Source organism: Opitutia bacterium (assembly GCA_016217545.1).
GTDB lineage: Bacteria > Verrucomicrobiota > Verrucomicrobiia > Opitutales > Opitutaceae > Didemnitutus.
Genome location: JACRHT010000012.1, coordinates 343,829 through 574,514 on the forward strand (window position 1 = coordinate 343,829; position 230,686 = coordinate 574,514).

Annotated in this window: 172 protein-coding genes (2 of these 172 cut by a window edge); 80 read left to right on the plus strand and 92 right to left on the minus strand. The window is 67.1% G+C overall.

Annotated elements, in window-relative coordinates:
- The 6 genes from HZA32_08500 to HZA32_08525 all read right to left on the minus strand — a co-directional run.
- Positions 1–882 carry the 5' portion of a glycosyltransferase family 4 protein gene (locus HZA32_08500; GenBank protein ID MBI5424115.1) on the minus strand. 207 nt of this gene lie to the left of the window's left edge, so 882 of the gene's 1,089 nt are visible here — the first part of the coding sequence; it begins with the start codon at positions 880–882; its stop codon lies off the left edge, out of view.
- On the minus strand, positions 879–1,823 hold the full coding sequence (locus HZA32_08505) for a transposase (GenBank protein MBI5424116.1): 945 nt from the start codon (positions 1,821–1,823) through the stop codon (positions 879–881). Before HZA32_08505 ends, HZA32_08500 begins: the two co-directional genes overlap by 4 nt.
- Before the next feature lie 282 nt (positions 1,824–2,105).
- Positions 2,106–2,585 (minus strand): hypothetical protein, encoded by a 480-nt coding sequence (locus tag HZA32_08510; protein MBI5424117.1) that lies wholly within the window; start codon positions 2,583–2,585, stop codon positions 2,106–2,108.
- Positions 2,582–9,085 carry an RHS repeat-associated core domain-containing protein gene (locus tag HZA32_08515; protein MBI5424118.1) on the minus strand — a complete coding sequence of 2,168 codons (6,504 nt, stop codon included), beginning with the start codon at positions 9,083–9,085 and terminating at the stop codon, positions 2,582–2,584. Before HZA32_08515 ends, HZA32_08510 begins: the two co-directional genes overlap by 4 nt.
- A complete protein-coding gene (locus tag HZA32_08520) occupies positions 9,082–9,780 on the minus strand; it encodes a sugar-binding protein (GenBank protein ID MBI5424119.1) in 699 nt (232 codons plus the stop codon). The genes HZA32_08515 and HZA32_08520 overlap by 4 nt, the downstream gene beginning before the upstream one ends.
- Positions 9,781–9,790: 10 nt before the next feature.
- The gene (locus tag HZA32_08525; GenBank protein MBI5424120.1) at positions 9,791–11,731 is read right to left on the minus strand and encodes a hypothetical protein; all 1,941 of its coding nucleotides are present in this window, start codon (positions 11,729–11,731) and stop codon (positions 9,791–9,793) included.
- Positions 11,732–12,521: 790 nt separating this feature from the next.
- Between HZA32_08525 and HZA32_08530 the strand changes: the two genes are divergently transcribed.
- The 13 genes from HZA32_08530 to yjfF all read left to right on the plus strand — a co-directional run bounded on the left by HZA32_08530 (position 12,522) and on the right by yjfF (position 28,787).
- A complete protein-coding gene (locus tag HZA32_08530; protein MBI5424121.1) occupies positions 12,522–16,034 on the plus strand; it encodes a GAF domain-containing protein in 3,513 nt (1,170 codons plus the stop codon).
- On the plus strand, positions 16,031–16,408 hold the full coding sequence (locus tag HZA32_08535) for a response regulator (GenBank protein ID MBI5424122.1): 378 nt from the start codon (positions 16,031–16,033) through the stop codon (positions 16,406–16,408). The genes HZA32_08530 and HZA32_08535 overlap by 4 nt, the downstream gene beginning before the upstream one ends.
- A complete protein-coding gene (locus HZA32_08540; GenBank protein MBI5424123.1) occupies positions 16,405–18,480 on the plus strand; it encodes a response regulator in 2,076 nt (691 codons plus the stop codon). The genes HZA32_08535 and HZA32_08540 overlap by 4 nt, the downstream gene beginning before the upstream one ends.
- A 62-nt stretch (positions 18,481–18,542) precedes the next feature.
- Positions 18,543–19,094, plus strand: a complete 552-nt coding sequence (locus HZA32_08545; protein ID MBI5424124.1) for a YceI family protein — start codon at positions 18,543–18,545, stop codon at positions 19,092–19,094.
- Entirely contained in the window at positions 19,091–20,023 is a 933-nt protein-coding gene (locus HZA32_08550) for a polyprenyl synthetase family protein (GenBank protein MBI5424125.1), read from the plus strand. The genes HZA32_08545 and HZA32_08550 overlap by 4 nt, the downstream gene beginning before the upstream one ends.
- A gap of 23 nt (positions 20,024–20,046) precedes the next feature.
- Positions 20,047–21,297, plus strand: a complete 1,251-nt coding sequence (locus HZA32_08555) for a hypothetical protein (GenBank protein ID MBI5424126.1) — start codon at positions 20,047–20,049, stop codon at positions 21,295–21,297.
- A complete protein-coding gene (locus HZA32_08560) occupies positions 21,294–22,091 on the plus strand; it encodes a cbb3-type cytochrome c oxidase subunit II (GenBank protein ID MBI5424127.1) in 798 nt (265 codons plus the stop codon). The genes HZA32_08555 and HZA32_08560 overlap by 4 nt, the downstream gene beginning before the upstream one ends.
- Position 22,092: 1 nt before the next feature.
- Positions 22,093–22,761, plus strand: a complete 669-nt coding sequence (locus HZA32_08565) for a response regulator transcription factor (GenBank protein ID MBI5424128.1) — start codon at positions 22,093–22,095, stop codon at positions 22,759–22,761.
- Positions 22,758–24,143: a HAMP domain-containing protein gene (locus HZA32_08570; protein ID MBI5424129.1), complete on the plus strand. Its 1,386-nt coding sequence runs from the start codon at positions 22,758–22,760 to the stop codon at positions 24,141–24,143. Before HZA32_08565 ends, HZA32_08570 begins: the two co-directional genes overlap by 4 nt.
- Positions 24,144–24,223: 80 nt before the next feature.
- On the plus strand, positions 24,224–25,156 hold the full coding sequence (locus HZA32_08575; GenBank protein ID MBI5424130.1) for an ABC transporter substrate-binding protein: 933 nt from the start codon (positions 24,224–24,226) through the stop codon (positions 25,154–25,156).
- 115 nt (positions 25,157–25,271) lie between these two features.
- On the plus strand, positions 25,272–26,780 hold the full coding sequence (locus HZA32_08580) for a sugar ABC transporter ATP-binding protein (protein ID MBI5424131.1): 1,509 nt from the start codon (positions 25,272–25,274) through the stop codon (positions 26,778–26,780).
- Positions 26,773–27,840, plus strand: coding sequence for an ABC transporter permease (locus HZA32_08585; GenBank protein MBI5424132.1), 1,068 nt, complete (start codon positions 26,773–26,775; stop codon positions 27,838–27,840). The genes HZA32_08580 and HZA32_08585 overlap by 8 nt, the downstream gene beginning before the upstream one ends.
- Positions 27,837–28,787, plus strand: coding sequence for a sugar ABC transporter permease YjfF (gene yjfF, locus HZA32_08590; protein ID MBI5424133.1), 951 nt, complete (start codon positions 27,837–27,839; stop codon positions 28,785–28,787). The genes HZA32_08585 and yjfF overlap by 4 nt, the downstream gene beginning before the upstream one ends.
- Before the next feature lie 131 nt (positions 28,788–28,918).
- On the opposite strand, the gene HZA32_08595 is transcribed toward yjfF, so the two are convergent.
- Together HZA32_08595 and HZA32_08600 are read right to left on the minus strand one after the other, a co-directional pair.
- Positions 28,919–34,957, minus strand: a complete 6,039-nt coding sequence (locus tag HZA32_08595; GenBank protein ID MBI5424134.1) for a delta-60 repeat domain-containing protein — start codon at positions 34,955–34,957, stop codon at positions 28,919–28,921.
- A gap of 4 nt (positions 34,958–34,961) precedes the next feature.
- Complete coding sequence (locus HZA32_08600) at positions 34,962–36,191, minus strand: hypothetical protein (protein ID MBI5424135.1); 1,230 nt, start codon at positions 36,189–36,191, stop codon at positions 34,962–34,964.
- Positions 36,192–36,377: 186 nt separating this feature from the next.
- On the opposite strand from HZA32_08600, the gene HZA32_08605 reads away from it, so the two are divergent.
- From HZA32_08605 to HZA32_08620, 4 genes are all read left to right on the plus strand, one after another.
- The gene (locus tag HZA32_08605; protein ID MBI5424136.1) at positions 36,378–37,130 is read left to right on the plus strand and encodes a response regulator transcription factor; all 753 of its coding nucleotides are present in this window, start codon (positions 36,378–36,380) and stop codon (positions 37,128–37,130) included.
- Complete coding sequence (locus HZA32_08610) at positions 37,127–38,437, plus strand: histidine kinase (protein ID MBI5424137.1); 1,311 nt, start codon at positions 37,127–37,129, stop codon at positions 38,435–38,437. Before HZA32_08605 ends, HZA32_08610 begins: the two co-directional genes overlap by 4 nt.
- 147 nt (positions 38,438–38,584) lie before the next feature.
- A complete protein-coding gene (locus HZA32_08615; GenBank protein MBI5424138.1) occupies positions 38,585–39,355 on the plus strand; it encodes a response regulator transcription factor in 771 nt (256 codons plus the stop codon).
- Between the two features lie 148 nt (positions 39,356–39,503).
- Entirely contained in the window at positions 39,504–42,299 is a 2,796-nt protein-coding gene (locus HZA32_08620) for a TonB-dependent receptor (protein ID MBI5424139.1), read from the plus strand.
- Between the two features lie 94 nt (positions 42,300–42,393).
- On the opposite strand, the gene HZA32_08625 is transcribed toward HZA32_08620, so the two are convergent.
- From HZA32_08625 to HZA32_08635, 3 genes are all read right to left on the minus strand, one after another.
- Positions 42,394–43,107, minus strand: coding sequence for an EF-hand domain-containing protein (locus HZA32_08625; protein MBI5424140.1), 714 nt, complete (start codon positions 43,105–43,107; stop codon positions 42,394–42,396).
- A 125-nt stretch (positions 43,108–43,232) separates the two neighbouring features.
- Entirely contained in the window at positions 43,233–44,099 is an 867-nt protein-coding gene (locus HZA32_08630) for an alpha/beta hydrolase (protein ID MBI5424141.1), read from the minus strand.
- Between the two features lie 10 nt (positions 44,100–44,109).
- On the minus strand, positions 44,110–45,978 hold the full coding sequence (locus HZA32_08635) for a tetratricopeptide repeat protein (GenBank protein MBI5424142.1): 1,869 nt from the start codon (positions 45,976–45,978) through the stop codon (positions 44,110–44,112).
- A gap of 108 nt (positions 45,979–46,086) precedes the next feature.
- Between HZA32_08635 and HZA32_08640 the strand changes: the two genes are divergently transcribed.
- Positions 46,087–47,559 (plus strand): tetratricopeptide repeat protein, encoded by a 1,473-nt coding sequence (locus tag HZA32_08640; protein MBI5424143.1) that lies wholly within the window; start codon positions 46,087–46,089, stop codon positions 47,557–47,559.
- A gap of 156 nt (positions 47,560–47,715) precedes the next feature.
- Here the strand turns inward: HZA32_08640 and HZA32_08645 are convergent, their stop codons facing one another.
- Positions 47,716–51,225, minus strand: a complete 3,510-nt coding sequence (locus HZA32_08645; GenBank protein ID MBI5424144.1) for a TonB-dependent receptor plug domain-containing protein — start codon at positions 51,223–51,225, stop codon at positions 47,716–47,718.
- A 40-nt stretch (positions 51,226–51,265) separates the two neighbouring features.
- Complete coding sequence (locus tag HZA32_08650) at positions 51,266–52,693, minus strand: glycoside hydrolase family 28 protein (GenBank protein MBI5424145.1); 1,428 nt, start codon at positions 52,691–52,693, stop codon at positions 51,266–51,268.
- Between the two features lie 390 nt (positions 52,694–53,083).
- Between HZA32_08650 and HZA32_08655 the strand changes: the two genes are divergently transcribed.
- From HZA32_08655 to HZA32_08670, 4 genes are all read left to right on the plus strand, one after another.
- Complete coding sequence (locus HZA32_08655; protein ID MBI5424146.1) at positions 53,084–54,463, plus strand: MFS transporter; 1,380 nt, start codon at positions 53,084–53,086, stop codon at positions 54,461–54,463.
- Between the two features lie 35 nt (positions 54,464–54,498).
- Positions 54,499–56,094, plus strand: coding sequence for a glycoside hydrolase 43 family protein (locus tag HZA32_08660; protein MBI5424147.1), 1,596 nt, complete (start codon positions 54,499–54,501; stop codon positions 56,092–56,094).
- A 146-nt stretch (positions 56,095–56,240) separates the two neighbouring features.
- Positions 56,241–57,281: a LacI family DNA-binding transcriptional regulator gene (locus tag HZA32_08665; GenBank protein ID MBI5424148.1), complete on the plus strand. Its 1,041-nt coding sequence runs from the start codon at positions 56,241–56,243 to the stop codon at positions 57,279–57,281.
- 142 nt (positions 57,282–57,423) lie between these two features.
- Positions 57,424–57,777 (plus strand): hypothetical protein, encoded by a 354-nt coding sequence (locus HZA32_08670; protein ID MBI5424149.1) that lies wholly within the window; start codon positions 57,424–57,426, stop codon positions 57,775–57,777.
- Between the two features lie 64 nt (positions 57,778–57,841).
- Here the strand turns inward: HZA32_08670 and HZA32_08675 are convergent, their stop codons facing one another.
- A complete protein-coding gene (locus HZA32_08675; GenBank protein ID MBI5424150.1) occupies positions 57,842–59,800 on the minus strand; it encodes a VCBS repeat-containing protein in 1,959 nt (652 codons plus the stop codon).
- Positions 59,801–59,958: 158 nt separating this feature from the next.
- On the opposite strand from HZA32_08675, the gene HZA32_08680 reads away from it, so the two are divergent.
- Positions 59,959–60,624: a PEP-CTERM sorting domain-containing protein gene (locus HZA32_08680; protein MBI5424151.1), complete on the plus strand. Its 666-nt coding sequence runs from the start codon at positions 59,959–59,961 to the stop codon at positions 60,622–60,624.
- A gap of 15 nt (positions 60,625–60,639) precedes the next feature.
- On the opposite strand, the gene HZA32_08685 is transcribed toward HZA32_08680, so the two are convergent.
- Positions 60,640–61,593, minus strand: a complete 954-nt coding sequence (locus HZA32_08685) for an MBL fold metallo-hydrolase (protein ID MBI5424152.1) — start codon at positions 61,591–61,593, stop codon at positions 60,640–60,642.
- Positions 61,594–61,850: 257 nt separating this feature from the next.
- Here HZA32_08685 and HZA32_08690 point away from each other — a divergent pair, with 257 nt between their 5' ends.
- From HZA32_08690 to HZA32_08715, 6 genes are all read left to right on the plus strand, one after another.
- Positions 61,851–62,486 carry an RNA polymerase sigma factor gene (locus tag HZA32_08690; protein MBI5424153.1) on the plus strand — a complete coding sequence of 212 codons (636 nt, stop codon included), beginning with the start codon at positions 61,851–61,853 and terminating at the stop codon, positions 62,484–62,486.
- 66 nt (positions 62,487–62,552) lie between these two features.
- Positions 62,553–63,461, plus strand: a complete 909-nt coding sequence (locus HZA32_08695; GenBank protein ID MBI5424154.1) for a zf-HC2 domain-containing protein — start codon at positions 62,553–62,555, stop codon at positions 63,459–63,461.
- 28 nt (positions 63,462–63,489) lie between these two features.
- Positions 63,490–64,665, plus strand: a complete 1,176-nt coding sequence (locus HZA32_08700) for a DUF4097 family beta strand repeat protein (protein MBI5424155.1) — start codon at positions 63,490–63,492, stop codon at positions 64,663–64,665.
- Between the two features lie 161 nt (positions 64,666–64,826).
- Positions 64,827–66,980, plus strand: coding sequence for a PAS domain S-box protein (locus HZA32_08705; GenBank protein MBI5424156.1), 2,154 nt, complete (start codon positions 64,827–64,829; stop codon positions 66,978–66,980).
- The gene (locus tag HZA32_08710; protein ID MBI5424157.1) at positions 66,977–68,881 is read left to right on the plus strand and encodes a response regulator; all 1,905 of its coding nucleotides are present in this window, start codon (positions 66,977–66,979) and stop codon (positions 68,879–68,881) included. The genes HZA32_08705 and HZA32_08710 overlap by 4 nt, the downstream gene beginning before the upstream one ends.
- A gap of 66 nt (positions 68,882–68,947) precedes the next feature.
- Entirely contained in the window at positions 68,948–69,316 is a 369-nt protein-coding gene (locus HZA32_08715) for a response regulator (GenBank protein ID MBI5424158.1), read from the plus strand.
- Positions 69,317–69,328: 12 nt separating this feature from the next.
- Here the strand turns inward: HZA32_08715 and HZA32_08720 are convergent, their stop codons facing one another.
- The 4 genes from HZA32_08720 to HZA32_08735 form a co-directional block, all read right to left on the minus strand.
- On the minus strand, positions 69,329–69,541 hold the full coding sequence (locus tag HZA32_08720; GenBank protein MBI5424159.1) for a helix-turn-helix transcriptional regulator: 213 nt from the start codon (positions 69,539–69,541) through the stop codon (positions 69,329–69,331).
- Between the two features lie 2 nt (positions 69,542–69,543).
- Positions 69,544–69,795: a response regulator transcription factor gene (locus tag HZA32_08725; protein ID MBI5424160.1), complete on the minus strand. Its 252-nt coding sequence runs from the start codon at positions 69,793–69,795 to the stop codon at positions 69,544–69,546.
- 150 nt (positions 69,796–69,945) lie between these two features.
- Positions 69,946–70,569, minus strand: coding sequence for a TlpA family protein disulfide reductase (locus tag HZA32_08730; protein ID MBI5424161.1), 624 nt, complete (start codon positions 70,567–70,569; stop codon positions 69,946–69,948).
- A 630-nt stretch (positions 70,570–71,199) separates the two neighbouring features.
- Positions 71,200–74,001: a TonB-dependent receptor plug domain-containing protein gene (locus tag HZA32_08735; protein ID MBI5424162.1), complete on the minus strand. Its 2,802-nt coding sequence runs from the start codon at positions 73,999–74,001 to the stop codon at positions 71,200–71,202.
- 143 nt (positions 74,002–74,144) lie between these two features.
- Here HZA32_08735 and HZA32_08740 point away from each other — a divergent pair, with 143 nt between their 5' ends.
- From HZA32_08740 to malQ, 4 genes are all read left to right on the plus strand, one after another.
- A complete protein-coding gene (locus tag HZA32_08740; GenBank protein ID MBI5424163.1) occupies positions 74,145–75,329 on the plus strand; it encodes a response regulator transcription factor in 1,185 nt (394 codons plus the stop codon).
- A gap of 59 nt (positions 75,330–75,388) precedes the next feature.
- Complete coding sequence (locus tag HZA32_08745; GenBank protein ID MBI5424164.1) at positions 75,389–76,555, plus strand: DUF3667 domain-containing protein; 1,167 nt, start codon at positions 75,389–75,391, stop codon at positions 76,553–76,555.
- Between the two features lie 138 nt (positions 76,556–76,693).
- A complete protein-coding gene (locus HZA32_08750; GenBank protein ID MBI5424165.1) occupies positions 76,694–77,728 on the plus strand; it encodes a zinc-binding dehydrogenase in 1,035 nt (344 codons plus the stop codon).
- Positions 77,729–77,998: 270 nt separating this feature from the next.
- A complete protein-coding gene (malQ, locus tag HZA32_08755) occupies positions 77,999–79,591 on the plus strand; it encodes a 4-alpha-glucanotransferase (GenBank protein MBI5424166.1) in 1,593 nt (530 codons plus the stop codon).
- Between the two features lie 260 nt (positions 79,592–79,851).
- Here malQ and HZA32_08760 read toward each other — a convergent pair whose 3' ends face one another.
- Both HZA32_08760 and HZA32_08765 read right to left on the minus strand, forming a co-directional pair.
- Positions 79,852–80,751 (minus strand): MBL fold metallo-hydrolase, encoded by a 900-nt coding sequence (locus HZA32_08760; GenBank protein ID MBI5424167.1) that lies wholly within the window; start codon positions 80,749–80,751, stop codon positions 79,852–79,854.
- 5 nt (positions 80,752–80,756) lie between these two features.
- Entirely contained in the window at positions 80,757–81,488 is a 732-nt protein-coding gene (locus tag HZA32_08765) for a YebC/PmpR family DNA-binding transcriptional regulator (protein ID MBI5424168.1), read from the minus strand.
- Positions 81,489–81,584: 96 nt separating this feature from the next.
- Here HZA32_08765 and HZA32_08770 point away from each other — a divergent pair, with 96 nt between their 5' ends.
- Positions 81,585–82,013 carry a hypothetical protein gene (locus HZA32_08770; protein MBI5424169.1) on the plus strand — a complete coding sequence of 143 codons (429 nt, stop codon included), beginning with the start codon at positions 81,585–81,587 and terminating at the stop codon, positions 82,011–82,013.
- Positions 82,014–82,100: 87 nt separating this feature from the next.
- Here HZA32_08770 and HZA32_08775 read toward each other — a convergent pair whose 3' ends face one another.
- Positions 82,101–84,101 carry an OPT/YSL family transporter gene (locus tag HZA32_08775; protein ID MBI5424170.1) on the minus strand — a complete coding sequence of 667 codons (2,001 nt, stop codon included), beginning with the start codon at positions 84,099–84,101 and terminating at the stop codon, positions 82,101–82,103.
- A gap of 189 nt (positions 84,102–84,290) precedes the next feature.
- On the opposite strand from HZA32_08775, the gene HZA32_08780 reads away from it, so the two are divergent.
- Both HZA32_08780 and HZA32_08785 read left to right on the plus strand, forming a co-directional pair.
- Positions 84,291–84,653, plus strand: coding sequence for a hypothetical protein (locus tag HZA32_08780; GenBank protein ID MBI5424171.1), 363 nt, complete (start codon positions 84,291–84,293; stop codon positions 84,651–84,653).
- 168 nt (positions 84,654–84,821) lie between these two features.
- Positions 84,822–85,391 carry a DNA-3-methyladenine glycosylase I gene (locus HZA32_08785; protein ID MBI5424172.1) on the plus strand — a complete coding sequence of 190 codons (570 nt, stop codon included), beginning with the start codon at positions 84,822–84,824 and terminating at the stop codon, positions 85,389–85,391.
- Here the strand turns inward: HZA32_08785 and HZA32_08790 are convergent, their stop codons facing one another.
- The gene (locus HZA32_08790) at positions 85,392–85,547 is read right to left on the minus strand and encodes a hypothetical protein (protein MBI5424173.1); all 156 of its coding nucleotides are present in this window, start codon (positions 85,545–85,547) and stop codon (positions 85,392–85,394) included.
- A gap of 281 nt (positions 85,548–85,828) precedes the next feature.
- On the minus strand, positions 85,829–87,106 hold the full coding sequence (locus HZA32_08795) for a M20/M25/M40 family metallo-hydrolase (protein MBI5424174.1): 1,278 nt from the start codon (positions 87,104–87,106) through the stop codon (positions 85,829–85,831).
- Positions 87,107–87,208: 102 nt separating this feature from the next.
- Here HZA32_08795 and HZA32_08800 point away from each other — a divergent pair, with 102 nt between their 5' ends.
- Positions 87,209–88,039: a GNAT family N-acetyltransferase gene (locus HZA32_08800; protein MBI5424175.1), complete on the plus strand. Its 831-nt coding sequence runs from the start codon at positions 87,209–87,211 to the stop codon at positions 88,037–88,039.
- A 244-nt stretch (positions 88,040–88,283) separates the two neighbouring features.
- Positions 88,284–88,568 (plus strand): hypothetical protein, encoded by a 285-nt coding sequence (locus tag HZA32_08805; protein MBI5424176.1) that lies wholly within the window; start codon positions 88,284–88,286, stop codon positions 88,566–88,568.
- 138 nt (positions 88,569–88,706) lie between these two features.
- Here the strand turns inward: HZA32_08805 and HZA32_08810 are convergent, their stop codons facing one another.
- The gene (locus HZA32_08810) at positions 88,707–88,862 is read right to left on the minus strand and encodes a hypothetical protein (GenBank protein ID MBI5424177.1); all 156 of its coding nucleotides are present in this window, start codon (positions 88,860–88,862) and stop codon (positions 88,707–88,709) included.
- 18 nt (positions 88,863–88,880) lie between these two features.
- Positions 88,881–89,753 carry a hypothetical protein gene (locus HZA32_08815; protein MBI5424178.1) on the minus strand — a complete coding sequence of 291 codons (873 nt, stop codon included), beginning with the start codon at positions 89,751–89,753 and terminating at the stop codon, positions 88,881–88,883.
- A 139-nt stretch (positions 89,754–89,892) separates the two neighbouring features.
- Here HZA32_08815 and HZA32_08820 point away from each other — a divergent pair, with 139 nt between their 5' ends.
- The 5 genes from HZA32_08820 to HZA32_08840 all read left to right on the plus strand — a co-directional run bounded on the left by HZA32_08820 (position 89,893) and on the right by HZA32_08840 (position 94,900).
- Complete coding sequence (locus tag HZA32_08820) at positions 89,893–92,310, plus strand: penicillin acylase family protein (GenBank protein ID MBI5424179.1); 2,418 nt, start codon at positions 89,893–89,895, stop codon at positions 92,308–92,310.
- A gap of 46 nt (positions 92,311–92,356) precedes the next feature.
- Entirely contained in the window at positions 92,357–92,974 is a 618-nt protein-coding gene (gene upp / locus HZA32_08825; protein ID MBI5424180.1) for a uracil phosphoribosyltransferase, read from the plus strand.
- Positions 92,975–93,045: 71 nt separating this feature from the next.
- Positions 93,046–93,375 carry a hypothetical protein gene (locus HZA32_08830; protein MBI5424181.1) on the plus strand — a complete coding sequence of 110 codons (330 nt, stop codon included), beginning with the start codon at positions 93,046–93,048 and terminating at the stop codon, positions 93,373–93,375.
- 58 nt (positions 93,376–93,433) lie between these two features.
- Positions 93,434–93,769, plus strand: coding sequence for a nucleotide pyrophosphohydrolase (locus HZA32_08835; protein ID MBI5424182.1), 336 nt, complete (start codon positions 93,434–93,436; stop codon positions 93,767–93,769).
- A gap of 240 nt (positions 93,770–94,009) precedes the next feature.
- A complete protein-coding gene (locus HZA32_08840) occupies positions 94,010–94,900 on the plus strand; it encodes a class I SAM-dependent methyltransferase (protein ID MBI5424183.1) in 891 nt (296 codons plus the stop codon).
- Positions 94,901–95,182: 282 nt separating this feature from the next.
- Here the strand turns inward: HZA32_08840 and HZA32_08845 are convergent, their stop codons facing one another.
- Entirely contained in the window at positions 95,183–97,201 is a 2,019-nt protein-coding gene (locus tag HZA32_08845) for a S9 family peptidase (GenBank protein ID MBI5424184.1), read from the minus strand.
- A gap of 91 nt (positions 97,202–97,292) precedes the next feature.
- Entirely contained in the window at positions 97,293–99,302 is a 2,010-nt protein-coding gene (locus HZA32_08850) for a S9 family peptidase (GenBank protein ID MBI5424185.1), read from the minus strand.
- A gap of 105 nt (positions 99,303–99,407) precedes the next feature.
- On the opposite strand from HZA32_08850, the gene HZA32_08855 reads away from it, so the two are divergent.
- The 5 genes from HZA32_08855 to HZA32_08875 all read left to right on the plus strand — a co-directional run bounded on the left by HZA32_08855 (position 99,408) and on the right by HZA32_08875 (position 105,439).
- Complete coding sequence (locus HZA32_08855; protein ID MBI5424186.1) at positions 99,408–99,785, plus strand: RidA family protein; 378 nt, start codon at positions 99,408–99,410, stop codon at positions 99,783–99,785.
- The gene (locus HZA32_08860) at positions 99,782–100,813 is read left to right on the plus strand and encodes a lipid A deacylase LpxR family protein (GenBank protein ID MBI5424187.1); all 1,032 of its coding nucleotides are present in this window, start codon (positions 99,782–99,784) and stop codon (positions 100,811–100,813) included. Before HZA32_08855 ends, HZA32_08860 begins: the two co-directional genes overlap by 4 nt.
- A gap of 338 nt (positions 100,814–101,151) precedes the next feature.
- On the plus strand, positions 101,152–102,057 hold the full coding sequence (locus HZA32_08865) for an ATPase (protein ID MBI5424188.1): 906 nt from the start codon (positions 101,152–101,154) through the stop codon (positions 102,055–102,057).
- Positions 102,058–102,064: 7 nt separating this feature from the next.
- A complete protein-coding gene (locus tag HZA32_08870; protein ID MBI5424189.1) occupies positions 102,065–102,820 on the plus strand; it encodes a sigma-70 family RNA polymerase sigma factor in 756 nt (251 codons plus the stop codon).
- A gap of 48 nt (positions 102,821–102,868) precedes the next feature.
- On the plus strand, positions 102,869–105,439 hold the full coding sequence (locus HZA32_08875) for a serine/threonine protein kinase (protein MBI5424190.1): 2,571 nt from the start codon (positions 102,869–102,871) through the stop codon (positions 105,437–105,439).
- A 9-nt stretch (positions 105,440–105,448) separates the two neighbouring features.
- Here HZA32_08875 and HZA32_08880 read toward each other — a convergent pair whose 3' ends face one another.
- From HZA32_08880 to HZA32_08890, 3 genes are all read right to left on the minus strand, one after another.
- Complete coding sequence (locus tag HZA32_08880) at positions 105,449–105,925, minus strand: type II secretion system protein (protein ID MBI5424191.1); 477 nt, start codon at positions 105,923–105,925, stop codon at positions 105,449–105,451.
- Between the two features lie 190 nt (positions 105,926–106,115).
- Positions 106,116–106,967 carry a hypothetical protein gene (locus HZA32_08885; protein MBI5424192.1) on the minus strand — a complete coding sequence of 284 codons (852 nt, stop codon included), beginning with the start codon at positions 106,965–106,967 and terminating at the stop codon, positions 106,116–106,118.
- A gap of 100 nt (positions 106,968–107,067) precedes the next feature.
- Positions 107,068–112,773, minus strand: coding sequence for a hypothetical protein (locus HZA32_08890; protein ID MBI5424193.1), 5,706 nt, complete (start codon positions 112,771–112,773; stop codon positions 107,068–107,070).
- 209 nt (positions 112,774–112,982) lie between these two features.
- Here HZA32_08890 and HZA32_08895 point away from each other — a divergent pair, with 209 nt between their 5' ends.
- Together HZA32_08895 and HZA32_08900 are read left to right on the plus strand one after the other, a co-directional pair.
- Positions 112,983–113,402, plus strand: coding sequence for an EamA family transporter (locus HZA32_08895; GenBank protein MBI5424194.1), 420 nt, complete (start codon positions 112,983–112,985; stop codon positions 113,400–113,402).
- Positions 113,399–114,286, plus strand: a complete 888-nt coding sequence (locus HZA32_08900) for a 3-methyladenine DNA glycosylase (protein MBI5424195.1) — start codon at positions 113,399–113,401, stop codon at positions 114,284–114,286. Before HZA32_08895 ends, HZA32_08900 begins: the two co-directional genes overlap by 4 nt.
- A 55-nt stretch (positions 114,287–114,341) precedes the next feature.
- Here HZA32_08900 and HZA32_08905 read toward each other — a convergent pair whose 3' ends face one another.
- The 3 genes from HZA32_08905 to HZA32_08915 form a co-directional block, all read right to left on the minus strand.
- Positions 114,342–117,845, minus strand: coding sequence for a TonB-dependent receptor plug domain-containing protein (locus HZA32_08905; GenBank protein ID MBI5424196.1), 3,504 nt, complete (start codon positions 117,843–117,845; stop codon positions 114,342–114,344).
- A gap of 155 nt (positions 117,846–118,000) precedes the next feature.
- Complete coding sequence (locus HZA32_08910) at positions 118,001–119,119, minus strand: DNA-binding transcriptional regulator (GenBank protein MBI5424197.1); 1,119 nt, start codon at positions 119,117–119,119, stop codon at positions 118,001–118,003.
- A gap of 167 nt (positions 119,120–119,286) precedes the next feature.
- A complete protein-coding gene (locus tag HZA32_08915) occupies positions 119,287–120,660 on the minus strand; it encodes an acetylxylan esterase (protein MBI5424198.1) in 1,374 nt (457 codons plus the stop codon).
- 146 nt (positions 120,661–120,806) lie between these two features.
- Here HZA32_08915 and HZA32_08920 point away from each other — a divergent pair, with 146 nt between their 5' ends.
- The 6 genes from HZA32_08920 to HZA32_08945 all read left to right on the plus strand — a co-directional run bounded on the left by HZA32_08920 (position 120,807) and on the right by HZA32_08945 (position 129,566).
- Positions 120,807–121,886: a hypothetical protein gene (locus tag HZA32_08920; GenBank protein ID MBI5424199.1), complete on the plus strand. Its 1,080-nt coding sequence runs from the start codon at positions 120,807–120,809 to the stop codon at positions 121,884–121,886.
- Positions 121,887–121,943: 57 nt separating this feature from the next.
- Positions 121,944–124,808, plus strand: coding sequence for a DEAD/DEAH box helicase family protein (locus HZA32_08925; protein MBI5424200.1), 2,865 nt, complete (start codon positions 121,944–121,946; stop codon positions 124,806–124,808).
- Positions 124,805–126,889: a restriction endonuclease subunit S gene (locus HZA32_08930; GenBank protein MBI5424201.1), complete on the plus strand. Its 2,085-nt coding sequence runs from the start codon at positions 124,805–124,807 to the stop codon at positions 126,887–126,889. Before HZA32_08925 ends, HZA32_08930 begins: the two co-directional genes overlap by 4 nt.
- Positions 126,890–127,190: 301 nt before the next feature.
- The gene (locus HZA32_08935) at positions 127,191–127,472 is read left to right on the plus strand and encodes a helix-turn-helix domain-containing protein (GenBank protein MBI5424202.1); all 282 of its coding nucleotides are present in this window, start codon (positions 127,191–127,193) and stop codon (positions 127,470–127,472) included.
- Entirely contained in the window at positions 127,469–128,020 is a 552-nt protein-coding gene (locus HZA32_08940; GenBank protein MBI5424203.1) for a PIN domain-containing protein, read from the plus strand. Before HZA32_08935 ends, HZA32_08940 begins: the two co-directional genes overlap by 4 nt.
- A 61-nt stretch (positions 128,021–128,081) precedes the next feature.
- Complete coding sequence (locus tag HZA32_08945) at positions 128,082–129,566, plus strand: SAM-dependent DNA methyltransferase (protein MBI5424204.1); 1,485 nt, start codon at positions 128,082–128,084, stop codon at positions 129,564–129,566.
- Positions 129,567–129,623: 57 nt separating this feature from the next.
- On the opposite strand, the gene HZA32_08950 is transcribed toward HZA32_08945, so the two are convergent.
- A complete protein-coding gene (locus HZA32_08950) occupies positions 129,624–130,253 on the minus strand; it encodes a response regulator transcription factor (protein MBI5424205.1) in 630 nt (209 codons plus the stop codon).
- A 169-nt stretch (positions 130,254–130,422) separates the two neighbouring features.
- Between HZA32_08950 and HZA32_08955 the strand changes: the two genes are divergently transcribed.
- The 6 genes from HZA32_08955 (at position 130,423) to HZA32_08980 (ending at position 137,321) form a co-directional block, all read left to right on the plus strand.
- A complete protein-coding gene (locus HZA32_08955; GenBank protein MBI5424206.1) occupies positions 130,423–130,857 on the plus strand; it encodes a hemin receptor in 435 nt (144 codons plus the stop codon).
- 510 nt (positions 130,858–131,367) lie between these two features.
- The gene (locus HZA32_08960) at positions 131,368–131,481 is read left to right on the plus strand and encodes a c-type cytochrome (protein MBI5424207.1); all 114 of its coding nucleotides are present in this window, start codon (positions 131,368–131,370) and stop codon (positions 131,479–131,481) included.
- Between the two features lie 100 nt (positions 131,482–131,581).
- Entirely contained in the window at positions 131,582–131,719 is a 138-nt protein-coding gene (locus tag HZA32_08965; protein MBI5424208.1) for a hypothetical protein, read from the plus strand.
- Between the two features lie 206 nt (positions 131,720–131,925).
- A complete protein-coding gene (locus HZA32_08970; GenBank protein MBI5424209.1) occupies positions 131,926–135,501 on the plus strand; it encodes a PAS domain S-box protein in 3,576 nt (1,191 codons plus the stop codon).
- Between the two features lie 145 nt (positions 135,502–135,646).
- Positions 135,647–136,717, plus strand: coding sequence for a hybrid sensor histidine kinase/response regulator (locus tag HZA32_08975; GenBank protein ID MBI5424210.1), 1,071 nt, complete (start codon positions 135,647–135,649; stop codon positions 136,715–136,717).
- Between the two features lie 157 nt (positions 136,718–136,874).
- Positions 136,875–137,321, plus strand: coding sequence for an isoprenylcysteine carboxylmethyltransferase family protein (locus HZA32_08980; GenBank protein MBI5424211.1), 447 nt, complete (start codon positions 136,875–136,877; stop codon positions 137,319–137,321).
- 32 nt (positions 137,322–137,353) lie between these two features.
- On the opposite strand, the gene HZA32_08985 is transcribed toward HZA32_08980, so the two are convergent.
- The 4 genes from HZA32_08985 to HZA32_09000 are packed head-to-tail and all read right to left on the minus strand — an operon-like array spanning position 137,354 to position 142,710.
- Positions 137,354–137,815 (minus strand): DUF5069 domain-containing protein, encoded by a 462-nt coding sequence (locus HZA32_08985; GenBank protein MBI5424212.1) that lies wholly within the window; start codon positions 137,813–137,815, stop codon positions 137,354–137,356.
- A 50-nt stretch (positions 137,816–137,865) separates the two neighbouring features.
- Positions 137,866–138,795, minus strand: coding sequence for a hypothetical protein (locus tag HZA32_08990; protein ID MBI5424213.1), 930 nt, complete (start codon positions 138,793–138,795; stop codon positions 137,866–137,868).
- 11 nt (positions 138,796–138,806) lie between these two features.
- On the minus strand, positions 138,807–140,633 hold the full coding sequence (locus tag HZA32_08995) for a FecR domain-containing protein (GenBank protein MBI5424214.1): 1,827 nt from the start codon (positions 140,631–140,633) through the stop codon (positions 138,807–138,809).
- 13 nt (positions 140,634–140,646) lie between these two features.
- A complete protein-coding gene (locus HZA32_09000; protein MBI5424215.1) occupies positions 140,647–142,710 on the minus strand; it encodes an adenylate/guanylate cyclase domain-containing protein in 2,064 nt (687 codons plus the stop codon).
- Positions 142,711–142,954: 244 nt separating this feature from the next.
- Between HZA32_09000 and serA the strand changes: the two genes are divergently transcribed.
- A complete protein-coding gene (serA, locus tag HZA32_09005; GenBank protein MBI5424216.1) occupies positions 142,955–144,190 on the plus strand; it encodes a phosphoglycerate dehydrogenase in 1,236 nt (411 codons plus the stop codon).
- A gap of 280 nt (positions 144,191–144,470) precedes the next feature.
- Positions 144,471–145,286, plus strand: coding sequence for a hypothetical protein (locus HZA32_09010; GenBank protein ID MBI5424217.1), 816 nt, complete (start codon positions 144,471–144,473; stop codon positions 145,284–145,286).
- A 483-nt stretch (positions 145,287–145,769) separates the two neighbouring features.
- On the opposite strand, the gene HZA32_09015 is transcribed toward HZA32_09010, so the two are convergent.
- From HZA32_09015 to miaB, 9 genes are all read right to left on the minus strand, one after another.
- The gene (locus HZA32_09015; GenBank protein ID MBI5424218.1) at positions 145,770–147,008 is read right to left on the minus strand and encodes a hypothetical protein; all 1,239 of its coding nucleotides are present in this window, start codon (positions 147,006–147,008) and stop codon (positions 145,770–145,772) included.
- 11 nt (positions 147,009–147,019) lie between these two features.
- On the minus strand, positions 147,020–148,243 hold the full coding sequence (locus tag HZA32_09020; GenBank protein MBI5424219.1) for a hypothetical protein: 1,224 nt from the start codon (positions 148,241–148,243) through the stop codon (positions 147,020–147,022).
- Positions 148,244–148,255: 12 nt separating this feature from the next.
- Positions 148,256–149,521, minus strand: coding sequence for a hypothetical protein (locus HZA32_09025; protein MBI5424220.1), 1,266 nt, complete (start codon positions 149,519–149,521; stop codon positions 148,256–148,258).
- An 88-nt stretch (positions 149,522–149,609) separates the two neighbouring features.
- Positions 149,610–150,773 carry a hypothetical protein gene (locus HZA32_09030; GenBank protein MBI5424221.1) on the minus strand — a complete coding sequence of 388 codons (1,164 nt, stop codon included), beginning with the start codon at positions 150,771–150,773 and terminating at the stop codon, positions 149,610–149,612.
- Between the two features lie 34 nt (positions 150,774–150,807).
- Positions 150,808–151,902: an MBL fold metallo-hydrolase gene (locus HZA32_09035; protein MBI5424222.1), complete on the minus strand. Its 1,095-nt coding sequence runs from the start codon at positions 151,900–151,902 to the stop codon at positions 150,808–150,810.
- Between the two features lie 2 nt (positions 151,903–151,904).
- On the minus strand, positions 151,905–152,510 hold the full coding sequence (gene gmk, locus HZA32_09040) for a guanylate kinase (protein ID MBI5424223.1): 606 nt from the start codon (positions 152,508–152,510) through the stop codon (positions 151,905–151,907).
- 3 nt (positions 152,511–152,513) lie between these two features.
- Positions 152,514–153,059: a hypothetical protein gene (locus tag HZA32_09045; GenBank protein ID MBI5424224.1), complete on the minus strand. Its 546-nt coding sequence runs from the start codon at positions 153,057–153,059 to the stop codon at positions 152,514–152,516.
- A gap of 20 nt (positions 153,060–153,079) precedes the next feature.
- Complete coding sequence (locus HZA32_09050) at positions 153,080–153,493, minus strand: four helix bundle protein (GenBank protein ID MBI5424225.1); 414 nt, start codon at positions 153,491–153,493, stop codon at positions 153,080–153,082.
- A 34-nt stretch (positions 153,494–153,527) separates the two neighbouring features.
- On the minus strand, positions 153,528–154,889 hold the full coding sequence (miaB, locus tag HZA32_09055; GenBank protein MBI5424226.1) for a tRNA (N6-isopentenyl adenosine(37)-C2)-methylthiotransferase MiaB: 1,362 nt from the start codon (positions 154,887–154,889) through the stop codon (positions 153,528–153,530).
- A 114-nt stretch (positions 154,890–155,003) separates the two neighbouring features.
- On the opposite strand from miaB, the gene HZA32_09060 reads away from it, so the two are divergent.
- Both HZA32_09060 and HZA32_09065 read left to right on the plus strand, forming a co-directional pair.
- On the plus strand, positions 155,004–155,990 hold the full coding sequence (locus HZA32_09060; GenBank protein ID MBI5424227.1) for a transglycosylase SLT domain-containing protein: 987 nt from the start codon (positions 155,004–155,006) through the stop codon (positions 155,988–155,990).
- A gap of 196 nt (positions 155,991–156,186) precedes the next feature.
- The gene (locus tag HZA32_09065; protein MBI5424228.1) at positions 156,187–157,536 is read left to right on the plus strand and encodes a metallophosphoesterase; all 1,350 of its coding nucleotides are present in this window, start codon (positions 156,187–156,189) and stop codon (positions 157,534–157,536) included.
- Positions 157,537–157,557: 21 nt separating this feature from the next.
- Here HZA32_09065 and HZA32_09070 read toward each other — a convergent pair whose 3' ends face one another.
- Entirely contained in the window at positions 157,558–158,202 is a 645-nt protein-coding gene (locus tag HZA32_09070; GenBank protein MBI5424229.1) for a response regulator transcription factor, read from the minus strand.
- Positions 158,203–158,545: 343 nt separating this feature from the next.
- On the opposite strand from HZA32_09070, the gene HZA32_09075 reads away from it, so the two are divergent.
- Positions 158,546–159,922 (plus strand): hypothetical protein, encoded by a 1,377-nt coding sequence (locus HZA32_09075; GenBank protein ID MBI5424230.1) that lies wholly within the window; start codon positions 158,546–158,548, stop codon positions 159,920–159,922.
- A 234-nt stretch (positions 159,923–160,156) separates the two neighbouring features.
- On the opposite strand, the gene rlmN is transcribed toward HZA32_09075, so the two are convergent.
- On the minus strand, positions 160,157–161,251 hold the full coding sequence (gene rlmN, locus HZA32_09080; protein ID MBI5424231.1) for a 23S rRNA (adenine(2503)-C(2))-methyltransferase RlmN: 1,095 nt from the start codon (positions 161,249–161,251) through the stop codon (positions 160,157–160,159).
- A 148-nt stretch (positions 161,252–161,399) separates the two neighbouring features.
- Here rlmN and HZA32_09085 point away from each other — a divergent pair, with 148 nt between their 5' ends.
- The gene (locus tag HZA32_09085) at positions 161,400–162,302 is read left to right on the plus strand and encodes a TIGR01777 family protein (protein ID MBI5424232.1); all 903 of its coding nucleotides are present in this window, start codon (positions 161,400–161,402) and stop codon (positions 162,300–162,302) included.
- Between the two features lie 161 nt (positions 162,303–162,463).
- On the opposite strand, the gene HZA32_09090 is transcribed toward HZA32_09085, so the two are convergent.
- Positions 162,464–162,736, minus strand: a complete 273-nt coding sequence (locus tag HZA32_09090; GenBank protein ID MBI5424233.1) for a hypothetical protein — start codon at positions 162,734–162,736, stop codon at positions 162,464–162,466.
- A 124-nt stretch (positions 162,737–162,860) separates the two neighbouring features.
- Here HZA32_09090 and HZA32_09095 point away from each other — a divergent pair, with 124 nt between their 5' ends.
- Together HZA32_09095 and HZA32_09100 are read left to right on the plus strand one after the other, a co-directional pair.
- Positions 162,861–163,445: a MarC family protein gene (locus HZA32_09095; GenBank protein ID MBI5424234.1), complete on the plus strand. Its 585-nt coding sequence runs from the start codon at positions 162,861–162,863 to the stop codon at positions 163,443–163,445.
- A complete protein-coding gene (locus tag HZA32_09100) occupies positions 163,445–164,356 on the plus strand; it encodes a serine hydrolase (GenBank protein MBI5424235.1) in 912 nt (303 codons plus the stop codon). Before HZA32_09095 ends, HZA32_09100 begins: the two co-directional genes overlap by 1 nt.
- Before the next feature lie 185 nt (positions 164,357–164,541).
- Here the strand turns inward: HZA32_09100 and HZA32_09105 are convergent, their stop codons facing one another.
- Together HZA32_09105 and HZA32_09110 are read right to left on the minus strand one after the other, a co-directional pair.
- Positions 164,542–165,738, minus strand: coding sequence for an amidohydrolase family protein (locus HZA32_09105; GenBank protein MBI5424236.1), 1,197 nt, complete (start codon positions 165,736–165,738; stop codon positions 164,542–164,544).
- A 281-nt stretch (positions 165,739–166,019) separates the two neighbouring features.
- Complete coding sequence (locus HZA32_09110; protein MBI5424237.1) at positions 166,020–167,372, minus strand: amidohydrolase family protein; 1,353 nt, start codon at positions 167,370–167,372, stop codon at positions 166,020–166,022.
- Between the two features lie 158 nt (positions 167,373–167,530).
- Between HZA32_09110 and HZA32_09115 the strand changes: the two genes are divergently transcribed.
- Positions 167,531–168,853: an MFS transporter gene (locus HZA32_09115; GenBank protein ID MBI5424238.1), complete on the plus strand. Its 1,323-nt coding sequence runs from the start codon at positions 167,531–167,533 to the stop codon at positions 168,851–168,853.
- Between the two features lie 117 nt (positions 168,854–168,970).
- On the opposite strand, the gene HZA32_09120 is transcribed toward HZA32_09115, so the two are convergent.
- A complete protein-coding gene (locus HZA32_09120; GenBank protein MBI5424239.1) occupies positions 168,971–170,284 on the minus strand; it encodes an MFS transporter in 1,314 nt (437 codons plus the stop codon).
- Between the two features lie 370 nt (positions 170,285–170,654).
- Between HZA32_09120 and HZA32_09125 the strand changes: the two genes are divergently transcribed.
- Positions 170,655–171,665: an AraC family transcriptional regulator gene (locus tag HZA32_09125; protein MBI5424240.1), complete on the plus strand. Its 1,011-nt coding sequence runs from the start codon at positions 170,655–170,657 to the stop codon at positions 171,663–171,665.
- A 33-nt stretch (positions 171,666–171,698) separates the two neighbouring features.
- Here HZA32_09125 and HZA32_09130 read toward each other — a convergent pair whose 3' ends face one another.
- From HZA32_09130 to HZA32_09155, 6 genes are all read right to left on the minus strand, one after another.
- On the minus strand, positions 171,699–172,592 hold the full coding sequence (locus tag HZA32_09130; protein MBI5424241.1) for a carbohydrate kinase: 894 nt from the start codon (positions 172,590–172,592) through the stop codon (positions 171,699–171,701).
- Positions 172,593–172,608: 16 nt separating this feature from the next.
- Positions 172,609–174,093 (minus strand): sucrose phosphorylase, encoded by a 1,485-nt coding sequence (locus HZA32_09135; GenBank protein ID MBI5424242.1) that lies wholly within the window; start codon positions 174,091–174,093, stop codon positions 172,609–172,611.
- An 80-nt stretch (positions 174,094–174,173) separates the two neighbouring features.
- A complete protein-coding gene (locus HZA32_09140) occupies positions 174,174–176,678 on the minus strand; it encodes a TonB-dependent receptor (protein MBI5424243.1) in 2,505 nt (834 codons plus the stop codon).
- A 165-nt stretch (positions 176,679–176,843) separates the two neighbouring features.
- The gene (locus HZA32_09145) at positions 176,844–177,014 is read right to left on the minus strand and encodes a hypothetical protein (GenBank protein ID MBI5424244.1); all 171 of its coding nucleotides are present in this window, start codon (positions 177,012–177,014) and stop codon (positions 176,844–176,846) included.
- Between the two features lie 124 nt (positions 177,015–177,138).
- Entirely contained in the window at positions 177,139–179,268 is a 2,130-nt protein-coding gene (gene feoB, locus HZA32_09150) for a ferrous iron transport protein B (protein ID MBI5424245.1), read from the minus strand.
- A gap of 76 nt (positions 179,269–179,344) precedes the next feature.
- Positions 179,345–179,599 (minus strand): ferrous iron transport protein A, encoded by a 255-nt coding sequence (locus tag HZA32_09155; GenBank protein ID MBI5424246.1) that lies wholly within the window; start codon positions 179,597–179,599, stop codon positions 179,345–179,347.
- 531 nt (positions 179,600–180,130) lie between these two features.
- Here HZA32_09155 and HZA32_09160 point away from each other — a divergent pair.
- The 4 genes from HZA32_09160 to HZA32_09175 all read left to right on the plus strand — a co-directional run bounded on the left by HZA32_09160 (position 180,131) and on the right by HZA32_09175 (position 185,127).
- Positions 180,131–181,156: a dipeptide epimerase gene (locus tag HZA32_09160; GenBank protein MBI5424247.1), complete on the plus strand. Its 1,026-nt coding sequence runs from the start codon at positions 180,131–180,133 to the stop codon at positions 181,154–181,156.
- A gap of 90 nt (positions 181,157–181,246) precedes the next feature.
- Positions 181,247–182,917: a hypothetical protein gene (locus HZA32_09165; GenBank protein MBI5424248.1), complete on the plus strand. Its 1,671-nt coding sequence runs from the start codon at positions 181,247–181,249 to the stop codon at positions 182,915–182,917.
- 57 nt (positions 182,918–182,974) lie between these two features.
- Positions 182,975–184,051, plus strand: a complete 1,077-nt coding sequence (locus HZA32_09170) for a glycoside hydrolase family 3 protein (GenBank protein ID MBI5424249.1) — start codon at positions 182,975–182,977, stop codon at positions 184,049–184,051.
- 47 nt (positions 184,052–184,098) lie between these two features.
- Positions 184,099–185,127 carry an N-acetylmuramoyl-L-alanine amidase gene (locus HZA32_09175; GenBank protein MBI5424250.1) on the plus strand — a complete coding sequence of 343 codons (1,029 nt, stop codon included), beginning with the start codon at positions 184,099–184,101 and terminating at the stop codon, positions 185,125–185,127.
- A gap of 157 nt (positions 185,128–185,284) precedes the next feature.
- Here HZA32_09175 and HZA32_09180 read toward each other — a convergent pair whose 3' ends face one another.
- From HZA32_09180 to murQ, 3 genes are all read right to left on the minus strand, one after another.
- A complete protein-coding gene (locus HZA32_09180; GenBank protein MBI5424251.1) occupies positions 185,285–186,574 on the minus strand; it encodes an MFS transporter in 1,290 nt (429 codons plus the stop codon).
- A gap of 135 nt (positions 186,575–186,709) precedes the next feature.
- Positions 186,710–188,239, minus strand: a complete 1,530-nt coding sequence (locus HZA32_09185; GenBank protein ID MBI5424252.1) for a family 10 glycosylhydrolase — start codon at positions 188,237–188,239, stop codon at positions 186,710–186,712.
- Entirely contained in the window at positions 188,236–189,117 is an 882-nt protein-coding gene (gene murQ, locus HZA32_09190; protein MBI5424253.1) for an N-acetylmuramic acid 6-phosphate etherase, read from the minus strand. Before murQ ends, HZA32_09185 begins: the two co-directional genes overlap by 4 nt.
- 128 nt (positions 189,118–189,245) lie before the next feature.
- Between murQ and HZA32_09195 the strand changes: the two genes are divergently transcribed.
- Complete coding sequence (locus HZA32_09195; protein ID MBI5424254.1) at positions 189,246–190,364, plus strand: anhydro-N-acetylmuramic acid kinase; 1,119 nt, start codon at positions 189,246–189,248, stop codon at positions 190,362–190,364.
- Between the two features lie 39 nt (positions 190,365–190,403).
- On the opposite strand, the gene HZA32_09200 is transcribed toward HZA32_09195, so the two are convergent.
- From HZA32_09200 to HZA32_09235, 8 genes are all read right to left on the minus strand, one after another.
- Entirely contained in the window at positions 190,404–191,603 is a 1,200-nt protein-coding gene (locus HZA32_09200; GenBank protein ID MBI5424255.1) for an acyltransferase, read from the minus strand.
- A gap of 78 nt (positions 191,604–191,681) precedes the next feature.
- Positions 191,682–193,316, minus strand: a complete 1,635-nt coding sequence (locus tag HZA32_09205; GenBank protein MBI5424256.1) for a sigma-70 family RNA polymerase sigma factor — start codon at positions 193,314–193,316, stop codon at positions 191,682–191,684.
- Between the two features lie 226 nt (positions 193,317–193,542).
- A complete protein-coding gene (locus tag HZA32_09210) occupies positions 193,543–194,745 on the minus strand; it encodes a hydrolase (GenBank protein MBI5424257.1) in 1,203 nt (400 codons plus the stop codon).
- A 122-nt stretch (positions 194,746–194,867) separates the two neighbouring features.
- The gene (locus HZA32_09215; protein ID MBI5424258.1) at positions 194,868–195,665 is read right to left on the minus strand and encodes a hypothetical protein; all 798 of its coding nucleotides are present in this window, start codon (positions 195,663–195,665) and stop codon (positions 194,868–194,870) included.
- A 22-nt stretch (positions 195,666–195,687) separates the two neighbouring features.
- Positions 195,688–196,629, minus strand: coding sequence for a DUF1460 domain-containing protein (locus tag HZA32_09220; protein ID MBI5424259.1), 942 nt, complete (start codon positions 196,627–196,629; stop codon positions 195,688–195,690).
- Positions 196,630–196,762: 133 nt separating this feature from the next.
- Positions 196,763–199,666, minus strand: a complete 2,904-nt coding sequence (locus HZA32_09225; protein MBI5424260.1) for a TonB-dependent receptor — start codon at positions 199,664–199,666, stop codon at positions 196,763–196,765.
- Between the two features lie 242 nt (positions 199,667–199,908).
- Positions 199,909–203,091 carry a TonB-dependent receptor gene (locus HZA32_09230; protein ID MBI5424261.1) on the minus strand — a complete coding sequence of 1,061 codons (3,183 nt, stop codon included), beginning with the start codon at positions 203,089–203,091 and terminating at the stop codon, positions 199,909–199,911.
- 208 nt (positions 203,092–203,299) lie between these two features.
- Positions 203,300–204,190 (minus strand): helix-turn-helix transcriptional regulator, encoded by an 891-nt coding sequence (locus HZA32_09235; protein ID MBI5424262.1) that lies wholly within the window; start codon positions 204,188–204,190, stop codon positions 203,300–203,302.
- A 68-nt stretch (positions 204,191–204,258) separates the two neighbouring features.
- Between HZA32_09235 and nagB the strand changes: the two genes are divergently transcribed.
- Entirely contained in the window at positions 204,259–206,226 is a 1,968-nt protein-coding gene (gene nagB / locus HZA32_09240; GenBank protein ID MBI5424263.1) for a glucosamine-6-phosphate deaminase, read from the plus strand.
- Between the two features lie 196 nt (positions 206,227–206,422).
- Here the strand turns inward: nagB and HZA32_09245 are convergent, their stop codons facing one another.
- The 3 genes from HZA32_09245 to dacB form a co-directional block, all read right to left on the minus strand.
- Positions 206,423–207,568 (minus strand): DUF5009 domain-containing protein, encoded by a 1,146-nt coding sequence (locus HZA32_09245; protein MBI5424264.1) that lies wholly within the window; start codon positions 207,566–207,568, stop codon positions 206,423–206,425.
- A 133-nt stretch (positions 207,569–207,701) separates the two neighbouring features.
- Positions 207,702–208,613, minus strand: a complete 912-nt coding sequence (locus HZA32_09250; protein ID MBI5424265.1) for a phosphodiester glycosidase family protein — start codon at positions 208,611–208,613, stop codon at positions 207,702–207,704.
- Entirely contained in the window at positions 208,600–210,081 is a 1,482-nt protein-coding gene (dacB, locus tag HZA32_09255) for a D-alanyl-D-alanine carboxypeptidase/D-alanyl-D-alanine-endopeptidase (GenBank protein MBI5424266.1), read from the minus strand. Before dacB ends, HZA32_09250 begins: the two co-directional genes overlap by 14 nt.
- Positions 210,082–210,199: 118 nt before the next feature.
- Here dacB and HZA32_09260 point away from each other — a divergent pair, with 118 nt between their 5' ends.
- The gene (locus tag HZA32_09260) at positions 210,200–211,291 is read left to right on the plus strand and encodes a dipeptide epimerase (protein ID MBI5424267.1); all 1,092 of its coding nucleotides are present in this window, start codon (positions 210,200–210,202) and stop codon (positions 211,289–211,291) included.
- A 38-nt stretch (positions 211,292–211,329) separates the two neighbouring features.
- Entirely contained in the window at positions 211,330–212,913 is a 1,584-nt protein-coding gene (locus HZA32_09265) for a D-aminoacylase (GenBank protein ID MBI5424268.1), read from the plus strand.
- Between the two features lie 5 nt (positions 212,914–212,918).
- Here HZA32_09265 and HZA32_09270 read toward each other — a convergent pair whose 3' ends face one another.
- The 18 genes from HZA32_09270 to recA all read right to left on the minus strand — a co-directional run.
- Positions 212,919–214,235, minus strand: a complete 1,317-nt coding sequence (locus HZA32_09270; GenBank protein ID MBI5424269.1) for a hypothetical protein — start codon at positions 214,233–214,235, stop codon at positions 212,919–212,921.
- 127 nt (positions 214,236–214,362) lie between these two features.
- Entirely contained in the window at positions 214,363–214,770 is a 408-nt protein-coding gene (gene atpC / locus HZA32_09275) for an ATP synthase F1 subunit epsilon (protein MBI5424270.1), read from the minus strand.
- A 95-nt stretch (positions 214,771–214,865) separates the two neighbouring features.
- The gene (gene atpD, locus HZA32_09280; GenBank protein MBI5424271.1) at positions 214,866–216,287 is read right to left on the minus strand and encodes a F0F1 ATP synthase subunit beta; all 1,422 of its coding nucleotides are present in this window, start codon (positions 216,285–216,287) and stop codon (positions 214,866–214,868) included.
- A 75-nt stretch (positions 216,288–216,362) separates the two neighbouring features.
- Positions 216,363–217,238: an ATP synthase F1 subunit gamma gene (gene atpG / locus HZA32_09285; GenBank protein ID MBI5424272.1), complete on the minus strand. Its 876-nt coding sequence runs from the start codon at positions 217,236–217,238 to the stop codon at positions 216,363–216,365.
- 55 nt (positions 217,239–217,293) lie between these two features.
- Positions 217,294–218,823, minus strand: a complete 1,530-nt coding sequence (locus tag HZA32_09290) for a F0F1 ATP synthase subunit alpha (GenBank protein MBI5424273.1) — start codon at positions 218,821–218,823, stop codon at positions 217,294–217,296.
- Positions 218,824–218,880: 57 nt separating this feature from the next.
- The gene (locus HZA32_09295) at positions 218,881–219,273 is read right to left on the minus strand and encodes a F0F1 ATP synthase subunit delta (GenBank protein ID MBI5424274.1); all 393 of its coding nucleotides are present in this window, start codon (positions 219,271–219,273) and stop codon (positions 218,881–218,883) included.
- A gap of 23 nt (positions 219,274–219,296) precedes the next feature.
- Positions 219,297–219,851, minus strand: coding sequence for a F0F1 ATP synthase subunit B (atpF, locus tag HZA32_09300; protein MBI5424275.1), 555 nt, complete (start codon positions 219,849–219,851; stop codon positions 219,297–219,299).
- Between the two features lie 73 nt (positions 219,852–219,924).
- The gene (locus HZA32_09305; GenBank protein MBI5424276.1) at positions 219,925–220,134 is read right to left on the minus strand and encodes an ATP synthase F0 subunit C; all 210 of its coding nucleotides are present in this window, start codon (positions 220,132–220,134) and stop codon (positions 219,925–219,927) included.
- Positions 220,135–220,204: 70 nt separating this feature from the next.
- Positions 220,205–220,945, minus strand: coding sequence for a F0F1 ATP synthase subunit A (locus tag HZA32_09310; protein ID MBI5424277.1), 741 nt, complete (start codon positions 220,943–220,945; stop codon positions 220,205–220,207).
- 419 nt (positions 220,946–221,364) lie between these two features.
- Positions 221,365–222,024: an SAM-dependent methyltransferase gene (locus HZA32_09315; GenBank protein MBI5424278.1), complete on the minus strand. Its 660-nt coding sequence runs from the start codon at positions 222,022–222,024 to the stop codon at positions 221,365–221,367.
- A 279-nt stretch (positions 222,025–222,303) separates the two neighbouring features.
- Positions 222,304–223,584, minus strand: a complete 1,281-nt coding sequence (locus HZA32_09320; protein ID MBI5424279.1) for a histidine kinase — start codon at positions 223,582–223,584, stop codon at positions 222,304–222,306.
- Complete coding sequence (locus HZA32_09325; GenBank protein ID MBI5424280.1) at positions 223,581–224,279, minus strand: response regulator transcription factor; 699 nt, start codon at positions 224,277–224,279, stop codon at positions 223,581–223,583. The genes HZA32_09320 and HZA32_09325 overlap by 4 nt, the downstream gene beginning before the upstream one ends.
- A gap of 543 nt (positions 224,280–224,822) precedes the next feature.
- Positions 224,823–226,694, minus strand: a complete 1,872-nt coding sequence (mnmG, locus tag HZA32_09330; protein ID MBI5424281.1) for a tRNA uridine-5-carboxymethylaminomethyl(34) synthesis enzyme MnmG — start codon at positions 226,692–226,694, stop codon at positions 224,823–224,825.
- An 18-nt stretch (positions 226,695–226,712) separates the two neighbouring features.
- On the minus strand, positions 226,713–228,080 hold the full coding sequence (mnmE, locus tag HZA32_09335) for a tRNA uridine-5-carboxymethylaminomethyl(34) synthesis GTPase MnmE (GenBank protein ID MBI5424282.1): 1,368 nt from the start codon (positions 228,078–228,080) through the stop codon (positions 226,713–226,715).
- 63 nt (positions 228,081–228,143) lie between these two features.
- Positions 228,144–228,608 carry an SRPBCC family protein gene (locus HZA32_09340; protein MBI5424283.1) on the minus strand — a complete coding sequence of 155 codons (465 nt, stop codon included), beginning with the start codon at positions 228,606–228,608 and terminating at the stop codon, positions 228,144–228,146.
- Between the two features lie 80 nt (positions 228,609–228,688).
- On the minus strand, positions 228,689–229,456 hold the full coding sequence (locus HZA32_09345) for a sel1 repeat family protein (GenBank protein ID MBI5424284.1): 768 nt from the start codon (positions 229,454–229,456) through the stop codon (positions 228,689–228,691).
- Between the two features lie 38 nt (positions 229,457–229,494).
- A complete protein-coding gene (locus HZA32_09350) occupies positions 229,495–229,983 on the minus strand; it encodes a hypothetical protein (GenBank protein ID MBI5424285.1) in 489 nt (162 codons plus the stop codon).
- A gap of 49 nt (positions 229,984–230,032) precedes the next feature.
- On the minus strand, positions 230,033–230,686 hold the 3' portion of the coding sequence (gene recA / locus HZA32_09355) for a recombinase RecA (protein ID MBI5424286.1). 426 nt of this gene lie beyond the right edge of the window; only the last 654 of its 1,080 coding nucleotides appear in the window; its start codon lies beyond the right edge, outside the window; the stop codon is at positions 230,033–230,035.

Consider the following 230,686-nt stretch of genomic DNA (forward strand, 5'->3'; position numbering starts at 1 on the left):
TGAGCTTCCCACGACACAACGAGAGAGCGCCGCGGCCTCGATTACGACAAAAGGCAGCGCGTCGTTGTCGCGCGAAGGCACCACCACTGCCGTCGCCTGTGCCATCGCCGCCAGAACGGCAGCGCGTTCGAGTTTCCCGTGAAAGATCACCATATCGCGCAGATTCTCGCTTTCCACGATCTGCTCCAACCTCTCTCGTTCCGGGCCGTCTCCAATGATGACGAGTTCGAAATCTGCCGCGCTCTTGCGCAAGTGCGCGATCGCCCGCAAGAGCACTTCCCCTCCCTTTCGCCGCTCCAGTCTTCCCGCAAAGACGAACCTCGGCCGTGCCGGTTCGACGCGTGGGCACGGAGCGACTTCGCTGAGAAGATCCATCGGATAATAGTCCACCGCCACATCGAGGGGTAGTTCGCACGAGCGCGCGATGAACTCGCTGCATGCGAGGCGACGGTGCACCGCGAAGGCAAGCGCCACGCGCATCACGACCCGGGCAAACCTCACCACGACGTGTTTGATCCCTCCCGCCCCCTGCCCCGAAGTCAGACGCACCAGAAATCGCAGTTCTTCAGCGCATCGCCCTCCAAAGCCTCGGGCCACAAACGGCCCCTGCAGAACGGAGTCCCAATAGGGATAGTGATACTTCAGCACGACTCGTTTGCCTCGCAGCCGTGCGAACAGGACGAGCCAAAGGTGATGCGAGTTCACGTGCACCACGTCCACCTGCTCCACCGCGCGCCACAGCGCACGCCCCGATACTCCGTGGGTGGAAAACACCATCACTTCCACTCCTTGTCGGCGCAACGCAGCGGCCAGCCGCTCGCAATACGTTACAACGCCGCTGATCTCCCCCGGCGCATGCGGATGTTGCAGCAGCACCCTCATCTCCGCCCTCCCGCATGTGCCGTGAGTTCCGAAACTGCGGCTCGGCCGTCGTCCGACAGCAACAGTCGGCGCACGAACTGACTCGCGCTCGCAGGCTCGCCCATGCCGAGGCGTCGCGCCAGCCAGCCGTTCGCAACGGAGGTGCGGCGTTTCAGCACGGCTGCCAGCAACACTTTTTGGGGCGCGGACTTCTGCGCGGGCAAGGCCGCCAGATCGATCTTCGCCGCGCGGGCAAATTTCCGCAGCGTCTCCTCCCACACCGCTTCACGCTCGCGCCGGACAGCCTCCGGTTCGAGCCCGCCGAACCGATCCAGCTCTGCGCCACGCTCCGCGATCTGGCGGCGCAGCTCGTTGCGAAATTTCTCCGCACCGACACACCAGCCTCGGCTCATCGTCTCGGACACGAGCGCAACTTTCGACGGCTCGTCCCCAGCGAGGAATTCGAGATAGCTGGCATATTTTCGCCAGCCCGCCGGTGTGTCCGGCAGCCCGCCAGCCTCAGCGAGCACAGTCGATGCCTCCAACCATGCCTGTCGTCCCTTCGTTGCAAACCGGGGAAGGCTGCTCCACGGGTAGTCCGTGATCCGCGCGGCCGATCGCAGTCCCGCACGCACCGGGTTGAGGTGGATATAGTGGCAGACTCGCGCGAGCGCGTGCCCGGGCTCGACGTGCAGCGCCTTGTAGCGCCCTTGGAAAGGCCGGCCGATGAGTCGGCGCAGCGCGTTGTGGCGGCGAATCCAGGTGCCCTGCAGCCACTTCATCCCTTCGCTTAAATTCGGCTCTGTTAATTCCAGTGCCAGATGGAAGTGATTGCTCATGACCACGAACGCGTGCACACGCCACCCGTAGCGCTCCGCCGCCTCTCCCAGCACCCGGACAAAAGCCTCCGCCGCGCCTTTCCCCTCGAACAAATTCCGGCGGTAGTTCCCACGGTTGATCACGTGGTAACAAGCCCCTGCATACTCCACTCGCCATGGCCTCGGCATGTCATCGAGCCGGCCGCAGGCTCAGCAATTTGTCAAGAGTCACGACCTGACGTGTTCGACCGGTCCTGACGGCGCGGGCCGGAGGAGCGCCGCTTCGGGCGGGCCACTGCACCGCCCAGGCCGCCCCCGGCGGGGTTGCACTCCACCGGACGGAGCGCAAGCGGAGGAGGAAGCAGAGATCGTGACAGCTCCGCTGGCGCGATCTGTGCCGCATGGCTCGATGCCATGCGTTCCCTTTCATTTCGACAAGCGCACGCGAGCGGCTAACTGGTTCCAATAACCGCGCGCATCAGCAACTTCATGCGCAAGCGGCTTCATTGAAGGCCAAGTTTGAGCCTCGGCCAACCAGTCACGAACAGCCGTGATTTGCGCAGGCGTTAAACGCTCAAACTCGCGCTGCCTCTCCATTCGCTGCCGACGCTCGTTTTCTACTTCGTCAGCGCCACGCCCCATTCCAACGCCCGCAAAAAATGGTGCCTCAAGATTTGCGTTCAGATAGTAAATCAACCGCTCAAGAGACCACGCTTCGTTTGGAGGATTTCGCGCCGACCAGTAGAGCAACGCGCCAAGGAAAGGCGGAACATCATCAATGTAAAAGCTGCTGATATCGCCCGCGAGTTGGCGCATTTCATCATCGCTGGCCTCGTCCGGAAAAAAGCCGGCCGAGTCAGGATTGAGCTTAGGAAAAGCAGCCTCGATGTCGGCTTTTAGGCTCATTGGTAAGCGGGCGTCAGCCCGAGCAGTCCACCACCGGCAACGACCAACGGAGCGCCGACCGCTACGCCGATCCCAATTGCGGCACCGCCAGCTCCGTAAACAAACGCCGCTCCCGGCGTTGGTATGGATTCTTCCGGCACATTAACCGCCCATTGCTGGAGCGGATTTAGCGGCGCAACGGGCGCAGGGATCGGACGCTTTGCAACATCCCAAACCCAAACCGGGATTTTCGGCGGGTCGTCGCAATCGTCATCATCCCAGCACTTTTCCTTAAACTCGTTCAGGCGATTCCAAAGGCCGCGCTTCAAATCCATCATCTCCTTGTAATGACCGCCTGGCTTGGTCCGGTTCGGATAAGAGCGCCCACCAACCTGACGCGTGCCGCCTCGGATATGACCACCGCGCGCGTCTGCCACCGGATCATATTTGAGGAACTCTGCTGCAAGCTTGCCGGCCTGAACCGCGATGTCGGCCGCAAGTGCGGCGCAGGCTGCATTTAGCCCAAACGGATCGAACAGATTGATCGGGTTGTTCCCGACCATTCCGTAAAGATTCAGCCCACCCGCTTCCCCAATCGGATCCCTGCTGAGCCACCTCCCGGTCCCCGGACTGTAATATCTTAGACCGTAGTAGAGCGTGCCGGACTCGCGGTCGGTGTATTTCGTGCTGAAGCGGAACGGGAGGTCGCTGACGGCGGCGCCGTCAGCCACGAGTGGCTCGCCGAAGGCGGCGTAGTCGAGGGTGGCGCTGCGCGCGCCGGTGACAGCGTCGACGTAGCCGAGGACATTGCCGTTGCCGTCGAATTCGGCGAGGTGACTTTCACCACCGATGGTCGAACCAAGGAGCCCGCCAACTCCGCCGGCGCCCTGTGGCGTGCCACTCAGGTCGAGTCCCCAGATGTGGGTGCGAACCGCCGAGTTGGCCGCGTTGACCTCGGCGATAAGAGTCCAGCCATTGTAGACGAAACGAAGCGACTCGGCGAGTTGCCAGGCGTCGCCCGTCCACGCGTAGACTTTCTTGCTCACGCGTCGCGACTGACCGTCGTAGCCGAATTCGAGCTTCCGCTTCGGCACCCCTGCGGCAGCCGCAGCATCAGCGGTGACCATCGTCACGAGCCGGTTCTCCGCGTCCCAAGTGTAGCTCCAGCGTGAGTCGGAGATGAGGTTTCCATCCGCGTCGTGCGCGAAGATCTCGGGAGTCTTGGAAACGAAGACCGCGCGGCTCTGCGTTGCCACAACGTCAGCCGCGCTTGGACCGCCGTTGCGTTTTACGGCGGTCACCGCAAGCGCGGGGAACTGGGCCGCGGTCGAATTGTCGACCGGAATCCGTCCGGAGAAATACTCTCCGGCCCGCTCGACCGGATAGATGGTTCCACTGGCGGCGGTGAGCGTCACCGTGGTGCCCGGCGCAGCGCCACCTGCGACCTCGGCAAAGCGTGGCACCGTGCGCTCGGTGTATTGGTTGAGCGAGTTTGACGTGTAGGTCGTCGACCGGGCAGTCGAACCGACACCCACCGTGGAGGAGAGACGATTGCCGAGGTCATCGAACAAATAACTAAAGCTCCGCCCGCCAATCACGTCACCCGGTTCCGCCTCCGCGGGAAGAAGCTGACGCTGACTAGCACTGGTGACCTGGCCACGGGAATCGTAGCCGTAGACCCACGCCGTTGCATTCTCCCGCCGCGCCTGCGCGCGCTGGTTGACGGCATTGTAGCGATAGTCGACGGACAGGGCCGCTGCGGTCGATTGCGTGTTGGAGACCGAGGTCAACCGCCCCAGGTTGTCCCACCCGCGCGCCGTGGTGAGACGGAGTGCGGCACCGCTCTTGAACGTCAGCGTTTCGATGAGACTGGAATTCGTGACGTAGCCGTAAGTAGCGGTGACATCGCCCCATTTCACCGTGTTGAGGCGCGAGGCATCGCCATAGGTGTATTCGGCAGCGCGAAGCGTGGTCGCGCCGCTGAGGCTCGATAGTTCGTGCAAGCGTCCGAGTTCGTCCAGCGTGCGATGGACAGCGAGTGTCGCGAGCGGGCCGGCGGTATAGTCCTCGTCCTGCAACGCGCCCGTCGGTGCATACGTGAGGGCGCGCGTGCCGGCGCCGTCGGTAATTTCGCGCGCCCGGCCACGACGGTCGGATTTCACGCTCACATCCGGGGTGTCGTCGGAGTAGTCGATGCCCTTCAGGTCCCCCGCCGCATTGTAGTCGTAAGTCGCCGTCACAGCGGGAGTGCGCGCCCACTGCCGGGTCTTCAATCTTCCGGCGTCGGTGTAGGTGTAGCTTGGCCCCTGGTCGTCGGCATACCGCTTGTTCTCGAGCCAGCCGCGACGTGGCTGGTAGTTCCAAGTCGTGACTGCGGCAGTCGCGTTGTCGGCAGAGTTCCGCCAAGTCTTCTGAGTGCGGAGACGTCCCTGTTTGTCGTAAGTGTAGAAGACGGAATAGGTCTGAGAACCGGAAACCTGCTTTACCAGACCAGTGGGGTAATACTCCGTGGTCGTGACAGAGTTATCCGGCAGGGTGACGGTGGACCGGCGCCCCGCAGCGTCGTAGCTCAAGGTGGTAACTTGCGCGTCGTAGCCAGCGCCCGTGCGGGTCGTGTCGGAATCTGGAGTCGTCACGGTGTGAAGCTGGTCGTCGTCGAACCACGTGTAGGTGGTCGGGCCGTTGCGCGCGTCGGTGGCGGTTTTCAGACGTCCGTGCTCATCGTAGGCGAGCGCCGTGCTGTTCATCACGCCGCCGTCGGCGGAATTCTTCAGCGTGGTTGAAGTGAGCCGGCCTTTCACGAAGACCTGCACCGTCTGCGAAAGGTCGGGGGCAACGATCGCAATCGTGCGGGTTGCGGTCGCTGGGTCGACGGTGACCGTGGTGGCAGTCGTGAGCCCCTCCTCTGCGGCAATAACGTTCGGTCCCGGCACCGTTTGCCAGGAGTGCAGGCCGTCGGAGGTCTGCTCGACAATCGAGACCGTGGTCGCCGCATTGGAGTGGTCCGTGTCCCACACTTCCGTGAGCGTGCGCTGCACGGTGTAGACTGTGCCGCCGACAGTCTTGGCCGCAACGGAGGCGGTCGTTTTCGTGACACGGTCGGTGCCATCAGCGCTATCCGAAGCGCCACCGCCGTAATCGATGGCGCTGTTGCCGTTGAGATCGATCGCCACAATGTTCTGTTCACCGCGCGCGTCGTAGCCATAGAGCGTCGTCACACCGTCGGCATCGACCGTGCGGTCCAGCTGGCCCGCCGTGTTGTAGTGCCAAGACTGGGTTACGACGCTGCCGGTGCCAGTGAGCGCGGGGCGCTCCTCGCGCAGCGGTCGTCCGGCAAAGTCAGTAACACTCTTGACCCACTCGGTCGTCTCGCCGCTGTCTCCGAGACGGGTTTCAGTTCTCACCAACAGACCGCTCTCGATTGCATCGACAAATGTCCGCGGGCCGGTCGCCGTTCCCGAAACCTTGAGCAGCGTTCTGTCGCGAGCGAACTCCTCGATTGTCGTGCCCAGATCCGGAGCCGTCGTCGTCACTCGACGGGTTATCGTGGTCGTCGCGGGAAAATTCTCTTCCATGATTTGCGTGAGCCGGTCCCGGGCGTCCCTGCGCTCATAAAGACGGCCGGCCAGATCATATTTGTTTTTTTCCTGCACGATCTCGGAGTCGTCTGTGCCGATGCGGCTGACCTGCTTTACCCGCCCGGCGGCGTCATAGACGGTGTGCGTCGTGAGGCCGTCGCGGACAACGTCGGTGACGCGACCGAGCTTGTCGTAAGTGTAGCCGACGGTGTTTCCAGCACGATCGCGCGACGAGAGCAGGCCGCAGCAAGCATAGTCGCGGGTTTCGTAGGTGCCGTCGGAATAGTCCATCCGGGTTGGCCGCAAGAGGTGATCGAACTCCGTCGCCGTCCACGACGACAGCACTAGGTTGCTGCTGATATCGCGCACGCTCACGCCCACGACATGCCCTTGGGCACTGAGGGTTGTCGTCGTCTTCGTGCCGTCCACCACTGCGCCGGAGGTCGAATCATAAGCGCCGACCGACTCAATGATGGTCGACGTGCCGTCGCCCGCGGCGGAGCAGACGGTGGTCGTCGCGCTGCCGTCGGGTTTGATGCTGCTGCGGGTCCGGCCTTCGAACAATCCCGGACCATAGCGCAATTCCGTCGTGGTGAGGTTCGTCGCGGCATTCCAAGCCGCGCCCGAGGCGGTGCATAGGATCGTGGAGCGCTTGACGAACTTCTCGCCGCCAATCGCGACCGGCGCGCTCCAATCCACCACGTAGCGGCGGCCGGTTTCGCTGCCGCATGTGAGTTCAATGATGGTAGTCAACTGCTCGGCCTTTCCGTCGCCGTCGGTGTCAGCGAGCGTGCCGTAACTGTTGCTTGTGACGCGGTGCGAAGCATCGTTGGTGTCGGTGACCAGCGAGTCCAGGAAGGGGCGCACTACTTTGGTAACACGTGTTGAGGTATCGTAAGTAAACCGCTCCCACGAACCGTCGGCGTTGATGCGTTGAGAAACGTGGGAATACCCTGGGTCATTGACGTAGTCCACGTAACTCGCCGAGCTAGTCAGGTTGGCACGACCCGTGCCGGGATCGAGAATCTCCTGGATGGTTTCGTCGCCCCAGTCGTAGTTGCGCACCGTGCGCTCGGTTTTGGAAACGACAGTCCCGTCAGCTTCCTTGATCGAAATCGTTTCGGTTCGGATCCGCGAGTCTTGTGGATTGGGGGTAACCACCACGATCTGCGTTCGGAGTCCGCTGCCCGTCGAATACGTCCAGGTGTTTGTGCCTGAATCGAAACCAAACAGGGTTTCCTTGGTGGTCGTGCCGCGCGTTTCCACGACCTTCAGCCGCGACTGGCCCGACGCATCGGGATTTTCCACGCGATAGGAGGCGAAAGGCTCGGCGCCGGACTGGAGCGCATACACGCCGGTGGTGGAATCTGGCGCTCCGATCGATGAGGCACGGTAGAATTTCAAATCATAACCTGCCGCCGAGACGTTGGTGATATCGGCCAACATCGTGGGTGATTTCACCTGCCGCAAAACTCCGGCGGGGTCGCGCACCGGCAAGGTGTCGGTTCCAATCGCCAGCGTGAGAGCGGCGGGTGAGTAGAGCGCCGCCGTGATCGTTGACGAGTCCAACAGGAGCGAACCCGCCGTAGCGCCTCCGCTGGCCAGGCCCAGGTCCCAACGGAGATGCACGCTCCGCCAAGCGGAACTCATGTCGCCGCCGGAGCTGTTCCCGCAACCACCCACGAGCTCCACTTTCGACAAAGTGTAGTCGGTGTCGTAAGCTAGCCCAATCGTTCCCCCGCCGGGAAGACGCGCCGTCATCGAGCGCACGTCCAAATCGGCCTTCAAGGTCTGGGTCCCGGCCTCAAGACGGGCGCGGGTCGTGAAAACCACCGGCTTCACATTGGTCGTCGAACCGTGGGCTGCCGTATCGAAGGTGAAGCGCAGCTCATAGGTGCCCGCGCAACTCACGTTGGCGATGACGTCGAAACTGACGCTGCAGAAATGAAAACTGAAACCACTCGTGCGCTTAAGGCGGAAAGCCGTGCGTTGATTGCCGGTGCCTGCCGCCGCGACGGCGCGGTCGTAGGCCATCTCCTCCGTGAACTCGTTGGTCAGCGACTCTTTGACCTCGCAGGCGATGACCTTTTGACTGACGCCGAAGCCAACGCTGCAAAGATTCCCGGTCGCGCTGTTGCGGCGCTGGGTCGCTGTTTGCTCCAAGGTAAAACTGCAATTCTCGTCGACCACCGCAGAGTCGACATTGTCGACGCTGATGGTCGTGCCATCAAAAGCGGTGCCTTCAACGTGGCCCGTCGTGCTCGTCGAATTGGTTTCCGGGTTAAAGGTGACCGCCCCCGTATATGTCAGCTTCTTGTTCGGCGCGGGCTTGAAGCGCCATTTAACCGTGCCCAGCTGCATGAACGCGTAATCGCGCGCCTCCCCCGCACCCGCAAACCACACAACGCCAAATACGCCATATTCACCCGGGCCCGACGGAGAGCCGAAACTCCCCAAGCCACCGATCAAGTTCCCCGCCGCGTCTTTGAACGCAAGGCCGCCGTAGGACGGCCAGTCTCGCTCGAATTCGTATGAACCGACCGCCATGCCGTTGTCTCCACTGAAGATCACCGGTTTGTGCGTTCCGCTTGCCGTTACATCGTGATCCGTCGCCGGCTGGTGGACGACGGCGCTCTGGGAAAATGACCCCGATACCGCCGGGGCGCTGTCGATCACGACCGGTCCCGGAGCCAAACCAGAGCCATCGGATTTCCAGAGTTCGGCCTCCCAGCTGCCGGAAAATTCCTTTTTCAGGTATTTCCGCGGTGGGGTCGACGGACTGACGAACTCGCTGAATCCGACGAGGATTCCAGCTCCGCCACGCGACACGAAGTTGATCGCCGCGAGGCCGTTTCCGGCACTGTCGCCACATGATTCGCCAGCGTGCCCGAGCGGCGAAAGTGTGATGGCGGCAATAGTGAGAATTACAGAAAAACGCTTCATTGGCCGAAATCGAAAAGACGGAGTTGAACCATTGTGCCGCCGGAATCCGGAACGGCGGGCTTCGTGGGATCGCGGCCCAGACGGAATTCAATCAAGTTCGAAACACCGTCCTCATCCGGGTCGCCCGAAGCTGTCTGGGCGGTTCCGCCGAAGTATTGTTGTTCCCACTCGTCGGGCAGACCATCAGCATCCATATCCCCCGGATCGAGGGTAGCCGCCGGCGCGAAGCTGAACAAAAATTTCACCTGACCAATGTTCGCCGGGGCGTAGTTATTATCGTCCGATACAGCAGACGACCAAGGGTATATCTGACCAGAAGCCAGAGGGGGGCCCTGGTAGCCAACCTCGGCAAGGCGATCATAGAATTTTTTCGCCAGTGCCTTTAGCTGGCCCTGACTAATCGCCGCGTAGTCGTTCCGAGAAATTCCCGTCGGCGCCGGTTGACTCCAAGAAGCCACGAGTGAGTTTAGTGTCGGCCCCGCGCCACCCGTAAGCTTCGCGTTCATTTCAGCAACGGCCTGCTTTGCTATCTGTTTTACCTGCCCAAGATTGGCGGCGGCATAGTCGTTAGGAGATGTTCCCGTAGCCAGAACACCGCGTTCACTCCACCACGCAGGCGGAGCCGCTACCGTCGAGCCAGCGAACAAGGCGATCCCAACACCAGTAACGCAGGTCCGTAAAAAACGTGTAGGCATAGCGTGGGACCTATTGTGGTTCAGACGTAAACTCCCCCATGGATAAATCTCCCTGGGGAGCGATGCGCACCGGCCCATCGAAGCGAGTCGCTCCGGTGACATGCAATTTGGCTGCCGGTGCAGGCGTGCCGATGCCAATCTTACCGTCGACACCGTAGATCCAGTTTCCAATCGACAGTTGATTGTCTGCGGTCGGCGATGGTAGCTGCGCGTTGTATCCAACTGCGATATTGAAGCTGCCAGTCGTGATCTGCGACCCGGCGTAAGTGCCAACTGCCGAGTTATTGGAGCCACTGGTGTTGGCATTTAAAGCTTGGTGCCCGAAAGCTACGTTCGCGTTGCCGTTAATGTTCGAGCCGAGTGTCGACGATCCTGACAAATTTGAGGCTCCTACGGCCGTGTTCAATTCACCGACTGTGTTCTGCTCCATGGCTGCGTTGCCAATGGCAAGATTCGCACTGCCGGTAGTATTATGGGACAATGCCCACAATCCCACCGCTTGATTCCATTTGTCGTCGCGAAAGAGGTTCATTCCGTTGATGCTACCGCTGAACCGAACGTTACCGACGACGTCCAATTTGACCGACGGAAGCGCCGTGCCGATGCCGACATTGCCGGCGAAGTAATTGTCGGCATCGGGATCGGAGGCGTAGAAGGAGAAGGGCTTGTTCGTCTGCGTGCCAGATGTGACGTCGCCAACGTAAACGCCGTAGGTGTCCGTGATCGTGCCTGAGTTGTAGACATTCTCAACGTCCACCCCCTTCGCGGTCGAGACGACGGACGAACTGCCTGCATTCTGTAAGCCCAAAACTGCTGCCGCCATATTGGTCGTGACCGATGTAGCGAGATCGCTGTTTCCGTTGAACGCCATGGAACGAGAGCCCCACAGGTTGGTCGCAACGCCGCTGGGCGAGTAATTTGCGGCCGTCGAAATTTGTCCCATGACTGAGCCCACCGGGCCACTGCCCGCGTGTGTTGAAATAGAGTAAACACCGCGCAGGGTGCCAGCGGGCGACGAATAGCTAGCAGGAGTGCCGACATCCACCACCAAGCCACTGCGCGCTCCTCCGGAAGTCACTTCGTTTGCGACAACCAGCCCCGCGACATGTGGCTTTGTAGTGTTTCGCACACTGGAATACGCGCGAATTTGAAACTGCGCGAAAATACTGGGAAAGGAACTTGTTGCTGCGACAGTTGGAGATGCAAAGAAATCGAAAGCTCCGTTGTCGCTGGCGCCTGGTGTGCCGACGCCAAGCATCGCGCTCGAGGTGCTCGATATACGGACGTTACCCGCGACATCGACCTTCGCTCCCGGCGTTGCCGTGCCCACACCAAGGTTGCCGTTGATGATGACGTTGCCGCTGCCGCTGGGGCTTAGCGTGATGTTCTGATCGGTGCCGCCGGCGTTGAGGGTCAGCCCGGTGCTACCACCAAAGACCGCGCCACTACTTACTGTGTAGTTCGTCGCCGTGAGCGCGCCGCCGACGGCCACAGCGCCATTCGTCGCTAGTCCGGTGCCGTTTGCAGTCAAAGTGGCGCTGCCGAGACTGAGCGATTGTGCCGACGGATTCAGCGTGAGCGCGGCCGTGCTGCCGCTGTAAAGCGTGAGATTGTTTGAGGCATCAAGCCGCATCGCCGGCGCGACCGTGCCGGCATTATCGACCTCCCAGAGCCACGCCGACAAGCGGGTCAACCTCCAGCCAGCGCCATCCGAGCCGGACGGGAGATAAAATGTCCCCACGCCGTAGTTGCCGGCGTTGTTGCCGAGCGTGAGGGTGTTGCCCTCGACGTCGAGATTGCCTCCGACGCTCGCATCTGCGGCAACCGAGGCCGAGCCCGTCACGGTGAGGTTTCCTGCGATCGTCTGATCCGCGATCAAAAGGCAGGGCGAAAGCGCTGCGAAGAGGGCGCAGGTATGCGCGCCGCGACGGAGAGAACTGGGGAATTTCATGGCGAAAGGAGTGTATCAATCGCGCAGGCCGGCGTAACCGATGAGCCACGAACGTCCCGCACGATTTGCCGCAGGATCGCAGGGCCCATACTGCATTCCTCGGATTATTTGAAGTTGAGATCAACTCACCGGGTGGAGCGATGAACTTCTCAAGACACATGTTTCGAAGAGCATCTCTTTCAAGTCAACCGCTCGTTGCTGAGGCTGTTTACCTATCGCCGCTCTATGAGCTCAAGTGAGCACTCGCTCCCCTGCCTCTGAGGGGCGAAACGTTCAACATCCACTGATAGCCGCTCAGGTCAAACCCAGGAGAAAAAGTATCTTGATTGACCGTCGCCTCCGTAAGCCGCCTGTGGCGGAAAACTATTTCCCTCTTTCCGCTGACTATATTGTAGATCTGTTGCCGAGTGGCTCTCCGCTTTAGTCTCAGGGTTGATCCCGGCTCTCCGACGCTTGCTGCGCGAATTGCTCACAGCGGCGACCTGCTACCCAATCTCCATTATAGTAAGAGAATTGGTCTCAGGACGGGCGGCACGGAATGCCGGCGCCCGGGAGACGAATTTCTGTCAGCCGCGATATCGCTCCTCACTCGACCGCTCAATCCTTCAAAACGACACGTGCGGCGGGACACGGCACGGCGGCCTTTCGCCGCTTTTGGTGGCCTGCCAGCCCGGCGCAATCGAGGCGAAATCGATGTTTCATCCGGGGGAATTGTGCCTCATGGTCGGACGCGGCCCCCTGTAGAATGCAGATAATACCCCGGCTCCTTGGGCACGGCTTCCGTTCCCGGATGACCTTCGCCGTGCAGCTGTTGCTGATGGCGAGTTTCGCAGCCGCCGGTCTTGTCACCTACTACTTCGGACGGCGCGCCGAGGAAGCCCATGTTTCCACCATCGCGCGCCAATCGCTCGCGCGCGCCTCGGCGCGACTCACCGGCATCACCAGCGTCGCGGTCTCGCAACACGAGGTGCTGACGCGGACGCTCCAAGCCAACGACGGCCAGACACCGCTCCCGGAAGTGCTCAATCTGCTCGCGCCGACCTTCGTCGCGCGGCCCACGCTGGCCTACGTCGGCATCGCCCGCGCCGAGAACGGCGAATACGCGATGCTCGAGCGCCGCTCCGGCGGCGCCACGCTCCGGCACTACCTCGTCCGCGCCGACGGCCACCGCGAGATCCACGTCTACGAACCCGACGCCGCCGGCCGCATGCACTTCCAGCGCGCGCTGTCGTGGAACGGCTACGACCCGCGGACCCGCCCCTTCTACACCGAGGCCGTCGCCGCCGGCCGGCCGGTGTGGACGGACAGCTACGTTTTCCGCGATAACGACAACCAGCCCGCCACACTGGGCGCGACGCTGGCCGCGCCGTGGCGCGACGCGAGCGGCCGCCTCGTCGGCGTGACCGACGTGGACTTCGACACGCACTCGCTGTCGGTCTTCATGCAGGAGCTGCAACGCGAGTTGCCCGGCCGCATCTTCGTCATCGAAAACCGGCGCGACGGCACCTTCCGCGCAGTCGCGCACTCCGACTTCGTCTCCCGCGTCGACCTCCGCGCCGAGGATTTCCAACGCGAACCCGCCGTGCCCATCGTCGCCGAGTGGCTCCGTCGCGCCGGAGCCGCGCAGCGCCCGCCCGAGGGCCTGCTCCACTTCCAGCTGAAAGGCGAAGACTACGTCGCGGACGTCGACCGGGTGCGCGGCGACAACGCGCCGCCGTGGTTCGTCGCGGTCGTGATGCCGCGCGCCGCAGTCGTCGCGGATCTGGAATTTCAGCTGAGGCTCTCCTGGATCACGCTCGGGCTGCTCGCCGTCGCAGCCGTTTTCGGCGTGCGCCTCGTCACCCGCTCGCTCGCCTCCCCGCTCGCGCGGCTGACCGGCGAAGTGGCGAGCCTCGAACCCAGCCTCGCGCGCGATCGTCCCGCGAGCGAGCAAGGCCCCGAGGAAATCGTGCGGCTCGCCCGCGCCTTCAACGATCTCGCCGCCCGCGTGCGCACGCGCCAGACGGAGCTGGCCGCCGCGCGCGAGACCGCCGAGGAGAACGCCGCGCGCCTCCGCCGCGCCAACCGCGCCCTCCGGCAAATCGCGCAGGCGATCGCGGGCCGCGACCACACCGAGGTCTGGCGCGAGAGCGTGCGCGCCTGCGCCGAGGCGCTCGACATCTCGCGCACCGCGATCTGGTTTCGCGAGCCCGGCAGCCGCGACCTGCGGCTCCTCGCCATGTGGGATTCCGACGCGCAGAAGTTCATCGACAACATCGTCGTCGATATCGAGGCGCATCCGGAATACTGGCTCGCGCTCCAGCGCGATGGACGGGTCGCGACCAACGACGCCGCGTGCGACGTGCGCACCGCGCGGCTGCATCGCGAATGGCTCAAGCACCTGCCGCACGTGGCGCTGTTCGATTCCGCGATTCGCGTGCAGGGCGAGATCGTGGGCGTGTTCTCGTTCCACCACCTGCATCCCGGGCGGCAGTGGAGCAACGAGGATGAGGTCCTGGTGCTGGGCGCGGCCGATCTGGTCGCGCTCGAATTGGAGCGTTCCGGCCGGCGCGCGATCGAGGCGAGCGAGGCCGCGCGCGCGCAGCGTCTCGCGCGCCAGCACCGCGCGCTCTCCCGCGCCGCCTTCTGCCCGGAGCTGCGCGGCGGGCAACTCGACGGCGCGTTCCGCGAATTGTGCCTCGTCAGCACCGAGGCGCTGGATGTGGTGCGGGCCAGCGTGTGGCTCGTGCGTCCGGGCGAGAACCGGCTCTGGCTGATGAACGAGCACGACATCGTGCGCGGCGGACACTCGCAGGGCGCGCAGATCGAACTCGCGCAGATCGCCGGCTACTGGTCCGCGCTCGCCACCGGGCGGCGCGTGGCGGCGGCGGATGCGCTGCGCGACCCGCGCACGGCGGAGCTCGTCGCCAGCCGGCTGCAGCCGCGCGGCGTGGCGGCGCTGCTCGACGCGGGCATTTTCTCGCGCGGCGAGCTGGTGGGCGTGGTGTGCTTCGAACACGCGACCGCCACGCGCGTGTGGGAGCCGGAGGAGGAAATCTTTGCCTCGGCGATCGCCGACCTCGCCGCGCTGGCGCTCGAGGCTTCCGCGCGGCAGCTCGCCGAGGACGAGATGGAGCGCTCCCGGCGCCGCCTCCAGCTGCTCATCGACGGCACGCCGCTGGCCGCCATCGACTGGAATCGCCAGCTGCGCATCATCGGCTGGAACCCAGCCGCCGAACGCATGTTCGGCCGCACGCGCGCCGAAGTCCTCGGCTTGGACGGTTTCTGGATGGTTTCGGAACAGGACCGCGCGCGACTCAGCGGCGCGTGGCGCGAATTGCTCGCCGGCCGCGCCTACTTCGTGACCCGTTTCGAAAACCGCCGCGCCGACGGCGAGACCGTGATCTGCGACTGGCACAACACGCTGCTGCGCGACGTCGACGGCGAGGTCATGGGCGTCACCTCGCTGGTCGAGGACGTCACCGATCGCGTCCGCGCGGAGGAACAGATTCGCCAGCTCAACGCCAGCCTCGAGGCGCGGGTCGCCGCCCGCACCGCCGAACTGGCCGCAGCCAACGACAAGCTCAAGGAGCTCGACCGCCTCAAATCGGAGTTCCTCGCCACCATGAGCCACGAGCTGCGCACGCCGCTGAACTCCATCATCGGCTTCACCGGCATCCTGAAGGAAGGCATGGCCGGCCCCGTGAACGACGAGCAGCGCAAACAGCTCGCGCTCGTCTACGGTTCCGCGCGCCACCTCCTCTCGCTCATCAACGACCTGCTCGACCTCTCGCGCATCGAGGCGGGCCGGCTCCAGCTCGAGGCGAAGGAGTTCGCCGCCGGCGCCGTCCTGCGCGAATGCGTCGAATCGCTCGCGCCCATGGTGCGGCTGAAGGCGCTCGAGTGCCGCGTCGACGATCGCGCGCCCGGGCTCGTGCTGCGCAGCGACCGGAAGCGTTTCCTCCAGATCGTGATGAACCTCGCCAACAACGCGGTGAAGTTCACCGATCGCGGCAGCGTCGTGATCGAGATCGAGCGCGCCGGCGACAACGCGCTGCTGCGCGTGACCGACACCGGCCCCGGCATCGACGCCGAGGCGCAGGCGCGGTTGTTCCGGGCGTTCAGCCAGCTCGACGGCTCCGCGCGCCGCCACCACGAGGGCACCGGCCTCGGCCTCTACCTCTGCCGCAAACTCGCGCACCTGCTCGGCGGCGAAATCGGCGTGGAGAGCGAAGTCGGCCGCGGCTCCTCGTTCTGGGTGCGGCTCCCGCTGGTGGCGCCCTTCGCCGGCCGCACCGACAACAGCATTCCCCCATGGTCGTGAAACCCCGCGTGCTCCTCGTCGAAGACAACCCCGCGAACGTCTACCTCGCGACGTTCCTGCTGGAGCAACACGGCTTCCTCGTCGACCTCGCCCGCAACGGCGTCGAGTGCCTCGCGCGCGTGCGCGCCGGTCCGCCGCCCGCCGTCGTGCTCATGGATCTGCAGATGCCGATCATGGATGGCTACGAGACCGCGCGCGAACTGCTCGCCGATCCGGAGACCGCCCGCCTGCCGCTCGTCGCCGTGACTGCCTACGCCATGGCCGGCGACCGCGAGAAGGCCCTCGCGATCGGCTTCCGCGATTACATCGAGAAACCTTTCGACCCGCTCACCTTCGCGGCGCGCGTCGCGACTCACCTGCCCTCCCCCGCATGAAAATCCTCATCGCCGACGACCTGGCCCAGAACCGCTACATGCTCGAGCAACTGCTCACGGCATCGGGGCATCGCTGCGTATCCGTCGCGAACGGACGCGATGGACTCGAACGCCTGCGCGCGGAGGGCTTCGACGTCGTCGTCTCCGACATCCTCATGCCGGTGATGGATGGCTTCCAGTTCTGCCGCGAAGTGAAGTCCGACACCGCGCTGCGCGCCGTGCCGTTCCTTTTCTACACCGCGACCTACACCGGGCCGGCCGACATCGAGTTCGGCCTGCAACTCGGCGCCGCCGCCTACCTCATCAAGCCCGCCGAACCCGAGGCGATCCTCGCGGCGTTGAACAACCTCGCCGCGCCCGCCACCACCCCGCCGCCCCCGGCCGATCCCGCCGACTATCTCGCGCAATACAACGCCCGCCTCGTGCAGAAACTCGAGAGCAAGATGCACGAGCTCGAGCGCGCCAACGCCGAGCTGCTCCGCACCAACCTCGCGCTCAGCGAGGAAGTCGGCCGCCGCCGCGCCGCCGAGCGCAGCGCCCGCGCCGCGTCCGCATTGCAGCACGCCACGCTCGAAAGCACGGCGGACGGCATCCTCGCCGTCGACGCCCGCGGTCGCATCGTCGCGTGGAACCGGAGCTTCGCCGAACTGTGGGGATTGCCCGCCACGGAGCTGCCGACCACGTCGTTCTCCTCGCTCGTGGCGAGCTTGTGCGCGCAAGCCGCCGACCCGGGCGCCTGCGCGCTGGCCTGGCGCGAACGCGCCAGCGGCGGCGATTCCGCGGGCCCGGAAACGATCTGGCTCGCCGACGGCCGCGTCTTCGAACGGCTCTCCCGTCCGCTCGCCGGCGACGACGCCGGCCCGGGACGCGTGTGGACGTTCCGCGACGTCACCGAGCGGCATCAGGCCGAGGCGCACGGGCGCGCCCTCCAGTCGCAGCTGTTCGAACTCCAGAAAATGGAGTCGCTCGGCGTCCTCGCCGGCGGCGTGGCGCACGACTTCAACAACATCCTGACCGCGATCATCGGCCAGACGTCCCTCGCCCTCTCGCAGCTCGACCAGCCGCAGCAGGCCCAGCCGGCGCTCGCCGCCGTGCTGAAAGCGAGTGAGCGCGCCACGGATCTCGTGCGCCAGATCCTCGCCTTCTCGCGTCGGCAGGAACCGATCCGACAGGTCTTCGCGGTCACCGACATCGTCACCGACGCGCTGAAGCTCGCCGGTCCCACGCTTCCCGCCGGCATCCAGCTCTCCGTCGATCTCGCGCCCGACGTCCCCGACGTGCGCGTCGACGCCACGCAGATGCACCAGGTGCTGATGAACCTCGTCACGAACGCCAACCACGCGATGAAGGGCCAGGGGCAAATCCGCGTGACCGCGCGGCGCGCGACGGTGGCGGAGGATTCCGCGGTGGAGGTCCGGCCCGGTTGCTACGCGATCCTGTCGGTCGGCGACACGGGGCCGGGCATCGAACCGCGCCTGCAGCGCCGGATCTTCGAACCGTTTTTCACCACCAAGCCCGCCGGCCAGGGCACCGGCCTCGGCCTCGCGGTCGTGCACGGCATCGTCACGAGCTACGGCGGTCACGTCGAAGTGCGCAGCTCGCCGGGCGCGGGCGCGGAGTTCCTCCTCTACTTGCCGGCCGCGGATTGCGACGCGAAGGAACTCAAACCCGCGCCCGCGGGCGCGTTGCTGCTCGGCGCGGGGCAGACGATCCTCGTCGCGGAAGACGATCGGCAGGTCCGCGACCTCGTCGAGGCCGTGCTCGTGAAAATCGGCTACCATCCCGTGGTGTGCCCGTCCGCCGAGGCGGCGCTGCTGAAATTCTCCACCGCCCCCGGGACCTTTGCCGCGCTGCTGACGGATCTCTCGATGGGCGGCATGAGCGGCATCTCGCTCGCGCGCAAAGTGCGCCAGCAACGCCCGCGCCTGCCGGTCGTGCTCATGACCGGCTACCTGTCATTCGAGGAATTCGACGAGGAGCAGCCCGACAAGGATTTCGAGCTGCTCATGAAGCCGTGCTCGCCGCAATCGCTCAGCGTCGCGCTGGCCCGCGCGCTGCAGGCCGCGCCGTAGGATGAACGGGAATTCATTTCGCGTTCAAACGACGTTCATTTCATCCGGCTAGGTTTCCCGGGATGAAATCGCGTTTTCTTCTCCTCCTCGCCGTCGCCCTCGGTGCGAGCGGACTGACCGCCGCCGACCACGTCGTCCAATTCGACCCCGCCCAGTCCACCGTCGATGTCACCGTCAAGGCCACCGTCGACTCGTTCACCGGCAAACTCGCCGCCTACGATCTCACGGGGGCCGCCGACGACAGCGGACGCATCGTTTCCGCACGACTGGCGTTTCACTTTCGCGATGTGCTCACGGGAAAACCGAAACGCGACACCGCGATGCACGAATGGCAGCACACCGACCAGTTTCCCGACGCCCGCTTCGAACTCACCGCGCTCACCACGGCGTCCGACGGTTCGTCGCGCGCCAGCGGCAAACTCACGTTTCACGGCGTGACGCGCGAGCTGAGCTTTCCCGTCACCGTCGCGCACGCGGGCGCCACCTACGCCATCGATGGCGAAGCGCCGATCGACACGCGCGAATTCGGCCTGCCGATCATCCGCATGATGGGCCTGCTCAAAGTCGATCCCATCGTCCGGGTGCGCTTCCACTTCCAGGGCAAACTCGCATGACGCGCCGGAACGCCGCGTTCTCGTCCGGTGCGGAGCGCGCCCTGCGGGCGGCGCTGCATCGTCATCTCCCGACCTCGGCGGGCGACGAACGCGGGCTCCGCGAAGCGTTGCGGCAGGGCGCGGATCATCCGGGCAAACTCGTGCGCGGATGCGCGGTGCTCGTGGCGGCGCGCCACCACGGCTGGCCGCTCCGGCGCGCGGCGCAGCTCGCCGTCGCGATCGAGTATTTTCACACCGCTTCGCTGCTGCTCGACGACCTTCCCTGCATGGACGACGCGACGGTCCGCCGCGGCCGCACCTGCGTGCATCGTCTCCACGGCGAAGCCACCGCCATCCTTGCCGCGCTCGCGCTGATCAACCGCGCCTACGCGCTCGCGCACACCGCGCTGGCCGCCGAGCCCGCCGCGGTGCGCCGGCGCGCAAACGCGCTGCTCGACCGCGCGCTCGGCGTGAGCGGTCTCGTCGGCGGGCAAGCACTGGATCTGGCTTTCGCCGGCTCGACGCGCTCCGCCGCGATGGTCAGCCGAATTGCCGCGCGGAAAACCGGCGCGCTGTTCGCGCTCGCGGTGTTGCTGCCGGCCGAACTGGCGCGGCCCAATCGCCGCGAGCGCCGCGCGCTGAATGCGCTGTGCGTGTATTGGGGACAGGCCTATCAGATCGCCGACGATCTCGCCGACCTGTCCGTCGAGCGCGCCGCACCGGAAAAGACCCGCGGCCGCGACCGTCAACTCGCGCGCCCAAACCTCGGCCTCGCGCTCGGCGCCGAACGGGCTGCCGCGCGCCTGGTGCGGCTGGGCCATCAGGCGGAGCAGTCGTGGCACACGCTGGAGAAGCTCGGTCCGGCGCGTTGGAGCCATTTGAGAGAACTGAACGCGGCACTCCTGCAGCGGCACCGCTGCGGCGTGGACCTCGACTATCGCGCCGCTTGATCGACGGCTCGCACACGGGTGCGATGAACCGCCCCGACGAAGTCTCCTCGCCCGACCTCGCGCGCCTGGTCGCACGACACAGCTACGCATGGCTCGTGGCGGCCAATCTCGTCGGCGCCTGGCTGGCGCTCTCCTTGCTCTGGCCCGCCGCTGGTGACGCGCTGGCCCCGCTGACCTACGGGCGCTGGGTGCCGTTGCACCTCGACTGGCAGCTCTACGGCTGGTGTTCGCTGCCGATCGTCGGCGCGTTGCTGGCGTGGTGCGCCGCGCCCGCCGATGCGCGCACGCTGACGTCCGCGCGCGTTGCCCTCACCAGTTGGTCACTGGTTCTCGTTCTGGGCGGACTGACGTGGCTCGCCGGCGGCGTGAGCGGCAAACTGTTTCTCGACTGGGCGGGCAACGCCCGACCGCTCCTGCCGGCCGCCATGCTCGTGCTGTGGGGCGCGCTGGCGCGACTGACGGCCGGCGCGTGGAAAACTTTCCCGCCCGCCGGCCGGGCGCTCCGGGTGATCGTCTTGGCGGCGCTGCTGCCGGTTCCCGTGGTGCTGCATTGGTCGATGGGGCGCGAAGTCTATCCGGCCGTGAATCCCGACAGCGGCGGCGCGACCGGCGCGGCGTTGCTCGGATCGACGCTGGGTATCGTGACGATTTTTCTGCTGCTGCCGCACTTGCTCCGCGTCGTCCCGCGCGGTTCGCCGGCCCGGCGCACGGCAATCATGTTTGCGCTCGGTGCGAGCTGGCTCGTGTTCGCGATCATCGATCACGGCCACGTCTCGCACCACGCGTCGGTGCCCATCGCGGCGCTGGCCTTGCTGGTAATTTGGATTCCGTTGCTCGGCGTCCATTGGCGCGGATTCGAGTGGCCGACGGAAGCGCGCGCCTGGATGTGGGCGGCCCTCGCTTGGTGGACGCTGCTGATCGCGAGCGGCTGGGTGACGTTCCTACCCGGCGTTTCCGAGTCGCTGAAGTTCACGCACGGTCTCGTCGGCCACGCGCATCTCGCGATGGCGGGCGTCGTGACCAGCGTGAACGGGATGATCCTCGCCACGCTCACGCGGCGAACGGCGGATCGCCTCGCGTTCTGGCGCTGGCACGTCGGGTGCGGCGTCTACGTGGCCGCGATGGTCGTGCTCGGCGTGTTCGAGACGGAGCGCGCGGGCGAACTGTTCCGCAGCGCCGGCTGGACCCAGGCGCTCTTGTCTCTGCGTCTCGTCGGCGGACTGCTGATGCTCGACGCATCGGTGCGGTGGTGGCGCGACGCTGGGAAACCATGAGCGCGGCACGACTCCTGAAACCACACTCGTGGCGCGGGCGCATCGCTTTCGCGCTCGTCGGCGCGGCGTTGCTGGTCGCGCGCGACGCGGCGGCTGATGACTGGGTCGCGCGCGGGCGCGAGGTCTACATTCGCGAGGGCTGCATCCATTGCCATTCGCAATACGTCCGGCCGCACGCGCCGCTCGACATCGAGCGCTGGGGACCGGCGACGCCGCTCGAACAGCTCATGCAACAGCGTCCGCCGCTGCCCGGCAATCGCCGCCAGGGCCCCGACCTCGCGAATGTCGGCAATCGCCGCACCGCCGAGTGGAACCGGCTGCACCTGCAGGCTCCGCGCACGATCTCGCCGGGCTCGCGCATGCCGTCCTACGCGCACCTGTTCGCCGGCGGCAGCGACTCCGACGGCGAAGCGCTGGTCGCCTACCTCGCTTCGCTCGGCGCGGACACGATTCCCGAACGGCTGGCGCAACGCGCCGCGTGGCGGCCGACGGGCACGGACGCGATCGATCGCACGAAGGCGGCCGGGCTGTTCGCGCAACTGTGCGCGCATTGCCACGGCGAGACGGGCCGCGGCAACGGTCCGCTCGCCGCGCGACTCAGCGTGTGTCCGCCGGATTGGAGCGCCGGCACGTGGCGGCATCTCGCGCCTGGCGCCGATGTGGAACGGGAGCTCGCCCGCATCATCAAGTTCGGCCTGCCCGGTTCGCCGATGGCGGGACACGAGTATCTGCGCGACGAGGAGATTCTCGGGCTCGCTCGCATCGTGCGTTCGTGGCAGGAAAGCCGGCGCTGAGATGAAAATCCTGATTGTCGAGGACGAGCCCAAGGTCGCGCGCTTCCTGGAGAGCGCGCTCGCCGAACAAGCCTACACCGTGCGGCGAGTCGCGACGTGCGCCGCGGCGTGGGATGCGCTCGTGGAGTCGCCCTACGACGCCGTCGTGCTCGACCTCGGCCTGCCCGATGGCGACGGGCTCGACTTGCTGCGCCAATGGCGGGCGCGCGGCTTCGACCAGCCGGTGCTCATTCTCAGCGCGCGCAACGCCGTCGAGGATCGCATCCGCGGCCTGAATCTCGGCGCGGACGACTACCTGCCGAAACCCTTCAGCGTGGACGAGCTCGTCGCGCGCGTCCGCTCGCTGCTGCGGCGTCCGAGCACCGGCCAGCGCAGCACCGTGCTCGAACACAAGGGCGTGCGGCTCGACCTGCTCTCGCGCATCGCCGAGTGCGACGGCCGCGCGGTGGAGCTGACGACGCGCGAGTTCGCGCTGCTCGAGTTGTTCCTGCAAAACCCGCGCCGCGTGCTCACGCGCACGCTCATCGCGGAAAAAGTCTGGGAGGCGTCCTACGATCTCGAGACGAACCTGATCGACGTCTACGTGCGGCGCCTGCGGCAGAAATTCGAGCGCCCCGGCAGCGGGCCGTTCATCAAGACGATTCGCGGCACGGGCTATCAGCTCGCATGAAATTCCTCGGCACGTTCACGGCGCGGCTCACGGCCCGCTTCGCGATCCTCGTCACGCTGACGACGACCGCAGTGCTGTTGGCCGGCGGCCTGTTGCTCAACCACCAGATCGAGCACGGCCTCGAACTCCTGCACGACGTGGAGGCCGCCGAGATCGGCAAGTTGCTCGGCAACGACACGCGGCTGACCGCCGACGAGGTCGAGCAACGCATCCAGCACGACGCCGACAGCGACGCGGCCCTGTTCCTCATCCAGGTGGTGGCGCCGGGCGAGAAGGTCGTCTTCCGCTCCGACAACCTCGGCGAGACGATCCTGCCGGCGAACGGCGAAGCGAACCGGCATTGGACCGCGCGGCTGCCGTTCCTCGGGCGCGTGCACCTCTCGTCGTATCGCAGCGGCCCGTGGCGCATCGTGGTCGGCAGCACGCTGGCCGGCGGAGAGCGCATGCTGAGCGACTACATCCGCATCAGTCTCGGACTCGTCGCCGGCGTGGCGCTGCTGAGCATCGGGCTCGGCTACGCCTTCAGCCGGCACGCCTTGCGTCCGCTCCGCGCCATCGAGGCCACGGCGCGGAAGATCAGCGCGGACAATCTCGGGCAGCGCATTCCGATCACCAGTTGCGATGAACTCGGCTCGTTGTCGCGCCTGTTGAACGAGACTTTCGACCGCCTGCAGACCTCGTTCGAACAGGTGCGACAGTTTTCCGCCGACGCGTCGCACGAGCTGAAGACGCCGCTCGCGCTCGTGCGCCTCAACGCCGAGAAGATCCGCCAGCGCGTCGACGGACAGGAAGAACTGCGCGGCGCGGTCGACGACATCCTCGAAGAGATCGGCTCGCTCAACCAGATCATCGACCGCCTGCTTTTCCTCGCGCGCTCGGAGGCCGGCGCCGTGCCGCTGAACCGGCGCCACGTCGACCTCGCGGCGTGGGTGGCGGCATTCGGCGAGGACGCGCAGGCGCTGGCGGAGGATCGCGGCGCGAAATTTCAGTGCGGCGAAAACGCGCCGGGCGAACTGACGATCGATCCGGACTTGCTGCGGCAATTGCTGCTGAATCTCGTGGCCAACGCCGTGGCGGTTTCGCCGGCGGGCGGCGCGGTGACGCTCGAGTCGAGGCCCGAGGGCGAGCACTGGGTCATCGTGATTTCCGACGAAGGTCCCGGTCTGCCCGAGGAACAGCTCGCGCGTGTGTTCGAGCGTTTCGTGCGCTTCAACCGCGACAACACGCCGGACGCGCCCCGCGGGCACGGTCTCGGACTCGCGATCTGCCGCGCGATCGCGGAGCTGCACGGCGGCAACATCCGCGCGGAAAACCGGCGCGATGCGCGCGGCCTGCGGGTGATCGTGACGCTGCCGCGCTCCATGCCTGTCCCGAAAACTTGACGGTCAAGCGAATCGACGCGTGCAAACGCCCCCGGGCGAAAGTTTAGTCATCGCCGCCCCGCTCAACCCGCTGTTCCCCGATGAAAACCCTGCGCTTCGCCCTGCTCGTTTCGCTGCTGTTGCCCGCCTTCCTCATCGCCAAGCCGCTCCGCGTCGGCTTCGCGCAAACCGGCGCCGAGAGTGCCTGGCGCACCGCCAATTCCGAGTCGATGAAAGCCGAGGCCGCCAAGCGCGGCATCGAGCTGAAGTTCTCCGACGCCCAGGGCAAACAGGAGAACCAGATCCGCGCCGTCCGCTCGTTCATCACGCAGGGCGTCGACGCCATCGTCATCGCACCGATCGTCGAGACCGGCTGGGACCCCGTGCTCCGCGAAGCGAAGCGCGCGAAGATTCCCGTCATCCTCACCGACCGCAGCATCCAGACCGCCGACGAGTCGCTGTTCGCCTGTTTCATCGGCTCCGACTTCTACGAAGAAGGCCGCCTCGCCGCCGAATGGCTCGCCGCGCACACCGGCGGCAAAGGCACGATCGTCGAACTGCAGGGCACGCCCGGCTCCGCGCCGGCCAACGAGCGCCGCAAGGCCTTCGCCGACGCGCTGAAGAGTCATCCCGAGCTCAAGATCATTGACTCGCAGAGCGGCAACTTCGAGCGCAGCGGCGGCAAGCAAGTCATGGAGGCCTTCCTCAAGAAACACGGCAAAGCCATCCAGATCGTTTACGCGCACAACGACGACATGGCGCTCGGCGCCGCGCAGGCCATCGAGGAAGCCGGCCTCAAACCCGGCCAAGACATCACTCTCGTGAGCATCGACGCCATCCGCGAAGCCGTGAAGGCCGTCGCCGACGGACGCCTTAATTGCACCGTCGAATGCAACCCGCTCTTCGGCCCGAAGGTTTACGACACCGTCGCGAAGCTCCTCGCTGGCGAAACCGTCCCAAAGAAAGCCTACAACAAGGACGAGCTCTTCGACGCCAAGAACGCCGCTGCTGCTCTGCCGACGCGGCAATACTGAGCGCGACTGCGCCGCGCCAAGTGGCAAGTGACAAGTTCCAAGTAACAAGAACCCGACCGCCTGCGCCGTCTCCTTGATACTTGTCCCTTGATTCTTGCTCCTTCTCCCCGCTCCCGTGCCTGACTCTACCCTCCTCGCCCTTCGCGGCATCACCAAGCGCTTCCGCGGGGTGACAGCCTTGCAGGGCGTGGACTTCACCGTCCGCGCCGGCGAAATCCACGCGTTGATGGGCGAAAACGGCGCCGGCAAATCGACGCTGATCAAGGTTCTCACGGGCGTGCACACGCCCGACGAAGGCACGCTCACACTCGCGGGCGCCGCGATTCGGCCCGCGTCGCCGAAGGACGCCGAGGCCGCCGGCATCAGCACGGTTTACCAGGAGGTTAATCTCATCCCGTCGCTCTCCGTGGCGGAGAACATCGCGCTCGGCCGCCAGCCGGGACGCGCGGGTTTCATCCATTGGCGCGCGCTGCGCCGCCACGCGCGCGAAGCGCTGGCGCGGCTCGCGATCGAGTGCGACGTCGACGCCGAACTCGGCACGCTCTCCGTCGCCACGCAGCAAATGGTCGCCATCGCGCGCGCGCTCGACCTGCGCGCGCGCTTGCTCGTGCTCGACGAACCCACCGCCAGCCTCGACGAGGCCGAGGTCGCCGAGCTGTTCAAGCTCATGCGCCAGCTCCGCGCGCAAGGCCTCGGCATCGTCTTCGTCACGCACTTCCTCGATCAGGTCTACGCCGTCAGCGACCGCATCACCGTCCTGCGCAACGGCCAGCTCGTCGGCGAATATCCCGCGACCGAACTGCCGCGCCTGCAACTCGTCAGCCACATGCTCGGCCACGCAGTGAAGGACGAGGCCGGCCGCACCGGCGAACAAGCCGCAGGCGCCGCGACCGGCGCGAGCGTCCTCGAAGCCGACGGTCTAGCGCGCCGCGGCGCCGTGCACGCGTGCTCGTTCGCGCTGCGGCGGGGCGAAATCGTCGGCCTCGCCGGCCTGCTCGGCTCGGGCCGCACCGAGACCGCGCGCCTGCTCTTCGGCATCGACCGCGCCGACGCCGGCACGCTCCACAGCGCCGGCGCGCCGCACCACATCGCCAGTCCGCGCGACGCCGTGCGACTCGGTTTCGCTTTCTGTTCCGAGGACCGGAAGACCGAGGGCATTTTGCCGAATCTCTCCGTGCGCGAAAATCTCGTCGTCGCGCTCCAGGCGAAGCAAGGCCTCTGGCGCACGCTGTCGCGCGCCCAGCAGGACGAGTTGTGCGCGCACTACATCCGCGCCCTGCGCATCAAGACCGCCGACGCCGAGACGGCGATCAAGAATCTCTCCGGCGGCAACCAGCAGAAAGTCCTCCTTGCCCGCTGGCTCGCGACGCAGCCGCAGCTCATCATCCTCGACGAGCCGACGCGCGGTATCGACGTCGGCGCGAAAGCCGAGATCGAGGCGCTGATCGAGCAGCTCCGCGCGCAAGGTCTGGCCGTGCTGCTCATCTCCTCCGAAATCGAATCCATCGTGCGCACGTGCACCCGCGTGCTCGTCATGCGCGAGCGGCGCCTCGCGGGCGAAGTGCCCGCCGGCGCCGAGCTGACGACGGCGAAACTGATGCGCGTGATGTCCGGCCATGAGTGACTCGGTGCAAAATCCGCCCGAGGTGGGCGCCGCCGTCCCTGGCGGCGCCACGAACGCGGCGCACGCCTCGTTCGCCTTTGTGCGCGAGCACGCGTGGCTGCTCGGCGGCATCGCGGCGCTGCTCGCGGTCAATCTCTTCGCCGATCCCGCCTTCCTGAAACTCGGCTGGCGCGACGGCCACGTTTACGGCGTGCCGGTCGACATTCTCCTGCAAGGCTCGCGCACGACGTTGCTCGCGCTCGGCATGACGCTCGTCATCGCCACCGGCGGCGTCGATTTGTCCGTCGGCTCGCTCGTCGCGATCGCCGGCGCGGTGTCGGCCTTGCTGCTCAATCAAGGCGCCGGACTGTTTCTCACGCTCGCCGCCGCGCTCGGCGTCGGCGTGGTCGGCGGCGCGATCAACGGCACGCTTGTCGCGCGCATCGGACTGCAGCCGATCGTGGCCACGCTGATCCTGATGGTCGCCGGCCGCGGCGTGGCGCAGCTGATTTCGGGCGGACAGGTGATCATCTTCTCTCACGCCGGCTTCGAATACCTCGCCAACGGCTACCTTCTCGGCCTGCCGGTCGCGCCGCTGCTCGTCGCAGCGGCATTCGTCGGCACGCACCTGCTGCTGCGCAAGACGGCCGCGGGCTTGTTCATCGAAGCGGTCGGCGACAATGAAACCGCGAGCCACTTCGTCGGCATCGCCGCAGCGCGCATCAAGGCGCTGACCTACGTTTTCTCCGGACTGTGCGCCGGCCTCACCGGCGTGCTCACCGCCGCGAACATCCGCGCGGCCGACGCCAACCGCGCCGGCGAAAACGCGGAACTCGACGCGATCTTCGCCGTGGTCGTCGGCGGCACGGCGCTGACCGGCGGGCGCTTCACGCTGCTCGGCACGTTCCTCGGCGCGGTGCTGATCCAGACGCTGACGACGACGATGTATTACCGCGGCGTGCCGCCGGCGATCGCGCCGGTGCCGAAGGCGATCGTGATCGTCGCGGTCTGCCTGATCCAATCCGAGGAACTGCGCGCACGCCTGCGGCGTTTCCTGCCGGGCGCGAAAGGAGCCGCATGAAACTGCCGCGCCGAATTTCTCCGCTCGCGCTGACCGCCGCGATCTTCGTCGCGCTGTTCGTCACGGCATCGTGCCTCTACGACGGTTTTTTCTCGGCGCGTCTCGCGGTGAACCTGATCGCCGACAACGCGTTTCTCACGATCACGGCGATCGGCATGACGCTCGTGATCCTGACCGGCGGCATCGACCTCTCGGTCGGCTCGGTCGTGGGCTTTTCGTCGATTCTCACCGCCACGCTGCTCGGACGCGGCTGGTCGCCGCTCGCGGCTTGGAGCGTGACACTCGCGTTGGGCGTGTTGTTCGGCGGCGGCATGGGACTGCTGATCCAGCTGTTCCGGCTGCCGGCGTTTCTCGTCACACTCGCGGGCATGTTCTTCATGCGCGGCGCGGCGTTCTGGATCAACACGGAGTCGGTCGGCATCGCGCATCCGTGGTATGAAAAACTCGCCTCGTTCGAGCTGACACTCGGTCCAGCGGCGCTGCCGACAACGGTTTTGGTCGCCCTCACCGTCGTGCTGCTCGGCTACATCGTGGCGCATCACACGCGGTTCGGTCGCACGCTGTTCGCCATCGGCGGCAGCGAGCATTCGGCGCTGCTGATGGGGTTGCCAGTCGGAAGCGCGCGCGTCGCGGTTTACGCCATCAACGGCGGTTGCGCGGCGCTCGCGGGCATCGTTGCCTCGCTCTACACCGGCTCCGGCAATTCGAGCATGGGCGCCGGGCTCGAGCTCGACGCGATTGCGGTGGTCGTGATCGGCGGCACGCTGCTGCGCGGTGGCCGCGGCCACATCATGGGCACGGTGCTCGGCGTGCTGATCTACGGCACGATCCAGGCGGCCATCTTGTTCGACGGCCGTCTGAGTTCGTGGTGGATGCGGATCGTCGTCGGCGCGCTGCTGCTGACGTTCGTCCTGCTGCAACGCGTGCGCCTGCCACGAAGCAAGTAGCCGCGGCCTCACGTCGGCGCGTGTGCGAGGAGTTTGGTGCTCAATGAGCAACAATGCCCGGGTGGCGCGGCGGACCCGAGTAACCTATTAGGTTACTCGAGCGGGGAACGGCGCGGCGGCGCACGGTGAATTCACTTCCGCGGACGTCGCGCGTGCGCGCGCCAGAGCAGCGCGAGTGCGAGCAGGCCGGCGGCCCACGGGGCGGGAGCGCCGCCACCACCCGAGCTGTTCGACGAGCTGTTGGTGTCGTTCGTCGTCGTGCCGGAAGTGCCGTTCGAGGAAGTCCCGGTGGTGGCGGGCACCTCGTAGATTTCGAGCTCGGTGAAGCCGGCCGCCGAGCCGACGCCCGACACGCTCGCGGTGTAGCTGCCGGGGGCGAGCGAGACGTAGATCGCCGCGTCCTTGCTGCCGGTCGCGAGCGCGGGCGCCCCAACGTTGGTCGCGACGGTGCTCAACTGCGTCGCGGTGGCGCCAGACGTGCCGGACGTGGTCGTGGGGGTTTCCCAGTTGTCGTTCGTGGCAATAGTGGTGCCGGAGCTGTTTTGGATCTGGAGCGTCGGATCGCTGTTGCCGCCGCTGAGACTCTGCGCCGACAGCGCCGGCCCGAGGGCGCGGACGAGCACGCCCTGATTCGAGCTGCCCTTGATGGTGAACTCGACGGCCTGTGTGCCGGTGTTGGTGCTCTCGCCGCCGCGGCTGGAATACGCGACGAGCTTCGACGGCACGTTGCCGTCCGCTTCGAACAGCTCGGTCATCACCGCGCCGCCCGCGCCCGCGCCGTCCCAAACGGCGATGAGGTAGGAGCCCGGCGTGAGAGTGGTGACGAGCGCGCTGTCGGCGTCGCCGGAGGCGAGCGTGAGTGCGCCGAGAGAATTACCGAGCGCGATCGTCGCGGCGTCGGTGACCGGCGTGGTGCCCGCGGCCCAGAAGGCACCGGTGCCGGTGTAGAGCTCGATCTTCGGCTTCGTCGCGTAGTCGGAAATTCCCATGCGCGAGAGGCCCGGCCCGGCGGCGCGGATGAACACGCGGCGCGAGTTGGCACCGGCGATGACGAAATTCACGAACTGCACCTCGCTGCCCTTCAGGCGCAGCAGCGCGCTGAAGTCCGCGAAATAACCCGTCGCGCCGGAGTTGGTGCTCGAGGCGTAGCGCGTGCCGGTCAGCGACACTGTGCCGCTGCTCGAGCCCGAGCTGCCGCCGCTCGAGCCGCTGCTGCCGGACGAACCGGAGCTGCCGCTCGAGCCGGAATAGACGCCGACGGTGACGGTGCCGGCTGCGGTCGTGTTGTAGAATTGCCAATAGGCCTCCGTGACGCCGGCCGCGCCGCCGCCGGCTCCCACGGTGATGGCGCGAGCGCGGAGCAGGTAGTTCGTGCCGGAAGGCAGCGCGGTCGAGCCAGACCACGCCCACGTCTTGCCGTCGGACGAGGGCGTGGCGGTCCCCAATGTCGTCCACAGATTGCTGTTGGTTGAATACGACAGCGTCACCGAGACGAAATTCGCGGCCGAGCCGGAGAGCGTCCACGAGGCGGAGCGCAGGTCCGAGCCGACCGAGAAACTGTAGGCGCCGCTGGTGGCGCCGCTCGCGCGGCTGAACAGATAGTCCGCAGATCCGCCGAGCGTAGTGAACTCGCCGCCCACGAACGCGCGGCCGTCGAGCAAGCCGGTGAGCGCGTGCACCGCGGCATTGGCGGTCGCGGCGAACGTGGTGTCGAGTGAGCCGTCGGCCTTGAGCAGCGCGAGCTTCGCGTGGCTCTGCCCCGCGATGTTCGTGAACGCGCCGCCGACGAGCACCGTGCCGTCGACGCGCGCGGACAGCGCGTAGACGCCGCCGTCGGGCGCGGGGTTGAACGCGGTGTCGAGCGAGCCGTCGGCGTTCAGGCGCGCGAGGTTGTTGCGCGTCTGGCCGGCGACCGAGGTGAATTCGCCGCCGATCAGGATCCGGCCGTCGGGCAGAGCTGCGACGGCCCGAACCGGCCCATTGATCGACGGCGAAAAGGATCCGTCCACCGCGCCCGACGAGGTCAGACGCGCGAGCCGGGAGCGGGCGGAGCCGGCGACGTTCGCGAAATCGCCGCCGATGACGATAGCGCCCGACGGAGTGACCGCCAAGGCGCGCACCGTGCCGTCCACGGACGGCGCGAAGCTGCCATCGAGCGCGCCGCCGGAGGTAAAGCGCGCGAGGCGATTGCGCGTCGTGCCGGCGATCGAAGTGAAATCGCCGGCGACGAGCACGCCGCCGTCGGCCTGCGCCGCAAGCGCGCGGACGGCGCCGTTGGGAGACGGACTAAAGCTGCCGTCCGGGCTGCCGTCGACGGTGAGGCGGGCGAGGCGCGGAAGGGAAACGCCGCCGACCGCGGAGAAGTCGCCGCCGAGATAGAGCAGCGCTTCGGAGCGCAGATCGCCGAACGCGCCGGCGATGATCAGCGAGCCGTCGGCGGGCAGCGCGATCGCGTAAACGTAGTTGTCCGCGGCCGGATTGAAGGACGTGTCGATCGCGCCACTGCTCGTCAGCGCGGCGACGTAGCTGCGACCAACGCCGGCGTCGGTGTTTTTGGGATCGTAGCCGAGTTTCGAGAACGCGCCGCCGATGAAGATGCGGCCGTCGGCGTGCACGGCGATGGCCTGCACGTAGGCGTCGGGCTCGGGCTTGAAGGTCTTGTCGAGGGTGTAGTCGGCGTTGAGGCGCGCGAGGTTGTGGCGGTCGGCGTCGTCCGTCTTCGTATCGTCGCCGTCGTCATCGTCGCTCTCGCCGTCGTCGAGTTGCAACGTGGTGAAGTTGCCGCCGAAGAGAATTTTTCCGTCCGACTGGCGCGCGACGGCCATCACCGGGCCGTTAGGCGTGGGCGCGAGGCCGGTGTCGAGCGAGCCATCGGTATTGAGCAGCGCGAGGTAGGCGGCCGACGTCGACGAACCGCCATTGGGCGCGAAGGTCGTGAACGAGCCGCCGGCGAGAATCTTGCCGTCCGGCATCCGAAGGAGCGCCGCGACCGCACCGTTCGCCGTGGGGTTGTAGCTCGTGTCGAGCGTGCCGTCGGCCTTGAAACGCGCGATGTAGGTCCGGCCGGTGTCGTCGGTCTTGGTGCCGTCGCCGTCATCGTCGTCGTTCTGTCCGTCGTCCACTTCGACGCTGGTGAACGAACCGCCGACCACGATGGCGTTGTCTGATTGGACGACGAGCGTGGCGACGCTGCTGTTGAGCGCGGGCGGGGCGAAGGTCGTGTCGACGGACAGATCGGAGTTCAGCCGCGCGAGATACGTGCGGGTGTAGCCGCCGGCGGTGGTGAACGCGCCGCCGACCGCGATCTTGCCGTCCGTCTGCAGCGCGAGCGCGGCCACGCTGGCGTCGAGCGACAGGTCGAACGCGGTGTCGAGCGCGCCGCCGGCACGGAAGTGCGCGAGGTGCTTGATGCTGCTGCCGGTGATGGTGAACGCGCCGCCGACGAGGAGGGAGCCGTCGTTCAGGATGAGCACGGCGTTGATGCGGCCGGTGAGGTTCGAGATGTCGCCGCGGCCGAACGACGTGCGCACGGCGCCGCCGGATTCGAACCACGCGAGCGCGTTGGTCTTCGTGGCGGAGGAGGCGGTGACGGACTGCACGAGCAGGGCGTTGACCGTGCCGTCGGCGCTGGTGGTGAACGACGTGTCGCGCACGCCCGCGGCGGAGAAACGAGCGAGGTTGGTCGTGGTTTGTCCGCCGAGGTTGGTGAAGGAGCCGCCCACGAGCACGCGTCCGTCGGTTTGCGGCGCGATGGCGGCGACGTGCGCGCCATTGGGGTTCGAGGCGCTGACCGTCCAGGATGACTGGAACGTGCCGTCGCTCGCGAGGCGCAGGATGTGGTTGCTCGCCGCGAGGGTATCGCTCGTGCCGCTGCTGGCGGTGGTGAAGCGGCCCACGAAATAAAGCGTGCCGTTCGTCGCCTTCGTGACGGCATAGACGCGGTCGTTCGTCTGCGTGGTGAAGCTGCTGTCCGGCGTGCCCGTCGTGCCGATGGCGGCGAGGTATTTGCGGGCGAGGACGTCGCTCGGGCCGACGTGGGTGAAGTAGCCGCCGATCACGGCGCGTCCGTCGGCGAGCGTGGCGATGGCGGTGACGGTCGAATCGGCGCCGGGGTTGTAGGTCTTGTCGAGCGAACCGTCGGCGTTGAGGCGCGCGAGATTGCGGCGGCCGGCGTCGTCGTTGGTGGTGCCATCCTCGTCGTCGTCGTCGCCTTCGCCGTCGTCGAGTTGGAGCGTGGTGAACGTGCCGCCGAAGAGGATCTTGCCGTCGGTCTGCACAGCGATGGCACGGACGCTGCCGTTGGGGGTGGGGTTGAGGGAAGAATCGACGGTGCCGTCGGTGCTGACGCGCGCGATCGCTTGGAGGGTCGTGCCTTTGATGGACGAAAACGCGCCGCCGAGCAGGAGCTTCCCGTCCGACTGCGGCGTGATCGTGTAGACCGAACTGTTCACCGTCCAATCGAGGCTCGTGACCTTGCCGCTGGAATCGACTTCGGCGAGGTAGGCGCGGCTGACGTTGTCGGTGGTGTTGTCCGTCGTGGTGTCGCTGTCGTTCTCGGTATACCAGGTGGAGAAGTTGCCGCCGACGAGGACGCTGCCGCTGCTCTTGAGGAACAGGGCGAACACCGCGCCATTCGGCCCGGGCGCGTAGGCGGTGTCGAGCGAGCCGTCGGTGTTGAGGCGGGCGAGGTAGGTGCGCGTGGTGCTGCCGACCTTGGTAAAGGAGCCGCCGATGACGATCTTGCCGTCGGTCTGCACGGCGATGGCGGAGACCGTGCCGTTGAGGACCGGGTTGAAAGCCGGATCGATCGTGCCGTCGCTGAGGATGCGCGCGATATTTTGGCGCGTGAGGCCGCCGAGCGTGTTGAAGGTGCCACCCACGATGATGCTGCCCGATGACTCGACGGCGGCGACGGAGATGCTGCCGTCCTCGGCGCCCACCAGCGAGCCGTCGAGGTCGCCGCTGGCGAGGAGACGCGCGGCGTGGTTGCGCAGAACGCCATCGGTGACACCGGCGGGCAAGAACCGCGTGAACAGGCCGCCGACCACGATGCGTCCGTCGGATTGCAACGCGAGCGAGCGCACGGCGGCGTTCGGCGTCGGCGCGAAGCTGGTGTCGACCGAGCCGTCAACGGCGAGGCGAGCGAGGTAGGCGCGCGAGGTGGTCGTGCCGGAATTGGCCGGCAGGAAGGAGGCGAAGTCGCCGCCGAGGAGAATTTTTCCATCCCGCTGCACGACGACGGTCGAGACGCTCCCATCGGGCCGCGGCTCGAAGCTGTCCAGCGTTCCGTCGCTGCGGAAGCGCGCGAGGAAACTGCGGGTCTGGTCGCCGCTGTCGGACGAACCGCGCACCTTGGTGAAATCGCCGCCGGCCAGAATCGAGCCGTCGGACTCGAGGGCAAGGGAGAGCACGCGGTTGTTGGCGAGGACGGCGAAACTGGCGTCGAGCGAGCCGTCGGTGTTGAGCCGGGCGAGACGCGTCGCTGTGACTGCGGCGGCGGCGCCGTTCTGCACCGTGGTGAAGCCACCGCCGACGAGGATCTTGCCGTCGGGCTGCACCGTGAGGGCGAAGACGAGGCTGTTGAAATTCGGTGCGAAGCTGGTGTCGACCGCGCCGCCGCTCGTCAGGCGTGCAATGCGGCCGCGAGCGATCGTGGCGCCGCTGCCGCCCGGTTGGAGCGTGGTGAAGCTGCCGCCGATCAGGATGTTTCCGCTCGCGTCGAGCGCGAGGGTCGCGACCTGCGCGGTGGACAAGCTGCCGCCAGTGGGGCGCGGGTCGAAGCCGGTGTCGAGTGAGCCGTCGGCGTTGAGGCGCGCGAGGCCCGAGCGCGCCACGGCGCTGCTGCTGCCGGTGCCCTGCGCGGTGGTGAACTTGCCCGCGACGACGATGCGCCCGTCGGATTGCACGAGCACGGCAACGACATCGCCGTCGAACACGGGACTGAACGACGCGTCGAGCGTGCCGTCGGCGTTGAAGCGCGCGAGGTGCTGGCGGGTCACGGGCGCGGCTTCGCTGGGCGGTTGCACGGCGGTGAAACCGCCGCCGAGGATGACCTTGCCGTCGCCCTGCACGGCGGTGGCGTAGATGTTGCCGTTGGCGTTCGGATCGAACGCCCAGAGCAGCGCGGGCACGAGGCTCCCGAGGAGCGTGAGGAAGCGGAGGAGTTTCATGCCGTCAGAATTTGAAGTTGAGGCCCGAGCGGATGCCGAGGCCCGTGGACATTTTCACGAGCGCGCTGCGGCCACCGAGGGTCAGGTCGCCCTCGCGATTCGAGATTTCGTAGGAGGCGCTGCCGAAGAAGCCGGTGCGCTCGCTGAACCACCACTCGGCGTCGACGCCGCTGAACACGCCGACTTGCGCCTGGGTGGAGGCGTTCGATTCGTCGCCTGCCTCGACGGCGGTGGTCAGGTTGTCCATGTCGAGCGTCTCGGCGTAACGCATGCGCAGGCCGACGACGCTCACCGTGCCGCCGAGGGCGAGGCGCATGGAGAAACGCTCGTTCGGCTGCCAGCGGAGCCACGGGCCGGCGCGCACGCCGAAGTAGGCGCCCTTGACCTGCCAGAGTCCGTTCACCGTGCCGCCGTTGGGCGTGATGGTCTCAACGCGGCTCTCCGGCGTGCTGGCGAGATAGGTCGTGGTGTTGATCGTCTGGCTCGTGGTCGTGCCGTCGGCGTTGGTGACGGTTTGGGTCGTGGTCGACGGCGCGGTGTAGCCGGTGCTGTCCGAACTGGAGGGGTCGCCACCGGGAGGCGCGGCGCCGAGCAGCGAGTAGGAATCGGTGATGGTGTGGAGCGTCACGGAGATGGAGCCGGTGGTTTTGGCGTTGAGGGTGTTGAGGCCGACGCCGAGCTCGGCGCCGACGGTCCACACGCGGCGTCCCGGGCCGAGGTAGCGGCCGAAGCGCCAGAGTTCGCGCGAGCCCTCGACGTCGATGCCGATGGAGGGGCTGCTCTTCGCGCTCACCGACGTGCCCTGCCCGTCCGTCTCGTAGCGGTGGAGATTGATGCTCGAGAGATCGCTGCTGACCTGCGAGGCGGAGGCGTAGCTCCAATAGTTGGTCCGGCCGTCGCTGGCGGTGGGCGTGCCGTCGGAGTCCGTCGTGTTGCGGAGATTGACGAAGCCGTCGTTGTAGGTGCGGTTCGCCTCGGTGGTCGTGTCCTTGAGGTCGAGCGAGGAGGAGATCGTGCCCACGTTGCGGAATTTCGCCTTGAGCTGGCCGCCGAAGCGCAGGGAGAAGGCCATCTGGTTGCGCGGCACGGCGAGCTCGTCGATGGCGTTGAGGTCGCGGATCATCTCGTCCTCGGATTGTTCCGTGGCCGGAGCCGGGGGCAGCGATTGGGCGAGAAGGGGCGCGGTGGACAACACCAGCGCACCCGCCATCAGGAGGACGGGGCGGAAAACCATTTGGCGGTTTTAGACAGCCGGAAAAATTTCCCGCGACCACTTCGGGACCAACGTCGCCTCCGCAGGGACGAAACCGCGGCGAAACGATGCGGACTGGCCGCAGCGAGCGTGCCGTGGCGCATGGTTGTGTCATTTTCGGCTCCAACGCCATTGGTCGCGGTCCAACCCCCGCACACACCCATCGAGATGAAATTGAAAGCCCTCATTGCCGACGACGAGCCGCTCGCCCTCGACAAGCTCCGGCGCCTGCTCGCCGCGGAAACCGACGTTGAAATCGCAGCCACGGCCACCAACGGGGCCGACGCGCTCCGCCTCGCCCGGGAAATCCGGCCGGACATCCTCGTGCTCGACATCCAGATGCCGCCGCTCGACGGCCTCGAGGTGGCGCACGCGCTCGACGAAGGCGCGCGGGCGGTGATCTTCACCACCGCTTTTCCGCAACACGCCGTGGACGCGTTCGGCGCCAACGCGGTCGACTATCTCCTCAAGCCCTACAGCCGGGAGCAATTCAGCCGCGCCCTCGGCCGCGCGCGCTCCCGCCTCGCGGCCACGACCGACACGACGCGCGTGGGCCGCAGCGACCGCCTGCTGGTGAAATCGCGCGACCGCTACGTCGTCGTGCACGTGAACGACATCGAGTGGATCGAGGCGGCGGCGAACTACGTCGTGCTCCACGCCTCGAGCGGCAACCACGTGTTGCGCGGCACCATGACCGACACGCTCGCCGAGATCGGCGAGGATCTCTTTTTCCGCACCGGCCGCTCCGCCGCGGTGAATCTCGATCGCGTGAACGAGGTTCTCTTCGACGAACCGGGCGAGCACGTGCTGCTGCTCCGCAGCGGCGCGCGCGTGCGGCTGCAGCGCAATTTCCGCGAGCTCCAGGACCGCCTCGAGAAACGCACCGCCGCCCGCGCACGACGCGAAGGGACCGCCGCGTGACGTATTCACCGTCGCCTTCGGAAACGGCCGGCGAAGCGCCGCCGCTGCTCACCTTTCGCCAGTGGTGGTGGCTGCCCACCGGCTGGATCGCGCTGGGCTTCCTGTTTTCGATCCAGCCGTGGCTGAGCGGATTCATGCCGTTCGGCGACAACATCCGGTTCGCCACCATGCGACTCGCCCCGTGGGCGCTCGTCGCCCCGGCGGCCGTCTGGCTTTGCCTGCGCTTTCCGATCGCGGGTCCGCATTGGCCGCGCGCGCTGGTGATCCACGCTTTCGCCACCGCGATCGCCGTGCTTTGCCTCGAGTCGCCCGGCGGCTTCATCTCCAGCCCGAGCCCGATAACGACGCATTTCTCCTTCCATCGGAACGGGGCAGGAGCGCCCGGCGAGCAAACGGCGCTGCGGCCGGATTGGGCGTCGGGCCCGTCGGCACCGGGCGGCCAACTCGTCGCCAGCGGCGAACATATCGCGGTGCCTCCCCCTCCGCCGGCCGGCCGCGCAGAACCGCGGGAGATTTTTTTCGAGCGCGGCGCCGGTAAAGGGTGGGTCCGCAGCGAAAACGGCGACATCACGCACTTCGGCATGAAGCCACCGCCGTGGTTCCTGCGTGGACGACAGTCTCTGCCGCTCTATTGGTGCCTCGTCGCAGTCGCGCACGTGCTCTATTTCCAACGCGCCGCCCGCCGCGCCGCCCAGATGGAGGCGCAGCTCTCGGTCGCCCGGCTCGCTGCGCTGCAACTGCAGTTGCAGCCGCACTTCCTCTTCAACTCGCTCAACGCGATCTCGTCGCTCGTGCGCAGCGATGCGGAAGCGGCCGACGAGATGATCTGCTCGCTCGGCGCGCTGCTGCACACCACGCTCAACAAAAGCGGCAACGCCGAGGTCCGCCTCACCGAGGAGATCGAGATGGCGAGCCACTACCTGAAGATTCAACAGGTGCGCTTCGGCGAAACGCTGCGGGTCGAGTTCCGCGTCGATCCCGCCGCCGCGCTCGCCGCCATTCCGACGCTGTCGATCCAGCCCCTGCTGGAAAACGCCGTGATCCACGGCCTCAACGGCCGCGCCGGCGTCATCCGCCTGCACGCGTGGCGCAGCGGCGAGCGGCTGGTGGTCGAAGTGACCGACGAGCCCGCCGATCCGCAGGCGCCCGGCGGCGCGCCGAAACCATCCAGCGGCGTCGGCCTCGCTAACATCCGCGCGCGCCTCGCCACGTTGCACGGCGCGCGCGCGTCGCTCGACCTGATCCGCAATCCCACCGGCGCTACGGCGCGGATGGAAGTGCCGTTCCGGGAAATCCCGGCCGGCTGACCGCCGCGCAGGCGCGCGCGGCAACATTTCCCGGACGCTTCGTCCCATAGAGCCGCACGGCGCGGAACTGCGCCGGCGTGCGCCTCGTCTCAGGCGGCGTGCCCCGGGCCGCGCCTCACCGCAGCCCGCGTCACGTCCACCATGATCATGACGCAAGCCTTCGAGAACCTCTCGTCCGCCCTCCCGCCGCCGGCCGTGACGCCTGGCGTGCTTTTCCGCGCCTTGCTGGTCGATCCCGATCCTCTCGCGCAACGCGCGCTCGCCGACCAGCTGCCGTTCCACGCTGACTTCGAGCTGGCCACGACCTGCGGCACGTTCACCGACGCCGCCGCGCTGCTCTCCGCGCTCGCGCCCGAGCTCGTCATCATCGATTGGGAGACCATCGCCGATCCCGCGCGCTGGCATGCCCTGCCGCTGCGTCCGCGGGCGCTCATCGTCACGGCCGGCGATCCGCGGCATGCCGCCGCGGCCTTCGAGCTGGAAGCCGTGGATTTCCTGCTGAAACCCATCGCGCCCGCCCGCTTCGCCCTGGCCATGGCCCGCGCGCGAGTGCAGCTGCGCGCCGCGCGGCTGTCCAGTGTCGCGCCCGCTTCCGCCGGCCGGCTCGTCCTGAAACGCGACGGCGAATTTCATTTCGTTTCGCCGCACGACATCGTGCGCGTCGAGGCGCAGGGCGACTACGTGAAGGTCCACACGCGCGCCGGCGTCCACCTCGTGCGCGCCACGCTCACGCAATTCAGCACCCAGCTCGATCCGCAACTGTTTCTCCGCGTGCACCGCTCGCACGTGATCAACCGCGACCATGTCACCAAGGCCACGCTGCGGCCCGAGGGCGACTACAGCCTCACGCTGGGCGCGAGCGGCACGGTGCCGGTGGCGCGCGCCCAAACCAGCGTGATTCGCCGGCTGCTGAGCTGACTTGGGCCGCACACCGGCGCGTGGCCGGCGCGTTTCGCGCCGCGGGCCCACCGCCGGTCGTGCGGCCTCCGCAGATCGCCGCGAAGCCGCCGCACGCCGTCGCTTCAGCGGAACGCCTCTTCCCGCGCGCGCGTCATCGGCCGCGCCTATGTTCAAACACACCACACCAACACCCACTCGGAACGGCGCGCGCTGGCGCACGTCGCTCCTCTTCGCGCTCGCCTCGACCGGCGCGCTCGTCGCGCAGACGACGGCTCCGGAGAAAGACAAGGACGAGAAGGTCGTGAGTCTCGGCAAATACGAGGTCACCGGTTCCTACATCCCCGTCTCCGCCGAGGCGTCCGCCGTGCCCGTGCAGACTATCACGGCCGACGACATCGCCAAGACCGGCGTCGCCACCAACGTCCTCGACGTCCTGCGCAAGGCGATGCCGATGTTCTCCGGCAACGCCAACCTCGGCGACACCAACGCCAACGTCTCCAGCGGTTCCACCGGCGGCGGCTCGCAGGTCGCGTTCCGCAACACGCAGACGCTCGTCCTGATCAACGGCCGGCGCGCCGCCTACGCGCCCGTGCTCGCCTCGGGCGGCAACCAGTTCGTCGACGTGAACCTCATCCCGATGTCCGCGATCGATCGCATCGACGTCCTCGCCGACGGCGCCTCCGCCACCTACGGCTCCGACGCCGTCGCGGGCGTGGTGAACATCGTGCTGAAAAAAGACTTCAAGGGCATGGAAGTCGGCGGCCACTACGGCATGTCCGACCAGTCCGGCCACTACTCCGAACGCAGCGCCTACGTGATCGGCGGCGTCGGCGACGGCAAGACCTCGCTCACGCTCTCCGCCTCGTGGTCGAAGACCGATCCGCTGTTCCAATACGAGCGCAGCTACTCGAACCCGAGCTACGGCACCGGCACGTTCGCGGGCGTCATCAACGTCGGTTCGAACTACTACGTGCTCAACCCGAACCTCACCGCGCCGGCCACGAACACCGACCTCACGCTCGCGCAGCTGGTCGCCAACGGCACCTACGTCGGCCCGTTCACTTCGAGCGATCTGATCAACGGCACCGGCGCCGCCAGCGCCTACGCGTTCAACCTCGCCAACTACGTCACGCTGCTCCTCCGCAACGAGCGCAGCGCCGTCACCGCCGCCCTCGATCACCAGGTCAACGACCGCGTCTCTGTTTTCGGCGACGTGCTCTACACGCACACGGAGACGTTCTCGCAGTTGAACGCCCAGCCGTTCAGCGCGTCCGTCGCCGCGAGCAACGCCTACAATCCGACCGACGTCACCGTCACCGCGCGCAACCGCCTCGTCGACTATCCGCGCCAGTATTACTACGACACCACGAGCATCCGCGCCGCCATCGGCGTCCGCGGCTCCATCAACGAGAACACGACGTGGGAAACCGCCGCGAACTACAACCGCGTCGCGCAGGACTACACGAACAAGAACCTCATCTCCACCGCCGCGCGCCAGGCCGCCGTGGCGTCGGGCTTGATCAACCTCTTCTCGCGCACGCAGGCCGACGGCGCCATCGAGGAATCCGGCATCCTCGGCACCGCCCTCGGCACCTCCATCAGCAAACTCGTGACCTACGACGCGCGCGTCAGCGGCGTGCTCACCACGCTCCCGGCCGGCGACCTGCAATACGCCGTCGGCGGCGACATCCGCCGCGAGACGCTCTCGCAGACCGCCGACCGCAACAGCCAGACCGCCACGTTTGGCTGGGACTCGGGCACCACGCTCGATCCGTTCTCCTCGGATCGCACCGTGAAGTCGGTCTTCGCCGAGTTGCGCATTCCGATCGTCAGCCGCCAGAACGCCGTCCCCGGCATCCACTCGCTCGATCTCGACATTGCCGCGCGCCACGAAAAATACTCCGACACCGACGACCCGACGGTGCCGAAATACTCCCTGCGCTGGCAGCCGTTCAACGAGAACCTCACCGTCCGCGCCACTTACGGCGAGTCGTTTGCCGCGCCGACGCTCTTCCAGCTTTTCGGCCCCGGCAGCGTCGGCTACACGTCCTCGCTCAGCCTCACCAGCCTCAGCGGCGGCAAGATCACCGGCCAAGCCAACTCGCGCTCCGGCTCGAACACCTCGCTGCTCCCGTCGACATCGAAGAACTTCACCGCCGGCTTCGTCTGGTCGCCCAAGGCGCTGAAGGGCTTCTCCGTCTCGGTGGACTATTTCCACATCGAGCAGAAGGACCTCATCTCCTCGATCGGCTCCGCCACGATTCTCCAGAGCGTCGAACTCCTCGGCACCGCCTCGCCCTACGCGAAATACGTCCGCATCGGCACGCCGGGTGACACGAGCATGTTCGACAGCGGCACCGCCATCACCGCCGCCGGCCAGATCAGCGGCAACGCCATCGACAGCATCTATGTCACCGACACGCTCGTGAACATCGCCGGCCAGAAACTCGACGGCTTCGACGTGAAGCTCGAGGACACCTTCGACGTGCGCGACCTCGGCCGCTTCAAGGCCACCTCGACGATCGGCATCTACAATCACTACCGGATCAAGAATCTCCCCGACAGCGAGTGGTTCGAGACCGTCGGCTACGCCACCAACTCCAACGGCACCATCCCGAATTTCTCCGCCTACACCTCGCTCGACTGGACGAAGGGCAACTGGGGCGCGAACCTCGGCTGGCGCTACATCCCGCACGTCACCGACGTGAACGGTGATCCCGCCGGCGACGTCACGTCCGACACCTACGTCGAGGCCTATCACTCGATCGACGCCGCCGTGCGCTACACGTTCGGTCCCGACGCACGCTACCTGAAGGGCCTCACCGTCTCGCTCGGCGCGACGAATCTCTTCAACGAGACGCCGCCGTCCGCCGCGGGCACGTTCACCGAGGCCAACGCCGACACCGCCACCTACGGCGCCGTCGGTCGCCTGCTCTACGTCGACCTGAAATATCGATTCTGAAACTTGATCCGTCCCGGCGTAGGTTCAGCGGGACGGATCGTGTTGTGCAAAGCGGCGCTCCTTGGGGGGGGGCGCCGCTTTTCTTTTCCGGCGCTCAGGCAGTCGTTGAGAGATTGTCGCCCACCGCACCTTCATAGCTCGGCTCACCGTCGGTGCGGTAACCGGAGCGCTCCCCGTGGTGCGGGCCGCGCACGCGCTGGAAAAGCGTCGTGAGTTCCGCCTCGGTGATGCTGCCGTCGCCATCGCTGTCGATCGCCGCGAACGCCTTCTCGAAGTCCGCATCAGTCGGCGCGGCTGCGCTCGCGTCGGCGCTTTTGCCCGCCGCCTCCGCGCGTTCCTCGGCCTTCTTCTTCAGCGCGGCGAGCAGCTCCTCGGCCGAGACCTTGCCGTCCTTATCGGTGTCCATCGCGTCGAACACCTGCTGCGCGTCCTCCGACGCCGATGCGTCATCGCCGCCGCTCGGCGGCGGTCCCGGCGGCGGGCCACCCGCCCCGCGCGCGCCGCCGGGGCCGCCCTGGCTGCCGCCGGCACGCATGGATTCCATCGCGGTCTTGAACTCGCTGACGTTGATGCCGCCGTCGCCGTCGCTGTCCATTTTCTGGAAGACCGCGGCGGCGTCCGGCCGGTCGCCGCCCGCAGCCTCGCTCGAGCCGAAGCGCTTCGCCATCGCGGCGGTGAATTCATCCTGCGTGACCTTGCCGTCGCTGTCGCCATCGAGGCGCGCGAACATTTTCTGGAGAAACTCGCTGGAGTCGGGCCGGGTGGCGCCCGCGAGCGAGGAAGTGGAGCTGACAGAGGAGATGCTCATTGTCGTAGTGGTGGTTGATTCGCACCCGTGAACATCGGCACCGCGCGGCATCCGGTGGAGCCGCCTCGTTGCGTAATCCCGCGCGCCCATCCCGTTTGGGCGGGCCTTGAGCCCAGTGGGCGTTTTCAGCGCCGCTCCGTCGCCAGCTGCGCGCGAATCCAGTCCGCCATCCGCGCGTCCCAATCGGGCAGCGACTCCTTCCACTTCAGCAAACCGTGACCGGCGCCGGGCAGCACGATCAGATCGCAGGTGTTGCCGGCCGCGCGCAGTTTTTCCTGGAAGGCTCGCGACATCGCGATCGGGACCGTCTTGTCCGCGTCGCCGTGCAGCAGCAAAAACGCTGGCAATCCCGCACGCACGTGCTCGCTCGGCGAAACCGCCGCGAGACGCGCGCGCGTCTCCGGCGTGAATTCCTTGGCGATGTCGAACAAGGCCTGCAGCGACGTGCTCGCGCCGCCGCGGTTCACCGTATCGGTCACGAGATCGGTCACCGGCGCGAAGCCGATCACGGCTTGCACGCGCGCGGACTCATCGCCGAGCACGCCCGCAAGGCACGCGAGGTGTCCGCCCGCCGAGTGGCCGACGACCACGATGCGCCGTGGCTCGCCGCCGAACTCCGCCGCATGCGCTTTCACCCAACGGATGGCCGTGAGCGTGTCCTCGAAGCCCGCGGGCCAGCGGTGCGCGGGCGCGAGCCGGTAATCGATCGAGAACCACACGCAGCCCGCCGCGGTGAACGCGTTGAACCACGGCGTGATGTCGGCGCCGTTGCCAGGTTTGTCGCTGCCGGATTTGCTCCCGCCGCTCCAGCCGCCGCCATGCACGAGGATCGCGACCGGAAACGGCCCGTCGCCCGCCGGCACGCCGACATCGAGTTTCAAGGTTACGCCTGCGGCTTCGCCGTAGATGACGTCGCGAACGATGCGCGCCTCCGCCGCGCGCGTCGCGCCGGCCAGGAGGAGAAAAGCGACCCAGACGAGTATCGGTTTCATGGGAAAGCAGTCAGCGAGGTCGCGAAGCATCGATCTCATCGGCGGCACGCTCGTGCTCCGCGGCTTCCGCGCTGCGGCCGAGTGAACGCAGGGCGCGTGCGAGCTGCCGGTGCGCGAGCGCGTGCTCGGGGTCGAGTTCGAGGGCGCGCTCCAGCTGCGGCACGGCTTCCGCGGGACGGCGGAGCTCGACGAGCGTCGCGCCGACGAGGAAAGCCGCTTGGGCGTTCTCGGGATCGATCTCGGCCGCGCGCGTGAAATGCGTGAGCGCCTCCGCCGGCCGTCGGCGCGACATGGCGGCGACACCGCGATTGCACCAGGCATTCACGAAGCGCGGATCGAGCTGCACCGCCGCCGTGAAATCGCGCTCCGCCGCCACGGCATCACCGAGCGCGAGCGCGGCGCGCCCGCGGGTGTTGAGCGCCGCCGGGAATTTCGACAGCAGCGCCAGCGCGCGCTCGGCGAGCGGCTTCGCCTCGGCGGCGCGCCCCGCGTCGACGAGCTGGCCGGCGAGATTGTTCAGGCCTTCGGGAAAATCCGGGCGCAGGCGCAACGCGGTTTCGAGATGCGCCACGGCGTCCGCGCGTTCGCCGTCGGCAGCGAGCACGAGCGCGAGGTTGTTGTGCGCGAGCCAGCTGTCGGGATTCCGCGCGAGCGTGGCGCGCCAGAGCGTGGCCTCGTCGCGATAGATGCCCGCCTGGCTCCAGGTCAGCGCGAAGAGCCCACCGAGCACCGCGAGGAACGTGCCGAGCGTCGCGCCGCGTCCGAAGCGGGCGACCGCGAGCGCCACACCTGCGCCGGCGAGGGCGAAGAGCGCGGGGTTGGCAAGGTAGGCGAAATGATCCGCGACGAATGAAAACAGGAACGGGTAGACGTTCACGAAACCGAGCACCGGAAACAGCGTGCCGCCGAAGAGCAGCGCCGCCGCGAGCCATCCGCGGTGGCCGAGCCGCGCGCGCCACGCGGCGCCGCCGAGGGCGCCGAGCGTCGCAAGCGGGAAAAGCCATTGCCACCATACGGACGCATCGACGCTCCAGCGCGGATAGATGAAGGTCAGGTCGAGCGGCCAGACGAGCGAAGCGACGTAGTGCCACGGCACGCGGGCGGCGAGCAGCAGGCGCGCGCCGGCGCCGAGTTCGAACGCGCTGCCCTTCGCGCCGATGAGTTCGCTTTCGAAATGCGCCGTGAGCAAGCCCATCGCCGCGCCGGCGACGAACCACGGCAGCAGCGGCAGGACGTCGCGCCGCCACTCGAGCCGGCCGCGCCGCCACCAAGCGACGACCAGCAGCGCGGCGGGAAGCGAGGCGGTGACGGTCTTCGTGAGCAGCGCGAGGGCGAAGAGCGCGCTCGCGAGGGCGTAGGAACGCGCACGGCGATCGTCGTCGAAACGCAGCCACGCCAGCGCGGCGGAGAGATAGAACAGCGCGGAGAGCGTGTTCTTTTGCTCCGAGATCCACGCGACGGACTCGACGCACACCGGGTGCAGCGCGAAGAGCAGCGCGGCGAACCACGCGCCCGGCACGGCGAGGCGGCGCAGCACGAACGCGAAGAGGCAGGCGTTCGCGGCGTGTTGGGGAAGGTTGACGAGATGGTAGCCGAGCGGAGCGTCGCCCCAGAGTCGGTGCTCGAGCCAGAACGCGGAATGGAGGACCGGGTAGTATTGCTGCGTCGCGCCGACTTCGAACCAGATGCGGAGCAAGCCGCCGAGCGAGCGGAGGTCGGCGCGCGTGACGTGGCCGTCGTCGTCCCAGAGGAACTGGCCGCGGAGCGCCGGCAGATAGGCGGCGAAGACTGCGAGCGCGAGGAGCGCGCACCACCAAAACGTGGGCGAGCCGAGCGGCGCGGCGGCGGGCGCGGAGGTTGTTCGTGAAGGACGAGACACGGCGCACGAAAAACGTAGGGCGCGCGGCGCGTGGCGCGATAGCAAACACGCCCGCGACGAGCATTGCTGTTGCCGGTGGCGGTGGTGCCCGGCAATTTTCGGCGCAGCGTGGAACGTTTACCCCAGAAAGTTCGTTCGGGCCTGCTGGCGCTCGGCTGTCTCGCGGTGTTGTTCGTTTTTTTCAGTCCGCCGTTCGCGGCGTGGCGGGCGTGGGCGCGGGCGCCGGAGATCGGTTTTCTGCCGGAGACGCGGCGCGGCGTTGCGGTGCTCGAGCAGGTGAAGGCGCTCGGCGCGCCGGTGGTCGATCCGTTGCACAGCGCGATCCAGTGGCGGCTGCTTTTTCCGGCGGTGGCGCGCGGGCTGGATTTGCCGGCGTGGGCGCTGTTCGGATTCGCGCACTTGGGTGCGTTGTTCGCGCTGTGGTTTTTGATCGAGCACGCGAAGGCGCGTGGGGCGGCGTGGGGCGAGGCGGCGCTCGTCGCGTTGCTGGCGGGCGCGGGCGCGTGGTTCTTCGCGGCGACGGGCTGGCTCGGTTACTACGACTCGTGGGTCGTGCTCGGGTTGCTCGCGGTGGCGTTCGCCGCGCGCCGGGAATTCGGCTGGCTCGCGTGTCTGGCGGTGCCGTGGATCGATGAGCGCTTCGTGCTCGCGGTGCCGCTGGCGCTGTTGTGCCGGCAACTCGACGGCGACGAGGCGCGACGCGGGAACTGGAAAAGCGAGTGGGGCGTGCCGCTGGCGCTGTGCGCTGGGTTTGTCGTCGTGCGGCTGGCTGTGCTGCGCGGCAGCGTCGCGAACGCGACGGTGGGCGGCTATCTCGCGTGGCTGGATTTTTCGAAGACGCCGTGGACGCAGTTCGTGTGGGGCGCGTGGGAAGGCTGGCGCGCGGGCTGGGTGCTGATTGCGGTCGCGGTGTGGGCGGTGGTGCAACGGCGCGGCGCCACCGCGGCACTGGCGGTGGGCGCGGCGGGTGCGGCGGTGTTGCTCGTCGGTTTGCTGACAGCGCAGGATTTCGGACGCTCGATGATGTTGCTCGCCCCGCTCGTCGGGCTGGGCGTCGGCGCGTGGAGCACCGTGCCTTGGCCGGGCAGGAAGCGCGCGTTGGTCGCGCTCGCCGGGGCGGCGCTGATTTTGCCGGCGCATCAGGTGATGAGCGACGCGGCGACGCCGGTGATGACGCTGAACCACGAACTCGGCGCGCGGCGCGAGCCGCCGCCAAGGCTGTCGCCGGCGGCCTACGAATTGAGCGGCGTCGTCGAGATGGAGCGCGGGAATCCGCAGAAGGCGGAGATCGCGCTGACGATCGCGATCAAGCTGGACGAGCGGCCGACGAGCGCGTGCAAGCACCGCGGCCTGCTCTACGCCAGCGCGCAGCGGTGGAGCGACGCGTTGAAGGATTTCCGGACGTGGGCGGAGAACGACGCGCGCGACCCGGATGCGTGGCTGTTGGTCGCGCAGGCGGAAGCGGCGCTCGGCAACACGGCGCAGGCGCGGACGGAGTTGCAGCGCGCGCTCGGGCTCGCGTCGAAGGAATGGGCGGCGCGGCCGGACGTGGCGCGGTTTCGGACGCGGCTGGGAATGTGATGGGCAGCGGCGGTGCCACGCTCGCGGCCTCCGTCCAGTCGCCGCCGGGACGTCGGCGACCACCGCAGTTGCGGGCGGAAGATTCCGGGGAAAAGAAAATCGCCACCGGTTGCCCGGTGGCGATCGTTGGGAGGTGAACCCGATCCGAGGCGGACGCTAGAGATCGAACGTCGCGCTGAGGATGAATTGTCGCGGGTCGACGATGCGGAACGCGTTGGGCGTGCCGTCGGGGAACGCGCCGATGGGCTGGAGGCGTCCGTCTTCCTGGATGTTGCGGACGTTCAGCTGGAAGGTGGCGCCGACTTTGCTGCCCCAGAGTTTGGTGCGGTAGGAGACGAAGGCGTCGAAGTAGGCGTGGGCCTTGTCGTAGACCGGGTTGTTGGCGTCGAGCTCGGTGATCGGCTGGTTGGCGGCGAGGAGCGCTTGGTAGTTCTTGCCGTAGTAACCGATGGCGCCGCGATCTTCCCAGCGGACGGAGCCGCCGACCTTGAAGCCCTTGAGGATCTTGTTGTCGGTGATGGCGGCGAGCTGGAGGCTGGAGCTGAGCTTGAACGCGTATTTGCGGACGCTCGGCTTGGATTTGCCTTCCTGCTGCTTGATGACCGAGTAGGGCGCGGTGACGAAGACCTGGTGGTTCGCCTGCGGCGTGCTGGAGCCGTAGGTGGAGGTCCACCAGAGCGCGTTGCTCTTGGTCGGGTCGGTGATGGTGGTCCACACGGGCGTGCGGAGGTCGATGTATTCCTGGATGGCGCTGGAGATGTTCGTGCTGGTCGACTCGGTTTCGGTCGCGGAGCCGGCGACGGTCCAGAACTTGGTCGGGTTGTAGTTCAGCTCGATCTCGGTGCCCTTGGCTTCGATGTCGTTGGTCGCGGCGAGCGTGCCGGCTTGGAAGGCGGCGGCGAGCGCTTGCGCGGTGGCGGTCGGGATCTTGGTGACCGCCTCGATCTGCGCGTCGAGTGCGGCGCCGGAGAGGCCCGGATACCAGTTGTCGCGGATGAGCGTCGGGAGGTTCCACGCGTCGAGCGTGCCGCCGCCGTAGAGGATGTCCTTGCGGAGGACGCGCTGGGCGACGGTGTTGGCGTCGCCGTCGCGGGCGTTGTATTGGTTGGTCTTCCACTTGTTGAAGCGGAGGACGAACTTGTCGTTCAGCGGGAGCCAGAAGCCGTAGTCGGTGCCCTTGCCGGTGACGTTCGGGAGCGGCTTGAGGAAGAGGTCGATCGCGGGCGGCTGCGGGATGAAGTTGTCCGACTTGTTGTAGGTGAGCGAGAGGCTGCGCGCGACGTTGGCAACGTAGCCGAGGACGCCGCTGTCGGTGTCGGCGGTGTGGTTGAGCGACTGGATATCGCGCAGCGGGCGGGCGACGACGGAGAGCGTCTTGGTGCGGCCCTTGTTGGTGCGGTAGTCGCCGGAGACCCAGCTGTTGTCGCGGGTGAAGTCGTGTTCGGTGTTGTTGTTCACCAAGCCGGGAGCGGTGCCGGCCTTCGAGTAGACGGTGTCCTCGCGGTAACCGACAACGGTGACGAGCTTGTTGTCGAGGAACTGGCTTTGGAGAACGGCGCCGGGGGTCTTGATGATTTGCTTGAGGTTGTTGGCGCCGCCGGTGCTGTCGGTGGTGGCGATGAGGTCGAGTTTCTCCGGGTCGCGGAAGAACGTGCCGCTGTTCGTGGGGAGGTTGCCCGAGACGGTGTAGCCGCCCCAAGTGAACGGATAGGTGCCGAACGCGAAGTCGCTCGGGGCGCGCTCAACGACACCGTTCATGTTACCGCCGACGTAATAGCGGATGTATTGGCGGAGGATGTTCGGGCCGGCCGCGGGGCCGCCGGTGACGGAGCCTTGGTTGGCGCGTCCGTAGTTGGCGGTGGTGACGGCGCCGAGCCATGCGGGGCTGGAGGTCATCGCCTCGCGGTAGGAGAAGACGCGGCTGACGCGGTATTTGTATTCGTCGTAGGCGGAGAATTGCTGCACGCCGAGCCACTTGAGGAGGCTGGTCTCGTTGCGGAGGTCGAGGCGGTAGGCCATCTGCGCGCGGTAGGTGTCCCACTTGGAGGGCATCCACTTGGTGAGCGGCTCGGTGGCGGCGAGGTAGGTCTTGCCGAAGAAGGGATTCGGCGTGCCGTCGAGGTTCTTCTCGTTGATGTCGACGAAGAGCTGGCCGCTTTGGCCGGAGGTGCCGGAGTTGCCGAGCGGGGTGCGGGCGTAGCGCTCGTTGTCTTCGCGGAGAGCGCCGAGCTGCACGGCGAGCATCTGGCGCGGCGTATCGAGGATGATCTGGTCGAGCTGGGCGTTGTAGACCTGCGTGCGATCCATCAGGCGGTTGACGGAGGAGACGTTGATCTCGGACCAATCGTAGATGGACTTGTTGGAAACGGTCGGCGTGGTGGTCCAGAGCGGCTGGTTGGTGTAGCGGCCCGGCGAGGCGGTGGCGGTGCCGAGGTTCACGCTGGATTGCATGAGGCGGATCGTCTGGTTGTTCGCCGTGGGCGTGGGGATCGCGACCGCGAGGTTGTTGGTGTTCGGCGCGGTCCAGTAAACGACGCCGCGCTCATCGACAAAGAGGTTGGCGCGGGTCTGCATCGTGCCGGCGCGGGAGAGGCCGAAGCCGTTGAGCGTGCTGTCGAAGGAGAGCGTGTCGGAGGTGAAGGGCCCGAGGGTGCGGCCGCCGAGGTGGATGACCTGGGCGATGGGATCCCACGTGGCCTTGCCGCCCGCGATCCAGTCGCTGACGTAGTCGCGCGGCGGGGTGTAGTTCGGGCGGTTGCCGTTCATGCGGTAGTCGAGATACCCGGCAGTGATGGTCGTATTCTTGAACGGCTTGTATTTGATGAACGCGTCGTAGCGGCGGGTGTTCACGCCGGAGGGCTTGCGGACGAAGCCTTCGTGCTGGAAGCCGCCGTTCACGCGGACGGCGAGCTTGTCCTTGATGAGGACGCGATTGAGGTCGAGCGTCGTGCGGAAGCCGTCCCAGTTGTCGGCGCGGAGTTCGACGCGCGAGATCTGGCGCGAGAGGTTGGCGGTGGTCGCGACCTGATTGACGGTGCCGGAGGCGTTGCCGAGGCCGAACACGCTGGCGTTGGGGCCGCGGGTGATCTCGATGCCTTCGACGAGGAGCGGGTCGATCGGCATGCGCCCGGACATCTCGTAGTTGTTGTAGGAGATGTTGGCCGAGCTGATGCCGCGCAGGCGGTTGGCCTGCGTGGGGTTCATCTGCACGTTGTCGGTGAGCTGGCCGTTGCGGTCGACGCTGTAGTCGGTGAACGTGCCCGTGCCCTCGGCGCCGGCGGTGTAGAGGAACACGTCGTTGATATCGAGCATCGCGAAGTCGGCCATCTGCTCCTTCGTCATGACGGAGATGGAGGAGCCGAGGTCCTCGAGCTTCGTGTTGAAGCGCGTGCCGGACATCGTGTTCGAAGAGTAGTAGCCCTTGGTGTCGGACTTCACTTCGAAGGGCGAAAGCAGGACGACATCCTCGGGTGCCGGCGTCGGCGCGGCGGCCGCGACGGCGGTGTTGGCGTCGGTGAGTTTGGAGCGCGGCTCCTCGGCGGGCGCGGGCGTCGTGCCGGCGGTGGCTGGCGCCGATTGCGCGAACGCCGAGCCGGTCCAGGCGGCGAGAGCCACCAGTGCCAGGCAAAGGCGTGGTGACGTGTGCAGTCGATGGCGGATGTTCATGGGGGTGGTTGGGTTTGCTGTCGGGTTGAGAAAAGTGCGCTCACCGCTGGCGCGGCGCGGAAGCGATCGGCTGGCCGTCGACCGTGGCACCGGTGACGGCGTCGAAGACGAACGGCCCGCCCTTGGCGGGAGAAAGCGCGCAGCGGCGGAATGCGAGGTCGCGCGCGTGGGTGGCGAGGACGCCGCGCTCGGAGACGATCGCGCAGTCCTCGAAAACGACATTCTGCACCGGCGAGGCGGGCATGCCCGTGATGCGCACGGCGACGGGCACGCCGGTGGCGGCGACCTTGCGCACGGTGATGTTGCGGAAAAGCGGAGGGCGTTGCTGCGCGACGGCGCTCGGGTCGGCCGAGTAATCCATGTTGAGGATCGCGACCTCATATTTCAGGTCGCGGGCGGTGACGTTCTCGACCCAGACGTTCTCCACGATGCCGCCGCGGTCGGGGCGGGATTTGATGCGGAGCACGCGGTCGGTGCCCTCGAAATCGCAGTCGTGCGCGTAGACGTTGCGCACGTCGCCGGACATCTCGCTGCCGATGACGATGCCGCCGTGGCCGCGCCGGCTGGTGCAATGGCGCATGACGACGTTCTCGGTCGGGCGCGCGACGCGCCAGCCGTCCTCGTTGTAGCCGGACTTCAACACGACGCAGTCGTCGCCGGTGGAGAACGTGCAGTATTCGACGAGGACGTTGCGGCAGGAGTCGGGATCGAGGCCGTCGTTGTTCGGGCCGTCGGTGTCGACGGTCACGCGGCGGACGATGACGTTCTCGCAATAGACGGGGTGGAGCGTCCAATTCGGGCCGCTGCCGATGGTGAAGCCCTCGAGCAGCACGTTGCGGCATTCGACGAACGACACGAAGCTCGGCCGGATCGCCGCCTCGCGCGTGCCGAAGACGCGCTGCTCGACCGGCACGCCTTTGGCCGCGAGCGCGGGCAGGCCGCTCTTCTCGGATTTTTTCCACGGCCACCACGCCGCGCCGTTGCCGTCGAGGCGACCGGGACCGGTGATGGCGATGTTCTCGCAGCCGCGCGCGTAGATCAGCGGGGAGTAGTTGAAGCACTCGATGCCGCCGACGCGCACGAAGACCGGCGGCAGGTAATCCTCGAACACATCGCTGAACACCACGACCGCGCCCGCGGCGAGGTGCAGGTCGATGTTGCTGCGGAGATGAATCGGTCCCGTCAGCCAGCGCCCGGCGGGAATCACGACGCGACCGCCGCCGGCTTGCGCAACGACTTCGATCGCGCGTGCGATGGCGACGGTGTTCTTCGTGGCGCCGCCCTCGACCGCGCCGTGCTCGACGATGCTCACGCTGCGCGCGGGAAACTTCGGCCGCTGCAACTGCGGCATCGGAAACGGCGCCTGAATGGGCGCGATCGGCTCCGCTGGATCGTAGGCCGCCAGCGCGGCGCCGGCCGCGCACGCGATCACGCTCGCCAGACAAAGTCGGCGGACGACGCGCGACATGGCGCGCCCGGACGGGCGGGAAGCGGAAAACAACCCGGAGGGTTGCATGCGAATCGGACAACCGACTCGGCGCGATCGCTGCGGAGCATCGACCGGAACGCCGATCGGGTGGGGAATAAACGGGGTGGGTGTTGGTAGACGAAACCCGTCGGCGTCGCGTGCTGTCGCACGCTTTTCCGACGTGAAGAAATTTTGCGCCGCGAAAATTCCGCGAGCAACGGGCGGCCCGTTCGCATCGTTGAACAAATTCCCCGGTCGCGCGCGCGGGCGAATCAACGATGCGCACTTGCGTCGCGTTGCGCCGCGCGTGCCGCGTGCTTCGCTCGGGAAATTCTCCGGGGCGGCACGTCCGCCTCGTCTTCCCCACCCCGTTTCCCCGCGCGTCTCGCCATGAGCACCGCTTCCTCTTCTCCGGCGCCGTCCCGCGGCCAAGCCGGCCAGTTTCGCTGGGCGATCTGCGGCCTGCTCTTCTTCTCCGTCGCGATCAATTACGTCGACCGCAACATCATCGGCATCCTGAAGGGGCCGCTGAGCCAGGAACTCGGCTGGAGCGAGACCGACTACGCGCACATCGCCTCGGCCTTCCAGTTCGCCTACGCGTTCGGCTATCTGCTGGGCGGGCGTCTGATGGACAAGATCGGCATCCGCCGCGGCCTGCCGCTGGCGGTGGCGGTGTGGAGCGTCGCGGCCGCGGCGCACGGCCTGTGCGCGCTGCTGCCGCTCGGCGAATCGTTCACGCTCAGCCTGCCGTGGAAGAGCGCGGGCGTCGCGGCGTCGCTCGTGCTGCCGTTCACCGTGCTCGGCTTCATGAGCGCGCGCGTCGTGCTCGGCCTCGCGGAGGGCGGCAATTTTCCCGGCGCGATCAAGGCCGTCGCGGAGTGGTTTCCGCAACGCGAGCGCGCACTGGCGACGGGGCTCTTCAACGCCGGCTCGAACATCGGCGCGATCATCTGCCCGTTCGCCGTGCCGCGCATGTATGCGGCGTGGGGCTGGCCAATCACGTTCTACGTCACCGGTGCGCTGGGCTTCGTCTGGTTGATCGCGTGGTGGTGGCTCTACGAAAACCCCGAGACGCACCCGCGGCTCTCCGAGGCGGAGCGCGCCTATATTCGCGATGGGCAACCGGCCGAACCGGTCGCCATCGCGACGCAAGCACCGGAGAAGATCGGCTGGCTCGCCCTGCTCCGCCATCGCGCCACGTGGGCCTACATCGCGATGAGCATCCTCGCCGGACCGGTCTGGACGATCTACATGTTCTTCCTGCCGGACTTCCTGCAAAAGCGCTACCAGCTGCCGCTGGTGGCGGTCGGCAACTGGACGGCGGTGTTCTATTTCGTGGCGTCGTTCGGCGGCATCGCCGGCGGCTGGCTCGCCGGGCACTTCCTCGCTCGCGGCTGGACCGTGAACGCCGCACGCAAGGTCGCGATGCTGCTCTGCGCCGTGGCGGTGCTTCCCATCTACCTCGCGCCGTATGTCTCGAGCGTGTGGCTGACCGTGCTCATCGTCGGCCTTGCCGGCTCGGCGCACCAAGGCTGGTCGGCCAACCAGTTCAGCTTCGCCTCGGACACGATGCCGAAGGCGGCCGTCAGCTCGCTCGTCGGCCTCGGCGGCTTCATCGCGTATTTCACCGGCGGCTTTACCGCCGAGATCATCGGCGTCGTGCTGAAACACACCGGCAGCTACGCGTCGATCTTCGCCGTCGCTTCGGTGATGTATGTGTCCGCGCTGCTCGTGATGCACTTGCTCGTGCCGCGCATCGGACAAAAGTGATGACCGTGCTTTCCGCGCTCGTCGTTCCGCTCCTCATGACGCTCACCCCGGCCCCTTCCCCGTCCGCCCCGGCCGCCGCAATCGCGCCGTGGTCCGCCGACCGCCGTGACGGCACCTACCAGAATCCCGTGCTCTACGCGGACTACTCGGACCCCGACGCGATTCGTGTCGGCGACGACTATTGGATGACCTCGTCGAGCTTCGGCCACGTGCCCGGCCTGCCGATCCTCCACTCGCGCGACCTGGTCAACTGGACACTCGTCAACCACGCGCTCCCCGCGCTCGTGCCGCGCGAGCACTTCGCCACGCCGCGCCACGGTGCCGGAGTTTGGGCGCCCGCGCTGCGGTTTCACGACGGCAAGTTCTGGATCTTTTATCCCGACCCGGACTTCGGTCTCTACGTCATCACCGCCGAGGATCCGCGCGGCGCGTGGTCCGAACCGATTCTCGTCAAAGCCGGCAAAGGCCTCATCGACCCGTGCCCGCTGTGGGACGACGATGGCCAAGCTTACCTGATCCATGGCTGGGCGAAGAGCCGCGCCGGCATCAACAACCAACTCACGCTCCACCGCCTCGCGCCCGATGGCACGCGCGTGCTCGACGACGGCAAGGTCATCATCGACGCCAACCAGCTCCCCGGCTGGCGCACGCTTGAAGGCCCCAAACTCTACAAGCGCGACGGCACCTACTACGTCTTCGCGCCCGCCGGCGGCGTCACCGAAGGCTACCAAGCCGTCTTCCGCGCCAAGAATATCTGGGGACCCTACGAAAACCGCATCGCGCTCGAGCAAGGCGCCACGCCCGTCAACGGCCCGCACCAAGGCGCTTGGGTCGACACGCCGCAAGGCGAGCACTGGTTCTTCCATTTTCAAGAGCTGCCCGCCTACGGCCGCGTCGTGCACTTGCAGCCGATGCGCTGGCGCGCGGACGGCTGGCCCGCGATGGGCGAAGCGGCCGACAGCGATCACGGCAAGAGCCAGCCCGTGCTCCACCACGCCAAACCCACGCTCCCGCCGCAGCCGCTCGCCGTGCCGCCGACGTCCGACGACTTCGCCGCGCCCGCGCTCGGCCTCCAATGGCAATGGCAGGCCAATCCGCGCTCCGAGTGGTTCTCGCTCACCGCACAGCCGGGCTCGCTGCGCCTGCGCTGCATCGCGACGCCGAGCGCCGACTCGCACTGGCAGACGTCGCAGCTGCTGCTACAGAAATTTCCCGCGCCGGATTTCACCGCGACGACCGTCCTCCGCATCTTGACCAAGGAAGAGGGCGATTGCGCCGGCCTGATGGTTTTCGGCTACGACTACGCCTGGCTCGGCCGCGTCCGCCGCGGAAAATCCAGCGTGCTCGTGCTGCGCGAATGCCACGGCGCGCAAAAAGGCGGACGCGAGACTGAGATCGCCAGCGCGGATCCCGAAACCACGCCCGTCTGGCTGCGCGTCACCATCGCGCCCGGCGCACGTTGCCAATTTTCCTACAGCGTGGACGGCGAAAAATTCACGCCGATCGGCGGCGAGTTCCAGGCGTCCTCGAGCCAATGGGTCGGTGCGAAAGTCGGCCTCTTCGCCGCCGCGCGCCCGGGCGTGACGAGCAAGGGTTTCGCGGAATTCGACTCGTTCACCGTCTCGCGCTGACGCGACGAGAGGGCGCTTGAGGGCAAGCGCCCCTACCGCACTTTGCGGGCCCGCGGATTGCACGCCGAGATTGCGGGCTTGAACGCGCGCGCCTGCGGCGTGAACTTGCCTCGCGTTTCCGCCCTGTCGGATACGTCTGCGTTCCCATGCCTCCGGAAGCCACCTTGGAAGACGTCGCCCAACGCGCGGGAGTCCACCGCTCGACGGTCTCCCTCGCGCTGCGCAACAGCCCGCGCATCCGCCCCGAGGTCCGCGCGCGCATCCAGGCCATCGCGAAGGAAATCGGCTACCGCGTGAACCCGCTCGTCGCGACGCTCATGCGCTCGCGCCGCTCCGGCCATGCGATCAAGCACGTCTGCCTCGCCTACGTGACGAACTATCCCACGCGTTACGGCTGGCGGCCGGAGCACCACGATCGCCCGGACTTTTTTCCCGGCGCGCAGCAACGCGCGGAGGAACTCGGCTACAAGCTCGAACACTTCTGGCTCGCCGAGCCGGGCATGACGCCGGCGCGCATGAGCGACATCCTCAGCCGCCGCGCCATCACCGGCGTGCTGCTCGGCCGCTTACCACCGGGACAGTCGACGCTCGAATTGTGCTGGGACCGCTTTTCCGCCGTGGCGCTCGGTTACACGTTGCGCTCGCCGGAGCTGCATCACGTGGCCGAGGACCCGTTTTCCGGCATCACGCAAATCGTCGAGCAATGCCTCGCGCGCGGCTACGAGCGTCTCGGGTTCGCCGTGGTCGACGTCGACGACAGCCCGAGCTGGGGCGACCGTCTCGTCGGCGCATTCCTGCGCGCGCAATCCCGATTGCCGCGCGCGAACCACATCCCGCCGTGCGACTTCGATCCCGGCCCGGCGTTTCGCGAGAAGTTCCTCGCGTGGGTGAAGAAATGGAAACCCGACGCGATCGTGAGCACGCGCGGCCAGCCGACGTTCAACTGGCTGCGCGAAGCCGGCTACTCCGTGCCGCGCGACGTCGGCTTGGCGACGATGATCAACAACCATCCCGAGCACGGCATTTCCGGCATCTACAACGACCCGCGCAACCTCGGCGCGCTCGCGACCGAGATGGTGGTCGGCATGCTGCACCGCGGTGAAACGGGTCTGCCCGCCGAACCGCACTTCGTGCTGTCGCCCGGCCGCTGGCTCGACGCCGGCACGTTGCGCGCGCCGGTGAAGTGAGCGCGGCGCGCGCCGCACCTAAATTCAGGCGCTTTCGCCGTTCGCGCGATGGACGCGGCGCCGCTAGGCTGCGGGCGTGTCTCCCGGACGGCGCAGGAGACGCGCACACCTTCCACGCGCCGCAACCCACGTCCCCACGTCCATGCCCCCCAAAGCCAAGTCCGCCAAAGCCACGCCCAAAGCCAAAGCCGCCGCCAAGCCGGCAAAAGCGAAAGCCTCCAGCCTCGCCGTCGCCGCCGCCGGCTTCCCCGTCAACCAGTCCGTCATCATCCCGGGTGCGGGCAACGGCAACATCGGCCTGTATTTCTACAGCGGCACGACGCTCTCGATCAACTACCAGCCCAACGGAAACAGCCAGGTGTTCTTCGGCCAGAACTACATCACGCCCACCACGCCGCTGCCGGCGGGCGTGTCGACCTTCCCGGCCCAACCCGGTTTCAACATGACTTGGTCCTCCTCGGGCGGCGGATTCAAATTGGTCTGGGGCGTCAGCTGAGGCCGCGCGCCCGCCGCCGCTTCATGGCCCATCGCCCGCGCCTCTTCGGCGCGGGCTTTTCGTTTCAGGGGTTGACCGTCACGCGCAGCGTCGCGGCGACGCGACCTTTGTCGTCCTTCGCGTTGATGCGGAATTCGTAGGTGCGGCCGCGGGGCAGCGTGACCTCGATCGACCACTGCTGCTCGCTGTCGCGGTGCACCATCGCGGGAATTTCCTGCGTGGGCGCGTCCGCCGAGTCGTAGCGACAAATGGCCTCGAGCGTCTCGATGACGGCGTTGTCGGCCAGCGCGGCGACTTCGAGAACGATGCGGTAGCGCCACTGCCCGTAGGGCTCGGCGCGGCTCGCGAGGTGGCGCAGCACCGGCGCGCCCTCGGGCATGTCCGAGCGGGGACCATCGATCTTCGTCACCGTCGTGCTCGCCTGCGCGACCATGCGCTCCTTCAGCGGCGCGGGCACGTGCACGCCCTCGGGGCGGAGCGGCGTGGCGTTGTAGACGAGGTTGTAGCCGGTCGCGAAAACGGGCGTGTAGCCGAGGAGGTCGGCCGCGCCATCGCCGTCGAAATCGCCGGCGAGGAACACGCGTTGCTCGGGAAAATCGTTGCCGGTCGCGAGGCGGGGCCAAACCGGATTCCGGCTGAAGCGCCGGTAGTCCGCGCCGAGATAAGTGCGCAGGCCGTTGCGGCCGCCGATGCCGATGTCGAGGCGGCCATCGTGGTTGAAATCCGCCACCACCACCGACGCCGTGCCGAGTCCGAGGCCGAACTCGCTAGCGACGAGCTCCCACGGATCCTCCCAGCCCGCGCGGCCCGAGGCGCCGAAAACCACGCGGATGCGGTCGCCGCGCTCGACGTCGTTGTCGGTCAGGATCAGGTCGTCGCGCCCGTCGCGGTCGAGATCGGCCACGATCACGTCGCGCGCGAAGTCGTCACGGCCGCCGACCGGCCAGAGGAACGGTTTGGTCGCGCCGTGTTGGTTAAAGAACATCCACGCGCCGGTGCAGCGGCCTTTGTCCTCGGTGGTCACCGCGATGTCGGCGAAACCGTCCCCGTCGAAATCGCCGGCAGCGAGCCGCGTGATGCGGTCGAACTTCACGGTGTAGGCGTCGCCCATCGGCGTGACGCCGCTCTGCGCGACTTGGAGGAGGCGGAAGCGGTTGTAGCCCTCGACCACGGCCACGCCCCAGCCGAGCGCGCCGGTGAAGAAGCGGCCGGTGGCGGCGGCGCGCAGCGGCTCCGTGGAGCGATAGGGTTTGAGCGCGGGCACGAAACTGCCGTTGGCCGAGCCGAAAAACACCTGGAGAATCGGGCCGGCGGCGACGACGAGGTCGCTCTCGCCGTCGTGGTTGAGATCGCCGGCGACCAGCACCTCGGGCGTGAAGCCGTCGAGGCTGGATAGGTCGAGCGTGGCCGTGGACTTGAAGCCCTTCAGGTTGTCGCGGCCGTAGAGCACGATGCCGTTCTCGATCGCGGCGAAACCGCGGACGCGATTGCCGGAGTGCAGCAGCACCGCGCGCACGGGCGGCTGCGCGGTGGCGATGCCCGCGGTGGGGCCGAAGGCGAATTGCGGCACCGGCAGCGTCGCGGTGTTGAAGCGCACGGGCGCGTCCGGCGCGGTGCGGGGCAGTTGCTCGAGCCACGCGGTGGCGACGACGGCGTCGCGCGCCGGGCGCGGCAACTCGAGCGCGCGCGGCAACGGCTCCGGGAGCGGCGTGGCGGCGGTTTCAGCCGTTTCCGGCGCGGCCTTTTCCGGCTCGTTCTTCGGTGGCTCGACGCGAGGACGCGCGCTGCGGATGCGGTCGTTTTCCACCCACTCGTCGAACGCCTCGTCGGCGCCTTCGTAAGCCACGAATGCCCGCGACGGCTCGGCCCGCAACACCACGGCGCGGTGGCCGGCGCCAGCCTTGTCGACAATGACGCGGGTGCCGGCTTGCCAGAGCGCCTCGGCGGCGACGGCGGCGGAATGGGCGACGAGCGCGGAAATCGCGGCGAGCAGAAGACGCGACGTGGGGACGCGGGGAATCATCGCGGGCGACTGTGTGCTTTGGCCAAACCGGGGGCGACGAAAAACTAAGGGAAAACCCCTGTTTTTGACCGGGACCGATCAGGCACCGGCGCGCACCGCGCGAAATTCTCCCAGGCCATTTCCGGAATCCGTCTTCAACCACTCGCCGCGTCGCGCCCATGTCTTTGCTCCGACTGATCCGCCTCTGTCTTCTTTTCGCCACCCTCGCCGCCAGCGCCCGCGCCCAGGTGGTGCTTTCGGATTTCGAAACCGGTTTGGACGGCTGGCTCCCTTACACGGCCGGCACCCACGACGCCGCCGTATCGGTCTCCTGGAACGCCACCACGGGCGTCGGTGGCAGCGGGGCGTTGGTGCTGAACGATCCGGGCACGGGTGCGGACGACTACTTCGTCGCGCCCGTCAAATTCCTCGGCGACAAATCCAGCTACTACGGCGGCACGCTCAGCTTCGCCTTGGAGCTCACGCTGTCGGCAGTGAGCGGTCTGCCGGAAAATCTCCTGCTGACGGGCGGCGGACTGACGATCGCGGCGGCGCTCTCGCCCACACCGACCACCGGCGGCTTCACCTCCTACAGCCTTTCGCTCGTCGAAACCTCCGGCTGGCACCTCGCCGGCACCGCAACCGCACCGACCCAAATCCAGATGCAGTCCATCCTGGGCAATCTGACCGAATTCTGCCTGCTCGGCGATTGGGGCAACGGCGCCGAGGCTGCGCGGCTCGACAACGTCCGCCTCGCGGCCGTGCCGGAACCGAGCACGCTGCTGCTCCTCGCCGCCGGTGGCGCGTTGATCGGGCTCGTGCGCCGGCGGCAATCGCGCGCGTAGGGCACCGACGCGGCGTCACGCTCCGGTCAACTCGTCGTAGATCGTCCCGAGATTGCCGGGCAAGCGGCTGTTTTGCGCGGCGTGGTAGTCGGGGAAAGCATCGAGGTTTTGCCGCGTGACGATCTCGGCCTTCGATTTGCCCGCTTTGATTTCGGCCGCAACGTGCGCGATCAGCGCATCGAGGAAAGCGGCCATCGCGAGCACGTCGGCCTTCGTGCCGGTGACGCCGAACTTCGGGTTGCCATGCCCGAAGATGTAGATCGCGTCGGCCGGATAATGCGCGGCGAGCTGCGGCAACACGTCGCGCCAGTGCTGCATCTTGCAGCCATCGACCTTCGGCGTGACGGGATAGAGGCGGTTGAAGACGAGGTCGCCGGTGTGCACGACATTGGCCTTCTCGAAATAGACCGCGATGTCGCCGCCGGTGTGCGACGGGCCGAAGAACTTCGCGCTCACGACCTCGTCGCCCACGTTCATGCGCCACGTGTCCGCGAAGAGCGTATCGGGAATCGTCGGCTCGCCCATCTGCGGGCTGCGTGCCGCGGCGGCTTTCTGGAGCGCGGGCACGGCTTCGTGCGCGACGAGTTTCTTCGCGGCGGGGCGCAGCGTGGCATTGCCGCCGGTGTGATCCCAGTGGTGGTGCGTGTCGACGACCGCGTCGAGCATGCGGCCGTTGCGGGCGGGCAGACCTTCGAGGAATTTCGCCGCCGTCTCCGCGAACTGCGTGTCGACCGCGACCAGCGCGTCCTTGTTGGAGAGCCAGCCGATCGTGCCGCCGCGACCGGTGAAGGTGCCGACGCCGCGGCGCAGGTCCTTGAATTCCACCTTCACGGGCGGCGGCGGCGCGGCGGGTTGCGGCGCGGGTGCCGGAGTCGCAGGGGTGGCGGTCTGTCCAAACAGCGAGCCTCTCGCGAGAAAGCCGAGCGAGACGGCCGCGGAAGTCGTGACAAGGAAGTCGCGGCGATTCATGGGCCGGAACTTAGCCGTGCTGCGTTCTCGCGCCAGTCCGTTCTCCCGTTCCGGCCGGCGCCTTGATCGCGCCCCGCGACCCAATTTGCCGTAATACGGTAAATCGCCGCCGCCTCGTCCGGCCCCTGGCCCCCGGCCCTCCCCGACCCCTGGCCCTAAGCTCCCCGCTCCCATCTCCCCGCCCCTGAACTTTCCTGTAACCTCCGCCGCCGCGCGCGGTATTCCCCGCTGCACACCTGCCATGCCTACGCCACCCGATGCCCGTTCCCGCCACAACCGCCGAAATCCAGGTTCCCTCCGACGCGACCATCGTTAGTTTCGCCGCCCACGTGGAAGCCTCCGATCACGAACTCATGATTGCCGTTCGCGCGGGCGACGTCGCGCAACTCGGGCAGCTCTTTGAACGCTACCAACAGCGGCTCTACGCCTTCTTCGTGCGCATGACGAACCAGCCGGCCGTCAGCGAGGACCTCGTCCAAGTCGTCTTCTACCGCATCCTGAAATACCGCCACACCTACCGCGACGAAGGCAAATTCACCGCCTGGATCTACCACCTCGCGCGCAAGGTCGCCGCCGATCACTTCCGCAAGCACGCCAAGGCCGCCACCGCCACCGACCCGGCCGATCTCCACGAGCATCCGGACGACGACGCCGTCTCGCCCGACCTCTCCGCCGCGACGAGCGACGACCTTGCCATCCTCCGCACCGCCCTCGCCCGCCTGCCGCTCGAACACCGCGAAGTCCTCGTCCTCTCCCGCCTCCAAAACGTCGAACACAAGGAGATCGCCCGCCTCTGCGACTGCTCCGTCGGCGCCGTCAAGGTCCGCGTCCACCGCGCGCTCAAGGAGCTGCGCGACGTCTACTTCAAACTCCGCCGCGACCAGGCCGCCTGACCGCCCAACCGCTGACCGACTCTCAACTCTCAGCTCCCGACTCTCAACTTTTCCGTTCCGCCCGCCATGAACTGCTCCCGCGTCACCGAACTCTTCATCGACTACCAGGACGGCTCGCTGCCGCCCGATGAAGCGGCGCAGATGCGCGCCCACCTCGCCTCCTGCCCCACCTGCCAGCGCGAATGGTCCGCCCTCCAGGAAATCACCCGCAAGCTCGACCAACTCCCGCAACCCGAGCCCTCCGCCCGCCTCCGCGAGAATTTCTACGCCATGCTCGAGACGCACCAGCGCGACGCCGATGCGCCGAGTCCGTTCGCCCTCGCGAAGAGCCGCCTCGACCGCTTCTTCGAAGCCATCCTCCCCGCGCAACCCGCGCTGCAATTCGCCTTCGCCCTCGCGCTGCTCGCCACCGGCATCTTCGCCGGCGCCCGCTGGCTGCAAAAGCCCGCCGTCGTCATCCCCGCGACCGACGAAGCCGCGAAACGCGAGATCGCCGACCTCCGCAAACAGGTCGACGGCATGGGCAAACTCGTCGCCGCCTCGCTCCTCCAGCAAAAATCCACCAGCGACCGCCTCCAAACCGTCCTCGCGACGATGGACCTCAAGTCGCCCGACCGCAAAGTCCTCACCGACCTCGTCGGCGCGCTCGCGTTCGACCCCTCCGTCAACGTCCGCCTCTCCGCCGTCGAAGCCCTCGCCCCGCACGCCGAGGACGATGTCGTGCGCGCCGGCCTCCTCGCCGCCCTCCCGCGCGAGAACGCCCCGCTCGTCCAGCTCGCGATGATCGAGCTCCTCGCCAACGTCCGCGAACCCGAGGCCGCGCCGCTCTTCGACCGCCTCGCGCGCGACGAAACCGCCGACAAGAACGTGCGCGACGCCGCCAAGCGCGGCCTCGCCTCCCTGCGCACGCCCGCCACTCCCGCTGACAACAAACCCAACGCTCAAACCTCCGCGCCCGCCGGAAAAACCGTCTGAACGGCGCGCCTCAGCAACCCTCGCAAAAATGAAGAACCCACTCCACCTCCTCCGCTTCGGCGCCGCCTGCGCCGCGCTGGCCCTCTCGGCCGCCGCGCTGCCCGCCGCCGACAACAACACCGACCAAAACACCGTCCGCTCCAAATTCAGCGACCCGGCGAAACCCGGCACCCTCAAAGTCGCGCTGCCTTGGGCCGAGGTCCAAGTCTCCGGCACCGACGGCAGCGAAATCGTCGTCACCTCCTCGCTCGAGCAAAAGGGCAAGAAGGAGGTCGACCAGGACGGCTTCCGCCGCCTCGACGAAGACGTCACCTTCGAGATCACCGAGAAGAACAACGTCGCGACCATCGTCATGACCGGCGAAAATCCCTGGTCCGCCCAAGGCGCCGAGTTCCACGTCCAAGTCCCGCGCAACACCAACCTCGTCCTCCGCACCGAAGCCGGCGGCGACATCAAGGTCGAGAACATCGACGGCGACATCGACATCAACTCGATGAATGGCGAGGTCGCGCTCCTCGACATCGGCGCCTCCGCCGTCGTGAACACCATGAACGGCGAAGTCACCGCCACCTTCAAAAGGGCCCCCGCCAAACCCGTTTCCATCACCTCGATGAACGGCGAAGTCGACGTCCGCCTCCCGGGCGACACCAAGGCGAACCTCCGCATGCGCACGCACAACGGCACCATCCGGACCAACTTCCCCGACAGCATCCTCCAAACCAAAACCGAGAAGACCGCCAGCAAGGGCTACGCCTATGGCTTCGGCCCGACGCGCGAGCAGGCGCGTGAACTCGCCCGCAACGCCGAGCGCCTCGCCCGCGAACAAGCCAAGCTCGCTCGCGCCGCCGCCGGAGTGCAGGAGTCGGACGACGACGACAAGGAAGCCCCGGAAGCTCCGGCCGCCCCCGCCGCCGTGGCCGCGGCCACACCGGCCGCCGCGCCTGAAGCGCCGACGCCGCACGACAAACATCAGTCCTACAAGGCGCACTCCACGCAGCTCAAAGATCTCCCGCCCGAAGAGCAGGCCCGCGTCCGCTCCGAGATCGATCGCGCCATGCGCGCCGTCGCCGCCATCCCGACATCGGTCTTCAACGGCGCCACCGGCCCCGTCGGCAAGTCCATCGTCGGCACGCTCAACGGAGGCGGCGTCGACATCCAGCTCTCCACCATGAACGGCACGATCACGCTCCGGCAGTCCAAGTGAGCGTCTGACATCGGGTAATTTCCTACCCAAGAACCGGGGACGTCCGCGTCCCCGGTTCTTTGTTTTGGTTGGTCGCGAAGCGTGGCGCTTCGCATCCTCGCGACCGCGTTGCACGGGCCGCTGACGCCTGCTCCCATCCGCGATTCCGGGAGAAAAACCTGATGCATCTGACCCTCGAACGAAAGATCGCGGCCGGTTTTGCCGTCGCGCTGGGGCTGCTGTCGGTCGTCGGGGTCGCGACATGGAGCAGCCTGACCCGCTTCGAGCGTGCCTTCGGCATGGTGGAGCACACGCACCTCGTCCTCAACCGCCTCGAGCAGATCCAGGTGCAGGCCCTCGAGATGCAGACCAGCTCCCGCGGCTTCGCCCTGAGCGGCGAACCCGCGTTCCTCGGCCCATTCGACACCGCGATCGCAAAAGCCCGGGAGAACGTCGCGGCCGTCCGCGAACTCACGCGCGACAACCCCGCGCAACAACTCCGCCTCGAACGCCTGCAAGCCCTCGTCGAGCGGGAGATCGCGTCCATGTCGCGCCGCAACGCCGACCGCCGCACGCAGGCCGCCGCCGCCGCGCCCGATCCCGCCGCTCTGCGCGAAGGCGAGCTCGTCATGGACGAGTTGCGCGCGCTCATCCGCGAGATGGAGGAAACCGAAAGCGCCCTGCTCGCCGACCGCGCCATCGCGGCCCGCCACAACGCCAGCCACAGCCGCACCGCGCTGCTTCTCGCCGTCGCGTCCATGTTCGTGCTCGCCCTCGCGGCCGGCACGCGCGTCCAACAGGAATTGGCCGCCCGCAAACGCGCCGACGAGGCGCTCCACCGCTCGCGCGCGCTGTTCGAGACGTTTTTCGAACAATCGACCGACGCCATCGTCGTGGTCGGCGCTGCCGGCCTCATCCTCCGGGTCAACCGTCGCAGCGAAGATCTCTTCGGCTACCCGCGCACCGAGTTGGTCGGCCAACCGCTCGAGGTGCTCATGCCCGACCGGTTCCGGGAGCGCCATCTCGCGCACGTGCAGGGCTTCCAGGCCGCGCCGAAATTCCGCGCGATGGGCGCGGGCCTCGAACTGCTCGCCGCACGCAAGGACGGCACCGAGTTCCCGGTCGACATCATGCTCAACCCGCTCGAAACCGACGACGGCCGCGTCGTGCTCGCCGCCATCCGCGACATCACCGAACGCAAGGCCGCCGCCGCCGAGCTCCAGCGCTCCACCGAGCGCATCCGCGATCTCTACAACCGCGCTCCCTGCGGCTACCACTCGCTCGACGCCGAGGGGATCATCGTCGAGATCAACGACACCGAGCTGGACTGGATCGGCTACACGCGCGACGAGGTCGTCCGCCGGCTGCGGTTCCGCGATCTGCTCTCCCCCGCTGACCAGGAAAAATTCGCGGAAACGTTCCCGCGCTTCAAGGCCACCGGCACGGCCAGCGACATCGAGTTCCAGCTCCGTCGCCGCGACGGCTCGATGTTTCACGTCTCCATCAGCGCCACCGCGCTCTACGACGCGGACGGCCGCTACCTCTCCAGCCGCAGCATCGTCCACAACATCGACGCGCGGCGCGCCGCCGAACAGCGCCTCGCCGCGCTCCATCGCGAACTCCGGGAACACAGCGCCCGGGTCGAGGACGCCAACCGCGAACTCGAAGCCTTCTCCTACTCCGTCTCGCACGATCTCCGCGCCCCGCTGCGCCACCTCGCCGGTTTTTCCACGCTGCTGCTCGAGCGCGAAGGCAGCCGCCTCGACCCCGAGAGTCTCCGCTACGTGCGGACCATCATCGCCTCGGCCCAGCGCATGGGCGAGCTGATCGACGCGCTCCTCGATTTTTCGCGGCTCGTCCGCCTGCCCGTGCAGCGCATGCGCGTGGATTCCCAAGCCCTCGTCGCCGACGTGCTCGCCGAAAAACACTTCGAGGCCGCCGCCGATACCGAGTGGCGCATCGATCCGCTCCCCGCCGTCGAGGCCGACGCCGCGCTCCTGCGCCAAGTGTGGATCAACCTCCTCGGCAACGCGGCCAAATACTCCGCGCCCCGCCGTCCGCCACGCATCCACGTCTCCGCGGAAATCTCGCGCGACGGCCGCGAGGCGATCTTCACGGTGCGCGACAACGGCGTCGGCTTCGATCCGCGCTACGCGGACAAGCTCTTCAAGGTTTTCAGCCGCCTGCACGGCGAGCGCGAGTTTCGCGGCACCGGCATCGGTCTCGCCCTCGTGCAGCGCATCGTCGCGCGCCACGGCGGCCGCGTCTGGGCGGAAAGCGCGCCCGACGCCGGCGCCGCGTTCTTCTTCACCCTGCCCGCCGCTCCCACCCCATGAGAATCCTGCATCTCGACGACGATCCCCTCGACCACGAACTCGTGAAAGTGCTGCTCCAGGCTGAGTGTCCCGAGTGCGAGGTCGTCACCGCGGCCAACCGCACCGAATTCCTCGCCCTGCTCGCCCTGGAGAAATTCGACGTCATCCTCGCCGACTACACCCTGCCGGGCTTCGACGGACTCGAGGCGCTTGAACTCTCGCAGGAGCGCACGCCGGGCACGCCCTTCGTCTTTTTCTCCGGCAGCATCGGCGAAGATCAAGCCATCGCCGCCGTGCGCGCCGGCGCCGCGGACTATGTGATCAAGGACCGCTACCAACGCCTCCCGATGGCGCTGCGCCGCGCCGTCCTCGAAAGCCGCGAGCGCCAGCAGCACCGCGAGACGGAACACTCGCTCCACGCCACGCGCGAGCGCCACCAGCGCTTCATCGAGGACGCGCGCGACGCCATCTTTTCGCTCTCCGATGCCGGCGTGATCACCTCGCTCAACCCTGCCTTCGAAGTCATCACCGGTTGGAAACGCCGCGAGTGGATCGGCCAGCATTTCATCCGCCTCGTCGATCCGCTCGACGTCGAGCGCGCGCGGCGCCGCTTCGCCGAATTGTTGGCCGGCGACCAACCGGGCCTGTTCGAGCTGCGCCTGCGCAAGCCCGAGGGCACCGCCGACGTCGAGTTCACCGTCAACCGCGCGCCCACGCCGGACGGCAGCTTCGAACTCATGGGCATCGGCCGCGACATCACGGAAAAAAAGCGCCTGCAGGAGCAATTTCTCCGCGCCCAGCGCATGGAGAATCTCGGCATGCTCGCCGCCGGCATCGCGCATGATTTCAACAACATCCTCACGCCAATGCTGATGGTTTCGCAGCTGCTGCGCGCGCAATCGACGCCCCAGAACCAGCGGCTGTTCGACACCCTCGAGCAAAGCGCCTCCCGTGGCGCCGCGCTCGTGAAACAGATCCTCTCCTTCGTCCAGGGCGGCACCGACGAGCTGCGCGTCGTGCAACTCAAGCACGTGGCCCGCGACATCGCCGCGATGATCGAGGAGACCTTTCCCCGCCACTTGCGCTTCGAACACACCATCCCGAGCGACCTGTGGCCGGTGCGGGCCCACCCGTCGCAGATGCACCAGATCGTCCTCAACCTGTGCGTCAACGCGCGCGACGCCATGCCCGACGGCGGCATCCTTTCGCTGCGCCTCGCGAACCGGCAGCTCGATGCCGCCGCCGCCAACGCGATGCCCGGCGCGCGGCCCGGCGCATTTCTCGTCATCGAGGTCAGCGACACCGGCACCGGCATCCCGCCCGAAATCCTTCCGCGCATCTGGGAGCCGTTCTTCACCACCAAGGGCCCCGGGCGCGGCACCGGTTTGGGACTCTCCACCGTGCGCGGCATCATCGCGGCGCATCAGGGTTTCTGCACCGTGCACAGCACGCCCGGCCGCGGCACCACGTTCTGCATTTTCCTCCCCGCGGAAATCGCCTCCGCCAACGAGGAGCGCGAAATCGACGTCGCGGACATCCCGCGCGGCAAAGGCGAGGCGATCCTCGTCATCGAGGACGAACTCGAGGTTCGCCAGATCGTCGACACGGTCCTCTCGCAACACGGCTACCGGGTCACCCTGGCGACGGATGGCGCGGAAGCGCTGGCGCTGCTCGCCAGCTCCGCCGCCCCCGCCAATCTGCGGCTGATCGTCACCGACCTGATGATGCCGCGCCTCGGTGGCCGACAGCTCATCGAGTTGATCCGGCGCACCCATCCCGGCGTGCGCGTGCTGGTCATGAGCGGCCTCGCCAGCGGCGAACCCGACCGCGTCGAAGCCGGCGACGCCTTTCTGCTCAAGCCGTTTCGGCCCGAGACGTTGTTGCAGGAAGTGCACGCCTTGCTGATGCGCACCCCGCCGTAAGCGCGCACTTTCTTCGCGTCGGCCTTGCGTAAAAGCAACACGCTGCCTAACTCTCCTCCCGACTCCATGGCCGATATCCTGATCATCGACGACGACGACGTCTTTCGCGACGTCCTCGCCAGCGCGCTCGAGCACTCGGGCCATGTCGTCCGCCAGGCCATCAACGGCGTGGAAGGGCTGCAGAAATTCCATCAGCAACCCGCCGAACTCGTCATCACCGACATCGTGATGCCCGAGAAGGAGGGGCTGGACACCATCCGCGACCTCCGCCGCGAATTCCCGAAGGCGCGCATCATCGCCATGTCGGGCGGCCTCGCGCACGATCCGAAACTCTACCTGCACATGGCGGAGAAATTCGGCGCCCAAGCCGTCCTCGCCAAGCCGTTCGCCCTCGCCGACCTCAAGAAAGTCGTCGACACCGCGCTCGCCAGCTGAGCGGAGCGCGCCCTAGGCGCGGAACATCGCGATGAGTTGCAGGCGGCGCTTCAGGCCGAGTTTGCGATAAACCGCGGTCAGTTGGTTCTTCACCGTCAGGTCGGACTTTCGCAACGCGCGCGCGATTTCCTTGTTCGTCAGTCCGCGCACGACGTGCGACACGACCGCCGCCTCGGCAGGCGTGAGTTTCACCACACCCTCGCCGTCGTGATGCGGATGGCGCATGGTCAACGCAGGGCGGCGATCAACCGCGCACGCGTCGGCTGACCGAGTTTGTGGAGGATGGAGGCAACCTGGTTTTTCACCGTCGGCTCCGCTTTGCCGAGCATGGCCGCGATCTCCTTGTTGCTGTAGCCGGCGCCGAGCAACGCGAGCACGCGACCCTCGGCCTCGGTGAGCAGCAGCGCGGGCTCCGCGGGGAAAAGCTGCCGGTGATTCGTCACCGGCTCCGGCAGCAGGCAATAGCGTTCGGCAACCATGGCTCAGCAGGCAAAAGCCGTAGTGGGCTGAACCGCGAATGGACACGAATGCACACGAATAAAAGGCCGGCTCAGCGCACCGCGCGGCGTCTCGTTCAGACATTCGTGTTCATTCGTGTCCATTCGTGGTTTCATTTCAGTGGTTGTCGCTCAAAGCCCGAGCAGGCGTTTGACCTCGGCCTCTAGTTTTTCGCCGCGCGCCTCGGTCGCCGCGATCTTGCCGTCCTTGCCGAGGAGGAACATCGCGGGAATCGCGTTGATGCCGAATTTCACCGCGTAGTCATTCTTCCACCACTTGCCGTCGAAATACTGCGGCCAGGGCATCTCGTTCTTCGCGGTGAACTCGAGCATCTTCTTCTTCGCGGCCTCGAGCTTCGCGGCGGTCTGCTGCGGCGTGTCGCTCGGACGCGCATTGGGATTTTCCAGCGTGATGCCGACGACCTCGAAGCCCTTGTCGTGATAGGCAGCGTAGACCTTCTTCACGTTCGGCAGCTCGGCGATGCACGGTCCGCACCACGTCGCCCAGAAATCCACGAGCACGACCTTGCCCTTGAGTTTCGCGACGTCGACCTCGCGTCCGTCGGCAGCGGTGAACTTCACGGAGCCGATCTCGGCGGCGGCGACTTTCTGCGCGGCGTCGCGCTTTTCCGCCTCGGCCTTGCGCGCGGTCTCCGCCTTCGCGAGCGCGGCGGCGATCACGGGATTGCCCGCGAGACTCGCCTCAAATTCGGCGGCCGCGGCGGGAAGATTGTAGCGGAGGCGACCGGTATACATCTCGACGATCGGGACGACGCGCTCGTCGGGAAATTTCGCCACCAACCGCTCCACGAGCGGACGGAACGAGGTGACGTCGAATTTTTCGCCCTTCAGGCGCGCGACGGTGCCGGCGTCCGTCAGGAGCGCGTTGAACGCTCCAGCGCGCTGCCGCGGCGTGGCGTCGTCGGCTTCGACCACTTGCTGGAGCAGGCGGACCTGTTCGCTCCGGAACGCGAGGACCTTGGCGTCATCGACGATCAGGTTCGCCCAGTTCGGCTTCTCCGCGAACTCCGGTTTGAAATCCACGATGAACGACGGACCCGTGTAGCTCGCCTGCACCCAGCCTTCGTAGCGGCGCGGATCGGTCGGATATTTTTCACCGAACGCGCGCACCGCGGCGGCGAAATCCTGAAAACTCCTGTCCTGCCAACGGAAGAATTCCTTCGACGGGTGCTCGACGCCCGCCGGCGGATCCGCGCGATAGAGTGTCCACACCGCTTCATAGTCGAGATCGGCGGGCGATTTCGCGACGGCGGGTGCGGCGCTCTCGGTCGCCTGCGCCCGCGCCAGCGGCACGAGCGAGGCACAACCAAGAACACTGACTGCAACAAGACAAAGGGCGTGGAGTTTCATGGAATCGAACGGCGGTTAGAATTTCTTCGTCAGCGAGAGGATGTAACGGCGCAGGCGCGGATCGCCCACGTAGCGCGGCACACCATTCGTGACCTCCGCGTCCTCATTGAAGGCGTTCTTGATCGTCACGGTGATTTTCGAGCCGCTGAACGCGCGCTCCCACCAGATCTTCGAGCTGGCGGAGAAGCGGTCGCCGTAACCGAAGTTATAGGAGACCTGCGGGTTCACCTCGGTGTATTCGGGATAGGGAATGCTGCCGATGCCCTGGATGTAATAGGCCGCTTGCTGATTCACGGTCACGCCAGCGTCCCACGGCCCGCGGCCCCAGAACGCCGTGAGCGTGGTCTTGCGCGGCTGGTGGCCAAACGCGGACGTCGGCGTCGCCGCCGGCGTGGCCTTCTCCCACGTCACGTTCGGATCGGAGAGCGAGGCGCTGATCGACAAGCGACCGAAGTCGAAGGTGCGGTCGTAGCTCACGCGGTAGTCCCAGCCCTTGGTCGTGACGCCGGCGAGGTTGATGTTGCTGGCGTCCCAGCCGAGCTCGCCCTGGGCGGCGGTCTTGATCGTGCCGCCGGTGTAACCCAGCGCGCGATCCGCATCGGTGAGCGGATTGCGGAAAACGCGTTCCGGGAAGTAGTGCAGCAGCGTTTGCAGGCTCGTGGAACCGGAGCGCTCCGTGAAGCTGAAGTCGTAGTAGTCGACCGACACCGAGAGGCCCTTGAACCATTGGCCGGGCACATCGATCACGATGCCGACGTTGCGCGAAACGGATTCTTCGGGATGCAACGCCGGATTGCCGCCGCTGCGCGTGAGATAATCGGTGCGAGGAATGAGCGTGTTGCCGCGCGCGGGATCCACGGTCGTGCTGGTGCTGCGGACGGTCGTCGGGAGTTCAGTAACGGGCGCCAGCAGGTCGTAGAGGCGGACGGGTTTGAAGCCTTCGGAGCGCGACGCGCGGATCGCGATCCATTTCACCGGCCGGTAGAAAGCGCGATAGGTCGGCGTGACCGCGGAACCGATGTCCGAATAATCCGACGCGCGCCACGCGCCGCCGATTTCGAGGCGGTCGACGAGCAGGAGGTGCTGCGCGTCGGAGAGGAGCGGGATGCTCACTTCGCCGAAGGCGGCGGTGAGGTCGCGCTTGAAGGGCTTCGTCAGCACATAGGTGGGCGTCGAGGCGTTTTGCTCGCGCCAGAATTTCACTTTCTCGGTGCTGGCCTCCGCGCCAACGGCGATGTGCCACTCGCCCGCCCAGCCTTTCCAGACGGGACCGTCGGCCATGACGCTATATTGATAGTTGTCGGACGTGTCCTTGTGGTCGTTGACCGGCAACAACGCCTCGAGCACGCCGGCCGCGTTCGGGTTGGCGACCTTGGAGCTGTCGTAGGCGAGGACCGGCTTGTTGGCGCTGGCCATCGCGGCGCTGAGGAGTCCGAAATTGAAACCCGAAGCGGTGAGCGCGTCGTCCGACACGATGTTGCGGGCAAAGGACGCGCTGGCGTCGTAGCGCCAGTTCTCGAGGAAGCTGCCGCGGACGCCGAGCGTGAGGGCTTGGTTCTCCTGCGCGGAGATCGTGCGCGAACGCGGCAGATCGACGAAGACCTTCTGAAGATAGAGCGCCTGGTTGAACGGATTGCCGGGATATCCCGCCGGCAACTGCGTCGTCAGAGTCGGGTAACCGCCGATGTAATCGTAGCGGAACTTGCTCGCGCGGCCCTCGAAGTAGAGGTTCGCCCAGGAGGTGAGTTCATAGTCGGCCTTGAACACGGCGCTCAGGCGCGTGTTGGTGCCGATCGTGTAGGCCGACGGACCCGCATCGAAGGGCGCCGGAATGGTCGTCGTGTAGGCGGCATTGGCAGCCGTCGTGCCGGTGGAACCGGCCGGGATCGCGACCACGTGCGTGTTCAAGCCGGTGATGAACGGACTGCTCGCGGTGTATTGCCACCACTGGGTCGAGAGCGTGCCCGGTCCGCTGGCGGGATTGAACAGGAAGTTGGAGTTCGCGTCGCCGAACTTGCGCGTGTCGTAGGTGCTGGTCCACCAGCGGTCCTGCCCCAGCAGCGCATTCTGGTCCTCGGCGGACAGCGTGATGAAGGTGCTGAGCTTCCCCGTGCGATAGCCGGCGGTGAGGCTGACGATCGTGTTGGCCGCGTCGGTGCTGAACGTGTTGTCGTAAGTCACCCGCAGCTCCGCGCCGCGGAAATTTTTCTTCAGGATGACGTTCACGACGCCCGCGATGGCCTCGGCGCCGTAGATCGCGCCCGCACCCTGGGGCAGCACCTCGATGCGCTCGATGGCGGAGATCGGAATGCCATCGACGGAAAAGTCCTCGCGGCCGCCGGCGCCGCCGGGGGCTTCCTGGCCGGTGTGCGGAATGCGCCGACCGTCGACGAGCACGAGCGTCGAATTGCCGCCGACACCGCGCAAGTTGAACGACGTGCCGACCGTCTGCGCGGGCGACGTGCCGCTGTTCTGCATGTTGTCGTTGTAGCCGATCGAGCCGCCGAGTTGCGGCACCGCCCAACGAATGTCGGCGAGTCGCGTCACGCCGCGACGCTCGAGTTCGATTTGCGGGATCGAAAGCACGGGCAAGGCGCCCTGCTCCTGACCGAGAGTGCGGATGCGCGTGCCGGTGACCTCGAACTCTTGCAGCTGGAACGTCTTCGAGTCATCGTCCGCGGTCTTCTTTTCTTCGACGGGAATCTTCTTCGCCGGCTCTTCCGCGGGTCCGGATTTTGGCGCGGTTTGGGCGAAAGCAAACACGGGCAGCGCCAACCAGCAGAGCGCCCGGGTGAAACGAGAGGTGTGTAGGTTCATAGTGTGTGAGCGACGGGGTGCGGCGACCTTTCAGCCGCCTGCGTGCCCGCACAAACTAACTTAGGTTAATAAACGTCCGCCTCTCGTCATACGTCGGGATTGAGACTCGCCGCGCTGGCCCGGCCCGTGCTCCGCTGCGCGCGTTGAGTCACGCCTCTTCCAGTCATAATCTCGGCCTCCTTCCTGCCGGCGCCGGCCAGGGCGCATTGCTCAATCTGCATCGCGCGCTCGAATTCAACGAATTGTGGAGCGCCCTGCAGGGACTGCTCGAGGAACTCGTCCCGCACGACACGCTCGTGATGTCGGTCAACTACCTCGACTGGAAGAAGGAGACCTCGACCAAGCGCTTCTCCTCCGCGCGCTCCCGCTTCCCGCACGACGAGCACGCCAACCAGCTCGTCGCCGCGGAGGGTCGCGCTTTCTTCCAGCCGTTTCTCGATCTCAACCACGGCATCGCCGCCTACCAGCACAGCCAGCTCGTCGCCGATCCGCGCCAAATCGATCGCACACCTTACTACCGGCGCTACATGTCGACCTACGACTGGCGCTACTCGGCGCACCTGCTCTTCTGGCACGGCCGCGGCGTCGAGACGTCGTTCGCCCTGCGCCGCCGGGCGGACCAAGGCGATTTCACACCGCATGAGATGGGTGTGCTGAACGCGGTGCATCCGCATATCAAGGTCGCCTTCGACCGCATGAAGATCTTCGAACAGGAGCGCCAGCGCCGGCGTCTGCTCGAAGGCTTCTATCGCGCCAAGCCCGACGCGGTCCTCTTCCTCGACTGGAATCTCGAGCCGATCTACGTCTCGCAGGACGCTCTCGCCCTTTGCGCCGTCTGGAATCTCGGCCACGAGCGCGCCCGCAACTACACGCCGCAGGCCGTGTTCGCGATCCCCGAGGAAATCCGCGCCGCGTGCGACGAGCTCCGGCGCGAATGGCAGACGCGACCGGGTGGATCGCTGCCCGTCGAGGGCAACGCGCCCACCCGCCACATTCTCTCCCATCAGCCCGGACACGAGGCATTGATCGCGTTGCGTCCGGAAAAAAACGGCACGCTCACCAAACCCGTCTTCGTCGTGCGCCTGCGGATGAGCGAGGCGGTCGCCGCCACCAGCACCCTGCCGGCGTCCTCGTCCGACCGCCTGCTGCACCAGCTTTCCCCGAGCGAACGCGAACTCGCCCAGCTCGTCTGCGCCGGCCTGACCAACAAGGAAATCGCCGCCCAACTCAAGAAGACCGAAGGCAGCGTGAAGGTGCAGCTCAGCGGCGTGTTCCAGAAGCTGCGCGTCAACAGCCGCGCCAAGCTCATCATCGCGCTCCGCGGCTGAGCGCCACGGCCGACTGCTGCGGAGTTGCGCACCCCGGGGGCGTTTGCTCCACTCCGCGCGTGTCCATTGAACCGACCCTGCCGGACGGCGATCCCGTCGCCGACACCGTAGCCGCCGACCAACTCGCCGCGCATGCCGCCGAGCCGCGCGGCCATGCGCACGGCCCGATCCACACGCATTGCGAAAACTGCGGCACCGAGCTCAAGGGCCCCTTCTGCCACGCCTGCGGCCAGCACGACTTCGAATTTCATCGCTCGTTCGGGCACGTGTTCCTCGAGGCATTGGAGAACTTCCTCCATTTCGACGCGAAATTCTTCCGCAACATCATCACGCTGCTCTTCCGCCCCGGCCAGCTCACTGCGGACTTCAATGCCGGCAAGCGCGCGTCGCAGATGCCGCCGTTCCGGCTCTATCTGTTCACCGCGTTCGTATTTTTCATCCTGCTCTTCGCGACGAGCGGCAAGGACTTCGATGCCGTGAGCGTCGGCCCGGGAGATGGAAGACCCCAAGGCCTCACCTTCTCCGGCGCGCCGCCCAAGCTGGCCGGCTTGACCGTCGACGGCAAGCCCGCCACCGCCGCGCAAGCTTTCGACGCGATCGCCGAGAGCCAAGCCAAACAGGCCGCGGAGAAACACAACGCGAACAAGCCCCGCGAAGGCGCCACCGATCCCGTGCCAGAGGCGAGCGCCCGCAAGCCGGAGGTTAAAGCCAAGGAGCCGAATCGCCCGCACCTCAGCGTCGTGAGCATCGACAAGCCCGAGAAGGACAAAAACGTCTTCGAACGCTTCATCGAGCACCAGGGCCAGCGCGCACTCGAACCCGAATTCCGCAAGGAGATGAGCCACTCCTTCCTCGCCGCGCTGCCCAAGATGCTCCTCTTCTGCCTGCCGCTCTTCGCGCTCTACACTCGCGTGCTCTTCCGCAAATCGGGCCAAGTCTACCTCCAGCACCTCGTCGGCGCGATCCACTACCACACCTTCATCTATCTCTGGGTGATGTTCCGCGACGGCTGGGCTTTTCTGGGACAGTTCGCGCACGTGGGCGGCCTCATCGCCTTCGCCGCCAACCTCTGGCTCATACTCTATCCGTTCTTCATGCTGCGGCGCCTCTACGGCAATTCGTGGAAGCTCACGATTTTCAAGACGGCGCTCCTCTCGCTCGCCTATCTGCTCACGATCGCCGTCGGCTTCTTCACCACCGCCGTCGTGCTGTTCCTCATGCTCTGAACGGCGCCGGCGGCCTGAAGCGAGGCGCGACCGCAATCCGCCGCGTCCATCGCCTCTCCCGCGCCGTTCGCCGTGTCGCCTGCGTCGCGCCACCGCGCAGTTGCCTCGCCCGCCGCGCTCGCGAAACTGGCCGCGCCGATGAAAGCCCTCCGACTCGTCGCCCCGCATCGCCCGGTCGAACTCCACGACGTCTCCCCGCCCACGCCCGGCCCCGACGACGTGCTGATCCGCGTCCACGCCGCCGGCATCTGCCACTCCGACGCGCACTATCGGAACGGCATCGCCAATTTCGACGGCCTCCTGCCGCTCACCCTCGGCCACGAAGTCGCCGGCACCGTCGCCGAACTCGGCGCCAACATCCGCTCGCTCGCTCGCGGCCAGCGCGTCTGCGTGCACTACCTCGCCACCTGCGGCACGTGCGCGTGGTGCGCGGGCGGACACGAGCAATTCTGCGGCACCGGCAAAATGATCGGCCGCCACCGCGACGGCGGCATGGCGGAATTCATCGTCATGCCCGCCGCGAGCGTGTTTCCGTTGCCCGACGAAATCTCCTTCGCTCACGGCGCCGTGATGATGTGCTCGTCGGCCACCGCGCTCCACGCGCTGCGCAAGGCCCGCCTCGCGCCCGGCGAGACCGTGGCGATCTTCGGCATCGGCGGTCTCGGAGCCTCCGCCGTGCAACTCGCGCGCGCCCTCGGCGCCGGCCGCGTCTTCGCCGTCGACCTCAACGCCGACAAACTCGCCCTCGCCGAACGCTTCGGCGCCACGCCCGTGAGCGCCCGCACGAGCGACCCCGTCGCCGAGATCCGCCGCGCCACCGGCGGCCGCGGCGTCGACGTCGCGCTCGAACTCGTCGGCCTGCCGCAAACCATCCAGCAATCCGTCCGCGTCCTCGGCAAACTCGGCCGCGCCGCGCTCGCCGGCCTCACGCGCGCTCCGCTTGGCGTCGACCCTTACCACGAGGTTATCAATCAGGAGGCCGAGATCATCGGCGTCTCCGATCACCTCGCCACGGAAATCCCCGACCTGCTCCGCTTCGCCGCCGATGGCCGCCTGCAACTCGACCCCATCGTCACGCGTCGCGTCGCGCTCGACGCCGCCGCCATCAACTCCGTCCTCGACGACCTCGACCGTTTCGGCAGCGCCGCGCGCACCGTCATCGAGATCGCCTGACGTGTAGCCAGCGCGCGACCTCCGGGCGCGGGTCACTTCTGCTCACGAATACCATCCGCATTCGCCCGCCGTCTGGCGCGGCAACGCCGGTAGGGTCGGACCGCTGGGCCGACCGCGAACGTCTCCACGGCGCGCCCAGCGGTCGCGCCCTACCTCGATCCAAACCGCTCGAACCATCGGCCCTGTAGCGGCAACCTATCCCGCCTGCGCCGACGCACAGTTTGACCGCCGCGCGTGTCCCGCTACCGTCGCACTCCCTCTTTCCCTCGCGTGAAAAAATCCTCCGCCCACACCGCCACGAAGTCCGCTCCGCCCGCCGCCGCTCCCGCCGGCAACGCCACCGCGCCGCTCCCGCTCTTCAACTGGCTGCGCTCCCGCGGCGCCGGCGTGCTCCTCCACCCGACCGCGCTGCCCGGCGCCCAAGGCGTCGGCGTGTTCGACGCCCACGCGCTGCGCTTCCTCGATTTTCTCCAGCAAGCCGGCGTGAAATACTGGCAGCTCTGCCCGCTCGGCCCGACCGGCTACGGCGACTCGCCCTACGCCTGCTTTTCCGCCTTCGCCGGCAATCCGCACCTCATCGACCTCGCCGCGCTCGTGCCGCACGACCTGCTCGACGAGGCCGACCTCGCGCCGCTGCGCACGTTGCCGACCGACCGCGTCGATTTCGGCGCGCTGCATGAGAAGAAGCGTCCGCTGCTCGCACGCGCCTATCGTAATTTCATGGAGCGCGAAGTCGCCGCGCCCTACGGCGAGTTCGAGGCCTTCAAGCACCGCCACGCCTCCTGGCTGATGCCCTACGCTTACTTCACCGCGCTGAAGGACCACTTCAACGGCGCGTCGTGGACCGAGTGGCCCGTCGAGCTGCGCGACTACGCCTCCGCGCAAAAATCCGACCTGCGCGCGCTGCTCGAGGAGCCGATCGAGCGCTGCTGCTTCGCCCAATACCTCTTCTTCGGTCAATGGCACCTCATCCGCACCGAGGCGCGCGCGCGCGGCATCGAGATCGTCGGCGACCTGCCGATCTTCGTCGCGCTCGACTCCTCCGACGCGTGGTCGAACCCGGGCCTCTTCGAACTCGATCCGCAAACCAAGCGCCCGATCGCCGTCGCCGGCGTGCCGCCGGATTATTTCTCCGCCGACGGACAGCTCTGGGGCAATCCGCTCTACCGCTGGGAAGCGCACCGCGCGGAAAATTACCGCTGGTGGATTGAGCGCATGCGCGCCGCGTTCGAGCTCTACGACATCGTGCGCATCGATCACTTCCGCGGCTTCGACACCTACTGGCGCATCCCGCTGCCCGCGACGAACGCGCGCGTCGGCGAGTGGCGCCAGGGCCCCGGCCTCGAGCTCTTCCGTGCGTTTCACCGCGAATTTCCCGACGCGCGCATCATCGCCGAGGATCTCGGCGACCTCACGCCCAGCGTGCGCGACCTCCTCGCGCAGACCGGCCTGCCCGGCATGCTCGTGCTGCAATTCGCCTTCGGCGGCGACGCGACCAACAGCTACCTGCCGCACAACGCGACGCCGAACAGCGTCATCTATCCCGGCACGCACGACAACGACACCACGCTCGGCTGGTATCGCACCGCAAGCGAGCACGAGCGCGACTACGTGCGCCGCTACTTCCGCGTTTCCGGCCAGGAAGTCGCGTGGGATTTCCTCCGCGCCGCCTACGCGAGCGCGTCGCGCCTCGCCGTGATTCCACTGCAGGACGTGCTCTCGCTCGAAAGCGCCGCGCGCTTCAACACGCCCGGAAAACCTGAGGGCAACTGGCAGTGGCGCTACCGCGCGGCCGATCTCGAAAAACTTTTTGGCGGCACCACGAACTATCTGCGCGACCTCGCGCAGCTCTACGGACGCTGATTTTTTCGCGCGGAGAAATTTTCACGCCGCGTCGCACCGCGCGTCACACGGAATATTTTCCGTGCATCTTGCGCGCGCGCTCGTTAGGAATTTTCCATGGCAAAGAAAAAAGCGGCCAAAAAGGCCACCAAGAAAGCCGGCAAAAAGAAGAAGTAACGCCCGTCGTTGCATCTTGCTACCCCAAGCCGCCGGCTCTTCGGAGCCGGCGTTTTGTTTTTCTCAGAGGGAAAATCGCGGAGCGAGCCGCGCGCGAGACCCAGTCACTTGATCTGCTCGGGCCGGAATTTCCGCCAGTAGCGCGCGAGGCCGCCGACACTCATCGCCGCCGGGTCCGCCTGCTCGTAGGTATCGAGCATCTCGTCGCTCAAGCCCGCCATTTTCAATTCGGCGCGCACGCGCTGCTCGAACAGCGGCACGATTTTTTCCTCGGGCATGCCGATCTTCAGCTCCTCGGCGATCCACTCCGCCCAGTCGAGCAGACGCTCGACCAGCTCGTTGAGGCGCTTCGCCGGATCGTCGATCTCGCCGAAATGAGTGAAGAACACGCGCGCCGGCTGGAGCTTCATGATCCGCTGCAGCGAACCGAGCCACTGCTCGATGTTGATGTCGGGCGGCGGACACGGCGGCAGGCACGGCCCGCCGTCGATCACCACGCCCATCACGTCGCCGGAAAACAGCGTCCGCTCCCGCTCGAGCCACCACGCGTGGTGGTGTTGCGCGTGACCGGGCGTGTCGAGCGCGGTGAAAATCGTGCCGCCCGCCTCGACGGTCTCGTTGTCCTGCACGACGCGGAGCTTGTCCGCCCGCACCGGGCGCATGTCGCCCCAGAGATAGTTCATCTGGTCGCCGAAGATCTTCGTCGCACTCGCGAGCAGCTTCGCCGGATCGGCGAGGTGCGGCGCGCCCTTCGGGTGCACGCAGACCGTCGCGCCGTATTCCTCGGCCCACCGCCACGCCGCGCCCGCGTGGTCGAAATGGATGTGCGTCACGAACACATGCGTGACGTTCTCCGGTCGCAGACCCGCGTGCAGGAGGCCCGCGACGGTGTTGTTGAAGATCGACTCCGGCCCGCAGTCGACGAGCGCAAGCTTCTCGTCGCCCACGACACCGGTGCCAATGACCTTCGGCCGGCCGAGATGCAGGCCGTCGACGAAACGGATCGCGCTCACTTCACCGCCGCCCACACGCGCTGCACGTCGTCGTGATCCTCGAGTTCCTGGAGGAACTCGCCAACCTCGGCGCGCTGCGCGTCGTTCAACTCGGGAAACTGCTTCGCCACGTAGCCGATTTCCGCGGTGATGACGCTCCAGCCGTTGCTCTTCAGCCAGGTCGCGACAGTGTGCACCGCGGTGCGGTCGCACAGGAAACGCGCGCCGGAGGCGCCTTCGGGGATGTCGTCGTTCTCCGCATGCGTGAGCGGCGCGAAGTCGTTCGCGCCCGCCTCGATGCCGGCGGCCTCGAGATCGGCGCCCGCCGCGGCGGTGTGCGCCTCGACGATGCCGGTGTGGTCGAAGAGAAACTTGTTCGAGCCCGCCTGGCCGAGCACACCCTTCTTGAAGAGCACGCGGATTTCCGGCGCGGTGCGCTGGACGTTGTCGGTCATGCACTCGACGATCACCGGCACCTTGTGCGGGGCGTAGCCTTCAAAGGCGACATGGTCCAGGCTGGCCTTTTCGCCGCCCGTGCCGGCGCCCTTCGCGATGGCGCGCTCGATCACGTCGCGCGTCACGCTGGCCTTCTTGGCCTTTTCGACCGCGGCGAAGAGCCGGGCGTTGGCGGTGATGTCGCCGCCGCCGAGTTTCGCGGCGACCGTGATTTCCTTCACGAGTTTGCCGACGACCTGACCCTTCTTGAGGTTAACGATCGCGCGTTTCGCGTGCAGCCATTGACGTCCCATAAGGCGGACAAAGTAGGCGGTCCGCCGCGCCCGCCGCAAGTGCCGAAACCTCGGGAGTTGCGAACCAACGGCGGAAGTGCCTGTCTCCGGGCGTCCATGAAGATTCTGGCCTGGCTCCTCCTCGGTTTCGCCGCGCTCGCCGCGGGTTGTGCCTCGCTCACCACCGAGGGGCGCGTCGACCTCGGCAAGCGGCGCCACGTCTGGGTCGAGCAACGCCTCAACGACAACCTCGGGGTCGGTCGCAAGCTCGTGGGCGAACTCCAGGCGCTCGGCTACGACGCCGCCGTCGGCCCGCTCACGATGATGCCGGACAACACGGAGCTGATCGTGACCTACGACGCGCGCGAGGAATGGGATTTTCGCGCCTACCTCATCGAGCTCAACGTCGCCGTGCGCCCCGCCAAGGACTACAACGTCATCATGTCCACCGCGCGCTATTTTCACCCCGGCGTGACGAAGAAATCGCCGGACAAAATGATCCACGAGCTGATGACGAAACTCTTCCCGCGCTGCCACGCGAAGTGAGCGGCGCGGCACGCTGCGAGTGCGGCGATCGGTAGCCCGCGACCCCCGGGCGCGGGTTTGCCACCAACGCGCCATCCGCGCGCGGGATCACCCGAGCAGCACGTTCATGATGGCGTTGCCGATGCCGACCAGCGCGGAACCCGAAATCAGGCCGGCGCAGATCGATTCGTAGCCTTCGACCCATAAGTCGTGGCCCTTCGTGCCGGGTGTCGGATTCTGCCGGCCCTTCCACCAGAAGATCATCGCGCCGACCCACATCATGAAACACGACGCCGGTGGCAGCACCACGCCGAGACCGACCGACACCGCAGAGATGGGGAAGCGGCCCTTGGTCTTGATGCGCAAAATCTCGAACGTCGCCGCCGCCACCGCCGCGACGATCATCGAGATGATCGCGGACGTCGGCAGGCTGTGCACGCCTTTGGCGATGATGTCGGCGACGCCCTTCCATTGCATCGCGGCGGGCATGGGAAACTGCTCCGAGATGATCGTCGTCGTCGAGCGCACGCCTTCCTTGTTCGCCGGCGCGAAGAGCAGGAAGAACAGCGGCGTCACCGCGAGCGCGCCGGAGAAGATGCCGATCATGTGACCGATCGCCTGCTGCCGCGGCTTCGCGCCGAGCATGTAGCCGGGCTTGATGTCCGAGAGCAGGCTCGCGGCGTTGGAGGAAATCTCCGCCGTCATGCCGGCGGGCAGAATGTTGCTCGCGGGATTCGAGCGGTCGATCGCGCCCATCGTGAACTGCGTGATCTTCGCCAGCGAACCGGTCGGCATCCACGACGTGAGCGCCATGGAGTTGGTGCAGATGACCGCGAGCACGACGATCAGCGGCAGCGAGAGGAACGACAACAGCCACGGCACGCCGAAGAACGCATGGTTCACCCACGCTCCGAGCACGCCGAGGATCGGCACGCCGACAAATGACAGCCACAACGGCAGCTCGATGTCGCGCAACACGTCCTTCTCGGGTGCAGCGCCCGCCACCGGCGCGGCCTTCTTGCGGAAAATCGTCGCGAACGCGCGCGTGAACAGCTCCGGCTTGCCGAAGAGGCCGACCAACGCGCCGACGACCATCATCACCACGCCCCACCACAGCGCCCACTGGTTCACGATCTCGCCGCGCGAGATGTTCACCAGCGCACCGCTCGGCGCCACGTAGCTCTTGATCTCGCCGCGCTGGATCATGATCGGCGCCAACACCGCGTAGTTCAGGACCGCCCCGAGCACGCAGCTCGTGGCCACGCGGATGCCCATGAGGCCGCCGACGCCGAGCATCGCCGCGTCGAGCGTGAGCCGCAGGCCCAGCTGGCGTATGTCGGTGCCGAGGATCTTCGGGATCCACCAAGAATACTTCGCCGCCGCGCCGTAATAGTAGACGTCGACGGTTTCCTGGAAATTCCACGGCTCCTTCAGGCCCGCCCACTGGTGCATGCGCAGCACCGTGAATTGCAGAAAGCGCATCCAACCATCGCTGATGATGAATTGCCAGAGACCCGTCACGAGCGTCGTCACCGCGAGCAGTTTCGCCTTAAAAAGTCCCGCCGCCTCCTGCCCGGTGTAGAGCGCATCGAGCACGACGCCGGCCGCGCGACCCTCGGGAAACGGCAGCTGGTCCTCGTTCACGAAGCGCCGCTTCATCGGGAACGCCACCAGCACGCCGAGCGTGGCCACGACCGCCATCCACACGATCATCTGCCACCATTCGAGAATGTGGCCCGTGATCACCATGTAGGCCGCGAGGCTCGTGGTCAGCGGCGTCACCATGTAACCCGCCGCCGAAGCGATCGATTGCGTGGCGTTGTTTTCCAGAATGGTGAAATCCTGCGCGATGCCCGCCTTCGCCATCATCCGGAACATGGCGAACGCCACGATCACGGAGGTGAGGTTGACGCCGATCGAGATGCCGGTCTTCGCCGCGATGTAGAGCGCCGTCGCCGCCAGCACGAAGCCGATCGCGAAACCTGTCAGCCCCGAGCGCAGCGTCAGCTGCGGCATCTCGCCGCGATAGACATTCTCGAACCACCACCGGTCTTTTTGCGCGCGGGTCCACGTCCGCGTCTGCTCATCCGTCAATTGCTGGAGGGCCATAGAGAGGTAACGCGCGGAACCCTGCACAGCCCCACGGCGATGGCGAGAGCGCAGTTGCCGAGCACCCTGCACTGACCAGCAACACTCGCCCACCGCACGCTTCCATTCGCTCCGCACGCTTCCTCCCATCTCAACGCCCGCTCTGTCGCCTGCTTGCGCTCCCGGACTATTTTGCGTAATACGCAAAATATGGAAACACTGCCTTCCGCCCGTCTCAACCGGACGCTCGCCCTCGCCTCGCTACTGGAAATCCCTGCCACGGCACTGGCGCGTGAACTCCGACGGCGCCTAAAACCGGCGCCCCAACCGCGCGGCGCCACGCTGCGTCCCGGAGGCGAAACTCCGCTCTGGCTCGCGCTGGTCGACGCGGCCCGCCCGTATCTGCGTCAACGCGGCGCCAAGTCCCGCCTCGCCCGCGTCCTCGGTCTCGATCCATCTCGCATCCATGAATTTTTCGAGGCCCGCAGCGCCATGCCTGATGCGGAGCGGACGATCTTCCTCCTCCTGTGGCTGGAACAACAACAACGCCTCGGTCGTGAGAAAGGCCAGTAACCCTCTTCCGGCAATTTTGCGTAATACGCAAAATTTCCGTGCGGAACCGGCCAGCGGACTTGACCGTTGGCGGGACACGTTGCGGCGCTTCGCGTGCCCGAGCGTCGCGCCATTCCGCGCTTCGCTGCTGACATAACGCTGTCGCACGGCTGCGCTACGCTCGCACCGATGAAAAACCGCTGCCCCTGGGCTGAAGCTGAAGTCCATCACCACTACCACGACACCGAGTGGGGCGTGCCCTCGCACGACGACCGCCACCTCTTCGAAATGCTCATCCTCGAAGGCGCGCAGGCCGGCCTGAGCTGGACCACGATTCTCCAGAAGCGCGAAAACTACCGCCGCGCGTTCGCCGGCTTCGACCCGGAGAAGGTCGTTCGCTTCGACGCGAAGAAACAGGCCGCGCTCCTCGCCGACCCCGGCATCGTCCGCAACCGCCTCAAAGTCGCGTCCGCCGTGCTCAACGCCCGCGCCTTCCTCACCGTGCAGGAGGAATTCGGCACCTTCGACCGCTACATCTGGACCTTCGTCGGCGGCGCACCGCTCCAGCCAAAACTGAAAACCCGCGACAAAATTCCGGCCACCACACCCGTCTCCGACGCGATGAGCCGCGACCTGCTGAAGCGCGGCTTCAAGTTCGTCGGCTCGACCATCTGCTACGCCTTCATGCAGGCCACGGGCATGACCAACGACCACCTCGTCACCTGCCCGTGTCACCGCGACTGCGCGCGGCTGGCCTGATCACGGACGACCCACGCCGCCGCGGAAACGCTCCACGAGCAGCATCACGCCCGCGATCAACGCGAGCGCGCCGAGGATCCACACCGGCAAACCGAGCCCGAGCAGGGCGTTGATGCCGAAGACGAGGAGAAACAGCGCGACAAAAAGATGGGCCATGGCGGTAGAGGAGGTTGGCCGCAGCTTACCTCGCCACGTCGCGCTCGTCTCGCGAAGCAAACCCGGCCGCGCGCTACGGGGAAATGCCGGAGGACGTCTCATGAGGTGGGCGCCGCTGTCCCCAGCGGCGACAAGCGCCGGGAACATCACGCCACCTCCGCGGCGGGCCCAGCGGTCCCGCCCTACCTCACGCAATCACGCTTCCTCGGGGCGCGCGCCAGCGCGCTGGCCCACCTCCCTTGGCATGATCTCGCCTGGGTTCGCCCGATCTACGCTGCCACTCACCGCGTCAACCGGTAGATCAGCACCGCGGTCCGCTTCACCATCTCCGGCATGTTGGCGAGGTCCATGTATTCGCCCGGCGCGTGCGCGCCGCGACCGCTCGCACCCATGCCGTCGAGCGTCGGCAACGGTGGCGACACGAACGACGCATCACCCGCACCGCGCGACTTCGGATCGTAGGCCTTGACCTCGCCATAACCGAGATCGCGACTCACCGCATCGAGCTGCCGCAGGAGCGCCTGGTTCTCCGCCGTCGCCTCCATCGCCGGGTAACTGTCGCCGAGAAACCGCAACTCCGCCGACGTGCGCGGCAGGTGCTTCGCGACGATCGCCTGCATTTTCGCCTGCGCCTCCTCCTTCTGCGCGCGACTCATGAACCGCAGATCGCCGTTCACCAGCGCGCGCTGCGCGATGATGTTGCCCTTGCCCGTCGCCTGGCCGCCGGTCCGCTCGAGCGCGACGTCCGTGCCGCCGACGACCAGCGCCGGGTTGCAGGTGATGCCGTCCATCTTCCGCAACTCCGTGTGAAACTCGGCCAGGATGCGCGCCATCTCGAACACCGCGCCGCTGCCCACGTGGTCGGCGAAAATCCCCGACGAGTGTCCCGTCGCGCCCTGCACCTCGAGTTCCCAGCTGACGATGCCGCGGCGCGCGATCGTCGCCGTGTGGCCGATGGCGCCCTCGAACGCCAGCGCGACGTCGCTGCGCTTGGCCGCTTCCCACAGATCTTTGCGGCTGAGCACGAGCGGCTGGCCGGGCGCTTCCTCGTCGCCGGTCATCACCACGATGAGCTGCGTGTCATCGAGCGCGCCGGCGGCGTGCAGCGCCTTCAACGCGTAAATCATCACGAGATCGCCGCCCTTGATGTCGCTCGCGCCGGCGCCGTAAGTCTTGTCGCCTTCGAGGCGAAACGTGCCGCCCGGCAACACGCTGTCGAGGTGGCCGATCAGCAGCACGCGCTTGCCCCGGCCGCCCTTGCGCTCGGCCACGAGATGGCCCGCGCGTTTCGTTTCCGCCGGCAGCGGCACGAACCGCGCGTCAAAGCCGAGTTCGCGCAGCTGCGCGCCGAAGAAATCGCTCATCGCGCGCACGCCGACGAAGTTCTCCGTCGCACTGTCGATCTTCACGGCGGCTTCGAGGTCGCGCACGAAATTCTCCCGCTGTCCGTCGATGAAGGCGGCGATCTTCGCCTCCTCCGGCGAAAGCTCCGCTCGCAACACGAGCGGCGAAACCAGCGACACGACAACGGCCAGCGACAGACGGAAGCGCGAGGACATGCCGCGTTGCTACACATTCCGCCGCGCGGGTCCAGTCGCGGCGCGTGCAGCATTCGTCGCAGCGCGGTTGCGGCGGTGCGCTGCGGGAGACTATCTCGCGGCATGGCGTTCACCTTCCCGAGCATTTTCGACTTCGGTCTCGAACCGGCGGCGCAAGTCCTCGCGCGCGGCTTTTCCGACTATTTTGTCTCGATCCCCGCCACGCCCGCCATGCTGCTCGCCATGGTGCGCGGCGACAGCGTCGATCTCACCGCGAGCCGCGTCGCCGTGCGCGACGGGCAACCGGTGGGCGCGGCACTGATCGCCCGACGCGGCTGGACATCGCGGCTGGCCGGCATGGCCATCGTGCCCGAGGCGCGGCGCACCGGCGTCGGCCGCGCCCTCATGGACCAACTCCTCACCGAAGCCCGCGCCCGCAGCGAACGCGCGATGGTGCTGGAGGTCATCGAGCAAAACGCGCCCGCCGTGCAGCTCTACGAAGTCTGCGGCTTCCAGAAAATCCGCCGCCTCACCGGCCACGCGGGCCGACCGGCTGCATCGGCGGAAGCCGGTGATTCCGCGCTCGAGGAAATCGATCCGCGCACGCTCGCCGCGCTCGTCGCGGAGCACGGCCTGCCCGATCTTCCGTGGCAAATTTCCGCCGAAACCATCGCACAAGCCACGCCGCCCGCGCTCGCGTTTCGCCTCGGGCCGTCGGCGCTGCTCATCTCGTCGCCCGCCGCCGACACGATCGGCATCCGCGCGATCGTCACGGAGCGCACTCATCGCGGCCGCGGCCATTCGCTCGCGTTGCTGCGGGCGGTAATCGCGGAATTTCCCGGCAAGGAGTGGCGCGCATCCGCTATCTTCCCCGAAGAAATGGGCGAGACATTCACCGCGGCCGGCCTCGCGCGCACGCCGCTCTCGCAGTGGCAGATGAGCCGCGCGCTCTGACCGCCGCTCCCGCCCGCCGCCGCCCCTCGTCCGCCGCAAACCACGAATGTTCGTAATACGAACATTCCTCCACCTGAGCGGCGTCACCTACGGGGGAAGCAAGCGAACAAATGTTCGTATTACGAACATTGGCGGGACGCGCCGCGTCGTGCGGGGACGAGGCATGGCCGCGAGGATCGGGGCAAAGGCGCGGCGCGCCACCTTCGCGGTTGCAATCCGGGCGCGCTGAGTAGCTTGGTGCCGCATGCTGACCGGCCTCACGCAATGGCTCGCCCGCCGTCCCGCCACAAGCGGCGCGTATGCGGATGCGTTCGTGCGCGGCGTCGCTGTCGAGGAGCCGCGCACGCCGCGCGATCCGCGACTCATGCGTTTCATCCTGATCTGCTGGCTGCTGATCGCCGTGAAGCACGTCGCCGTGATCTGGGCCGTGCATCACTACCACATGCCGTTTCACCAGCTCATCGTGAATTTTCCCACTTGGTTGATCGGCACCGTGGCGACGACGCTCTACCTGCAGCGCACGCGTTGAGCGCGCACCGCAGGCGCGCAGCCGGTCAAACGCCGGGCTGGCAGAGGCAGGAGGATTTCAGCTCGAGATCGGCACGGGTTCACGCGGCCTTGAACTGCTTTTCCACCGCAGCCGCCCCGTCGTCGCGGTGCTGGAGCTTCAACGCACGCGCACTTCCAGCGGCATCGCGTAATAGAAATCGACCACCGGCACCCACTCGGCACGGAAATCCTCCGGCCATTCGGCCACCATGTCGTCGATGTGCCGAAGCGCGAGCGCGCTGCGACCGCTCATCATCGCCGCAAAAGCCAGCATGTGCCGGTTGTGCGCGTTTTAGAGCCAGATGAAACCCTTCACCACGCCGCCTTGCGCGCGGTAGGCGATGTCGGCCGCGATGGCTTTTTCGTTGGCCACGACCGCGTCGTCCCAGCGGCCAAGCAGCACGTCGATGTGCGAGGGCATGTGCACCATGTGGCCGACGCCGGGCATGAGCTCCCGCAGGCGGTCGGAGGCGGCGCGGGCTCGGGCCGGCTCAAGCGAGGCCTCCATCGTGTGAATGTAGAGGTGCAACGCCTGCGGATGCGTGGGAGCGAGCGCGAGAACACGTTCCAGCGTGGCGATGATTTCCGGCGTGCCGGGCTGTGGCGTGGCGCCGTCGGCCGACCACAGGTCCCACGGGCGAAGGTCCATCATCGCCTCGGCAAAGAGTGCGCCCACGTCGGCATCCTCCGGAAATTTGCCCCAGACCTCCCGCATCGCCGCCGCGTAAGCTTGATAGAGCGGCGCGCGGTCCGCCACGGGTGGCGCGGCGTAGCGGCGGGCGGCAGCGGCGATCAGCGCCTGCTCCACGGGCGAAGCGCCCGCGGCGTGTTGCTGCGCCTGTTGCAGCGCCTGCCAAGCGAGCTGCGCGCGCGGCTCGGGCACGAAGGGGAAATTGATGCGCGGGCCCGCCGCCGTAGCGATGCCCCACCACGCCATCGCGCAGGCGGGATCGATTTGCGTGGCGGCCTCGAACGAGCGGATCGCCTCGTCGAGGTTGAACGCGTAGAGAAACGCGAGGCCCTGGTCGAAGTAGCGCTGCGCTTCCGGCGAGCGCGTCGTAATCGCGCGGCGACAATCGCCCGCGCCGCGAAAGAGCGGCACCGCAGGTGCGGCGGCGAAAGCGGACGCGGCGAACAGACAGCAGAGAACAACGATTCGATTCATGGCGCGGAGGAGACGGCGAGGTTAACGGCGGGAATTGCGCGCTACAACGGGCCATACGACTCGCACGAGTCGTCGGACGCCTGAGTTTCCGGCTGGCGTCGCCGTGTGGGCTGAGAAATCCTCCCGCCGCTCAACGGCCATGACCTCTCCCCTCGTCAAGCGGCTCCAAATTCTCCTGTCAGTGCTCAGCGTGCTGGTCGTCCTCGCCCTCGCTGCCGCCGGCTGGGTTTACTACCAACTGCACGGCAGCCTGCCTCAACTCGACGGCTCGCAACACCTCGCCGGCCTCTCGGCGCCAGTGAAGATCGAGCGCGACGCGCAAGGCGTGCCACGCCTCACCGGCGCCACGCGCGCCGACGTCGCGCGCGCCCTCGGCTTCGTGCACGCGCAGGATCGATTCTTCCAAATGGACCTGTTGCGCCGCCGCGCGGCCGGTGAGCTCGCCGAACTGTTCGGCAAGGCCGCTCTCCCGGTCGACCGCCGCTCGCGCCTGCACGGCTTCCGCGCTACGTCGGCCAAGATAGTCGCCGCGCTGTCGCCGGAAGACCGCGCGATGCTCGACGCCTACGTCGCCGGCGCCAACGCCGGCCTCGCCGCGCTCGGCAAGACCCCGTGGGAATACCAGGTGCTCCGCGTGACGCCGCGCGCGTGGACCGCCGAGGATTCCATCCTCGCCGTCTACGCGATGTGGTTCGACCTGCAGGACAGCACCGGCAACGAAGACCTGGCCCGCCGCGCGCTGCAGACCGCCTACGGCGCGAGCGGGCTCGCGTTCTTCGATCCACGCGGCAGCTCGAGCGACGCCGCGCTCGACGGGACGACGTTCCCCGCGCCCGATTTGCCCGCCCTGCGTCTCAAGGCGCCGGAGGAAAAACCCACCGCGGCGCTCGCGCCGGATTTCTACGAACCCGCGCTGCTGCCCGGCAGCAACAGCTTCGCCGTCGACGGCGCGCACACCACCACGGGCGCCGCGCTGCTCGCGAACGACATGCACCTCGGCCTCAGCGTCCCGCACGTCTGGTATCGCGCCGAGATGAACTGGACCGATGCTGCCGGCACCGCCCGCCGCGTGGTCGGCGTGACGTTCCCCGGCACGCCCACGATGGCCGCCGGCAGCAACGGCTCCATCGCGTGGGGCTTCACCAACTCTTACATCGACACCACCGACGTCGTCGTGGTCGATCCTTACGCTGACCTCCAATATCGCGCACCCGGCGGCTGGAAGGACATCGAGGAGCGCACCGAGACCATCAAGGTCAAGGGCGAGCCCGACGTGTCGCTCACCGTGCGCTGGACTGAGTGGGGGCCGATCATCGGGCCCGCCGACGAAGGCCGCTACTACGTCGTCCGCTGGACCGCCCATTCGCCCGAGGCGATGAACCTCAACCTCACGCGCCTCGAGACCGCCGCCACCGTCGAGGAAGGCATCGCCCTCGCCCATCGCGTCGGCATGCCGAATCAAAACATCCTCCTCGCCGACCGCGCCGGCCGTATCGCTTGGACGCTCACCGGCAAAATTCCGAAGCGCGCCGGCTTCGACGGCCGCGTGCCCGTGAACTGGGGTTACGGCGACCGCCGCTGGGACGGCTGGCTCCCGGAAAACGAAGTCCCCGTCGTCTCCACCGCCCCGCTCGGCCTGCCCGGCGAGATCGTCGTCAAGGAAGGCGCGCTCTGGACCGCGAACAACCGCATCGTCGGCGGCGCGGCCCTCGCGAAGATCGGCGACGGCGGCTACGACAACGGCCACCGCGCCGCCGCCATCCGCGACGACTTGCGCGAACTCGTGGCGAAGAAGAAAGCCGAACCGACCGACCTGCTCGCCATCCAACTCGACGACCGCGGCCGCTACCTCGAGCGCTGGCAGAAACTCTTCCTCGAGGTCGTCACCGACGAAGCCGTCGCGCAGAAAAAAGCCCGCGGCGAAATGCGCGACCTCGTGCGCGCCTGGAACGGCCGCGCCTCCACCGACTCCGCCGCCTACCGCATCCTGCGCACCTTCCGCGCCAAGGTCAGCGAGCGCACGCTCGCCCCGTTCCTCGACAAGCCGCAGCGCAGCTACGAGGCGTTTCGCTGGGGCACCATGACCGAGGACGCCGTGTGGCGCCTCGTCAGCGAGAAGCCCGCGCGCCTCCTCAACCCCGAGCACCGCTCGTGGGAGTCGCTGCTCCTCGCGGCCGCAGACGACGTCCTCGCCGATGCCGACCAGTCCGGCACCACGCTCGCGAAATACACCTGGGGCGCCCGCAACACGCTCAAGATGCAGCATCCGCTCGCCCGCGTGATGCCCGCGTGGCTCGCGCGTTTCGTGAGCATGCCCGCCGAGCAACTACCCGGCGACAGCAACCTGCCGCGCGTGCAGGGCATCAGCTTCGGCGCCTCCGAGCGGCTCGTCGTCTCGCCCGGCCACGAGGACGAGGCGATCTTCGAAATGCCCGGCGGTCAGAGCGGCCACCCGCTCTCGCCCTTCTTCCGCGCCGGCCACGACGACTGGGCGCAAGGCCGCCCCACGCCGCTCTTGCCCGGCAAAGCCGTGCACACCCTCACGCTCTCGCCGTAATCTGTCCTCAGTTCTCAGTCTTCCGTTATCCGTCTTCCGTCTCACCATGCCGCTCCACGTCCTCGCCCATCCGCTCGCGCTGCACGTCCTCACGCATCTGCGCGACAAGACCACCAAGCCCGTGCTCTTCCGCACGCTGAGCTACCAGATTTCGCTGCTCCTCGCTCTCGAAGCCACGCGCGACCTCGCCACCGTGGAAAAGGAAATCGAGACGCCGCTCGAGACGATGAAAAGCAAGGTGCTCGCGAAGCCGCTGGTCATCGTGCCGATCCTGCGCGCCGGCCTCGGCATGCTGCAGCCGTTCCACGATATTTTTCCCGACGTCTCCGTCGGCTACGTCGGCCTCGAGCGCGACCATGAGACGGCGATCGCGCGCAGCTATTATTGCAAACTCCCGCCGCTCGCCGGCGCGCGCGTCCTCGTGGTCGATCCGATGCTCGCCACCGGCGGCAGCGCCGCGCAGGCGCTCTCGCTCGTGAAGGCGCAGGGTGCGACCGACATCGGCTTCGTCTGCATCGTCGCCGCGCCCGAGGGCGTGGAAACCGTGCAGAAGGCGCACCCGGAAATCCCCATTCACGCCGGTGCGCTCGATCGTCAGCTCAACTCCCGCAAATACATCCTGCCCGGCCTCGGCGACTTCGGCGACCGGCTCTACGGCACGTGAGCCCATCCGCTGAGCCGCCGGAAATCCCTCCGCCGCTGCCAGCAACGCAGTCGCGATTTCCGTGGCTCGCGATGCCCCTCGGGGTCGCGATCGGTGCCGTCGGCTGGGAAATCGCGTGTCGCCTCAGCGGTCAGCGCGAAGCGTGGGACTCGTCGAGCTACTGGGCCGTCGCCTATCCCGGCTTCGGCCTTGCGGTGCTGGTGCTCGCATTCATTTGGCCGCGCTCGGGTTGGTTCACCTGGATCGCGATCGCCGTCGGGCAGGCGGTCGCAATGTTCGCGAAAAATCCCGGTGGCACGCTGCTGCCGCTCGGCGTGATGGTGATGCTCGTGATGTCCGCCCCGCTGCTCATCGCCGGCCGCCTCGGCGCGCGGCTGCGCTCGTGGCGGCGCGGAACTTGATCCGCCGTCCGCTGCCTGCGGGATTGCCCCGCGCGCGTCGCCCGCGTGGAGTTCGCACATGGAATTTTCCCAGCTCTCCGACCGCGCGATGCAGATCCGCGAGTGTTTCGCCCGCTACGAACAGCGCCGCGTCGGCCGCACGTGGTCGCGCGAGGAGATCGCGCAGGGGTTCGTCGTCGATGTCGGCGACCTGATGAAACTCGTCATGGCCAAGGCCGGCGCGCGCCGCGTCGAGGGCGACGTCGACGCAAAACTCGCGCACGAACTGAGCGACTGCCTCTGGAGCGTGCTCGTGCTGGCCAAGCTCTACGGCTTCGATCTGGAGCAGGAGTTCGTGAAAACGATGGACGAGCTCGAGCGCGGCACGGCGGCGAAGACCGAGCAGGATTACTGAGCCGCGACCGCGCGCGGGGCGCACGCCGCGTTCCAGCGTCTCCTTTGGCCACGGATTTCACGGATTGAAACGGATCACGCGGCGGGAGCGCAGCATGCATCCGTTCTATCCGTCTCGATCCGAGTAATCCGTGGTCAATAGAACTCGCGTCCGCAGCATGGCTCCGGCTCGCCGGCGCGCGCCTACCTGTCATTTTTTCATGTTCTTCCGCGCGTTTCGCCGCCAATTCTCCCGCATCGCATGCAAATCGACCGCCCGGGCCTCATCGTCGCCGACCAGTGGAAGGACTACCAGCTCCTCGACTGCGGCGACGGCATGAAGCAGGAGCGCTGGGGCGCTTACACGCTCGTCCGCCCCGACCCGCAGATCATCTGGCCCAAGACCGGCGACCGCACCTGGAAGGGCTGGGACGGTTTCTACCACCGCAGCGAGAGCGGTGGCGGCAAGTGGGAGTTCCGCACCAAGCTGCCCGACCAGTGGACGATCAGCTACGGCAAGCTCACGTTCCGCATCCATCCCACGAGCTTCAAGCACACCGGCCTGTTCCCCGAGCAGGCGGTGAACTGGGATTGGTTTTTCCAGAAAATCCGCGACGCTCGCGCCACCGGCCGCGAAGTGAGCGTGCTGAATCTCTTCGGCTACACCGGCGCCGCCTCCGTCGCGGCGGCCGCGGCGGGCGCGAGCGTCTGCCACGTCGACGCCGCTGAAGGCATGGTGAAATGGTGCCGCGAAAACGCCGCGCTGTCCGGCCTCGCCGACGCGCCCGTGCGCTACATCGTCGACGACTGCCTGAAATTCGTCCGCCGCGAGATCAAGCGCGGCCGCAAATACGACGCCATCATCATGGACCCGCCGACCTACGGCCGCGGGAGCACCGGCGAGATGTGGCGGCTGGAAGATCACCTCTGGGAATTGCTCAGCGAGTGCAAACAGGTGCTGAGCGACCGCCCCGTGTTTTTTCTCATCAACGCTTACACGGCGCGCCTCTCGCCCTCGGTCGTCATCAACCTCCTCGACGGCCTGCTGCGCGACGCCGGCGGCCGCATCCACGGCGGCGAAGTCGGCCTGCCGATCCAGCGTGACGGCAAAATCCTCCCGTGCGGCATCTACGGCCGTTGGGAGTGCGCGTGAGCGGCGACGCAGTGTGAGGAAAAAACTGACCGCCGCGTGCGGTAGGGCGGGACCGCTGGGCCCGCCGAGAACGTGATGCCGACCGCGCGGCGGGCCCGGCGGTCCCGCCCACCGTCGCGGCGTCGAACTGGGATTTCGTTTCAGCACCGAGGCGCGTTCCACGAGGTGGTCGCCGCTGTCCCAGCGGCGACAGGCGTCGGTGGGGACACCGACGCCCACCTAGGCATGAACCTCACCGCGGCGGAAGCCCGCGATGCGGCGCGCAACTCGCGTGCCGCACGCTCACGGCGCCTTCAGGTGCTGCGCGAGGAAACGCTCGATGGCTTGGTAGAACTTCACGCCCTTTTCGTGGCTGGGAATCCAGTGGCCCACTTCGTTCAGATAGAGCGTCTGCGGCGGGCGACCGGCCTTCGTCAACGCCGCGGCCATCGCCTCCGAATGCTCGAACGGCACGGTGTTGTCGGCCTTGCCGTGGATGAGCAGGAGCGGGGCCGTCATCTGGCCGGCCATGTGCACGGGTGAGACGGCGGCGAGTCGCTGTTGCACGGCGGGGTCCTCCATGTCGCCGATGCGCTTGCTCCAGTAATAGTAAGATTCCTTGGCCGCATCGTCAGCGCGGCTCTTCCACAAGAGCGGCCAGTCCGCGACTCCGGCGAAGGAGATGCCGCAGCGATACATCGCGGGCGTTTGGGCGAGCGCGAAGAGCGTGCTGTAGCCGCCGTAGCTCGCGCCCATGATCGCGAGGCGGCGCGGGTCGGCGATGCCCTGCTTCACTACCCATCCGGTCATGTCGGTGATGTCGTCCTGGATTTTGCCGCCGATCTCCTTGGCACCTTGATCGAGGAACTCCGCGCCGTAACCGGAAGAACCGCGGTAGTTCACCTGCAACACCGCGTAGCCGCGGTTGGCGAGGAACTGCACGATCGGATCGTAGCCCCAGACGTCGCGCACCCAAGGGCCGCCATGCACGAGCGTCACCATCGGCAGGTCGCGCTGCGGCCGGCCGGTGGGCAAGGTGAGGTAGCCGTGCAACGCCAGTCCGTCGCGCGCGGTGCACGCGACCGGGTAAGTGTCGGCCATGTGCTCGGGCTTGATCCACGGGCAGCGGCGCGCGAGCACGCGGACTTTGCCGGTCTCGAGATCGACGAGCGTGTAGAGGCCGGGTTCGCGGGCGGAGTAGGACAACACCAGCAGGCGCTTCACCGCATCGTCCATGCTGACGATCAGGTTCACGTGGTCCGGGTGCATCTGCTGGATCTGCTTCTGGATGTTTTCCAGGTCGGGATTGAACCAGTATTCGTGCGGCCCATCGGTCACGTAGCGCACACCGAGGAGACGCTGGTAACCTTCCGAAAAAATCGGCTTGGCCAGCGTCTCGCCCGCGAACACCGGCATCCACTCCGGCGGCGTGAGGTCGTAGTCGCCCGCGCGGAACAACGGAGCCTCGGCCACCGCGCCCGTCTTCAAGTCGAGTTCAGCCAGCTCCCAGCGCCGCGTCGGGCCTTCGCGCGAGACGTAGAGCGTGCCACCGTCGGCGCTGATGCCGGAAATCCAGAAATGCCGCGCACGTTCCCCCAGCTCGCGCTTGCGCCACGGTTGGCCGGGGCCGTCGCGCTGGATCAGTTGGTAGGGGTCTTCGACTTTCTCGCCCTTCACGACGCCGAACCGCACCTCGCCGTCCCACCCTTGCAGCCACTGCGCGACGCGGCCGGGATTCAGGATGTAGGTGCGGAACATCGCGCTCGACGCGTCCATCTCCAGCACGTTCGGGAACCACTCGGCTTTCTTGCCCCAGCCCTTGTGGTCGAAATCGTTGATCAGAATGCGCTGCTTGTCGGGGCCGCGATGCCCGAGCACCTCGTCGGTCCACAGGTAATTGGCGTCGCCGCGCTGCGTCTCGTGGCGAATCCAGCCGGTCAGCCCGGTCATCATGCTGAAGTTGCGATTGATCGCCGCCAGACCGCCTTCCCAGATCAACAGGCGCTCGGAGCTCAGCCAATCGAAGCCGACCACGGGCCAGTAGCCGTAGCTGAACGAGCGCGCGCGCTCCGTCTCCAGCGGCATGATGCCCAGTTCGAGCCGCTTCTCGCGCGCGAAGAGGTAGCCGAGGTGTTTGCCATCGGGCGAGAGCTTGGCGGCTGTGATGTCGGGCGGCCGGGCGAAATCCTCGACGGGCAGGAGCGGCGGTGGCACCGCCGCCGCACCGGTTGATTTCTCCGCGTCCGCCCGCGCTTCCGCGCAAGCCAGCAGCGCGAGCCCCGCCAGCCCGCACAGGGTGGCCCTCCCGAAGTGCCGATTCATGTCGGATGTTTTGCCGCCGCGCCGCCGCCCTCGCAAACGAAAAGCCGCGGCGCGCCACGCGACGCCTCGTGCGCTGCGCCGCGCTCGCGCCTCACGGCGTGAGGTTCTTCGCGAGGAAGGCTTCGAGCTTCGTCAGGAATTCGACGCCGTCTTTGTCGGCCGGCCAATTGTGGCCTTGGTTCTCGAAGAACTGCGTTTCCGGCGGGTGGCCGACTTTCTTCAGCGCCGCGACCATGGCGCGCGCCTGCCGGATTGGCACGCGCCCGTCTTCCTCACCGTGCATGATGAAGAGCGGAGCGGTGATCTTCGCGGCCAGGTTCACCGGCGACACGTCGGCGAGCCGGCGCTTCTCCTCGGGTTTGTCGATGTCGCCGACCTGCGTGCGCCACCAGTTGATGGCCTCGATCATGTGCTCCTCAATCAAGTCGTCGGAGAGGCTGACCCAATTCGTCACCGCCATGCAGGCGACGCCGCATCGGAACAAGTCCGGCGTGCGCGCGAGCGCCATCAGCGTGCTGTAGCCGCCGTAGCTCGCGCCCATGATGGCGACGCGGCGCGGATCGGCGAAGCCCTGTTTCACGGCCCACCGCGTCATGTCCTCGATGTCGTCCTCGATCTTGGCGCCCACTTCGTGGCGTCCCTTGAGGTAGAATTCATCGCCGTAGCCGCCCGAGCCGCGGTAGTTCACCTGCAGCACGGCGTAGCCGCGATTGGCGAGGAACTGCACGAGCGGATCGAAACCCCATTCGTCGCGCACGCCGTAGGGACCGCCGTGCACGAACACGACCATGGGGTGGTTCTTTTGGCCGCGTCCGACGGGGATCGTGAGGTAGCCATTGATTTCCAGTCCATCGCGCGCCTTGCAGGCGACGGGGAACATGTCGGCCATTTCCGAGGCCTTGATCCAGGGGCGCACGGCGGCGAGCGGCTTGCTTTGACCGTTTTCGAGATCGAGGAGCGTGTAATACCCCGCCTCGCGCGCCGAACTCGAGTAGACGAGCATCCGGCGCAGGTCGCGATCCATGCTGACGATCAGGTTCACGAGCCCGGGATGCGCCGCGTCGATCTGCTTCTGCAACGTGGCGAGCGCGGGCTCGAACCAGAATTGGCGCGGGCCCTCCGTGATGTAGCGCACGCCGAGCAGGCGCTGGTGTTTTTGGGAAAATATCGCCGTGTCCACGTCGTATTTGTCGTGCTGGAAGAGCGGACCCGTGACTTCGCCGGTCGCGAGGTTGTGCGCGTAGAGCGCCTTGCGGCCTTTCGCGTTGGGTTTGAACACATACAACGTCTCGCCGTCGCCACCCACGCCCGCGAAGCCGTGACCGATCGTGTCCTGGCCGAACGGGATGGGCTGGCTCCACGCGTCGTCCGGCTTGCGGCGGAAGATCAGGCTCGCGTTCACGCCGTCGGTCGCGAGTCCGAAGCGCACCGCGCCATTCCAGTCCGCGAGCCACGCGGTGACGTTGCCCGGATTCTTCATCACGGAATTGAACGCGCCGTTCTCGGTGTTGAGCCGGAAAACATCGGGGTGCACGCGATCCGCGCCGACCTCGGTGGGCGCCACGCTCACCAGCAGCCGCTTGGTATCATACAATTTCTGGCGGATGATCGCGTTCGGCAGGAAAAGCTCCGGCGAGCCGAGCGAATACTGGCCCGGATGCTCATCGGCCCAGCGACCGAAGCCCGTCAAATAGCGCAGGTGCTCGCGATTCGCGTCCACGGCCACCCAGCCCATCGACGTCATCATCACGATGCGGCGATCGCCGACCCACTCGAAACCGTAGACGTCGTTCTTGAAGCGGAAAGCCTTGTCCCGCCTCGCCCAGAGGAACTCGGCTTTCCCCGTCGCGACGTCGAGGAAACCGACCCCCGAGTTCTCGTCCTTCTGCACGATGTAGCCGACATAGGCTCCGTCCGGCGAAAGCGCAGGGGCGAAGAATTGCGGCGCGCGCGCGAAATCCTCCACCGGTATGAGCCGCGGCACGCTGCCGCCAGCGGGCTTCTTCTCGTCGGCGCACGCGACCGTCGCGAGCGCTGCCAGCCCGCACAGGGTGGCCCTCCCGAAGTGCCGAATCATGCCGGGTTTTCTGACGGCGACCACGCCCCGCCGCAACCGGATTTGCGCGCCCGGGCGCCGCCGTCGCGGCCGTGGTTTGAAATCTTTCTCGTTCTCCTTCCCGTTCCTCGTTCTCCTTCCGCCACCACCATGAACGTTATCTCCGCTCCCCAAGCTCCCGCCGCCATCGGCCCCTACTCTCACGCGATCCACGCCGGCCCGTTCGTGTTCTGCTCCGGCCAGACGCCCCTCAATCCCGCCACCGGCAAACTGGTCGAAGGCGACATCGAGCCGCAGACCCATCAGGTCTTCGCCAACATCAAGGCCGTCCTCTCCGCCGCCGGCCTCACGCTGCAGGACGTCGCCAAGTCCACCGTCTACCTCAAGGACATGGCCGACTTCGCCAAGATGAACGCCATCTACGAAGCCGCCTTCGCCCCGCACAAACCCGCCCGCACCACGATCCAGGCCGGCAAGCTCCCGCTCGATTGCCGCGTCGAGATCGAGGTCATTGCCTACAAGGGATGACCCGTCGCGCACTCGCGCTCGTGGCGCTGAGCCTCGCGCTCGGCGCCACCGCCCGCGGCGGCGATGACCCGATCTGGCACGATCTCTCGGTGCGGCGAGGATCGTTCACGCTCGTCACGGAAAACGACAAATACTTCGCCGGCACGGACCGGCACTACACCAACGGCTTCAAGCTGCTCTGGCTCGGCGAGACCACGCTCGATCGTTCGCAGGAATTCCTGAAGAAGGTTTCCGAGTTCATCCCCACGCTGCGCGGCATCGAGGCCCAGCAACGCTACAAGATCGGCCTCGCGCTCGGGCAGGACATCTACACGCCCACCGACACCGAGACCGCCGCCCTCATCCCGACCGACCGGCCCTACGCGGGCTGGCTCTATGCCTCGATGATCGCGCAGGCCCAGGAAAAGGACGGCAGCATGCTGCGCGTCGTCGAACTCTCGCTCGGCGTCGTCGGCCCATCCGCGCTCGGCCAAGCGGCGCAAAACGGCTGGCACGACGTCATCCACGTCCCGCACGCCCAAGGCTGGGCCAACCAGCTCCACGACGAGCCCGGCATCATGCTCTCGTGGGAACGCCGCTACCGGAACTACACCTTCGTCGCCGACGGCCACCGGCTCTTCGACTTCATCAGCCGCGCGCGCATCACCCTCGGCAATGTCTACACGCACGTCGCCGCCGGCGCCCGCGTGCGTCTCGGCTGGAATCTCCCGCCCGATTTCGGCGCCGACCTCATCCGCCCCGCCGGCGGCAGCATGGCCAACGCCCGCGCCAAGGCCGGTTTCTCGACGCACCTCTTCCTCAGCGCCGAGGCCCGCGCCGTCGCGCGCAACATCTTCCTCGACGGCAACACCTGGCGCGACAGCCACTCCGTCGACAAGAAACCCTTCATGGGCGACTTGTCCGCCGGCCTCGTGGTGACGTGGCCGCGCTTCCAGCTCACCTACACGCAGGACATGCGCACGAAGGAATTCCGCAGCCAGCCGCGCAACGACGTCTTCGGCTCCATCGCGCTGACGTGGTTTTACTGAGCGCGGACTTCGCGCCATTGTTCCGCAATGGCGCCGCAGCCTGGGGTAGGGCGGGACCGCTGGGCCCGCCGAAACACGTTCGCGGCGCGCCCAGCGGTCGCGCCCTACCAGTGATGCCGACATCGTCGCTCCCTGCCGCCACGAATCCGCTCATGTAGGAGCCTGCTCGCAGGCGACCAAAGACACTCGCACGCGCCCGCCGTTTACGATCTCCAAAAAATCGCCTGCAAGCAGGCCCCCACAGGCGAGAAGCCCGCGCCCCCGCCCTCGCCCATCGGCCCACGTCACGGCGTGGATTTTTATTCGTCGCCTCCCTGTTTCCCGTCTTTCGTTTCCGCGTGGCGAACCCCTCTTACCGCATCGGCGTCGACGGCGGCGGCACCAAAACCGAACTTCTCCTCGTGGACTCGGCCGGCGCGATCGTCGCGCGCCACGTCGGCCCCGGCTGCAACCCCAGCCACCTCGGCGCGGACAAAGCGCGCACGGTGCTCCTCGTCGCGCTCGAATCCCTCCTCGCCGCCGCAAACGTCGCCCAAACCCAAATCGCCGCCACGCGCCTCTTCGTCGCCGGCAGCGCCGTCACCTGGCGCGAGATCGTCGCGCAGCTCCGCGGCTACGGCACCGTGACGCACGGCCCCGATTCACTGCCCGTGCTCGAACTCGCCACTGGCGGCGCGCCGGGGCTCGTGTTGCACGCCGGCACCGGCTCGTTCGTCGCCGCGCGCGCGCCCGACGGCTCGGTGCATTTCGCGGGCGGACTCGGCTGGCGCTTCGGCGATCCCGGCAGCGGCTACGAACTCGGCCGCCGCGCCATCGCCTCCGCCCTGATGGAGCTCTACGGCTGGTCGCCCGCCACCGGCCTCGGCGCCGCGCTCCAGGCGCACCTCGGTCTCGCAGACGCCGCCGCGATCAAAGGCGCGCTCTACGCCGACCCGGAGGCCAACACCAAAGTCGCCGCCTTCGCCCCGGCGGTGATCGAGCTCGCGCAAAATGGCTGCCGCCCCGCGCAAATCGCCCTCGCCAGCTCGATCGGCGAACTCGTCGCGCAAGGTCGCCTCGTCACCGAGAAGCTTTTCCCTGGCGCCAAGGACATCACCTGCGGCGTCAGCGGCGCCGTGCTCAACAACCCCGCCGCGCACTACGCGCTGCAAGCCTTCGTCGAATCGAACGCCTGGCCGGTGAAAATGCACTTCATCACCGAGCCCCCGAGCGAAGGCGTCCGCCGCCTCCTGCTCCGCGACTGATCGCCCCATGCCGCCCGCGGCTCAGTCTCCTTCCGATTCCCAACCCATCGCGGGTGAGGCCGTGTTTGGCTCCACCCAATGGAGCATCGTGATCGAGTCGCGTCGCGACTCCTCCAGCCGCCGCGAGGCGCTCGAGAAGCTCTGCCGCATCTACTGGCTCCCCGTCTACGGCTACCTGCGCCGTCGCGGCTATTCCACGCCCGACGCCGAGGATCTGACGCAAGGCTTCTTCGCCTACGTGATCGAGGGCGATTTCCTCGACCGGCCCGATCCCGAGAAGGGCCGCTTCCGCGGTTACCTGATCGGCGCGCTGAAACATTTCCTCGCCCGCCACCACGAGCGCGAGAACACCCAGAAACGCGGCGGCGGCGCCCGCGTGCTCGATTGGACCGCGCTCGACGCCGAGCGTGAGTTCGCCGTCATCGACCAGCCCCAGCTCGATCCCGGCGCCACCTACGAACGCGGTTGGGCGTTGGCGCTTTTCGCGCAGGCGTTGCGCCGGCTCGAAGCCGAGCAAGCCGCCGCCGGACACGCCGAGGAATTCGCCGCCCTGCGGCCGTTTCTCAGCAGCAGTCCGTCGCAAAACGAATACGCTGCCATCGCGGAAAAACTCGGCATCGCCCGCGCCACCGTGGCCGTGCGCATCTTCCGCCTCAACCGCCGTTACGCCGAACTCGTCCGCCTTGAGATCGCGGCCAGCGTCCGGAGTCCCAGCGACATCGAGCAGGAGATGAGGCATCTGCTGGGCATCCTCCGCGGTTGAAATCGGCATGAAATCCCCCGGGCGAAAACCGGCAATCCGTGGCTGAAGATGCCTGTGTCCGCCCAACTCTGTCCGCACTGCCACCGCTCGACCGCCACGCCGTTCGGCACCACCGGGCTCTGCCTCCTCTGCGCCGGACAACGCGCCCTTGCGCTCGACCTGGAGGAGGGCGACCCGCTCCCCGCGCCCGCCGCCTCCGGGATCTCGCACTCGCCCTTTGGCGGTGAGCTGCCGGATCGCATCGGCCCCTACGACATCATCGACGAGATCGCCCGCGGCGGCATGGGCCGCGTCTTCGCCGCCCGCCAACCGAGGCTCGACCGCGTCGTCGCGCTGAAGGTTCTCGTCGAAACTGCGGGCACGCTGGACCTCGCCCAACGTTTCCTCCGGGAGGCCCAAACCGTCGCGCGGCTGCGCCATCCTCACATCGTGACACTGCACGACTCGGGTCGCGCCGACGGATTCGCCTACTTCGCGATGGATTACCTCGAAGGCGGCGACCTCGGTCGACGCCTCCGCAATGGACCGCTCGCCCCGCGCGCCGCGGCCGCGCTCGCGCAAAAGATCGCGGCCGCCCTCGCCTACGCGCACGCGGAAGGCGTGCTCCACCGCGACATCAAGCCGTCGAACATCCTCCTCGACGGCGACGAGCCGCTCCTCGCCGACTTCGGCCTCGCCGCGCAACTCGAACCCGGCGGCGACCTCACCGCCGTCTCCACCGTGCTCGGCACGCCGCACTACCTCGCGCCCGAAGCCTTGCACGGCGGCAGCGCCGCCCTCGGCATCGCCAGCGATCTCTACGCCCTCGGCGTCGTGCTTTACGAGATGCTGGCGGGGCGCACTCCGTTTGCCGGCGCGACAGCCGCGGAGTTGCCGGCGCTGCTCGATCACAGCGAGGCGCCGCCTCTCCGCCTGCTCGCTCCCGCCACGCCGCGCGACCTCGTGGTGATCTGCCTGAAGTGTCTCGAACGCGATCCCGCGCGCCGCTACGCCGACGCGGCGGCGCTGGCGGAGGATCTGCGGCGTTTCCTCGCCGGCGAACCGATCCTCGCCCGCGCGCCGGGCGCGCTGGCGCAATTCCGGCGCTTCGCCCGCCGCCACCGCACGATGCTCGCGGTCGCAGCCGGCACCGGCGCGGCGCTGACCGTCGGCATCGTCACCAGCACCGTCCTCGCGGTGCGCGCCCGGCAAGCCGAGCGCCGCGCCTCGACCGAGGCCGCCACCGCCCGCGCGCTGCTGGAATTTTTCCAGCGCGATATCCTGCTGCAATCGAAGCCCGGCGCCCAAGCCGACCGCGACCTCAAGCTCCGCACTGCGCTCGACACCGCCGCGGCCCGCATCGGCGGGCGCTTCGCCCAGGAGCCGGCCGCCGAATCCGCCCTGCGCGCGACGCTCGGCGAAGCCCTGCTCTCGCTCGGCGAATACGCCAAGGCCGCCGAACAGTTCTCCGCCGCCGTCCGTCTCCGCCGTCAACTCGGACTCGACGCCGCCGACACCTGGCGTTTGGTCACGGCGCACGCCTCCGCGCTCGCGGCGAACGCCCAGCTCGTGGAAGCGGAGCGCCTGCTCACCCCCAATGTCGCCGCGCTGCGCCGCGCGCTCGGCGCCGACGATCTCGCCACTCTCGCCGCCGAGCAGACGCTCGCGCGCGTCTGGGTGGGCCAGGACAAGCTCGCGCAAGGCCTGCAGCTCCGCCGCAGCCTGCTGAGCCGCCGCACGCACCTGCAGGGGCCCGAGCATCCGGACACGCTCACCGCCGCGAACGAGGTGGCCACGGCGCTGCTCGACCAAGGGCAATTCCCCGAAGCGCGCGACATCCTCACCCGCACCGCCGAGGCGCGCAAACGCGTCCTCGGCCCCGAAGCGCCGGAAACGATCGAGTCGCTCAACGATCTCGCCGGCGCCAACTGGGCGCTCGGCCGCCTGCCGGAAGCCGAGGCGCGTTTCCGCGAAGTCGTGACGGTCGCGCGGCGCGTGCTCGGGCCGAATCACCCCGACACGTTGCGCACGCTCGGCAACCTCGGCCACGTGCTCAGCGCGCAGGCGCGCTGGGACGAAGCCGCCGGTGTCTTCGAGGAAGCCTACGCCCAAACCCGCGCGGTGCACGGCGAAGGCCATCAGGATGTGCTGCGGATGGGCGGCGCGCTGGCCGCGGTTTATCTTGAGGAGGGCTATTTCGACAAAGCCGAAGCCATGTGCCGCGAAATCATCGAGCCCACCGCGCGCCGCATCGGCGCAATGCATCCCGAAGTGCTCGCCTCGCGCACCCAGCTCGGCGGCATCCTGGTGGCCGCGCAGAAATACGCGGAGGCGGAGACGGAACTCCGCGCCACGCTCGCCGCGCATCGCGAGGTCGATGAGCGGCGTCCGCTTCCTTTCATCGCCGAATCGCATCTCGGCGCCGCGCTGACCGGGCTCGGCCGTTTGGCGGAGGCGGAGGAACATCTGCTCAGCGCCGATCGCGGCCTCGAGTCTCTCGCCGGGCAGCTGACGCCGCGGCAAATGGCCGTGCGTCGCCTGACCCTCGTGCGGCTGGCCACGCTCTATCGCGCGACGGGCCGCAGCGAACTCGCGGACGGCGTCGAGCGCCGCCTCAAACAGCTCGGCGCGGCGCACTGAGCGGCGCGCTCAGGGCTGGATCACGTAGACGAACTTGTTGCTGATGCGGCGGAGGTTGCCGGTCGTGAGATCGCCGTCGTCGAACGCGCGATCGATGGCGCGCAGATCCTCGTCCGACGCCGTGAAGCCATAGATCGAAATCGACGCGGTGAAGTCATTCTCGCCGTAGTCCCAATCCCACACGCCGCCGATGGGTGGCGTCGCGCTGAAGAGTTTGTCCGGCACGTAACCGCGCAACTCGGGATGCAACGCGCCGATGCCGTTGGGCGGAAAGTCGCCATGCTCGAGCGCGTAGCGTTCCGCGCCGTCGCGGATCTGGCGCGCGTCGTTGAAATAGCTCCTGCCCATCGCGGCGCGCCGCACGCGCTGCAACGCCGGCAGCGCGATCGCCGCGAGCAGACCGATGATCACGACGACGACCATCAACTCGACGAGCGTGAAGGCGCGCGCGGCGCGTGGAAGGCGGAGTGAAAAGACGTGGCGCACGGCTAGGGTGTTGGCGGTTTCCCTGTAGCCGGGCTCGCTGAGCCCGGTCGGCGCGGTGGCGCGGGGAGAGCGACCGCACCGGGGTCAGCGACCCCGGCTACAGGATTTCGCCGCGACTGGCGGCTACTGGGTTCATGCTGGCTCGGCGCCCGCAGACCGCCGCCACAGGTCACGTTGCGTTCGCAACAACTCACGGCATACGGCCGACGGCGATTTCCCACTGGGGAACGCGCTTGAGGCGGCTCGTGAGGCCCTGGAGCCAGCCGTTGGGTTGCGTCTGGTAATTCGAGGTGGGAAGGCTCCACGTCGTGGCGACGATCTCGAGCGTCGTGCGATCCACGAGCACGCCGATCGTCGCGGTGCCGACGCCGGCGAGGAAGGTTGGAGTGCCGTTGACGTTCACGAGGCGCGAGTCGGCGGTGTGGATGTTCTCGGTGCTGTCGATGATCTCGACTTCGTAGTAGGTCGCGTTGGCGAGCGTGGGGTCGGAGGCGGCGAGGTTCGTCGGATAGTTCTTCGCGCTGGCCCAGTTCACGGCGGAGATGATCATCGCGTGGTCGTTCTGGTCGGAGCCGGGCTTCCACCAGAAGAGGAGATCGCCGGCCTGCCACTGGTCGAGGCGCGTGAGGCGCGCGGCGAAGCCTCTGCCCTGCTTGAGGAGCGCGATGTATTGGTAGGGCGTGGGGCTGGCGACGGCTTGCGTCGTGAGCGTGAGAGGGTCGAGGAAGGAGTAGTTCTTCCAATTCCAACCGTAGCACTGCTGGAGCAGACGCGAAACGAGCGGGGAACACTTGGTGAGGTTGCCGGGCCAGTGACCGTGCGCGAGGTCGGCGAAACGGATGTAGGATTGCTCGGCGCTGGTCCAGTTGCCGCCGTAGCGGTTGAGCGGGCGGCCGATTTCGTCGTTGAACACGCCGGCGTCCTGCGCGGCGGTGATCTCGTCCACGAGCTGGACGGCCTTCGTGTAGTGCAACGGCTGCGCGAGCGCGGTGGTGGCGGCGAAAGCGAGCGTGGCGGTGGCGAGGAGGTGGCGGAGGTCCATGAGTGGAGGTGGAGCGCGTTGACCTCAACGCGCTCGGGGATTCGATCTGCGGCGGGAGTTCAGGAACGCGTTGAGGTCAACGCGTTCCACCGTCGCGTCGTTAGTTAGGTTGTTCGAGCGCGCCGAGGTCGGGCGCGGCGCCTTGCGTGGTGCGCGGCTGGCCGTCGGCTTCGGGGAGGTATTCGAACTCGACTGGCAACGCGCCGGCGGGGAGCGGTTGCGCGGCGTCGAGGAGCGGCGAGCCGGCGGCGGGGTGAAGGTCGCCGGTGGCGAGATTCACGAAGCCGGGGTTGGCGCCCTTGAGGACGAGCGCGGTGCCGCCCACGGCGTTGCCGCCGACGGTGACGTTGCTCGTCGTCCAGTTGCGGCCGAGCGCGATGGCGCGGCCGGAGTTGATGAGATCGAACGGACCGGCGCCGGACTTCACGCGATGGACGACGTTGTTGTTCGCGACGACTTGCGCGGCGGCGAGCGTGAGGTTGAACAGCGACGTGGACCAGCGCTGCGAATCCATGACCACGGTGTTGTGGTGGAAGTGCAGCGTGCCCGCGCGGAAGTTGGCGGCGTTGCTCCAGTCGCCGCCGTAGCGGATGAGCGTGCTGCCGTCGGTGCCGTAGTCGCCGCCGCCGTTGCGCAGGATGTTGCCGTAAACGTGCGTGGTGGCGAATGACGGATCGGCGACGATCAACGCGGGCGCGCTGACGGGCTCGATGAACGAGAGGAGATTCGCGCCGCCCTCGATGCGGTTATAGCGGACAACGACGCCGGCGGAGCGGTCGAGGACGTTGGGCGTGTTGCTGCCGTTGAGGCCGCGGTCGAGACGCGAGAACTGCACGGTGAGGCCGATGGCTTCCGTGAGGAGATTGGAGCCGTTGTAGCTGCCGCCCTTGCCGGCGTGGTAGAGCCAGCAGCGGTCGACGATGACGTCGCGCGTGAGCGTGGCTTCGGACGAGCCGGACGCGGCGACGATGCCGTTGGGCGTGTCGTGGATCTCGCAATCGCGGATCGTCACGTGCTCGGCGCCGTAGAGGAAGATCGCGCCGGCGCTCGAGTAGTAGGTGGCGGTGGAGCCGTCGGGCTTCACGTAGCTCGGCATCGGGTTTTGCGCGCCGCTCATCGTGAGTTCGAGGTTCGAGATCACGAGGTAGCCGGGCTTGTAGGCGGACGGCTGCGCGGCGTTGCGCGCGACGGCGATGAGCGAGCGCTCCATCACGTCGCCGAACCACGGCGCGTAGCCGATGTTGGCGGCAGCGGTCGCGCCGGTGCCGTCGATCACGGGGAGTTGGCCGTTCGGGCCGGCGACGCCCTCGATCTTGATCGGTTTTTCGGCGGTGCCGCGCGCGGAGAGGAGGAGCTTTTCCTTGTAGGCTTCGGCGCGCCAGTGGATGCGCACGGTGTTGCCGGCGGCGAGCGTGGACCAGGGAACCTGCGCGAGGCTGGTGAACTGCTGGCCCGGGCCGACGTGGTAGACGATCTCGTCGTCGTCGATCGTGATGGTGGCGGTGGAGCCGGCGCCGAGCGTCGCGCCGCCGGCGGGCGAATCGAGCGTGAGCTGGAAGCTCTTGGTCGGTTCCTCCTGATCGTCGTCCTTGATCGGGATGTCGATGGTCTGCGCCTGGCTTTCTCCCGCAGCCCAGTGGAGGGTGCCGTAGGTGTATTGGTAGTCGGTCGTCGAGTTGGCGGAGCCGGCGAGCGTGTAGTAGTTCACGCTCACGGCGCCGTCGGTGCCGCCGACGCGATTGACGGTCAGAGTGGCGACGCCGGCGCCTTCGGTGACGGAGAGCGCGGTCGAGGCGAAGGAGAACGAGCCGGGGTTGGCGGGATTGGCGGGCGGGACCACGACGACGCCACCGTTGTTGTTGTTGCCGCTGCCCGAGTTGTTGTTGCCGCCGCCCGAGTTGTTGTTGCCGCCGCCGTTGGGAGGAGGCGTGCCGCCGTCGTCGTCGGTGAGGGTGACGGTCGACTCGACGAGCGCGCCGAGGACGCCGCCGTTGCCGGGCGATTGGAGCGCGACCTTGAAGTAGCGCGAGGCTTGCGGCGTGGCGTTGTCGTAAACCGGGATCGAGATGATCTTGTCGGTCTCGCCGTCGGCGAACGTGACGGTGCCGCCGCCGGCCTGGTAGTCGGTGCCGCCCACGGCGGAGTAAGCGAGCGTGTAGTAACTGACGCTCACGACGCCGATGCTGCTGACCGTGCGCGAGACGTGGAGCTGCGCGGTGCCGGCGGCTTCGCTGACGGTGTAGTCGGCCGCGGCGAACTGGAGCGTGCCTTCGCCCGGCGTGAGCGGGACAACAGGCGTGCCGCCGCCGTTGTTGTTATTGTTGCCGCCGCCGAAGTCAGTGCCGCCGGGCGTCTCGTCGTCGCCGATGGTGAGCGTGGCGAGCGCGGGCGCGCCGATGGCGCCGGCTATGGATGGCGCGGTGAGCGTGACGGCGATGTTGCGCGCGCCGTTCGGCACGGCGTTGTCGATGATCGGAATGTCGATCGTCTTCGCGGCGCTCTCGTTCTCGGTCCAGACGAGATCGCCGCTGACGGACGTATAATCCGTGCCGGCGACGGCGGTGCCGCCGGTGATCGAGTAATGCACGGTGAGCGCCGTCTGGAACCCGCCGGTGCGCGTGACCGTGAGCGTGCCGTGGCCGGACGCGGCGTTTTCGGCGACGTTGAAATTGGTCGCGGAGAACTGGACGTGGCCGGCCTGCGGGGCGGTTTCGTTGATCGAAACGGTCGCGGACTCGCTCGCGGCGTCGACTTGATAGCCGGCGCCGGCGGCGAGTTTCACGACGAGGGCTTCGTTGCCTTCGGCGAGGCCGTCGGCGACCGGGGTGACGTTGAACGACGTGCTGGCGCTGCCGGACGGGATCGTGATTTGCGACGGCAGGCCCGCGACGTCGGCGAAGGTCGCAGCGGACGTGGTGGCGTCGAGTGCGAGCGAGACGGTCAGCGGCTGGCTCACATCGCCGGAGCGCGAGACGGTGAAGGACACCGGCGCACCGGACGACTCTTGCACGAAGCTCGCGGCAGCTTGAAGCGCAACGGACGGGAGTGCGGCAACGCCCAGCGTGAGCACGCCGCCGCCGTCGGCGTGGAGCGTGGCGGCGGCATCGGCCGTGAGGGTCACGCTCGTGCCGTCCGCGGTGGCGAGTTGCGCGACCGCGTAGCCGGCGAAGGGCGTGAGGCCGGTGATGTAGTGCTGCGTGACGGCGGCGGGCGCGACGTAGGTGAGCGTGGCCACGGTGTCGGTGAGGTTCTTCTTGAACAGGATCGCGCTGGGGCCTACGACGGCGCCTTCGTAGGCGGCGCCGGCGGTGCTCTGGATCAGTTGCGTGGCGTCGGGCGTGGCGACGCCGGCATCGGTGCCTTGCAGCACGTGGAGGAAGCGGGCTTCCTGCGGCGCGCCCGGAGCCTCGGTGAACAGGCGGGCTTTCTCCTTATCCTCGGTGTCGGCGGGTTCGCCGCTTTCCTGATCGGTGATTTGCGGCGTGGCGTTGAGCGGAAGGAGCGCGCTGACGAAGAGCTCGGCCTTGGGCGTGCTGCCGTCGCGGGCGGTGGCGTGCACGAGGTTGCCGGCGACGGTGATGTTGCCGCCGTATTTCGCGGTGTTCTCGGGGAGGTTCAGGAAAAACCGTTTGTAGTAACCGGCGGACTTCGAGCGGGCGCGGTCGTAGACGACGACGTGGTTGGGTTTCAGCCACACGATCGAGCGCGAGGCGTGCGTGATCTCTTGGAGATTCGTGTAGTGGTAATGGTTGTAGAGCTCCGTGGCGTCGGCGGTGAAATACGCGAACTCGCCGCGCAGGCTGCGCGCGGTGATCGCGGGATCGCCGTGCGGGCTGTAGAACCACTGGCTGCCGTGTTCGGCGGCGACGACTTCGTTCGTGGGGTTCTGCGTCTGCGGATCGGGCACGCCGTTCTCGAGGCTGAGGGCGTTGCGGTAATCGGAGCTGCCCTGCAGGCCGCCGTAGCCGGTCATCGCCTTGGTGAGCCAGAGTCCGTTTTTCCACAGGCCGAAGGAGAGCGAGTCGCCGCGCTGATGGTTGATCTGGTTCCAATCATTGCGGAAGTGGAACATCGTGTCGGCGGCGGTCTGGCCGGTGCGGCCGAGGTAGGTGCCCATCTCTTTGCCGGCGACCGTGTGCGCGGCGAAGAAGTCGAGCGGCTGCATCGCGGGGCGCGGATCGGTGGCCGCGGGCGTGTCCGGCGACGGATCGAAGAGCAGGAAATAGTAGATGGAGTCGCGGAGGCGTTTCTCGGAGCGCGTCTCGGCGATGCGCGTGGCGAGGGCATTGGGTCCGCCCTTGGCGAGGTTCTTCTGGATGAAGCGGACGGCCTGGACGGTGGGCGACGCGGTGCCGTTGATGCGCGCGTCGGTGAGCGCGAGCGGGGCGAGGAACTTGATGAACTGGTCGTTGACGATCGTGAGCGAGCTCTCGAGGTCGCCATACATCGGCGGCTGGAAGACGGCGCCGAGGTAGTTGTAGGGACCGTTCGGCGTGCGCGGCGCGGGCGTGAGCATCGAGAGATAAGCGGAGACCGCGCGCGACCAGTGCGGGTGGTTTTTCAAAGACACCTGCGGGCCCCACACGGCGGGATCGTCCTGGCCGGCGGTGTGCAGCGCGCTCATGAAGACGCCGACCGGGCCGAGGCCGTTCGAGGCGTATTCGATGCCTTCCACGGAGAGACCGCCGGCGCCGTCGTGGCGATAGGCGTAGTCGGTGAGGTAGAGCCAGACGCCGGTGGCGTCGCGCAACGCGCCGTAGTTGACGGGCGTCCAGGAATTGTCGGCGGGGGAGACGATCTGCGAAGTGATCGAGCCGGCCGGGGCGGTGTCGGCGACGCCGGCGTTGGCGGCGGCGGGGACGTCGTCCTGCGGGTCGAGCGCGAGGCCGTAGAGGCCCATTTGGCGAAGGTGGTTGCCCCAGTGGTTGTTCAGCGCGAGGCGGATCTCGTTGTGGCGTTCGGCTTGTTCGGGCTCGTTGAGGCGGAGCAGTTCGGGCGAGTTGGCGGGCAGGTGCTGGCCGTTCACGCGATACGGAGCGAAGTAGTAATGGGCGTTGGCCTGCTCGGTCCACTCGAGGAAGGCTTTGCGGATCTTCGCCTTCTCGGTCGCGGTGAGGTGTTCGTAGATGAGGTCGACGGTGATGGGGAAGGCTTCCTGCGAGAAGCTGCGGTCGTTGGTGGCGAAGCCGGATTGGCGGAAGGGCGATGCGTTGGACGGATCGGTGCCGAGCGCGGCCTGGTCGATCACGTGGAAGAGGCAGGCCTTCGCCATCGTGAGGTATTCGTCGCGCGTGGTCTGGTGCTCGGGTTTGCCGTCGTCGTAGAGGCGCGCCATGAGCGCGAAGATCATCGCGTATTGCTCGGAGAAGAGGCGGACGTTGCCGCTGTCCTGGCCGACATCGTCCTCGGGCGCGGCGGGGAGGTTGTCGTTGTTCTCCCACGCCGACCAATCGTTGTCGTTCTCGGTGTGGACGGTGCCGTTGGCCTCGGTGAGCGAGGTGCGCACCCAGCGCATCTCGCCGCCTTTGCTGTGGTCGTTCTTGTCGTAGTAGACGAAGCGGTAGGCGGAAGTGCTGCTCCGCTGGTAGGCGTCGACGGCGGGTTTGACGATGTTGTTCAGGAAAGCGGCCCAGACGGGATTCTGGACCGGGTCCATGCGGGTGCGGAGCGCGGGCAGGTCCTCGGCGCGGAAGAGGATGCGCGGATGCGTGGTGACGGGCGCGGCGCTGGCGGCGGCGCAAAAGCTGGCCAGGGCGGCCAGCGCGAGGCACAGCCGAAGCCAGAGGGGGCGGAAGTTCGTAGGCATGGTGCTCTCAATTTGCGGATTTCCGGCGCGGAATTTCCGGCACGGCGCTTCTTTTCCCGGGCCGAACGGCTAGGTTCCGGTAATTCCGGCTGCTTCGCCCGCCTGTTCTCCTCGGTTGCCTCGCCCACCCGGGCGCGGGGCCCGCGTGAGCGGAGTGGTGGCCGCACCGCGGGCTCGCGCCGGGCGGGCGCGGACGCATGCTCGCGCGCATGTGGTGGATCTACGCTCTCCTTTCCGCGGTGTTCGCCGCGCTCACCGCCATCCTCGCCAAGATCGGCATCCGCGGCGTCGACTCCAACGTCGCGACCGCCGTGCGCACGGTTGTCGTGCTCGTCTTCGCGTGGGGACTTGTCGCGCTGCAGGGCAATCTCGGCGCGGTCACGTTGCTCTCGCGACACACACTGATGTTCCTCGCGCTCTCGGGCGTGGCGACGGGCGTGTCGTGGCTGTTCTATTTCAAGGCGCTGCAACTCGGCACCGCCTCGCTCGTGAGCGCGGTCGACAAGTCGAGTCTCGCGCTGACGCTCGTGCTCGCGGCGGTGTTCCTCGGCGAAACGCTCACGCTGCGCACGGCGCTCGGTTGCGGGTTGATTCTCGCCGGCACCGCGCTTGTCGTGTGGCCGAAGTGAACACGCTCTCGCCCGCACCGCTGCAACTCGCCGAGTCCGACTGGCTCGAGCGCCGGCGCGCGCATGAGGCGCGCGTGCGCGTCTGGACCGATCCGCATCAGGCGCGGCAGGCGCGCGGCGAGAAGCATCCGGTCGAAGATTTCCTCTGGGAATACTATGCTTACCGCCCGAGCTGGCTGCGCCGCTGGCATCCGGGACCGGATGTCGTGCTGCTCGGCGACGCCGCGCGCGAGTATCTGCGCTGGCCGGAATACGTCGAGGCCGACGGCGGCGTGCGCGTGAACTGCAGCGCGTTCGACCCGAAGCGCCGCGAGTCGCTCGCGTGGCTGCTCGGGCTGCTGCGCGCGACCGCGGAGCGCCCGCCGGCGTTTGCCTGCTTCGGCCTGCACGAGTGGGCGATGGTTTACCGGCTCGCGCCGGAGGAAATCCGCCACGCGCAGCTGCCGCTGCGTTTTCCGCCGGAGGAAGTCGCGCGCATCACCGAGTCGCTGCCGATCCGCTGCTCGCATTTCGACGCGTTCCGCTTTTTCACGCCGGCCGCGCGGCCGCTGAACCGCCTGCAGCCCGAGCGCGCGACCACGACGCAGCTCGAGCAGCGCGGCTGCCTGCACGCCAACATGGATCTCTACAAGTGGGCGTTCAAACTCGCGCCGTTCACGCCGAGCGAGCTGATGGCCGACTGCTTCGCGCTGGCGCGCGAGATCCGCGAGGTCGACATGCGCGCGAGTCCCTACGATTGCCGCGCGCTCGGCCTCGCGCCAATCGCGATCGAGACGCCCGAGGGTCGCGCCGACTACGAGCGCCTCCAGCGCGGCTTCGCCGAGCGCAGCCAGCCGCTGCGCGCGCGCTTGATCGCGCTGTGCGAGCGGTTGCTGGGCAATTGAGGTTCCGGCGGCGCGCCCGGGGCGATTCGATCGCCGCGGGCGCCGGGCTGCGGGTTTAGAACGCGAACGTATTGGTGATCGTCCACTGCTGCGGCTGCGGGATGCGGAACGAAGCGGTGGTGCCGTTCGGTTGCGCGGTGACGGCGATGAGGTCGTCGGTGCCGAGGATGTCGCGCACATTGAGCTGCACGGTCCAGCGGACTTTGTCGCGCGCGAGGCGGCGGGTGTATTTCAGCCAGAGGTCCACGTCGAGTTCGTCGCTGCCGTAGTAGGGCTGGTTGACGTCGGAGACCCATTGGCCGGCGGCGTTTTTCTTCACGCCGTAACCGATGGCGACGCGGTCCTGCCAGCGCGTGGCGCCGCCGATGGAGAAGCCCTTGAGCGGGCCGCGCGTGAACTCGTAGTTGCTGACGAAGTTGAAGCGCCACTTGCGCAGCTCTTGCACCGACGCGTTGTTGGCGGCGAGCGCGTTCAGGTAGGGCACATACATGTTGTTGATCGCCATCACGCCGAGGCGCGAGCCGGTGACGCTGTTGAAATACGGGATGTCCTCGAAGCCGTTCTGGTCGCGAATGCTGCCGGCGATGACGCCGTCGCCGTCGGTCCAGAGCGGGAGGTTGCGGGTGATGAATTCCTCGAAGTCCTTGCCGTAATTCGTGCGCACGGCCTCCTGGCGGACGGCGTTGAAGGTCATGCGCCAGTTCGGGAGCGGGTTGTAGGTGACTTCGAGTTCGGTGCCGCGCGATTCGGTGTCGGCGATGTTGCCGACATTGGGCGGGCGCGTGGCGGACCAGGTGCCGCTGGCGTTTTGGGTGAAGGCCCAGGTCTGCGCGAGCAACGGGTCGACGGGGCGCAGCCACTCGGCGACGGTGCGGCGGGCGAACCACGCGTCGCGCGCGGTGCGTTCGGCGGTGGTGAGGCCGGGATTGGCGCTCGTGCCGCTCGTCAGGCCGGAGCGGAGCGGCAGGTAATCGGCGTCGCCGGGCTTGAAGCCGAACCAGCGGTTGATGAGCACCTCGGAGGTGTTGGTGCCGCGAAGGCCGTTCATGGCGCGGACGACGTCGTTGCCGGGCCAGAAGGTGTTGTAGAACGTGCTGACGTCGTTCGCTTGGAGCGTCTCGTAGCGGATGGCGCGGAGGACGAGTTTGTTGTCGGCGAACGAGAGCGTGATGCCGTAGTCGCGCGTCGAACCGCGCGGCGGCGAGAACGGCCGGCCATAGACGTCGGCGACGGTGGAGGACGGACGGAAGTTTTCCGAGCGGTTGTAGGAGAGGCTGACGTCCATGCCGCGCGGCAGGCGGCGCTTGATGAAGTCAGGCGTGTGGCCGACGACGCTCCAGCTGACGGTCGAGTCCTTGGCGTGGATGGTGGCTTGTTGCGGATAAACCCAGGACGCGGCGAACGGGTCGACCTGGCCGGTGGGGCTGACGGTCGGCGGCGTGCCGGCGTCGAAGAGATCGTATTCGTCCTGGCGCCAGCCGACGAGGCCGACGAGTTTGCGGTTCAGGAGGTAGCTCTGCCAGATCGCGGAGTAGCTCTCGGTGCGGTTGAAGGAGCGCGAGGCGTTGGAGTAGAGTTTGTCGAGATCGCGCTCGGGCGTGATCACCGAGACGGGCGCGTAGACCCATTTGTCGATGCGGTTGTCGAAGAGCAACGCGGTGCCGGTGGCCGCCGGCTCGTGCAGTGCGGTGAGGCCCTGGATGTTGGCGCCGGAGGCGGAGGTGCGGTTGGCGATCGAGCCGCCGAGGTAGTGGAGGGCGACGTAACCCGGATAGGACTGCGCGGTGGAGCTGTCGGCGTAGACGTTCTGGTCGAGCGTGTAGGCGTAGCCCTGGTAGGTGCGCGAGAGGCGCTCGCTCTCCTGTTTGCTGTAGACGCCGGTGAAGACGTGGCGGCCGAGGTGGCGCAGCCAGGAGGTTTTCTTCGTGAAGTCGGCGGTGCCGTAAGCGGTGGCGCGCCAGGCTTCGCGGTCGGTGTCGACCATGTAGTTGCCGATGGAGTCGGAGGCGAAATACGGGCGGCCGAAGTTCGGGTTGGGCGAGCCGTCGACGAGCTTGGACTGCATGTCGACGTGGATTATGGCGGCGTCGAAACCGATGAGGCTGCGATTGCGGCGCGAGTGCTCCTGCTTGTCGTAGGCGAGTTCGAGGCCGACGGCGTCATTGAGGAACGTCTGGCGGACGACGGCGTTGAGGGCGTTGAAGTCGGTGCTCTCGGATTTGTTCGGACCGTCGAGGAGCTGGTCGTAGAAGTTGAAGATCGACGGGTCGCTGATTTCCTGCGCGCGCCAGAGTCCGGCGTAGGCTTCGCCGGCGGGCGCGTAGAGTTTGTTGAGGAAGAAATTCGGGTTGTTGCCGGCGGAGGTGTAATTGTAGACGCCATACCACTGGGTGTAGGTGGGCGTGCCGCCGCGGCTCATCATGTAAGCGGGGACGCCGTTGCCGCCCTGCGCGTTGGAGGCGGGATCGGTGAACACGGCGCCGACCTGGCCGAACCAGCGGCCGGCGGAGCCGAGGTGCGCGGCGAGCGTGGGATTGTTCGTGACCGCGCTGGTGTTGGTGGGATCGAGCGCGACCTTGTTGAGCACATCGAACCAGACGGTGAGACCGTCGGCGGGCGGGTTGAGGCGCGGGCGGTTGGCGCGGATATTGCCGTCCTCGTAGCTGACCTGGATCTGCGTGGTGCCGTTCTTCACGAGGCGCGGCTCCCAGCGAACGGCGGCGTAGAGGCGGCGGTCGTCCTCGAAGGCGGGTTCCTGGCGGAATTTTTCCTCGTCGTTCAGGCCGATGATGCGGATGCCGAGGCGGTCCTTCTCGACGACTTGGTTCACGTCGATCACTTCGCGGTGCGACTCGTAGCGACTCACGCTCTGGGTGAATGTGACGCCGTTTTTCCGCAGGTTCGGCATCTTGAGCTGGTTGTTGATGATGCCGGCGGGGCTGCCGAGGCCGAAGAGGATGGCGTTCGCGCCGCGCGAGATGTCGATGCGCTCGGTGTTGTAGGAATCGAGGCCGATGTCGGTGGAGAAGAAGTCGCGCGTGAGGTCGGCGCCGCTGAGGCCGCGAACGCGCGTCATCGAGTTCGGGCTGGCGAGACCGTCTTCGGCGTTGGAGAAACCCTGGCCGGTGGAAAGACCGGAGTAGTTGCCGCCCAGGCCGGCGGCCTCGGTGCCGGTGGTGTAGACGAGGACGTCCTTCGCGTTGGTCGACGCGGTGTCGGCGAGGAACTGCGCATTGACCACCGAGATCGCGGCGCCGACGTCGCGCAGTTCGGTGCGCAGGCGCGTGCCGGCGAGCGTCGACGTGGCTTGGTAGCCGCGATCGGCTTCGCCCGCGACGACGAACGGCGCGAGTTGCACGACCTCCTCGTCGTTTTCCTTTTCGTCGGCGGTATTCGCGGACTCGCTCGCGCGCGGGAGCTCGATTTTCTTCGGCTCCGGTTTGGTCGACGGAGATGCTGGGGCTACCGTCTGGGCGGCCGCGCTGAGGGTCAGTCCGAGGAGACCGGCAACGGCGGCAAGCCACCAGGCGGATGACGAGGGCGTGCGAGGGGTGATCATGATTTGGGGAAGGGTTGCCGTGGCACCGGACACGGAGGCGACCGGGAGGCGACGGAGCGGGGTGACAGCGAAACCGGGGTGAGCGCCGCGAAGGTAGCGCCCCGGCGGCTCCGTGGAAATGAGTTCGGTTGGCCCCGCGACTTAGAATCTTTGCGTCATCGCGCGTTCGCCGGACGCTGCGTCTGCACGCGGCGGCGATACGCCCCGGGCGAAACGCCGGTGAGGCGCTTGAAGACGACGCACATGTATTCGTCGTGCTCGAAGCCGGTGAGCTCGGCGATTTTCTTCATCGGGAAATCCGTCTCGAAGAGCAGCTGCTTGATCTTGGAAATCTGCACGCGCCGGATCTCGGCCTGCGGCGAACGGCCGAGGAGGCTGCGGAACTTCCGCTCCAGCAGGCTGCGCGAGGCGCCGGTGATTTTCTGCAGCTGCGCCACGGTGACGCCGTGGCAGGCGTGCTCGCGGATGTGGCCGAGCGCGGCGGCGACGATGCGGTCCTCGATCGCGAGGACGTCGGTGGAGTAGCGCGGCACGACGGCGATCGGCTCGACGCGGATGTCGGTGGCGCTCGGCGTCTCGCCGCGCATGAGCTGGGCGAGGCACTCGGCCGCGAGGTAGCCGGATTGGAAGGCGTTGGTCGCGACGCTCGAGAGCGGCGGGTAAGCGAGTTCGCAGCGAATGGTCTCGTTGTTGGCGCCGAGCACGGCGACCTCCTCGGGCACGAGCAGGCCGGCGTTTTGCGCGGCGCTGACGACCTGCAGCGCGCGCAGGTCGTTGCAACACATCACGCCGACGGGTTTCGGCATGCCCTTGAGCCAGGCAGCGAGAGCGTCGGTCTGACTCTCGTCCCAGAACGGCGTGAGGTTGCCGGGATAATCGACGTCGAACACGTGGCAGCTGCGCCCGGCGAGCGCGAGCGCCTCGAGGAAGCCGTCGCGGCGCTCGCAGGCCCAGCCGTCGTTGCGAAAACCGCAGAAGGCGAAGTGGCGGTAGCCGCGCTCGAGGAAGTGCTCGGCGCCGTAGTGGCCGAGGGCGACGTTGTCCGGACGAATTTTCGGCACGCCGGGAAACGGCGGCACGTCGTTGAGATCGACGAGCGGGAGGCGCAACTGCCGGCACGACTCGACGAGCGCGGGCGTCGTGTGGCGGCTGATGACGCCGTCCCAGCGCTTGCTGCGCAACCACTGCGGGTCGATTTCGGCGCGCGCCTCATCGTCGAGGAACGCCGCCCACGGCCGGTGCGAACGCTCGTAGTGCGCGACGCCCTGGAGCATGGCGTTGCACTCCTCGAAGCGGGTGAGAAAAACGAGCAGGATCTGGGGTTTCACAGGACACGAAGGTGATCTCCGGGGCGGGAGCGGCGCGATCCGCGCGCCAAGGGCGGTCAGTCGTGGCGAGCGGAGCGCCGCAGGTCAAGGCGGCGGCGGCACCGCGATCAACGTCAACGCGGCGCGGTTTGCCGCTCGATCCACGCCTGCATCGCGTCCCATTGCTCGCTCGTGTAGGCGTGGCCGAGTTCGAGGGTGAGTTCGAGCGTCTTGGGCGCGGTGATGGCGTTGTAGGCGGCGTGCAGCGAAGTCGGCGTGACGATCTCGTCGTTGTAGCCCCACGTGTAGTAACCCGGCACGCGCAGCCGGCGCGCGAAGTTGACGGTGTCGTAATAGGCGGCGGTCGCGCACTTCGCCGGCGTGGCGTGCACCGAGGCGGCCAACTCTTCGGCGCTGAACGGCTGCAGCCGCCCCGTGCCGCGCCGGTGCAGCGCGGCGGGCGTCACGTCGCAAAACCCCGGATGCACGGCGACCACGCCCGTCACGCGCGGATCGAGCGCGGCCGTGACGATCGCGAGCCGCCCGCCCTGGCTCGAGCCGGCCGCGATGAGATTGCGTCCGTCCCACGAGGCGCGCGTGGCCAGAAAATCATTCGCCCGCACGCACCCGAGATAGACGCGGCGAAAGTAGAACGTCTCGCGATTATCGAGGTTGAACGTCGCGTAGTCCGACAGCGCCCCGGCGTAGAGGCGGTCGTAGACCTCCTTGGGCAAATTCACCGGGAGTCCGTGGATGCCGATCTCGAGCGTGATGAAACCGCGCGCCGCGGTGGATTTGTCGCCCGCATAGGGCCGCACGCCCGCGCCGGGCAGGCGGAGCAACGCGGGGTATTTCCCCGGCGCCTTCGGCTCGCACAGGATGCCGTAGATGCGCGACGGCCCGAGCCACTCGACGCCGATCGTGCGGAAGCTGACGTGGTAGACGTTCAACTCGTCCGTGCACGCCTCGGGCAGGAGCGTCACCTCGGGTTGCATCGGCACCGCGGCGAGTTCGCGGCGGCTCTTTTCCCAGAACGCGTCGAAATCCGTCGGATTCACCTGCGCCGACTGGACCCGCTCGGGCGCGAACGCCACGGTGGCCAGCCCGCGGTATTTGCGACCGCCGACTTCCGTCTCCGCGATGCAACGCAGGAAACCCGGCTCGCTCCGCGTGCCGCCGTCGATCGTCAATCCCTCCGCCGGCACTTCCGCACGCACGCGCGGGGCGCGCGTGTGCTCGGGCGCGACGGTGTAGGTGATCGCGGCGCCGGGCACCGGATGACCGTCCGCGCGCACCGCCACGCGGAAACGCACCGGCTCGCCGACCGTATACGTCCAATCGGCGCGGTCGGGCACGACTTCCACGCGCACCGTCGCGAGTCGGCGCTGCGCGGCCGGAGGCACGGGGGAGATTTCGAGCGCCGGGGAAGCGCCGACCGCGGCGAGCACGCCGCAGAGTGGAGCGACGCGGAACCACCCGGCCCAGGGCAACGCGATCGAAAAACGCATGGCGCCACGATGCCACACCGGCCCCGGCCGCGACATGAGAACCTTTGTCCGCGCCGCTGAGAACCGTGCGGACGCACCGCCGAGTCCGCGCCTGACACTTCCTGCGGAGTTGCGCCGCGCGCATCCGGGCCTACGTTGGCCGACGCATGTCCGCACCGGGCTACATCATCCAGGACCGCACGCCGAAGAAGCCCGCCTACCCGATTCGCGACGAGTTGCGCGGCTACTTGCGCCGCTACCGCCGCGAGCGCGACCTGCCCGTCACCTACGAGCGCCTGCGCGACTTCCACGAGGCGATGCCACTCGTCGACAACGACGGCAAAAACACCCTCTGGGACACCGTCGTCTACCGCGCCGAGGAAATGCAGACGATCAACGAGGGCCTGAAACGCATCTACGCCCTCCTGAAGGTCGACGGCGACTTCTCGGTGATGCAGCACCTCTACATCGACCGCGTGGATTTCTGTTCCTTCGGCAACTCGATGCCGTTCCGCGTGCGCATCGTGAACGCCTACAACGAAAACCCGGACTACTTCTACGTGAAGAAGGCCGACTCGTCGCGCGTCTACGGCCTCGAACTCGAGCACCTGCTTTCGCCCAACCGCCTGAATTTCCTCACCCACGGCAACACGCTCATCGAGGAACACATCGCCGGTGTGCCCGGCGACGTCTTCATCGAACGCTGGCTCGGCGACCCCACGCTGCGCCCGATCCGCATCGCAAAGGAGTTGGTGAAGTTCAACGAGCGCTGCTTCATCCGCCTGCTCGGCGACATGCGCAGCTACAACTTCGTCTTCGTCGTCACGCCCGACTTCGAGAGCGCGCAAATCCGCATCCGCGCGATGGATTTCGACCAGCAAAGCCATCACGCGCGGAAAAATTTCTACCTGCCGCAGTTCTTCAAGGACAACGGCCCGCTCGTGCAATTCTGCACCAAGCACCTGCACGCGAAGACTGCCTTCCAATACCAGCGCGAGGAACAGACGCTGATGCTGCAACGCGCCGAGCTCGCGAAAGCGCGCCTCGACGCCCTGCTCGACGCCATGTCGGTCGATCCGATCGCGCCGGACGAGAACGTCCACCAGCTCCGCGAAGGCCTCGCCGACCACTACGAATCGAAGGACTTCCTCGCCTGCACGACGATGGGCCAGCTCGTCCGCGAAAGCCTCGCCAAGACCCGCGCCCGCATCGAGCACGACGCCACCGGCCACCTGCCGCGGCCGTAGGAGGAGAAAAGCTCGCGCGCCCATCCGGCGCCGACATGAATCACGGCGCCCCGCGTCATGTCCACCGCCTCGTCGCCCAATCAGACTCCCGAGCAGGTCGCTCGCGACGCGATCGATGCCCAGCTCCGCGCCTCCGGCTGGACCGTGCAGTCGAAGGACGAGATCGATTTCCACGCCGGCGAAGGTCAGGCCGTCCGCGAATACTCCACCGACTCCGGCCCGGCCGACTACGTCCTCTTCGTCGATGGCAAACCGGTCGGCGTGATCGAGGCCAAGAAGGAAACGCTCGGCCAAACGATCACGACCGTGGAGGAGCAAACCGCCGACTACGCCGCCGCCAAATTGAAGTGGGTCCAATCCACCGGCGTGCCACTCCCGTTTCTCTACCAAGCCACCGGCGTCATCGTCCGCTTCACCGACCAGCGCGATCCCAAGCCCCGCTCGCGCGAAGTGTTCTCGTTCCACCGTCCCGAAACACTCCGCGAAAATCTCCGCCATCGCTCCCTCCGCGCCCGCCTTCACGATCTTCCCGCGCTCGACCCCACCGGCCTGCGCGCCTGCCAGATCGACGCCATCACGAATCTCGACGCCTCTCTCAAAGCCGCCAAGCCCCGCGCGCTCGTCCAGATGGCCACCGGCTCGGGCAAGACCTTCACCGCTATCACGTCGATCTACCGGCTGCTCAAGCACGCCCGCGTCCGCCGCGTGCTCTTCCTCGTCGACACACGCAACCTCGGCGAGCAGGCCGAGCAGGAGTTCCTCGCCTACACGCCGAACGACGACAACCGCAAGTTCACCGAACTCTACACCGTCACGCGCCTCGCTTCCTCCCACCTGCCGACCGACGCCGAGGTCTACATCTCCACCATCCAGCGGATGTATTCGATTCTCCAAGGCGAGGAGCTCGACGCCTCCGCCGAGGACGAAAATCCCGCCGAGCGCTCCGACCGCAAGCGCGAGCCCATCCCCGTCGCCTATTCCGCCGCCGTCCCGCCCGAGTTCTTCGATCTCATCGTCATCGATGAGTGCCACCGCTCGATCTACAACCTCTGGCAACAGGTCCTCGACTACTTCGACGCCTTCCTCGTCGGCCTCACCGCCACGCCCGACGCCCGCACCTACGGCTTCTTCCGCCAAAACGTCGTCTCCGAATACACCCACGAACGCGCCGTCGCCGACGGCGTCAACGTCCAGGGCGAGATCTACGTCATCGAGACCGACGTCTCCAAAAACGGCGGCACCGTCCTCAGAGGCCTCGTCGAGAAACGCGAAAAACTCACCCGCGCCCGCCGCTGGCAGCAGCAGGACCAGGACGAGGCCTACTCCGCCAAGAAACTCGACCGCGACATCGTCAACCCCTCGCAGCTCCGCACCGTCATCCGCACGTTCCGCGACCAGCTCCCTGAAATATTCCCCGACCGCCGCGACGCCGCCGGCGCCTTCGAGGTCCCCAAGACCCTCATCTTCGCCAAGACCGACTCCCACGCCGACGACATCATCAACCTCGTCCGCGAGGAGTTCGGCGAGGGCAACGCCTTCTGCAAAAAGGTCACCTTCGGCTCCGACCAGGGCGTCAAAAAGATCACCTTCACGCCCGGCTCCGACGAGCGCGTCGTCGCGGACGACTTCGTCATGCCGCCCGAGGACCCCAAGTCCGTCCTCTCCCAGTTCCGCAACGGCTACCACCCGCGCATCGCCGTCACCGTGGACATGATCGCCACCGGCACCGACGTGAAACCGCTCGAGTGTCTGCTCTTCCTGCGCGACGTGAAATCGAAGGGCTACTTCGAGCAGATGAAGGGCCGCGGCACGCGCACGCTCGACCTCGACGGCCTCCGCAAGGCCACGCCCAGCGCCAAGTCCGCGAAAACCCACTACGTCATCGTCGACGCCATCGGCGTCACCCGCTCCCTCAAGACCGACAGCCGCCCGCCCGTCACCCGCCCCACCGTCCCCTTCAAAGACCTCGCCATGGAGGTCGTTATGGGCGCGACCGATGCCGACACCGTTTCCTCCCTCGCCGGCCGCCTCGCCCGCATCGACCGCCAGCTCACCCCGCTGCAAAAACACGCCCTCGCCACCCGCATGGGCGGCACCACCGTCAGCCAGATTGTCGGCGCGCTCTTCCACGCGCTCGACGGCGACGCCATCGAGCAAAAAGCCCGCGAACTCGCCGGCGTCCCGCCCGCCGCCGACCCCGGCGACACCGCCCGCGAACGCGCCCAGCAGCAGCTCGTCGCCGCCGCCCGCGCCCCGCTCACCGGCGCCGTCGTCACCCAGATCGTCGCCTTCTGCACCGAAAACATGCAGACCATCGACCACGACACGCAGGACAAAGTCCTCCGCGCCGAGTGGGATGCCGACGCCCAGACCCGCGCCACCGCCTTCGTCTCCGACTTCGAGACCTTCTGCCGCGATCACCGCGACCGGCTCGACGCGCTCACGATCTACTACACCCAGCCCCAACGCCGCGCCCACGTCACCCTCGCGCAGATCCAGACCGTGCTCGACACCCTCCGCACCCACGCCCCGCGCCTCGCGCCCCACCGCGTGTGGGACGCCTACGCCCGTCTCGACGCCGTGCCGGACAACGCCCGCCCCCTCACCGAATTGACCGCCCTCGTCGCCCTCCTCCGCCGCGCCTGCGGCCTCGATCAAAAACTCACGCCCTTCGCCGACACCGTGCGCCGCAACTTCCGCGACTGGATCCTCCGCAAAAATGCGGGAAAACCCTTCAACGCCGAGCAGACCGCCTTCCTCCAACTCATCCGCGACCACGTGGCAACCGCCTGCCGCCTCGAACGCGAGGACCTCGACTACGCCCCCTTCGACGCCAAAGGCGGTCTCGGGAAAATGTATGAACTCTTCGGCGAACGCATGGACGCCCTCATCGAAGAAGCCAACCAGGAGCTGACGGCGTGAGTGACGAGTCCCTTCCGAATTCGTGGACCTCGATCAAGCTCGCCGAGGTCGGCCAATGGCGCGGCGGCGGCACGCCAAGCAAAGCTAATCCAGCCTTCTGGACGAACGGCACCATTCCTTGGGTTTCGCCCAAGGATATGAAGCAACCGCGACTGTCGACCGCTCAGGACCTGATCACCGAGTCGGCCGTAGAATCGTCGGCCACCAACCTCATCGCGGCGGGCTCAGTCTTGCTCGTCACGCGCTCCGGGATTCTGGCGCATTCGCTTCCAGTCGCGGTGAACCTTGTGCCTGTCGCGCTGAATCAGGACATCAAAGCTGTAACGCCTCACGAGATCACCGACGCTGAGTATCTCCGCCTGATTTTTCAGTGCTTCGAGCGCGATATTCTCAACACCTGTCGGAAAGGAGGAACCACGGTTCACAGCATCGAATTTCCTGCGCTCCAAGATTTCTCAATCCCCCTGCCGCCGCTGACCGAGCAGAAGCGGATCGTGGCGAAGATCGAGGAGTTGTTCAGCGAGTTGGAGGCCGGGGAGGAGAGTCTGCGGGTGGCGCGGCGGCAACTCGGCGTCTATCGCCAGTCGCTCCTCAAACAAGCCTTCGAGGGCAAGCTGACCGCCCAGTGGCGCACCCAAAACCCCGCCCAACTCGCACCCCCGGCGACTAACTCAGCTGATGGGCCTACAGCTGGATTGCCACCTGGTTGGATGAGATGCCGATTCGGCGACGTCGCTCGAATCCGAAATGGCTACGCGTTCAAAAGCGAATGGTTCAAAGATCGTCGTGAGAACCCGAGCGAAGTGCCGATAATTCGCCAATCCCAGCTACAGGGCGACACAGTCGACATTACCCACGCAGTCTACGTGGATGCCGCGTATTTGAGGCAGCATTCCGGTTTCACTCTTGTGAAGGGCGACATCCTCATCGGCATGTCCGGCTCGATCGGAAAAGTCTGTCGCTACGAGTTGGACGAAGTCGCGTTGCAGAACCAACGGACCGGCAAGATCGAGCTGTTCGAGCCCGAAGCGCATGATCCGCGGTTTCTTGGTCTTTTTTTGGCCACGGCCGAGCAGTCGCTGATCCGTCTGGCGAAGGGAATGGGGGTGCAGAATATCAGTTCCAAGGACATCGCGTCGCTTCCGTTCGTGCGTTGCTCCTTCCCCGAGCAACAGGAGATCGTGCGGAAGCTGGACGAGCAATTCGAGGTGATCGAGCGGAACGAGCGGGAGATCGACGCCGCGCTGAAGCGGAGCGAGGCCTTGCGGCAGGCGATCCTGAAAAAAGCCTTCACCGGCCGCCTCGTCCCCCAGATCGTCACCGACGAGCCCGCCTCCGCGTTGCTGGCCCGCCTCCACGCCGAGCGCGGCAGCCACTCCGCTCCTGCCCGTCGCGTGGCCGCCGCAAAAGCGAGCCGCGGCCCCACGCAACCGGAGCCCGATCTTTTCCCCGAGATCGCGGCCTTTAAGCCGCTCGGCAAAACCGACCTCCAGGCCGGCATCGTCGCCCTGGCCATCGACCGCTTCGACCGGCGGAAACAGTTCCTCGGCCACACCAACGCCGAGAAGATCGTCCATCTGGCTGACGCGTTGGTCGACTTGCAGCTCGACCGCCATCCGGTGAAGGACGCCGCCGGTCCGAACGACTTCCGCCGGGCCAAACAGATCGAGCACCGGGCGCGCGCGAAGGGCTGGTTCACCGTAACGCATGACGGCCCGGTTTATCACTACCATGCCGGCCGCAACCTGCCGGCCTTGCTTATCGCCACTGAGCGCACACTTGGTCCCAAGTTTGCCATCGTCGAGAATCTGTTGGAGCAGCTGCACGTCCTGAAGGACACCAAGGCCATAGAGATCTTCGCCACCGTTTACGCCGCCTGGAACAACCTGCTCCTGCGCCAGACGCCGATCACCGACGAAGCTATCGTCACCGAAGCCCGCGAGAACTGGCACAGGCGAAAGCTGGACATCCCCCGGAATCGCTTCTTCGGCGCGATCGCATGGATGACGCAGCACGGCTTTGTCCCCAAGGGCACCGGTCAGTTGGTCGCCAGCCAAAAGCAGCAAGCCATTTTGCCTTAATTCGACCAAAAGCGACTAAACATCAGTCGGTTAGCATCAATCGCGCAAGAATCGCTTATGGCGAATATGGCGTTTATAGCGTTTAAGCACTTGAATTCGTGCCTCCGCTGACGATGTTTGCCCCACTATGCTCACCACCCGAAACAACCGCCTGGACCCGTCCCTGATCCCGGAGGAGCAGCTGGCCGAGCTGGCTAAGCTTTTTGCCAAGCCAGATCACATCGCCCTGATCGACGCGCAAGGCCATCGGACGCACCTGCCGGAGGCCTTGTTCGCCCACTTCGCCCGCATCGTGCGGCTGATGTCCGAGAAGAAGGCTATCGTGCTCGTGCCGGAAGACGAAGCGTTCACCACCCAAGCTGCCGCCAACTACCTCGGCGTCTCGCGGCAGCATCTGGTCGATCTCCTGGAGAACAAGGAAATCCCTTACCACAAGGTCGGCACGCACCGCCGCGTGACGTTCAAGGACTTGCTCGCCTACGAACGCACGCGCGACACCACGCGCCGCGAGGCGCTCAACAAGCTCGCCGCCGCCGCCGAAGCCGCCGGCGTTTACGATTCCGACTACACCGGGAAAAAATGAGAGCGGACTACCGGGTCTTTCTCGACGCATGCGTGCTCGCCAACTTCGGCGTGTGCGACCTGCTGCTGAGATTGTCCGAGCGTCCGCGCCTGATCGTGCCGCATTGGTCGGAAGAGGTGCTCGCCGAAGTGCAACGCACGCAGCTGAGGGATCTCCAGTGGCCGCCGCCGCTAGCCGAGACGTTCCAGACCGAGATCCGCACGGCGTTTCCCGACGCGGTAGTGACCGGCTACGAAAACCTGCTGCCGGCGCTGACGAACCACGAAAAAGACCGGCATGTGCTCGCCGCCGCGATCCGGGGAAACTGCCCGCTCATCGTCACGTTCAACCTGAAGCATTTTCCAGTCGCGGCCCTGCAGCCTTGGAACCTCGCCGCGAGCCACCCGCAAGACTACCTGCTGGTCCTCTACGAAATGGAGCCCAAACAAGTGACCGCGTGCCTCGGCGCCATCGCCGGCAAGCGCAAGCTTGAGGTGCAGGACGTGTTGATCCGCCTCGGCAAGACGCTCCCGGATTTTTCACAGCGCCTCCTAGACGATCTGACCTGAGCAAACCGCGTTTACGTCCTTTCATATCCGTGTCCTCCGTGTAATCCGCAATTAAGTCTTCATGACCACCGACAGCATCATCTCCAAGGTCTGGTCCTTCTGCCACACGCTGCGCGACGACGGTGTGGGCTACGGCGACTACCTGGAGCAGCTCACCTATCTCATCTTCCTCAAGATGGCGGACGAATACTCGCAGCCGCCGCACCGCCGGAAAGTCGGAGTGCCCGCGCGCTTCGCGTGGCCGGTCATGCGTCCGCTCAAGGGCGCCGAGCTCGAGGTCCACTACGTCGAGGCGCTGCGCGAACTCGGCACGCAGAAGGGCATGCTTGGACAGATTTTCACCAAGGCGCAGAACAAGATCCAGGACCCCGCCAAGCTCGCCCGCCTGATCGAGATGGTGGACAACGTCACCTGGACCACGCTCGACGCCGACACCAAGGGCGACATCTACGAAGGCATCCTCGAAAAAAACGCCGAGGACACCAAGTCCGGCGCCGGCCAATATTTCACGCCCCGCGCGCTCATCAAGGCGATGGTCGCGTGCGTCGCACCGGAGCCCGGCAAAACCATCGCCGACCCCGCGTGCGGCACCGGCGGCTTCTTCCTCGCGGCCTACGACCACCTCAAGAATCTGCCGCTCACGCCCACGCAGAAGCGTTTCCTCAAGAACGAGACCTTCCACGGCAACGAGATCGTCGCCGGCACGCGCCGCCTGTGCCTGATGAATCTCTTCCTCCACAACATCGGCGAGATCGATGGCGAGACCCGCGTCGCCTCGACGGATGCGCTCATCGCCGCGCCGGCGGAGACGCACGACTACGTCCTCGCCAATCCGCCCTTCGGCAAGAAGAGCTCGATGACCTTCACCAACGAAGAAGGCGAACAAGAGAAGGAAGACCTCGTCTACAACCGGCAGGATTTCTGGGCCACGACGTCGAACAAGCAGCTCAATTTTCTCCAGCACATCCGCTCGCTCCTCAAAACCACCGGCCGCGCCGCCGTGGTGCTGCCCGACAACGTCCTCTTCGAAGGCGGCGCCGGTGAGACCGTGCGCCGGAAGCTGATGGAGACGGCAGAACTGCACACGATCCTGCGCCTGCCGACCGGGATTTTCTACGCCAACGGTGTGAAGGCCAACGTGCTCTTCTTCGATAACCGCCCCGCGAGCAAGGACACCGCGACGAAGGAGGTCTGGTATTACGACTACCGGACCAACATCCACCACACGCTGAAACGAAAGCCGCTGCGCCTCGAAGACCTCGCCGACTTCATCGCCTGCTACAACCCGGAGAACCGCCACAAGCGGAAGGAGACGTGGCACGCGGAGAAGAATCCGACGGGCCGCTGGCGGAAGTTCACCCACGCCGAACTCGCCGCGCGCGACAAGACGAGCCTCGACCTCTTCTGGCTGAAAGACGACAGCCTCGCCGACCTCGACAACCTGCCCGAGCCCGCCGATCTCGCGGAGGAGATCATTGAAAACATCGAGGCAGGTCTCGCGAATTTCCGCACCGTCGCCGCATCGCTGGGTAAGTCAGCGTCCTAGCGAAACCCGACCGCTCGCGGCCGAGCGCTCCCGCGCCCGGAAGCGCACGCTCCTCGCTCACCCCTGCGGCACGATCTTCTCCAGCGCGAGCGTCACTGCGGCGGTGCGGTTTTCCACGCCGAGCTTCACGAACGTGCTTTCGAGGTGCTTCTTCACCGTTGTGAGCTGGATGCCGAGGATCGTGCCGATTTCCGGATTCGTCTTCCCCTGCACCACCCACGACAAAATCTCCGCCTCGCGCGGCGTCAGGCCGAGCGCCTTCTCCAGCGCGGCGGGCGTCGCGTCCGCCACCGAAGCGGAGCGGCCGGAGCCCGTTTGCTTGCGCCGACGCAGGCGCGCCGCGACCGCGGAAATCAAATCCGCCGGCTCGACCGGCTTCACGAGATAGTCGTCCGCGCCGAGATTCATGCCCGCGCGCAGATCCTCCTTCTCGCCCCAGCCGGTGAGGAAAATGAACGGCGTCGCCGCGGTCGTGGCCTCCTCGCGCAACGCCTGCAACACGCGGTGCCCGTTCATCTCGGGCATGGTGATATCGCACACGACGAGGTCGGGCTTCTCCCTCAACGCGAGCGCGACGCCTTCGCGGCCGTTGTGCGCCTCGATCGTTTGGTAGCCTTCGGAGGAGAGCAGCGCGGCGATTTGCCGGCGCATCTTCGCATCGTCGTCGATCACGAGGATTTTTTCCACGCGCGGAGATTGGTCAGCCGCTGCGCCGAAGTAAAGCGGGCAGCGCTGCGCCAAGCGTCCCGATAACGGGAAAAAATTCCTAGCCGACCGGCCCGCGCCCGCTGGCCAATACCGCGGCGCAACGCGGCGCGCTATCCTCGCCGCAACAAATCCGTCCTCCCTCCACGCCATGACGCCCCAGGAAAATCTTCTCGTCCGCCAATCGTTCGCCAAGGTCGTGCCCTTCGCCGACCAGGCGGCCGCGATTTTCTACGCGCGTCTCTTCGAACTCGATCCGTCGCTCCGCGCGCTCTTCCGCGGCGACATGGCGGCGCAGGGCAAGAAGCTCATGCAGGCCATCGGCTACTGCGTCGGCAGCCTCGACCGCCTCAACACCCTCGTCCCCGTCGTCCGCGAGATGGGCCTGCGCCACGGGGGCTACCAGGTGCGCGACGATCACTACGACACCGTCGGCGCCGCGCTGCTCTGGACGCTCGAAAAAGGACTCGGCGCCGACTTCACCGCCGAAACGCGCGCCGCGTGGGCCAAGGTCTATTGGATCCTCGCCGAGACGATGAAAGCCGGCGCGCGCGACGGCGCGGCGCAACAGGCCCGCGTCGCCTGACACCGCTTCGCCCGCCCGCCGTTTTCCTTCTCCCGATGCATTCCGCCCTCGAAGCCGCCCCGATCGAAGCCCCGCTCCCCGCCTGGGCCTGCGTCGCGGCGATCGTCCAAGCCTCGTTGTTCTTCGCCAGCCTGACGCTGGTCTTTCTCACCTGATTTTCCCGATCGACGGACACACACACCGCCCGACTCCACGCTCCCGTCATCATGAAAACTACGAACACCCTCCTCCTTGCCGCCGGCCTCCTGGCCGTCGCTCCCGTTCTCTCCGCGCAAGCGCCGGCCGAAAACGCCGCCGTCACGCGCGGCCGCTACCTCGTGGAGAACGTCATCGGCTGCGCCGACTGCCACTCGCAGCGCGACCAGCGCGGCCAGATCATTCCCGAAAAGCACCTCATGGGCGCGCCGCTGCCGTTCGCCCCGACCGTGCCGATGCCCGCCTGGGGCGCCGTGACGCCCGCAGATCGTCGATCTGCCCGGCTACACCGACGCCCAAGCCGCGACGCTCTTCATGACCGGCGTGAAACCCGACGGCTCGATGCCGCGCCCGCCGATGCCGCAGTTCCGCCTCAGCGAGGAGGACGCACGCGCCGTCGTCGCCTACCTCCGCGCGTTGAAGAAATAACTTTCGCTTCCGGTGGGCGCGCAGCGCTCGCCGGCCAACAACAGGGGTAACACTCGGGGCGCGGGCGGTCACCGCTCGCGCCCCGAACACCACTGCCGCCATGACTCCCATTCTCGACCAGATTTCCAAATCCAACTTCGCGTCCATCGACGGCGGCCTGCTCGTCATCGCCGGGTGCATCGCGCTCGTTTCCGTGCTGCTCGTCAGCCTGAACGCGCCGCGTCGGCGCGAGCGGTAGGACCGGTCTCCGACCGGCCCAAAGCCGCGAGCGTCAGCGGATCCGCGAAGCATGCGGTAGGGCGGGACCGCTGGGCCCGCCGCAACCCATTCGCGGCGCGCCCAGCGGTCGCGCCCTACCTATTCAACCTCGTTCGCCGCCTCCGCCCTCCGTCCTTCGCTTCCGGCATTGCCCGCGCGCCCCACCCGGCAAAGATGCCCACCCGCATGGCCGACCCGCGCCCCGCCTCCGCTCCGCCCATCGCCGCTCACGAGAACGTCCTCCGCGCGTTCCTCGCCAGTCCGGCCATGCTCGCGGTCACGCGGCTGAGCGACGGCTTGTTGCTCGACGCCAACGCCGCGTTCCTCGCCGCCGGCGATCTCACGCGCGAGCAGGCGATGGGCCGCGCCATCACCGACCTCGGCATCTGGATCGAGGACGACCGTCGCGTCGAATACCGCCGCCGCCTCATCGCCGAGGGCCGCGCCCGCGACTTCGAGGCGCGTTTCCGCAATCGCAAAGGCGTCGAGCGCGATATGGTGCTCAACGCCGAGGTCGTGGACATCGACGGCGAGAAATGCGTCGTCGTCATCGGCCTCGACATCACCAGCCGCCGCCAGCGCGAGCGCGAACAGGATGCCGTTTACCGCATTTCCGAGGCGACGAATTCCACCACCGACCTCGCGACGCTGTTCAAGAAACTGCACGAGATCATCGGCGGCCTCATGCCGGCGGGAAACCTCTTCTTCGCCCTCGTCAGCCCCGACGGCCGCGAGGTTTCCTTCCCCTACTACGAGGACGAATGCTCGCAACGCCCCGCCCCGCGCCCGCGCGGCAAGGGCCTGACCGACTACGTCATCGACTCGAAGAAGCCGCTCCTCGCCCGCACCGAGGAACTCATCCAGATCCTCGCCGGCCAGGGCTACAAGCCCACCGGCACGCCATCCGCCGTCTGGCTCGGCACGCCGCTCATCGTCGAGGGCCGCGCCATCGGCGTCGTGGCGGTGCAGGACTACCGCGACGAGACCGTTTACGGCGAGGAGGCGAAGCGCCTGCTGACGTTCGTCGCCGGCCAGGTCGCCAGCGCCGTCGAACGCCGCCGCAGCGAGGCGATCCAGCGCGAGTCGCAGGACTATTTCACGAAATCCTTCCACGCCAGCCCGGCGCTGATGCTCCTCGCCGATCTCGCCACCGCAAAGATCCTCGAGACGAACGCCGCGTTCCTGCGCGCCTCGGGCTTCGCGCGCGAGGAAGTCATCGGCCGCACCTCGGTCGACCTCGGCGTCTGGGCCGACAATCTCGAACGCGAGCGCGTCATCGCCGAGCTGCGCGCCCGCGGCTTCGTCCACGGCTACGAAACGGTCTTCCACAACAAGCAGGGCGAGCCGCGCTACGTGCTGCTCAACGCCGACATCTTCGAACTCGGCGGCCGGCCGGCCATGCTCATCACCGCCATCGACCTCACCGAGCGCCGCCGGCGCGAGCAGGTGCAGGAGGCCACGTATCGCATCTCGCGCGCCGTGCTCTCGGGCGGCGACCTGCAGGCGTTGTTCGCCGAGGTGCACCGCATCGTCGCCGGACTGATGCCGGCGCGGAATTTCTACATCGCGCTGCTCAGCGCCGACGGCCGCAGCGTCTCGTTCCCCTACTTTTCCGACCAGCACGACAGCGACAGGACGCAGACCCCGCTCGCACGCCCGCTCGGCCTCGGCTTCACCGAATACGTCATCCAATCCGGCCGGCCCACGCTCATCGCGCAGGCCGACCTGACGAAAATCCTCTCTGCGCGCGGCGACTACCGGCCGCCCGCCACCGCGCCGCTCGTGCGCCTCGGTGCGCCCATGCTCATCGACGGACGCCCGATCGGCGCGCTGGCGTTGCACGACTACGAGAACGCCCACGCCTACACCGCCGACGACCTCGCGCTGGTCGACTTCGTCGCGCAACAGGCCGCGGCCGCCGTCCGCCGCCGCGAAGCCGAGCAGGCGCTCGCGCGCGCCGAGCGCCAGTTCCGCGGCATCTTCGAGAACGCCGTCGAAGGCCTCTACCAATCGACGCCGAGCGGCCGCTTCCTCCGCGTGAACCCCGCGCTCGCCACGATGCTCGGCTACGATTCGTCCGAGCAGATGATCACCGCGGTCAACGACATCGGCGCGCAGTTCTACATCCAGCCCGGGCGGCGGGAGGATTTTCTCCAGCTCATCCAGACCGCGGACGAGCTCAGCGACTTCGAATCGGAAATCCTCCGCCGCGACGGCTCGCGCGTGTGGGTCTCCGAATCCGTGCGCGTCATCCGCCGCCCGAACGGCGAGCCCGACCACTTCGAGGGCGTCGTCATCGACATCACCGCGCGCCGCGAGGCCGACCGCGTGCTGCGCGCCGCCAAGGAGGCCGCCGACGAGGCGAGCCGCGCCAAGACTCAGTTCCTCGCCAGCATGAGCCACGAGCTGCGCACGCCGCTCAACGGCATCCTCGGCTACACGCAAATCCTCCGCCGCGACACGACGCTGACCGAGAAGCAGCGCGGCGGCCTCTCCGTCATCCATCAATCGGCCGAGCACCTCCTCGCGCTCATCAACGACGTGCTCGACCTCGCCAAGATCGAGGCGCGCAAACTGGAGCTGCATCCCGCGGAGTTCGGGTTGCCGGAATTCTGCCAGAGCGTGGCCGAGGTGTTCGCGCCGCGCGCCCGCGAAAAGGACCTGCGGCTCGAGACCGCCTTCGCCGCAGACCTGCCGCGCACGGTGATCTGCGACGCCCAGCGCCTCCGGCAGGTGTTGTTCAACCTGCTCAGCAACGCCGTGAAATTCACGCAGCGGGGCGGCGTCGTGTTCTCGATCGAACGCGCGATGTTCGGCGCGGTGCGCTTTTCCGTCAGCGACACCGGCCCCGGCATCGCCGAGGCGGACCAGGCGAAGCTGTTCGAACCGTTCGCGCAGCTCGGCGACGAGCGCCAGCGCGCCGGCGGCACCGGCCTCGGCCTCAACGTCAGCCGCAGCATCGTCGAGCAGATGGGCAGCCGCCTGCACGTCGAGAGCCGCATCGGCTGGGGCACGCGCTTCTGGTTCGACCTGATCCTGCGCGAGAGCGACAGCGTGGCCGCGCCCGCCGGCTCGACTTCGCCGTGGCGCCTCACCGGCTACGAAGGGACGCGCCGCCGCGTGCTCATCGCCGACGACCATGAGCCGAACCGCGTGCTGTTGCTCGACCTCCTCCAGCCGCTCGGTTTCGAAATCGTCACCGCGCAGGACGGCGATGAGGCCGTGCGCATCGCGCTCGAGACGAAGCCGCACCTCGCGTTGCTGGACGTGCGCATGCCGCACGTCGACGGCCTCGCCGCCGCGCGCCTCATCCGCGAGAAACTCGGCGAGGCGGCGCCGGTCTGCGTCGCGATTTCCGCCAGCGCGCACGACCAGCAACACGCCAACGCCCTCGCCGCCGGCTGCGTCGCGTTCCTCGCCAAACCGTTCAAGGACGACGAACTCTTCGTGCTCATCGGCCGCCACCTCGGCCTGACGTGGAAGCTCAGCGACACCGCCGCGCCGAGCGAGACCCACGCGCCGTTCCCGTCGCTGCCGTTCCCGCCCACGCCCGCGCAGGCGGACCAGCTCTTCGAGCTCGCCAGTTCGGGCGACGTCGCCGCCGTGCGCGCGTTCGTGCAGAAGATGTCCGCCGAAGACCCGCGCCTCTCCGCCTTCGCACAGCAAATCACGGAGCTGGCGGCGCGGTTCAAAATGAAAGCCATCCGCAACCTCGTCGCGCGCTACCGCACGCCCCTCGAAGAACAACCGGCGAAAAACTGACCTCCATGGCGAAACCCACCCGCCGTCTCTCAATCGTTCTCGTTCCTCATTCTCTTTCTCGTTCTCCGTTCCTTACGAGCCGAGAGAACGAGAACGAGTAAGAGAACGAGAACGATTCTCTCGCCGCCGCTCATTTTCCGCTGACATGCCCGAGACCATCCTCCTCGTCGACGACATCCCCGCCAACCTCAGCGTGCTCGCAGAATGCCTGAGCGAAGCCGGCTACGCGCTGCTCGTGGCCGAGGACGGCGAGGACGCCCTCGCGCTCACCGCGCGCAACGCCCCCGACCTGATCCTGCTCGACGTGATGATGCCCGGGATCGACGGCTTCGCGACCTGCCGCCGGCTCAAGGAGCGCGCCGAGACGCGCGACATCCCGGTGATTTTCATGACCGCGCTGACCGACACCGCGGAAAAGCTGAAAGCCTTCGAGGCAGGCGCGGTCGACTACATCACCAAGCCGATTCAGCACGAAGAAGCGCTCGCGCGCGTGAACACGCACCTCACGATCCGCCGCCTCCGCCGCGAACTCGAGCAGCAGCTCGCCTTGAAGGAGCGCTTCATGCGTGTGGCGAGCCACGACCTCCGCAATCCCCTTTGCCTGATCCTCATGTCCGGCGAGCTCGCGAAACGCAAAGGCGCCTCGCCCGAAGTGACCGAGTATCTCGAGAGCATCCACGACTCCGCGAAACAGATGCAGCGCATCGTCGACACGTTCCTGAACCTCCGGCGCTCCGGCGCGCAGACGGGCTCCGATCGTTGCGACCTGAATCTCCTCGCCGCCGCCGTCGTCGCCCAGCAGGAACCCGCCGCCGAGATCAAGCACACGACTCTCTCCCTCGAACTCACGGAAGCGCTGCCGCCTGTCCGCGCCGATGCGGGCCACGCTTATCAGGCGCTCACGAACTACGTGAGCAACGCACTCAAGTTCACGCCGCGCGGCGGTCATGTCGTGGTGCGCACCCGCGGGGCCGGCCTGCGCGCGCGTGTCGAGGTGGTCGATTCCGGTCCCGGCGTGCCCGCGGCGGAGCGGCCGGCGCTGTTCACGGAGTTTGCGCGCCTCTCCCCGCGGCCGACGGGCGGCGAAGAGAGCCACGGCGTCGGCCTGAGCATCGTGAAGCAACTGGTCGAGTCCCTGGATGGCGCGGTCGGGGCGGAGTTTCCGTCCGAGGGCGGCGCGGTATTTTGGTTCGAGTTGCCGATCGGTGGCGTCTGACGACCGAGCGATGTCGTAAGGAGGACATTTGCTTGCGCCCGGGAGGCCATTAGGGTGTTTTCCCGGCGGCCCAGCCACCCCTGTGCTCCTGCTTCTGCGAAGCTTTCTGTTTGCGTGCCTGTTTCCCGCCGTAGTTGCGGGCTGGGTGCCTATTGTGATGTTCGAGCGTCATCCCGTGTGGCTCGAGGAATCGCTGGGCTGGCACGAGTATACGGCAATCGCCTTGGCCGCCTTTGGGCTCGGCAGCTATTTCCAGTGCGCGTGGCATTTCCTGCAAAAAGGCCGCGGCACGGTGGCGCCGTTCGACTCGCCGCGGAAGCTCGTCCAACGCGGCCTGTATCGCTGGGTGCGCAATCCGATGTATATCTCGCTCGGGTTGATCGTCGCGAGCGAGGTGATCTATTTCGAGTCGTGGCGCATCGCGCTCTACCTGCTCTGCCTCGCGTGCGTCGCGCAGATCGCGGTCGTGCTCCACGAGGAACCGGAACTGGGCTTTCGCTTCGGCGCGATGTATGAGGACTACAAGCGCATCGTGCCGCGCTGGATCCCGCGCCGTCCGCGTGAATCCGCCTTCGCGCCCGATCCGGGCAACGTGGGACGCTGAGCGCGCCCCGGGGCCGTCGCCCGCTCGCGGGTTCAGTCGATCCGGCCTTCGTCGAAATCCATCAGGTCCGCGACGCTGAGGATTTGGTCCACGCGGTCGGCGCAACCCATGTTGGTCAGCGCCTCTTTCAGGAAATCGCGGCCGCTCGCGGTCATGCCTTTCTGGACGTATTCGCGGTTCCATTTCGCCACGCGCAGGTCGGCCGGGAAAAGGGTCTTCAGTTTCGCGTCGATCTCCTCGTCGGAAGACGACTCGAACACGATCTTCTCCACCGCCGCCGGGTCGATGCCGAGGTGGAGAGAGAGGAAGCGATCCATCCCGCGCTTGTAGTTCTTCGCGTAGCTGGGCGGGAGCGCGCCGTGCTGCTTCACGTATTTCGCCTTCGCAAGGAAACGCGGCAAGTGCAGCAGGCCGGTCGCCGCGTGCGGCACGTAGGGCGAAGGCAGGCACGTCAGCACGTCGCCGCTGGAGCCGGGGATGGGTTTCGAGGGCATCGGTGCACAGCCAACTTATCCGCCGCCGACTGGCAAGCGCGCGGGTGACCCTAGAACTCCCAACGCACGCCCGCACCCGCGCCGGCTTCCCAGCGGGCGTAGTCCGCGATGCCGGGCTCCGTGCTGTCGCGGCGCTCGTGACTCACGAAGACGCGCAGTTCGCACCGCTCGCGCCACGCGTAGATCAACTCGGCACCGAGCGAGCCGGTGACGTCGCGGCGCGAGCGGTCGGCATGAGTGTAGCCGGTCGCGAGGGCGCGCGCGGTGGCGCGCCAGGAGAGTTTGCCGCGCACCGGCTGCTGCCAGGCCGCCGTCAGGCCGGCTTCGGCGCGGTCGTTCCAGCTCCGCGGCAGCAAGCCGTAGGTGTCGGTGACCGACCAGCGCCGGGTGAGATCGACGCCGAGCAGGAGGATCGACTGGCGCGCCAGGCTCCATTGCCGATAGACGGCGGCATCCCACGCGAGCTCGCGATAAAAGGTGCGGTGCGCGCTGCGATTGTGGAGCAGCGTGCCTTGGAGCGAGCTGGCGGCGAGCCATGGGCCGCGTTGCCAAGTCGCGCGAGTGTGCGCGCCGAGCAGGTCGAAGTTGTTTCGGTCGACCTGGAGGAAATCGATCACCCGGTCGTCGCCGCCCGCGAGACCGTAGCGGAAAACCTGCCCGTGCGCGCCGGCGGAGAGGCGCAACCGGCCTTCAGCGAACGCACGGTCGAGGCAATGCACGTCGCCGCCGAGCTGGAAGGACGACACCGTCGTCTGTCCGGGATTGGTCTCGGTGAACGTGGTGTTGTCGGTCCACGAGGCATCGACGCGCGACCACAGCGTGAAACGCGCGGCGCGCGCGGCCGCGGGCTGGAGCAGGTATTGCGGACCGGTGTCGTCGAGCTCGCCGCGGTAGATTTCCTCGACCGCCGCGGAGCGCTCGGCGGCGAACAGGCCGAGCGGCAGCAAGGCGAGGAGGAGAGAGCGAAGTGACAGGGACATCGCGGGCACGATCAGTTGGGTTTGGCGATTTGGATCGCGACGGGTTGCGCGCCCGTGCCGCCCACGGCGGCGGGCACGTAATCCTGCGCCGGCTTGCCGTCGTAGGTGACATCGCGGATGAAGTTCACGTAGCCGGTGAGCGCGGAGGCGCCGGTGTTGGGGTTCGGCGCGAGCAGGCCGTTTTCGCTGACCAGCCGCACCGTCGTGCCGCCGGCGAAGTGCACGGACTCGAGGACGAGCGTGCGCGCGCCGAGATTGACCTCCGCAAAGGCGCGGAAATCCAACGCGCGCGCGGTGAGCGTATCGTTGCCCGTGCCTTGGAAAACGCTGTGCGCCGGCGCGGTGAACGTGAGCGTGTCGAACGTCACCGGCCCGCCGGAGTCGGCCCAGAAGTTCCCGCCGAGCGCGAAGGACGTCTGCCGGATCGTGACGCCGCTCGCCCCGGAAATCGCAAAGCTGCCGCCGGGCGCATCGACGAGCGCGCGCGCCACCGACACGCTGCCGATGCGGGCGTCGAGATTCACCGCTCCGGCGACCGTCGCGTCCGCGCCGATCGGCGCATCCGCGTGGAAGATCGTGCCGTCGAGCACGACGTCGCCGCTGTGCGATTGGAGGATCACGCCGCCGCCGTGCGATTCGAAGGTGACCGCGCCGAGCGTGAACGTCTCGTCGGTGTCGAAATAGAACGTCCCGGGCCTCGCGCTCGTGAATGTCGCCGAGATGATGCCGCTGCCGGGCAGGTTCACGCGCGGGCTGAAGAACCGCAGATAGCTCACGTTGCCGAGATCCGTGAAGCGCAGCGAGCCGGTCACGTCGATCCGCTGCTTCCCGACAAGCTGGAAATCCGCCGGGCCGCCCCACGTGGCGAGGCTGAGGGTCGGCGTGGTGATCGTCAGCGTGTCGGCGAGGAGGCCGGTGAGCAACGTGTCGGATTGCGAATTGAGGAAGGTGCTCTCGCTCATCGGCACCAGCAACGGCGTGCGGAAGAGGCGCGCTTCCGGGAGCGTGGCGCTGGCGAGCGTCGTGGACGTGTTTAGCGCGAGGCGCTGCGCCCCGGTGAACTCGCCGAAGAGATGGTTGTCGGCGTCGGGACCCGCGGTCTCGATGCCGCTCACCTGCGTCTCGCTGCTGGCCGCGAACACGAGAAATCCCGTCGTGACGTAGCGGCCGAGCCCCACGGCCTTGCCTTGCGTCTGGATCGCGCGATCGATCCGCGCCTGCGAGGGCAGTGGGCGCGAGAAACCCTGGACGAGCTTCGAGCCCTTCACCTGCCGCGCGAGGTCGAACGGCACCACCGGGCCGGGCAAGCCGACGCCGCCAGCGCCGGGGCGCACGAAGGTGAGCTGGCCGGCCTCGAGCTGGAGCGCGTTGCCGGAGGCAAATTTCACCTCGGCGCGGCCTTCGAGCACGAGCAGCTTGTAGCCGCCATCGGGAGTGGTCGCGGCGATGAGCGTGGTGCCGAGCACCGTGGCGGAGGCCGACGTCGTGCGGATCGTGCCGCCGCCCTTGCCGGTCGGGGAATGGAACAACAGGCTGCCGCGGTCGAGGCGCAGCTCGCGGCCGCGCGGATCGAAGGCGAAGAGCGTGTTCGCGCCGACGCGCGTGATCGTGCCGTCCTCCGCGCGCAACTCCGCGCGCGACTCTCGCCCCGTGCGCAGGCGGTCGGGCGCGCGCAGCTCCATTTGCACGGCGGCCGGCGTCACGGCGTCCGTCGGCACGGCGATGCGGTCGACCTGATTGACGACTTCGGTGACGGTGGAGCGGTCCAACACCAGCGGCGAGGCGGACAAGACGGAGGCGGCCAGCGCGAAGAAGCAGAGGCTGGGAACGATTTTCATGACGGAGAGCGGTTTATTTTTCTTCGAGGCGGAGCGTGCCATCCCACGACGCGGGCGGGTGCGCGGCCAGCGCCTCGGCGCGTTGCGCCTGGAATGCGACCAGCTCGCGCGCTCGCGGCGCGTCGGGGGCGAGCGTGGCAAAGTTCGCTCGCGCCGCAGCGAATTCGCCGGCCTGGAGCAGCGCGACGGCTTTTTGGTAACCATTTTGCCACAATGGCTCGGGCTCGTCGGCGCGGCCGATCGGAGTGAACACCTCCACCGGCGCCGCCCGGCCCGCGAGGCCGAGACGCGCGACGGACGCGAACCGGAAACGCCCCGCGGCGAGCCGCGCGACCGGCTCGCCCACGAGCAGCGGCAGCCCGAGGTGCTTCGTCGCGCCTTCGAGGCGCGAGGCGGTGTTCACGGCGTCGCCGAGCACGCCGAACTCCATGCGACGCGGGTGGCCGATGTTGCCGACGGTGACGACGCCGTGCTGCAAACCGACGCCCATGCGCAGCGGCACGCGATCGACGCGCGCCGCCCACCCGGCGTTGAGGCGCGCGAGCGCCTCGTCCATCGCGAGCGCGGCGGCGACGGCGCGCTCCGCGTCGGCGGCCTCGCCCGCCGAATGCGTGTCGCCCCACACCGCGAGGATCGCGTCGCCGATGAATTTCTGCACCGTGCCGCCCTCCGCGAGGATGCAATCGACCGTCGCGTGCAGATACTCGTTGAGCTGCGTCACGAGTTCGGCCGCCGGCCGTTCCTCCGAGAGTCGCGTGAAGCCGCGCAAATCCGAGAACAACACCGTCACGGGCCGACGCTCGCCCCGCATGGTCGCGGCGAGCGACTCCGGCTGGCTCACGATCACCGCCGCGATCTGTTCCGAGACGTAGCTGCCGAGCAGATTCCGCAACCGCCGCCGTTCGCGCTGCTCGCCGACGTAGCGCACCGCGATGCCTCCGAGCCCCGCAGTCAACAGCGCCAGCGAGGGCGCCGCCACCGGCAACAAGCCGCCGCCCTGCAACAGCACGAGCTGCGCGACCAGCAGCCACGTCACCAGAGCGGCACTCAGGACAAGCAGCTGCCGCACCGGACCCGCGGCGCGCAAGCAGACGCCACCGGCCAACGCCGCCGCCAGCGCCACCGCCAGCCAGTCCAACCACGCGGGCAGCGCCCACAGCAGACCGCGGCCCGTGATCGATGCGATCAAGTTCGCCTGCACCTCGGCGCCGGCCATCAGACCGAACGGCGTGGCGTGGTAATCCTTGAACCGCACTTCCGACCCCGGCCCGATCACCACGATGCGATCGCGGAAGAACTCGCCGCGCGCGAGCACCGAGCCATTCCAGCGGTCGGCGAGAAAGAGGTGCTCGATCGGCACGCGGGGAATCGTCCCGCCCGGTCCGGCGTAATTGACGATGCCCCCGTGGGGCGCGGCCGGCAACGCGCCGCCTAGTGCCCGCGCCACGGCCAACGCGAACGACGGCTCGCGCGGCTCACGCCCGAACGCGTCGCCGAGCAACTCGCCCGCCGTCAGGCTCAGGCGCGTGGTGCGCACGACCTGGTCGTCGTCCGGCCAAATGTTCGCGTATCCAGTGCTCACCCGCGGCAACCCCCGCGTGAACGCCGCGCGCGGCTCGATCACCGTCACGCTGCGCTCACCCTCCAGCGTGTCGCCGACTTCGTATTGCCGCGCCAAAATCACCGGCAACGGCGCCGCGGCGAGCGCCGCCGCGAACTCCGGATCGCCGGCCGTCTCCGCCACGAAGACGATGTCGAACGCCACGGCGCGAGCCCCGGCGCGCGCGAGCTGGTCGAGCACCGCGGCGAACACCCGCCGATCCCACGGCCACGGCTGCCCCATGCGCGCGAGCACGGGCTCGCGCCGCGCGACGTCCGGCACCCGCTCCGCCAGCGAAAAACTCGACTCCTCGATGCTCACGATCACCACCGGAGGCACGTCGCGCACCGCCCCGCGCAACCGCAGCCGGAAGTCCGCCGTGTCCGCCTCCCAATGGCGGAGCCACGCCCAGGGGAGTGCGAAAAAGCCCGCCGCCGCGAACGTGCACAGCAGGATGGCACGGCGACCGAAAGACACGGAGCTGGAGCGTGGATTTCTCACGTGAATACTCGATCCATTCCCGGCTACGGCCGCTCCGCGGCAAGCGCCAACAGTGCGCAGATCTTGCTCACCGGCGGCCGCGGAGGTCTCGCTCGATCCGGCGCGCTCCGGTCCGAGGGCCCAGCGCGACGCACGGCCTGGGGATTTCCCCGCCGCCACCGCGCGTGACACAAGACGGCCTTGCCCGCGCCGTGGTTCGCAGAGACCCTGCGCTCCCGCCATGCAAAAGCACTCCTTCGACAAACGCCGCATCAAGATCCTGCTCCTCGAAGGCATCCACCCGAACGCCGTGGATGTCCTCTCCGCCAGCGGCTACTCGTCGGTGAAGTCCCTGCCCAAATCCCTCGCGGGCGACGCGCTCAAGTCCGCATTGAAGGACGTGCACTTCCTCGGCATCCGCTCCCGCACTGACATGACCGCGGAGATGCTCGAAGCCGCGCCGAAGCTCACCGCGATCGGCTGCTTCTGCATCGGCACCAACCAGGTCGATCTCGCCGCCGCCGCCAAGCGCGGCATCCCCGTTTTCAACGCGCCCTACTCGAACACCCGCAGCGTCGCCGAGCTCGTCATCGGCGAAGCCATCATGCTCCTCCGCGGCATCCCCGACAAAAACGCCCTCGTCCACCGCGGCGGCTGGTCGAAGAGCGCCGAGGGCAGCGTCGAGGTCCGCGGCAAGACGCTTGGCGTCGTCGGCTACGGCCATATCGGCACGCAAGTCAGCATCCTCGCCGAACACCTCGGCATGCGCGTGCTCTTCTACGACATCGAGGGCAAGCTCCCGCTCGGCAACGCCAAGCCCGTCCAGAAACTCTCTTCGCTCCTCGCGGAGTCCGATGTCGTCTCGTTGCACGTTCCGGAAAACGCCTCGACGAAGAACCTGATCGGCAAGGCCCAGCTCGCGCAGATGAAAAAAGGCGCGCATCTCATCAACGCCGCCCGCGGCACCGTCGTCGACATCGACGCCCTCGCCGACGCGCTCGAGAAAAAGCACCTCGGCGGCGCCGCCATCGACGTTTTTCCCGTCGAGCCCAAGGGCAACGACGAGGAATTCCTCTCGCCGCTCCGCAAGTTCGACAACGTCATCCTCACGCCGCACATCGGCGGCAGCACCATCGAGGCGCAGGCCGGCATCGGCACCGAAGTGGCCGAAAAACTCGTCCGCTACTCCGACAACGGCTCCAGCGTCACCGCGGTGAATTTCCCCGAGGTCACGCTCCCCGAGCACGCTGGCACCGGCAAATCGCGCCTGCTGCACGTGCACAAGAACATCCCCGGCGTCCTCGCGCACGTGAACGAAAAATTCTCCAAGCGCGGCGTGAACATCTCCGCGCAATACCTGCAGACCAACGAGCACATCGGTTACCTCGTCATGGACGTCGACGCCGGTGCCAGCGAGATCGCCATCGACGAACTGCAGACCGTCCCCGGCACCATCCGCGCCCGCCTGCTCTACTGAGCCGGAGCGCACGCCTCGCCACACTCTTCTGGGCAGCGCGCTCGCGCGCCGACGCGCCACCCTCGTCGATCCGAGGTGGGCGCCGTCGTCCCTGACGGCGCCGCGAACGCGCCACCGCGCCTCGTCGCCGCCGGGACGTCGGCGACCACCCCACGCAGGCGAACTGCGCTCAGTCGACCGGTCAGCGCGACCAAATCCACACGGCCGCCTGACTGGCGTGTTATCCCGCCGTGCCGCTCCGCGATTGAATAACCCCGCCGCTTCTGGCGTCCTATTCGGCATGAATCTCCGCCGCGCCCTGCCCCTGCTCGCCGTGTTGCCCGTTCTCCTGTTCGCGCAACCGCGCGATGAGCGCCGCGGCCCGCGCGTCGTGCTGTTCGAGCACCCGAACTTCCAAGGCGGCGCCATCGTCCTCTATCCCGGCCAGAGCGTGGAGAACTTCGCGCGCTGGGATTTCGACAACGGCCGTCGCGCCAACGACCGCGTCACCTCCATCCGCGTCGAGGGCGGCGCCGAGGCGATGGTCTACATCGACGCGAACTACCGCGGCGAAGCCTTGCGCGTCACGAGCGACATCCGCGACCTCTCGCGCGGCGACAACGCCATCGTCCGCTTCAACGACCAGATTTCATCCATCCGCGTCGACTTCCGCCGCGGCCCCGAACGTCCGCCCGGCGGCGGGCCGCGCCCGATGCCGATGCCCGGCATCGACCCGGAAAAAATCGTGCGCCGCTCGTTCCAAGACGTGCTCGAGCGCGAGCCGACCGACGCCGACATGCGCCGTTATCGCAGCCTCATCATCGAGCGCGGCTACGACGAGAAACGCATCCGCGAAGAACTCCGCCGCACTGAAGAATACCGCGTGCCCTACATGACCATGCGCCTCAACCGCATCTACCGCGAGGTCCTCGGACGCGACGTCGATCCGCGCGGCTTCGAAGACTATCGCAACAAGATCATCGAACACGGCTGGAACGACGACGACATCCGTCGCAGCCTGCGCAACAGCGCCGAATTCCGCAACCGCCCGCGCGTGCAGCCCGCGCCACCGCCCAACGCGGTGCAGGAGCCCGCTGCGCCCGAGCCCGCGAAGTGATCGGAGCTGGGGCGCGTTCAGCTGCCTTGTCATCGCGAGACCCGCAACGCGGGCCGTGGCGATCCCGCTGGAACTGCAGATGGAAGTCACGTTCTCGCTGCGCTCGCTAGCTGCCTCGCTGCCTACTGGGATTGCGGAATGAAGTGGCGAAGCGTGCGGTAGGGCGGGACCGCTGGGCCCGCCGAGAACGTGATGCCACCCTCGCGGCGCGCCCAGCGGTCGCGCCCTACCGGTTGTGCCGCCCTCGTCACATCTTCGGAATATCCTCCATAGTGTAGCGCAGTTCTCCGGCCTGCTCCGGGCAAGGCGGGCTGGAAGCCCGCGCGACGAAGCCCCCGTTTCCGCCCACCGTGTTTTGGCACGCTCTGGCACTGCTCCGTCAGGTCCCCGATTTATTCTCGGAGAACGCGAGGTAGCCCGGCCTCTCCGAGGACGGGTCCCAAGCACCCGCGCCCGGAGGTCCACTGACGTAACGGAGTAGTGCTAGCCGCCACCCGGCAAGCGCACGGCCGGCATGCTCGCGCCGCCGGCGCGCGGCAGCGAAAGCACGCGGGCGTTTTCCGCTTCTTGCGCGTATTGGGCGCCGAGAATCTGCACGGCACGCGCGCGCAGCCGCTCAGCCGCCGCCGCCATCTGCGCGCGCCGCTCGTCGTTGCTCAGTCCGGGAACGCTGGCCTGCTGTATCTCGAGCGGGATCGAACGCGTCAGGCGCGCGATATCCTGCATCTGGCTCGTGGTGATGCCCGGGCGCTCGGCGAAGAAGCTCCGCGCGGACGGATTGTTCATTTGGGAATTCAGCAGATACTCGCGGTAACGATCCGGACCGAGCAGGTTCTGCGTGGCCTTCTGGTAGTCGTCCCACGCCGCGAGGCCGGCCTGCATCTGCGCCGGAGACACCGGACCGCCGATCGAGCGCGGATTGGCGGCTTCATACGCCTTCTCCGCCGCGAACAAGGTGCGGAACTCCTGTTCGCTCACGTCGACGCCGTTGAGGTGCGAGCGCACTTGGTTGGCCGCATTGGAGTTGCGGAGCTCGTATTCGATTTTCTCCTCCGGTGTGAGCAAGGCGGCGATGTCGCGCTCCTGCTCCTCCTGCAAAAGTTTCTGCTGCGCGGCGATATCGCGGGCGCCCGCGGCGCCGCCGCGCTGCGACTGTTCGAACATCTCCTGACGCAGGTCGTTGTAGTCCTGCTGGATTTTCTCCAGCGCCGAGATTTTCGCCTCCGGCAGGCCGCCGAATTGCCGGCGGCGGAACGCGTCCTCCATCGGCGAGACCGGCAGGCCCGCTTCCGCGAGCAACGCGCGACGCTCCTTCTGCAGCTCGCGCATCGCGCGCTGCTGCTCCGGCGTCGGCCGCACGTTTTTCCAATACGGCACGGCGGACCAATCGAAGATGGCCTGCTGGCGGCGCATCAGCTCCTCGTTCACCAGCGATTGCATGATCGTCTTCACGAGCTGGTCCGAGAAGCCGGCGGCGCGCAGCTCGGCGGCGATCTCCCGGAGATTCGCGCCGGTGCGCGGTGCCGCGATCTTCTCGCTGAGTTTGACGGCCGCTGCAGCCAGACCGGGGGAGCCCGGCGAAGCTTTCGCGGCCGCGGGAGTGACGGACGCCGACGCCGGCGCACTGACCGCCACCGGAGTGCGACGCAGCGCGAGGAAGCCCAGCGTCGCGTTGGCGGCGACCGAGAGAGCCAGCAGGGCGAAGAGAGCGGAGCGATTCATGAGAGGAGCGGTCAGCCTTTCGGCGGGGTGGCGGCAGGCGGCGAGGAGGGACGGAAACTGGAGAATACCATGCCCGAACCTTGCTTGCGGTAAGCCTCCGCGGCGGCCGGGCCGACCAGCTTGTCGAGGCGCGCGTTCAAATCGCTCATGGTGGCCTGTAGTTTCCCAATGTCGCGGACGCCCCCGCCATCGGGTCCACGCAGGGCGGCCTGCGCTTCACCCTGGAGCTTGTAGAGTTCGTAGGTCTGCGCGGGGGTGATCGCGGGATATTTCTCCGCGAAGCGCGCGACCATGCCGTAGTTGAAATCGGCCGACTTCAGATAAGTGTTCGCCTGCGCATCGCCGAGCGTGGCACGAACCTGATCCATGTAGGCGAGTTTCTCCGGCGTGACCGTGCCGAGCGAGCCGACGAAGTTGTTGTTGTAGGGATCGCGCGCTTTCTCGAGAGCGAGGAGCGAGAGGTAGGCGTCCTCCGTCAGGTTCAGGTCGCGCAACGAGCGTTGAGCGCGCTGCGCGGCGGGCGACTGCCGGCGTTCGTATTCGGCGAATTCCTCCGGCGTCAGCGCGGCGGCGACATCGGCGAGGCGCTCTTTTTCCAGGTGCTCTTGTTCCTTGCGCCGCGCGTCGGCCTCCTCGCGCGTGATAATGCCTCCGCCCATCGTCGCGAACAGATCGTTGCGCAGGTCGTCGTAGTCGCGCTGGATGCGCAGCAGCGCGGTCACCTTGTCGTCGGGCAGATCGCCGTAATCGAGCCGGCGCTGCGTGGGATCGAGGTTCTTGACCGGCGAACCGGCGGGGCCGGCGATTTCCTCCTGCAAGCGCAGCAACTCGCGCGCGGCCTCGCTCTGGCGGCGGCGCGTCTCCTTGTTCGGCGCCATCAGCTGCCAGTGGGGCAAGCGGGCGATGTCGGCGAAGAGTTGGGCGCGCAGCGTCTCGCCGATAATGCGCCCGACGATCGCCGGTGGCACGCCGGCGGCGCGCAGATTGGCCGCGAGTTCGCGCAGGGCTTCGGGAGAGTTGCCGGGATTTTTCCAGACAAAGGGGCGCGCGGCATCGGCGGAGGTTTTCTCGGCAGCGCTAGCGGACGCGAGGGCTTCTTTCGCCGCGGCCGGTTTGGCCTGATGGTCGGGCGCAGCCACGGGCGCATTCGCCGGCGTGACGCGGATGGAGGAGAAGGCCAGCCAAGCGTTTAGTCCGACCGACGCGACGAGGAGGGCGAGGAGGATGCGGTTCATGGCGTGGGCTCCTCAGGGGCGCGGCGGCACGGGCGCGGTGGGCGTCGCGCTGCGACGGATGGTGGGCGGGTTGAAGACACGGCCGTTCTGCGTCTGGCGGAACTCCGCGGCGGCAGCGGGCCCGAGCAGGGCATCGAGCCGGCCGTTCCAACCGGCGTAGGCTGCGGTGATGGCGTCGGGCGTCGGGGTGGAGCGGAACAGGTTGTTGCGAGTTGCCTCCAGTTCCGCCTTCAGCGTGCTCACTTGGTAGGCGACCGGGGCCGTGACCTGCGGGTATTTGGCGCTGAGGTTCAGCGCGGTGCGGTAGTCGGCGTCGGTGGACGCGAGGTATTGGTAGAAGCGGTCGTCGTTCAGGACGCCTTTCACGGCGTCGTTGTAAGTCGTCTGGGCGACGCGGCGCTGTTGCATCATCTCGGGCGTGAAGACTCCCGTCGATTGCGGGCTGGCGGCGTCGAACGCCTGCCGGGCGGCGTAGAGCGCGGCGAACTCGTCGGGGCGGAGGTCGAGGTTGCGCACGGAGGTGGCGAGCTGCCGCGCGGTGTCGGAGTTGCGGAGGTCGTAGGCGGCGAGTTCGTCGGGCGTGAGGATTTTCGCGAGGTCGGCGCGCTTCTCGTCGTTGAGCAGTTTCTGCTCCTTTTGCTTGGCGGCCCATTCTTCCGCCGTGAACGCGCCGCTGCCTGTAGCGCGATACGAATCGGTCACCATCTCGGAGTAATCGCGCTCGAGGGCCGCGATGGCGTCGATCTTCGCGTCCGGCAAATCGCCGTAGCGGCGGGCGCGGGCGACGGGATCGAGCCGCGCGGAGAGCCGGCCGTCGGGGCCGGCGAATTCCGCGGCCTTCGCCTCGATGCGGCGATAGACCTCCTGCATTTCCTTGCTCTGCTCGACGGTGCGGCGCTGCCAATACGGCGCCGACGCCAGCGGACTCGCGGCGAGTTCGCGGGCGGAATAGAGCTCCTGCACGATCGAGTAGATCAATCGCGAGGGCACTCCCGCCGCGCGGAGGTCGTCGGCGAGCCGGCGAAAATCGTCGTCGCTCTTCGGCGTGCGCCAGACGAAGCCGTGCGACGTGCCGGCGGCAGCGGTGTTCTTCGCGGTCTCGGGAGCCGAGGACGCTTGCGACTCAGCCTTCGCGAGCTGAGCCGATGGGCGAGCCGCGACCATGGCGGCGGATTGCGCCGGCGAGTTTTCGGGAGCGGCCGCGCGACCGGTGCGGAAGAGCCACACGTTGCCCGCGAGCGACAGGCCGAGGAGGATGAGAAGCAATACGCGTTTCATGACAGGAGGCTCTCCCGTTGGCCCAAACGGAAGCGCGACGCAAACATGGGCGGCCGGACTTTGTCTGTCGAGAAACGGAAACGCGATTTTAGGGACCGCCGGGCAATGTCAGCCACATCGCGCCGCCGCGACGATGGAATGCCTCCAACTGCGCTGGCGTCAGCAGGGCCAGCGCCCCCTGCCGGGTCTCTTTCCGGAGTTTGGCCAAGGCGGCGTCTCGAGCGGGCGCGTCATTCCCCAATTGCCGGAGGATTTCGCCCGCGCGCATGTTCGAGTCGCGATCGATCTGCCACAATGCCACCGCGGTCGAATTCGGCAGACCGGAATCCTTCACGAACGCCTGGGCAAATCGGTAGACCGGCTCCGTGGCTTCCAGGTATTTTTCGAAGCGCTCGGGACCCAACACGCGCCGAATCTCGGCGAGTTGGGCGTCCTTGGCCTCCACGTATTTTCTCGGCCCGGACAAATCCGGCGGCCCAAGCGGGTCGAGCCGCGCGTTGAAGTGCTCCTCGGCGGCCACCAGCGCGCGAAATTCCACCTCCGACATTTCGAAGGCACTCGCGACTTGCATGACTGCCGTGCTGGCCTCGGACCGGCGAGCGACGAGGTCGTCGAGTTCTTCCGGCGTCAACAACGCCGCGAGATCGCGCTCGCGCTCTTCGCGCATGAGGCGGAGCGCGGCCCGTTGGTCCTCGCCGAAATTGTCCGCGTTTTCGCGGTTAAATTTGGCCACGAGCTCGTCGTAGTCGCGCGCGAGCTTTTCCACCTGCTCGATCTTCTCGGGCGGGATGCGGCCGTAGAGTCGCTCGCGTTGCGCATGTTCGTCCGGCACCTCCACGCCGGCGCTGCCCATGATCGCGCGCACGCGCCGCTGCTCCTGGGCATCGAGGTCGTAGATGGCTGCCATGTCGGCCGGCTTCCAATACGGCGTGGCGCGCCAAAGCCGGGCACGTCGCTCGGCGAACTCCCGGTGCACGGCGGCACGCACGATGGCTTGGACGACCTCCGCGGGAAAACCCGCCTCTTGGGCGCGTCGCACCAAATTCTTGAGCTCCGATCCTGGTCCCGCCTGAAACGCCGCAGCGAGTTCGGCGCTGGAAGCGTGCGAGCGAACGACGGCCGTCGGACTCGGCGCAGGTCCGCGGCGCGGATCGCTCGCCGGCGGCGCAAATCGAGTCATGCCCGCCCAAACCAGCAGCAGCGCATTCAGCGCGAGGGAGAAAATCAGCAGCCAACGCCCAAACGGTTTCATCACAGCAGTGCGTCGCTCGGCCCGGCACGGCGCATCACCGCAACCCTAGCGTCCGCACCTCGCCGAAGTCGAGCGTAGTGAAGTCGTCCGCGCTCACGCTGTGCGCCGCGCGCGCGGCGGCGAGGGCATGGAGCGGTTCGTCGATGGCTTCGTTCGTGAGCTGAAACGTGCCGAAGTGCATGCCGATGCTGCGCCGCGCGCCGAGCGCGAGGTGGGCGCGGATCGCCTCGTCGGGATTCAGGTGCACGGGAATCATGAACCAGCGCGGCTCGTAGGCGCCGATCGGCAGCAGCGCGAGCGCGGGCGCCCCGACGCGTTCGCGGATGGCGGCGAAGTGCGGACCCCAACCGGAATCGCCGCAAAAAAACACGTCGCCCGCCCGCGTGTGCAGCACGAAGCCGTTCCAGAGCGTGCGACAGCGATCCCACGGCGCGCGCGCGGCGAAGTGTTGCGCGGGCGTCGCGGTGACGCGCAGCGGCGGCCTCGCTGCCTCGTTCGCCGCAAGCGCCTCGAGGTGGAACGCGTTGACCTCAACGCGTTCGGAGCGGGTTGGGGTCAACTCGCTCCACCTAGTGTAGCCGGGATATATTTCCGCGCTCTGCCACCAATCGAGTTCGATCACCGGCGCGATGCCGCGCGCCTCGAGCCAGGCTTTGTTGCCGAGCGAGGTGACGAATCGCGGCCGGCGCTCGCGCGCGAGCCAGCGCAGCGTGGCGAGGTCGAGGTGGTCGTAGTGGTTGTGCGAAACGACGACGGCGTCGATCGCGGGCAGTTCCTCGAGACGCAGCGCGGGCGGGCGCACGCGTTTCGGCCCGAGCCGGCCAAACGGTCCCGCGTAGGTCGCGAAGACGGGATCGGTCAGCACGGTGAGCCCGTCGAATTGGAGCAGAAAGGTCGAGTGGCCGATGAACGTCACCGCCACGTCGCCGGGCGCGACGCGCGCGGGTAACTCGGGCCGGCGCGGCGCGGACGCGGTTTTCGGCCAGCGGTGGAATTCGTCGCCGGTGAGCTGTTGCCACCACCACTTCGGCAGCGAGGTGAAACCGAGCGCCTGCGGTTGCGGCGGCGGGTTGAAGAAGCGTTCGCCGTCGCAGTGATCGCTGACCGGGAAGCGCGGCGCGCGCGGCATGGTCAGCCGCCGTGGCCGAGCTTGGCCCGGGCCTGCTCCCAGAAATCCAGCAGCGCGCGGAAGTCCTGCTCCTTCGTGCCGCTGTGGATGATGTAGTCGTAGGTGTAGCGCTCGGCCATTTCGAGTTCGGCGCTCTGCATGCGGCGTTCGAGCTCCTCGGGCGAGACGGGGCCGCGGCCCTGGAGGCGTTCGCGGAGCACGTCCATCGAGTCGGGCGCGACGAACATCGTGACGATGCGTCCCTGCAGGCCGGGCGTCGTCTGCGCGGCGGCGCGGATGCTGCGCACGCCCTGCACGTCGATGTTCATCACGAGGCAATTCTGCTTCAGGCGCTCGAGCACGGTGGATTTTGGGGTGCCGTAGCGATATTTGCGGTGCACCCACGCCCACTCGAGAAAATCGCCGGCGGCGAGCCGCGCGTCGAACTCGGTTTCGGACAGGAAGTGGTAATCGCGACCGTCGACCTCGTTGGGTCGGGGCGGGCGCGTCGTCGCGGTGATGACGCGTTCGAAACCGGGAACCTCGCGCACGAGGCGGTCACAGAGCGTGCTTTTGCCCACACCGGCGGGTCCGGCAAGGATGAGCAACACGGTCGCACTTTGGGCCATGGCTCAGTAAGTGAAAGCGGCGGCGGCCGTGGCGAGCCCGTAAACCAGCAGAGCCGCGCCGAGCACGCGCGGGCGGCCGGGTTGTTTGAAAAGCCACTCGAAGAAGTCGCGCAGGCGGAACGGCGAGGCGGCGAGATAGAGCGCGGCGGCGAGCGCCACGTAGACGGCCGTGACCATCAGCAGGCGCTGCGGGTGCTGCCACTCCATGTAGGCGGCGTAGAGCAGCGGCTCGGCGGCGAGCAGCGTCAGGACCGACAGCCCGCGCACCGCGAGGAAGTCCGGCGCGTAGATGAAGGCCAGCACCGCGAGCGCGCCGAAGGCCATCATCACCGGCCAGGGATTCTGGAAGAAAATCAGGTCCGCCTCGCCCAGTTGCGACACGCGCCAGATGAACCACAGCGAGCCGCCACCGAAAAACAGCCACGCGCCGCGCTGCGAGCGCGGCAGGGCCTTGAGGGTGGAGCTGACGCGCGGATCACCCCACGCCAGCAACGCGCCGCAGAGCGCGAGGAAGAGACCGGGCAGGAGCGTGGCGAGGAAGAGGGACATGAAAAATCGTTCTCGTTCTCCTACTCGTTCTCGTTCTCCACAAGCTCAGAACCGTAGGAACCTGCGTCTTCCCGCACGTCGCCCGAGAAGCGAGCAATCAGCCCCGCCACGAGGGAGACAACCGCGTGGAGCAGAATCTTGCCCTCGGTCGCCTTGGTGGTGTCCAGGGTCTTTCGAGCGACCAAGACATCCAAGCACGCGGCGCACTCGACCGCCGATCCTCGGGCGATGTCGAGGTAGCGGCAGCGATCCAGGTGCGAGCGCTTGCCGTTACCCTCGGCAATATTGAGCACGATGCTGGTCGACGCTCGGTCCAGCTGATCCCGCGCGGCCAGCTTGGCCGGGAGCGACGCGAGAACCGGTTCGCACCACGCCGCAAACTTCACGGCTTCTTGGTAGGCCCGGAGTTTTTCGTGGTCGAAGGTGGGGGGCATCGAGAACGAGAAAGAGAACGAGGAACGAGAACGATCAGGACGGGACGCCCGCCAGCTCCAACTCACCGTAAAGCACGGCCGTGGATACGCGGTTGATTTTCACCGGGACCAGTTCGCCGATCAGGCGTTCGTGCGCCGGGAAATGCACGATGCGGTTGCCGCGCGTGCGGCCCATGAATTGCACGCCCTTCTTGTCCGGGCCTTCGACGAGGACTTCCTGCGTCGTGCCGAGGAGCGTGGCGTTGCGGCGGTCAGAGTTTTGCTCAAGCAGGCGCAAAAGGATCTGATTCCGCTCCTCCTTCACCTCGTCCGGAATCTGGTCGCCCATGTCGGCGGCGGGTGTGCCGGAACGGACGGAGTATTTGAAGACGTAGGCCATGTCGTAGTTGCAGGCCTCGAAGAGCGCGCGCGTCTGCTCGAAGTCCTCCGCGGTCTCGCCGGGGAAGCCGACGATGATGTCCGTCGAGAAATACATGTCGGGCCGCACGCGGCGCAGGTCGTCGACGATCTGCTTGTAGCGGTCGCGCGAGTAGGGCCGGTTCATCAGCCGCAGGATGCGGTCGCTGCCACTCTGCATCGGCAGGTGGACGTATTCGCAGAGTTTCTCGAGGCGGCCGTAGGCAGCGACGAGGTCGTCCTTGAAGCCGCGTGGGTGCGGTGAGGTGAAGCGGATGCGGCGGAGGCCGGGGATGGCGTTCACGCGTTCGAGCAATTGCACAAACGGGCTGATACCGCCCGTGTGCTCGTAGTCGCGTCGGCCGTAACTCGTCACGATCTGGCCGAGGAGCGTGATCTCACGCACGCCGCGGTCAGCGAGTTCCTCGCACTCGCGCACGATCTCGTCCATCGGCCGCGAGCGTTCGTCGCCGCGGGTCTTCGGGACGATGCAGAACGCGCAATCCATGTTGCAGCCCTGCTGAATCGAGACGAACGCCGTGACCTGCCGGTCCTCGAGGACGTGTTCGCGAATGGTGTTTTGCGAACCGGCTTCCTCGGCGATGTCGACGATGCGCGTGGGCAACACGGCACCCGCAGCCTGCGCGGCGCGGAGATTGTCGAGGTGGTCGGGGACTTGGTGAAATTTCTGCGTGCCGACGATCAGGTCGACGTCCGGCAGCGCATCGAGCAGCGCAGCGCCGCGGTTTTGCGCCATGCAGCCGAGGATGCCGATCACGAAGCGCGGGTTGCGCTTCTTCTTCTGCGCGAGGTAGCCGGCTTTGCCGATCGCCTTTTGCTCGGCCATGTCGCGGACGCTGCAGGTGTTGAGCAGCATCACGTCGGCGCTGTCCTCGTCTGCTACGATCCGGTAGCCCCGCGCGCGCAGCATCGCCGCGACAGCCTCGCTGTCGCGCTCGTTCATCTGGCAGCCATAGGTCTTGATGAAGACTCGGTTCATCCCGTGGAGGGGCCTAGCTACCCGGAACGGTGGCGCGGTCAACGCGGGAAACGTCACGCATTCGAGTTGTGCCGCGTAGCGCACCGCCTCCAAATGACGCCCGTTCGCTCCGCCATGAAAATCCTCCGCGTCCTGCCGCTGCTGTTCGTCGCCGTCGTGGCGGATGCGCAGCCGGCCAAGCCCGCGGCGGCGAAACCGGCCGCGCGACCCGACACGGAGATCGACCTCGACGCGCTCTACCAGCAGGGCAAGCAGCTCTTCGACGACTACGCGCCACCCGAGGTCAAACGGGAGTTCTATTTCCCGTCGCCGCAGGAATGGGACGCCTTCGCCACACGCCTCCAAGCTGCGCTGGATCAAAACGACCTCGCCGCCCTCGCCGCCTACGAACCCGAGGCGCGCGCGGCGCTGAAGGCGCTGCAACTCTTCCCCGACTACGCGGACTACGCCGAATGGCTGGAAGAGCGGCTCGACTACATCCAGGCCGCCAGCATCGCCGCGCGTCAGCCCGGCTACACGCTGCCGCCCAAGCCCCCGGTGTTGAAGCCCGGCCAGCGCCCGCCGGTCGCGACGCCCGACATCCCCTACTTCAACCTCTGGCTCTCGCGCCTGCGCACGCGTCCTGTGCCGGCCCGCGCGGCGCAGTTGTTGCCCATCGTGCGTGAGGCCTTTGCGGCCGAGGGCGTTCCCGCCGATCTGGCGTGGCTCGCCGAGGTCGAATCGACCTTCAATCCCTCCGCGCGCAGCCCGGCCGGTGCACGCGGGCTCTATCAATTCGTGCCTGCCACCGCCAAAAGCCTCGGCTTGAGCACGTGGTTGCCCGACGAGCGCACCGACCCCGCCAAGTCCGCCCGCGCCGCCGCGCGCTACTTGCGCATGTTGCACGGCAAGTTCGGCGACTGGCCGCTCGCCCTCGCCGCCTACAACGCCGGCGAAGGTCGCGTGCGCCGCCTGCTCGCGGCGAAAAAGGCGAATTCGTTCGCCGCCATCGCATCGAGCCTGCCGTCCGAGACGCGCATGTATGTGCCGAAGGTCCTCGCGACGCTCCAAGTCCGCGCCGGCGTCGCGCCCGCCCAGCTCGCCGCCCCGCGCGCCGGCTGAGCGCAAAAACGGCCGGCCCACTCGGGCCGGCCGGACGTAGCTCGAAAAATGCTGGGCTCTCGGCCAGCGGCCGGAACCCAGACTTTATCCAGTTAAACGGAGGTCACGGCGCGATTCTTTCGCTCGATTCCCTTTTTCGGCGGCCGGCTGATTCGAGGTTGTCTCGCTATGACACCGGCTCAAATCATCCGCCCACATGCGTCTTCGCCGCATACTTGCGCTGCTGACTTTCGTCGCCAGCGGCATCGTTTTCCACGCTGCCGAAGCGGAGGCGTTGCTCGTCGTCCTGGGTGACCAACATTCCGCCTACGACCGCACGGCGCAGGTTGTCGCGCTCGTGGATCGCCTGCGGCTGAAGACCCCCGACCTCCCCGTGGCCGTGCTGCTCAACGGCGACACGATGGAATGGGGCAACGTCATCGCCCGCCGCTCGCACGGCGCGATCGACTTCCAGATGATGCACGAACTCGCGAGCCGCGTGCCGACGTTCCTCAACCTCGGCAACCACGAGCCGGAGTTCTACGACGTCGCCGAGACGGTCAAACGCGTGCGCGCCACCGGCGTCGTGCCGCTCAGCAACCTCCGCGAACGCGGCACCGGCCGCTATTTCACCGATTTCGCCGTGCGCCTGAAACTCGGCCGCATCGACACCGTGCTCGTCGGCATCACGACGGACCGCCTCGGCACGTTCCGCGTCGCAGTGCGCCCGCAACTCGATCCCTACGATCCGGCCGTCTGGGGCCGGGCCAACCTCCCGACCCTCGCCAAACAGGGACCATTGATCGTGATGAGCCACGCAGGCCTCGATGCCGATCGCGAGCTGCTCACGGTCGTGCCCGACGGCACGCTCTTCGCCGGCGCGCACGACCATCTCCGTTTCGTCCACCAACAAGGCCGCTCCGTCTACTTCCACAGCGGCTGCTGGAACAGCCACGCCTCGCTTGTGTGGCTCCGTCGCGGCCTCGGCGGAGCGCTCCTCTGGACCGTCGAGCAAGTCGAGATCGGCCCCAACTCACCCGCCGACGTCCCGCTGGCGGAATTCATCGCCGCCACCCGCAAACGCTACGTCGAACCCGACGACCTCGCCGCCGTGGGCAAGCTCTCGCACGCTCTCTCTCCCGCCGACGCCGCCAGCTACGTCGTCGAGGCGCTGCGCGACGCCGCGCAAGTCGACGCCGCGTTCATCGGCAACACCACATTCGGCGCCGGCCTCCCCGCCGGACCGGTGTCACGCCTCGCCTTCGACGCCTGCATCCGCTTCGACGGCTCCATCTTCACCACCGAGATCGACGGCGTGCAGCTGCGCGAAATCGTCGCCCGCGCCAATCAGACGATCAACACGTCGTTTTCGGAACGCCAGAGCGGTTTCCTCGTCGCCGTCGCGCCGTCCGGCATCGCGCCGGACCGTCGCTATCGGATCGCCACGACCGATTGGGGCGCGCGGAACTCCCTCTCGTATTTCGGCGCCGCGCTGAAGTGGCAGGAAATGCCCGGCCTGAAATTAAAGCCGCTCGTCATCGCGGCCCTGCAGGCGCGCGCGCATTGAGCGCCGGCGCGCTCGTCACCGTCAGATTTCGTCCACGTAGCCGTGCTTCATCGCGTAGCGGACGAGCTCCGCGGGTTCGCGCAAGCCGAGCTTGTCCTTCAGCGACGTGAGATGGTTCTGCACCGTCTTCACGTTCATGCCGAGGTGCTGCGCGATCACCTTGGTGTTCTCGCCGCGCGCATAGCCGCGCAATACCTCGCGCTCCCGGGGCGTGAGCGGACTCGTCGCCGCGCTCTCGTTGACCACGTGCTCGGCGAGCAGCCGCGCCGCCGCCGGACAGTAATACGTCTCGCCCGCCAGCACGCGCCGCAGACCGTCGCGGAAAATGTGCAGGTCCGATCGGGTCATCACGAAACCCTGCACGCCGAGATTCGCCGCCTCGCGCACGATCGGCGCGTGTTCGCGCGCCGAGAGCATGAACCAGCGCGTCTGCGGCAACCGCGGCGACAGCCGGCGCACGACGTCGCCCCCGCGACCATCCGCGAGCAGTGAACCGACGATGACGAGGTCCGGCGCCGAGCCATCCTCCGTCAAAAGTTGCTCCGCTTGAGCGACCGAGTTGGCCTGCGCGACAATCGTCAGGCCTAGCTCCGTCGTCAGCATTTGCGCGAGCAATTGACGGACAAATCCGTGCTCGGTGACCAAGGCGATCCGTTGAGCTGACATGGACAAAATGTTGAGGAAACGGCTTTCCCGCACGGCGCCGTTTCGATGAAGGTTGAAAAAGAAACGTTACAGACCTGAGATTTCCGAGTCAGAACCACCTGTCGGCCGTGGGAATTTTCGGTAATTAAGATGGGAGAAAGTCCCGGCACTGGACCGGGCCGCCACGATGATCCGCCCCGCCAACCGCGCGCGACGACCCGGGCGATGCCCGCAACCGCACGCGCGAAACCGTCGCCCAAGTCCCCGCCGCCACGCGCACGACCGTTTCCACCCGTCCGCCGGCCACGCGCCGCTCCGGGGAATTTTATTGGCGCACCGCTGCCGCGTGCGCTTGGCTGCGCGCATGGGATTCTTCGACCGTTTCGCCGCCAAAAAACCCGCTGCGCCCGCGCCCGCCGCCAGCGCCCCCGCCGCATCGAGCGCCCCCGGAGAAACTCCCGCCGCCGCACCCGCACCCGCGCCCGCCCTCGCCGGCGGCGTCCTGCCGCAACTCGCCGCCGCCAAGGCCCGCCTCACCGCGCGCGACCTCCCCGGCGCCATGGCGATCTACGAAGCCGTCCTCGCCGCCGCCGGCGACCGCGCCGACGTGCTCCTCACCATCTCCGCCGACCTCGGCGTCCACGGCCACATCCGCGAGTTGATCGAGCTCGTCGCCCCGCGCTACGACGCCGAGCGGCACGGCCCCGGTCCCGGCCTCAATCTCCTCCAAGCCTACCTCGCGGTCCGCTCGCCCGAAGCCGCGCAGCACCTCCTCGACCTGCTCTTCTCGCTCAACAAACCCGAGCTCGAGCCACGCCTCATCGGTTTCTCCCGCGCGCTCGCCGAACTCTCCCTCGAGGAATCCGCGCCTCCTCCCGACGTTGAGGCCGGCACGAAGATCAGCCTCGTCAGCATCAGCAAACCCATCTGGTTCTACGGCCTCGAGGATCGCGCCGCCGCGCTGCTCCCGGCCAAGGAAGGCCGCGCGCGCCGCGTCGCCTTCGCCCAATGCGCGCTCCTCGGCGAGACCGACCTCATGGCCCGCGCCGCCCAGCCCGAGGACGCGCTCGGCCGCTTCACCCGCGGCCTGCCGCTGTGGTTCGCCGAGACATTTTCCGCCAGCGCCGGCTACGATCCCATCGCCGGCATCGGCCTCTTCGCCCCGCAACACTACGCGCTCTTCCCGGCCGAGTGGACCGCCGACAACATCCGCCAGCTCGACGAATCCGCGCACGGCGGCCTCGACTACGTCGTCACCTTCGGACTCAAGGCGCGCAACGCCGACTACGAACTCGTCGCCCGCATCTGGGAAGTGAAGAAATTCCGCGAGCTGAAGAAACTCGCCATCCGCTGGACCCCCGCCGACGCCAACGCCGTCCTCGCCCAATTCCACGCGCAGCTCCAAACCTACATGGAATGGAAGCCGGCCTCCAGCGGCCTCGCCTACGCCGCCCCGGCTGCGCCGCTCGACTACGTGCAGGCGCTCGGCGGCTCCCTCACGCTCTTCCTCGGCGAGAAGCAAATGCTCGCCGCCGAACAAGTCGTCGCGCCCGCCGCGCTCTTCCTCAAGGCCGCGCAAAGCAATCCCGCCGACGCCCGCGCGCAACTCGCCCTCGTCACCGCGCTCCAGCGCCTCGCCGCCCGCGGCGCCCCGCCCGACGAAGCCGCCCTCGCCCACGCCCGTGCCTGGCTCGCGAGCGAGGCGGCGGCCGCCGCCGGCGTGAGCAACCTCGCGCTCTGAGCAGCAAGGCGGCCGCGCATCCGTCTGCGCGCGGCCAACCCACCTCCGGGGTAGCGGGAGCAAGAGGCTCCCACTACTTTGCCGGTGACAAGAACCCGCGCTGCAGGCGCCGCGCTCGTATCGCCGCCGGGACGGCGGCGACCACCCGCGATCCACGCGAGCGATGCCTTGGAGTAGCGCAGGCGTCCCGCCTGCAACGAGCTTCGAAGCAGGCGAGACGCCTGCGCGCTACGATTACTTCTTCGCCACCGCGAGCTGGCCGCAGCCGGCCGCGATGTCGATGCCGCGACGCTGGCGCACCGTGCTCGGCAGGCCGTAGCCGGCGAGGATTTCCTGAAAACGTTTCGCCGCCTCGCGACCCGTCGGCGCGCCGTCGTAACCGGTCGTCGGGTTGAGCGGGATCAGATTCACCTGCGCGAGCTGGCCTTGCAGCAATCGGCCTACGGCGTGCGCGGTCTCTGGCGTGTCGTTCTTTCCCTCGATCAGTGTCCACTCGTAGAAAATTCGGCGCTGCTGCTGCGCGATGTATTCGCGGCACGCGTCCATCAACTCGTCGAGCGGCCACTTCCGCGCCGCCGGCACGAGCGCCGCGCGCTCCTCCTGCGTCGCGCCGTGCAGCGACACCGCGAGGTGGAAAGGGCGCTTCTCCTCGGCGAGGCGCCGGATGCCGGGCACAACACCGACGGTGCTGAGCGTGATTTTCTTCGCGCCGAGAGCGAGGCCGTTGGAATCGCGCAGGATGTCGATCGCTTTCATCACCGCGTCGTAATTATGCAGCGGCTCGCCCATGCCCATCAGCACGATGTTGCGCAGGCGCTCGTGGCGATCGTGCGGCGAAGCGCTGGCTGAGTCCGCGAGCGCGCCGTCCGGACCGATGCCGCGCAGCACGGCGTCGACGTGCATCGCCTGCGCGACGATTTCGCCGGCGGTGAGGTGACGCACGAAACCCATCTGGCCAGTGGCGCAAAACACGCAGCCCATCGCGCAGCCGACCTGCGAGCTGATGCACGCCGTCACTCGTCCGGTGTAGCGCATGAGCACGGTCTCGATGCGACGCCCGTCCGCGAGCTCGAGCAGGTATTTGCGGGTGAAACCGTCGCTGCTGTGCGTCTCCGCCGCCGTGGCGTGGCGCCCGAAAGTCAGTTCGCTTTCCGCCTTCGCGCGAAAACGCGCCGGCAACTCCGGCATCGCGTCCCAGTCCTCCACGCCCGCGAGATAGACGTAGCTCCACAATCGCGCGGCATGCACCGTCGGAAAACCCCAGTGCGCCGCCCGCGCGAGCAGCTCGTCGCGCGTGAAGTCGTAGAAATTGGCCGGCGTGGTCGACATCCGCGTTGACTTCTGCGCGCTCGCCGCGCCGGCGACAAGACCCGTCTGCCTCAGACACCAAACTCCGTATCACGGAGTTTGGCGGAGGGAAGAGACGCGGTTTGCCACGGCCGGGGGCACGCGTAGCTTCCGCTGCATGGCCCAACGCATCGTTCTCGCCGGCGGCACCGGATTCATCGGCGCCGCGCTCGCCCGCCGCTTCCGCGAGCGCGGGCTGGAAGTCGTGGTGTTGACTCGTTCCGCGCCGCGGCGGCGCGGTGATGGCGTGCGCGAGGTGCGCTGGAGCGGCCAAAGCACCGGCGAATGGACGCGCGAACTCGAAGGCGCGCGGGCGGTGATCAATCTCGCCGGGTCCACGATCAACTGCGTGCACACGCCGGAGAACAAGCGGCGCATCCTCGAATCGCGCCTCGACTCCGTGCGCGCGCTCGGTGCCGCGGTGCGCGCGTGCACCGTGCCGCCGGCGGTGTGGGTGCAGACGAGCGCCGTGGGCATTTACGGCAACACCGAGGCGCGCTGTCCGGAAGGCGCGCCGGTGGGCACGAGTTTCAAGGCCGACGTCTGCGTGCAATGGGAGGCGGCGTTCGCCACCGAGTGCCCGGCGAGCGTGCGCGGCGTGGTGTTGCGCGTCGGAGTCGTGCTCGGACGCAAGGCCGGCGCCTATCCGCCGCTGGCGCGCGTGACGAAGGCTTTTCTCGGCGGCGCGGCCGGCAGCGGCCGGCAGGGCATCAGCTGGATCCTGCTCGACGATCTGGAGGAGATTTTTCTCCGCGCGGTGAGCGACGATGCGATGCGCGGCGCCTACAACGCCTGTGCGCCCGAGCCGGCGAGCAACGCCGAGTTTATGCGCACGCTGCGCGAAGTGCTCGGCCGCCCGTGGGCGCCGCCAGCGCCGGTTTTTGCGATCCGACTCGTTGCGCCGCTCGTGATGAAGACCGACCCGAGCCTCGTGCTCGAAGGACAATTCGCCGTGCCCGCGCGGCTCGAAGCGGAGGGTTTCCGCTTCAAGGCGCCGCGCCTCACTTCCGCGCTGACGGCGCTGGCGGATTGAGCGCAAGGCTCGAGGTGGAGCGCATTGACCTCGATGCGTTCGGGCCGCCGAACGGGCGCGCGATTCCCAGAACGCGTTGAGGTCAACGCGTTCCACCCCGCGCGTCGCAGCGCGACGCGATCGCCGCGAGCGAGTCCGCGGGGACGCCTCGCTCTACCCGCTCAGACCGAGTATTTGCTCCGCGCCGGATCGCAGTCGGGCATGCCCTCGTAGGCGTGCACCGAGCCGGCGCTGTCGGCCCAGAGCGGCAGCTGGGTTTCGCGGACCTTTTTCGTCTGGATGATATCGTTCTGCGCTTCGGCATCGCGGCCTTGGAGCATGAGGCGGTTGAGCGCCGCGTAGGCGATGTCTTCGGGTTCAACGTGCAGCAGCTTCGCGAGCCTCAGCACGGGATGCATCTCGGCGTCTTCGAGATGGAGTTTGATGGCGGACATGGCGTCCTCCTTTCGGGGTTGGAAGCGGCAGTTTACTCCCGCGCGGGGCACGCGACTGCGCAGGGATTGCGGAATCCGGCCGCTGCCGCGTTGCCTTTTGTCCACCGCGCCGCAGCTTGGCGGCATGATGGATTGGGCGAACAGATTTCTGCAGGCGTTCATCCCGCTCTTCGTGGCGATCGACCCGATCGGCCTCGCGGCGATCTTCCTCGGGCTCGGGCAAAACCTGCCGCGCGAACGCCGCCACAAGATCGCCGACCAGGCCATCTGGACGGGCGGACTTGTCGCGCTCGGCTTCCTGTTCCTCGGCACGTCGATCTTCGCCGCGCTGGGCATTTCCGTCAGCGATTTCCAGATCGCGGGCGGACTGATCCTGTTCGTCATCGCCGCGAAAGACCTCCTCTCGTCCGCCGCGGAGAGCGAGAAACTCCCCGAGGACTTCGGCGTCGTGCCGCTCGGCATGCCGCTCATCGCCGGGCCGGCGTCGATCACCACGTTGCTCGTGCTCGCCCAAAACGCATCGGTCGGCGTCGCGGCCACGCTCGCGGCGTTGGTGGTGAACCTCGTGCTCGTGGTCCTCGCGCTGCACTACAGCGAGTGGCTGGGCCGCAAGATCGGCCCGACGGGCATGCGCGCCATCTCGAAGATCATTTCCATGCTCCTCGCCGCCATCGCCGTGTCGATGATCCGGCAGGGCTGGCGCACCTGATGAAACTCCCCGCCCTCGCTCTCGCCGCCGCGCTCCTCGTCCCCGCCATGGCCACCGAACCCGCCGCGTTGCAGGCCGTCGTCGATCGCGCCGTCGCCGACACCCGCGCGGAATTCACCGCGCCCGAGCTCAAGGCCGACCAAATCGCCGTGACCGTCGTCGATCTCCGCGGCGCGACGCCCGCGCGCGCCAGTTATCGCGGCGATGCGCGCATTTACCCGGCGAGCGTCATCAAACTCTTCTTCGCCGCCTACGCGCACCGCCTCATGGAAGATGGCAAACTCGCCGACACGCCCGAGCTGCGCCGGGGCATGCGCGACATGATCGTCGATTCCTACAACGAGGCGACGAGCTACATCGTCGACGCGATCACGGGCACCACCAGCGGTCCCGAGCTGCCGCCCGACGACTTGGCCAAGTGGAACGCCGAACGCGGCGTCGTGACGCGCTACTTCGCCGGCCTCGGCTACGCCAACGTCTACGCGCAGCGCAAACCGTGGGGCGAGGGTCCCTACGGCCGCGAAAAGCAGGACATGGAAACGCACCCGCCCGCACGAAATTATCTTTCGACCGACGACACCGCGCGCCTGCTTGTTGAAATCTCCCAGGGCCGATGCGTCTCGCCCGCGCGCTCGGCGCAAATCCTCGAGCTGATGCAACGCGATCCGTTCAAGAAGAGCGACGATCCGGATTCGCAGGACGTCGGCTTCACCGGCCCCGCACTGTCGCCCGGCATGAAACTCTGGGCAAAGGCCGGCTGGGTCAGCTGGGCGCGCCACGACGCCGCGCTCATCGAACTGCCCGACGGCGGCCGCGTGGTGATCGTGACGTTCACCGACGGACGCGAGCACGCCAACAACCGCAAGATCATCGCCGCCGTCGCCCGCCGCGTGCTGACGAATTTGCCGTGAACGCGACCGCCGCGCGAGCCGCAGATTAAGGTAGGGGCCGTTGCCCACAACGGCCCTTGGAGAAGCGCTTCGGCGGCACAAGCGAGGGCGCTTGAGGGCAAGCGCCCCTAGCATACGAAAAGGCCGAGTAACCTAATAGGTTACCCGGCCGCGTTGCGCTGACTTGTGGCGCGGGCCGCGCGAACTCAGTTCGCGCCGGATTCGAAAAGTCGACCGTCGATCACCGTGCCGACGCAGTGGCTGGCGTATTCGAACGGGTCGCCGTCGTAGAGCGCGAGGTCGGCGTCCTTGCCTTTCTCAAGCGAGCCCGTGCGCTGGGCGATGCCGAGGATTTTCGCCGCGTCGATCGTCACGCTGGCGAGCGCGGCGTCGAAGCCGAGGCCCTTGCCCGCGGCGACGGCGGCTTCGAAGAGCACGACGCGTGTCTTGGGCACGTAGCTCTCGTAGCCGCTCTGGATCGCGAACGGGATGCCGGCGGCGCGGAGTTTCGCGGCGGTGTCCATCGCAAGGTTTTCCGCGTCCTCGTTGGCGCGGGCCATCGTGGGATGCAGGATCACCGGGAAGCCGCTCGCCTTGATCTGGTCGAGCACGAGATGTGCGTCGGCGGCACCATCGAGGACGATCTTCAGGTTGAATTCCTTCGCGAGGCGGAGCGCCGCGAGGAGGTCGAGTTGCTTGTCGGCGTGGATGAGGAGCGGCTGCGCGCCGTCGAGCGCGCGCAAAAACGTCTCGGCTTTCAGATCGCGGCCGGGGCGCTTCGCCTCGTCCTTCGCGTCGCGCTTCTTCGCGTATTCCTGCGCCTTGATCAGTTCGGCGCGGAGCATGGCGACGGCTTTGGCGCGCGTGCCGGGTGATTTGGGGCCGCCCGCGGCAGCACCGCCGCCGCTGCCCGGACCGTCGGCGCGATTCAGCGCGGCGTTGCCGAGCGAAACGGCGGTCATCGCGGCGGAATTGATCACGTCTTCGTCGGATTCGCGGCCGAGCGTTTTCACGATCATCGTCTGGCCGGACACGAGCGTGCCGGGCGCGTGGCCGGTGTTGACGGTCGTGACGCCGAAGCCGCGCACCCAGGCGACGAGCGGGTCCTGGGCGTTGTAGGCGTCGAGCGCGCGGAGCTCGGGCTGCACCGCGGCGGAACGCTCGAGCATGTCTTGATCGTGCGGCTGGTTGAGCAGACCGGAAAGGCCGACCGTGGCGCGCGCGTCGATGAGGCCGGGTGTGACGACTTTGGCGTGCACGACGCGGTGATCGGCGGTGTAGGCGATGTCCTTCGCGGGTCCGGCGTAGGCGATCTTGCCGTCGCGGCCGACGAGCACGAGGCCGTCCTTGATCGGCGCGCCGGCGGCGGTGTGCAGCGTATCGGCGAGGATCGCGAGCGGCATGGGAGCTTCGTCCGCCGCGCGGAGAACAGAAGCGTTGGCCACAAAAAGCGCAAAGAGCGCAAAAACGGCGGCGGCGAAAGTAGGGCCGGTCGGGAGGTGGAGCGGCTTGACCCCAAGACGCTCAGCGATGCGGCTCGCGGCGGACGCTTTCGAACGCGTTGAGGTCAACGCGTTCCACCAGTTGCGACCGCCCTCTCGCCCTACTCTTCGCCGGTCGGAAACCGGCGCTACTGCGATCTCTGCGTCTTTTGTGCTTTTTGTGGTCCAGCTATGGATTGTCTTCATTGGGCACCTCCGAAGAGTTCGGCGTTGGCGTGGGCGATGATGTCCCAGGCGCTGCCGAAGCAGCAGAGCTGCACGCGGCGCGGGTCGCCGGCTCCGGCGCCGCCGAGCGCGTAGAGTTTGTCCTGCGGATCGGAGAGATCGAAGACCTTGCGGCCCTCGACCCACGTTTGCTCGACGTGCGAGTAAACGCTGAGCGGGTCGCCATCGAGGATGATGAAGTCGGCGTCCTTGCCCGGCTCGAGCGAGCCGACGCGCTTCTCGAGGCCGAGGATTTTGGCGTTGGCGATCGTCACGGCGCGCAGCGCGCCGTCGCGCGTCATGCCGCCGCGCACCGCCATGCCGGCGGAGCGGAGGAAGTGGCGCGAATCGGTGACGCCGTCGTCGGTGTGCAGGCCGACGAGCACGCCGGCCTTTTCGAGCACGGCGGGCGTGGTGAAGGACATTTCCTTGGTCTCCAATTTGCCGCCCGGCGAATCGACCATGATGACCGAGCAGGCGATGCCGGCCTTCGCGATCTCGTCGGCGACCTTCCAGCCTTCGGAAACGTGATGGAGCACGACCTTGAATCCGAATTCCTTCGAGAGGCGGAGCACGGTGAGGATGTCGTCGTGGCGGTGCGTGTGGTGTTGGACGACGCGCTTGCCATCGAGGACTTCGACGAGTTCCTCCAGCGCGAGGTCGCGCGGCGGGAGCTTGTCGGGGTCTCCTTTGGCGCGGGCGATCTTGTCGCGGTATTCTTGGGCCTTGATGAACTGCTCGCGGACGAGCGCGGCGGACTTGCCGCGCGTGCCGGGGAAGCCGCCCATGCCACGCATGGAGTTGGTGCCGTTCGCCATCTTGAGTCCGCCAGCCATCGTGCCGTCGTCGTTTTTGACCAGGAGATCGTCGACCGTGCGGCCATCGCGGAGCTTGGCGTAGACGGTCTGTCCGCTGATGAGGTGGCCGGAGCCGGGCATGATGTTGGCGGTGGTGATGCCGCCGGCCTGCGCCTTCTGGATGGACGGGCTCTGGGCGTCGATGGAGTCGAGCGCGCGCACGTCGGGCTGGATGGGGCTCGACGAATCCGCTCCGGCCGGGCCGCCGATGTGGCTGTGCGAATCGACGAGGCCGGGTATGATGACTTTGCCGGTGACGTCGCGGACCTCGGCGCCGGCCGGGATCGCGACTTGGCCGGACGCGCCCACGGCGACGATCTTGCCGCCGGAGACGACGAGCACGCCATGCGCGATGGGTTCGCCGACGATGGGGATGATTTGCGCGCCCTGAAGCACGAGCGGCTTGTCCTGCGCGCAGACGCTGGCGGCCAATCCCAGAAGGACCGCCAGGGGTAACAAGGGTCGGAGGGACATAAAGTCGGCGACGATGCGGAGCCGTGCTGGGGCAGCAACGGGAAATCGACCAACGCGCGTGCACTTCGCGCCACGCTTCGCACAGTCGGCGGCAAAACGCCACTAACACAGGAACGCCGTTTGACGGACGCGGGGAATCGGCGACCGTGCGCGCTCGCATGAGCGCTCCCACGACCGCCGCCGCTTCCTCCAAACTCCACTATGCGTGGATCGCCGCCGGCGTGACGTTCGTCACGTTGCTGGCCGCGGCGGGGGCGCGGGCGACGCCGGGCGTCATCTTGCTGCCGCTGGGCAACGAGTTTCAGTGGAGCCGCGCCACGGTGTCGTCGATCGTCTCGATCAACATCTTCCTCTACGGGTTGATGGGGCCGTTCGCGGCGGCGCTGTATCAACGCTTCGGGCTGCGCCGGACGATGATGGCGGCGATGACGATGCTCGCGGCGGGTTACGGGCTTTCGACGCTCGCGACGCACTATTGGCAATTCGTGGTGCTGTGGGGCTTCGTGGTGGGCATCGGCTCGGGCCTCGCCGCGGCGGTGCTCGGGGCGGCGGTGGCAACGCGGTGGTTCACGCAACGCCGCGGGCTCGTCATGGGGCTGCTCACGGCGAGCACGGCGACCGGGCAGCTGATTTTCCTGCCGAGCCTGGCGACCGTCGTGACGGAAAAGGGCTGGCGCGGCGCGCCGCTGGTCGTGGCAGTGGCCGCGCTCGCCGTGGTGCCGTTGATCGCGTGGCTGATGCGCGACGATCCGCGCGACGTGGGGCTGCGACCGTATGGTGAAGATGTAGCCGGCCTCGGTGAGGCCGGTGTCGGGTCGAGCAGGGCCGGGGTCGGCGACCCCGGCTACAAAGGTAACCCGGCGAAGCGCGCAGTGGACGTGCTGCTCGAGGCGGCGCGAACGCGGGATTTCTGGCTGCTGGCGGGCTCGTTCTTCGTGTGTGGCGCGAGCACCAACGGGCTCGTCGGCACGCACCTGATCCCGGCGGCGTTCGACTGCGGCATCCCCGAGGTGCGCGCGGCGGGATTGCTGGCGATGATGGGAATCTTCGACCTGTTCGGCACAACGGCCTCGGGCTGGCTGAGCGATCGCTTCAACTGCCGGACGTTGCTCTTCACGTATTACGGGCTGCGCGGGCTCTCGCTGATTTTCCTGCCGCAGGCGCTGCTCGGGCCCACGGCGGGGCTGGGCGTTTTTGCGGTGTTCTACGGGCTCGACTGGATCGCGACGGTGCCGCCGACGGTGCGGTTGACGGGCGAGGTGTTCGGGCGCGAAAAGGGGCCAATCGTCTTCGGCTGGGTCGTGGCGAGCCACCAGGTCGGTGCGGCGTTCGCGGCGTATCTGGCCGGCGTGACGCGCACCAGTTTCGGGAGCTATGCGCCGGCATTCATCGGCGCGGGCGCATTGTGCGTGATCGCGGCGTTGATCGTGTTGCCGATCGGGAAGCGAGGGACACTCGCGCCAGCGACCGCGGCGGGGTGAGCGATCGCCTCAAGGTGGAGCGGCTTGACCGCAAGACGCTCTGAGGATGCCGCGCGACGCGAAACACAAGCCGCGCGCGAGCATTCTTGAACGCGTTGGGGTCAACGCGCTCCACCTTCAGGCCGGAGGCGCTTCGGCCGCCGGCGCGGTGCGCACGAGGAGCGTCGCGGCGGCGGCGCAGAGGAAGAGGGCGCCGGCGAGGCGGATCACGTTGGCCGGATCGCCGCCGAGCAGGCTGCGGTAGTAGAGCGGGAGCGTGAAAATCTGAATCATCATCGGGATCACGATGAACATGTTGAAAATCCCCATGTAGACTCCCGTGCGGTGCGCGGGAATGCAGCCGGCGAGCATCACGTAGGGATTGCCCATGCAGCTGGCCCACGCGAGGCCCAGGCCGACCATCGGCACGAAGAGCAGCGCCTTCGCCTGGATGTGCGGGAGCCAGAGCAGGCCGAGGCCGGCGAGGGTGAGGCAGAAGGCGTGCATGCGTTGCGGGCCGAAGCGGCGCGTGAACGGCACGAGCGCGAACGCGGCGATGCAGGCAATCGCGTTGTAGAAGCCGCCGATCTGGCCGTTGATCAGACTGGCCTCGCGAAACTGCGGGCTGGCGGCGTCGGTCGTGCCGAAGAGCGTCTTCGAGAGCGAGAGGACGATATACTGCCAGTAACAGAAGAGCGCATACCACTGGAACAGCTTCATCAGCGCGAGCTGGCGCATCGTCGCGGGCATCTCGCGGAACGCGGAGATGATCTCGGCGAAGGTGTGCGCCCAACCGGTGGGCTGGCGGCGGATGGCGGCTTCTTCGGCGGGCGTGAGCGGGATTTCCTTCGTCGTGCGCAGCGTCCAGAGGATCGACGCGATGGAGAACACCGCGCCGATGCCGAAGGCGGCGATGGTGATGTGCGGGATGTGGCGCGCGTTCACGGCGTCCTTGTTCATGCCGAGCACGACGAGGATCGAGGGCGTGAGATACGAGAGCGTCTGGCCGAGGCCGGTGAACGCGCTCTGCGTGAGGAAGCCGAGCGAGTGTTGCGCGGGGTCGAGCTTGTCGCTCACGAAGGCGCGGTAAGGCTCCATCGTGATGTTGTTCGCGGCGTCGAGGATCCAGAGGAGCGAGGCGGCCATCCAGAGCGTGGAGCTGAACGGCATCCAAAACAGCGCCACGCTGCACAGCACGGCGCCGATGAAGAAATACGGCGTGCGCCGCCCCCAGCGGCTGAGCGTGCGGTCGCTCATCGCGCCGATGATCGGCTGGACGATGAGGCCGGTCATCGGGCCGGCGAGCCAGAGGTAGGGCAGCGAGGCCTCGTCGGCGCCGAGGTATTTGTAGAGCGGGCTCATGTTGCCCTGCTGGAGGCCGAACGAGTATTGGATGCCGAAGAACCCGAAGTTCATGTTCAGGATCTGGGCGAAAGTGAGCCGGGGTTTCATGGGGCGAAGGGGGCGGGGATCTTGATCTTTCCTCTTTCTCCTAATCTTTCTCCTCAAGAGGCACAGCCGGCTGCGTGACCGGACGAGAGAAAGAGGAAAGAGAAAGATTAAGAGGAAAGAGGCAGCGCGGAGCGCGGGGGCGAGGCCATCCTCGCCAGCCTGACGCAAAGCCCAAGCCTGCCCACCCGGAAAAATCGGCGAAAACCAGCACCGGGCGATTTTGCAGGTGCGGGACCGGCGCCGGGCCGCTAGCAGTGCCTGTGTTCCGAGGTGGGCCGCGTTGACCTCAACGCGTTCGCGCGAGTTCGCCGCGGGACACCTCTTCGCGCGTCTTGAGGTCAAGTCGCTCCACCCCGCCCCACCCCAAACCATGATCTCGTTTCTGCCTGCCCGCGCCGGCGCCAAGATCGATGCGCGCCGCCTGTTCATCGAGACGTTCCGCCGGCAGATCGCGCTGCTCGAGTCGGGCAAGGCGCGCGTGCGCATCCCGGCCACGCGGCGGCTCTTCGAGCGGCTGCCGGGCATGCAATACCACTTCAAGCCGGAACTGTTCATCCAGCTGGGCGGCGAGACGGAGTTCACGTTCCCCGACAGCGCGTTCGTCCTCGGGCCGGGGGAAATCTGCGTGATGCCGAAAGGCGTGCCGCACGGCGAAATCGTGCGCGGGGGCGGCAAGCCCTTCGAGAACGTCGTGGTGTGTTTCTACAACGAGACCGTCTCGATCCACGTCGCGCACGAGTCGCCGCCCGGCACGCCCGTGGTGGACGACATCCATTTTTTCACCACCGATCTCTTCCCGGAACTCGTCGAATACCTCAACCGCGCCGGCGAGCTCCGCCACCGCGACCGCGCCGCCTGCGCCACGGCGATCAAGGGCCTGCTGCTCGCCGAGCTGTCGCTGCTGCTCGTGCTCATCGAGGAACAGGACGCCTCGCGCTACTCCGAGAGCGAGCGGGTGTTCCGTTGCCAGTGGCTCATCCGCAACAATCTCCACGACCCCGAACTCAGCGTGGAATCGCTCGCGGCGGAGCTGCGCTGCTCGCCGAGCCACCTCTCGAAACTCTTCCACCGCGCGACCGGCGAGCGCATCGTCGAATGCCTCACGCGCCTGCGCCTCGCCAACGCGATCGACGCCGTGAAGCACACGCCGCTCAGCGTGAAGGAGATCGCGGTCGCCTGCGGCTTCAACGACCCGAACTACTTCACGCGCGTCTTCCGCAAGGCCACGGGCCGCTCGCCCGTGCAGTATCGCGCCGAGCTGCACCACACGGCCTCGCAACTCGAGCGCGAGGCGAAGGCGGTGTTCTTCGACCGCGAGGAGCACGACTTCGGCCTGCGCCCGGAAGTGATGGCGCGCGCGACGGTGAAAGTCGCGCGGTGAGCAGGCGCGCGGGCGTCCTTGAACGCGTTGGGGTCAACGCGTTCCACCTCGGAACGGAGCCGTGATCTCCGACGGCAGCTTCGGCGTGGCGCCGCGCTGCGTGCAGACGTAGGCGGAGATGTCGATCGCCCGCTCGACAACCGTGGCCAGCGACCAGCCGCGCAGCAGGCCCATCGCAAACGCCGCCGTGAACGAGTCGCCGGCGCCGACCGTGTCGGCCACATCCACTTTCTTCCCGGGGTGATCGATCCACTCGCCACCGGCATGCACGAGACAACCGTCGGCACCGCGCGTGAAGATCGCCGCGCGAAGTTGAAAGCGAGTCGCGAGCTCGGCCAGCGCGCCGCGATCGTCAGGCGGCAGCGCGAAAAGTTCCCGCAGCACAGGCAGCTCGGTTTCGTTCAGCTTCAGCATCGTCGCGAGTGCGAGCGATGCCGTGATCACCTCGCGCGAGTAGTAGTGCTGACGGAGATTGAGGTCGAAAATGCGGAGCGCTCCGGGCCGGCTCCGCTGCAGCAACGCGTGGATGGCATCGCGAGCGGACGCGGTGCGTTGCGCGAGCGAGCCGAAGCAGACCGCGTCGGCGGCAGCGATGGCCGCTCTTCCGGCGGACTCACCGGCGAGGAAATCCCACGCAACATTCTCGTGGATCGTGTAGTGGGCGTGGCCCGCCGCATCGAGCGCCACGCTGACGGAACTCGTCGGCGCGCGCGGGTCGATCTCGACGGCATCGGTCGGCAAGCCGAGTGCGCGCAGGCGCGCGAGCAGGTCGAGACCGGCGGCATCGGCTCCGACACGGGAGACGACGGTGGCGGCGGCGCCGAGCGCGGCGGTGTGATAGGCGAAGTTCGCCGGGGCGCCGCCAAGCTGGCGGCCGGCCGGCAACTCGTCCCACAGCACTTCACCGAGACCGACGCAGCGGATCATGCGGCGAGTTTCTCCGTCACAGCGCGCCGTGCAAGTCGCGCGTCGTCATGGCGCCATCCGGACCTGTGGCCGAGATCGCTGCGGCGCCGATGACCAAGTCGATGTCGAGCCTCGCTTGGTGCGAGCCTGCCCGCCAGACGAGCGAGAGCAGATCGTCCACGGTATCGGCGATATTGAACTCGCCGGCGAAGGCCGGGTGCGTGTTGCGGAAGCGGATGAGGTCGCACAACGCGCGCACGACGGGGCGCGCGAGGGCGGCGTCGAGCTCGGCGGGCGCGTAGTAGTGGCGGTTGATGTCGCGGCCAACTTTGGAGCGCGCGAGGAGGTCCATGTCGTTTTCGCCGGCGAGCAGCCCGGTGTAGTAAACCTGCGGCACGCCGGGCGCGAAGAACTGGATCGCGCGCGCGGTGAGGTAGGCGCGGTCGTCGCGACCGAGCGCGTCGTAGTAGGTGCAGTTGACCTGATAGAGATCGAGGTTGTTGGCGGCGGCGCCGGTGGCTTGGCGGCTCTGGCCGCGCGAGCGCGTGTGGATTTCCTCGACGAGCGCGTCGAGCTCGGCGGGCGGGATGAGACCGGGGCGAGCAGCGCGGTCGGCGGGATCGGCGCCGACGTCGACGATGCCGATGCCGTCGTGCGTATCGAGGACGGTGAGGCAATTGCGCGGGCTGATCGCGAGCCAGGCGCGCAGGCCGCGGCTGGTGCGGTTAAAGAGCGCGTGGAGCACGAGCGGCGGGAGCGCGAAGTCGTAGACGCGGTCCACACGCTGCGCGATGGCGATCTGGTCGCGATGGTAGCTGTGGATCTCGACGAGCACCTCGATGCCGCGCGCGTGGGCTTGTTGCGTGAGCTCGGAGATGAAGGCGTAGGTCTCCGGGATCATGAAGCAACTCGTGCCGGGCTGCTTGATGGCGTAGCCGGCGGCGTCGAGGCGGATCATGGTGATGCCGCTGCGTTGGAAGGTATCGAGGATCGACGTGAGGTAGGCGGCGCCGGCGGGCGAGCGGACGTCGATGTCGATTTGTTTCGGCGTGAAGGTCGTCCAGAGGCGGCGGGTCTCGCCGTTGGTGAGCGTGACGGTGGTGAACGGCGCGCCGGGGCGCGGGCGGAAGATTTTCCGCAGCTCGGCGTCGGTCGCGCCGTGCGGGAAAACGCGATCGGCGGTGAGAAACAAATCCGCGTAGGGCGAGGCGGCGCCGCGCGCGGAGAAGTCGCGGAATTGCGGCGAGTCGGCCGACATATGGTTGACGATCAGGTCGGCCATCACGGGCACGTCGGCGCTGAGCGCGCGGACGTCGTCCCAGTCGCCGAGGCGCGGGTCCACGAGCGTGTGGTCGATGGGATCGAAGCCCGCGTCGGCGCCGTCGATCGCGTGGTAGAACGGCAGGACGTGGACGCCGCCGAAAAGTCCGCCGAGCTTCGTGCGCAGCAGTTCGTGCAGCGCGCGGAAGCCGCCACCGCTCAGACGGTCGGTGTAGGTGATGAGTTGGACCTGGTTGCGCACGGTGGGAAAAGTAGGGCCGGTCTTCAGCCGGCCCGTTTGGATTCTCGCGCTTTTAGGGGCCGGCTGAAGCCGGCCCTACCTCAGAAGTTGTAGCGGAGGACGAGGGACGTGGTGCGGCCGGGGATGGTGCGAAAGCGCACGACCGGGAGTGCGCCGACGCCGGGGAGCGAACCTTCCTCGCCTTCGGTCCAGCCTTGGGAGTCGAGGAGGTTGTTCACGTTGAGGCTGAGCGTGACGCCTTTGCCGAAGCTGTAGGTGGCGAAGCCGTTCACGGTGACGTAGGCGGGGAGCTTGAGCGCGCTGGCGTTTTGCGTGACGCCGTGCGCGGGGTCCTGCGCGTAGGATTCGGTGGTGCCGATGGCGGAGCCGCCGACGCTGAACGCGCCGATGGTCCACGACGGGGCGACGGTGTAGATGAACTTCGCCTGGCGGCGCGGCGTGAAGGAGACGCGGCTGGCGCCGCTGGTGACTTCGCCGTCGGCGTCGGTGTAGGTGGCGTTGGCGCGGAGGTCGAAGCCGCCGAGGCGATACGAGGCTTCGAGCTCGAGGCCGGTGGCGGTGTAGTCGATGGGCGGGTTGACCTTGTTCAACTCGGCGCCGGAGGGCTCGCGCGTCTGGGCGTGGAAGAGCGTGGCGTTGAACACGAGCTGGCCGGGCACGAGTTGCGTGGTGCGGTATTTCACGCCGAGCTCGGATTGTTTCACGTCGTAGTAGAAGGACTTCGCGGCGAAGCCCGGGCCGCTGGAACCGGCGTTGAGCGCGAGGCGGTCGGCGCCGGCGCGTCCGCCGAACGAGTAGCGGGCGAAGAGCGCGAGGTCTCTCGAGGCGCTGTAGTTCACGCCGGCGGAGTAGCTGGTGTAGCTGAGCGAGTAGTTCACGTTGGTGCCGGCGGCCCAGTTGAAGGTCGGCACGCCGCCGAGCTCGGCGCCGGAGATGACGCCGTCGTTGTTGACGTCGTAGCTGCGGGCGGTGCCGTCGACGACGAGGCCGCGGGCTTTCACGGTGTCGCGGCGCACGCCGGCGTCCCAGGAGAACTTGCCCGACTGGAGCGAGACGCTGGCGACGGGGGCGCGGGTGGAATACTTGAGGTCGTAGGCGCGGAAAAAATTGCCCCAGTCGATCGGTCCGTAGGAGAGCTGGCCGTTGGAGGTGAGCGCGGTGCCGGCGGCGTTGGCGAGGTTGAGCGTGTGGGCGCCTTCGCCGCGCGTCTCGAGGAGGTAGGCGGCCCAGGTCCAGTCCTGCACGATCTTTTGCTCGGAGTTGTAGTAGCCGACCGTGGTCTCGAGTTTGGCGCCGTTGGCGAGCTTGGTGAATTTGGTGAGCTTGAGGTCGTTGCCGGCCCAACCGAGGTCCTTCGCGTCGGTGTCGAAGGCGTGGACGGTCGTCACGAGCGCGTCGCTCGCGACGGCCTGGCCTTTGTTCGCGCCGGAGCCGTAGATGAGTTTCGTGGCACCGGCGAAGGTCGGAGCGTAGGCGGTGACGGCTTGGGCGGCGGTGCGGACGCTGGCGGGGAACGGCGCGCCCCATTGGGCGGACTGTTTGGACACGCGGATGCGGTCGGTGATGGAGAAGTCCTCGATCGGCGAGATGACGAGTTCGGCGCCGATGGAGGCGACCTTGGTGTGGATGCCGTCGAAGTGGCGCGTGACGAGGTTGCCGTGCGTGTCGACGGCGTTGTCGGTTGTGAGATTGGGCGTGTAGAGCGAGCCCTTGAGCACGTCGTAGCCCGGGAGGTCGCCGTAGGAGTCGGCGCTGTTCACCTTGGTGGGTGCGGGCAGGTAGGTCGTCGCGGTGTCGTCGATGGCTTTGACGTAGAGGCGAAAGTGTCCGCCGGGGAGATCCTTGGTGAGGTTGACTTTGACTTGGCCGCCACCGCCGGTGGTGCCGCTGTCGCGCTGGCCTTCGCCGCGACGGTAGAAACCGCCGACGTTGAAGCGCAGGCTGTCGGTGATGGGGCTGCCGTAGTTGAACTCGGCGCGCTGCTGGTCGAAGTCGAGGCCGTAGGTGAAGGCGAGCGTGCCGCCGGCCTGCTTGCCGTCCTTCGAGATCATGTTGATGACGCCGCCGGGAGAGTTGGAGGCGAAGATCGCGGCGCTGCCGCCGCGCACGGACTCGACGTTGCCGATGGAGGGATCGACGCGGAAGAGCACGTCGGCGTTGCCGAAGGCAATGTCGCCGTATTCGACGACGGGCAGGCCGTCTTCCTGGAATTGCACGTAGCGCGAACCGCCGTCGGCGAGCGGGAGGCCGCGGATGGTGAGGTTGGCGTTGCCTTCGCCGGAGGTGGATTCGACGCGGATGCCGGGCAGCGAGCGGAAGAGCTCGGCGGTGTTGCGCGGCGTGAAGAGGCTGATCTGCTCCATCGGCAGCGTGGAGACGGAGATGGAGGACTGGAGCTTGGACTTGTCGGGGCGAGAGACGGCGGTGACGACGAAGTCGTCGAGCTTGATGACGCTGTCGGGAGCAGGCGCCGGAGTGGGAGCGGGCGCTTCGGCCGGAGCGGTCTGCGCTGACAACGACGCGGCGGCGAAGAAGAGAGCGGCGGCGGCCCAGCCACGCGCGGGGGAACGGACGGGTTTGTTCATGGGGTTTAGCTTTGGGTAGCAGCCTCGGCGAATGCGCCGGACGCTAGAGCCATCACAAAACCCACCTGCGGCGGACAGCGAGAGACGGACTCAGCACAAACCGGCGATGAACGGGAAAAAAGCGGCGCGCGGTGTCCGACGGACGCGACTGCGCGCGCGTCCGCGTCAGTGCTTCAGGCGCGCCTGGAGCTTCTTCACCTCGGGCGAGACGGCGCCGCAGGCACCGGTGCTGCCGCAGCCGGATTTTTTCTTCGGGCCAAACCACGTCCAGAGCAGATACGCCACGGCGAGCACCGCGAGGCCGAGGGCGAGGAGCGTTTGGAGCAAGGAGGACATCTTTATTTCGTCACAGAGGACACTGAGGCAGCACAGAGATCACCGAGACACGGAAGACGCATTCAGATCTCTGCGCATTCGGTTCAATTCCTCCGTGTTTTCTGTGGCGCGGGATCGGAGCATCTCAGAAGCCGAGCGCGCGGCCCCCGTGGTAGACGAGGAAGCAGACGACCCACGCGGTGCCGGTCATGTAGGCGACTTGGAAAAGCGGCCAGCGCCAGGAGTTCGTTTCGCGCTTCACCACCGCGATCGTGCTCATGCACTGCATCGCGAAGACGTAATAGACCATCAGCGTCAGGCACACGAGCGGCGTGAAGAGCGGCGCGCCGTCCGGCCACTGCGCCTTGCGCAAAGCATCGCGCAGCGGCGTGGTGTCGTCGTCGCTGCTTTCCACGCCGAAGATGACGCCCATCGAACTGACGAACACCTCGCGCGCCGCAAAGGACGTGATGAGACCGATGCCCACGCGCCAGTCGAAGCCGAGCGGCTTGATCACGGGCTCGATCACGCGGCCGGCCTGGCCGGCGAAGCTGTGTGCGATTTGCTGCGTGGGCGTGGCGGCGGGATCCGGGTGTTTCGGGTAAGTGGTCAGCACCCACAGCACGATGGAGATCGCGAGGATGATCGTGCCGGCGTTCTTGAGGAACAACCACGCGCGCTCGACCATGTGGCGCGTGATATCGAGGAGACGCGGCGGCTGATACGCGGGCAGCTCCATGATCATGTGCGGCGTGCCGCCTTTCACGAGGTAGCGCTTGAACAACCACGCGAAACCGAACGCGCCGATCGTGCCGAGCGCATACATGATGAGCATCAAGCCGGCTTTCTGGGCCGCGGGCACCGTCTCGCCCGGCAACAGCGTGGCGATCATCAACAGGTAGACGGGCAGGCGCGCCGAGCAGCTCATGAGCGGCGCAACGAGGATCGTGACGAGACGATCGCGCGCGTTCTCGATCGTGCGCGTGGCCATGATGCCGGGGATGGCGCACGCGTAGGAGCCGAGCAGCGGGATGAAGGAGCGGCCGTTCAGGCCGACTTTGCTCATCGGCCGATCCATGATGAACGCCGCGCGCGCCATGTAGCCGGTGCTCTCGAGCAGGCCGACAAAGAAGAACAAAATCAAAATCTGCGGCAGGAACACGACGATGCCGCCGACGCCACCGATGATGCCGTCGGTGAGCAGATCGCGCAGATCGCCGGGCGCCATCGCGGTCTTCACCCAGGAGCCGAGCGACGCGACGTGCTCGTCGATCCAGTTCATCGGGTATTCGGCGAGCGTGAAGATGGAGAAGAACATCACGCCCATGATCGCCGCGAATGCGACCCAGCCCCAAATCGAGTGGCAGAGCACCGCGTCGATCTTGTCGGAGAGCGACGGGCCGGAGTTGCGATCGCGCAGGATCACGTCCTCACACAGCACGGCGATGGCGTCGTAGCGGCTGCGGATCAACACGCCGGACCAGTCGGTGCCCTCCTTCGTCCAGCGCGCGCGCCAGCTCGCGAGAATTTCCAGCGTGCGCGCCGAGTGCTGCCTCGAGCCGGCGACGCGCACCGAGTCGAAATCAGTGAGCAACAGCAGTGCCTCCGCGCGCGCGACGAGCGGCGGGCGCGCGTCGTTTTGCACGAGCGATGCTTGGATTTCCGCGACGGCGGGCGCGATCGGGCCGGGGATGTCCCAGCGGTGTTTCGCGAGCGGCAGCTCGATGCGGCTCATCGCGAGGCGGAGTTCGACGAGACCCTTGCCGCGCACGGCTTCGCACGGGATGACGGGCACGCCGAGTTCGCGCTCGAGCGCGGCGGGGTCGACCTTGATCCCGGCTTCGGCGGCGACGTCCATCATGTTCATCGCGATGACGACAGGGCGGCCGAGATCGAGGACTTGGTGGACGAGGTAGAGGTTGCGCTCGAGGTTCGAGGCGTCGACGACGCACACGATGCGGTCCGGCTGCGGAGTGTCCTCGCGGCGGCCGAGCAGCACGTCGCGCATCACCGCCTCGTCGGGCGAGCGCGCGGCGAGCGAGTAGGCGCCGGGCAGATCGATGATCTGGATCGGCCGGCCGTGCTGCGAGTAGGTGATGCCGGTTTTCTTTTCGACGGTAACACCGGGATAGTTGCCCACCTTTTGGCGCAGACCGGTGAGGGCGTTGAAGAGCGTGGTCTTGCCGCAATTCGGATTGCCCACCACCGCGTAGACGGGAGTGCGGTAGGCGGCTGCGGTCGCCGGGCGCTTCGCGGCGGACGCGGGGAGCGAGATGTGCGACGGGAGTTTCACGCGCGGAAGGCGGGGACGGCGGCGCGGCGCGAGTCGGCGCGCGTGGGACGCATGGCGCTTACTTCGCGCCGGCCGGCAGACGCTCGACCAGGATGCTCATCGCCGCGCTGTGGTTGAGCGCCAGGCGGGTTCCGTTAACGAGGCAGAGGCTGGTGACACTGCCGGAAATCTTCGTGACCAACGCCGCTTCGCCGAAGCCCATCTCGCGCACGCGCTGACAGAAACTCTCGTCGCCCGTCAGCCGACACACGCGCCCCGTGGAGCCGGCCGGCAGCTGGCAGAGCGGGGCGAGTTCTTGGAATGGCGTGGACATTCGGTGACGGCAGCAAACGCGATTGAGACTGAGTTGCAAGCCAAGGTTTAAGAAAGCGTCGCCGGCGTCGCGCCAAAATAAACTTCACATATCACAACAACGAAACGCTTTACGATAAACCGCCGCACTGCTCACCCGCGCAAGGCCCGCAACAAATTCGGCAAGCCATGCGCGAAGAAGCGCGCCGCCCGAGGCTCGGCGACCGAGGCGATCGAGAACGTCCCGGCAGCAAAAAGGCCCCCGCCCGCAGTCCGCCGCACCGCGCGACCGCGCTAAGAATCTTTCCCGAGGGACGGCGCAAAAAAACACACGAAAACCCGCGTCAGCGGCGCGAATCAACACGCCCTCCATGGCTCCACAGCCCGCCGCAAACGCTGCCGCACCTTAGTGGTTCCTATGCCCCTTCGTCCTCCGCCCGCCCTCCCTTCCCTGCCGCCCAGCCGCGTTCGCGCGTCTTCGCCGAAAGCCCACCGGCGCGTGGAGCTTTCGCCTTTGCGCCCCGCCGCGAAAGCCCGTCCGATGCACGCCGCCATGCAGCTCCGCTTCGTTCCGCACACGCTGGCCCTGCGCCACGCCTTCGGCATCGCGTCCAACACCCGCACCTCCACGCCCGCCATGCTCGTCGAAGTCGAGCGCGACGGCGTCATCGGCTACGGCGAGGCCTCGATGCCGCCTTATCTCGGCGAAACACAGGACACGGCCGCAGCTTTTTTCCGACTCGCGCAGCCATTGCTCGCACGCACCGCCGACCCGTTCCAACTCGAGGAAATCCTGCCCGCCATCGACGCGCTCGCAGCCGGCAACACCGCCGCGAAAGCCGCCCTCGACATCGCGCTGCACGATTGGATCGGCAAGAAACTCGGCGCGCCGTGGCACCGCATTTGGGGTCTCGACGCCGCCAAGGCACCGGTGACTTCGTTCACGATCGGCATCGATACGCCTGAAGTCGTTCGCGAGAAAACGCGCGAAGCCGCGCCCTACAAGATTCTCAAAATCAAACTCGGCCGCGACGCCGCGACCGATCGCCAGCTCGTCTCCACGATCCGCGAAGTCACCGGCGTCCCGCTCACCATCGACGCCAACCAAGGCTGGGCCAACCGCGACGACGCGCTCCGCATGATCGAGTGGCTCGCGCCGCAGAACGTGTTGTTCATCGAACAACCGATGCCCAAAGCCGCGCTCGACGACACCGCGTGGCTCCGCGAACGCAGCCCGCTGCCGCTCATCGCCGACGAAAGCCTGCAACGCGTCGGCGACGTGCCGCGCCTGCGCGGCGTGTTCGACGGCATCAACATCAAGCTCATGAAATCGACCGGGCTGCGCGAGGCGCACAAGTCGATCACCCTCGCCCGCGCGCTCGGCATGAAAGTCATGCTCGGCTGCATGACCGAGACCTCGTGCGCCATCTCCGCCGCCGCGCAACTCTCGCCGCTCGTCGACTGGGCCGATCTCGACGGCGCATTGCTGATCAAGGACGATCCGTTCGACGGCGCCCGCGTCATCGACGGCCGCGTGACACTCAACGACCGCCCCGGCATCGGTGCGGTGAAGCGCTGAAGCTGAACCGAAAAAACAACCGCACCCGCAGACCGCGGGCACTTCCGATTTGAGTCGGCGAAGTCGACTCGCAAAATCCCCCATATGTCTATGCCCCTCCCTCGCGCGGTCTGGGCCACCGCGCTGATCGTCGGCGCCACGCTGCGCCTTGTGGGGCAGGAAAAACCGGTCAACACCGCACCGGTCAACCTGCCCGAATTCAACGTCGTTGGCGAACGCGAGCTGCCGCCACCCGAGACCTGGTATTACACCCGGATCGCGGGCCAGGAGGTGTTGTCGAGCGCCTCGCGCTCCCGCACCGAGCAGATGGCGCGCGATGTCACCCGCGTGTTGCACGCGCTGGACTTGACCGGCACCACCCTGCTGCCGCGCAACAAGGCCGCGACTCGGATGCTGATCACCGGCCGCGAGGGGAATTTTTCCTCGTTCGCGCCCGAGCTCAAAGAAACGGATGAAGACGAGGTGTGGAGCGCCATGTTGGGCGGGCCGGAAAATCCCGTGCTGATCATCAACGAGCGTTCGCGCTCGCTCGGCTACAGCGCTGAAGCTGAAAGCGGTGACGATGAATCCGGTCCGGAGGCTGCCACGCCGGCCGAACGCGCGGCCGATGCCGCGCGCCACCTGCAGGTGGGTTATTTTCGCGCCGTCCTCAGCCGGCAGCGTCCGGCCTTGCCAGCGTGGTTCATCGAAGGCGTCGCCCAAATGCTGGCGCGGGTGCGGATCACGGATCACTCAGTCACGCTCGGCTACGTCGAGAACCAAGACGCGATCGGCAAGATCGGCGGACAGGACCGCGAAGCCGGCCACTCGGTCGCCGGCGACCTGAAGCATCGCTTGACGCCCGCCGTGGACTCGCTGGCCGACAGCCTCGATTTCAACGCCGCCCTCGCGCGCAGCGGCCTGTTTTCACTGCCGGAGCTGTTCGCCGCCAATTCCCGCTCCTTTCCTGGGGAAGAAAATATCAAGCAGCGCATCCGCTGGGAGAAACAGTGCCACGCCTTCGTGCACTGGGGACTCTTCGGCGACTACGGCCGGCACGAGAAGCAGTTTCTCGCCTTCATGCAACGACTCCAGACCCAGCCGCTCACCGAAAAACTCTTTCAGGAGAGTCTCGGCATGAACTACGCCGAAGGACTTGCCGCGCTGCGCACCCACGTCGAGGTCACGCGAGTCAAGGTTGTCGGCGTGAAAGCCGACAAGGATCAAAAACTCCCGCCCGAGCCGCCCATCGAGGTGCGCGAAGCCACGCCGCTCGAAGTCGCGCGCCTGAAATCCATCGCCTTTGCCGCCGGCCACCAACCGGAGAAGGCGCGCGAGGAGCTGATCCTTGCCTACCGTCGCGGCGAGCGTTCGCCCGATCTCGTCGCCGAACTCGGCCTCGCCGAGCTCAATCTCGGCCGCCGCGAGCAAGCCGCCCGCTACCTCGCCCTCGCCACCAAGGCCAAGTGCACGCGCCCACGCGCCTACGCGGCGCTCGCCCGAATTCGCTTGGAGGACCGCGTCGCCAAGCCGCAGGGCAAGGACGGCAAGCTCAGCTACGAGCAACTCCTCGGCGTGCTCGAACCGCTCCTGCTCGCCCGCACTCAGGCCCCGCGCACGCCGGAAATCTACACGCTCTTCGCCGAGGCATGGGCGCGGGCCGACACGCCGATGCCGCCGCAACACCTCGCGCTCGTGGACGAGGGCGTGACCCTTTTCCCCGAAGACACCGCGCTCCGCGAAGCCCGCGCGCGTCTGGGCCCAACGGCCACCGCGAAGTAGTCGACGCGGGCTCGCCTCGCGCGCGGCGCGGGTTCAACGTGCGGGCTAATCGCCCGCATGTCCGCCCCGGCTTTCCCCTCCTCGTTGCGCGAAAAAATTGGCCAGATGCTGCTGCTCGGCTTCAAGGGCAGCACTGCCGCCGACACCGCGCTCATCCTCCGCGATCTGCGCGAGCACGCCATCGGCAGCGTGATCCTCTTCGACATCGACATGACCGGCACGATCGACTCCGGCCAGCCCGGCGGTCGCAACGTGAAGTCGCCCGAACAGCTGCGCGCGCTCGTCACGCATCTCCAATCGCACGCGCGCCTGCCGTTGCTCGTGGCAATCGACCAGGAAGGCGGCCGCGTCAACCGCCTGAAGCCCGCCTACGGTTTTCCCGAGACGATTTCCGCCGAGGAACTCGGCCAGCGCGACGACCTCGCTTTCACGCGCGCGCAATCCGAGGCGACCGCGCGCACGCTCGCGGCGGCCGGCATCAACTTCAACCTCGCGCCCGTCGTCGACCTCGACGCCAACCCCGACAACCCGATCATCAAGGGCAAGCGCCGCAGTTTCGCCGCCGATCCGGAAAAGGTCGCGCGCCACGCCGCCGAATGGGTGCGCGGCCACCGCGCGCACGGCGTGCTGAGTTGCGCGAAGCATTTCCCCGGACATGGCAGCGCCGCCGGCGACACGCACCTCGGCCTCGTCGACGTCACCGCGACGTGGCACGAACGCGAACTCACGCCGTTCGCGCGACTCATCACGGGCGGGCTCGGCGACGCGTTCATGAGCGCGCACGTGTTCAACGCCCGGCTCGATCCCGCCCTGCCCGCCACGCTCTCGCGCGCGGTGATCACGGATTTGCTGCGCAACAAACTCGGCTTCCGCGGCGTCGTGCTCAGCGACGACATGGAAATGAAAGCCATCTCCGCGCACTACGGCCTCGAGAACGCCGTCGTCTCCGCCGTGAGCGCGGGCGTCGACCTGCTCTGCTTCGGCAACAACATGAGCTACGATCCCGACATCGCACCGAAAGTCATCGCGTTGATCGAACGCGCCGTGGCCGACGGCCGCATCGCCGCCGCGCGCATCGAGGAGTCCTGCGCCCGCGTGCTCGCGCTGAAGCGCAGCGCGGGACTGATCACTTGAACATGAGTCACCCCGCCCGCTCCTTTTGGTGGAGCGCATTGACCCCAATGCGCTCGTCTCTCGAACTCGTTGAGGTCAACGCGTTCCACCTCGGCCGCCTTGTCGCAATTGCGACCGCTCTTCTCTTCCTCGCCGGCTGCGCGCACCGCCCCGGCACGCTCAACAAGCGCAGCGGCGACGAGATCGTCGTCGCCGGCCAGCTCTTCCACACCGGCACGAAAGTCGTCACCTGGATGGATCCGGGCGGCTACGACGCCTACCGCGTGGAGCGCCGCTTCGCCCCCTACGAGCAAAGCAGCTGGGAAAAAACGCAGGAGGCCAAGGTCAGCTACAAGGACCCCAATCGCTACGGCCTGCGCTCGCAAAAACTCTCGCCCGAGGAAATCGAGCGCGTGCGCGGCGGCGGCTGGGATTTGCCGCTGCTGCAGCGCACCGTCGACCAGTTCGTGATCCACTTCGACGTGTGCGGCATCGCCAAGCAGTGCTTCAACATCCTGCACGACCACCGCGGACTCAGCGTGCACTTCATGTTAGATCTCGACGGCACGATCTACCAGACGCTCGACCTCAAGGAGCGCGCCTACCACGCCACTACGTCCAACCACCGCAGCGTGGGCATCGAGATCGCCAACATGGGCGCCTACGGCCCCGGCGACACGAAGACGCTCGACGCGTGGTATGAACGCGCCCCCGACGGCCGCCCGCGCATCAAAATTCCGGCGAAACTCGGCGACCCGATGATCCGCACCGCCGGCTTCGTCGGCGCGCCCGCGCGCGCCGAGCCCGTGCGCGGCACGATCCAAGGCCAGGACCTCGTCCAATACGACCTCACGCCCGAGCAATACAAGGCGCTGATCAAACTCACCGCCGCGCTCCACCGCGTATTTCCCAAGATCAAACTCGACTATCCGCGCGGCCCCGACGGCAAACTTCTCCCGAAGAAACTCCCCGACGACGAACTAGCGCGCTACGAAGGCGTGCTCGGCCACTACCACGTGCAGACGAACAAGGTCGACCCGGGTCCGGCGTTCGACTGGGACAAGGTCATCCTCGGCGCCCGCCGCCTGGTGCCGTAAGGCACAAGCGAGCGCTGCGTGCGCCGCGAACGAACTGGTCGTTTAACCACGGATTGCACGGATGAAATGCCACGGCACCGTCGCGCGATCCGTGAAATCCGTGGTCAAAAGCAGTCTGCGCAGCCGCGACGCCTGTTTGGCTCGCCAGCGTGACTTCTTACGCCGCTTTTTTCCCGAACGCCGGGTCGATCGTTTTCGCCACGAGGGCGACGGCGAAGAACGACGGCAGCGTCGCGGCGAGGACCCAGATGAAGAATTTCACGTAGCCGAGGTGATCCTCGATCCAGCCGGCCGCCATGCCGGGCAGCATCATGCCGAGCGCCATGAAGCCCGTGCAAATCGCGTAGTGCGCCGTCTTGTGCGCGCCTTCGGCGACCTTGATCATGTAGAGCATGTAGGCAGTGAAACCGAAACCGTAGCCGAATTGCTCCACCGCGATCGCGGTCGACACGACCCACAAACTCGACGGCTGGTAAAGCGCGAGCACGAGGAACGCCACGATCGGCGTGTGCATCGAGAAAATCATCGGCCACAACAGCCGGCGCAAACCGGCGCGCGAGATCGCCCAGCCACCGACGAGTCCGCCGCACGTGAGCGCGATGATGCCGACCGTGCCGTAGGCGATGCCGAGCTGCTCGTTCGTGAGGCCGAGACCGCCGGACTCGCGTTTATCGAGCAGGAACGGCGAAAGCAGTTTCAGCGCTTGCGACTCGGCGAGGCGATAAACGAGCAGGAAAAACAGGATCAGGCCGATGCCGGGTCGGTCGAAAAAGGAGCGGAACACCGCGAAAAATTCCCGCAGCGTGTCCGTGCCCTGCGCCGTCGCGCGGTCCGCGTCTGGACGCGGCAGCACGAAGCAGTGCAGCGCGCCGAGCACGCAGAACACCGCAGCGAGCAGGCCGAACACAAGCGACCAAGCCGTCACCACGCTGCCCGTCGACGCGATGAGTTTGCCTGCCAGATAAACGAGTCCGCCCTGCGCCGACAGCGTCGCGAGCCGGTAGAACGTGGTGCGCACACCGACGAATGCCGCCTGATCGCCGGTAGAAATCGCCAGCAGGTAGAAGCCATCCGCCGCAATATCGTGCGTGGCCGAGGCGAACGCCATCAGCCAGAACACTGCGAGCGAGAGCTGGAAGAATTTCGGGGCCGGCAACGTCAGCGCCACGAGTGCGAACGAGACCCCGATCACGAACTGCAGCGTCCAAATCCAGAATCGCTTCGTGCGAAAGAGATCAACCACCGGCGACCACAGCGGCTTGATGACCCAAGGCAGATAGAGCCAGCTGGTGTAGAGCGCGATATCGGTGTTGGAGAGGCCGAGGTTCTTGTAGAGCACCGTCGAGAGCGACATCACGACGACGTAAGGCACGCCCTCCGCGAAATAGAGCGTGGGGATCCACGACCAGGGGTTGCGGGCGGACAGTTGCGGGGCGGGGCTAGGCATGGGAACCAATCGTGCTCGTTCTCCTACTCGTTCTCATTCTCATTCTCGTTCTCGCGCCTCGCGTCGCTCGCACCCGGCAAAGCGGAGCCGAGAGAACGAGAATGAGAATGAGAACGAGAACGATTCATGGGGCGGCTATTGGCGGGGCACCGTCAGCGTCGCGCGCGGACCTTCGTTGCCGAGGCGGTTGACGGCGCTGATCGCGACCGCTTCGACGTCAGGCGCGAGCGTGATGGTGGTCTGGCGGGCGGATTGGACGGCGAGATTCCACTGCGTGCCGCGCCGCGTCCACACGGCGAAGAGCGCGGCATCGGACGCGGCGGCGATCTTCACCTTGCCGTCGGCGGTGCGCGCGAGCGTCGGCGCGGCGGGTGCCTTCGTGCCGAGCCAAGTCGCGGCGGGCACGAGCGCGGGCGTGGCGTAGAGCGGCGCGAGTTTTTCGACGATGCCCTTGCGGCCGTCCATGAACGCGACGGCGCTGAAGTGCACGTGGCCGCCGGCGCCGGGACGGGCCCGCGTCAGCGCGATTTGTTCCGTGATGTCGGTCGGCGACCATTTTTTCTCGTCGCTGATGGCGCTGGTGAACAGGCCGGCGTAGATCGCGCGGCCGGCGCGGTTCTGCGCGATCCAGTAGTCGAGCAACACGGGGAAGGACTGCTCCTTGCTCGCGAGCGGCCAGTAAATCTGCGGCACGAAGTAATCGAGCCAGCCGCGCTCGAGCCAGAGTTCCACGTCGGCGTAGAGCTTGTCGTATTGGCTGAAGCCCTTGATGCCCGCCGGGCGGCGATCGGGGCGGCCGAGGCCGAACGGGCTGACGCCGAACTGCACCCACGGTTTCTCGGCGTGCACGGCGGCGTGAATCTTTTCCACGAGGCGGTCGACGTTCTCGCGGCGCCAGTCGGCGCGGGCGAGCTTGCCGCCGGCCTTGCGGTAGGCCTGCCAGGCCGGGTCGTCGGGGAAATCGATCTCCTCCGCCTTCGCGTCCTTCGGCGCGTTGGCCGGGAGGGGCTTCGCGATCGGATAGGGATAGAAGTAGTCGTCGATGTGCACGCCATCGACGTCGTAGCGGCGCACGACGTCGCGGATGACGGCGAGCGTGCGCTCGGCGGCGAACGTCTCGCCGGGATCCATCCAGAGATACTCGCCGTATTTCTTCACCGCGCGCGGGTGGGTGTTCGCGATGTGCGATTTGGCGAGCGGCGACTTCGCCTCGTGGTGGCGCGCGCGGTAAGGGTTGAACCACGCGTGGAGTTCGAGGCCGCGCTTGTGCGCCTCCTCGATCCAAACGGCGAGCGGATCGTAGCCGGGCGATTTGCCCTGCGTGCCGGTGAGATACTCGGACCACGGCTCGAGGTCGGACTTGTAGAACGCGTCGGCGGCCGGGCGGACCTGGAAGATGACGGCGTTCAGGTGGAGCGCCTTGGTGCGGTCGAGGATCGCGACGATCTCGGCGCGCTGCTGCGCGGCGGTGAGACCCTTCTTGCTCGGCCAATCGATGTTGTTGACCGTCGCGACCCAGACGCCGCGAAATTCACGCGGCGCGGGCGGGGCGAGTTCCTCGGCGACGGGCGGGACGGGTTTGGCCGGGGGCGTCGGTTTCGTGGCGCAGCCGGCGATGAACAACACGGCAACGGCCGCCAGGAGGCGGTGGAAGCACGGCATCATGACTGGAGCGCAGCGCGGACGTTGCCCTGCACGGCGGCGAGCGCGGCCTCGGCGGCGGCGGCATCGAGTTGGCGGCGCAGCATGACGATGGCGACCTTCACGCGGTAACGGCAGGATTCGAGCGCGGCTTTCGCATCGGCGTCGGTCGCGCCGGTGGCGCGCACCGTCAGCGCGATGGCGCGGCGGTAGAGTTTCTCGTTCGTCGGCATGACGTCGACCATCAGGTTGCCGTAGACCTTGTGGAGGCGAACCATGATCGCGCTGGAAAGCGTGTTGAGGGCGATCTTCTGCGCGGTGCCGGCCTTGAGGCGCGTGCTGCCGGAGATGACTTCGCTGCCGGTGTCGAGCGTGACGCCGATCTCGGCGGCGGCGGCGACGGGGGAATTCGGATTGTTGGCGAGGCCGATCGTGAGCGCGCCGGCGGCGCGGGCGGCTTCGAGCCCGCCGAGCACGTAGGGCGTGCGGCCGGAAGCAGCGAGGCCGATGACAACGTCGTTCGCGGTCGGCGCGACGGCGCGCACGTCGGCGGCGCCTTGCGCGTGGTTGTCCTCGGCGCCCTCGACGGCGACGAAGAGCGCGTTGCGTCCGCCGGCGAGGAGCGCGACGGCGCGCTCATTCGGCCAGGAGAACGTCGGCCAGAGCTCGACGCCGTCGAGCAAGCCGAGGCGGCCGGAGGTGCCGGCGCCGACGTAGATGAGGCGGCCGCCACGCGCGAGGCGGGGCGCGGCAGCATCGACGGCACGGGCGAGCGAGGCGCGGGCGGCATCCACGACGCGGGCGGCGAAGACTTGATCTTCGGTGAACGCGGCGACGAGTTGCTCCGTCGGATAAAGGTCGAGTTCGGGGTGGCGGCTGTCCGGCTGCTCGGTGTTCAGCATGAGAAAATTTCGGGAGGGATCGCCATCCTCCTTCGCCGAGGCTTCGGAGAACAAGCGGCGCGCGAGGAGGTGACGGCGGGACAATCCTGCGTTGCTGCGGCTGGTTCAACCGTTCATTTCGTTTCGGCATGAGTTCTGGGCCGAAAGACGAACTGTGCGTGGGCGTGCTTTCGGGCACGAGCGTGGATGCCGTGGACGCGGCGCTGGTGCGGTTCGGTCCGCGCATCCAGTTGATCGCGACGCACACGCTGCCCTACCCGCCGGAATTGCGCGCGGAGCTGATCGCGCTCGCGGTGCCGGGCGCGAACGAGATCGACCGGCTCGGCGCGGCGGACGTCGCGGTGGGCCGGCACTTCGCGCGCGCGGTGAACGAGCTGATCGCGTTCGCCGGTCGCGAGCGCGAGGACATCTGCGCCATCGGCAGCCACGGGCAGACGGTGCGGCACCGGCCGGGATTGGCGACGCCGTTCACCTTGCAGGTCGGCGATCCGAACACGATCGCGGCGGAGACCGGCGTGCCCGTCGTGGCGGATTTTCGGAGAAAAGACATGGCGCTCGGCGGCCAGGGTGCGCCGCTCGTGCCAGCGTTCCATAACGCGGTGTTCCGCAGCCGGCGCGAGGCGCGCGCGGTGGTGAACATCGGCGGCATCGCCAACATCACGCTGCTGCCGGCCGATCCCAACGCGCTCGTGCTCGGCTACGACACCGGCCCGGGCAACACGCTGCTCGACGCGTGGTGCCGCAAACAGCTCGGCGAGCCGATGGACCGCGACGGGGCGTTCGCGGCGCGCGGGAAGGTGCGCGAGGACTTGCTGCGCGCGTGGCTGGCCGACGAATTTTTCGCGCGCCCGGCGCCGAAGAGCACGGGGCCGGAGTATTTTTCGCCCGCGTGGCTCGAGGCCCGCGTGGGCGACGCCGCGCCGGCAGACGTGCAGGCCACGCTCGTCGCGCTGACAGCGCAGAGCATCAGCGACGCGATCCGGACGCGCATCGGTTTCGAGCACGCCGGTGTCTTCGTCTGTGGCGGCGGCGCGCAGAATCCCACGCTGATGCGCGCGATCGCGGAGCGGTTGCCGCGCTGCAAAGTGCAAACCACCGAGGCGCTCGGCATCGAGCCCGGCTGGGTGGAGGCGATGGCTTTCGCGTGGCTGGCGCGGCAGCGGGTGCACGCGCAGGCGGGGAATTGTCCCGCCGTGACCGGCGCCAAGCGACCCGCGGTGCTCGGCGGGTTGTGGCTGCCGGAGTGAAGCAAGGGCGGTTGCGAACAACCGCCCCGGCCGACTCGTTCAGAGGATCGCGCGCACTCCCGGCAGGCGGCGCAGCGCGGCGGTTACCGCCCAGCTGAGGCCGATGCCCCCGGCCGTGACGGCGACGGCCTTCACCAGGCCCGGCACCTCGACGGTGAGAAACGCGTATTGGAGCCAGATGACGACCACGTAGTGCACGAGATACATGCCGTAGGCGTTGCGGCGGAGGCTCGCCCAAATCGCGTTTTCGACGCCCTTCCGGGCCGCCCATGCGAACAGGCTGGTGCTCGTGACCACGCCGCTCACGGCCATCAACACGCCGGCCGAGAGGCCCCACGCGAGGGAGAACTCGCCGCGCGAGGCCTTGATGCCGTTCACGACCACGGCGACGACGAACGCGACGAAGACGATGCCCGCCGCGACTTGCCACAGCACCCAGCGGCGCGCGAGCGAGCCGGTCGGCGCCACGAGTTCGCGCGCGCCATCGCCGCGCCCGCCGAGCGCAACACCGTAGAAGAAATACGTCGCGTAGAGCAGCACGCGCGAGCTCTGCACGAAGAACGGACCCCAGCTCGCCCAGTGCATGTGATTCACCTTCATCACCACCGGAAGGTAGGCCAGCAACGCGGCCACGATCCACACGCCCACCAGACGTCCGGGCCGCGCGCGGCACCAATCACCCGCCCGCGTCAACGCCTCGAACACCCGCGGCAACGCGAGGTGCAACACCGCGGCCAGCGCGCTGAACGCCAGCAACACCCACAGAAACCACGCCGGACCGGCGGGCCAGTTCGGAAGCTTTGCCCACGCGTCGAAGAAGCCGGTGGCCGCCGTCACCGACTCGCGTTGAAGAAACGCCGGGTAGTAGGCCAGCGGCGCGAGCAAACCGGCGCTCACGATGAACGGCACTCCGAGCCGCGCGAAGCGATCGAGCAGGAAACCGCCCGCACCTTTGCGCGCGAGACTCGGACCCGTGAAGAGTCCGGCGAGCAAGAACATCAGCGCCATGAAGAACGAGTCGTTCCACAGCACCAACAGGTCGACGCCCTGGGCACGCGCGGCGTCGATGATGGGGAAAGCGCCCCAGATCAGGGTGCCGTCGAACGCGCCGAGTGGCGGCGCGTAGAGGAAATACGCCAGCACCGCATGGTGGGCGATCACGAGCAACGTGAGCAACGAGCGCAGGCGGTCGAGTGACGCGGCACGCCCGGCGGATGGTTCGGGAGCAGGATTTATCATGAGAAAATGGGTGGGCAAAGCTCACGCCTCGCACCACGGAAGCGGCGTCAGGATGCGCGATAGCAGGAGGTCTCGCGGTTAGTCGGGCGGACGCGCGATGCGCCGGCGCACGGCGCGCGCGTAGAGCGTCGTCGGCACGAGGCTCAGGACGACGATGAGCGCGCAGAAAATCAGCCAGTCGCGGCCGGCGTTGGGATCGGCCATCATGCGCTGCGCAAAGCTGTCGTTGGCGTGCGGCGCCAGCGCGAACGGCGCGGCGGCGATGTGGTGGGAGAACGCGAGGTTGGCGCTGCGCGCGGTTTCCCAACCCGTAGCCGAGAGGCCTCCCGAGGCGTGCCAGCCGACGGACACGGAGCCGACTGCCACGCCGCCGAAGCAAATCGCGCCGAGGCTGATGAGGCCGAGGTTGACGGCGCCGAGCGTGAGCGCACCGAGCGCGACGCCGCCCACGCTGACGAGGCCGACGGCCCAGCCACCGAAGGCGAAGAGCACGCCCACGGCGCGGTCGCCGCCGGCGATCCAGCCGACGGCGGGATTTTGCGAGGCATCGGGAGAGGAAAAGCGGATGTGCACCAGCGGCAGGCCAAGCAGGGTCGCGCGCGTGCGAAACTCAGCGAGACGCGAACCGATGCGATCGGACGGATGCGAAAACTTCTCCGGCTCGCGCAGCCGCTCGGCCGAGCGCAGCTCGCGACTGATGCGGAGCGCGCGGACCATGGCGAACGACCAAACGACGGCGAAGCCCGCAACCGTGGTGTGGTGCACGGCGGCGATCGCCGGCAACTGCTCCGGCCAGCGCATGGCGGCGAGGCGCAGTCCGAAGATGAAGAGCAGAAAAGCGACAAAGCTGCCGAACAGCACGGCGGTCGTGACGACCACGACGCGCCGCTCGCGCGCGGTGCGCGCTTGATCGAGATTCATGCGCAGCGTCAGCACGGTCGTGATGAAGCCGCTGATCGAGGCGAGGATGGTCGCGAACAAGGCGAACTTCGCGAGGCCGCTCGCGCCTTTCGTCGCGGCGGCGGCAGCGGTTCCGGCCACGGCGGCCTTGGCGGGCGGCGATAACGCGGGCAGCGCGGCGAGCACGCCGACGGTGAAGACGCGGCCCGGCGTGCTGCGCGCGAGCGCGTCTTCGACGAGTGCGAGCACTTGCTCCTTGAGCATGTTGCGGCCGCGCGCGAGGCGCTGTTTCACGTTATCCTCGGTGAGATCGAGTTCGGCGGCGACGTGCTCGATCGAGCGGTGCTCGCGATAGAACAGAACGAGCGGCTCGCGGTAGGTTTCCGGCAGATCGCGCAGCGCCTGCCAGACGAGCGCTTGGTCGTCGCGATCGGCGGCGGCGGTATCGGCCGAAGGCAGGTCGCTCGGGAGCTCGAGCGCGTGGTCGAGTGGCTCGGCGCCGCGGGCGGGCTCGCGTCCGTCGCGCCGGCGCGCGTGGCTGATCTTGAAACGGAGAATGGAGCAGAGCCACGCGCGGAGTTTTTCCGGCTCGCGCAGCTCGCCGAGTTTCAGCCACGCGGTGACGAAGGTTTCCTGCGCGACGTCCTCGCTCGCGGCGACATCGCCGAGCGAGGAGTAGGCGAGCGAGCAGAGCAGTCGCTGGTAGCGCTCCACGATCTGCTCGAACGCGGAGCGATTGCCGCCAAGGCAGGCGGCGACCAGATCGGCATCGCTGGCGGTGTGGAGCAGGGCCATGACTTCGGGCGCTTTCATCGTGTCGCACAATGAAGTGCCCGGAAAGGCCGAAGAGGTGACAAAGATTCGGTGGATTTTTTGCCGGAGGCCCGACGAGGGCGGTTGAGGGCAACCGCCCCTACCCGAGCAAATCCGCCGCGCGGGTGTGCGGGGCGCACATCTCACGATTTCCGCGGCGCGGCGCGACGGTAGTCGCGCCCTCCAAGCCGGTCTCCATCTGGAGACGGCTCGCTGGCGTTCGCCGCTACTTTTTCGGGAACGGGATCTCTCCGCTGGCGAGGCGGTGGAGGAAGAGGGCGACGTTTTGCGCGCGCGGGGCGATCGTGGCGACGCGGCAGTATTCGCGGGCGCTGTGCAGGTGGTCGCCTTCGGGGCCGATGCCGTCGAAGCACGGCAGGCCGGCCGCGCCGAGGAAATTGCCGTCGGACGCGCCGCCACCGTGGACCCAGTTGAAGGGCTTCAGGCCGACGTCGGTCGCGGCGCGCTGGAACTCGGGAAAGAGCTTCGCTTCGACGGCGTGGTTTTCCTTGGGCGGGCGGTTGAGCCAGAGATTGAGGTCGAACTTCACTTCGTGCGCGGCGGCGACTTCGCCGGCGAGTGCGCGGAGGCGGGCGAAGAGTTGCGGCTCGTCGCTCATCTGGGTGACGCGAAGGTCGAGTTCGGCTTGGGCTAAATCGGGGACGACGTTCGTGGCGGGCGAGCCGCCCTTGATGTTGCCGACGTTGACGAGCGTGCCAGGCAGCTCGGCGGGGATTTTCGACGCGGCGAGGGCGAAGGCGGCGAGGCCGAGGATCGCGCTGCGGCCGTCGTTGGGAATTTTGGCGGCGTGCGAGGCGCGGCCGTGGCAGGTGACGATGGCGCCGCCGGTGCCTTTGCGCGAATGGATGATGTCGCCGCTGGGGCGCGCGGGTTCGAAGACGAAACCGAAGTGGTGGCGCTTCGCGGCGTCCTCGAAAAGGTGGCGGGTGCCGTGCGTGCCGGTTTCCTCGTCGGGCGTGAGGAGGATTTCCCAGCCGATTTGCGCAGCGTGCGGGGTTTGCTCGAAGGCTTGGAGCGCGGCGAGCAGGACGACGAGGCCGCCTTTCATGTCGGTGACGCCGGGGCCGTTGAGCGTGTCGGCGTCGAGCCAGCGGCAGGTCTGGAACGGGTCGTCGGCGCCGTAGACGGTATCGTAGTGGCCGCAGAGAAAAACCTGGACTGGCGCGCTGGGGCGGAGGCGGAAGCGGAGCGCCTTCACGCCGGGCGGGTTGTAGCCTTCGGCGTCGGCGGGGAGTTCCTCGAATTGCGCGCCCGGGAACGCGGCGGCGAAGGTCGCGCGCAGCTCGGCGGCCATGCGCGCGAGACCGACGGCGTGGTTGGAGCCGGAGTTGATGGCGGCCCAGCGTTCGAGGAGCGCGACGAGTTCGGCGCGGCGCGAGGGGAGCGAGGAGATGGAGGAGGGAATCACGGAGGGCGGGAGGTGGCGGACGGACTAGGGAAGAAAATCGTTCTCGTTCTCTTACTCGTTCTCTCGTGCGGAAGCGCGTTCCGATTGGAGAGAACGAGAAAGAGGGACGAGAACGATTTCAGTCACGCGCGGAAAGGACTGGCGGCGGCGAGCGCGGGGAGATCGGCGAGGCCGTGGGCGGCGGTGAAGGCGGCGTCTTCGAGGAGGTGGCCTTCGGTTTCGGGCGCGGTCTGGCGATGGAGGATGGCTTTCAGTTCGTCGACGTTGGCGGACCAGCGCGCGCCGTTGAAGAACTCAAAGCCGGCGAACTGCGATTTGTAGAGGGCGTTATCGGCGTAGCAGGTGCCGAGATAGACGTGCGCGTAGCCTTGGCGGGCGAGTTCGGCGACGGCGCTCGTCATGAGGAAGAGGCCGAGGCTGCGGTTGGGGTGTGCGAGGTCGTAGAACGAGTAGGAATAAAACGCCGCGCGGTTCGGTTCGAGGTAGAGCGCGGCGAAGCCGATCTCGACGCCGGGTTGCGCGGGATCGGTGGCGACGAGGACGTGCGTGGTGAGAGGCGAGTTGAAGAGGCGCGCGAGGCGCTCGTCGGACATGCCGGGCGGAAATTTCTCGGCGGTGTAGCGGCGGGCGAATTCGTGGCGCGCGGGCGTGAAGTCGAACTCCGCGCGCGGGACGAGCGTGACGCGGAGGTTTTCGCCGCGACGGAGGATGCGACGGTTTTCCGAGGAGGGCGCGAATTGCGCGAGGTTCACGCGGGTGTGGCGGCAGAGGTAGAAGCGCTTCATCTCCGGCGTGGAGGCGAGGAAGCCAGCGGCGAACAGGTCGGCCGGCGTCTCGTGCGACTCGGGGAACGCCCACACGGCGTAGGGAAAGACGTAGTGCGCGTAGTCGGGCTTGGCTTCGGAGAAGAGCAGTTTCATGCCGCGCGCCAGCTTAGCGGCGTCAGAGTCGGCCGCCACCCGGGAGAGTGACATGCGGGGCGTCGGCGCCGTCGAGCTGCTTGAGGTTGGCGAGCGGGTCGGCGGCGAGGCGGAGGAATTTGAAGCCGAGGAGGCGCGGCTTGCCGGCGGCGTCGCGTTCGGCGTTGTGCGCGGTCTCGCGGGCGATGAAATCGGCGAGCGTTTCCTCGCGGACTTTGGGCTCGGAGGAGTGGATGATGTGCAGCGTGCCGTCGGCGCCGTGGGCGGCGAGGCCGACGTGGCCGATCCAGGCGCTGCCGCCGAAGATGTCGTTGGCGGGCGCGCCTTTTTTCACGACACCGCGGACGACTTCGATGATGTCGCCGTCCTGGAGTTGCGCGGCGAGGGCGGGCGCTTCGGCGTAGGGAAAAAAGGTATCGCGGTGATCTTCGACGGGGATGGAGACGGTGAGCTTGTAGCGGTTCTTAAGGAAGCGGGCGCGGTCGATTTTTTCGTCGAACTTCACGGCGCGCGGGCCGGCGAGTTCGGCGGTGATGTCGGTGGCGAGCCAGCGGTTGGAGGGATTCCAGTCGGTCTCGGTGAAGTGGTTGCGGGTGACGACGCCGATCCGGCCGTCGCGGTAGCGGATGCGCTGGAGAAGTTGGAAGAAGCCGGTCCAGTCGCGCGAGAGGGCCATGGCGAGCGTGTGCTCGGTGAAGACGAGGCAGTCGCTCTTCGCGAGGCAGTAGAGCGGTTGCGGGTCGTGCGTCTCGAACGGCATTTCGCCGAGGAGGTAGAGCTCGTAGGGCTGGCCGAGGTTCTTGCGGGCGAGGTGGACGATGCGCTTGCGCAGGTCGGGCTCGGTGGCGTGGAGTTGCGCGAGGTAGGCGCCGACTTCGGGCTCGGTGAATTGGTAGAGCGGCTTCGCGGCGAGGGCGGCGAGCGGGTCGGCGGTGGCGGACGGCGCGGGTTCCGCGGCGAACAGCGAAGCGGTCGCGGCGCAGAGCAGGGAGGAAAGGAGGAGGTGTTTCACGCGGGGAAAGAAAAGGGGCGACCCGTGAGGATCGCCCCGGAGAGAGTGACGGAACGCGCGCGCGGGGCACGCGTTTTCTGTCCGGTTAGAACAGCTTGTATTCGACCGAGAGCGTGAAGGAGCGGCCGCGCGGGTCGGTGACACGCGGTTCCCACGAGCTGCCGGCGCCGGTGTTGGTGTCGTAGGCGATGGAGAACGGAGGATCCTCGTTCAGCAGGTTCTTGATGCCGGCGATGATGGTGATGTCCTTGCTCCAGCGGTAGGTCAGCGACGCGTTGTAGGTGATGTATTCGTCGACCTTCGGGTTGTATTGGGTGGCCTTGGACAGGTAGGCGCCGTTGGCGATGCCGGGCGGCACGTAGTCCATGTAGCCGGAGCGGAAAAGCTGGCTGATGCGGCCGGTCCACTTGCCTTTGCGGTAGGAGACGGCGGCGGTGTATTTCCACTTCAGGCCGATGTCGGAGGCGCGGGTGAAGCGGCCGACCTCGCTGTTGCCCCACGGCGCGGTGGCGATGAGCTTGGAGCGTTTCTTGAGGAGCTGGGAGACGTTGACGTCGCCGACGAGCTTGCCGCCGAAGAGGTCGAACTCGCCGCGCCCGGTGTATTCGAGGCCGCTGGTCTCGGTCTGGCCGGCGTTGATCGGACGAACGTCGATGAACGCGATTTGGTTCGTCGCGGGGTTGCGAATGACGCGATCCGGGAAGAGCTGCGAATTCTTCAGGATGTCGGAGGCACCGAGGCTCTGGATGGTGCCGTCGCGGTTCACCTTCCACCAGTCGACGCCGAGCGTGACGTTTTTGATCGGCGAGATGACGACGCCGTAGGAGATCATGTCGGCCTCCTCGGGCTGCAGATCGCGCTTGCCGCCGTTGATCAGGTTCAGGCTGTTGGCAGGAATGGAGGCGCCGGTGCTGGGGTCGACCAGATCGGCACCCGAGTAGACGGACTCGAAAGCCGCGTCGAACTGCTGCTTGAAGGTCGGCACACGGAAACCGGTGCTGTAGGAGCCGCGGAGGAGGATCTTCTCGGTGGGTGCGATGCGGAGCGTGATCTTCGGGTTGGTGGTGGAGCCGAAGCCGGTGTAGTCGTCGCGGCGGCCGGCAACGTTGAGGTCGACGTGCTTGATGACCGGAATCTGGAGCTCGGCGAAGACCGCCTTCACCGTGCGGCTGAGCGTGCCCGCGGTGGCGAGGGCGTTGTCGAACGGCGCGTTGAAGATGAAGTTCTGCACATCCGACTGGGTGGCATAGGCCGCGCTCGCGCCGTTGAACTCGTATTCTTCCTTGCGGATGTCCGCCCCGACCGCGGCGAATAGCTGGCCGGCCGGCAGGTCCCAGAGCGGGCCCGACGCGGTGAAATCGAAGGTGGTCGTGGTGAACGTGCCACCGTAGAGCTGGACACCGTCGGCGCGCGTTTTCGCGAGGGCGGCCATGGCTTCCGGCGTCTGCGTGAGGCTGAAGGGGCTGACGATGCCGGAGTTGATCAGGGCGGCGAACGGATAGGCGTAGAAGTAGCCGCTGATGAGTTTGGACTTACTCTCGCTCTGCGCCTGCGAGAGTCCGGTGCGGTATTCCCAGTCGCGGAGAAACGGCAACGGTCCCTCGAGGCCGACGAGGAAACGGCGCGTGTCGCTGATGGTGCGAATTTCGCGGTTGCCGAGCGGCGTGGCGCGCCAGCGGAAGGCGATCGGCTGGCCGTTATTGATCACGCTCGAGGGGAAAAACGCGATGAGCGCCTGATAGACGCGGTTGTAGTCGGCGCCGGTGCTCGGGTAAGCGAGGTTGAAGAACGGGCTGGTCGACGAGGTCGAGCTGGAGATCTGGTTCGGCGAGAAGCTCTTGGTGGAGTCCGAACGGCCGATGACTGCTTCGGCGGTGATCGTGTGCTCACCGAGTTTGTAGGAGCCGCGGCCGACGAAGTTGGTGTTCTTGACCGGTTGCTGGAGGGCGGCGGCACGGCCGGTGTCCCAAGCGGAGGCGTATTTGGCGGAGGGCACGTTCCAGAGGAGTTCCTCGTAGGGCCCCATGCCGTCGTATCCGGCGTAGCCGGCGGTGTTCGTCGGGAGATCGAGGATGTTGATGCCGCCGCTCATGGCGAGGGTGCCGGCGGGATCGATGGGGCCGGTGCTGCGACCGGTGTTGTTGAGGTTGTCGCGGCTGATGATCGAGTAGAGCGTCGACAGCGGGAAAATCGTGGCGATCGGGGCGCCGCGGGTATCGGGGGAGATGCCGCGGGCGGGCTGGAAGGTGTTGACGAAATCGCGCTGGTCGCCGCGGAGCATCTTGTGGTCGGCGAGGGCGAGCGAGGCCATGATGTTCCAGCCGTCCTTGTTGAGGCTGCCCCAGCCGCCGACGAGGGAGTAGCGGAAGATGTTGCCGCCGCCGTCTTCGGTGATGTCGGAGGAGGCGTTGGCGACGAGGCCGCGGAAGTCGGACTTCGTGATGAAGTTGATGACGCCGCCGATGGCATCGGTGCCGTAGACGGCAGAGGCGCCGTCCTTGAGGACTTCGACGCGCTCGATGGCGGCGAAGGGGATGGAGTTCAGGTCGACCACGCCGCCGTTGAGGCCGTGCGAGGCGACGCGGCGACCGTTGAGGAGGACGAGGGTGGCGTTGGCGCCCTGGCCGCGAAGATTGGCGGAGGTGGCGCCGTTGTTGCCGCGGGCGGCGCCGGCGACGACGTCGGCGTTCGACGCGAGGTTGTCGAGGCCGTTGCCGTTGATGTTAAGGTTCATGATCAGCTGCTCGGCGCTCGCGATGCCTTCCTGCTCGAGGTCGAGCTTGGAGAACACGGAGATGGGCAGCGCGCCTTCGTCGGCGGGGCGCTTGATGGAGGAGCCGGTGACGATGAACTTCTCGAGTTTGACGGCGTCGTCTTTCTTTTCTTCGAGCGGAGCGGGGGCGGTTTGCGCCACCGCGAAGGAGGTCATCGTGGCCGCGGCCAATGCCGCCAGCGTGAAACGACAACTCCGGGAGTAACGTGCGTTCATACGGGTCGTGTGTAGGGTTGGACTAAGCTAGCAACGAGACCGGCAAACGCGTGGGTGTGCACGCTGCTGGCCCGCAGGGATGTGTGTTAGGGCTCCGGGTTCGGCGGAGCGTGGAGAGGTGTCTAGTAGAAGTGCTTGCAGGTCCAAGCAGAATCCTCGCCAGCGGGCTGGGCCAAAAGACGAAGCGCCGCCCGATTTCTCGAGCGGCGCTGGAGGAAGGAAGAATTCCCGAGGTGCGGCCGTCAGAAGGTGCCGGTCACGCCGAACGTCATGGAGAGCGGCGTGATGGTGAGCTGGCGCGGGCGCGAGGTGAACTGCAGGTAACGGTCGTTACCCTGTTCGGTGAAGTTGTTCACGTTCAGGAAGAGCGTGGCGTCGGACGACAGGCGGTAGGTGACGCCGGCGTTCATCGTCGTGAGCGGCTTGCGGTAGACGAAGAGCTGGATGTAGGCCGGGGCGGTGACCGAGAAGGTGCTGATGGTAGAGCCAACACCGTCGTTGTAAGATCCCGTGTAGTTCAAGTCGTAGGAGGCACCGAACTTGCCCTTGGTATATTGCAGGCCGAGATTGGCGGAGTGTTGGAGCAGGCCGGGGATGCCGCTGGTCTTGCGTTTGATGGTGATGAGGCCGTTCTCGATATGCATGTTGCCCGGGAGGTCAGCGACGAGCGCGTTGATGGCGGCGGTATTGTTGGTGAAGGGGAACACGAGATCGGCCCGACCTTGGAGGTAGGTGTAATTGGCGCGAACGGTGAGGCCCTTGAACAGGCCGGGCAGGAAGGTGAGGCGTTGCTTGTAGTCGAGTTCGAACCCGAGGGTCTTGACGTTGCCGATGTTCCGCGGAGTGAGCAACACCGCGCCATCCGTAATCACGGCGGGGTCGTCCACCACGACCTCCGTGCCGTTGGAGAGGGTGATCTTGCCTCCCGTGAACCGTCCCAAGCCGAAGTTGACGCCGGACGGCGGAAGGTAGTCGGTAATGCTCTTGGTGAAGATCGAGGCGGATAACACGCCGCTGTTCTTGAAGTAATACTCGAGCTTCAGTTCGCCGTTCTTGGCGACCTGCGGTTTCAAGCCGGGATTGCCGACCGTGATTGTCGGCGTGCCTTGGGCGTCGGTGCCGGTAGTGACACCCTGCACGAGCTGTAGCAGGTCGGGGCGGGAGTAGCTCATGGACCAGCTAGCGCGCGCTTTCATGTTCGGCGTGATGTCGTAAGCGAGGTGCGCGCTCGGGAAGAGCTTCTTGTAGCCGCCACGCGAATCGTTCCGATCGAAGTCGAAGGCCGCCCGCGCATAGTGATCCGGCTGCGCGGCAATGGCGGTGGTGCGGGCGCGGAAATAGGTCCAAGAACTCAGGCTGACGTCCTCTAGGCGCGCGCCGCCGAGAACCGTAAGTTTTCCGAGTTTAGCCTGAGCCTGGCCGTAATAAGAATCGACGCGCTCGTTGATGTGGCGCGAGCTCGTGAGTTTCTGCACCGCGTTAAAATTCACGTCCTCATACCACTTGGTGGTGTCGCCCAGCGTGGTGCTGACGGCCGCCGGATCGTAGACCGGCAGGCGCTGGCCGCCTTGGTTTTGCTCGAAAGTCGTGAGCGTCATCAACGGCAGGCCGGACAGGACGGTGCCGGCCACCGTATACCAGCGGCGTGGGTCGACTTGGAAGTTGTCGACCTTGCGGGTGATCGTGTCGCCGCCGACCTTGACGGTAACGGGAAACGCAAGGTTCAGCTCGTAGGAGGCGTTGAGATTGCCGGACCACTCGTTGGTGTCGGTGACGATGTTGCGCTTGTCGAAACGCACCGAGGTCTGGGCGACGGGGGCCGTGGTGGTGTTGGCGGCGGTGACCACGAACGAGGCGTAGCTATTCGGGTCGTAGACGCTGGGGCCGGCGGTCTGGGTGAAGACGCGACCTTCGCGGTTCGAGTTGTCGAGGATGAAACCGATCGGGTCCTTGGTGCGGAGCGTGAGCTGGCCGCCCTGCTGCTCGGTGCCGGCGCCGGCCTGCCAGTGGGTGCGGCTCATGCGCCAGGCGTGGTCGATCTTGAGGCGTCCGAGCTTATGTTCGAAGAAGAGCGAGCCGGTCGGATTGTTGCTCATAAACGAAAACCGGCGCGGCGTGAGGAGGAGCTGGGCGTTGCCGGTCGGGCGGATCTCGGTGCGGGTGGAGTTCGAACCGGCGACGATGCCGCCGCTGGGGTTTGTGACCGGGTCGTAGATCGTGTTGTTCGTCGAGAAGAACGGGTTGACGAACGTGTAGTGGAAATACGGCTCGCGGCCGGAGTTGTAGATGAAGCGCGCGGAAACTGTCGTGGAGTCGGACACGCGGTAGTCGGCGCGCATGCCGATGCCGGTGATGAAGCGGTGGTTCATGCCGCTGCGCTTATCGTAGTCACGGAAGTAGACCTGATTGGAGTCGGTCACCGACGAATACTGCATGAAGTCGTAGTCGAACTGCGTGACGATCTGCTGCTGGGCGAGGTCGACGGAGACGCCGAGGTTCTTCTTGCCGCCGAAGACGTCGAAGACTTCGCGGTAGCCGAGCGTGGCGACATAGCCGTAGGGATGCGTGCCGAGGTCTTCGTTGCGCTTGTTCGTCGGGGGATTGAAGCGGCCGGAAAGGCTGTAGTTGATGCGGCGCTTCTCGTTCATGGCGAGCGGGGAGCGAGTCTTGAGGTTGATCTGGCCACCGATCGAGTCGGCGCGCTTGTCGGGCGTCTGGCCGGCGATGACTTCGAGCTGTTCATACATCGCGGCGGAGAACGAGTGGAGCGTCGCGGTGCGGCCGTTGCCGCCAACGCCGGTGGCGGACATGCCGTCGATGTTGAGGCGCGTGAACGACTGGCCGTTGGACGAGACCATGCCGCGCACGGTGATGTTGTTGATCAAATTGTCTTCATCCGTGGTGAAGGAGATGCCAGGCATGCGCGCGAAGAGCTCACCGACGTTCTGCGTCGGCAGCACGCCCCACTCGTCGAGCGCGACAACGTTCTTTTGGTTGGCAGCGTTGCGCTGTTCGGTGACGGAAAGCGCCTGGCCTTCCTTCACCGTCTGCACGGTGAAAGCCTCGAGCATCACGATGTCGGAGGTCTCGAGCGTCAGGGTCAGGTCGGATTGGCCACCGGCGGCGATGACGATATCCTGCGTCAGGTCCTTGAAGCCGGAATAGGTCGCGACGACTTGGGCGTTGCCGGCCGGCACATCATAGATGACGAAGCGGCCGCTCTCATCGGAGAAGCCGACGCGGCCCTGCACTGTGACTTGGGCTCCTTGCAGAACATTGCCGGTGCTTTTGCTGACGACGGTGCCGGCGACCCGGCCCGTGTCGGCGGCGAGGGCGACGAGGCCCGCAGTGAGGAAGACGAAGAGGCTGGTTGCGTTGCGCAACAGCCGGACGAACGGAGTGCGACTCACGATCTGGATGCTCATGGTATGCAGGTTTTGGCCGCGTCGAAACGAAGGGGGGAAACGCGGCCGAGGTGTTAGAGCTTCGAGTTACGCCCAACCGGCACGCCGTCCAAGTCGAATTCTCTCGCCGTTCCGGCCGTCGCGGCCCGCTCAGAGTGAGGCCGGAAAACCCTCTGACATTTTCGTCAAAAAGTTCATCATTCCTGACAATGCTCGTTTACCCCTGAACTCAGGTCCGCCGGCCGGGCGCGGCCTTGCCGCTGTGGCGGAAGGCCAGCGGCGAGATGCCGTAGGCGAGTCGGAATGCGCGCGAAAAACTGTAGATCGAGCCGAAGCCGCATTGCTCCGCGATCTCGGAAACGCGCTGCGGCCCCAGCCGCAACAACCCGCACGCCTGCTCCAGCCGGAGCCGGCGCAGGTGCCGGCCGATGCTCACGCCGCAGGAGGCGCGGAAGCGCGCGCGCAGGTGGCTCGCGCTGATGCCGAGGGAGCGGGCCAGCTCCTTGATGCTCGGCGTCGCGCCTGTGCGTTGGGCGATCTGGTTGATGCGGATCATCAGGCCTTGGTCGGGTTCCGGCGCGGGCGGCGGGGCTTGGTGCGGCGCCGTGTGTTTCAGGCGGCGCATGCGCGCGAGCAGCAGCGCCAGCAACAGCACCGGCAGTTCCTCCGTGCGTTCGGTCTCGTAGGCTTCGACCAGCTCGGCCGCGAGCGTGCGCAGCGGCGGGGTCATCACGAACGGCCGGTAGCGCAACGCCGCGAGGGGCTCGGCGTCGTTCAGCTCGAAGGTCACGAACAGCCACGAAATCTCCGGGCGTTGCGGCTGCGTGTAGTGGTGGAACTGAAACGGGAACACCAGCAGCGCCTCGCCGGGGTTGAGCCGGAGATTTCGGTCGTCGACGCACACCGTGACCGCCGTGCGCAGCGCGCACATGAACACGAAGCGATGGTGCAGGGCGCGCCCGCGGCGGGGCTTGTTGAGCTCGTCGGCGCGCTGGCGCTGGAAGCAGACGATGTTCGCCGGCAACGGGAGCGGGGCCGGGCGGCGACCGAGCAGCTGGAAGTTCGGCTGCGGGAGCTTCGAGACGAGTTTCCTCAGGTCGGGGGCGGCGGGGTGTGGCATTTTCGTCAAAAACTTCGTCGTTTCTGCTAGTTGTCGTGGCGGGAGCGAGCCCTATTCTAGCCGTCCCGATGAACTCGCTTCCTCTGCTCGAACGCTGCCGTTTCGAACACGCGCCCATCTCCGTTTTCGCGCACAGCCGGGAGGCATCTTGCGCCGTCGCCGCGGAAATCGCCGCGCTCATCCGCGAGCGCGCCGCCGCCGGCCGGTCGTGCGTGCTGGGTCTGGCCACCGGTTCCACGCCCGTGAGCGTCTACGCCGAGCTGGTGCGGCTGCACCGCGAGGAGGGCCTGAGTTTCAAGCACGTCACGACGTTCAACCTCGACGAGTATTTCGCGCTCCCGCCGACGCACCCGCAGAGCTACCGGCGGTTCATGCAGCACCACCTCTTCGACCACATCGACATCGAGCCGGCGCGCACGCACGTGCCCTCGGGCATGATCGCCAAGAGCGACGTCGATGCCCATTGCGCCGCCTACGAGGCGGCGATCCAGGCCGCCGGCGGCATCGACATCCAAATCCTCGGCATCGGTCGGACGGGCCACATCGGTTTCAACGAACCCGGCAGCCCGCGCCACTCGCTCACGCGCCTGGTTTCGCTCGATCCCCTCACCCGCCGCGACGCCGCGGGCGATTTCGGCGGCGACGCGCACACGCCGCGCTACGCCATCACGATGGGCGTGCGCTCCATTCTCAACGCCCGCCGCCTCATCCTCATGGCGTGGGGCCAGCACAAGGCCGAGATCGTCCGCACCGCCATCGAAGGCGAGGTCAGTTCGCACGTCACCGCGTCGTTCCTGCAGGAACACGCCAGCGCGACCTTCGTGCTCGATGCCGCCGCCGCCGGATCGCTCACGCGCTTCCGCACGCCGTGGCAAATCGGCCCGCTGGAGGAACAAGGCCTCGCGTGGGACGAGCGCATGACGCGCCGCGCCATCCTCTGGCTCTCGCAACTGCGCCAGAAGCCGATCCTCAAACTCACCGACGACGACTACAACGAAGCCGGCCTTCAGGACCTCCTCCGCGCCCAAGGCTCCGCCTACGAGGCCAACCTAGCCGGCTTCTACGAGATGCAGCACACGATCACCGGCTGGCCCGGCGGCCGCGATCCGCGCCGCGCCAAGCCCGGCGACGCACCCGTGCGTCCGCTGCGGTCCAAATCCGCCAACGTCTTCCCGAAACGCGTGCTCGTGCTCTCGCCGCATCCCGACGACGACGTCATCTCGATGGGCGGCACGCTCTGCCGGCTCGTCGACCACGGCCACGAAGTCCACATCGCCTACGAAGTTTCCGGCGCCAACGCGGTGTCCGACGAAGCCGCGTGGCGCGTCCTCGCGTTCATGCGCGACAGCGGTTTGGTCGACGTGACCAATCGCGCGCGCCTTGAAGCCATCTGCGGCGAACTCACCGCCGGCACCGCCGCGCCCACCGCCGAGCTTTCACGTTGGAAAGGCCTCATCCGCCGCCACGAAGCCATCTCCGCCGCCCGCGTCTGCGGCGTGCCGGAAGCCCGCCTGCACTTCCTCGATCTGCCGTTCTACGGCGCCGCTCCGCGCACGCGCCGCTACAGCGCCGAAGACATTGCCCGCCTCCGCCGTGTGCTCGATGAAGTGCAGCCGCACCTCATCTACGCCGCCGGCGATCTCGACGACCCGCACGGCACGCACCGCCTCTGCCTGCAGGTCCTTCGCGATGCGCTCGCGCAAGCCGCGCAGGAAAAGGCCGCGTGGCTCGACCAGAGCGAACTCTGGCTCTACCGCGGCGCGTGGGCCGAGTGGCCGCTCGACGAGATCGATCTCGCCGTCCCGCTCAGCCCGCAGGAAGTGCTGCGCCGCCGTCGCGCGATTTTCCGCCACGAGACGCAGAAGGATCAGGCGCTTTTCCTCGGCGAAGACCGCCGCGAATTCTGGCAACGCACCGAGGATCGCAGCCGTCGCCTCGCGCAGGCCTACAACGCTCTCGGCCTCGCCGAATACGAAGCCATCGAGGCGTTCCGCCGGCACACGCCTGCGGATTTCATCGCGCAAAACGCGTTCTGACGCCGCCGCGCGGCGCGGGCGGTCTCAGCGCCGCCCGTGATTCGCGCTGGCGGTCGACACCGCGAGCTTGCCGTCCGGCGCGGGCATGTTGCTGCACCCGGCGAGCAGCAGCGCGAGAGCGAGGAGCGAGAGGAGGCGTTTCATGGAACCCTCCGCTTAAAATCTTCGCCCGCCGGCGTCAACCGGCGCGTGCGGCTCACACTTTGATGAACCAATTGCGCCGCCACATCGCCGTCGCGATCGCGAGGAACACCAGCACGAAGCTCACCGCGAACGCCAGCGACGCGTTCAGCGGACTCAGCCACGACGCGAACAAGTTGTCGTAGATCGCACCCTTCAGCGTCACACGCGCGCCACCCGCGCCCGTCCATTGGATCAGCGTGAGCAGCCGGCCGATCAGTCCCGCGAGCACGAACATCGCGAGCGCGTTCATCCCGTAGATCGTGAACGGCAGCGCCCAGCCCCGCCATCCGCGCACGTCGATCGTCCAGTGAAACACGCCGAGCCACAACGCCGCCCAGCCCGCCATGAAAACCGTGTAGGAACTCGTCCAGAGGTTCTTGTTGATCGGGAAAACACTGCCCCACCCTGCCCCGATCGCCAGCAGCACCGCGCCGCCCACGACGAGGCCAAGCGACGTCCGCGCGGGCGCTCGCACGCCGCGCAACCAGTAGCCCGCGAGCGTGCCGCACAGCACCGTCGCGATCGCGGGCAACGTCGAGAGGATGCCTTCCGGATCGAAGCCCGGCGCCGGCGCGCCCGACCACGTGTGGCCCGCGAGCAGATGCGAATCGATCCACCACGCGAGATTGCCCTTCGGTTGATCGATCATTCCCGCGCCGTAGCCCGGCACCGGCACGAGCGTGAGCAACGCCCAATAACCCAACAACAGCGCCACCGCCCACACGAGCTGTCCGCGCCAGCCGGTGCGGAGAAAAATCGCGCTCGCGACGAGGTAGCAGACCGCGATGCGCTGCAGCACACCGGGAATGCGCAACGACAACGGCGCGAAGTGATGCGTCGGCAACAAACCGAACGGAAACGCCGCCAGCAGCAGCCCGAGCCCGAAGATCACCGCCGCGCGTTGCAGCACGTGGCGAAACAGCTGCGCGCGATCCGCGCCGGCTTCGACGCGGCGCGCCGTGGAGAGCGTGAGCGACACGCCGACGATCCAGAGGAAGCTCGGAAAAATGGTGTCGGTGAGCGTCCAGCCGTGCCACTGCGCATGCGCCAAGGGCGGATAGATCGCGCTCCACGTGCCGGGATTGTTCACGAGCAACATACCCGCGATCGTCGCCCCGCGGAACGCGTCGAGGGAAACGAGACGTTCGGTGGGTTTCATAGAATGACGAAATCGCCTACTCGTGCTGGTGCGTGCGGTAGGGCGCGACCGCTGGGCCCGCCGCGAAAGCGGCAACACGTTCTCGGCGCGCCCAGCGGTCGCACCCTACCCCGAGGCCAGTCACCTTGTCGGTTCATGGTTTCGATTCGGCCTGCGGCCACTGCACCCACACGCCGAGGTGATTGCCGACCGGGCGCCACTCGCCATCGCTCGGCTTGTTGGTGATCAACGAGCCATCGGCGCGCTTGAAGTAGAATGACGTCGAGCCACCGCCGTCCAGCGCCACGGCGTCGTGCGCGCCTAGTTCGAGGATGAGATCGGCCATCTCGGGCAACGTGGCTCCGACGCTGTAGCCGGGCTGGCGGCCCTCGACCGTGAGAAGAATCAGTGTCTTGCCGTCAGCCGTGACGCCAGCCGCCGTGCGCGGATGCCGGACTTTCGGGGCGACGCGCGCCGTCGCGCCGAGATTGCGGCCGGCTTCGACGAGGAGCGTGCCCGGTTGCTTGCCGTCGTCGCTCGGTCCGATGCCAGCGACGGCGCAGCGCACGTCAGCGAGATCGGCATCCGTCGCGTAGGCGGCGCGCGCGTGGTCGGCGTAGACGAGCAACGCCGGATCGCCGCGCCCACCGACAACTCGGGCCGGCGAGACGAGTCCGTGTTCGCCCTTGCTCAAACCACGGATGTCGGACGCCGCGCCGGTCGTGTAGCGCACCTTGTCTTCGCCGAGACCGGGCTTCGGGTTGATCATGGCGAAGAAGCTGGCGTTGATGGCGAGCGTCGCACCGTTGGCCTGCGCCCACTGGTTCACCGGCAGGAGTTTCACCTCGGTGCCCGCCGGATCGCCGGCGGCGGGTGTGAGCGGCTCGGTGGCGCCGACGTGCACGCGGGGCGCGTCGAGATGGATCTTCGCCCAGAAGCCGCGCAACGGGCCGGCGGCGGTCTGCGTCTCGATTGTGCCGTAGACGATCGGCTCGGCCGCGCGGACGCCGACAAGCGCGAGCGCGCACGCGAGGAGGAAAACACGGGGGAGATTACGGGCGTCCATGGTTGGCGAGCATCACGGCGAGTTCGTCGAGTTCGGCGCGCGCGGGGCGGTCCGGCGTGCCGACGTGGCGGTTGAGCATGAAACTGAACGCCACGCGCTCGCCGGCGGCGGTCGTTGCGTAACCGGAGAGCGTCGCGGACCAGCGCAGGCCGCCGGTCTTGGCGCGGACGTTGTTTTCGGCCGCAGTGCCGCGCATGCGGTTGCGCAACGAGCCGTCGCGTCCCGCGATCGGCAGCGAGGCGGCGAACGCCTCCGACTCGCCGTGCCGCGCCATGTAGCGCAACAGGCTGACGGTCGCCTCGGCGGTGGTGAGATTGTTGCGCGAGAGACCGGAGCCTTCGTCGAAGATCACCTGCTTCGCCGGCACGCCGCACTCAACCATGAAGCCCTCGAGCGCCTCGACCGCCAGTTCGTCGCTGCGTTGCGTCGCTGGCGTCGTGGATGTGCGCCGCAGCTCGCCGAGGTGGGAGAAAATGAGATCGGTTTCGAGATTCTGCGACGGCTTCATGAAGCCCGCGACGAGGTCGCGCAGCGGCGGCGACTCGAGCGCGCCAAGAGTGATGTCAGCGCGGACGGGCGGCTCGGGCCAAATCGCACTCCGCGCCTGGCCGTCGACGGCGATCCCGGCACGGCCCAGCGCTTCTTTGAGCGCCGCAGCAAACCACTGCGCCGGCCGGAAAACGGGCGCCTCGGTCTTCACGGACTTCGCGCCGACAGCCAACGCGCCGACGATCTCGACGGTTTGCGTGCCGAATATCCGCCGCGTGTCGACGCCCCTCGATGGCTTCGCGTCCGCGTCGAGCGTCTCGGTGCGGTTGACAAAAGTGAGACCGGACAGCGGCTCCAGCACCTCGAACGTGCACGGTTCGCCCGCCTTAGCACCGGGCGTGACGCGCAACTCGACGAAGTTATCGCAGAGCGTGACGCCGGAGATCTCCGCGCCGAAGTCGTTGCGCATGTCGTCGACGGACCAACTTTCCCCGTCGGGCGGCTGGCGCAGCCACGTGCCATCGGCCACGACGTCACCGCGGATGTGTTTCACACCGGCGCGACGCAGCGCGTCGACGAACGGCTGGAACACCGACCAGAATTCCTGCGGCTTCTCACGCGCGCCCCAGCTGGGATCGCCGCGGCCCGCGATGACGAGGTCGCCCGGCAGCGTGCCGTCGGGTTGGACGGCGGCGGTGGCGAGCAGCGGCGTGCGGATGCGGTAGTAGCCGCCGAGATGCGCGAGGGCCATCGCGCCGGTGTAGAGCTTCGAGTTCGACGCCGGGCTCTGGCGCACGCGCGGCTGGAACTCGGCGAGCGTGGCGCCGCTGTCGAGCGACACGATTTTCACGCCCCAAATCGCGCCCTCGAAACGCGGCTGGGACACGAACGCGGTGATTTCATCCTGAAGCGAGGCGGCGCGGAGCAGCGCGGTGGTGAACGCAACCAACACGAGAAGGAGCCGGGGCAAGAGCGTCATCGCGCGCGCACTCAGCCACAGCGCCGAGCGCGAGGCAACGTCGGAGCGCGGGTTGGGGCTTTCGGCTAGGCGCGCGTGGCTTGCCTGCGTTGCGGCGCAGGATTCTGCTCGGGGCGCCGTGAGTTCCCCAGCGCTCGTTCGCGAGCTTTCCTTTTCTGCGCTCGATATTCCGTTGTTCGTTCCGTTCGGCATTTCCGGCGGCGCGCAACCGGCCGCCAACAACGTGTTGGCGTGCGTCGAACTCGCCGACGGCACCAAGGGCTATGGCGAAGCCGCGCCGCTCCCGCCCTACAACGGCGAGACGCAGGCCGACGCCCTCCGCGCGCTCGCCGCGATGCGCCCGCTCGTGCTGGGCCGCGATGCGACGGACTGGCAGGCGGTCGCCAGCTGGGCCCGCGACGCCGGCGGCGCGCAATGCGGATCCGCGCAGTGCGCTTTTGAGATGGCTTTGCTCGATGCGCTGACGCGTCAGCGCGGGCAGTCGCTCACGCAATTTTTTGGCGGCGCGAGCACCACGCTCGAGACCGACATGACGGTGACGACCGGCACCGCGGCGCAGGCGGCCGAGGACGCGCGGGCGATCCGCGCGCGCGGCATCCGCCAGATCAAGGTGAAGGTCGGCGGCGCGAAAGGGCCGATGCACGATCTCGAACGCGTCGGCGCGATCGCCGCGGCGGCGCCGGATGCGCCGCTCATCCTCGACGGCAACGCCGGCGTCTCCCGCGAGCACGCCCGCGAGCTCGTGAAGGGGCTGCGCGCCGCGAAGATCACTCCCGCGCTGCTCGAGCAATGGCTGCCGAAGGACGACTTGAACGGCATGCGCGCTTTGCGCGACGAGAGCGGCTGGCTCGTCGCGGCCGACGAGGCGGCGTGCTCCGGCGAGGATGTCGCGCGCATCGCCGACGCCCGCGCGGCCGACGTGGTGAACATCAAGTTGATGAAAGCCGGCGTGGCCGCGGCGCTGGAAATCGTGCGCGTCGCGCGCGAACGCGGCATCGGGCTGATGATCGGCGGCAACGTCGAGTCGATCCTCGCGATGACTTTCTCCGCGTGCTTCGCGTGCGGGCACGGGGGCTTCCAATTTGCGGACCTCGACACGCCTTGGTTCCTCTCTGAAAACCCGTTCGAGGGCGGTTACGTCGCGAACGGCGGCATGCTGTCGGTCGCCCACATCGCGTCGGGCCATGGCGTAGTTCCGCGTAAGAAATGAAGCTCGCGCGCCGCGCGATTTCCAGAATCTTGCCCGGCATGAATCGACTCGGTTTCTGGCTCGCGGCGGCGTTGAGTTTCGTGGCGGCGCACGGTGCCGACTACGATGTGATCATCGTCGGCGGAAGCGTAGTCGACGGAACGGGACGACCGGCCTTCACGGCCGATGTCGCGATCAAGGACGGCAAGGTCGCGAAGATCGGCGAAATCACGGGCAGCGCGACGACCCGCATCGACGCGCACGGCCTCGTGGTCGCGCCCGGCTTCATCGACGTGCACACGCACTCGGACGATCTCGTCGAGCGGCTGCCGCTCTCGGAGCACTTCCTGAAGATGGGCGTGACGAGCATCGTCGTCGGCAACTGCGGCGTCTCGAACGCGAGCGTCGGCGATTTTTTCGCGCGCTTGGAGAAGAACGGCGTGTCGCCGAACGTCGCGACGCTCATCGGCCACAACACGGTGCGGAAAGCGGCGATGGGCGGGATTTTCGATCGGGCACCGACGGTGGCGGAATTGGCGGAGATGAAGCGGCTCGTCGATCTGGCGATGAAGGACGGTGCGGTGGGACTTTCGACGGGATTGATTTATCTGCCGGGCACGTTCGCCAAGACGGAGGAAATCGTGGAACTCGCGAAATCGATCGCACCCTACGACGGCATCTACGCGAGCCATATGCGCTCGGAGAGCGGCAAGATTCTCGAGGCGATCGATGAGTTGCTGCGCATCGCCCGCGAGGCCGGCGTGCGCGCGGAGTTGTCGCACATCAAACTCTCCGGCGAGAAATCGTGGGGCCAAGCCGACAAGATTCTCGCGCATCTCGACGAAGCGCGCGCGGCCGGCGTGCGCGTGAAGCAGGACCAGTATGCCTACACGGCGTCGAGCACGGGGATCAGCCAGCTGATCCCGGACGAGGCGTTCGACGGCGGGCACGCGAAGTTCGTGGAGCGTCTGAACGACCCGGCGGAGAAGGCGAAGATCGTCGCGAAGATGAAGGCGAGCATCATGGGACGCGGGCGGATGGACTATGCGTATGCGGTCGTGGCTTCGTTCCGCGGCGATGTGACGCTGAACGGGATGAACATCGTCGAAGCGGCGCGGAAGTTGCGTGGCTCGGATTCGCTGGAGGATCAGATTGAGGTGATCCTGGAGATCGAGCGGCGTGGCGGCGCGAGTGGCGTGTTCCACGGGATGAGCGAGGAGGATTTGAAGAAGTTCATGGCACATCCGCAGACGATGATCGCGTCGGACAGCGGCGAACGCGTGTTCGGCGAAGGCGTCCCCCACCCGCGTGGCTACGGCAACAACGCGCGCGTGCTCGGGCGCTATGTGCGCGAGTTGCACGTGATCACGCTCGAGGATACCGTGCGCAAGATGACGAGTTTGCCGGCCGAGCATTTTCAGCTGCGCGGGCGCGGCGTGTTGCGCGAAGGCAACTGGGCGGACGTGGCGATTTTCGATCCGGCGAAGATCGGCGATCCGTCGACCTACAAGGATCCGCATCACTACGCGGTCGGCGTGCCGTTCGTGCTCGTGAATGGCGTGGTGGTCATCCGCGACGGCGAACACACTCGCGCGAAGCCGGGCATGGCGCTGAGGCACGTCGCGCCGACGAGCGCGCGTTAAGCGGCTCAGCCGATTTTCCCGAGTAGCGCGGCGAGTTGGCGGCCGAGCGCGGCCAGCATTTCCGAATAGGAAACGGGGTCACCGCGGCTGATCGCTCCGCTCATGTAGAGCGAGAGCAGGATCGCATTCGCCGCCACACCGGCGGCGACGGTTGCGGTGGTAATTCGGCGCAGGAGCGAGTGCTCGCGCGTTTTCGCCCAGACGAGGCCCCAGCCGGCCATGACAAACAGCGTCGCGCCCTCGAACGAGCGGTTGCCGAAGGACGAGCCCCACCACCAGCACCACCACGAGGCGTTCAGGTAGGTGATCGCAGCGAGCGCGACAAGCCACGCCCACGGCAATCGGCCGCGCGCGACCGCAACGACAAGAGCGATCACGCCGACCGTCATGAGCGGATGCCAGTAGAGCCAGCCGTGCTGCGGCGAGAAGAGCGTCGCGAGGAGTTGCGGGTGCGCGAAGTAGAACGGCTCGCTGTCGTAGGTATCGAAGCGCCACTCGCCGTGAAGCTGGCGTTGGGCGAGCAGCTGGAGCGCGACCAGCGCGAGCGCGGGCACAAGCGCCCAGGCCAGACGACGCCAAGCCGTCCCAGCCGTGCCCTCGGCCGATAGCAACCGACCGATCACCCACGCCGGGAAAAGCAGGTAGGGCGCGCAGATCGGCCGGGTGATCAGCAGCAGTCCCGCGGCAACGCCACCGACGATCCAGTTGATGCGGCGCTCCGGATTCTGCTCGCAAGCAAGAGCGCGATCGTAGAGCAGCGCGACGAGCGCGAAGGCGAGACTGTGCGGCATGTTGATGCGCGCCGTTTGATAGTAGAGCAACGGGCTCACGAGCCAGCCGACGAGAAGGCCCACCAGGGCCGCGTCGGCATCGAGAAATCGAGCGAGCACGCGGCGCGCGGCGAGGAGGCCGAACACGACGTAGCCGAGGTGCCCGAGCCAAATCACGAGGAAGTAGACGGGCTGCCAGCCGTCCGCCGGACCGCCAGTCGCGAGGGCAATTGCATGGGCTATAAGGAAGAACGGCAGCGTCGCCACCGCCCAACCGATCGGGTATTTGTTGCGCACGCGGCCAAGGGGCGTGGGTGGTTCGGCTTGCGCGCGAACGCGGGCGGACTCGTCGATCGTGGGTGCCTGCGCGAGATCGTTGCGGAAATCGAGGTCTCCATCCACGACCGCCGATCTCACCCAGAAATAGTAGGAGCTGTCGTCCGCGCCCTGCATCATGAGGCGCGGCGGCGTGCGGGCGAACATGTCCCAGCCTTGATGGAGCGATGCCAGGGCGCCGAGGATCAGGGCGGCGGCAAGGAGGAGACGGGCCATCGCCCGCATCTCAGGCGGGCGCCGCGGCGTTTGCAATCCCGGGCCCGCCGACGCGCGTCATGAACCGGAGGGAAAAAGAAAAAGCGCGGCCGGCGGCCGCGCTTCGTGGGTCGAGAGGAATGCTCGCTCAGCGCTTGCGGCGCTTGAGGGCGAGCTGCACGCCGCTGTAGCGAACGAGATTTTGCAGGTGTTCGAGTTCCTGCGGGTCCATCGTCTTGGCTTCGGCGAGCTGTTGCTCGGCGCGCTTCATCGCGGACTCGACGGCGTTCTCGTCGATCTTCTCCTCGGTGATCGCATTCTCGGCGAGGACGCGGACGGAGTCGCCTTCGATCTGGGCGAAGCCGCCGCTGATCGCGAGGAACTGCGTCTCCGCCCCCTTCGCCACGCGCAGTTCGCCGGAGGCGACTTGCGTGAGCAGCGGGATGTGGCCGGGGAGGATGCCGATCTCGCCCTCGACCGTCGGAATGACGACGGAGTCGATGGTGTCGGTGTAGACCTTCGCTTCCGGGGTGACGATTTCGAGTGTGAGAGACATGGCTCGGGGAGAAGTATCAGGTGACAAGTATCAAGTAACAAGGAGTCTGGCCGTCTTGATACTTGGCTACTTGCTTCTTGTTACTTGCGGCGGGTTTATTTCTTTCCCGCCGCGGCGAGGACTTCGTCGATGCCACCCTTCATGTAGAAGTCGGTTTCGGCGACGTCGTCGAGCTGGCCGTCGAGGATCATCTTGAAGCCGCGGACGGTCTCCTTGACGGGGACGTATTTGCCCGGCGTGCCGGTGAAGACTTCGGCGACCGCGAACGGCTGCGAGAGGAAGCGCTGGATCTTGCGGGCGCGGTAGACGGTGAGCTTGTCCTCGGGGGAGAGCTCATCGAGACCGAGAATCGCGATGATGTCCTGCAGGTCCTTGTAGCGTTGGAGCACGCGCTGAACTTCGCGGGCGACCTTGTAGTGTTCCTCGCCGACGACGTCGGACTGGAGGGCCTTCGAGACGGAGGCGAGCGGGTCGACCGCGGGATAAATGCCGAGTTCGGCGATCGAACGCTCGAGCACGATGGTGGAGTCCAAGTGCGCGAAGGTGTTCGCGGGCGCCGGGTCGGTCAGGTCGTCCGCGGGAACGTAGACGGCCTGCACGGAGGTGATGGAGCCCTTCTTCGTCGAGGCGATGCGCTCTTGGAGAATACCCATTTCGTTCGCGAGCGTCGGCTGGTAACCGACGGCGGACGGGGAGCGGCCGAGGAGCGCAGACACTTCGGAGCCGGCTTGCGAGAAACGGAAGATGTTGTCGATGAAGAGCAGCACGTCCTGGTTCTTCTCGTCGCGGAAATACTCCGCCATCGCGAGCGCCGAGAGGGCGACGCGCATACGGGCGCCCGGGGGTTCGTTCATCTGGCCGTAGACGAGCGCGACCTTGGACTTGGAGATGTCCTTCTGGTTGATGACGCCCGCGTCGGACATTTCGTGGTAGAGGTCGTTGCCCTCGCGGGAACGCTCACCGACGCCGGCGAACACGGAGTAACCGCCGTGCGCCTTGGCGATGTTGTTGATGAGTTCGAGAATGACGACCGTCTTGCCGACGCCCGCACCGCCAAACGCGCCGGCCTTGCCGCCCTTGATGAAGGGGCAGATGAGGTCGATGACCTTGATGCCGGTTTCGAGGATCGAGGCCTTGACGTCCTGGTCGACGAGGAGCGGAGCCGGACGGTGAATCGGGTAGGTCTTGGTGAACGGAACCGGGCCCTTCTCGTCCACGGCCTTGCCGGTGACGTCGAAGATGCGGCCGAGAACGCCCTCGCCGACCGGCACCGAGATCGGCGCGCCGGTGTCGACGACGGGCATGCCGCGCACGAGGCCTTCGGAAGAGGACATCGCGATGGTGCGCACGAGGCCTTCGCCCAAGTGCTGCTGCACCTCGAGCGTGAGGTGCTCCTTCTTGCCGGCGGCGGTGAAGTCGACCGTGAGGGCCTGATAGATGGGCGGCACGGTGTTCTCGGCGAACTGCACGTCGACGACGGCGCCGATGACTTGGACGATTTTGCCTTGGTTGCTCATGACGGGAACGTGGGCGGGGTGGTTAGATTAAAGGGGGCGCCTGCAAGCAGGCTCCTACAAGTTGGGAGGCGTGGGTTACGATTGGGCCGAGAATTGGGCGGCGGCGATCTCGAGGATTTCCTGCGTGATGCCGGCTTGGCGGGCCTTGTTGTATTCGAGGGTGAGGTCGCCGAGGAGCTTCGTGGCGTTGTCCTTGGCAGTCTTCATCGCGACCATGCGCGCGCTGTGCTCGGAAGCCTTCGCGCTGAGCGCGAGCTGGTAGACGTAACGGTTCACGTAGAACGGCAGCAGCGCTTCGAGAACGGCCTGCGCGCTCGGCTCGAAGAGCATGTCGCGATCGTCGTGCTTCGCGCTGTGACCGGATTCGCTGCGGAGGTGGTCGACGAAGTCGCGGACGTTCGTGAGCGGGAGCAGCGGGCGGAGCGTGGGCTCCTGCACGAGCGTGTTCTTGAAGCGCGGATAGATGACCTCGATGGTGTCGATCGTCCCCTCGAGATACATCTGCATCATGAACTCGATGACGGGCTTCACTTCGGCGAAGCCGACGCGGTCGGTGACGGTGAAGTCGGCGACCATGTCGCGCTTGGTGCGGCCGAGGAACTGCGCGCCCTTGCGGCCGATGGCGACGAACTTCGCCGGCGTTTTGACGTCGAGGATGAGCTTGAAGAGGTTCGCGTTGAGCGGACCGCAGAGGCCCTTGTCGGTCGAGATGACGAGGATGCCGCGGGTTTTGACCTCGCGCTTCACAAGGAACGGATGGAGCGACTCGTCGACGCGGCCCGCGAGCGCGGCCAGCATGTCGGCCATGAGCTGCGCGTAGGGGCGGCCGGCCATCGCGGCCTGCTGCGCCTTCTTCATCTTCGATGCGGCGACGAGCTCCATCGCCTTCGTGATCTGGCGGGTGTTCTTGACCGACTTGATGCGTCGGCGGATGTCGCGTGTGGAAGCCACGGTGATTTAGATGTGCTGCGGGAGCGTTCGGCTCGTCGGGACGACTCGCCCTACCTTACTTGGCGGCGAAGGTGGACTTCCACTCGTCGCACGCGGTCTTGAGGCCGGCTTCGATTTCGGCGTCGAGGGCGGCTTTGGTGCGGATGGTGGTGAGGAGGGCGTCCTTGCGCGTGGTGAAAAATTCGCGGAGCGAGTTGGCGGCGCCGACGATGTTCTTCACGTCGATGGACTCGAAGTAGTTTTTCTGGAGCGCCCATAGGACGGACGCCTGCACTTCGATCGAGATCGGGTTGAGCTGCGGCTGCTTGAAGAGTTCGACGATGCGGGAGCCGCGGTCGAGGGTGGCCTTGGTCTTGGCGTCGAGGTCGGAGCCGAACTGCGCGAAGGCCGCGAGTTCGCGGAACTGGGCGAGCTCGCCCTTGAGTTTACCACCGACCTGCTTGGTGACCTTGATCTGCGCGGACGAACCGACGCGCGAAACGGAGAGACCGACGGACACCGCGGGACGGATGCCTTGGTTGAAGAGGTCGGTTTCGAGGAAGATCTGGCCGTCGGTGATCGAGATGACGTTGGTCGGGATGTAGGCCGAGACGTCGCCCGCCTGGGTCTCGATGATCGGGAGCGCGGTGAGCGAGCCCTTGCCGGAGAGACGCGCGGCGCGCTCGAGGAGGCGGCTGTGGAGATAGAACACGTCGCCCGGATACGCTTCGCGGCCGGAGGGGCGCTTCAGAATGAGCGAGATCTGGCGGTAGGCGACGGCGTGCTTGGAGAGATCGTCGTAAACGATCAGCGCATCCATGCCATTTTCCATGAACCACTCGCCGATGGCCGCGCCGGAGAACGGAGCGAGGTATTGGTTGGCGGGGTTGTCGGCGGCGGGAGCGGTGACGATGACGGTGTATTGCAGCGCATCGGCGGCCTCGAGGGCGGCGATGGTGCGCGCGATGTTCGACTGCTTCTGGCCGACGGCGACGTAGATCGAGTAGACCGGGCGAAAGTCCTTGTTGCCCGACGCGAGGCCGACCTTGTTGATGCGGGCCTGGTTGATGATCGTGTCGATGCAGATCGTGGTCTTGCCGGTGCCGCGGTCGCCGATGATGAGCTCGCGCTGGCCGCGGCCGATCGGGATCATCGAGTCGATCGCCATGATGCCGGTGAAGAGCGGCTGCGAAACGGACTTACGGACGATGATGCCGGGGGCGATCTTCTCGACGGGATAGAATTCCTTGGCGTCGATCGGGCCCTTGCCGTCGACGGGGCGGCCGAGCGCGTCGACCACGCGGCCGAGGAGCGCCTTGCCGACGGGAACGGAGAGGAGCTTGCCGGTGGTGGAGACTTCGTCGCCTTCCTTCAGCGAGGAAACGTCGCCGAGCACGACGCAGCCGACCTCGTCTTCTTCGAGGTTGAGCGCGATGCCGATGGCGCCACCGGGGAACTGCACCATCTCGTTATACATCACGTCGGAGAGGCCTTCGATCTTGGCCACGCCGTCGGCGACGGTGCGAATGTTGCCGGTGTTCTTCTTGACCGCCTTGGAGGACAGCTTGGCGATCTGTTGTTCGATTTGTTCGATGACGTTGCTCATGGGAGCGCGTGGCGCGGTTGAGAGTTAAGAGCTGAGAGTGGGAGACGGACCGTGGGGTTAGACGGAGGCGGAAAGGGCGGCGAGCTGGCCGGCGACGGACGACTCGTAGATGTCGGAGCCGACGCGGACGCGGAGACCGGCGAGGAGCGCGGGGCTGGGCTTGGCGATGGCGGTGACCTTGCGGGAATACTTCTTCGTCATCGCGGCCTCGATGGAGGCGAGCGTGGCGGCGTTGACCGAACCGGCGTGCTCGACGACGGCGCGAGACTTCGCGACCTCGTTGGCAACGTGGCGGTGATAAAGCTGGAGCAGCGCGAGCGGGTGGCGCGGCTGGTGTTTCTCGATCCAGCCGAGGACGCCGGCGACGCGGTCGGCGGAAACCTCGCCGTCAACGACGCTCAGCTTGAAGAGCTGCTTGGCGAGGAGCTTGGTTTGCTTGTCGGCGGCCATGGCGTGCGCGGCGGGAAAACGGATTAGAGCGACGCGAGTTCCTTCGCGGCGGTGTCGTTGTAGGCGGCGCGATCGGCGTCGGTGAGCTTCTTGGCGAGGACGCGCTCGGTGGTGGTGACGACAAGGCGGGCGATCTCGCCGCGGGCGTCGTTGAGCATTTTCTTGTGCTCGAGCTCGATCGACTGCTGGGCCTTGGCCATGAGATCGGCGGACCGCTGGAGGGCTTCGGCGTTCTGCTTGTCGGTGTATTCCTTCGAGGTCTTGCGGGCCTCGTCGACGATCTTCTGCGCCTCGAGCTGGGCGTTCTTGACGATCTGGGCGCTCTCCTGCGCGGCGGCGGCGAGCTTGGCCTGCATCTCCTCGGCGTGCTTGAGGCCGCTCTCGATCTTCTTGTTGCGCTCTTCCATCGTCGCGACGGTCGGCTTGATGCCGAACTTGTAGAGGACGACGAAGAGGATGAGGAAGCTGGCGATCTGCCAGACGACGTAGTGCCACTCGATGCCGAACTTCTCGACGATGGACGCGTCGCCGGCGGCGGCGTGCGCAGCTTCGGTGGTGGCGAGGAAGAGGGAGAGCATGGCGGGAGCGGGAGAGCTGAAAAGGGACTGGCGGCGCGGCTTGCGGCGCACGCCGCCAGTTAAAGAAACGAGCTTACTTGGCGAGGAACAGCGCGAGGATGCCGAGACCTTCGGCGAGCGCCATACCGATGATGGCCTGGACGAGGATCTTGCCCGAAGCGCCGGGATTGCGGCCGACGGACTCAGCGGCCTTGGTGCCGATGAGGCCCACGCCGATGGCGGCGCCGAGGAGACCGAAAGCGGAGGCAATGTTGCCGGTGATTTCAGCGAGGAGGAGGTTCATGGTGGTGTTTGTTTTGTTGGTTAGAGATCCGCCGTGCGCACATCGTTGGCACGCTCCCGGCGGGAAATTTTCAATGGTGCGCTTCGCCGTGGGCGCCGTCGTGCGCGTGATCGTGGTCGTCGCCGTGATTGCAGATCAGGCCGACGTATACCGCGGAGAGGAGGGTGAAGACCGTCGCCTGGATGAGGCCGACGAGCAGCTCCATGAAATAGAACACCGGGAAGAAGCTGGTGCCGTGCAGCAGATTCTCACCGCCGAAGACGTTGCCGAAGAGACGCACCGACAGCGTGAATGGACGGATCAGAATGGAGAACACCTCGATGCAACCGACGACGAGGAACACGAGCGACAGAATCGGGTAGAGCCAGCCGGGCGTTTCCTTTTTGTCGGCCTTGTTGCCGAAGAGATCCCAGAGGATGAGCTTCGGGCCGGCGTATTTGAAGATGATGATCAGGTAGGCGCCAAACGAGATGAGCGCGAGCGCGATGGTGCTGTTGAAATCCGCCGTGAACGGTCGGACCCACGGCGTGAAATGCGTGCCGTGCTCGGTGTGCGACTCCCAGCCCACGGTGCCGACGCCCGGGAGCAGGCCGGACCAGTTTTGGATGAGAATGAAAATGAAGAGCGTGACGAGCAGCGGGAACACTGCAGGGAATGCCTTCTTGCCCACGATCGGTTCGAACAAGTCGCGCAACGCTTCGAGCAGCGACTCGAACACCGACTGCGCCTTGCCCGGCAGCACCTGCGGCTTGCCGACGGCGTAGAGGATGAGGCCGATGATCACGAGCGACACGACCCAGCCTGTCATCATCGAATTCGTGATGCGCCAGCCGCCGCCGAGATCGAACAGCACCGAGGCCTTGGGATCCACGCCTTCGGCAAACGCGGCCGTAGCCGCGCCGAGCGACAGGGACAATGCGAGGAATTTGGAGACGATGCGCATGCGATTCCGAATGGGGTGCTTTCGGGAGGGAAAGAAGAGAAAGTTGCCGCCGCGAAGACCCGTCAACCCTTGAAATAAGTTTCCCGGCCCGGGAATCCCGGAATTAGCGGCGCCGCGATTTTCGTCCCGCCGCGCTAATGAGGCCTATTAAGACGCGCAGTGCGGGCTTGCGCCACGCGGCGGCCTGGGCGACTTGTAAAACATGGACGCCCCCGACCGCGATCTCCTCGAGCGCACCGCGCAGCCCCGTTACCCGAACGGCGAGCGCAAGCTCGCGCGGGATCCGTTCATGCAGGCGACGTGGGTGTTGTTGGGGGCGGCTGCCCTGGCCCAGTTAATTCTACTGCTGGCGCCGGATGTGATGTCCTGATCGCCACCAGCGAGTGGTAGCTCGGCGCACGCGCCTGGAAAACCGTTTCCTGTTCCAGCGGCCACGGTGCCGCCGAATCGCGGCGCCAAGTTTGGAGCGTGGCGACGGTCGCCTCGACCTCGCGGAAATACTCCTCGTGATCGGTGCGAAAATAGAAACGCGCGCCCTCCCCTGCCCGACCGGCGACCGCATTGAAGAAATCCGCCTTCAGCAGCCGGTTCTTGTTGTGCCGTGCCTTCGGCCACGGGTCCGGGAAGAGCACCCAGACTTCCTCGAGCGTGACGCCGGCCGGCAGGGCGTTGAAAAACTCCCGCGCCTCGGCGCGCATGAAGTGGCAATTGGCGAGTTGGGCGCGGTCGCGCTTTTTTCCGCTGCGAGCGAGCCGGTCCATGATGATGTCCACGCCCACGCAGAACTTGTCCGGATTCTCGCCGGCGTAGCGCACGAGAAAGTGGCCGTGACCGCAGCCTACTTCCCACACGATCGCGCGCGGCGCCGGCAGGAGCGTCGCCAGCGCGCGCTGCAACTCGGCGCGGCGCTCCGTCACGCGGGCGAGGAACTCGGGTTTGAACGTCACGCGCGCAGTCCGCCGCGCCCGCGTGCGGGCGGCAAGCGCGAAGCGCGGCGCGCAGGCCAGATGCGATCTCCGTTCTGCGCCACGCACAGGTCAGCGCGAATGCAATCGCCGCTCGTCACGCGCCCGGGGGCGTTTGCGAGGTGGTCGCCGCTGTCCCGGCGGCGACACGCGTGCGAACGCAGGGATGACGGGCAGGTATGCTGAGGCCTACGCAGATCCTTGGCGCCGTCGGGACGACGGCGCCCACCTTCAAGTCGTGCGGCCAGCTGGATGCTGGCGTTACTTTGTTTTCGCGACCACGCGCGGGAGGCGCACGAAAATCGCCGTGCCCTTCCCCACTTCGCTCTCCGCCCAGACGCGGCCGCCGTGCAGTTGAGCGGTGTGCTTCACGATGCTGAGGCCGAGACCGGTGCCTCCGCTCTCACGCGAGCGGCCTTTTTCGACGCGATAAAACCGCTCGAAGATGTGCGGCAAATCCTCCGCGGGAATGCCTGGACCGGTGTCGCGCACGACGATTTCCACCTCGCCGGCGGCGGCGAGGGCGCGGCCTTCGACGACGATGCGTGCACCCGGCGGGCAATACTTCACGGCGTTGTCGAGCAGGTTGCCGAAGAGCTGCGTGAGCTTCTCGGCGCTGCCGGAGATTTCGCCGAGTTCCTCGTCGAGACGCGATGCGAGCGCATGACGGCGTGCGTTGGGACGCTGTGCGGTATCGTCGACGAGAGTCGTGATCAGCGCGCGCAGGTCGATCGGCTCGAAGTTCACGCCGGGCGTGGCCGACTCGAGCCGCGAAAGCGTGAGCAAGTCGGCGATGATGGCGTTGAGGCGGTCGCTATGGCGCTGGATGGTGCCGAGGAATTTCGCGCGCTCGTCGTCAGACATCGTGGCGTGGCCGTCGACGAGCGTTTCGACGTAGCCTTTGATGACGGAGAGCGGCGTGCGCAGCTCGTGCGAGGCGTTGGCCACGAAATCGCGGCGCATGCGCTCGAGGATGCGCTGTTGCGTCATGTCGTGGATGACGAAGAGCGCCCATTGCGACTTGCCGTCGGGTGAAGGAATCGGCGCGCCGGAGGCTTCGATCCACGTGGAGCCGGCGCCTTGGTTGATCTCGAATTCCTGACGCGGCAGCGGCTGGCCGGCGCGCGTGGCGCGCACGTAATCGAGGAAGGCCGCGCTGCGCACGATGAGTTCGAGGCGGAGATTCACCAAGTCGCGCGATGCGGGAAAAATTTCGCGCAGCGCGCGATTGGCGAGGTGGATGTAATTCGATTCGTCGACGATGAGGACCGCCTCGCGGAGATTGCCGAGCGTGGCCTCGAGTTGCGTGAGCTGGTCGGTGCGCTGCTGCTGGAGAGTGATCTTGTCGGCGATGAGGTGATTCACGTCCTCGGCGAGTGCGGGCCACTCCGGCAGATGATCGACGCGTCCCTCGGAGTTGAGGAGTGGTTGCTCGAAGCGAATCGCGCCGCGCAATTGCTCCAGCAACCGGTTCTGCCGCACCAGAAGGCGGAGCGTGAACAGGAATGCGATCAGCAGCGCGGCCGCGACGAGATAGATCATGCCGAGGGTTTCTTCTCGGCGATGCGGTAGCCGACTCCGCGGATGGTTTCAATCCAGTCGGCTTCGGCACCGAGTTTTTCGCGGAGGCGGCGAACGTGCGTGTCGACGGTGCGGGTCTCGATTTCCGCGGAGTAATTCCAGACGTTCACGAGGAGGTGCTCGCGAGTTTGCACGCGACCTTGGCGCTCCATCATGAGGCGGAGGAGCTTGAATTCCGTCGCGGTGAGTTCGACGTGTTCGCCGCCGACGGTCACGCGATGCGTCTCGCCGTCGAGGAGGATGGAGCCGATTTGGAGGCGCGCGGAGCTCGGGGGCGGCTGCGCGAGGCGGCGGAACATGGCTTCGACGCGCAGAACGAGTTCCTTTGGGCTGAAAGGCTTGGCCAGGTAGTCGTCCGCGCCGCTTTCGAAGCCCTCGATGCGGTCCTGCGGCTCGGTTTTGGCCGTGAGGAAAATGATGGGAACGCGCGCGAGCTTCGGGTCGCTGCGGAAGAGCCGGCAGATCTGCAGGCCGGTTAAATGCGGCATCATTATGTCCAGAATCGCGAGGTCCGGGTGAAAATGCCGGGCTTTGGCGAGGCTCGCGGTGGCATCGTTGAGGGTTTCAACGAGGAAGCCGCGCGCGCGGAGGTTGTAGGCAACGAGCTCGGTGACATCCGGCTCGTCGTCGACCACGAGGATCTTCTTTTTCTCCATTGGGCCCGAGTATTGTGACGGATGCGAAACGCTCCAGAGCAATTCCGCCGCGTCACGTGATTGTTACAGCGCAAAAAGGAGGCAGACAACCGTGCCGGCAGACGCTCGGGACAGGAGCGAACATGGACCGGGTCGCCGCGGCGGTTCGAGGTAGGGCTATTGCGTTTTTGAACGCAATGCAGCCGGGGTCGCTAACCCCGGAAGGGCGCTTTTCCGAGGGAAGAAGCGCCGGCCGGGCCCAGCGAGCCCGGCTACAGAAAAACCCCAAAGACTCTACACGAATCATGTGCACCGGAGCGCAAACGACTGCGGGCAATTTCCACGTGGAACGTCACGGAGGGCGCAGGCCTTTTTCGCTAAATTGAGGAGCGCGCCCGAAGACGAACCGACTCGACGGTCGGCAGTGCGGACCATGGAGCGAGCACGCAGCCGAACCTGAGGAGGAGAGGTCGCCGGGCAGGGCGGGCGCCCGACCGATCCTCTGAAGCGTGTAACGGCGGCTACCGAGCGACCTGACTGCGTGTCCCGCGCCAGCCAACAGAATCACGTCTGCCGTTCGCTCGCGCGCTTCGCCGCAGCGAGACGCACCATGAGGATACTGATGTCGGCCGGATTGACGCCGCTGATGCGGCTGGCCTGGCCGAGGTTGACCGGCCGGAATTGCTGGAGCTTCTGCGCGCTTTCGCGGCGGAGGCCGGGAATTGAAAGATAATCCAGGTCGGCGGGCAGGGCGATCCGGTCGACGTCGCGGAGCTTCTCGATCTGCCGCAATTCACGCTCGAGATAGCCACGATAACGAACGCGATACAGCACTTCGTCGCGCACCGCCGCGCCGGCGGCATCGAGCTCCGCGGGTAGGGCGGGCAGCGCTTCGGAGCGGCGAATCAAGTCGCCCCAACGGCCGCCTTCAGTGCGATTTTGCTCCAGCCAATTCACCCAGTGATTTACGGCCTCGCGTTTGCGAGATATTTCATTTAATCTGTTACTTGTCAGTAGTTTATAAGATTCAATATGCACACCGAGCCGAAGCTCGGCGCTACCGTGATTTAGGAGCAAGCGGTATTCTGCGCGGCTCGTGAACATCCGGTAGGGCTCGCTGGTGCCCTTGGTCACGAGGTCGTCGATCAGCACGCCGATGTAGGCTTCGTGGCGGCCGAGGACGAGCGGAGACTCTCCCCTCACCTTCTGCACGGCGTTGATACCCGCAAGGAGCCCCTGACAGGCCGCCTCTTCATATCCGGACGTGCCGTTGATTTGCCCCGCGAGAAAGAGATTTTCGACCTTGCGCGACTCGAGCGATGGGAAGAGCTGTTGCGGCGGCGCGAAGTCGTATTCGACCGCGTAGGCCGGCCGCAGCAGCTCCGCATGCTCCAAGCCCGGGATGCTGTGCACGAGTTGGAGCTGAACATCGAACGGCAGGCTCGTGGACAGGCCGTTGATATAATACTCATTCGTGTTCCGGCCTTCCGGCTCCAGATAGAGCATGTGCCGGGGCTTGTCGGCGAAGCGGACGAACTTGTCCTCGATGCTCGGGCAATAGCGCGGCCCGGTCCCGACGATTTCGCCGGAATACATCGCGGATTTATGGAGATTGCTCCGGACAATCTCGGCCGACTCCGGCGTCGTGTAGGTGATCCAACAGGAGACCTGATCGGCGCCCGGCGCCCAGCCCAACCGGCGCTCGCCATGGTGTTCCACGTGGAACAACTCAGCATCTCCCCGGGTGTCGTGAAAAGCAAAGAAAGTAGGCTTCTCGTCACCGCGCTGCTCCTGGAGTGCCGAGAAATCGACGCTTCGCCCCAAGATCCGCGGCGGCGTTCCCGTCTTCAAGCGCTGCAACTCGATCCCTGCTTCCAGCAAACTCGCTGATAAGGTCTTCGCGCTGAAGTCGCCCAAGCGACCGCCTTCATTCATGTTCCGGCCGACGTGCATCAACCCGCGCAGAAACGTGCCGGTGGTCACGACAACCGTTCGGCCGCGAAACTCCACATCGAGGTTCGTGCGGCAACCGATCACTTTGCCGCCCTCGAAAATCAAGCCTGTGACCGTGGCCTGAAAAATCCGCAAGTTCGGCTGCAGTTCCAGCGTGTGCTTCATCCGGAACTGATACGCCTTCTTATCGCACTGCGCCCGGGGAGACTGCACCGCCGGGCCCTTCGATTCATTCAGCAACCGGAACTGGATGCCCGTGACATCGGTGTTGATGGCCATCTCGCCCCCCAGCGCGTCGATCTCCCGCACGAGCTGCCCCTTGGCCTGGCCGCCGATGGCCGGATTGCAGCTCATCTGGGCGATCGTATCGATGTTGCCGGTCAGCAGCAGGGTAGAGGCCCCGCGCCGAGCCGCGATCAGGCAGGCCTCGACACCCGCGTGCCCGGCACCACAGACAATCACATCGTAAACCCGATTCGGCATTATGTTTCGATATTAAATCTATTTTCCGATACAGAAACTGGAGAACAAAACATCCAGCATCCTCTCGTTGTCCACCCGCCCGGAAATTTCACCGTAGGCCGCGAGCGCCTCTCGCAAGTGACTCGATACCAATTCGCTACTAATTCCGACCGTCAGCCCTGCCAACGCCGATTCAATCGCCTGAACCGCTCGACCGAGCGCATCGGCATGGCGCGCGTTGATCGCCACCCAGTCTTCCCCGACCTCCGTGCGAAACGACTCCGCCCGCGCCTCCAGCGCCGCCACCAAGGTCTCTATGCCGTCTCCCCGCAACGCCGAAACGGCCACCGGATTCGGCAGGCCCGCCACCGCTGTGCCACTGCTCCCGGAGCCTGCTGGCGCGAGATCGACCTTGTTCAGAACTGTGAGGGTGTTCGCAGCCGAAATCCGGTCACGCAGATGAGCGGGCAGGGCAGGGGGCGTCGCCGCACTCGCATCGAGCACCCACAGGAACAAGTCCGCTTCACCAGCTTGCTCGAGCGTCTTCTCGATGCCGCGCCGTTCCAACGCACCCGGTTGTGCGTTTAGCCCCGCCGTGTCGACCAGGCGCAGCGCATGTTGCCCCAGAGCAATGGTTTCCTCGATGTAGTCGCGCGTCGTCCCAGGCTCCGGGCTAACCAACGCGCGTTCGCGGCCCACCAAGCGGTTCAGCAAGCTGCTCTTGCCCGCGTTCGGTTCACCGATGATCACCGTCCGGATGCCGTCGCGCAGGATTTGGCCGTAGTGATTCGTGGCCGCGAGGCGCTGGGTTTTCGCCCGCAACTCCTTCAGCTGACTCACGAGCGCGGCCCGATTCTCCTCGGGCAAATCTTCGTCGGGAAAATCGATGTAGGCCTCGATCTGAGCCAAACTATTCAACAGCAGCGCAATAAGCTCATCCATCCGTCGCCCGAGCGACCCGCGAAGCTGCCGATTGGCCGCCGCCAACGCCCGCTCGCTGCGCGCATGGATCAGATCCATCACCGCCTCGGCTTGGCTGAGGTCCATGCGGCCGGCCAGAAACGCCCGCTTGGTAAACTCACCGGCCTCCGCCGCCCGGCAGCCGCGCGCCAAGAGGTCTTCGAGGATCTTTTGCGCGATGAACGGATTGCCGTGGCACGAAATCTCCAGCGTGTCCTCACCGGTATACGAGTTCGGCGCGGCAAAAAACGTGAACAGCACATCGTCGATCATCTCGCCACGCGCGTCGCGGTAGTCCGCGTGTCGCGCCATGCGCGGCTCCGGCAACTCACCGAAAATCGCCCGCGTCAGCGCCGGCACCTCCGGCCCGCTCGCGCGCAACACCGCAATCGCCGCCGTGCCGGCAGGCGTCGCGAGAGCGGCAATCGTGTCGTGGAGCGAACCCATCGCGCCACCCAAAGACAGCCCGCCGCGCGAGGCAAAAGGAAACACGCGCGCCGCCGTCGCCGCTCAACCGCGCGCCGCGCCGAAAATTTCCGCCACCTTCCGCGCGCGGAATTCGAAGATATGCTCCAGCTGCCGCCGCACCCACAGCCGCTCCGCCAGCCAGCCGAGCGGGCCCCAGCCGATTTCATACGTCACGCGATCCGTCATGCGCACGCCGCCCGGCACCGCTTCGAAGTGGTGCTCGTGATACCACAGCCGATACGGCCCGACGCGTTGCTCGTCGACGAAGTAGCAACCGTCGCGCACGTGCCGGATTTCCGTCAGCCAGCGCAGCCACACGCCGGCGAGCGGCGAGATGCGATACTCGATCAACAGCCCCGGATACATCTTCTCCGGCACCGCGCTCAGGATGCGGAAGCGCAAATCCGGCGGCGTCAGCTCGTCGAGATTGCGCGGGGTCGCAAAAAAATCCCACACCCGCGCGGGCTCGGCCGGGATGAATTGCTCACGCAACAGTTGGGCGCACATCGCGGCCGAGCATAGCCAACAACCCTGTCGGCGCAAAACCACATCGCGGAGTCCCGCCCTCCGGCGCGCGGTCCAACCGCTCAACCCTTCGGCAACGTCACTTCCGGTTTCGGTGGAGTGAAACCGGGGCCGAGATCCACTTTCACCTTCGCGGGCGCTTCGGGCTTCGGCTCCGCGATGGGCGGCGGTGTCGTCGGCCGCGCGCCGGCGGTGCTGAAACGCGGCGCCGCTTTTTCGCGCGTCGCGGGATTCTTCAGCAACTCCTGCAATTCCGCGGCGCGCTTCTCCGCCGCCGCGATGTCCGCCGGGCGCTTCGCGAGGTGCTCGCGCGTGCGCGCCACCGCGTCGGAAGCCGCGCCGTTCTTCTCGGCCACGATGAGCCAGGCCAGTCCCTCGGCGTAATCGCGCTTCACGCCGCGACCGCTGACGAGGATCGCGCCGACGTTATGCTGCGCCTCGGGCACGCCGCGCACCGCCGCCTGCGCGTAGTAATCAAGGGCGAGATCGACGCTCTTCGGTCCGCCCACGCCATCGAAGTTCATCTTGCCGAGGCGAAACATCGCTTCGGCCACGCCACCGCGCGCCGCCTGGTCGAGCCAGGTCCGCGCCGCGACCGGATCGGCCGTCATGCCGTCGCCGTTGAGGAGGCGGTCGCCCAGCTCGAAGCACGCCTGCGCGTCGCCTTGCGCGGCGAACTGCCGGAGTTGGTCGACCGTTTTCCATTTCGGACCTTTCGAGACCAACTGCGGCGGCGTGAAACCCTCGGCGTCCGTGCTCTTAGTCGGCTTCGCCGCCGGCGCCGTGATAGCGAACAGGAGCGAGAGGGTGAAAATCAGGACAGTGCGCATGTGTGCAATAGACGGAGTCAGGCGAAAGCGGTTCCCGCTCAGGGCAGGGGCCGCTTCTCGCGCTCAGGTTGGAAAACCATCACGCTCGTCACGAGCCAGCCGCGCGCACGGGTTTCGACCCACTCCTGCTTCTCGCGGTAACGCACTTTCCAACGCGCCCGCGCGCCGGCGGCGTCGGTTTCGACCCGCACCATTGTCTGCGTCAGCATGACTTCGGCACGCTCATTGAACATCAGGCAACTGTCGATGTGCGTGTCGAGCGACTCGATTTCGATGCCGGAAAACAGCTTGGCCGTGCGCACGAGATAGGCGGCGCGATCGTAGGTCTTGCCATCGGGGCCTTCGAAACGCCAATCCGGCGTGCCGAACTCCACGATGCCCTCGGCGCGCTTGGCGAGGATCGCCTCGCGAATCGAGAAGATGCGTTCGCGAATCTGCTTCTCCGCCAACGTCCCGCCGCAACCCGCGAGAACTGCCGCCGCCATCAAACCCACCAACAGAAGGGGCGCTCGAGCCGTGAGGTTCATGCGAACATCATCGGCGCGGCGCCCCGGAATTCCAAGTGCGGGATGTGGTTTATTCCTCGGAAGCTCCGGCGACAGGATCGCCGGGCTTGATGTGCGCCTTCTCCAGGATCGCGGTTTTCACCTTTTCGGCGAGCTGCGGGTTCTGTTTCAGCGCTTCCTTCGCGGCTTCGCGGCCCTGGCCGACGAGCTCGCCGTTGAAAGCGATCCACGCGCCCTTCTTTTCGAGCACCTTGTGATCGATGCCGAGGTCGAGGAGCGAGCCGGTGGCGGAGATGCCTTCATCATACATGATGTCGAATTCGCACTCGGTGAACGGCGGGGCGACCTTGTTCTTCACGACTTTGATCTTCGTGCGGTTGCCGATGACCTTGCCGTCGGGCGTCTTGAGCTGGTCCTTGCGGCGGATGTCGAGGCGCACGGAGGCGAAGAACTTCAGCGCGCGGCCGCCGGAGGTCGTCTCGGGGTTGCCGAACATCACGCCGATCTTCTCACGAATCTGGTTCGTGAAGATGCACACGCAGTTCGTCTTCGAAACGACGGCGGTGAGACGGCGCATCGCCTGCGACATGAGGCGGGCTTGCGCGCCGACGGTGGCGTCGCCCATCTGGCCATCGAGCTCGGCCTTGGTGGTGAGCGCGGCGACGGAGTCGAGGATGATGACGTCGATGGAGTTCGAGCGGATGAGCGTCTCCATGATGTTGAG

What these genes read in the sequence shown, in the direction of transcription:
- HZA32_08735 (MBI5424162.1), bottom strand. Translation starts at nt 74,001, where the DNA reads ATGAACCTACACACCTCTCGTTTCACCCGGGCGCTCTGCTGGTTGGCG.
- HZA32_09185 (MBI5424252.1), bottom strand. Translation starts at nt 188,239, where the DNA reads ATGATGCCGTGCTTCCACCGCCTCCTGGCGGCCGTTGCCGTGTTGTTC.
- HZA32_08915 (MBI5424198.1), bottom strand. Translation starts at nt 120,660, where the DNA reads ATGCGTTTTTCGATCGCGTTGCCCTGGGCCGGGTGGTTCCGCGTCGCT.
- HZA32_09180 (MBI5424251.1), bottom strand. Translation starts at nt 186,574, where the DNA reads ATGCCTAGCCCCGCCCCGCAACTGTCCGCCCGCAACCCCTGGTCGTGG.
- HZA32_08910 (MBI5424197.1), bottom strand. Translation starts at nt 119,119, where the DNA reads ATGCTCCAGGGCGTCGCGCACTACGAGCGTTCGCACCGGCCGTGGGCG.
- HZA32_08620 (MBI5424139.1), top strand. Translation starts at nt 39,504, where the DNA reads ATGTTCAAACACACCACACCAACACCCACTCGGAACGGCGCGCGCTGG.
- HZA32_09010 (MBI5424217.1), top strand. Translation starts at nt 144,471, where the DNA reads ATGAATCTCCGCCGCGCCCTGCCCCTGCTCGCCGTGTTGCCCGTTCTC.
- HZA32_08730 (MBI5424161.1), bottom strand. Translation starts at nt 70,569, where the DNA reads ATGTATACCGGTCGCCTCCGCTACAATCTTCCCGCCGCGGCCGCCGAA.
- HZA32_08695 (MBI5424154.1), top strand. Translation starts at nt 62,553, where the DNA reads ATGAACTGCTCCCGCGTCACCGAACTCTTCATCGACTACCAGGACGGC.
- HZA32_08785 (MBI5424172.1), top strand. Translation starts at nt 84,822, where the DNA reads ATGAAAAACCGCTGCCCCTGGGCTGAAGCTGAAGTCCATCACCACTAC.
- HZA32_08605 (MBI5424136.1), top strand. Translation starts at nt 36,378, where the DNA reads ATGAAATTGAAAGCCCTCATTGCCGACGACGAGCCGCTCGCCCTCGAC.
- HZA32_09235 (MBI5424262.1), bottom strand. Translation starts at nt 204,190, where the DNA reads ATGCCACACCCCGCCGCCCCCGACCTGAGGAAACTCGTCTCGAAGCTC.
- HZA32_08895 (MBI5424194.1), top strand. Translation starts at nt 112,983, where the DNA reads ATGTGGTGGATCTACGCTCTCCTTTCCGCGGTGTTCGCCGCGCTCACC.
- HZA32_09050 (MBI5424225.1), bottom strand. Translation starts at nt 153,493, where the DNA reads ATGCCCCCCACCTTCGACCACGAAAAACTCCGGGCCTACCAAGAAGCC.
- HZA32_09035 (MBI5424222.1), bottom strand. Translation starts at nt 151,902, where the DNA reads ATGCCGCGCGCGCCGCGCTTCCCGGTCAGCGATCACTGCGACGGCGAA.
- HZA32_08660 (MBI5424147.1), top strand. Translation starts at nt 54,499, where the DNA reads ATGACGCTCACCCCGGCCCCTTCCCCGTCCGCCCCGGCCGCCGCAATC.
- HZA32_09320 (MBI5424279.1), bottom strand. Translation starts at nt 223,584, where the DNA reads ATGATCTATCTCGTCGCGGCCGCGCTGCTGATCGCATTCCTGTTCACG.
- HZA32_08675 (MBI5424150.1), bottom strand. Translation starts at nt 59,800, where the DNA reads ATGATTCCCCGCGTCCCCACGTCGCGTCTTCTGCTCGCCGCGATTTCC.
- nagB (MBI5424263.1), top strand. Translation starts at nt 204,259, where the DNA reads ATGAACTCGCTTCCTCTGCTCGAACGCTGCCGTTTCGAACACGCGCCC.
- HZA32_08720 (MBI5424159.1), bottom strand. Translation starts at nt 69,541, where the DNA reads ATGCGCCATCCGCATCACGACGGCGAGGGTGTGGTGAAACTCACGCCT.
- HZA32_08995 (MBI5424214.1), bottom strand. Translation starts at nt 140,633, where the DNA reads ATGAAAATCGTTCCCAGCCTCTGCTTCTTCGCGCTGGCCGCCTCCGTC.
- HZA32_09090 (MBI5424233.1), bottom strand. Translation starts at nt 162,736, where the DNA reads ATGTCCGCCATCAAACTCCATCTCGAAGACGCCGAGATGCATCCCGTG.
- rlmN (MBI5424231.1), bottom strand. Translation starts at nt 161,251, where the DNA reads ATGTCGACCACGCCGGCCAATTTCTACGACTTCACGCGCGACGAGCTG.
- HZA32_08680 (MBI5424151.1), top strand. Translation starts at nt 59,959, where the DNA reads ATGTCTTTGCTCCGACTGATCCGCCTCTGTCTTCTTTTCGCCACCCTC.
- HZA32_08750 (MBI5424165.1), top strand. Translation starts at nt 76,694, where the DNA reads ATGAAAGCCCTCCGACTCGTCGCCCCGCATCGCCCGGTCGAACTCCAC.
- HZA32_08955 (MBI5424206.1), top strand. Translation starts at nt 130,423, where the DNA reads ATGACGCCCCAGGAAAATCTTCTCGTCCGCCAATCGTTCGCCAAGGTC.
- HZA32_08615 (MBI5424138.1), top strand. Translation starts at nt 38,585, where the DNA reads ATGACGCAAGCCTTCGAGAACCTCTCGTCCGCCCTCCCGCCGCCGGCC.
- HZA32_08820 (MBI5424179.1), top strand. Translation starts at nt 89,893, where the DNA reads ATGACCTCTCCCCTCGTCAAGCGGCTCCAAATTCTCCTGTCAGTGCTC.
- HZA32_08925 (MBI5424200.1), top strand. Translation starts at nt 121,944, where the DNA reads ATGTCCACCGCCTCGTCGCCCAATCAGACTCCCGAGCAGGTCGCTCGC.
- HZA32_08965 (MBI5424208.1), top strand. Translation starts at nt 131,582, where the DNA reads ATGACTCCCATTCTCGACCAGATTTCCAAATCCAACTTCGCGTCCATC.
- HZA32_08725 (MBI5424160.1), bottom strand. Translation starts at nt 69,795, where the DNA reads ATGGTTGCCGAACGCTATTGCCTGCTGCCGGAGCCGGTGACGAATCAC.
- HZA32_09015 (MBI5424218.1), bottom strand. Translation starts at nt 147,008, where the DNA reads ATGAATCGCTCCGCTCTCTTCGCCCTGCTGGCTCTCTCGGTCGCCGCC.
- HZA32_08655 (MBI5424146.1), top strand. Translation starts at nt 53,084, where the DNA reads ATGAGCACCGCTTCCTCTTCTCCGGCGCCGTCCCGCGGCCAAGCCGGC.
- HZA32_08795 (MBI5424174.1), bottom strand. Translation starts at nt 87,106, where the DNA reads ATGTCCTCGCGCTTCCGTCTGTCGCTGGCCGTTGTCGTGTCGCTGGTT.
- miaB (MBI5424226.1), bottom strand. Translation starts at nt 154,889, where the DNA reads ATGAACCGAGTCTTCATCAAGACCTATGGCTGCCAGATGAACGAGCGC.
- HZA32_08840 (MBI5424183.1), top strand. Translation starts at nt 94,010, where the DNA reads ATGCAAATCGACCGCCCGGGCCTCATCGTCGCCGACCAGTGGAAGGAC.
- HZA32_09115 (MBI5424238.1), top strand. Translation starts at nt 167,531, where the DNA reads ATGAGCGCTCCCACGACCGCCGCCGCTTCCTCCAAACTCCACTATGCG.
- HZA32_09020 (MBI5424219.1), bottom strand. Translation starts at nt 148,243, where the DNA reads ATGAACCGCATCCTCCTCGCCCTCCTCGTCGCGTCGGTCGGACTAAAC.
- HZA32_08625 (MBI5424140.1), bottom strand. Translation starts at nt 43,107, where the DNA reads ATGAGCATCTCCTCTGTCAGCTCCACTTCCTCGCTCGCGGGCGCCACC.
- gmk (MBI5424223.1), bottom strand. Translation starts at nt 152,510, where the DNA reads ATGGCCCAAAGTGCGACCGTGTTGCTCATCCTTGCCGGACCCGCCGGT.
- HZA32_09155 (MBI5424246.1), bottom strand. Translation starts at nt 179,599, where the DNA reads ATGTCCACGCCATTCCAAGAACTCGCCCCGCTCTGCCAGCTGCCGGCC.
- atpD (MBI5424271.1), bottom strand. Translation starts at nt 216,287, where the DNA reads ATGAGCAACCAAGGCAAAATCGTCCAAGTCATCGGCGCCGTCGTCGAC.
- HZA32_08540 (MBI5424123.1), top strand. Translation starts at nt 16,405, where the DNA reads ATGAAAATCCTCATCGCCGACGACCTGGCCCAGAACCGCTACATGCTC.
- HZA32_09030 (MBI5424221.1), bottom strand. Translation starts at nt 150,773, where the DNA reads ATGAAACCGTTTGGGCGTTGGCTGCTGATTTTCTCCCTCGCGCTGAAT.
- HZA32_08975 (MBI5424210.1), top strand. Translation starts at nt 135,647, where the DNA reads ATGCCCGAGACCATCCTCCTCGTCGACGACATCCCCGCCAACCTCAGC.
- HZA32_09075 (MBI5424230.1), top strand. Translation starts at nt 158,546, where the DNA reads ATGGGATTCTTCGACCGTTTCGCCGCCAAAAAACCCGCTGCGCCCGCG.
- HZA32_08875 (MBI5424190.1), top strand. Translation starts at nt 102,869, where the DNA reads ATGCCTGTGTCCGCCCAACTCTGTCCGCACTGCCACCGCTCGACCGCC.
- HZA32_08890 (MBI5424193.1), bottom strand. Translation starts at nt 112,773, where the DNA reads ATGCCTACGAACTTCCGCCCCCTCTGGCTTCGGCTGTGCCTCGCGCTG.
- HZA32_09170 (MBI5424249.1), top strand. Translation starts at nt 182,975, where the DNA reads ATGTCCGCCCCGGCTTTCCCCTCCTCGTTGCGCGAAAAAATTGGCCAG.
- HZA32_09160 (MBI5424247.1), top strand. Translation starts at nt 180,131, where the DNA reads ATGCAGCTCCGCTTCGTTCCGCACACGCTGGCCCTGCGCCACGCCTTC.
- HZA32_09200 (MBI5424255.1), bottom strand. Translation starts at nt 191,603, where the DNA reads ATGATAAATCCTGCTCCCGAACCATCCGCCGGGCGTGCCGCGTCACTC.
- HZA32_08670 (MBI5424149.1), top strand. Translation starts at nt 57,424, where the DNA reads ATGCCCCCCAAAGCCAAGTCCGCCAAAGCCACGCCCAAAGCCAAAGCC.
- HZA32_08690 (MBI5424153.1), top strand. Translation starts at nt 61,851, where the DNA reads ATGCCCGTTCCCGCCACAACCGCCGAAATCCAGGTTCCCTCCGACGCG.
- HZA32_08790 (MBI5424173.1), bottom strand. Translation starts at nt 85,547, where the DNA reads ATGGCCCATCTTTTTGTCGCGCTGTTTCTCCTCGTCTTCGGCATCAAC.
- HZA32_09100 (MBI5424235.1), top strand. Translation starts at nt 163,445, where the DNA reads ATGAAACTCCCCGCCCTCGCTCTCGCCGCCGCGCTCCTCGTCCCCGCC.
- atpF (MBI5424275.1), bottom strand. Translation starts at nt 219,851, where the DNA reads ATGCTCTCCCTCTTCCTCGCCACCACCGAAGCTGCGCACGCCGCCGCC.
- HZA32_08905 (MBI5424196.1), bottom strand. Translation starts at nt 117,845, where the DNA reads ATGATCACCCCTCGCACGCCCTCGTCATCCGCCTGGTGGCTTGCCGCC.
- HZA32_08800 (MBI5424175.1), top strand. Translation starts at nt 87,209, where the DNA reads ATGGCGTTCACCTTCCCGAGCATTTTCGACTTCGGTCTCGAACCGGCG.
- HZA32_09130 (MBI5424241.1), bottom strand. Translation starts at nt 172,592, where the DNA reads ATGATCCGCTGCGTCGGTCTCGGTGAAGTGCTGTGGGACGAGTTGCCG.
- HZA32_09070 (MBI5424229.1), bottom strand. Translation starts at nt 158,202, where the DNA reads ATGTCAGCTCAACGGATCGCCTTGGTCACCGAGCACGGATTTGTCCGT.
- HZA32_08555 (MBI5424126.1), top strand. Translation starts at nt 20,047, where the DNA reads ATGAACCGCCCCGACGAAGTCTCCTCGCCCGACCTCGCGCGCCTGGTC.
- HZA32_09350 (MBI5424285.1), bottom strand. Translation starts at nt 229,983, where the DNA reads ATGAACCTCACGGCTCGAGCGCCCCTTCTGTTGGTGGGTTTGATGGCG.
- murQ (MBI5424253.1), bottom strand. Translation starts at nt 189,117, where the DNA reads ATGCTGAACACCGAGCAGCCGGACAGCCGCCACCCCGAACTCGACCTT.
- dacB (MBI5424266.1), bottom strand. Translation starts at nt 210,081, where the DNA reads ATGACGCTCTTGCCCCGGCTCCTTCTCGTGTTGGTTGCGTTCACCACC.
- HZA32_09245 (MBI5424264.1), bottom strand. Translation starts at nt 207,568, where the DNA reads ATGAAACCCACCGAACGTCTCGTTTCCCTCGACGCGTTCCGCGGGGCG.
- HZA32_09110 (MBI5424237.1), bottom strand. Translation starts at nt 167,372, where the DNA reads ATGTCCCTCCGACCCTTGTTACCCCTGGCGGTCCTTCTGGGATTGGCC.
- HZA32_08780 (MBI5424171.1), top strand. Translation starts at nt 84,291, where the DNA reads ATGGAAACACTGCCTTCCGCCCGTCTCAACCGGACGCTCGCCCTCGCC.
- HZA32_09175 (MBI5424250.1), top strand. Translation starts at nt 184,099, where the DNA reads ATGCGCTCGTCTCTCGAACTCGTTGAGGTCAACGCGTTCCACCTCGGC.
- HZA32_09265 (MBI5424268.1), top strand. Translation starts at nt 211,330, where the DNA reads ATGAATCGACTCGGTTTCTGGCTCGCGGCGGCGTTGAGTTTCGTGGCG.
- HZA32_08560 (MBI5424127.1), top strand. Translation starts at nt 21,294, where the DNA reads ATGAGCGCGGCACGACTCCTGAAACCACACTCGTGGCGCGGGCGCATC.
- HZA32_09060 (MBI5424227.1), top strand. Translation starts at nt 155,004, where the DNA reads ATGAAAATCCTCCGCGTCCTGCCGCTGCTGTTCGTCGCCGTCGTGGCG.
- HZA32_08970 (MBI5424209.1), top strand. Translation starts at nt 131,926, where the DNA reads ATGGCCGACCCGCGCCCCGCCTCCGCTCCGCCCATCGCCGCTCACGAG.
- HZA32_08650 (MBI5424145.1), bottom strand. Translation starts at nt 52,693, where the DNA reads ATGTCGCGCGTCGTCCGCCGACTTTGTCTGGCGAGCGTGATCGCGTGC.
- atpC (MBI5424270.1), bottom strand. Translation starts at nt 214,770, where the DNA reads ATGTCTCTCACACTCGAAATCGTCACCCCGGAAGCGAAGGTCTACACC.
- HZA32_09125 (MBI5424240.1), top strand. Translation starts at nt 170,655, where the DNA reads ATGATCTCGTTTCTGCCTGCCCGCGCCGGCGCCAAGATCGATGCGCGC.
- HZA32_08545 (MBI5424124.1), top strand. Translation starts at nt 18,543, where the DNA reads ATGAAATCGCGTTTTCTTCTCCTCCTCGCCGTCGCCCTCGGTGCGAGC.
- HZA32_08980 (MBI5424211.1), top strand. Translation starts at nt 136,875, where the DNA reads ATGTTCGAGCGTCATCCCGTGTGGCTCGAGGAATCGCTGGGCTGGCAC.
- HZA32_09290 (MBI5424273.1), bottom strand. Translation starts at nt 218,823, where the DNA reads ATGAGCAACGTCATCGAACAAATCGAACAACAGATCGCCAAGCTGTCC.
- HZA32_08510 (MBI5424117.1), bottom strand. Translation starts at nt 2,585, where the DNA reads ATGAGCCTAAAAGCCGACATCGAGGCTGCTTTTCCTAAGCTCAATCCT.
- HZA32_08570 (MBI5424129.1), top strand. Translation starts at nt 22,758, where the DNA reads ATGAAATTCCTCGGCACGTTCACGGCGCGGCTCACGGCCCGCTTCGCG.
- HZA32_09195 (MBI5424254.1), top strand. Translation starts at nt 189,246, where the DNA reads ATGAGTTCTGGGCCGAAAGACGAACTGTGCGTGGGCGTGCTTTCGGGC.
- HZA32_08515 (MBI5424118.1), bottom strand. Translation starts at nt 9,085, where the DNA reads ATGAAGCGTTTTTCTGTAATTCTCACTATTGCCGCCATCACACTTTCG.
- HZA32_08700 (MBI5424155.1), top strand. Translation starts at nt 63,490, where the DNA reads ATGAAGAACCCACTCCACCTCCTCCGCTTCGGCGCCGCCTGCGCCGCG.
- HZA32_08705 (MBI5424156.1), top strand. Translation starts at nt 64,827, where the DNA reads ATGCATCTGACCCTCGAACGAAAGATCGCGGCCGGTTTTGCCGTCGCG.
- HZA32_08765 (MBI5424168.1), bottom strand. Translation starts at nt 81,488, where the DNA reads ATGGGACGTCAATGGCTGCACGCGAAACGCGCGATCGTTAACCTCAAG.
- HZA32_09295 (MBI5424274.1), bottom strand. Translation starts at nt 219,273, where the DNA reads ATGGCCGCCGACAAGCAAACCAAGCTCCTCGCCAAGCAGCTCTTCAAG.
- HZA32_08565 (MBI5424128.1), top strand. Translation starts at nt 22,093, where the DNA reads ATGAAAATCCTGATTGTCGAGGACGAGCCCAAGGTCGCGCGCTTCCTG.
- HZA32_09345 (MBI5424284.1), bottom strand. Translation starts at nt 229,456, where the DNA reads ATGCGCACTGTCCTGATTTTCACCCTCTCGCTCCTGTTCGCTATCACG.
- HZA32_08815 (MBI5424178.1), bottom strand. Translation starts at nt 89,753, where the DNA reads ATGAATCGAATCGTTGTTCTCTGCTGTCTGTTCGCCGCGTCCGCTTTC.
- HZA32_08665 (MBI5424148.1), top strand. Translation starts at nt 56,241, where the DNA reads ATGCCTCCGGAAGCCACCTTGGAAGACGTCGCCCAACGCGCGGGAGTC.
- HZA32_08805 (MBI5424176.1), top strand. Translation starts at nt 88,284, where the DNA reads ATGCTGACCGGCCTCACGCAATGGCTCGCCCGCCGTCCCGCCACAAGC.
- HZA32_09120 (MBI5424239.1), bottom strand. Translation starts at nt 170,284, where the DNA reads ATGAAACCCCGGCTCACTTTCGCCCAGATCCTGAACATGAACTTCGGG.
- serA (MBI5424216.1), top strand. Translation starts at nt 142,955, where the DNA reads ATGCAAAAGCACTCCTTCGACAAACGCCGCATCAAGATCCTGCTCCTC.
- HZA32_08990 (MBI5424213.1), bottom strand. Translation starts at nt 138,795, where the DNA reads ATGTCCCTGTCACTTCGCTCTCTCCTCCTCGCCTTGCTGCCGCTCGGC.
- HZA32_08710 (MBI5424157.1), top strand. Translation starts at nt 66,977, where the DNA reads ATGAGAATCCTGCATCTCGACGACGATCCCCTCGACCACGAACTCGTG.
- HZA32_08960 (MBI5424207.1), top strand. Translation starts at nt 131,368, where the DNA reads ATGACCGGCGTGAAACCCGACGGCTCGATGCCGCGCCCGCCGATGCCG.
- HZA32_08835 (MBI5424182.1), top strand. Translation starts at nt 93,434, where the DNA reads ATGGAATTTTCCCAGCTCTCCGACCGCGCGATGCAGATCCGCGAGTGT.
- HZA32_08770 (MBI5424169.1), top strand. Translation starts at nt 81,585, where the DNA reads ATGAAGATTCTGGCCTGGCTCCTCCTCGGTTTCGCCGCGCTCGCCGCG.
- HZA32_09140 (MBI5424243.1), bottom strand. Translation starts at nt 176,678, where the DNA reads ATGAACAAACCCGTCCGTTCCCCCGCGCGTGGCTGGGCCGCCGCCGCT.
- HZA32_08525 (MBI5424120.1), bottom strand. Translation starts at nt 11,731, where the DNA reads ATGAAATTCCCCAGTTCTCTCCGTCGCGGCGCGCATACCTGCGCCCTC.
- HZA32_09340 (MBI5424283.1), bottom strand. Translation starts at nt 228,608, where the DNA reads ATGTGCGCCCAACTGTTGCGTGAGCAATTCATCCCGGCCGAGCCCGCG.
- HZA32_09270 (MBI5424269.1), bottom strand. Translation starts at nt 214,235, where the DNA reads ATGGCCCGTCTCCTCCTTGCCGCCGCCCTGATCCTCGGCGCCCTGGCA.
- HZA32_08945 (MBI5424204.1), top strand. Translation starts at nt 128,082, where the DNA reads ATGACCACCGACAGCATCATCTCCAAGGTCTGGTCCTTCTGCCACACG.
- yjfF (MBI5424133.1), top strand. Translation starts at nt 27,837, where the DNA reads ATGAAACTGCCGCGCCGAATTTCTCCGCTCGCGCTGACCGCCGCGATC.
- HZA32_08775 (MBI5424170.1), bottom strand. Translation starts at nt 84,101, where the DNA reads ATGGCCCTCCAGCAATTGACGGATGAGCAGACGCGGACGTGGACCCGC.
- HZA32_08550 (MBI5424125.1), top strand. Translation starts at nt 19,091, where the DNA reads ATGACGCGCCGGAACGCCGCGTTCTCGTCCGGTGCGGAGCGCGCCCTG.
- HZA32_09045 (MBI5424224.1), bottom strand. Translation starts at nt 153,059, where the DNA reads ATGTCCCTCTTCCTCGCCACGCTCCTGCCCGGTCTCTTCCTCGCGCTC.
- HZA32_09205 (MBI5424256.1), bottom strand. Translation starts at nt 193,316, where the DNA reads ATGAAAGCGCCCGAAGTCATGGCCCTGCTCCACACCGCCAGCGATGCC.
- HZA32_08920 (MBI5424199.1), top strand. Translation starts at nt 120,807, where the DNA reads ATGTCCGCACCGGGCTACATCATCCAGGACCGCACGCCGAAGAAGCCC.
- HZA32_09105 (MBI5424236.1), bottom strand. Translation starts at nt 165,738, where the DNA reads ATGCCGCTCGCGATCCTCGCCGATACGCTGCACACCGCCGCCGGCGCG.
- HZA32_08715 (MBI5424158.1), top strand. Translation starts at nt 68,948, where the DNA reads ATGGCCGATATCCTGATCATCGACGACGACGACGTCTTTCGCGACGTC.
- HZA32_08845 (MBI5424184.1), bottom strand. Translation starts at nt 97,201, where the DNA reads ATGAATCGGCACTTCGGGAGGGCCACCCTGTGCGGGCTGGCGGGGCTC.
- mnmE (MBI5424282.1), bottom strand. Translation starts at nt 228,080, where the DNA reads ATGGGTTCGCTCCACGACACGATTGCCGCTCTCGCGACGCCTGCCGGC.
- HZA32_08520 (MBI5424119.1), bottom strand. Translation starts at nt 9,780, where the DNA reads ATGCCTACACGTTTTTTACGGACCTGCGTTACTGGTGTTGGGATCGCC.
- HZA32_09215 (MBI5424258.1), bottom strand. Translation starts at nt 195,665, where the DNA reads ATGAAACTGCTCTTCTCCGAAGCCAAGCCCGACTACGCGCACTACGTC.
- HZA32_09310 (MBI5424277.1), bottom strand. Translation starts at nt 220,945, where the DNA reads ATGATGACAGGCTGGGTCGTGTCGCTCGTGATCATCGGCCTCATCCTC.
- HZA32_08855 (MBI5424186.1), top strand. Translation starts at nt 99,408, where the DNA reads ATGAACGTTATCTCCGCTCCCCAAGCTCCCGCCGCCATCGGCCCCTAC.
- HZA32_09250 (MBI5424265.1), bottom strand. Translation starts at nt 208,613, where the DNA reads ATGGACGCCCGTAATCTCCCCCGTGTTTTCCTCCTCGCGTGCGCGCTC.
- HZA32_09065 (MBI5424228.1), top strand. Translation starts at nt 156,187, where the DNA reads ATGCGTCTTCGCCGCATACTTGCGCTGCTGACTTTCGTCGCCAGCGGC.
- HZA32_08830 (MBI5424181.1), top strand. Translation starts at nt 93,046, where the DNA reads ATGCCCCTCGGGGTCGCGATCGGTGCCGTCGGCTGGGAAATCGCGTGT.
- HZA32_08685 (MBI5424152.1), bottom strand. Translation starts at nt 61,593, where the DNA reads ATGAATCGCCGCGACTTCCTTGTCACGACTTCCGCGGCCGTCTCGCTC.
- HZA32_08810 (MBI5424177.1), bottom strand. Translation starts at nt 88,862, where the DNA reads ATGCTGGCTTTTGCGGCGATGATGAGCGGTCGCAGCGCGCTCGCGCTT.
- HZA32_08985 (MBI5424212.1), bottom strand. Translation starts at nt 137,815, where the DNA reads ATGCCCTCGAAACCCATCCCCGGCTCCAGCGGCGACGTGCTGACGTGC.
- HZA32_09230 (MBI5424261.1), bottom strand. Translation starts at nt 203,091, where the DNA reads ATGAGCATCCAGATCGTGAGTCGCACTCCGTTCGTCCGGCTGTTGCGC.
- HZA32_08935 (MBI5424202.1), top strand. Translation starts at nt 127,191, where the DNA reads ATGTCCGAGAAGAAGGCTATCGTGCTCGTGCCGGAAGACGAAGCGTTC.
- HZA32_09325 (MBI5424280.1), bottom strand. Translation starts at nt 224,279, where the DNA reads ATGGAGAAAAAGAAGATCCTCGTGGTCGACGACGAGCCGGATGTCACC.
- HZA32_08885 (MBI5424192.1), bottom strand. Translation starts at nt 106,967, where the DNA reads ATGGACCTCCGCCACCTCCTCGCCACCGCCACGCTCGCTTTCGCCGCC.
- upp (MBI5424180.1), top strand. Translation starts at nt 92,357, where the DNA reads ATGCCGCTCCACGTCCTCGCCCATCCGCTCGCGCTGCACGTCCTCACG.
- HZA32_08645 (MBI5424144.1), bottom strand. Translation starts at nt 51,225, where the DNA reads ATGAACATCCGCCATCGACTGCACACGTCACCACGCCTTTGCCTGGCA.
- HZA32_08530 (MBI5424121.1), top strand. Translation starts at nt 12,522, where the DNA reads ATGACCTTCGCCGTGCAGCTGTTGCTGATGGCGAGTTTCGCAGCCGCC.
- HZA32_08575 (MBI5424130.1), top strand. Translation starts at nt 24,224, where the DNA reads ATGAAAACCCTGCGCTTCGCCCTGCTCGTTTCGCTGCTGTTGCCCGCC.
- HZA32_09225 (MBI5424260.1), bottom strand. Translation starts at nt 199,666, where the DNA reads ATGAACGCACGTTACTCCCGGAGTTGTCGTTTCACGCTGGCGGCATTG.
- HZA32_09025 (MBI5424220.1), bottom strand. Translation starts at nt 149,521, where the DNA reads ATGAAACGCGTATTGCTTCTCATCCTCCTCGGCCTGTCGCTCGCGGGC.
- HZA32_09165 (MBI5424248.1), top strand. Translation starts at nt 181,247, where the DNA reads ATGCCCCTCCCTCGCGCGGTCTGGGCCACCGCGCTGATCGTCGGCGCC.
- HZA32_08585 (MBI5424132.1), top strand. Translation starts at nt 26,773, where the DNA reads ATGAGTGACTCGGTGCAAAATCCGCCCGAGGTGGGCGCCGCCGTCCCT.
- HZA32_08870 (MBI5424189.1), top strand. Translation starts at nt 102,065, where the DNA reads ATGCCGCCCGCGGCTCAGTCTCCTTCCGATTCCCAACCCATCGCGGGT.
- HZA32_08940 (MBI5424203.1), top strand. Translation starts at nt 127,469, where the DNA reads ATGAGAGCGGACTACCGGGTCTTTCTCGACGCATGCGTGCTCGCCAAC.
- HZA32_08860 (MBI5424187.1), top strand. Translation starts at nt 99,782, where the DNA reads ATGACCCGTCGCGCACTCGCGCTCGTGGCGCTGAGCCTCGCGCTCGGC.
- HZA32_09095 (MBI5424234.1), top strand. Translation starts at nt 162,861, where the DNA reads ATGATGGATTGGGCGAACAGATTTCTGCAGGCGTTCATCCCGCTCTTC.
- HZA32_09145 (MBI5424244.1), bottom strand. Translation starts at nt 177,014, where the DNA reads ATGTCCTCCTTGCTCCAAACGCTCCTCGCCCTCGGCCTCGCGGTGCTC.
- mnmG (MBI5424281.1), bottom strand. Translation starts at nt 226,694, where the DNA reads ATGCCGAATCGGGTTTACGATGTGATTGTCTGTGGTGCCGGGCACGCG.
- HZA32_08595 (MBI5424134.1), bottom strand. Translation starts at nt 34,957, where the DNA reads ATGAAACTCCTCCGCTTCCTCACGCTCCTCGGGAGCCTCGTGCCCGCG.
- HZA32_08630 (MBI5424141.1), bottom strand. Translation starts at nt 44,099, where the DNA reads ATGAAACCGATACTCGTCTGGGTCGCTTTTCTCCTCCTGGCCGGCGCG.
- HZA32_08600 (MBI5424135.1), bottom strand. Translation starts at nt 36,191, where the DNA reads ATGGTTTTCCGCCCCGTCCTCCTGATGGCGGGTGCGCTGGTGTTGTCC.
- HZA32_09305 (MBI5424276.1), bottom strand. Translation starts at nt 220,134, where the DNA reads ATGAACCTCCTCCTCGCTGAAATCACCGGCAACATTGCCTCCGCTTTC.